Origin of the sequence: Sphingomonas sp. Sphisp66, from assembly GCF_047324325.1 — a bacterium.
GTDB lineage: Bacteria > Pseudomonadota > Alphaproteobacteria > Sphingomonadales > Sphingomonadaceae > Sphingomonas.
In genome coordinates this window covers 4756637-4956126 of sequence record NZ_CP168508.1, presented here as the reverse complement: position 1 = coordinate 4956126, position 199490 = coordinate 4756637, and the positions used below count along the sequence as shown (strand labels likewise).

197 protein-coding genes, 1 tRNA gene and 2 pseudogenes (1 of these 200 cut by a window edge) are annotated in these 199490 nt (G+C 67.5%); 107 read left to right on the top strand and 93 right to left on the bottom strand.

The annotated features are described in order from the left end of the window. Positions 1 to 220 precede the first annotated feature (220 nt). Positions 221 to 1699, top strand: coding sequence for a lipopolysaccharide biosynthesis protein (locus ACEN8G_RS22925; RefSeq protein ID WP_413417543.1), 1479 nt, complete (start codon positions 221 to 223; stop codon positions 1697 to 1699). A 6-nt stretch (positions 1700 to 1705) separates the two neighbouring features. Here the strand turns inward: ACEN8G_RS22925 and ACEN8G_RS22920 are convergent, their stop codons facing one another. Beyond that, complete coding sequence (locus ACEN8G_RS22920) at positions 1706 to 2134, bottom strand: CBS domain-containing protein (protein WP_413417541.1); 429 nt, start codon at positions 2132 to 2134, stop codon at positions 1706 to 1708. Positions 2135 to 2199: 65 nt separating this feature from the next. Here ACEN8G_RS22920 and ACEN8G_RS22915 point away from each other — a divergent pair, with 65 nt between their 5' ends. Beyond that, positions 2200 to 2499 (top strand): hypothetical protein, encoded by a 300-nt coding sequence (locus tag ACEN8G_RS22915; protein WP_413417539.1) that lies wholly within the window; start codon positions 2200 to 2202, stop codon positions 2497 to 2499. 54 nt (positions 2500 to 2553) lie between these two features. Here ACEN8G_RS22915 and ACEN8G_RS22910 read toward each other — a convergent pair whose 3' ends face one another. The 4 genes from ACEN8G_RS22910 to hisS all read right to left on the bottom strand — a co-directional run bounded on the left by ACEN8G_RS22910 (position 2554) and on the right by hisS (position 7087). Continuing rightward, entirely contained in the window at positions 2554 to 3360 is an 807-nt protein-coding gene (locus tag ACEN8G_RS22910) for a DUF4167 domain-containing protein (protein WP_413417537.1), read from the bottom strand. A gap of 266 nt (positions 3361 to 3626) precedes the next feature. Further along, complete coding sequence (gene prmC, locus ACEN8G_RS22905; RefSeq protein ID WP_413417535.1) at positions 3627 to 4448, bottom strand: peptide chain release factor N(5)-glutamine methyltransferase; 822 nt, start codon at positions 4446 to 4448, stop codon at positions 3627 to 3629. Positions 4449 to 4778: 330 nt separating this feature from the next. Further along, positions 4779 to 5849 carry a peptide chain release factor 1 gene (prfA, locus tag ACEN8G_RS22900; protein WP_413417533.1) on the bottom strand — a complete coding sequence of 357 codons (1071 nt, stop codon included), beginning with the start codon at positions 5847 to 5849 and terminating at the stop codon, positions 4779 to 4781. Continuing rightward, positions 5846 to 7087, bottom strand: coding sequence for a histidine--tRNA ligase (gene hisS / locus ACEN8G_RS22895; RefSeq protein ID WP_413417531.1), 1242 nt, complete (start codon positions 7085 to 7087; stop codon positions 5846 to 5848). The genes prfA and hisS overlap by 4 nt, the downstream gene beginning before the upstream one ends. Before the next feature lie 289 nt (positions 7088 to 7376). On the opposite strand from hisS, the gene ACEN8G_RS22890 reads away from it, so the two are divergent. The 10 genes from ACEN8G_RS22890 to hemW all read left to right on the top strand — a co-directional run bounded on the left by ACEN8G_RS22890 (position 7377) and on the right by hemW (position 19229). Continuing rightward, positions 7377 to 8543, top strand: coding sequence for an efflux RND transporter periplasmic adaptor subunit (locus ACEN8G_RS22890; RefSeq protein WP_413417529.1), 1167 nt, complete (start codon positions 7377 to 7379; stop codon positions 8541 to 8543). A 6-nt stretch (positions 8544 to 8549) separates the two neighbouring features. Then, positions 8550 to 11750, top strand: a complete 3201-nt coding sequence (locus tag ACEN8G_RS22885) for an efflux RND transporter permease subunit (RefSeq protein WP_413417527.1) — start codon at positions 8550 to 8552, stop codon at positions 11748 to 11750. Beyond that, on the top strand, positions 11747 to 13192 hold the full coding sequence (locus ACEN8G_RS22880; protein ID WP_413417525.1) for an efflux transporter outer membrane subunit: 1446 nt from the start codon (positions 11747 to 11749) through the stop codon (positions 13190 to 13192). Before ACEN8G_RS22885 ends, ACEN8G_RS22880 begins: the two co-directional genes overlap by 4 nt. 293 nt (positions 13193 to 13485) lie before the next feature. Beyond that, the gene (locus tag ACEN8G_RS22875) at positions 13486 to 14268 is read left to right on the top strand and encodes an enoyl-CoA hydratase-related protein (RefSeq protein ID WP_413419183.1); all 783 of its coding nucleotides are present in this window, start codon (positions 13486 to 13488) and stop codon (positions 14266 to 14268) included. Between the two features lie 130 nt (positions 14269 to 14398). Beyond that, positions 14399 to 14764, top strand: a complete 366-nt coding sequence (locus ACEN8G_RS22870; RefSeq protein WP_413419185.1) for a hypothetical protein — start codon at positions 14399 to 14401, stop codon at positions 14762 to 14764. 93 nt (positions 14765 to 14857) lie between these two features. After that, positions 14858 to 17041: a TonB-dependent receptor gene (locus ACEN8G_RS22865; RefSeq protein WP_413419187.1), complete on the top strand. Its 2184-nt coding sequence runs from the start codon at positions 14858 to 14860 to the stop codon at positions 17039 to 17041. Positions 17042 to 17119: 78 nt separating this feature from the next. Then, positions 17120 to 17527 carry a MerC domain-containing protein gene (locus ACEN8G_RS22860; RefSeq protein WP_413419329.1) on the top strand — a complete coding sequence of 136 codons (408 nt, stop codon included), beginning with the start codon at positions 17120 to 17122 and terminating at the stop codon, positions 17525 to 17527. Then, a complete protein-coding gene (locus tag ACEN8G_RS22855) occupies positions 17481 to 17993 on the top strand; it encodes a Fur family transcriptional regulator (protein WP_413419331.1) in 513 nt (170 codons plus the stop codon). The genes ACEN8G_RS22860 and ACEN8G_RS22855 overlap by 47 nt, the downstream gene beginning before the upstream one ends. Before the next feature lie 17 nt (positions 17994 to 18010). Then, a tRNA-Gly gene (locus ACEN8G_RS22850) sits at positions 18011 to 18084 on the top strand. Positions 18085 to 18098: 14 nt separating this feature from the next. Next, complete coding sequence (gene hemW, locus ACEN8G_RS22845) at positions 18099 to 19229, top strand: radical SAM family heme chaperone HemW (protein WP_413419333.1); 1131 nt, start codon at positions 18099 to 18101, stop codon at positions 19227 to 19229. A 361-nt stretch (positions 19230 to 19590) separates the two neighbouring features. Here hemW and ACEN8G_RS22840 read toward each other — a convergent pair whose 3' ends face one another. Then, positions 19591 to 20787 (bottom strand): penicillin-binding protein activator, encoded by a 1197-nt coding sequence (locus ACEN8G_RS22840; protein ID WP_413418089.1) that lies wholly within the window; start codon positions 20785 to 20787, stop codon positions 19591 to 19593. A 12-nt stretch (positions 20788 to 20799) separates the two neighbouring features. Here ACEN8G_RS22840 and rsmI point away from each other — a divergent pair, with 12 nt between their 5' ends. After that, complete coding sequence (rsmI, locus tag ACEN8G_RS22835; protein ID WP_413418091.1) at positions 20800 to 21633, top strand: 16S rRNA (cytidine(1402)-2'-O)-methyltransferase; 834 nt, start codon at positions 20800 to 20802, stop codon at positions 21631 to 21633. A gap of 121 nt (positions 21634 to 21754) precedes the next feature. Here the strand turns inward: rsmI and ACEN8G_RS22830 are convergent, their stop codons facing one another. Continuing rightward, positions 21755 to 21934, bottom strand: a complete 180-nt coding sequence (locus ACEN8G_RS22830; protein ID WP_307116241.1) for a hypothetical protein — start codon at positions 21932 to 21934, stop codon at positions 21755 to 21757. Positions 21935 to 22098: 164 nt separating this feature from the next. On the opposite strand from ACEN8G_RS22830, the gene ACEN8G_RS22825 reads away from it, so the two are divergent. The 4 genes from ACEN8G_RS22825 (at position 22099) to ACEN8G_RS22810 (ending at position 24830) form a co-directional block, all read left to right on the top strand. After that, complete coding sequence (locus tag ACEN8G_RS22825) at positions 22099 to 22698, top strand: hypothetical protein (protein ID WP_413418094.1); 600 nt, start codon at positions 22099 to 22101, stop codon at positions 22696 to 22698. Positions 22699 to 22704: 6 nt separating this feature from the next. Then, the gene (locus ACEN8G_RS22820; RefSeq protein WP_413418096.1) at positions 22705 to 23085 is read left to right on the top strand and encodes a YraN family protein; all 381 of its coding nucleotides are present in this window, start codon (positions 22705 to 22707) and stop codon (positions 23083 to 23085) included. Positions 23086 to 23129: 44 nt separating this feature from the next. Next, entirely contained in the window at positions 23130 to 24086 is a 957-nt protein-coding gene (gshB, locus tag ACEN8G_RS22815; RefSeq protein WP_413418098.1) for a glutathione synthase, read from the top strand. Positions 24087 to 24245: 159 nt separating this feature from the next. Continuing rightward, the gene (locus ACEN8G_RS22810; protein WP_413418100.1) at positions 24246 to 24830 is read left to right on the top strand and encodes a DedA family protein; all 585 of its coding nucleotides are present in this window, start codon (positions 24246 to 24248) and stop codon (positions 24828 to 24830) included. On the opposite strand, the gene ACEN8G_RS22805 is transcribed toward ACEN8G_RS22810, so the two are convergent. The 3 genes from ACEN8G_RS22805 to ACEN8G_RS22795 form a co-directional block, all read right to left on the bottom strand. Next, complete coding sequence (locus tag ACEN8G_RS22805; RefSeq protein WP_413418102.1) at positions 24831 to 25724, bottom strand: tyrosine recombinase XerC; 894 nt, start codon at positions 25722 to 25724, stop codon at positions 24831 to 24833. A 179-nt stretch (positions 25725 to 25903) separates the two neighbouring features. Continuing rightward, the gene (gene fsa, locus ACEN8G_RS22800; RefSeq protein ID WP_307116246.1) at positions 25904 to 26560 is read right to left on the bottom strand and encodes a fructose-6-phosphate aldolase; all 657 of its coding nucleotides are present in this window, start codon (positions 26558 to 26560) and stop codon (positions 25904 to 25906) included. Positions 26561 to 26572: 12 nt separating this feature from the next. Further along, positions 26573 to 26968: a hypothetical protein gene (locus ACEN8G_RS22795; RefSeq protein ID WP_413418104.1), complete on the bottom strand. Its 396-nt coding sequence runs from the start codon at positions 26966 to 26968 to the stop codon at positions 26573 to 26575. A 96-nt stretch (positions 26969 to 27064) separates the two neighbouring features. On the opposite strand from ACEN8G_RS22795, the gene ACEN8G_RS22790 reads away from it, so the two are divergent. Next, positions 27065 to 27718: a DUF2490 domain-containing protein gene (locus tag ACEN8G_RS22790; RefSeq protein ID WP_413418106.1), complete on the top strand. Its 654-nt coding sequence runs from the start codon at positions 27065 to 27067 to the stop codon at positions 27716 to 27718. A gap of 146 nt (positions 27719 to 27864) precedes the next feature. On the opposite strand, the gene ACEN8G_RS22785 is transcribed toward ACEN8G_RS22790, so the two are convergent. Then, positions 27865 to 28323 carry a hypothetical protein gene (locus ACEN8G_RS22785; protein WP_413418108.1) on the bottom strand — a complete coding sequence of 153 codons (459 nt, stop codon included), beginning with the start codon at positions 28321 to 28323 and terminating at the stop codon, positions 27865 to 27867. A gap of 179 nt (positions 28324 to 28502) precedes the next feature. On the opposite strand from ACEN8G_RS22785, the gene ACEN8G_RS22780 reads away from it, so the two are divergent. The 3 genes from ACEN8G_RS22780 (at position 28503) to ACEN8G_RS22770 (ending at position 33867) form a co-directional block, all read left to right on the top strand. Next, positions 28503 to 30671, top strand: coding sequence for a primosomal protein N' (locus tag ACEN8G_RS22780; RefSeq protein ID WP_413740702.1), 2169 nt, complete (start codon positions 28503 to 28505; stop codon positions 30669 to 30671). A gap of 72 nt (positions 30672 to 30743) precedes the next feature. Continuing rightward, on the top strand, positions 30744 to 32273 hold the full coding sequence (locus ACEN8G_RS22775; RefSeq protein ID WP_413417715.1) for a hypothetical protein: 1530 nt from the start codon (positions 30744 to 30746) through the stop codon (positions 32271 to 32273). A 67-nt stretch (positions 32274 to 32340) separates the two neighbouring features. Continuing rightward, positions 32341 to 33867 (top strand): S1C family serine protease, encoded by a 1527-nt coding sequence (locus ACEN8G_RS22770; RefSeq protein WP_413417713.1) that lies wholly within the window; start codon positions 32341 to 32343, stop codon positions 33865 to 33867. Between the two features lie 131 nt (positions 33868 to 33998). Here the strand turns inward: ACEN8G_RS22770 and ACEN8G_RS22765 are convergent, their stop codons facing one another. Further along, positions 33999 to 34466 carry a DUF1203 domain-containing protein gene (locus ACEN8G_RS22765; protein WP_413417711.1) on the bottom strand — a complete coding sequence of 156 codons (468 nt, stop codon included), beginning with the start codon at positions 34464 to 34466 and terminating at the stop codon, positions 33999 to 34001. After that, positions 34463 to 35500, bottom strand: coding sequence for a bifunctional DNA-binding transcriptional regulator/O6-methylguanine-DNA methyltransferase Ada (gene ada / locus ACEN8G_RS22760; protein ID WP_413417709.1), 1038 nt, complete (start codon positions 35498 to 35500; stop codon positions 34463 to 34465). Before ada ends, ACEN8G_RS22765 begins: the two co-directional genes overlap by 4 nt. Positions 35501 to 35730: 230 nt before the next feature. On the opposite strand from ada, the gene ACEN8G_RS22755 reads away from it, so the two are divergent. After that, the gene (locus tag ACEN8G_RS22755) at positions 35731 to 36981 is read left to right on the top strand and encodes an MFS transporter (RefSeq protein ID WP_413417707.1); all 1251 of its coding nucleotides are present in this window, start codon (positions 35731 to 35733) and stop codon (positions 36979 to 36981) included. After that, positions 36978 to 38600 (top strand): glycoside hydrolase family 43 protein, encoded by a 1623-nt coding sequence (locus tag ACEN8G_RS22750; RefSeq protein WP_413417705.1) that lies wholly within the window; start codon positions 36978 to 36980, stop codon positions 38598 to 38600. Before ACEN8G_RS22755 ends, ACEN8G_RS22750 begins: the two co-directional genes overlap by 4 nt. Here the strand turns inward: ACEN8G_RS22750 and ACEN8G_RS22745 are convergent. Further along, positions 38572 to 39006, bottom strand: coding sequence for a PilZ domain-containing protein (locus tag ACEN8G_RS22745; protein ID WP_413417703.1), 435 nt, complete (start codon positions 39004 to 39006; stop codon positions 38572 to 38574). The two genes, ACEN8G_RS22750 and ACEN8G_RS22745, sit on opposite strands and share 29 nt — an antisense overlap. Before the next feature lie 123 nt (positions 39007 to 39129). On the opposite strand from ACEN8G_RS22745, the gene ACEN8G_RS22740 reads away from it, so the two are divergent. Together ACEN8G_RS22740 and ACEN8G_RS22735 are read left to right on the top strand one after the other, a co-directional pair. Further along, the gene (locus ACEN8G_RS22740) at positions 39130 to 39651 is read left to right on the top strand and encodes a hypothetical protein (protein WP_413417701.1); all 522 of its coding nucleotides are present in this window, start codon (positions 39130 to 39132) and stop codon (positions 39649 to 39651) included. Positions 39652 to 39857: 206 nt separating this feature from the next. After that, positions 39858 to 41351, top strand: a complete 1494-nt coding sequence (locus ACEN8G_RS22735; protein ID WP_413740701.1) for a DEAD/DEAH box helicase — start codon at positions 39858 to 39860, stop codon at positions 41349 to 41351. A gap of 164 nt (positions 41352 to 41515) precedes the next feature. On the opposite strand, the gene ACEN8G_RS22730 is transcribed toward ACEN8G_RS22735, so the two are convergent. Beyond that, complete coding sequence (locus tag ACEN8G_RS22730; RefSeq protein ID WP_413740700.1) at positions 41516 to 42430, bottom strand: tetratricopeptide repeat protein; 915 nt, start codon at positions 42428 to 42430, stop codon at positions 41516 to 41518. Between the two features lie 268 nt (positions 42431 to 42698). Here ACEN8G_RS22730 and ACEN8G_RS22725 point away from each other — a divergent pair, with 268 nt between their 5' ends. The 7 genes from ACEN8G_RS22725 (at position 42699) to ACEN8G_RS22695 (ending at position 48852) form a co-directional block, all read left to right on the top strand. Beyond that, entirely contained in the window at positions 42699 to 43253 is a 555-nt protein-coding gene (locus ACEN8G_RS22725) for a F0F1 ATP synthase subunit delta (RefSeq protein ID WP_413418770.1), read from the top strand. Positions 43254 to 43255: 2 nt separating this feature from the next. Continuing rightward, positions 43256 to 44785, top strand: coding sequence for a F0F1 ATP synthase subunit alpha (gene atpA / locus ACEN8G_RS22720; protein ID WP_413418772.1), 1530 nt, complete (start codon positions 43256 to 43258; stop codon positions 44783 to 44785). 10 nt (positions 44786 to 44795) lie between these two features. Next, complete coding sequence (locus ACEN8G_RS22715; RefSeq protein WP_413418774.1) at positions 44796 to 45413, top strand: LysE family translocator; 618 nt, start codon at positions 44796 to 44798, stop codon at positions 45411 to 45413. Next, positions 45414 to 46301 (top strand): F0F1 ATP synthase subunit gamma, encoded by an 888-nt coding sequence (locus ACEN8G_RS22710; RefSeq protein ID WP_413418776.1) that lies wholly within the window; start codon positions 45414 to 45416, stop codon positions 46299 to 46301. Beyond that, positions 46301 to 46939, top strand: coding sequence for a hypothetical protein (locus tag ACEN8G_RS22705; RefSeq protein ID WP_413418778.1), 639 nt, complete (start codon positions 46301 to 46303; stop codon positions 46937 to 46939). The genes ACEN8G_RS22710 and ACEN8G_RS22705 overlap by 1 nt, the downstream gene beginning before the upstream one ends. Before the next feature lies 1 nt (position 46940). After that, positions 46941 to 48467, top strand: a complete 1527-nt coding sequence (atpD, locus tag ACEN8G_RS22700; protein WP_413418780.1) for a F0F1 ATP synthase subunit beta — start codon at positions 46941 to 46943, stop codon at positions 48465 to 48467. Positions 48468 to 48597: 130 nt separating this feature from the next. Continuing rightward, positions 48598 to 48852, top strand: a complete 255-nt coding sequence (locus ACEN8G_RS22695; RefSeq protein ID WP_413416178.1) for an ATP synthase F1 subunit epsilon — start codon at positions 48598 to 48600, stop codon at positions 48850 to 48852. Positions 48853 to 48972: 120 nt separating this feature from the next. Here ACEN8G_RS22695 and ACEN8G_RS22690 read toward each other — a convergent pair whose 3' ends face one another. Next, a complete protein-coding gene (locus tag ACEN8G_RS22690; RefSeq protein WP_413416179.1) occupies positions 48973 to 49401 on the bottom strand; it encodes a DUF6265 family protein in 429 nt (142 codons plus the stop codon). Positions 49402 to 49483: 82 nt separating this feature from the next. Between ACEN8G_RS22690 and ACEN8G_RS22685 the strand changes: the two genes are divergently transcribed. The 3 genes from ACEN8G_RS22685 (at position 49484) to ACEN8G_RS22675 (ending at position 53221) form a co-directional block, all read left to right on the top strand. Further along, positions 49484 to 50191 carry a helix-turn-helix domain-containing protein gene (locus ACEN8G_RS22685; RefSeq protein ID WP_413416180.1) on the top strand — a complete coding sequence of 236 codons (708 nt, stop codon included), beginning with the start codon at positions 49484 to 49486 and terminating at the stop codon, positions 50189 to 50191. A 124-nt stretch (positions 50192 to 50315) separates the two neighbouring features. Then, positions 50316 to 51878, top strand: coding sequence for an ATPase, T2SS/T4P/T4SS family (locus ACEN8G_RS22680; protein WP_413416181.1), 1563 nt, complete (start codon positions 50316 to 50318; stop codon positions 51876 to 51878). A gap of 185 nt (positions 51879 to 52063) precedes the next feature. After that, positions 52064 to 53221, top strand: coding sequence for an aspartyl protease family protein (locus ACEN8G_RS22675; protein WP_413416182.1), 1158 nt, complete (start codon positions 52064 to 52066; stop codon positions 53219 to 53221). A gap of 142 nt (positions 53222 to 53363) precedes the next feature. On the opposite strand, the gene ACEN8G_RS22670 is transcribed toward ACEN8G_RS22675, so the two are convergent. Both ACEN8G_RS22670 and ACEN8G_RS22665 read right to left on the bottom strand, forming a co-directional pair. Continuing rightward, complete coding sequence (locus tag ACEN8G_RS22670; RefSeq protein ID WP_413416183.1) at positions 53364 to 54014, bottom strand: glutathione S-transferase family protein; 651 nt, start codon at positions 54012 to 54014, stop codon at positions 53364 to 53366. 28 nt (positions 54015 to 54042) lie between these two features. After that, complete coding sequence (locus ACEN8G_RS22665; protein WP_373422924.1) at positions 54043 to 54237, bottom strand: hypothetical protein; 195 nt, start codon at positions 54235 to 54237, stop codon at positions 54043 to 54045. Positions 54238 to 54282: 45 nt separating this feature from the next. Here ACEN8G_RS22665 and ACEN8G_RS22660 point away from each other — a divergent pair, with 45 nt between their 5' ends. Both ACEN8G_RS22660 and ACEN8G_RS22655 read left to right on the top strand, forming a co-directional pair. Beyond that, positions 54283 to 55104, top strand: a complete 822-nt coding sequence (locus ACEN8G_RS22660; RefSeq protein WP_413416184.1) for a class I SAM-dependent methyltransferase — start codon at positions 54283 to 54285, stop codon at positions 55102 to 55104. Positions 55105 to 55193: 89 nt separating this feature from the next. Beyond that, complete coding sequence (locus ACEN8G_RS22655) at positions 55194 to 56225, top strand: methyl-accepting chemotaxis protein (protein ID WP_413740699.1); 1032 nt, start codon at positions 55194 to 55196, stop codon at positions 56223 to 56225. A 42-nt stretch (positions 56226 to 56267) separates the two neighbouring features. Here ACEN8G_RS22655 and phaR read toward each other — a convergent pair whose 3' ends face one another. Next, positions 56268 to 56843, bottom strand: coding sequence for a polyhydroxyalkanoate synthesis repressor PhaR (phaR, locus tag ACEN8G_RS22650; protein WP_413416186.1), 576 nt, complete (start codon positions 56841 to 56843; stop codon positions 56268 to 56270). An 88-nt stretch (positions 56844 to 56931) separates the two neighbouring features. On the opposite strand from phaR, the gene ACEN8G_RS22645 reads away from it, so the two are divergent. From ACEN8G_RS22645 to ACEN8G_RS22635, 3 genes are all read left to right on the top strand, one after another. Next, positions 56932 to 57927 carry an alpha/beta hydrolase gene (locus tag ACEN8G_RS22645; protein ID WP_413416195.1) on the top strand — a complete coding sequence of 332 codons (996 nt, stop codon included), beginning with the start codon at positions 56932 to 56934 and terminating at the stop codon, positions 57925 to 57927. A 38-nt stretch (positions 57928 to 57965) separates the two neighbouring features. Further along, on the top strand, positions 57966 to 59147 hold the full coding sequence (locus tag ACEN8G_RS22640) for an acetyl-CoA C-acetyltransferase (protein WP_413416187.1): 1182 nt from the start codon (positions 57966 to 57968) through the stop codon (positions 59145 to 59147). A gap of 282 nt (positions 59148 to 59429) precedes the next feature. Next, positions 59430 to 63263, top strand: a complete 3834-nt coding sequence (locus ACEN8G_RS22635) for a TonB-dependent receptor domain-containing protein (RefSeq protein WP_413416188.1) — start codon at positions 59430 to 59432, stop codon at positions 63261 to 63263. 59 nt (positions 63264 to 63322) lie between these two features. Here the strand turns inward: ACEN8G_RS22635 and ACEN8G_RS22630 are convergent, their stop codons facing one another. The 7 genes from ACEN8G_RS22630 to ACEN8G_RS22600 form a co-directional block, all read right to left on the bottom strand. Further along, entirely contained in the window at positions 63323 to 64339 is a 1017-nt protein-coding gene (locus ACEN8G_RS22630) for an alanine racemase (RefSeq protein WP_413416189.1), read from the bottom strand. A 50-nt stretch (positions 64340 to 64389) separates the two neighbouring features. Then, positions 64390 to 65988, bottom strand: coding sequence for an MFS transporter (locus tag ACEN8G_RS22625; protein WP_413416190.1), 1599 nt, complete (start codon positions 65986 to 65988; stop codon positions 64390 to 64392). A gap of 78 nt (positions 65989 to 66066) precedes the next feature. Next, positions 66067 to 67329 (bottom strand): NRAMP family divalent metal transporter, encoded by a 1263-nt coding sequence (locus ACEN8G_RS22620; protein WP_413416191.1) that lies wholly within the window; start codon positions 67327 to 67329, stop codon positions 66067 to 66069. A 197-nt stretch (positions 67330 to 67526) separates the two neighbouring features. Then, positions 67527 to 70142, bottom strand: a complete 2616-nt coding sequence (gene metH, locus ACEN8G_RS22615) for a methionine synthase (RefSeq protein ID WP_413416192.1) — start codon at positions 70140 to 70142, stop codon at positions 67527 to 67529. Between the two features lie 95 nt (positions 70143 to 70237). Continuing rightward, positions 70238 to 71284, bottom strand: a complete 1047-nt coding sequence (locus ACEN8G_RS22610) for a homocysteine S-methyltransferase family protein (RefSeq protein ID WP_413416193.1) — start codon at positions 71282 to 71284, stop codon at positions 70238 to 70240. 127 nt (positions 71285 to 71411) lie between these two features. After that, on the bottom strand, positions 71412 to 72326 hold the full coding sequence (metF, locus tag ACEN8G_RS22605) for a methylenetetrahydrofolate reductase (protein ID WP_307116284.1): 915 nt from the start codon (positions 72324 to 72326) through the stop codon (positions 71412 to 71414). Continuing rightward, positions 72323 to 73276, bottom strand: a complete 954-nt coding sequence (locus tag ACEN8G_RS22600; protein ID WP_413417500.1) for an ArsR/SmtB family transcription factor — start codon at positions 73274 to 73276, stop codon at positions 72323 to 72325. The genes metF and ACEN8G_RS22600 overlap by 4 nt, the downstream gene beginning before the upstream one ends. Positions 73277 to 73394: 118 nt before the next feature. On the opposite strand from ACEN8G_RS22600, the gene ACEN8G_RS22595 reads away from it, so the two are divergent. Genes ACEN8G_RS22595 through ACEN8G_RS22585 form a run of 3 tightly spaced genes read left to right on the top strand, consistent with a single transcriptional unit; the run spans position 73395 to position 74765 of the window. Next, on the top strand, positions 73395 to 73652 hold the full coding sequence (locus tag ACEN8G_RS22595) for a hypothetical protein (protein WP_307116286.1): 258 nt from the start codon (positions 73395 to 73397) through the stop codon (positions 73650 to 73652). A gap of 4 nt (positions 73653 to 73656) precedes the next feature. Beyond that, on the top strand, positions 73657 to 73818 hold the full coding sequence (locus ACEN8G_RS22590) for a hypothetical protein (protein WP_413417498.1): 162 nt from the start codon (positions 73657 to 73659) through the stop codon (positions 73816 to 73818). Beyond that, positions 73815 to 74765: an aldo/keto reductase gene (locus ACEN8G_RS22585; RefSeq protein WP_413417496.1), complete on the top strand. Its 951-nt coding sequence runs from the start codon at positions 73815 to 73817 to the stop codon at positions 74763 to 74765. The genes ACEN8G_RS22590 and ACEN8G_RS22585 overlap by 4 nt, the downstream gene beginning before the upstream one ends. 22 nt (positions 74766 to 74787) lie before the next feature. Here the strand turns inward: ACEN8G_RS22585 and ACEN8G_RS22580 are convergent, their stop codons facing one another. Next, positions 74788 to 75618, bottom strand: a complete 831-nt coding sequence (locus ACEN8G_RS22580; protein WP_413417494.1) for a hypothetical protein — start codon at positions 75616 to 75618, stop codon at positions 74788 to 74790. Positions 75619 to 75799: 181 nt separating this feature from the next. Here ACEN8G_RS22580 and ACEN8G_RS22575 point away from each other — a divergent pair, with 181 nt between their 5' ends. The 3 genes from ACEN8G_RS22575 (at position 75800) to ACEN8G_RS22565 (ending at position 77575) form a co-directional block, all read left to right on the top strand. Next, complete coding sequence (locus ACEN8G_RS22575) at positions 75800 to 76687, top strand: AraC family transcriptional regulator (RefSeq protein ID WP_413417492.1); 888 nt, start codon at positions 75800 to 75802, stop codon at positions 76685 to 76687. A 65-nt stretch (positions 76688 to 76752) separates the two neighbouring features. Continuing rightward, a complete protein-coding gene (locus ACEN8G_RS22570) occupies positions 76753 to 77244 on the top strand; it encodes a hypothetical protein (protein WP_413417490.1) in 492 nt (163 codons plus the stop codon). Positions 77245 to 77362: 118 nt separating this feature from the next. Further along, positions 77363 to 77575: a hypothetical protein gene (locus ACEN8G_RS22565; RefSeq protein ID WP_413417488.1), complete on the top strand. Its 213-nt coding sequence runs from the start codon at positions 77363 to 77365 to the stop codon at positions 77573 to 77575. Here ACEN8G_RS22565 and ACEN8G_RS22560 read toward each other — a convergent pair. Continuing rightward, on the bottom strand, positions 77572 to 78711 hold the full coding sequence (locus tag ACEN8G_RS22560; RefSeq protein ID WP_413740698.1) for a serine hydrolase domain-containing protein: 1140 nt from the start codon (positions 78709 to 78711) through the stop codon (positions 77572 to 77574). The two genes, ACEN8G_RS22565 and ACEN8G_RS22560, sit on opposite strands and share 4 nt — an antisense overlap. Before the next feature lie 168 nt (positions 78712 to 78879). On the opposite strand from ACEN8G_RS22560, the gene ACEN8G_RS22555 reads away from it, so the two are divergent. Next, positions 78880 to 81261: a TonB-dependent receptor gene (locus ACEN8G_RS22555; RefSeq protein WP_413417484.1), complete on the top strand. Its 2382-nt coding sequence runs from the start codon at positions 78880 to 78882 to the stop codon at positions 81259 to 81261. 208 nt (positions 81262 to 81469) lie between these two features. Here ACEN8G_RS22555 and ACEN8G_RS22550 read toward each other — a convergent pair whose 3' ends face one another. Then, positions 81470 to 81877: a GFA family protein gene (locus tag ACEN8G_RS22550; protein WP_413417482.1), complete on the bottom strand. Its 408-nt coding sequence runs from the start codon at positions 81875 to 81877 to the stop codon at positions 81470 to 81472. Positions 81878 to 82003: 126 nt separating this feature from the next. Here ACEN8G_RS22550 and ACEN8G_RS22545 point away from each other — a divergent pair, with 126 nt between their 5' ends. Beyond that, the gene (locus ACEN8G_RS22545; protein ID WP_413417480.1) at positions 82004 to 82696 is read left to right on the top strand and encodes a helix-turn-helix transcriptional regulator; all 693 of its coding nucleotides are present in this window, start codon (positions 82004 to 82006) and stop codon (positions 82694 to 82696) included. A 181-nt stretch (positions 82697 to 82877) separates the two neighbouring features. Here ACEN8G_RS22545 and ACEN8G_RS22540 read toward each other — a convergent pair whose 3' ends face one another. Next, entirely contained in the window at positions 82878 to 83297 is a 420-nt protein-coding gene (locus tag ACEN8G_RS22540) for a VOC family protein (RefSeq protein ID WP_413417478.1), read from the bottom strand. Positions 83298 to 83392: 95 nt separating this feature from the next. Between ACEN8G_RS22540 and ACEN8G_RS22535 the strand changes: the two genes are divergently transcribed. After that, positions 83393 to 83758, top strand: coding sequence for an ArsR/SmtB family transcription factor (locus ACEN8G_RS22535; protein WP_413417476.1), 366 nt, complete (start codon positions 83393 to 83395; stop codon positions 83756 to 83758). Beyond that, positions 83739 to 84224 carry an SRPBCC family protein gene (locus tag ACEN8G_RS22530; RefSeq protein ID WP_413417474.1) on the top strand — a complete coding sequence of 162 codons (486 nt, stop codon included), beginning with the start codon at positions 83739 to 83741 and terminating at the stop codon, positions 84222 to 84224. Before ACEN8G_RS22535 ends, ACEN8G_RS22530 begins: the two co-directional genes overlap by 20 nt. A 352-nt stretch (positions 84225 to 84576) precedes the next feature. On the opposite strand, the gene ACEN8G_RS22525 is transcribed toward ACEN8G_RS22530, so the two are convergent. Both ACEN8G_RS22525 and ACEN8G_RS22520 read right to left on the bottom strand, forming a co-directional pair. Then, on the bottom strand, positions 84577 to 86529 hold the full coding sequence (locus ACEN8G_RS22525; RefSeq protein ID WP_413740697.1) for a calcium-binding protein: 1953 nt from the start codon (positions 86527 to 86529) through the stop codon (positions 84577 to 84579). Positions 86530 to 86882: 353 nt separating this feature from the next. Continuing rightward, on the bottom strand, positions 86883 to 88259 hold the full coding sequence (locus tag ACEN8G_RS22520) for a helix-turn-helix domain-containing protein (protein WP_413418061.1): 1377 nt from the start codon (positions 88257 to 88259) through the stop codon (positions 86883 to 86885). Positions 88260 to 88596: 337 nt separating this feature from the next. Between ACEN8G_RS22520 and aceA the strand changes: the two genes are divergently transcribed. Then, on the top strand, positions 88597 to 89886 hold the full coding sequence (gene aceA / locus ACEN8G_RS22515; RefSeq protein WP_413418048.1) for an isocitrate lyase: 1290 nt from the start codon (positions 88597 to 88599) through the stop codon (positions 89884 to 89886). A gap of 23 nt (positions 89887 to 89909) precedes the next feature. Next, complete coding sequence (locus ACEN8G_RS22510) at positions 89910 to 90062, top strand: hypothetical protein (RefSeq protein WP_180147184.1); 153 nt, start codon at positions 89910 to 89912, stop codon at positions 90060 to 90062. Positions 90063 to 90209: 147 nt separating this feature from the next. On the opposite strand, the gene ACEN8G_RS22505 is transcribed toward ACEN8G_RS22510, so the two are convergent. Then, complete coding sequence (locus ACEN8G_RS22505; protein ID WP_413418051.1) at positions 90210 to 91670, bottom strand: MFS transporter; 1461 nt, start codon at positions 91668 to 91670, stop codon at positions 90210 to 90212. 150 nt (positions 91671 to 91820) lie between these two features. On the opposite strand from ACEN8G_RS22505, the gene ACEN8G_RS22500 reads away from it, so the two are divergent. The 4 genes from ACEN8G_RS22500 (at position 91821) to ACEN8G_RS22485 (ending at position 94511) form a co-directional block, all read left to right on the top strand. Next, positions 91821 to 92966 carry an acyl-CoA dehydrogenase family protein gene (locus ACEN8G_RS22500; protein WP_413418053.1) on the top strand — a complete coding sequence of 382 codons (1146 nt, stop codon included), beginning with the start codon at positions 91821 to 91823 and terminating at the stop codon, positions 92964 to 92966. 128 nt (positions 92967 to 93094) lie between these two features. Further along, positions 93095 to 93883 (top strand): SDR family oxidoreductase, encoded by a 789-nt coding sequence (locus ACEN8G_RS22495; protein WP_413418055.1) that lies wholly within the window; start codon positions 93095 to 93097, stop codon positions 93881 to 93883. A 44-nt stretch (positions 93884 to 93927) separates the two neighbouring features. After that, positions 93928 to 94179, top strand: a complete 252-nt coding sequence (locus tag ACEN8G_RS22490; protein ID WP_413418057.1) for a type II toxin-antitoxin system ParD family antitoxin — start codon at positions 93928 to 93930, stop codon at positions 94177 to 94179. Beyond that, positions 94176 to 94511: a type II toxin-antitoxin system RelE/ParE family toxin gene (locus ACEN8G_RS22485; RefSeq protein WP_413418059.1), complete on the top strand. Its 336-nt coding sequence runs from the start codon at positions 94176 to 94178 to the stop codon at positions 94509 to 94511. Before ACEN8G_RS22490 ends, ACEN8G_RS22485 begins: the two co-directional genes overlap by 4 nt. A gap of 226 nt (positions 94512 to 94737) precedes the next feature. On the opposite strand, the gene ACEN8G_RS22480 is transcribed toward ACEN8G_RS22485, so the two are convergent. Continuing rightward, positions 94738 to 96993, bottom strand: a complete 2256-nt coding sequence (locus ACEN8G_RS22480) for an NADP-dependent malic enzyme (protein WP_413418968.1) — start codon at positions 96991 to 96993, stop codon at positions 94738 to 94740. A gap of 229 nt (positions 96994 to 97222) precedes the next feature. On the opposite strand from ACEN8G_RS22480, the gene mutS reads away from it, so the two are divergent. From mutS to ACEN8G_RS22450, 6 genes are all read left to right on the top strand, one after another. Continuing rightward, positions 97223 to 99802 carry a DNA mismatch repair protein MutS gene (gene mutS, locus ACEN8G_RS22475; protein WP_413740804.1) on the top strand — a complete coding sequence of 860 codons (2580 nt, stop codon included), beginning with the start codon at positions 97223 to 97225 and terminating at the stop codon, positions 99800 to 99802. Then, positions 99799 to 100023, top strand: coding sequence for a hypothetical protein (locus tag ACEN8G_RS22470; RefSeq protein ID WP_413418966.1), 225 nt, complete (start codon positions 99799 to 99801; stop codon positions 100021 to 100023). The genes mutS and ACEN8G_RS22470 overlap by 4 nt, the downstream gene beginning before the upstream one ends. Positions 100024 to 100477: 454 nt before the next feature. Then, positions 100478 to 100612: a hypothetical protein gene (locus tag ACEN8G_RS22465; protein ID WP_413416905.1), complete on the top strand. Its 135-nt coding sequence runs from the start codon at positions 100478 to 100480 to the stop codon at positions 100610 to 100612. Between the two features lie 197 nt (positions 100613 to 100809). Then, entirely contained in the window at positions 100810 to 102552 is a 1743-nt protein-coding gene (locus tag ACEN8G_RS22460; RefSeq protein ID WP_413416903.1) for a cellulase family glycosylhydrolase, read from the top strand. A 125-nt stretch (positions 102553 to 102677) separates the two neighbouring features. Next, positions 102678 to 103643, top strand: coding sequence for a hypothetical protein (locus ACEN8G_RS22455; RefSeq protein ID WP_413416901.1), 966 nt, complete (start codon positions 102678 to 102680; stop codon positions 103641 to 103643). Positions 103644 to 103724: 81 nt separating this feature from the next. Then, positions 103725 to 104420 (top strand): HAD family hydrolase, encoded by a 696-nt coding sequence (locus ACEN8G_RS22450; RefSeq protein WP_413416899.1) that lies wholly within the window; start codon positions 103725 to 103727, stop codon positions 104418 to 104420. 498 nt (positions 104421 to 104918) lie between these two features. Here the strand turns inward: ACEN8G_RS22450 and ACEN8G_RS22445 are convergent, their stop codons facing one another. The 4 genes from ACEN8G_RS22445 to uvrB form a co-directional block, all read right to left on the bottom strand. After that, a complete protein-coding gene (locus ACEN8G_RS22445) occupies positions 104919 to 105068 on the bottom strand; it encodes a hypothetical protein (RefSeq protein ID WP_372901431.1) in 150 nt (49 codons plus the stop codon). A 43-nt stretch (positions 105069 to 105111) separates the two neighbouring features. After that, positions 105112 to 105660: a hypothetical protein gene (locus ACEN8G_RS22440; RefSeq protein WP_413416896.1), complete on the bottom strand. Its 549-nt coding sequence runs from the start codon at positions 105658 to 105660 to the stop codon at positions 105112 to 105114. A 92-nt stretch (positions 105661 to 105752) separates the two neighbouring features. Continuing rightward, on the bottom strand, positions 105753 to 106463 hold the full coding sequence (locus ACEN8G_RS22435; protein ID WP_413416894.1) for a hypothetical protein: 711 nt from the start codon (positions 106461 to 106463) through the stop codon (positions 105753 to 105755). 172 nt (positions 106464 to 106635) lie between these two features. Beyond that, complete coding sequence (uvrB, locus tag ACEN8G_RS22430) at positions 106636 to 108822, bottom strand: excinuclease ABC subunit UvrB (protein WP_413416888.1); 2187 nt, start codon at positions 108820 to 108822, stop codon at positions 106636 to 106638. A gap of 52 nt (positions 108823 to 108874) precedes the next feature. Here uvrB and ACEN8G_RS22425 point away from each other — a divergent pair, with 52 nt between their 5' ends. Continuing rightward, positions 108875 to 109444: a DUF3617 domain-containing protein gene (locus ACEN8G_RS22425; RefSeq protein ID WP_413416886.1), complete on the top strand. Its 570-nt coding sequence runs from the start codon at positions 108875 to 108877 to the stop codon at positions 109442 to 109444. Further along, positions 109441 to 110004, top strand: a complete 564-nt coding sequence (locus ACEN8G_RS22420; protein ID WP_413416884.1) for a DUF3617 domain-containing protein — start codon at positions 109441 to 109443, stop codon at positions 110002 to 110004. Before ACEN8G_RS22425 ends, ACEN8G_RS22420 begins: the two co-directional genes overlap by 4 nt. On the opposite strand, the gene ACEN8G_RS22415 is transcribed toward ACEN8G_RS22420, so the two are convergent. Together ACEN8G_RS22415 and ACEN8G_RS22410 are read right to left on the bottom strand one after the other, a co-directional pair. Further along, positions 110005 to 110463 carry a hypothetical protein gene (locus ACEN8G_RS22415; RefSeq protein ID WP_413416882.1) on the bottom strand — a complete coding sequence of 153 codons (459 nt, stop codon included), beginning with the start codon at positions 110461 to 110463 and terminating at the stop codon, positions 110005 to 110007. Between the two features lie 90 nt (positions 110464 to 110553). Beyond that, positions 110554 to 111711 carry an MBL fold metallo-hydrolase gene (locus tag ACEN8G_RS22410; protein WP_413416880.1) on the bottom strand — a complete coding sequence of 386 codons (1158 nt, stop codon included), beginning with the start codon at positions 111709 to 111711 and terminating at the stop codon, positions 110554 to 110556. 77 nt (positions 111712 to 111788) lie between these two features. Here ACEN8G_RS22410 and ligA point away from each other — a divergent pair, with 77 nt between their 5' ends. Then, positions 111789 to 113918, top strand: a complete 2130-nt coding sequence (ligA, locus tag ACEN8G_RS22405) for an NAD-dependent DNA ligase LigA (RefSeq protein ID WP_413416878.1) — start codon at positions 111789 to 111791, stop codon at positions 113916 to 113918. A gap of 168 nt (positions 113919 to 114086) precedes the next feature. Next, complete coding sequence (locus ACEN8G_RS22400; RefSeq protein ID WP_413416876.1) at positions 114087 to 116846, top strand: TonB-dependent receptor; 2760 nt, start codon at positions 114087 to 114089, stop codon at positions 116844 to 116846. Between the two features lie 202 nt (positions 116847 to 117048). Here ACEN8G_RS22400 and ACEN8G_RS22395 read toward each other — a convergent pair whose 3' ends face one another. Beyond that, complete coding sequence (locus tag ACEN8G_RS22395; RefSeq protein WP_307116325.1) at positions 117049 to 117627, bottom strand: HD domain-containing protein; 579 nt, start codon at positions 117625 to 117627, stop codon at positions 117049 to 117051. A gap of 192 nt (positions 117628 to 117819) precedes the next feature. Here ACEN8G_RS22395 and ACEN8G_RS22390 point away from each other — a divergent pair, with 192 nt between their 5' ends. The 5 genes from ACEN8G_RS22390 to ACEN8G_RS22370 all read left to right on the top strand — a co-directional run bounded on the left by ACEN8G_RS22390 (position 117820) and on the right by ACEN8G_RS22370 (position 122732). Continuing rightward, a complete protein-coding gene (locus ACEN8G_RS22390) occupies positions 117820 to 118854 on the top strand; it encodes a sensor histidine kinase (RefSeq protein ID WP_413419303.1) in 1035 nt (344 codons plus the stop codon). Beyond that, positions 118851 to 119657 (top strand): LytR/AlgR family response regulator transcription factor, encoded by an 807-nt coding sequence (locus ACEN8G_RS22385; protein ID WP_413419301.1) that lies wholly within the window; start codon positions 118851 to 118853, stop codon positions 119655 to 119657. The genes ACEN8G_RS22390 and ACEN8G_RS22385 overlap by 4 nt, the downstream gene beginning before the upstream one ends. Positions 119658 to 119904: 247 nt before the next feature. After that, complete coding sequence (locus ACEN8G_RS22380) at positions 119905 to 120192, top strand: hypothetical protein (protein ID WP_413415155.1); 288 nt, start codon at positions 119905 to 119907, stop codon at positions 120190 to 120192. Continuing rightward, on the top strand, positions 120189 to 121745 hold the full coding sequence (locus ACEN8G_RS22375; protein ID WP_413415156.1) for a methyl-accepting chemotaxis protein: 1557 nt from the start codon (positions 120189 to 120191) through the stop codon (positions 121743 to 121745). The genes ACEN8G_RS22380 and ACEN8G_RS22375 overlap by 4 nt, the downstream gene beginning before the upstream one ends. 222 nt (positions 121746 to 121967) lie before the next feature. Next, positions 121968 to 122732, top strand: a complete 765-nt coding sequence (locus ACEN8G_RS22370; protein WP_413415157.1) for an isocitrate lyase/PEP mutase family protein — start codon at positions 121968 to 121970, stop codon at positions 122730 to 122732. A 291-nt stretch (positions 122733 to 123023) separates the two neighbouring features. On the opposite strand, the gene ACEN8G_RS22365 is transcribed toward ACEN8G_RS22370, so the two are convergent. From ACEN8G_RS22365 to ACEN8G_RS22355, 3 genes are read right to left on the bottom strand one after another with little or no spacing between them, the layout of a single operon-like run. Continuing rightward, positions 123024 to 123299, bottom strand: a complete 276-nt coding sequence (locus tag ACEN8G_RS22365; protein ID WP_413415158.1) for a DUF3297 family protein — start codon at positions 123297 to 123299, stop codon at positions 123024 to 123026. A gap of 17 nt (positions 123300 to 123316) precedes the next feature. Continuing rightward, positions 123317 to 124975: an FAD-dependent oxidoreductase gene (locus tag ACEN8G_RS22360; protein ID WP_413415159.1), complete on the bottom strand. Its 1659-nt coding sequence runs from the start codon at positions 124973 to 124975 to the stop codon at positions 123317 to 123319. Between the two features lie 50 nt (positions 124976 to 125025). Next, positions 125026 to 125397: a hypothetical protein gene (locus tag ACEN8G_RS22355; RefSeq protein ID WP_413415160.1), complete on the bottom strand. Its 372-nt coding sequence runs from the start codon at positions 125395 to 125397 to the stop codon at positions 125026 to 125028. 141 nt (positions 125398 to 125538) lie between these two features. Here ACEN8G_RS22355 and ACEN8G_RS22350 point away from each other — a divergent pair, with 141 nt between their 5' ends. Beyond that, a complete protein-coding gene (locus tag ACEN8G_RS22350; protein ID WP_413415161.1) occupies positions 125539 to 125937 on the top strand; it encodes an EVE domain-containing protein in 399 nt (132 codons plus the stop codon). Between the two features lie 218 nt (positions 125938 to 126155). On the opposite strand, the gene ACEN8G_RS22345 is transcribed toward ACEN8G_RS22350, so the two are convergent. The 4 genes from ACEN8G_RS22345 to typA all read right to left on the bottom strand — a co-directional run bounded on the left by ACEN8G_RS22345 (position 126156) and on the right by typA (position 130044). Further along, positions 126156 to 127016 (bottom strand): rhamnogalacturonan acetylesterase, encoded by an 861-nt coding sequence (locus ACEN8G_RS22345; protein WP_413415162.1) that lies wholly within the window; start codon positions 127014 to 127016, stop codon positions 126156 to 126158. A 57-nt stretch (positions 127017 to 127073) separates the two neighbouring features. Then, positions 127074 to 127631: a hypothetical protein gene (locus ACEN8G_RS22340; RefSeq protein ID WP_413415163.1), complete on the bottom strand. Its 558-nt coding sequence runs from the start codon at positions 127629 to 127631 to the stop codon at positions 127074 to 127076. 80 nt (positions 127632 to 127711) lie between these two features. Continuing rightward, positions 127712 to 128122 (bottom strand): DUF805 domain-containing protein, encoded by a 411-nt coding sequence (locus ACEN8G_RS22335; protein WP_413415164.1) that lies wholly within the window; start codon positions 128120 to 128122, stop codon positions 127712 to 127714. A gap of 98 nt (positions 128123 to 128220) precedes the next feature. Beyond that, complete coding sequence (typA, locus tag ACEN8G_RS22330) at positions 128221 to 130044, bottom strand: translational GTPase TypA (protein WP_413415165.1); 1824 nt, start codon at positions 130042 to 130044, stop codon at positions 128221 to 128223. 312 nt (positions 130045 to 130356) lie between these two features. Between typA and ACEN8G_RS22325 the strand changes: the two genes are divergently transcribed. From ACEN8G_RS22325 to ACEN8G_RS22315, 3 genes are all read left to right on the top strand, one after another. Next, positions 130357 to 130932 carry an NADPH-dependent FMN reductase gene (locus ACEN8G_RS22325; protein WP_413415166.1) on the top strand — a complete coding sequence of 192 codons (576 nt, stop codon included), beginning with the start codon at positions 130357 to 130359 and terminating at the stop codon, positions 130930 to 130932. Positions 130933 to 130994: 62 nt separating this feature from the next. Further along, positions 130995 to 131726, top strand: coding sequence for a hypothetical protein (locus ACEN8G_RS22320; protein WP_413415167.1), 732 nt, complete (start codon positions 130995 to 130997; stop codon positions 131724 to 131726). Next, positions 131716 to 132090 carry a hypothetical protein gene (locus ACEN8G_RS22315; RefSeq protein ID WP_413415168.1) on the top strand — a complete coding sequence of 125 codons (375 nt, stop codon included), beginning with the start codon at positions 131716 to 131718 and terminating at the stop codon, positions 132088 to 132090. Before ACEN8G_RS22320 ends, ACEN8G_RS22315 begins: the two co-directional genes overlap by 11 nt. A 6-nt stretch (positions 132091 to 132096) precedes the next feature. Here the strand turns inward: ACEN8G_RS22315 and ACEN8G_RS22310 are convergent, their stop codons facing one another. Next, positions 132097 to 132867: a hypothetical protein gene (locus ACEN8G_RS22310; RefSeq protein ID WP_413415169.1), complete on the bottom strand. Its 771-nt coding sequence runs from the start codon at positions 132865 to 132867 to the stop codon at positions 132097 to 132099. Positions 132868 to 132870: 3 nt separating this feature from the next. Continuing rightward, positions 132871 to 133812, bottom strand: a complete 942-nt coding sequence (locus tag ACEN8G_RS22305) for a hypothetical protein (protein ID WP_413415170.1) — start codon at positions 133810 to 133812, stop codon at positions 132871 to 132873. 143 nt (positions 133813 to 133955) lie between these two features. Between ACEN8G_RS22305 and ACEN8G_RS22300 the strand changes: the two genes are divergently transcribed. The 4 genes from ACEN8G_RS22300 to ACEN8G_RS22285 all read left to right on the top strand — a co-directional run bounded on the left by ACEN8G_RS22300 (position 133956) and on the right by ACEN8G_RS22285 (position 136546). Further along, a complete protein-coding gene (locus ACEN8G_RS22300; protein ID WP_413415171.1) occupies positions 133956 to 134303 on the top strand; it encodes a hypothetical protein in 348 nt (115 codons plus the stop codon). Positions 134304 to 134412: 109 nt separating this feature from the next. Continuing rightward, a complete protein-coding gene (locus ACEN8G_RS22295; protein WP_413415172.1) occupies positions 134413 to 135612 on the top strand; it encodes a toxic anion resistance protein in 1200 nt (399 codons plus the stop codon). Between the two features lie 3 nt (positions 135613 to 135615). Continuing rightward, positions 135616 to 136326, top strand: a complete 711-nt coding sequence (locus tag ACEN8G_RS22290) for a hypothetical protein (RefSeq protein ID WP_413415173.1) — start codon at positions 135616 to 135618, stop codon at positions 136324 to 136326. Between the two features lie 31 nt (positions 136327 to 136357). Then, a complete protein-coding gene (locus tag ACEN8G_RS22285) occupies positions 136358 to 136546 on the top strand; it encodes a hypothetical protein (protein ID WP_413415174.1) in 189 nt (62 codons plus the stop codon). 10 nt (positions 136547 to 136556) lie between these two features. Here the strand turns inward: ACEN8G_RS22285 and ACEN8G_RS22280 are convergent, their stop codons facing one another. Then, positions 136557 to 137003: an Rrf2 family transcriptional regulator gene (locus ACEN8G_RS22280; RefSeq protein WP_413415175.1), complete on the bottom strand. Its 447-nt coding sequence runs from the start codon at positions 137001 to 137003 to the stop codon at positions 136557 to 136559. Between the two features lie 87 nt (positions 137004 to 137090). Here ACEN8G_RS22280 and ACEN8G_RS22275 point away from each other — a divergent pair, with 87 nt between their 5' ends. After that, positions 137091 to 137879, top strand: coding sequence for a class I SAM-dependent methyltransferase (locus ACEN8G_RS22275; RefSeq protein WP_413415176.1), 789 nt, complete (start codon positions 137091 to 137093; stop codon positions 137877 to 137879). Here ACEN8G_RS22275 and ACEN8G_RS22270 read toward each other — a convergent pair. Genes ACEN8G_RS22270 through ubiA form a run of 4 tightly spaced genes read right to left on the bottom strand, consistent with a single transcriptional unit; the run spans position 137876 to position 141254 of the window. After that, positions 137876 to 138190 carry a putative quinol monooxygenase gene (locus tag ACEN8G_RS22270; protein WP_413415177.1) on the bottom strand — a complete coding sequence of 105 codons (315 nt, stop codon included), beginning with the start codon at positions 138188 to 138190 and terminating at the stop codon, positions 137876 to 137878. The genes ACEN8G_RS22275 and ACEN8G_RS22270 overlap by 4 nt on opposite strands. Continuing rightward, positions 138187 to 138969, bottom strand: coding sequence for a 3'(2'),5'-bisphosphate nucleotidase CysQ (locus ACEN8G_RS22265; protein WP_413415178.1), 783 nt, complete (start codon positions 138967 to 138969; stop codon positions 138187 to 138189). Before ACEN8G_RS22265 ends, ACEN8G_RS22270 begins: the two co-directional genes overlap by 4 nt. Next, on the bottom strand, positions 138962 to 140308 hold the full coding sequence (locus ACEN8G_RS22260; RefSeq protein WP_413415179.1) for a TldD/PmbA family protein: 1347 nt from the start codon (positions 140306 to 140308) through the stop codon (positions 138962 to 138964). The genes ACEN8G_RS22265 and ACEN8G_RS22260 overlap by 8 nt, the downstream gene beginning before the upstream one ends. A gap of 31 nt (positions 140309 to 140339) precedes the next feature. Next, positions 140340 to 141254 (bottom strand): 4-hydroxybenzoate octaprenyltransferase, encoded by a 915-nt coding sequence (gene ubiA / locus ACEN8G_RS22255; RefSeq protein WP_413415180.1) that lies wholly within the window; start codon positions 141252 to 141254, stop codon positions 140340 to 140342. A 113-nt stretch (positions 141255 to 141367) separates the two neighbouring features. On the opposite strand from ubiA, the gene ACEN8G_RS22250 reads away from it, so the two are divergent. Together ACEN8G_RS22250 and ACEN8G_RS22245 are read left to right on the top strand one after the other, a co-directional pair. Then, positions 141368 to 142066 (top strand): hypothetical protein, encoded by a 699-nt coding sequence (locus ACEN8G_RS22250; RefSeq protein ID WP_413415181.1) that lies wholly within the window; start codon positions 141368 to 141370, stop codon positions 142064 to 142066. Between the two features lie 31 nt (positions 142067 to 142097). Then, positions 142098 to 142838, top strand: coding sequence for a 16S rRNA (uracil(1498)-N(3))-methyltransferase (locus tag ACEN8G_RS22245; protein ID WP_413415182.1), 741 nt, complete (start codon positions 142098 to 142100; stop codon positions 142836 to 142838). Positions 142839 to 142842: 4 nt separating this feature from the next. Here ACEN8G_RS22245 and ACEN8G_RS22240 read toward each other — a convergent pair whose 3' ends face one another. Continuing rightward, on the bottom strand, positions 142843 to 144141 hold the full coding sequence (locus ACEN8G_RS22240) for a DUF1295 domain-containing protein (RefSeq protein WP_413415183.1): 1299 nt from the start codon (positions 144139 to 144141) through the stop codon (positions 142843 to 142845). A gap of 125 nt (positions 144142 to 144266) precedes the next feature. Here ACEN8G_RS22240 and ACEN8G_RS22235 point away from each other — a divergent pair, with 125 nt between their 5' ends. From ACEN8G_RS22235 to ACEN8G_RS22220, 4 genes are read left to right on the top strand one after another with little or no spacing between them, the layout of a single operon-like run. Further along, positions 144267 to 146174 (top strand): M61 family metallopeptidase, encoded by a 1908-nt coding sequence (locus tag ACEN8G_RS22235; protein ID WP_413415211.1) that lies wholly within the window; start codon positions 144267 to 144269, stop codon positions 146172 to 146174. Between the two features lie 43 nt (positions 146175 to 146217). Beyond that, positions 146218 to 146766 carry an inorganic diphosphatase gene (gene ppa, locus ACEN8G_RS22230; RefSeq protein ID WP_184164419.1) on the top strand — a complete coding sequence of 183 codons (549 nt, stop codon included), beginning with the start codon at positions 146218 to 146220 and terminating at the stop codon, positions 146764 to 146766. A gap of 59 nt (positions 146767 to 146825) precedes the next feature. After that, positions 146826 to 147446, top strand: coding sequence for a hypothetical protein (locus ACEN8G_RS22225; RefSeq protein WP_413415184.1), 621 nt, complete (start codon positions 146826 to 146828; stop codon positions 147444 to 147446). Further along, positions 147443 to 148090, top strand: coding sequence for a DUF1345 domain-containing protein (locus ACEN8G_RS22220; RefSeq protein ID WP_413415185.1), 648 nt, complete (start codon positions 147443 to 147445; stop codon positions 148088 to 148090). The genes ACEN8G_RS22225 and ACEN8G_RS22220 overlap by 4 nt, the downstream gene beginning before the upstream one ends. A gap of 153 nt (positions 148091 to 148243) precedes the next feature. On the opposite strand, the gene ACEN8G_RS22215 is transcribed toward ACEN8G_RS22220, so the two are convergent. Genes ACEN8G_RS22215 through ispG form a run of 6 tightly spaced genes read right to left on the bottom strand, consistent with a single transcriptional unit; the run spans position 148244 to position 151756 of the window. Further along, a complete protein-coding gene (locus ACEN8G_RS22215; RefSeq protein WP_413415186.1) occupies positions 148244 to 148594 on the bottom strand; it encodes a TfoX/Sxy family protein in 351 nt (116 codons plus the stop codon). Beyond that, on the bottom strand, positions 148594 to 149070 hold the full coding sequence (locus tag ACEN8G_RS22210; protein WP_307116357.1) for a GNAT family N-acetyltransferase: 477 nt from the start codon (positions 149068 to 149070) through the stop codon (positions 148594 to 148596). Before ACEN8G_RS22210 ends, ACEN8G_RS22215 begins: the two co-directional genes overlap by 1 nt. After that, entirely contained in the window at positions 149067 to 149969 is a 903-nt protein-coding gene (locus ACEN8G_RS22205) for a DMT family transporter (protein WP_413415187.1), read from the bottom strand. The genes ACEN8G_RS22210 and ACEN8G_RS22205 overlap by 4 nt, the downstream gene beginning before the upstream one ends. Positions 149970 to 149972: 3 nt before the next feature. Then, positions 149973 to 150350, bottom strand: a complete 378-nt coding sequence (locus ACEN8G_RS22200) for a type II toxin-antitoxin system VapC family toxin (RefSeq protein WP_413415188.1) — start codon at positions 150348 to 150350, stop codon at positions 149973 to 149975. After that, positions 150350 to 150595 (bottom strand): AbrB/MazE/SpoVT family DNA-binding domain-containing protein, encoded by a 246-nt coding sequence (locus ACEN8G_RS22195; protein WP_413415189.1) that lies wholly within the window; start codon positions 150593 to 150595, stop codon positions 150350 to 150352. Before ACEN8G_RS22195 ends, ACEN8G_RS22200 begins: the two co-directional genes overlap by 1 nt. Positions 150596 to 150631: 36 nt before the next feature. Continuing rightward, positions 150632 to 151756: a flavodoxin-dependent (E)-4-hydroxy-3-methylbut-2-enyl-diphosphate synthase gene (ispG, locus tag ACEN8G_RS22190; RefSeq protein WP_183999496.1), complete on the bottom strand. Its 1125-nt coding sequence runs from the start codon at positions 151754 to 151756 to the stop codon at positions 150632 to 150634. A 142-nt stretch (positions 151757 to 151898) separates the two neighbouring features. On the opposite strand from ispG, the gene ACEN8G_RS22185 reads away from it, so the two are divergent. Together ACEN8G_RS22185 and ACEN8G_RS22180 are read left to right on the top strand one after the other, a co-directional pair. Further along, positions 151899 to 153110, top strand: a complete 1212-nt coding sequence (locus ACEN8G_RS22185; RefSeq protein ID WP_413415190.1) for an acyltransferase family protein — start codon at positions 151899 to 151901, stop codon at positions 153108 to 153110. Continuing rightward, complete coding sequence (locus ACEN8G_RS22180) at positions 153110 to 153946, top strand: S1/P1 nuclease (RefSeq protein ID WP_413415191.1); 837 nt, start codon at positions 153110 to 153112, stop codon at positions 153944 to 153946. The genes ACEN8G_RS22185 and ACEN8G_RS22180 overlap by 1 nt, the downstream gene beginning before the upstream one ends. Positions 153947 to 153950: 4 nt before the next feature. Here ACEN8G_RS22180 and ACEN8G_RS22175 read toward each other — a convergent pair whose 3' ends face one another. From ACEN8G_RS22175 to ACEN8G_RS22115, 13 genes are all read right to left on the bottom strand, one after another. Next, complete coding sequence (locus tag ACEN8G_RS22175) at positions 153951 to 154169, bottom strand: PF20097 family protein (protein WP_413415192.1); 219 nt, start codon at positions 154167 to 154169, stop codon at positions 153951 to 153953. After that, positions 154169 to 154444, bottom strand: coding sequence for a hypothetical protein (locus ACEN8G_RS22170; protein ID WP_413415193.1), 276 nt, complete (start codon positions 154442 to 154444; stop codon positions 154169 to 154171). Before ACEN8G_RS22170 ends, ACEN8G_RS22175 begins: the two co-directional genes overlap by 1 nt. Positions 154445 to 154597: 153 nt before the next feature. Continuing rightward, positions 154598 to 154816: a toxin-antitoxin system HicB family antitoxin gene (locus ACEN8G_RS22165; protein ID WP_307116364.1), complete on the bottom strand. Its 219-nt coding sequence runs from the start codon at positions 154814 to 154816 to the stop codon at positions 154598 to 154600. Between the two features lie 10 nt (positions 154817 to 154826). Beyond that, positions 154827 to 155732: an SPFH domain-containing protein gene (locus tag ACEN8G_RS22160; RefSeq protein ID WP_413415194.1), complete on the bottom strand. Its 906-nt coding sequence runs from the start codon at positions 155730 to 155732 to the stop codon at positions 154827 to 154829. Positions 155733 to 155964: 232 nt separating this feature from the next. Continuing rightward, on the bottom strand, positions 155965 to 156477 hold the full coding sequence (pal, locus tag ACEN8G_RS22155) for a peptidoglycan-associated lipoprotein Pal (protein ID WP_413415195.1): 513 nt from the start codon (positions 156475 to 156477) through the stop codon (positions 155965 to 155967). Between the two features lie 68 nt (positions 156478 to 156545). Beyond that, positions 156546 to 157925: a Tol-Pal system beta propeller repeat protein TolB gene (gene tolB / locus ACEN8G_RS22150; RefSeq protein WP_413415196.1), complete on the bottom strand. Its 1380-nt coding sequence runs from the start codon at positions 157923 to 157925 to the stop codon at positions 156546 to 156548. 10 nt (positions 157926 to 157935) lie between these two features. Beyond that, entirely contained in the window at positions 157936 to 158754 is an 819-nt protein-coding gene (locus tag ACEN8G_RS22145; protein WP_413415197.1) for a cell envelope biogenesis protein TolA, read from the bottom strand. Further along, a complete protein-coding gene (tolR, locus tag ACEN8G_RS22140) occupies positions 158751 to 159194 on the bottom strand; it encodes a protein TolR (protein ID WP_307116370.1) in 444 nt (147 codons plus the stop codon). The genes ACEN8G_RS22145 and tolR overlap by 4 nt, the downstream gene beginning before the upstream one ends. A 4-nt stretch (positions 159195 to 159198) precedes the next feature. Continuing rightward, positions 159199 to 159888 carry a protein TolQ gene (gene tolQ / locus ACEN8G_RS22135; RefSeq protein ID WP_413415198.1) on the bottom strand — a complete coding sequence of 230 codons (690 nt, stop codon included), beginning with the start codon at positions 159886 to 159888 and terminating at the stop codon, positions 159199 to 159201. Positions 159889 to 159895: 7 nt separating this feature from the next. Beyond that, positions 159896 to 160342, bottom strand: a complete 447-nt coding sequence (locus ACEN8G_RS22130; RefSeq protein WP_413415200.1) for a YbgC/FadM family acyl-CoA thioesterase — start codon at positions 160340 to 160342, stop codon at positions 159896 to 159898. 44 nt (positions 160343 to 160386) lie between these two features. Continuing rightward, positions 160387 to 161409, bottom strand: a complete 1023-nt coding sequence (gene ruvB / locus ACEN8G_RS22125; RefSeq protein ID WP_413415201.1) for a Holliday junction branch migration DNA helicase RuvB — start codon at positions 161407 to 161409, stop codon at positions 160387 to 160389. After that, a complete protein-coding gene (locus ACEN8G_RS22120) occupies positions 161406 to 161810 on the bottom strand; it encodes a hypothetical protein (protein ID WP_413415202.1) in 405 nt (134 codons plus the stop codon). Before ACEN8G_RS22120 ends, ruvB begins: the two co-directional genes overlap by 4 nt. Beyond that, on the bottom strand, positions 161807 to 162361 hold the full coding sequence (locus ACEN8G_RS22115; RefSeq protein WP_413415203.1) for a DUF4337 domain-containing protein: 555 nt from the start codon (positions 162359 to 162361) through the stop codon (positions 161807 to 161809). Before ACEN8G_RS22115 ends, ACEN8G_RS22120 begins: the two co-directional genes overlap by 4 nt. Positions 162362 to 162406: 45 nt before the next feature. On the opposite strand from ACEN8G_RS22115, the gene ACEN8G_RS22110 reads away from it, so the two are divergent. Beyond that, entirely contained in the window at positions 162407 to 163303 is an 897-nt protein-coding gene (locus tag ACEN8G_RS22110; RefSeq protein ID WP_413415204.1) for a 2-hydroxyacid dehydrogenase, read from the top strand. 10 nt (positions 163304 to 163313) lie between these two features. Here the strand turns inward: ACEN8G_RS22110 and ACEN8G_RS22105 are convergent, their stop codons facing one another. The 3 genes from ACEN8G_RS22105 to ruvA all read right to left on the bottom strand — a co-directional run bounded on the left by ACEN8G_RS22105 (position 163314) and on the right by ruvA (position 164680). Further along, positions 163314 to 163613: a hypothetical protein gene (locus ACEN8G_RS22105; RefSeq protein WP_413415206.1), complete on the bottom strand. Its 300-nt coding sequence runs from the start codon at positions 163611 to 163613 to the stop codon at positions 163314 to 163316. A gap of 75 nt (positions 163614 to 163688) precedes the next feature. Then, positions 163689 to 164087 carry a GFA family protein gene (locus tag ACEN8G_RS22100; protein WP_413415208.1) on the bottom strand — a complete coding sequence of 133 codons (399 nt, stop codon included), beginning with the start codon at positions 164085 to 164087 and terminating at the stop codon, positions 163689 to 163691. Beyond that, complete coding sequence (gene ruvA / locus ACEN8G_RS22095; RefSeq protein WP_413415209.1) at positions 164084 to 164680, bottom strand: Holliday junction branch migration protein RuvA; 597 nt, start codon at positions 164678 to 164680, stop codon at positions 164084 to 164086. The genes ACEN8G_RS22100 and ruvA overlap by 4 nt, the downstream gene beginning before the upstream one ends. 226 nt (positions 164681 to 164906) lie before the next feature. On the opposite strand from ruvA, the gene ACEN8G_RS22090 reads away from it, so the two are divergent. After that, positions 164907 to 165353 carry a hypothetical protein gene (locus tag ACEN8G_RS22090; protein WP_413415210.1) on the top strand — a complete coding sequence of 149 codons (447 nt, stop codon included), beginning with the start codon at positions 164907 to 164909 and terminating at the stop codon, positions 165351 to 165353. Positions 165354 to 165484: 131 nt separating this feature from the next. Here ACEN8G_RS22090 and ruvC read toward each other — a convergent pair whose 3' ends face one another. From ruvC to ACEN8G_RS22070, 4 genes and pseudogenes are all read right to left on the bottom strand, one after another. Continuing rightward, positions 165485 to 165973 carry a crossover junction endodeoxyribonuclease RuvC gene (gene ruvC, locus ACEN8G_RS22085; RefSeq protein ID WP_413419444.1) on the bottom strand — a complete coding sequence of 163 codons (489 nt, stop codon included), beginning with the start codon at positions 165971 to 165973 and terminating at the stop codon, positions 165485 to 165487. Between the two features lie 205 nt (positions 165974 to 166178). Next, positions 166179 to 166406: pseudogene (locus ACEN8G_RS22080) on the bottom strand (endonuclease domain-containing protein); the annotation flags it as partial. Between the two features lie 90 nt (positions 166407 to 166496). Further along, positions 166497 to 167240, bottom strand: coding sequence for a YebC/PmpR family DNA-binding transcriptional regulator (locus ACEN8G_RS22075; protein WP_413418396.1), 744 nt, complete (start codon positions 167238 to 167240; stop codon positions 166497 to 166499). A gap of 178 nt (positions 167241 to 167418) precedes the next feature. Next, the gene (locus tag ACEN8G_RS22070) at positions 167419 to 167655 is read right to left on the bottom strand and encodes a DUF2312 domain-containing protein (RefSeq protein WP_183999475.1); all 237 of its coding nucleotides are present in this window, start codon (positions 167653 to 167655) and stop codon (positions 167419 to 167421) included. 139 nt (positions 167656 to 167794) lie between these two features. Here ACEN8G_RS22070 and ACEN8G_RS22065 point away from each other — a divergent pair, with 139 nt between their 5' ends. Next, positions 167795 to 168634, top strand: a complete 840-nt coding sequence (locus ACEN8G_RS22065; RefSeq protein WP_413418398.1) for an SGNH/GDSL hydrolase family protein — start codon at positions 167795 to 167797, stop codon at positions 168632 to 168634. Here ACEN8G_RS22065 and ACEN8G_RS22060 read toward each other — a convergent pair. After that, the gene (locus ACEN8G_RS22060; RefSeq protein WP_413418400.1) at positions 168597 to 168971 is read right to left on the bottom strand and encodes a DUF1244 domain-containing protein; all 375 of its coding nucleotides are present in this window, start codon (positions 168969 to 168971) and stop codon (positions 168597 to 168599) included. The two genes, ACEN8G_RS22065 and ACEN8G_RS22060, sit on opposite strands and share 38 nt — an antisense overlap. 76 nt (positions 168972 to 169047) lie before the next feature. Between ACEN8G_RS22060 and pyk the strand changes: the two genes are divergently transcribed. Next, a complete protein-coding gene (gene pyk, locus ACEN8G_RS22055) occupies positions 169048 to 170526 on the top strand; it encodes a pyruvate kinase (protein ID WP_413418402.1) in 1479 nt (492 codons plus the stop codon). A 135-nt stretch (positions 170527 to 170661) separates the two neighbouring features. Here the strand turns inward: pyk and ACEN8G_RS22050 are convergent, their stop codons facing one another. Both ACEN8G_RS22050 and ykgO read right to left on the bottom strand, forming a co-directional pair. Beyond that, positions 170662 to 171273 (bottom strand): HAD family hydrolase, encoded by a 612-nt coding sequence (locus ACEN8G_RS22050; RefSeq protein ID WP_413418404.1) that lies wholly within the window; start codon positions 171271 to 171273, stop codon positions 170662 to 170664. Between the two features lie 8 nt (positions 171274 to 171281). Then, the gene (gene ykgO / locus ACEN8G_RS22045) at positions 171282 to 171407 is read right to left on the bottom strand and encodes a type B 50S ribosomal protein L36 (protein WP_086130464.1); all 126 of its coding nucleotides are present in this window, start codon (positions 171405 to 171407) and stop codon (positions 171282 to 171284) included. Between the two features lie 170 nt (positions 171408 to 171577). Between ykgO and ACEN8G_RS22040 the strand changes: the two genes are divergently transcribed. The 4 genes from ACEN8G_RS22040 to ACEN8G_RS22025 are packed head-to-tail and all read left to right on the top strand — an operon-like array spanning position 171578 to position 174779. Then, a complete protein-coding gene (locus ACEN8G_RS22040) occupies positions 171578 to 172177 on the top strand; it encodes a DUF4136 domain-containing protein (protein ID WP_413418407.1) in 600 nt (199 codons plus the stop codon). Beyond that, positions 172174 to 173292, top strand: a complete 1119-nt coding sequence (locus ACEN8G_RS22035; RefSeq protein ID WP_413418409.1) for a M14-type cytosolic carboxypeptidase — start codon at positions 172174 to 172176, stop codon at positions 173290 to 173292. Before ACEN8G_RS22040 ends, ACEN8G_RS22035 begins: the two co-directional genes overlap by 4 nt. A gap of 30 nt (positions 173293 to 173322) precedes the next feature. After that, positions 173323 to 174324 carry a hypothetical protein gene (locus ACEN8G_RS22030; RefSeq protein ID WP_413418411.1) on the top strand — a complete coding sequence of 334 codons (1002 nt, stop codon included), beginning with the start codon at positions 173323 to 173325 and terminating at the stop codon, positions 174322 to 174324. Next, positions 174321 to 174779, top strand: coding sequence for a GNAT family N-acetyltransferase (locus ACEN8G_RS22025; protein ID WP_413418413.1), 459 nt, complete (start codon positions 174321 to 174323; stop codon positions 174777 to 174779). The genes ACEN8G_RS22030 and ACEN8G_RS22025 overlap by 4 nt, the downstream gene beginning before the upstream one ends. 158 nt (positions 174780 to 174937) lie before the next feature. Here the strand turns inward: ACEN8G_RS22025 and ACEN8G_RS22020 are convergent, their stop codons facing one another. Next, entirely contained in the window at positions 174938 to 175939 is a 1002-nt protein-coding gene (locus ACEN8G_RS22020; RefSeq protein ID WP_413419232.1) for a sigma factor-like helix-turn-helix DNA-binding protein, read from the bottom strand. A gap of 175 nt (positions 175940 to 176114) precedes the next feature. Then, complete coding sequence (locus ACEN8G_RS22015) at positions 176115 to 176840, bottom strand: dienelactone hydrolase family protein (protein ID WP_413419234.1); 726 nt, start codon at positions 176838 to 176840, stop codon at positions 176115 to 176117. 68 nt (positions 176841 to 176908) lie between these two features. On the opposite strand from ACEN8G_RS22015, the gene gpmA reads away from it, so the two are divergent. From gpmA to ACEN8G_RS21995, 4 genes are all read left to right on the top strand, one after another. Further along, complete coding sequence (gene gpmA / locus ACEN8G_RS22010) at positions 176909 to 177595, top strand: 2,3-diphosphoglycerate-dependent phosphoglycerate mutase (RefSeq protein ID WP_307116393.1); 687 nt, start codon at positions 176909 to 176911, stop codon at positions 177593 to 177595. Between the two features lies 1 nt (position 177596). Then, a complete protein-coding gene (locus ACEN8G_RS22005; RefSeq protein WP_413419236.1) occupies positions 177597 to 178265 on the top strand; it encodes a hypothetical protein in 669 nt (222 codons plus the stop codon). A gap of 189 nt (positions 178266 to 178454) precedes the next feature. Further along, positions 178455 to 178946: a 5-(carboxyamino)imidazole ribonucleotide mutase gene (gene purE / locus ACEN8G_RS22000; protein WP_413419381.1), complete on the top strand. Its 492-nt coding sequence runs from the start codon at positions 178455 to 178457 to the stop codon at positions 178944 to 178946. Next, on the top strand, positions 178943 to 180019 hold the full coding sequence (locus ACEN8G_RS21995) for a 5-(carboxyamino)imidazole ribonucleotide synthase (RefSeq protein WP_413419379.1): 1077 nt from the start codon (positions 178943 to 178945) through the stop codon (positions 180017 to 180019). The genes purE and ACEN8G_RS21995 overlap by 4 nt, the downstream gene beginning before the upstream one ends. A 139-nt stretch (positions 180020 to 180158) precedes the next feature. Here the strand turns inward: ACEN8G_RS21995 and ACEN8G_RS21990 are convergent, their stop codons facing one another. The 3 genes from ACEN8G_RS21990 to ACEN8G_RS21980 all read right to left on the bottom strand — a co-directional run bounded on the left by ACEN8G_RS21990 (position 180159) and on the right by ACEN8G_RS21980 (position 184513). Continuing rightward, positions 180159 to 181094 carry a DUF808 domain-containing protein gene (locus tag ACEN8G_RS21990; RefSeq protein ID WP_413419430.1) on the bottom strand — a complete coding sequence of 312 codons (936 nt, stop codon included), beginning with the start codon at positions 181092 to 181094 and terminating at the stop codon, positions 180159 to 180161. A 237-nt stretch (positions 181095 to 181331) separates the two neighbouring features. Further along, positions 181332 to 181631, bottom strand: a complete 300-nt coding sequence (locus tag ACEN8G_RS21985) for a hypothetical protein (protein WP_307116398.1) — start codon at positions 181629 to 181631, stop codon at positions 181332 to 181334. 14 nt (positions 181632 to 181645) lie between these two features. Next, positions 181646 to 184513 carry an insulinase family protein gene (locus tag ACEN8G_RS21980; RefSeq protein WP_413414193.1) on the bottom strand — a complete coding sequence of 956 codons (2868 nt, stop codon included), beginning with the start codon at positions 184511 to 184513 and terminating at the stop codon, positions 181646 to 181648. Positions 184514 to 184635: 122 nt separating this feature from the next. Here ACEN8G_RS21980 and ACEN8G_RS21975 point away from each other — a divergent pair, with 122 nt between their 5' ends. The 3 genes and pseudogenes from ACEN8G_RS21975 (at position 184636) to ACEN8G_RS21965 (ending at position 188272) form a co-directional block, all read left to right on the top strand. Further along, on the top strand, positions 184636 to 186306 hold the full coding sequence (locus tag ACEN8G_RS21975; protein ID WP_413414192.1) for a M20/M25/M40 family metallo-hydrolase: 1671 nt from the start codon (positions 184636 to 184638) through the stop codon (positions 186304 to 186306). A 175-nt stretch (positions 186307 to 186481) separates the two neighbouring features. Beyond that, positions 186482 to 186724 (top strand): annotated as a pseudogene (locus ACEN8G_RS21970) (DUF4157 domain-containing protein); the annotation flags it as partial. Between the two features lie 27 nt (positions 186725 to 186751). Then, the gene (locus tag ACEN8G_RS21965) at positions 186752 to 188272 is read left to right on the top strand and encodes a hypothetical protein (protein WP_413740805.1); all 1521 of its coding nucleotides are present in this window, start codon (positions 186752 to 186754) and stop codon (positions 188270 to 188272) included. A gap of 81 nt (positions 188273 to 188353) precedes the next feature. Here the strand turns inward: ACEN8G_RS21965 and ACEN8G_RS21960 are convergent, their stop codons facing one another. Continuing rightward, entirely contained in the window at positions 188354 to 190705 is a 2352-nt protein-coding gene (locus tag ACEN8G_RS21960; RefSeq protein WP_413414190.1) for a TonB-dependent receptor, read from the bottom strand. A gap of 240 nt (positions 190706 to 190945) precedes the next feature. Here ACEN8G_RS21960 and ACEN8G_RS21955 point away from each other — a divergent pair, with 240 nt between their 5' ends. From ACEN8G_RS21955 to clpB, 4 genes are all read left to right on the top strand, one after another. Next, entirely contained in the window at positions 190946 to 192766 is a 1821-nt protein-coding gene (locus tag ACEN8G_RS21955; protein ID WP_413414189.1) for a DUF4157 domain-containing protein, read from the top strand. Next, positions 192763 to 194637: a DUF4157 domain-containing protein gene (locus ACEN8G_RS21950; RefSeq protein ID WP_413414188.1), complete on the top strand. Its 1875-nt coding sequence runs from the start codon at positions 192763 to 192765 to the stop codon at positions 194635 to 194637. The genes ACEN8G_RS21955 and ACEN8G_RS21950 overlap by 4 nt, the downstream gene beginning before the upstream one ends. A gap of 114 nt (positions 194638 to 194751) precedes the next feature. Next, entirely contained in the window at positions 194752 to 196182 is a 1431-nt protein-coding gene (locus ACEN8G_RS21945) for a DUF4157 domain-containing protein (protein ID WP_413414187.1), read from the top strand. A 74-nt stretch (positions 196183 to 196256) separates the two neighbouring features. Further along, a complete protein-coding gene (gene clpB, locus ACEN8G_RS21940; protein ID WP_413414186.1) occupies positions 196257 to 198836 on the top strand; it encodes an ATP-dependent chaperone ClpB in 2580 nt (859 codons plus the stop codon). 52 nt (positions 198837 to 198888) lie between these two features. On the opposite strand, the gene ACEN8G_RS21935 is transcribed toward clpB, so the two are convergent. Further along, positions 198889 to 199152 (bottom strand): hypothetical protein, encoded by a 264-nt coding sequence (locus tag ACEN8G_RS21935; RefSeq protein WP_413414185.1) that lies wholly within the window; start codon positions 199150 to 199152, stop codon positions 198889 to 198891. Positions 199153 to 199211: 59 nt separating this feature from the next. Continuing rightward, positions 199212 to 199490, bottom strand: the 3' end of a protein-coding gene (locus ACEN8G_RS21930) for a tetratricopeptide repeat-containing sulfotransferase family protein (protein WP_413414184.1). The gene runs 1731 nt beyond the window's last position; only the last 279 of its 2010 coding nucleotides appear in the window; its start codon lies off the right edge, out of view — the gene reads right to left on this strand; it ends in the stop codon at positions 199212 to 199214.

Below are 199490 nucleotides of genomic sequence, written 5' to 3'. Positions count from 1 at the left end.
TAGACCAAAAAACCCCAGCTTTTCCGCGGCTTCTGGCTTTTCATGCAGGTAACCAGGATGACGTTTCGATGACCTTTCGGGCCCGAATCACCCTGAATCAGCCCCGAAAAGCGATTCGAATCGGCGAATCCAGGATACGATTTCCACCCGCGAAACTGCGCAAATCTGCGGTTATCGGCGGTTTACGGCGCATAAAGACGAACGGGCGCATAGCGCGCACATGAGCGAACCCGTGCTGGCCACTCCGGACACCCAAGACACCAGCCTGCGCCAGCAGGTGCGCAGCGCCGTGATCTGGCGATCGGGCACCCAGATCTTCGGGCAGCTGCTGACCTGGGCCTCGACCTTCATCGTCATCCGCCTGCTCGACCCGTCCGCCTATGGCCTGTTCGCGATGACCCAGGTGGTCCTGGTGCTGCTCAACATGCTCAACGGCTACGGCCTCGCCAGCGCCCTGATCCAGCGCGCGGATGCCGGCCGCCACGCGCAGCGCCAGCTGTTCGGCATGCTGATCCTGCTGAACCTGACCCTGGGCGCGGTCCAGCTCCTCGCCGCCCCCGCCGCCGCCGCCTATTACCGCCAACCCGAAGTCGCCGACCTGCTCCGCGTGCAGGCACTCCTCTATATAGCGACGCCGTTCATCGCCCTGCCCCAGGCCCTGCTCTCCCGCGAGATGGACTTCCGCAAGCAGGCGCTGGTCAATTTCGTCTCCGCCCTGGCCGGGGCGGTCACCGCGCTCGCCGGTGCGCTCGGCGGCATGGGCGTATGGACCCTGGTCGCCGCCCCCATCGCGTTGTTCGCCACCCGCGCGATCGGCATGACCATCGCGGCACGCTCCTATATGTGGCCGAGCTTCGACTTCCGCGGCGCCGGCGACATCGCCCGCTATGGCGGCGTGATGGCGACCGGCCAGATCTTCTGGTTCGCGCAGAGCCAGGCGGACGTGTTCATTGCGGGCCGCCTGTTCGACCCGCACATGCTGGGCATCTATACGACCAGCCTGTTCCTCACCCAGATCTTCGTCTCCAAGTTCGTGCCGCCGCTCAACGAAGTCGCCTTCTCGGCCTATGCCCGGCTCAAGGACGACAAGGCGGCGGTGGGCGCCGCCTTCACCCGATCGGCGCAGCTGGTGATGCTGGTCGCCATGCCCTTCTATCTCGGCATGGCCGCGACCGCCGATCCGCTGGTCGCAGTCGCGCTCGGCCCGAAATGGATGGAGGCGGTGCCCGTCGTTCACTGGCTCGCTCTCGCCATGCCGATGATGACGCTGCAGGTGCTGTTCGCCCCGGCGAGCGACGCCTGTGGCCGCCCGGGGATCAGCGCGCAGAATTCGATGACCGGCGCGCTCTGCCTGCCGATCGCCTTCCTGATCGGCGTGCACTGGGGCGTGATGGGGCTCGTCGCCGCATGGTTCGCCGCCTATCCCGTCTATCTGGCGATCTCGACCTGGCGGACGCTGCCGGTGATCGGGGTGAGGCTGGGCGCACTGATCGAGGCGATCGCGCCGCCGGTGCTCGCCGCCGCCGCGATGGCGCTGCTCGTCACGGGGCTCAACGGACTGCTACCCGCGCTTCCGCCGCTCGCCCACCTTGCGCTGCTGGTGAGCGCAGGCGGGCTGGCCTATGCCGGGCTGCTCTTCCTGTTCGCCCGGCCGATGCTGATCGAATCGATCAACCTGATCCGCAATCGCGGCGGCTGAGGTGCCTCAGACCGCCTGGATATAGGCGCGCATCGCATCGGCTTCGGATTCGATGCGCTCGATCCGGTACTTCACCAGATCGCCGATCGAGACGAGGCCGATACAGGTACCGCCCTCGACCACCGGCAGATGGCGGATGCGCCGCCGCGTCATCAGCGCGAGCGCGCCGAGCACCGATTCGCCGGGCGGGACGGTGATCGCCGGGGCGGTCATCACCTCGCTGACCTTGCGCTGGAGCGCGGCGGGGCCGTCCCGCTCGAGGCAATGGATCACGTCACGTTCGGAAAAGATGCCGGCCACTGTGCTGCCGGACATCACGGGCACGGCGCCGATGCGCCGGGCCGAGAGCAATGCGACCGCATCGGCGACGGTTGCGTCGCCCGCGATCGAGATCACCTCGCGCCCTTTTCCCCCCAGGATTGCTGCGATGGTCACCGCTCGACTCCTCATTCGGGTTGAGGCGGTTGAGTCTCCCACACAAACACCCCAATTGCAAAAGAATGGACGCGCCCCAGGGCCTCGACGATCCCGATTACGCCGCCTTTGCCTGGGGGCGCTATCGCCGCATCCTGGGCTGGATGGCGCTGGTCGCGCTGGCGACCGCGATCCTCTGCGTGCTGATCCTCTGGCACTGGCTCGGCTGGCTCAACTTCACCATCGCCTTCGCCACCGGGCTGGGCGTGTTCTTCACCATCCTGCTCGGCGCCGCGCTGATGGGGCTGATGTTCCTGAGCTCGGGCACCGGGCACGACGCGCAGGTGGAGGACCGGATCAGCCCCGAAATAGACATCGGCGACTGAGCTTTCGCCCAGCCGCCGATCCTGTTGCTTATTCCATAGCGAAGCGCGTGCCGTTCAGGCGGTCGCTTCGGCGTCCTTGCGGGCGCGGGTGCGGCGCGGCTTCTTGGCCGGCTCTTCCGCTTCCGCGGCCGGGGCCGCGTCGCTCACGCCGATGGCAGGCGGGAGCACCGCTGCGTCGAGCGCATGGCTTTCCTCGGCCTGGGCTTCCTCGCGGCGCGGACGGCGGGCGCGGGGCGCACGCTCTTCACGCGGGGCACGCTCTTCACGGGGGGCGCGGGCTTCGCGGGGTGCACGCGCCTCGCGGGGTGCCTGCTCTTCGTTCGCGTCGGCGGCTTCGGCCTCGCTCTCGGCGGCATGGCCGTTGGCATAGCCGTTGGCGTGACCGTTGCGCTCCAGGCGCTCGCGGCGGGGCTGGCGCTCCTGGCGGTCCTCGCGGTCGCCACGATCGCGGCCCTGACGCTCGTCACGGTCGCGGCGCGGCTGCTGCTGGACACGCTGCTCGGGCTGGTCCTCGCCATCCTCGGCGCGGTTGCCATCGGCCTCGATGTCGAAATCCTCGTCGTCGCCGTCGAAATCGTCGCGCTGGCGGCGCTGCTGGTTCTGCTCCTCGAAGCGCGAGCGGCTCTCGCTCAGCACGCGGAAATAATGGTCCGCGAACTGGAGATAATATTCGGTGTTGACCCGATCGCCCTGCATCTGGGCGTCGCGCGCCAGATTCTTGTACTTCTCGAGCAGCTGGGCGGCGTTGCCGCGGGCACGGTTGTCGATGCGATTCCCGTTACCCTGGCCGGCGTTGCCACCCTGGCGCTGCTGCTGCCCGCCACGACCACGACGGCGGCCGGCCTGACGATTGTTCATCAAGGTCTGTATGTCCTGTCTTGTTTACGCTGTCCGTCGGTCCAATTCCTGGGTCCCGGATGCAGTTTACAAATGCGCGTCAACGCCTCGGGAGGCGCAACTCGCCTGCCATGGCCACCGGACTGCAGCGGCTATCATGACCTGAATTGGGGCTGTGCTTTTCACGGCCCAAGTTTCAACGGCTTGGTTGAAAGTGCCCTACCCCGTCGCTGTCTTAGCCGGTGCAGCACCAATGTCCAAGCAGAAATATGTGTCGTTTTCGCGTCATTTCAAGAGAGGAGCAGTGCGCGAGGCCGCCCTCCAAGATCCTTATAGAGTGTCACTGCGAAACCTCCATTACGGGCAATCGCGGATACCGATTCTGCCTGGGTCCAGCCGATCTCCAGCACCGCCGCGCCGCCGGGCGCGAGCAGGCGGCGCAGATCGGGGATGATCCGGCGATAATCGTCGAGCCCCTCGGGGCCGGCGAACAATGCCGAGCCGGGCTCATAGGCGCGGACCTGCTCGGGAAGCGGCTCGTCGGTGCCGATATAGGGCGGGTTGGCGAGGATCAGGTCGAAGCGGCCATCGAGGCCGCTGGTCCAGTCGCCCAGCTTGAACCGGGCGCGGTCGTCCATCTCGAGATTCTCGGCATTGATCCCGGCATAATCGAGCGCCTTCTCCGACGCATCGATGCCCAGCCCATGCGCCTCCGGCCATTCGGCGAGCGCGGCGAGCAGCAAGGTGCCGGGGCCGGTGCCGAGATCGAGGATACGGGCCGGCGTGCGCGCGCCGAAATATTCGATCGCCGCCTCGATCAGCGTCTCGCTGTCGGGCCGCGGGATCAGCACGCCGGGGCCGACCGCCAGCTCGATCGTCCAGAAGGCGCGGCTGCCGGTGATGTAGGCGACGGGCTCGTGCGCCAGACGGCGCCGGATCAGGGCTTCCAGCGCCTCGGGCGCGGGAGCGTCGAGATGGCGCAGGATCATCGATTCGCGGGTGACGCCCAACGCATGCGCCATCAGCAGCTCGGCATCGAGGCGGGGGGAGTCGGAGACGGGTTCGAGGCGACGGGCGGCTTCGTTGAGCGCCACGCGCACGCTGTCGCTCACCGCCGGACCTCCCCAAGGCGCCCGGCCGAGAAATGTTGAATCTCTTGATACTCCACGCGGGTGCGGGAGAGGCACGGAGTCAGCGGGTCGATCCGGATTTGCGCGGTGCAGGCCATGCCGGAACCGAAGCAGAAGATTTCCAACATTGCCAGAGGCGGTGGCCTTGGCATCCGGTACTCCCCTCCCTGCAAGGGAGGGGTTGGGGGTGGGTTGCGAGCGAAGCGAGCCCAGCAAGACGGTCAGTGGAAAACAGAAAAGGCCGGGCATCGAGCCCGGCCTTTTCTAACCCACCCCAAGCCCCTCCCTTGCAGGGAGGGGAACAGAAAGGCGTCAGCCGTCGAGCTGCGCCAGCCGGTCGGCTTCGTCCTGGGCGATCAGCGCGCCGATCAGTTCGTCGAGCTCGCCTTCCATCACTTCGGGGAGGCGGTGGAGGGTCAGGTTGATGCGGTGATCGGTCACCCGGCCCTGGGGGAAGTTGTAGGTGCGGATGCGCTCCGAGCGATCGCCCGAGCCGACCATCGAGGCGCGCGCGCCCGAGCGCTCCGAGGCCAGCCGGTCGCGCTCGCGCTCGTAGAGGCGGGTGCGCAGCACCTTCATCGCCTTGGCCTTGTTCTTGATCTGCGAGCGCTCGTCCTGCTGGATGACGATGGTACCGGTGGGAAGGTGCGTGATGCGCACCGCCGAATCGGTGGTGTTGACGCCCTGCCCGCCCGGGCCCGACGCCCGGAAGATGTCGATGCGGAGATCCTTGTCGTCGATCTTGATGTCGGCGTCCTCGGCCTCGGGCAGCACCGCCACCGTCGCCGCCGAAGTGTGGATGCGCCCGCCCGCCTCGGTCGCCGGCACGCGCTGGACGCGGTGGACGCCACTCTCGAACTTGAGCTTGGCGAACACGCCGGTGCCGGTGACGCTGAGCACGACTTCCTTGTAGCCGCCGAACTCCGAATCGGAGGCGGAGATCAGCTCGATCTTCCAGCCCATCCGGTCGGCATAGCGCTGGTACATACGCAGCAGGTCGCCGGCGAACAAAGCCGCTTCGTCGCCGCCGACACCGGCGCGGATCTCGAGCATCGCCGGGCGCGCATCGGCTGCGTCCTTGGGCAGCAGCGAAAGCGCCAGGCCACGCTCGGCAGCGGCCAGCGCCTGTTCGTTGGCGTGGAGTTCCTCCGCCGCCAGCGCGCGCAGCTCGTCATCCGGCTCCTGCGCCATCAGCGCGAGCGATTCGGCCTCGGTGCGCAGCCGGCGGACCTCGCCGGCGGCGAGCGCCACCGGCTCGATCTCGGCATATTCCTTGGAGACGGCGACGAACCGGTCGCCCGACAGGTCGCCGGTCGCCATCTGCGCCTGCAGCTCGTCGCGCCGCGCCTCGATCGCAGCAATACGGTCGGCGGGGATTTTCATCGCGCGGCGCCCGACACCAGAGCGGCGACGGCATCGGCATCGACGGCGTCGCCGTCGATCACACGCTGCGCAATCGAGACCTCGCCATCGCGCTGCTGGAAGGACACCGTCATCGCCGGGCCCGCCTTCATCGCGCGATCATAGCGCTTCTTCGGGCTGCCGGTGGCGAACAGCTCGGCGCTGAACCCGTTGTTGCGCAGCGACGCGAGCAGGCCGATCGCAGCCGTGTCGCTGCCGGCTGCCTCGACCACCACGGCCACCTGCATGCGCTCGACCGCCGGCTCCGGGATCAGCATCGCCAGCCGCTCGACGCCCGCCGCCCAGCCCACGCCCGGGGTCTCGGGGCCGCCGAGATTACCGACCAGCCCGTCATAGCGGCCGCCCGCGAGGACGGTGCCCTGGGCGCCGAGGCGGTCGGTGACGAATTCGAACGCGGTGTGACGGTAATAGTCAAGCCCGCGCACGAGGCGCGAATTGCGCGTCCACCGGACCCCGGCGGCATCGAGCCCGTCGGTGACCGCCTTGAAGAAGGCCGCGGCCTCCTCGGTCAGATACGCGTCGATGTCCGGCGCGCTGTCGGCGATCGGGCGGTCCTTGGGATCCTTCGAATCGAGGATGCGCATCGGGTTCTTCTCGAGCCGGACGAGGCTGTCCTCGCTCAGCTGGTCCCGGTGCGCCTCGAAATGCGCGACCAGCGCGGTGCGCCAGGCGTCGCGCGTTTCCGCGTCACCCAAGGTGTTGAGCTGGAGCGTCACGCCCTCGATGCCCAGCGTGCGCAGCAGCTGGTCGGCCAGCACGAGCAGCTCGACGTCGGCGGCGGGCTCGACCGCGCCGATGATCTCGGCGTCGAGCTGGTGGAACTGGCGGAAGCGACCCTTCTGGGGACGCTCGTAGCGGAACACCGGGCCCGAGGTGACCAGCTTGATCGGCGCGTACTGCTGCCAGCCCTCGGTGATGTAGGCGCGGCAGATGCCGGCGGTGAATTCGGGGCGCAGCGTGATCAGGTCGCCGCCCTTGTCCTCGAAGGTGTACATCTCCTTCGAGACGACGTCCGAGGTCTCGCCCATCGAGCGGGCGAACACGCCCGTCGCTTCGAACACCGGGATGTCGACCCGCTGGAAGCAATAGAGTTTGCGGACGGAATCAAAGGTTTCGAGAACATGCGCGAACCTGCGCTGCTCTTCGCCGAAGATGTCCTGGGTGCCGCGGATGCGGTTGGGCGTTTCAATGCGTGCCATGTTGGCGCGCGCCAATAGGCCTGTTCCCCCGTCGTCGCAACGCGAAAGCCCATGGCGATAGGGAACAGCGTCATAACGTGGCAATTGTTGCACCGGGCAAGCATATGGTGGAAACCTGCCCTGCACCGGGACTTAGTTTCGCGTTTCCCGGATATTTCTTGTGTTGCGCCTGCACAGGCCGCTGCTCAAGAGCGTTTCCGCACAGAACCGCGCCCGAGTCGGCGCCTTGATCCGGGTTGAACACTTGCACCGAATCACCCCTGGCGGCTCCCGCCTTCCTGCCTTCGCATTGCTTTCCGCCACGCTGATTCTCGCTTCCTGCGGGAGCGGCAGCCAGACCGCACAGAAAAAGGGCGCCGGCGGGCCGCCGCAAGTGGGCTTCGTGGTGGTGCAGCCGGGCGAGGTACCGGTGGTCGCGGAGCTGACCGGCCGGGTGAATCCCTATCAGGTCGCCGAGATCCGCCCGCAGGTGGCCGGCATCATCCGCAAGCGCTTCTTCGCGGAGGGATCGATCGTCCGCCAGGGCCAGACGCTCTACCAGATCGACCCGAGCCTCTATGCGGCGAGCGTCGCCGAGGCGTCGGCAAGCCTGCAGAATGCCCGCGCCAATGCCGAGGCGGCGCGGATCAAGGCCGATCGCTACAAGCCGCTGGCCGAGGCCGAGGCGGTGTCGAAGCAGGACTATACCGACGCCGTCGCCGCGGCCCGCCAGGCCAATGCGCAGATCGCCCAGAGCGGCGCGCAGCTGCAGACCGCGAAGATCAACCTGAACTTCACCCGGGTGCCGGCGCCGATCACCGGCCGCATCGGCCGATCGCTGTTCACCGAAGGCGCGCTGGTCACCAACAACCAGGCCGACCCGCTGGCGGTGATCCAGCGGCTCGACCCGATCTTCGTCGACATCCAGCAATCGAGCACCGAGCTGCTCGCGCTGCGCCGTGCGCTCGCCCAGCAGGGCGTCGTCCCGGGCAGCGCCAGCGTGCGCGTCAAGCTGGAGGACGGCAGCGAGTATGGCACGACCGGCACCGTCGAATTCTCCGAAGTGGTCGTCGATCAGAGCACCGGCACGGTGACGCTGCGCGCCCGCTTCGCCAATCCCGACGGGCTGTTGCTGCCGGGCATGTTCGTCCGCGCGGTCTTCACCCAGGCGATCGACACTCGCGCCTTCCTGGTGCCGCAGCAGGCGGTGTCGCGCGACGGCAGGGGCGACGCCCAGCTCTGGGTGGTCGGCGCCAACAACAAGGCCGAGCGCCGCAACGTGACCGCGGACCGCACCCAGGGCGCCTTCTGGGTCATCACCAAGGGGCTCAACCCCGGCGACAAGGTGATCACCCAGGGCATCGCGAACCTGAAGCCCAATGCCGATATCCGCCCGGTCCCGGCCGACACGCCGCAGAAGATCGAGGCGCCCCGCAAGGGCCAGGGCACCGGCGCATCCAAGTCGAAGGGCGGCTAAGCCACTATGTCCCGCGTATTCATCGATCGCCCGATCTTCGCCTGGGTGATCGCGATCATCACCATGCTGATGGGCCTGGGCGCGGTATTCTCGCTGCCCATCGCGCAATATCCGGACATCGCCCCGCCCCAGGTCAACATCCGCGCCACCTATCCCGGCGCGTCGGCGGAGACGGTGCAGAATTCGGTGACGCAGATCATCGAGCAGAACCTGACCGGCATCGACGGGCTGCTCTATTTCAGCTCCTCCTCGACCTCGCGCGGGCAGGTGACGATCAGCGCGACCTTCGACAAGGGCACCGATCCCGACATCGCCCAGGTCCAGGTGCAGAACCAGGTGCAGCAGGCGCTGTCCCGCCTGCCCAACCAGGTGCAGCAGCAGGGCGTGCGCGTCACCAAGTCGAACCCCGACACGCTGCTGCTCGTCGGCGTCTATGACGAGACCGACAAGCGCACCAACCGCGACGTCTCCGACTGGCTCTCGTCCAACCTGCAGGACACGCTGTCGCGCCTGCCGGGCGTGGGCGACGTCAACGTGTTCGGCTCGCCCTATGCGATGCGCATCTGGCTCAACCCGGCGAGCCTAGCGAGCTTCGGCCTTATGCCGAGCGACGTGGTGACGGCAATCACCAACCAGAATACCGAGATCGCGGCGGGCGAGATCGGCGGCCAGCCGCAGCCGAACACGCAGATGCTCAACGCGACGGTGACCGCCCAGTCGCGGCTGCAGACGCCGGAGCAGTTCGCCAAGATCATCCTCAAGACCCAGACCAACGGTGCGCACGTCCTGCTGAAGGACGTCGCCCGGATCGAGCTGGGCGCGGAGAACTACAACGCGGTCAGCCGCGTCAACGGCCATCCCGGCTCGGGCATCGCGATCAGCACCTCGCCGGGCGCCGACGCGCTGAAGACCGCGGACCTGGTCAAGGCGACGGTGGCGGAAGCGGCCAAGGAATTCCCCGAGGGCCTGAACTACGCCTACGCCAACGACACCACCGAATTCATCAAGCTCTCGATCGAGGAAGTGGTGAAGACGCTGGTCGAGGCGATCATCCTCGTCGTCATCGTGATGTTCGTGTTCCTGCAGAGCTGGCGCGCGACCCTGGTGCCGATGATCGCGGTGCCGGTGGTGCTGCTCGGCACCTTCGCGGTGTTCTATGCGCTCGGCTATTCGATCAACACGCTGACCTTGTTCGGCCTGGTGCTGGTGATCGGCCTGCTCGTCGACGACGCGATCGTCGTGGTCGAGAATGTCGAGCGGCTGATGGAGGAGGATCCCGAGCTCACCCCGCGCGAGGCGACGATCAAGTCGATGGACCAGATCCAGATCGCGCTGGTGGCGATCGCGCTGGTGCTGTCGGCGGTGTTCCTGCCGATGGCGTTCTTCGGCGGATCGACCGGCGTGATCTACCGCCAGTTCTCGGTCACCATCGTCTCGGCGATGATCCTGTCGGTGCTGGTCGCGCTGATCCTCAGCCCGGCGCTCACCGCCACCGTGCTCAAGCGCAAGCAGGACATGGCCAAGCCGGGCAGCGGCTGGTTCTCGCGCCGCGTGCCGTTCATCGGCAACGGCTTCCGCAAGGGTACCGAGAAGTTCAACCAGGGCTTCGAGTGGACGATCGACCGCTACACGCGGACGATCTCGTACGTCGTCGATCGCAAGTGGATCTTCCTGCTGATCTACCTGCTGGTCTGCGCGGTGCTGGTGCTGATGTTCTACCGCCTGCCCACGGGCTTCCTGCCGACCGAGGACCAGGGCGCGGCCAGCGTCCAGTTCCGCCTGCCGGCCGGCGCGACCCAGGCGCGCACCCAGGAGGTGCAGCTGGCGGTCGAGAAGTATCTGACCGGGCCGGAGGGCAAGAACGTCAAGACGCTGTTCACCGTGACCGGCGGCGGCGGCGGCGGCGGCGCGAGCGGCCAGAATACCGGCCAGGGCTTCGTCAACTTCGTCCCCTGGGACGACCGCCCGGGCAAGGAGAACGGTGCCGACGCGATCGTCCAGCGCGCGGCGGGCACCTTCCGCAACTTCCGCGACGCCCAGGTCTTCGCGCTTGTGCCACCCGCGATCCGCGGCCTCGGCCAGTCGAACGGCTTCACGCTCGAGCTGCAGAATGCCAGTGGCATGTCACGCGACGACTTCGTCGCCGCCCGCGACAAGCTGCTCGCCGCGGCCAATGCCGATCCGGACCTGCAGGCGGTGCGCCTGTCGGACCTGCCCGACGTCTCGACGCTCAACATCCAGATCGACCAGGAGAAGCTGGCGGCGCTCGGCCTCACCCAGGCCGACGTCAACAACACGCTGTCGACCGCCTGGGGCGGCCGCTACGTCAACGACTTCATCGATCGCGGCCGGGTGAAGCGCGTCTATGTCCAGGGCGATGCGCCCTATCGCGCCGAACCGCAGAACCTCAGCGACTGGTTCGTGCGCGGCAGCGACGGCAAGATGACTCCCTTCTCGTCCTTCGCGACGATCGGCTGGTCGACCGCGCCGACCACCGTCTCGCGCTTCCAGGGCATCTCGGCCTTCGAATTCCAGGGCCAGCCGGCACCGGGCAAGAGCTCGGGCGACGCGATGAGGCGGATGGAGGAGCTCGCCGCGCAGATCCCGGGCACCAGCGTCTCCTGGGCCGGCCTGTCCTACCAGGAGCGGCTGGCGGGCGGGCAGGCACCCCTGCTGTACGGCGTGTCGCTGCTGATCGTGTTCCTATGCCTCGCCGCGCTCTATGAGAGCTGGTCGATCCCGGTCGCCGCGATGCTCGTCGTGCCCCTCGGCCTGATCGGCGCGGTGTTCGCAGTGAGCCTGCGCGGGCTGCAGAACGACGTGTACCTGCAGATCGGCCTGCTCACGACGATGGGCCTGGCAGTGAAGAACGCGATCCTGATGATCGAGTTCGCCGAGCGCGCCGAGAAGGAAGGCAAGCGGGTGATCGACGCCGCGCTCGAAGCCGCGCGCATCCGCTTCCGCCCGATCGTGATGACCAGCCTCGCCTTCATCTTCGGCGTGCTGCCGCTGGCGATCTCGACCGGTGCCGGCGCCAACAGCCGCATCGCGATCGGCACCGCCGTGATCGGCGGCATGCTGACCGCCCTGATCCTCGCCATCTTCTACATCCCGCTGTTCTTCGTGCTCGTCCGTCGCGGCGTGCGCGATTCGCTCAAGGCGGTGCGCGAGCGGATGGGCCGCAACAAGCCGGAGGCGCAGGCATGAAGCGCGCAGTCCTTACCCTGATGCTGGGCAGCGTGCTGGCCGGCTGCTCGATGGATCCGAAGCTGGAGATGCCGGCGGCGCCGGTGCCGCCGAGCTGGCCGGTGGGCGACGCCTATCTGAAGGCGAACGAAGCTGCGCTGCCGACGGTGACCTATCAGGAGATCTTCCGCGATCCCCGGCTGCAGAAGCTGATCGAGACTGCGCTGGCCAACAATCGCGACCTGCGCATCGCCGCGGCCAATATCGCCGCGGCACGCGCCCAGTATCGCATCCAGCGCGCCGACCGGCTGCCCGAGCTCGACGCCGGTGCCGGCGCGACCGTCTCGCGCGGCAGCAGCACCGGCGTGGCGACCGCGGGCAGCAACGGGACGCGCACCAGCTTCTCGGGCGATCTCAGCATCCCGGCGTTCGAGCTCGACCTGTTCGGCCGCGTCGCCTCGCTCACCCGCGCCGAGCAGGACCGCTGGTTCGCGACCGAAGCGGCAGCGCGCGCCACGCGGCTGACGCTGATCGGCGACATCGCCTCGGCCTGGCTCAACCATGCGGCGGACGCGAGCCTGCTCAAGATCGCGCAGGACACCGCGGCCAATGCCGAGCGCTCGGTGAAGCTCACCGACCTGCGGCTGAAGGGCGGCATCGCCCCGCGCACCGACCTTGCCCAGGCGCAGCAGACGCTGGCCAGCGCCCAGTCCGACGTCGCCTCCCAGACCACGGCGGTGGCGCAGGACGTCAATGCGCTGCGCCTGCTCGTCGGCGCGGAGATCGATCCAACCCTGCTGTCCGCGGCGATCGAGGAAGCCGCACCGACCGTTGCCGAGCTGCCCGCCGGGGTCGATTCGGGCGTGTTGCTCCGCCGGCCGGACGTGGTGCAGGCAGAATATACGCTGCGCGCCGCCAATGCCGAGATCGGGGCGGCCCGCGCCGCGCTGTTCCCGCGCATCTCGCTGACCGGGCTGCTTGGTTTCGCCAGCGACGCGCTGACCGGGCTCTTCTCGGGCAATGGCTTCCATTGGTCGGGCGGGGCGAGCGGCAGCTATCCGATCTTCAATGCCGGCGCGGGCCGTGCGGGCGTGCAGGCGAGCGAGGCACAGCGTGACGCGGCGCTCGCCACCTATGAGAAGTCGATCCAGACTGCCTTCCGCGAAGTCGCCGATGCGCTCGCCCGGCGCGGCACGATCGACGACCAGCTCAAGGCCGACACCGCCAACCTGACCGCGGCCCAGGACAATTACCGCCTGTCCGAAGCGCGCTATCGCGGCGGGATCGACAATTTCCTGGCGAACCTGGTGGCGCAGCGCTCCTATTACACCGCGCAGCGCGGGCTGGTGAACACGCGGCTGGTCGAGGCGACCAACCTGGTGACCTTGTACCGCACGCTCGGGGGTGATTCGCTGCTGACGGCTACGGCGAACGGGCCGCAGGCGACGACGCCCGCGCCCTAACTCATCCTCCCCCGCAAGGGGGAGGTGGCGTGCGCAGCACGACGAAGGGGGAGGTAAGCGAGCCGAGAATTGGCTGCTTACCTCCCCTCCACCAGCTTCGCTGGTCCCCCTCCCCCGGGGGAGGATTGTTTCTGACCTCGAATCGCCGGCGATTCGGCAGAGAAACCCTGGGCCCCGGCTTTCGCCGGGGAGCTGGTTGGCTGCAAACGCCGCTGCCCTAGGGTAATTCCGCCCACCCTTTTCCCTCTTCCCACACCCCGCTATCGGTTGCGAAGCGAAACGGGAGTGGAAGCATGGCCTACGAGACGATCCTGACCGAGCGCGCCGGCGATGTGCTGGTGATCACGCTCAACCGGCCCGATCGCCTCAACGCCGCGCCGCCGGCGATGTTCGACGAGATCCGCGACGCGCTCGGTAATCTGGGCGACTCCCGTGCGGTGCTGTTCCAGGGCGCCGGCCGCGCCTTCTGCTCGGGCGCCGATGTGGCGAGCGGCGCGCTTGCCTCGGCCGATCCCGGTAACGCCACCCATGCGGCACTGACCGATCATTACAACCCGACGATCCTCGCGGTGACCCGGCTTGGCGTGCCCGTGGTCAGTGCGGTGCGCGGTGCGGCCGCCGGCATCGGCTGCAGCCTCGCGCTCGCCGCCGATTTCTGCGTGGCGAGCGACACCGGCTATTTCCTCCAGGCCTTCGTCAATATCGGGCTGGTCCCCGACGGCGGCGCGACCTGGCTGCTCCCCCGCCTGGTCGGCCGCGCCCGGGCCGCCGAGATGATGATGCTTGGCGAGAAGGTGCCCGCGGTGAAGGCGCGCGACTGGGGGCTGGTCCACAGCGTCGTCTCGGACGAGCAGCTGGAGCATGAGGCGCTCGCGCTCGCCACCCGGCTCGCCGCCGGCCCCACCCAGGCGCTCGGCATGATCCGCCGCGGCATCGGCCAGGCGCTCGAGCTGTCGCTGGAAGAGGCGCTGGCGATGGAAGCCAACCACCAGCGCAGCGCGCGCGGCACCGCCGATTCGATGGAGGGCGGCCTGGCCTTCCTCCAGAAGCGGAAGCCGGACTTCACCGGGAAATAATTCGGCGCCACTGCGCTTCGCGGGTATCCGCGCTTGATTGACGTTACAATGTAACATATCAGGCCCCGATAGACGAAAAGGGTAGCTTCTGGTGTTGGGTAACAGGCAGCGCGAAAGCGGAAGGTGGCGGTTGCACCATCTGTCCGGTCGCGCACGCGCCCTGTTCCTCGCGCTGCTGCTGTCCTTCTGCTGGCAGAGCCTGGTCGTCCAGACGCACCAGCATCTCGATCCGGTCCGCCTGGCGGGACTGGCGCTCACCGCATCCGAAGAGGTGCAGGCGCCGGGCAAGCAGGCTCCCGCGGACCTGCCGGCCAACTGCCCGCTCTGCCGCGAGATGGCGACTGCCGGCGCCTATCTGCTGCCGACGCCCATCGCGCTTGCCGCACCGGAAGCGACCAGCTTCCACTTCACCCCGGCGTCGCTCGACGCCCTGACGCTGCTGCCGCCGGCCCGTGGCTGGCAGAGCCGCGCACCCCCGCTCCGCTCCCAGGCCTGAGGACTCCGCTCGCGAAGAGAGGCGCGTATCCGCGCGCCCATGCGCCGTGGAGTCCCTGATCCCCAAAGACCAAGGTTCCTGGAGCAAGATTTCATGCGTCATCTGTTTCTGCTGAGCGCCGCCACGATCGCGCTCGCCTTCCCCGCCGTCGCCCATGCCGCCGGCCCCGACACCGCCACCCCCGCCGACACCGCCAAGGCGGCCCCTGCCGATGCGCCCGCCGACGGGCAGAGCACCACCGGCAACCATGGCGACGAGATCGTCGTCACCGGCCTGCTCAACCAGAGCGAGAAGGATGTCCTCGCCGGCACCTCGATCGTCTCGGGCGAAGAGCTGACCCGCGACCTGCGGCCGAGCATCGGCGAGACGCTGGCGCGCCAGCCGGGCGTTTCCGCCACCTCTTTCGGCCCCAGCGCCTCGCGCCCGATCCTGCGCGGCTTCCAGGGCGAGCGCGTCCGCGTGCTGACCGACGGCATCGGCTCGATCGACGTGTCGAACACCTCGGTCGACCATGCGGTGGTGATCAACCCACTGCTCGCCGAGCGCGTCGAGGTGCTGCGCGGCCCGTCCGCGCTGCTCTACGGCTCCTCGGCGATCGGCGGCGTGGTCAATGTGATCGACACGCGCATCCCGCGCAGCGTGCCGGAGAATGGCTACCGCTTCGATGCGATCGGCAGCTATGGCTCGGCGGCGAAGGAGCGCTCGATCGGCGGCGCCGGTGACGTCGCGGTCACCGACAAGCTCGTGCTCCATGCCGATGGCTCCTACCTGAAGAGCGACGACCTGCATGTCGGCGGCTATGTGCTGACCCCCGAGGCACGCGCCCAGGCGCTGGCCGCGGCCGCCGGTCCGACCACGCCGGACGATCCCGACTTCGCCGCCACCGCCGCGCTGAAGAACACCCTGCCCAACAGCTTCGCCAAGACCTGGACGGCGGGCGTCGGCGCGTCGATCATCACCGACACCGGCAGCCTCGGCATCTCGTACAGCCATTATGACAGCTTCTACGGCGTGCCGATCCGCTATGCGCTCGCTTCGGGCGAGGAGCAGGAGGCGCCGCGGCTGAGCCTGGTCCAGAACCGCTTCGACCTGCGCGGCGAAGTCGATACCGGCGGCGGCTTCCTCAAGCAGATCCGGCTGCGCGCCGGCTATGCCAATTACCGCCACTTCGAGCTGGAGGAAGACGGCTCGATCGGCACCGCCTTCTACAACAAGGGCATCGAGGGCCGGCTCGAGCTGGTCCAGGCCAATCGCGGCGGCTGGAGCGGCGCGTCGGGCGTGCAGTTCTTCAACCGCGACTTCAACGTGGTCGGCGACGAGGCCTTCCTGCCGAAGAACTCGACCCAGCAGATCGGCCTCTTCACCCTGCAGCAGTTCGATTTCGGCGCGCTCAGGGCCGAGGGCGGTCTGCGCTACGAGATGACCACCCAGCAGGCCAACCCGATCGACGGCGACCTGCGCTTCTTCTCGGGCAAGCGCGACTTCAATGCGCTCTCCGGCTCGGCGGGCCTGTCCTATGCGCTGGGCGACGGGGTGCGGATCGGCGTGAACCTGTCGCGCACCGAGCGCGCGCCTTCGGCCGAGGAGCTGTTCGCCCGCGGCGGCCATGCCGGCACGCAGAGCTGGGAGCTGGGCAGCCCGGACTTCGGGCTCGAGAAGTCCTGGGGTCTGGAAGGCTCGCTGCACGTCCACAAGGAAGGCTTCAGCCTCGACGCCTCGGCCTATTACAACTGGTTCTCCAACTATATCTCCGAGAACCAGGTCGATCCGGCGATCTGCCAGGCGGCAGCGGCACCGAGCGGGCGCGACGTCGACCTGCCCTGCTTCCAGTTCCAGCAGGCGGCAGCGCGCTATTACGGCTTCGAGGCCGATGCCTCGTTCCGCGTCGCCAAGATCGGCGGCACCTCGATCAACGTCGATGCGCTGGGCGACTATGTCCATGCCAACATCGTCGACGAGGGCCCCGTGCCCCGCATCCCGCCGATGCGCGTGCTCGGCGGGATCGAGGCACAGTCGGACCGGGTGACCGGCCGCGTCGAGGCCGAGCATGTCTTCGAGCAGGACCGGGTCGCCGCGTTCGAGACGCCGACCAGCGACTATACCCTGGTCAATGCCTCGATCGCCTTCCGGCCGATCCCGGGCAACCAGAAGATCTCGCTGCTGCTCAGCGCCAACAACATCTTCGATGTCGATGCGCGGCGCCATTCGAGCTTCCTGAAGGACTTCGCCCCGCTGGCGGGACGCGACCTGCGCGCGACGGTACGCGTCGGCTTCTAAGGCCGGGAAGCGGGAGCGGCGGCGCCGGAGAACCGCGCCGCCGCTCCCCTCGACTGCGAGTATTTTGGAGTAAAAGACATGCGCTGCGGACAACCGGCGGCCGCGCCTTCCGCTATCGACTGGGTCGAGCGGATGGCGGTCGGCGCCTCGGTCCTGTGCCTCATCCACTGCGCCGGCCTGCCGTTGCTGCTGGCGGCACTGCCCGCCCTGTCGCGGCTGGTCGCGCTGCCAGAGACACTGCATCTGTGGATCCTGGTGCTGGCGGTGCCCAGCTCGGGGCTTGCCCTGCTGGTCGGCACCTGGCGGCACCGGCTGTGGCAGCCGCTCCTTGCCGGCGGCATCGGCCTGGCCCTGATGGCGGCAGGCGCGTTGCTCTTCGCCGAGACGCCCCAGGAAGTGCCGCTGACCATCGCGGGCAGCCTGTTCCTGGTGTTCGGCCATGTCCGCAATTGGCGGCTGCGGCACCGCCACCACCGCCATGGCTGAGCAGCGGCGCGCCGCCGGGCAGCTGAACGAGGCGATCCTTCGCCTGCTTCAGGATGCCGGGCGGCCGCTCAGGGTGGTCGAGATCCGGGCACGGCTCGACAGGGACGGCGAGATCGCCGCGCCGAGCCTGATCTTCCGCGCCATCCGCCAGCTCGCCGAGCGCCGGGCGATCCACAAGGTCGAGATCGCCCGCGGCTATGTCGCAGGTGACGGCACGCGCAGCATCGCCCTGCTCTGCCGCAGCTGTGGCGAGGTGACGCTGGTCGACTGCCCCCAGGCCTTCGACGCACTCGACGCGCTGGCCGAGCGGCACGGGCTGAGCCGGCCGAAGCACATGGCGGAAGCGGCAGGCATCTGCGCGCGATGCCGGGAGCAGGTTGACCACCGCCCCAAGGTCGTGGCAGGGGGCGAGCGCATCGTTGCTCCACGGCTTGCCGGGCAGGCCGGCAGCGACGCAGGAAACTGACGAACAATCAGGCTCTTGCGGGTATAGCACAATGGTAGTGCAGCAGCCTTCCAAGCTGAATACACGGGTTCGATTCCCGTTACCCGCTCCACCTGCTCCAGGCATATGACCACCAAAACCGCTCCGCTCGCACTGTACGTGCACTGGCCGTTCTGCGTGTCGAAATGCCCCTATTGCGACTTCAACAGCCATGTCCGCGAGAGCGTCGACCAGGCTGCATGGCGCAGCGCGATGCTCGCCGACCTGGCGCATGAGGCGGCGGAACTACCGGGGCGCAGGCTGGGCTCGATCTTCTTCGGCGGCGGCACGCCTTCGCTGATGCCGCCCGAGACGGTCGCCGCGGTGATCGAGGCGGCGGAGCAGCATTGGGGCTTCGAGCCCGGCGTAGAGATCACGCTGGAGGCCAACCCGTCCTCGGTGGAAGCGGCGCGCTTCGCCGACATCGCCTCGGCCGGGGTGAACCGGGTGTCGCTGGGGCTGCAGGCGCTGGACGACGACGCGTTGCGCTTCCTGGGCCGGGCGCACGGGGTGGAGGAGGGGCTGGCGGCGCTCGACACGGCGCAGCGGGCGTTCGACCGGGTCAGCTTCGACCTGATCTATGCCCGGCCGGACCAAGGCCTGTCCGAGTGGGAGGCGGAGCTCACCCGTGCCCTCTCCTTCGACACCGAGCATCTCTCGCTCTACCAGCTGACCATCGAGCCAGGCACGCGCTTCGCCACCCTGTTCGAGAAGGGCGAGCTCAAGGCCTATGACCCCGATGCGGCGGCCGACCTGTTCGAGGCGACGCGGGCGATGACGCGCGCTGCCGGGCTGCCGGCCTATGAAGTCTCCAACCATGCCCGGCCGGGCGCCGAGAGCCGGCACAACCTGACCTATTGGCGCTACAGCGACTATGCCGGCGTTGGCCCAGGCGCGCATGGCCGGCGCGGGGGGATGGCGACGGTGCGCCACAAGAAGCCCGAGAACTGGCTGAACGCGCTGGGCCGCAACGGGCACGGCATGGAGCGCGAGGACCCGCTCGACCTGCACGACCGCGGCGTCGAGGCGCTGGTGATGGGGCTGCGGCTGGCCGAGGGCGTCGACCTGGCCCGCATCCCCGATGCGCCGCTCGACCTGAAGGCACTGGCGCTGCTGGAGACGCAGGGGCTGGTCATGCGGACGGGCACCCGGCTGATCGTAACCGACGCGGGCATGCCGGTGCTCGAGGCGATCCTGCGCGAGCTGGTGCTGGCCTAGAGCTTCCTACCGCGCGCGGCGCGGCGGCTTGGCAAAGTACATGAAGTACACGCCCGAAGCGGGTTTTCGTGGGGCTTGGGTTGAGCAGGGTCCCACTGGGGCTTCGGATCCCGCAATAATGTTGCGCGAGAGCGATCCTATTTTTCCTACGGCTTCCGCAAGCTTCCCGTCATCCCGGCGAAAGCCGGGATCTCGGGCGAGGGCGCGTGCGGCGGGACAAGAGCGGCACGAGATCCCGGCTTTCGCCGGGATGACGGTTATGGGGAAGGACGCCTATGGCGCGCCTATCCGGCCTTCGCGTCGAGACGCACTGCCCCTCTCCCCGGCCCTCTCCCCTGGAGGGGAGAGGGAGAAGAAGTTCTTAGTTCCCGAAGCCCGTCGGCGCCGGGGAGATCGTCACCGTCGTCCCGGCCTTCACTTCCTGCACCTCGAGCGCGCGTTCGGCGATGCCGTCGCGGCCGAAGCGGAAGGCGCCGTCGAGGCCGCCAAAGCCATCGGGCGCCGTCAGGCGGCGTTCGGGGAAGATGTCGCCCGGGCGCCATTCGCGGGCGATGCGCACGGTGAGCAGCACTGCGTCATAGCCGAGCGTCGACAGCCGGTACGGCGCCGCGCCGAAACGGGTGCGGTACTTGGTGGCATAGGTGCGATAGTAGTTGTCGGGCACGCTGGCGAACCAGGCGCCATTGAGCACCGCATTCGCGCCGATCGCCGAATCGGTGTTCCACAGCTCGGTGCCGAGTATGCGCGAGGTCTTGCCGCCGGCCGACTTGCGGATGATCGGCGCCGCGGTGACGCCGCTCGCCCCCGAGCCGGCGATCAGGATCGCCTGATAGGGGGTGCGCGACAGCTTGGTGATCGCCGTCGTCATCGAGCCGGGGCGGCCGTCATAGCTCTCCATCGCCAGCACCTTGCCGCCCTGGTCCTCGACCGCGCGCAGGAAGCTGGTCGAGGCGCGCTCGCCATAGACGCCCGAGGTCATCAGCCCGACAAAGTTGGTGACGCCCTGGGCACGGGCATAATCGACCACGCGCTCGATCGACTGAGCCGGCGAATAGCCAAGCAGATAGGTGCCGTTGCCGGCCACGCTGGTGTCGTTCGAGAAGCTCAGCACCGGCACGTGCGCGGCGCGGGCGATCGGCGCGACCTCGCGCGCTTCCTCGGCGAGGAGCGGGCCGAGGATCAGCTTGTTGCCGTCGGCGATCGCCTGGCGCGCGGCATTGGCGGCACCGCCGGCGGTGTCATAGGTGGTGATGCGCAGCACGTCCGACTTTGTGTCGAGGATCGCGAGCTGGGTCGCATTGGCCAGCGACTTGCCGACGCCGGCATTCGGGCCGGTCATCGGCACGAGCAGGGCGACGCGGTGGCGCTCGACATCCTGGGGCAGGCCCGGGGTGATCGGACGCGTCGAGGGCCGCTCGCGCGGCACCTCGACCGTCGGGGCGGGGCGCGATTCGGGGACTACCCGCGGCCCGCTGGCGCAGGCGGCGAGGAGCGCGGCGAGGCCCAAAGCGGCCCAGCGCAGGATGCCCCGTTGCGGATTCACGGTCGCGTCTGCCATTTACTCTCCCCGATGGACACTGTTCTCACGCCCGGCCTCTATATCGTCGCCACCCCGATCGGCAATCTCGGTGACCTGTCACCGCGCGCCAGCCAGATACTCCTGAACGCCGATCTGGTTGCGGTTGAGGACAGCCGTGTGACAGCCGGACTGTTTCGCCACCTCGGCGCCAAGGGCAAGATGCTTCCCTATCATGACCATAATGCCGATGCGGTGCGCCCCGGCCTGGTCGCGCGGATGGCGACCGAGGCGATCGCGCTGGTCTCGGACGCGGGGACGCCGCTGATCTCGGATCCCGGCTTCAAGCTGGTCCGCGACGCGCGCGAGGCGGGCCATGCGGTGACGACGATCCCCGGCCCCTGCGCGGCGATCGCGGCACTGACGCTGGCCGGGCTGCCGACCGACCGCTTCCTGTTCCTCGGCTTCCTGCCGAGCAAGCAACAGGCGCGGGCCGAATCGATCGCCGAGATCGCCGGCGTGCGGGCGACGGTGGTGCTGTACGAATCGGGGCCGCGGCTCTCCGCCTGCCTGACCGCGCTGGCCGAGGGACTGGGCGACCGCGAGGCGGCGGTGGCGCGCGAGATCAGCAAGAAGTTCGAGGAATGCGTGACCGGCTCGCTCAGCCAGCTGGCGGAACGCTATGCCGAGGCGCCGCCCAAGGGCGAGATCGTCGTGGTGGTGGCGCCGCCGGGCGCGCCGGCCCCGGCCAGCGGGGAAGATGCCGACGCCGCGCTCGCCGAGGCGCTGACCCGGCTGCCGGCGAGCAAGGCGGCGGGCGAAGTGGCGAAGAAGCTCGGGCTCGATCGCAAGGCGCTCTATGCGCGGGCGATGGAGATGAAAGGGTAGCGGACGGGTACCTTGTCCGTCACCCCGGCACCAAATTCGTCATCCCGGCGAAAGCCGGGATCTCGTGCCGCATCGCGCCTTCGCCTGAGATCCCGACTTTCGTCGGGATGACGAAGCTAGCCTATGCGTATTCCTGCTCGAGCAGGCGCATCTCGTCGGCGCCGGTCAGTTCGGCCAAGCGCTTGAGATAGGTTTCGGCCAATTGGCGACGGCGGAGCGCGGCGGCTTCCGTCATGGCGCGTTTGGCAGCTGCAAGTTCCTGAGCGGCGCGACGCCGATAATAGCGTTCGTTCGATTCCATTGGATGCAGACCCCCCGGAAGCACCGATGAACCCGGTTCGGTGCGACTCGGTCTGGCGATGGTAACCAAAGTTATCCACAGGTGCGAGTCGTGAGGGGTAAGAGACCAACGGATCGCCGCGCTGCGGCAACGCGTGGCCGCTAAGGTGGTGGGTGGGGGGTGTGATGACCTTGCCGCAAGCGCCGGAAAATCGGCGATTCGCGGTTTGCGCGGCCGCCCGCGGAACCGATCGCGTGCTGCGCCGCGGCGGCGCGTTTCCCGGGTGTCGGCGGGACAATGGCATTGCGGTTCGACGGGCAGGATGGAACGATATCGCAATGACAATATCGGCAGCCGAAATTGCCCGCGACTTTCTTGCTGTGGTCTGGGACGGCGCACCGCCGGACGACGAAACACTTGGCCGTGCGCTGGATCGTCTGCTCGCGGCGTCGCATGACGTGCCGGATAGGTCTCCCGGCGAGATCGAGCTCGATCCACCGCCGATCGACGGCCCGGCGCTCTACCGCGAAGCGGCCCGACGCTTTCCGGACTATGGCCGCTATCCCCTGGTCGATCCGCTCGCCGAGATCGAGGACGCCACAATGATGCTGGCGGACGCGATCGACGACCTTGTCGACATTACCAGGGAACTGCGCGAGGTGATCTGGTGCGATGCCCATCTCGGCCCCGACGATGGCGCCTGGCAATTCCGGATGCTCTCCTCCCACTGGGTGAGGCATGCGCGCTGGCTCTCCGTCTATCTGCATACCCGCCAGTTCGGCTGAATGGCGATGAACCGGCCTCGCCCGCGCAGGACACTGGAGCAGCGGCGCAAGGCCGAGACCGAGGGCCGGCGCGGCGAGCGGATCGCCGGCTGGTGGCTGCGGCTCAAGGGGTGGAGCATCCTCGACCGGCGCGTGCGGACGCCGGCGGGCGAAGTCGACCTGGTCGCGCGCAAGGGCAATCTGGTGGCGTTCGTCGAGGTAAAGACCCGCGCCACGGCCGCCGATCTCGACCATGCGATCGACGAATATCGGCTCGCCCGCGTTGCCGCCGCGGCGGAATATCTGATGCCGCGCTATGCCGGGCCGGGCGACGATATCCGGGTCGACGTAATCCTCATTGCCCCCCGCACCCTCCCTCGCCATATCGAGAACGCCTGGATGGGGTGACTTATACGAATAAGTCACCTACAGCGTTTCCCGAAGGAGGCCGAATGTCGCTCAATGTCGCCGTGCAGATGGACCCGCTCGATGCGATCAACATCGCCGGAGACTCGACCTTCGCGCTGATGCTGTCGGCGCAGGAGCGCGGGCACCGGCTGTTCCACTATGCCGCCGAGGACCTGAACTATTCGGCCGGCCGGGTATGGGCGAAGGCGCATCCGGTGACGGTGCAGCGTGTGGCCGGCGATCATTTCAAGTTCGGCGATCCGGTGCAGCTCGACCTGGGCGAGGAAGCGGACGTGGTGCTGATGCGCCAGGACCCGCCCTTCGACCTGGGCTATATCACCGCGACGCACCTGCTCGAGCGGATCGCCGACCGGACTTTGGTGGTCAACGACCCCGCATCGGTGCGCAACGCGCCCGAGAAGGTGTTCGTCCTCGACTATCCGCAGTTCATGCCGCCGACGCTGGTGACGCGCAGCCTGGAGGAGGCACGTGCCTTCCTGGCGGTGCACGGCGAGATCGTGATCAAGCCGCTGCACGGCAATGGCGGCAAGGCGATCTTCAAGGTGGGCAGCGACGGCGCCAACCTCTCCGCGCTGATCGAAGTGTTCAACACCGCCTATCGCGAGCCGCACATGGTGCAGGCCTTCCTCCCCTCGGTCGCGGCGGGCGACAAGCGGATCGTGCTGGTCGACGGCGACGTGGCCGGCGCGATCAACCGCATCCCGGGCGAGGGCGAGATCCGATCGAACCTGGCGGTGGGCGGCAGCGCGGCCAAGACCGAGCTGACGCCACGCGAGCAGGAGATCTGCGACGTGCTCGGCCCCGAGCTGAAGAAGCGCGGGCTGCTGTTCGTCGGCATCGACGTGATCGGCGGCGAATGGCTGACCGAGATCAACGTCACCTCTCCCACCGGCATCGTCGCGATCGACCGGTTCAACGGCACCGATACCGGCGCGGTGATCTGGCAGGCGATCGAACGCCGCGTGGCGGAACTAGGGTAAGATCTGGCCCATGCGTGTTCCCCGGTGAAGGCCGGGGTGCAGCAGCGGCGAACCAGGCGAGGGGCTGGCGCCTCTCCAGTGACAGTGCAACTGGGCCCCGGCCTTTGCCGGGGAACCGACAGGGGAAAGCCGCGTAAGCAAATGATCGGTGCAGCGTAGATGTGGGACGCGGTTTCCTGGGGCTATTGGGGCATTTTCTGGCTGATGGTGCTGGAGAATGTGATCCCGCCGATCCCCTCCGAAGCGATCATGAGCGTGGGCGGCATCGCCGTCGCGCGCGGGCAGATGGACTTCACCCTGCTCGTGCTGGTCGGCACCGCCGGCACGGTGCTGGGCAATCTCTTCTGGTGGGAGATCGGCCGGCGGCTCGGCTATCAGCGCCTCAAGCCGATGATCGACCGCTGGGGCCGCTGGCTGACGCTCGACTGGCCCGAGATCGAGAGGCTCAAGGCCTATTTCGACCGATGGGGCGGGCCGACCGTGCTGATCTTCCGCTTCATGCCGGTGGGGCGCACGATCATCTCGATCCCCGCGGGCCTGATGCACATGCCGTTCTGGCGCTTCGTCGGCTATACCGCCATGGGCAGCGCGGTCTGGAACACGCTGCTCGTCGGCCTGGGCTATGCGCTGGGCGCGACGATCGCCGATATCGAGCATTGGGTCGCGCCGATGGTGTTCGCGATCATCGGGTCGGTGGTCGCGATCTATCTGTGGCGGGTGTTCACCTGGAAGCCTCGAGGCTGATCAGGCGCGGGGATGGGCGTTGCGATAGACGTCGAGCAGGTGCGCGGCGTCGACTGCGGTATAGACCTGGGTCGAGCTGAGGCTGGCATGGCCGAGCAGCTCCTGCAGCGCGCGCAGATCGGCGCCGCGGCCGAGCAGGTGGGTGGCGAAGCTGTGGCGCAGCGCGTGCGGGGTGGTGCGGTCGGACAGGCCGAGCGCGGTGCGCGCGGCGCGGACCGACTTGCGGATCACGCCGGGCGGCATCGGCCCGCCCTTGGCGCCGCGGAACAGCGGGGCGTCGCGGGAGATGCCGTACGGGCATTGCCGGGCATAGACCTCGATCGCGTCGCGGACCTGGGGGAGCAGCGGGACGATCCGCGTCTTGTCGCGCTTGCCGGTGACGCGCATCGCGTCGCCGAGCGGCAGCACCGCGCCGGTGAGCGCCACCGCCTCGCCGATGCGCAGGCCGGCGCCGTAGAGAAGAAGCAGCACCGCCCAGTCGCGCGCGGCAAGCCAGGGCTCGCGGGCGTCCTCGGACACGGTCTCGGCGAGCGCGACCGCTTCGTGCGGAGCGATCGGGCGGGGGATGCCCTTCTTGACGCGCGGGCCCTTGAGGCGGGGCAGCTCGGCATCCTCGCCGGCGGCGAATTTGAGGAAGCCGCGGACGGCGGAAAGCTCGCGCGCGGCGGAGGTGTTGGTCAGGCCCTGGTCGCGGCGATGGGCGAGATAGGCGCGCAGGTCGGTGGCGGTGGCTTTCGCGAGGTCGTCGCGGGTGACGGGGCCGCCCCAGTGATTCTGAAGAAAGGCGACCAGCCGCTCGGCGGTGGCGCCGTACGCCCGCACGGTATGCGCCGAGCGCCGCCGGTCGCGGGCGAGATGCTGCGCGTAAAGGAGCGGGAGGACGGGGTCGGGCATTGCGGGGGAGCATAGCTATCCCTCTCCCCTCTGGGGAGAGGGAGGGAGCGCCGAAGGCGCGGAAGGGAGAGGGGCAGTGCGGCGAACCGCATGGCCTGCCTCTCGTTCTGCCCCTCTCCCTTCCCACCGCTTCGCGGCGGGCCCCTTCCCTCTCCCCGGTGGGGAGAGGGAGATCAGACTCAGCCGATCTTCTGGCCGGTCTTGGCCCAGTCGGCCATGAACGCGGCGATGCCGGCGTCGGTCAGCGGGTGCTTGACCAGCTGGCGGATCACCGCCGGCGGAGCGGTCATCACGTCGGCGCCGATCTTGGCGGCCTCGAGCACATGGATCGGGTTGCGCACCGAGGCGACCAGGATCTCGGTGTCGAAGGCGTAATTGTCGTAGATCGTGCGGATGTCGGCGATCAGGTCCATGCCCGGATAGCCGATATCGTCGTGGCGGCCGACAAAGGGCGAGATGAAGGTCGCGCCGGCCTTGGCGGCGAGCAGCGCCTGGTTGGCCGAGAAGCAGAGCGTGACGTTGACCATCGTGCCGTCGCTAGTGAGCGCCTTGCACGCCTTGAGGCCCTCGATCGTCAGCGGCACCTTGACCGCGACATTGTCGGCGACCTTACGGACGATCTCCGCCTCGCGCATCATGCCCTCGAAATCGAGCGCGACGACTTCGGCCGAGACGGGCAGGCCCGGCACGATCTCGCAGATCTCCTTGACCACTTCGAGGAAGTCGCGGCCAGCCTTGTGGATCAGCGAGGGGTTGGTGGTGACGCCGTCGAGCAGGCCGGTATCGGCCAGGTCGCGGATGTCGGCGGTGTCGGCGGTGTCGGCGAAGAACTTCATCTGGAATCCTTGTCAGTCGTGCGTGAGCATGAGCTTTGCGCGACCGCCCTTAAGCCGATTCACCGTGACGCGATAGGTGCCGGGACGCATCCGGTAATAGAGGATCTTGCGGATCGTCGAGCAACGCGGGCCGCGGCTTTCCGACGCCATGCGCAGCGCACGCCGGCCGGTGGCGGGCCAGGCGTCGATCCAGCCGTCCTGGTCGATCGCGATACCGACCGTGCCCGCCTTGCGGATGGCGATCCGCGTCTCGAGCTTGCCGCCGCGCGCCGGCAGCGTCACCGCATGGCCGGTATCGAGCCCGCGCCCGTCGCGCGTCCAGCCGGCGAGCGGCCGGGGCAGGCGCGTGTCGAGCGCAGCGCAGCGGCCCTGCGCAGCCATGCCGATCGCCAGTGCCGTAAGAATCATCGCCTTTCCTCCCCTTGATCGCGCAGATGTTCCATGAATGTTCCTGTCCCAGCAACAAAAGCTTGCACCGAAATGAAGACGATGCGTTTAGGCGGGATGCGCGCGTTCCTTGCCCTTCCCCTGCTGCTGGCCGGTACCCCGGCATGGGCGCAGCAGACCGACGACCAGCTCTGGCTCCAGGCCAGCAGCGTGATGCGTGTCGGCGCGCATGAAGAGGCGACGGTGGAGAGCATCGCCCGCTTCGGCGACCGCGCGCGCGGCCTGGCACATACCGAGATCGGCGGGCTGTTCGCCTGGAAGATCGGCAAGGTCGAGCTGGCGATCGGCTATCGGCATGTCGAGGATTTCGTCGGCGACCGCACGCTGCCCAATGAGGAGCGGATCCGCCAGCATGTGATCGTGCCGCTGGGCGCCGGTTTCGCCACCCGGGTGCGGCTGGAGCAGCGCTTCAACAGCTCGGGGCCGGAGATTGGCCACCGGGTGCGCGGGCAGCTGCGCTTCAACACGGACCTGATCCGGGGCAGACTCGGCCTGTTCGCCACGCACGAGACCTTCCTCAACTTCAACACCACCGGCTGGGGCCAGCGCAGCGGGATCGAGCGGGTGCGCGCCAATATCGGGCTGGGCGTGCCGATCGGCCGACAGCTGCGCGGCGAGATCGGCTATCTCAACCAGTATCGCTTCGGCCGAGGCGGCGCGCGCGACCAGATGGACCATGCGATGACGATCGGGCTGACGCTGCGGCCTTAGCCGCGCATTTGCGTCGCAAAACCTGTTCCCTGGCGAAGGCCGGGGCCCAGTTGCCACGTCGTTCGAGAGGTTTGACCGCCTAGCCAGGTGCGCCGAGACTGGGCCCCGGCCTTCGCCGGGGAACTGCATTGCCAGAAGCCTCTTGGTTACTCCCCCGCGACCAGCATCGCCTTCACCTTGGCGCCCGGCAGGCCCGAGACGTAGAGCCGGTAGAGCCCAGGCTTGAGATCGAAGCGGACGATCTTGCGGATGCTCGAGCATTCGGGGCCATGGCCGTGCTTCACCGAAGTGAGCGCCGCGCCGCCCTCGGTGCCCGGCAGCACGTCGATCCAGCCGCCCTGGTCGAGCGCGATGCCGTAGATGCCGGCAGTCTCGACCTTGAAGCCGATCGTCGCCGCCTTGCCCGGCTTGCTGCCGGCCGGCAGTCCCTTGAGCGCCGCCGCGTCGATCGTGTCGAGCTCGACTGCCTTGCCGGGGGTGAACTCGTCGCCGGGCTTCACCCAGCCGAGCAGGCCGGTCGGCAGGCTGGCATCGGTCGCCTTGCAGGCCGTGGTCTGGGTGGCGGGCGCAGTCTGGGCGAGCAGCAGGGCGGCGGCGAACAGCATCAAATTCTCCCGATCATCTTATAATCGCCATCCCCGCGAAGGCGGGGATCCAGGGTGGCAGAGCGCAGTCCCTCGTGACTCTGGATCCCCGCCTTCGCGGGGATGACGAAAAACAGAATGGATAGCGAGACGATACGGGGATTCCGTTTCCGGCGCAAAAGCCCATATGAGGGCGTCTCATGTCCCGCGCCCGCGTCCTCGTCCTGCATCCCGCGCTCGGCCCCCTCGACTATCGCGTGCCCGCCGGCATGCAGGTCGCGCCGGGGTCGATCGTCGTCGTGCCGATCGGGCCGCGCCAATATGCCGGGGTGGTCTGGGAGCCCGAGCGGCTGCCGACCGAAGAGATCGGCGACAACCGCCTGCGCAACATCCTCGCTGTTGCAGACGCCCCGCCGATCCCGGCATCGGTGCGCCGGCTCGTCGAATGGACCGCGGACTATTATCTGAGCCCGCCCTCGGCGGTGCTGGCGATGGCGCTACGTACCTCCGCCGCGTTCGAGAGCGCGCCGACGATCACCGAATATCGCGCAACCGGCCAGGTGCCCGAGCGGCTGACTCCGCAGCGCGCCCAGGCGCTGGAGCGGATCGGCGAGCGCCAGGGGCTGGTGAAGGAACTGGCGCTGGTCGCCGATGTCTCGGACGCAGTGATCCGCGGGCTGGTCAAGGTCGGTGCGATCGAGGCGGTGGTGGTCGATACCGACACGCCCTACCCCCTGCCCGACCCCAATTTCGCCCCACCCCAGCTCAATCCCGAACAGGCCGATGCCGCATCGATCCTGCGCCAGGCGGTGGGGGCGGAGGCGTTCCAGCCCTTCCTGCTCGACGGCGTGACCGGATCGGGCAAGACCGAAGTCTATTTCGAAGCGGTCGCCGCCGCGATTGCCGCGGGCAAGCAGACGCTGGTGCTGCTCCCCGAGATCGCGCTGACCGAGCCCTTCCTCACCCGCTTCGAGAAGCGCTTCGGCTGCGATCCGGTCGCCTGGCATTCGGGCCTGCGCACCTCGCAGCGCCGCCGTGCCTGGCGGGCGATCGCCCGCGGCGAGGCGCTGGTCACGGTCGGCGCGCGATCGGCTTTGTTCCTGCCCTATCCGAACCTGGGCCTGATCGTGGTCGACGAGGCGCACGAGACCAGCTTCAAGCAGGAGGACGGCGTCCATTACCACGCGCGCGACGTGGCGGTGATGCGCGGGCGGTTCGAGGAATGCCCGGTGCTGCTCGCCTCCGCCACGCCGGCGATCGAGACGCGCCACCAGGTCGAGCTCGGCCGGTACGAGGAACTCAAGCTGCCCGGGCGCTACGGCGCGGCGGAGATGCCGGAGATCGTTCCGATCGACATGCTCCAGGCTCCGCCCGAGCGCGGCCGCTGGCTGGCGCCGCCGCTGGTCAAGGCGATCGACGAGACGCTGGCGCGGGGCGAGCAATCGCTGCTGTTCCTCAACCGGCGCGGCTATGCCCCGCTGACCCTGTGCCGGCACTGCGGCCACCGTTTCCAATGCCCGAACTGCACCGCCTGGATGGTCGAGCACCGGCTGCTCAAGCGCCTGTCCTGCCATCATTGCGGGCACACGATTCCGGCACCCGAGATCTGCCCCGAGTGCAAGAGCGAGGACACGCTCGTCGCCTGCGGCCCCGGCGTGGAGCGGATCGCCGACGAGGTCGCGGCGCTGTGGCCCGAAGCCAGAACAGCAATTGTCACGTCGGACACGCTCTGGTCGCCGGCCAAGGCCGCCGAGTTCGTCTCGCGGATGGAGCATGGCGCGATCGACATCGTCGTTGGCACCCAGCTGGTGACCAAGGGCTATCACTTCCCCAACCTCACCCTGGTCGGCGTGGTCGATGCCGATCTGGGGCTGGACGGCGGCGACCTGCGCGCCAGCGAGCGGACCTTCCAGCAGATCATGCAGGTGGCGGGGCGCGCCGGGCGCGGCGAGAAGCCGGGGACGGTCTATATCCAGACCCACGCGCCCGATGCGCCGGTGATGCAGGCGCTGGTATCGGGCGATGCCGAAAGCTTCTACGCCGCCGAGACCGACGCGCGGCGCGATGCCGATGCCCCACCGTTCGGCCGCTATGCCGCGATCATCGTCAGCTCCGAGGACCGAGCCGCGGCGGAGGAGACCGCGCGGATGATCGGCCGCACCGCGCCCGAGATCGGCGAGGACATGCACGTCTATGGCCCGGCTCCCGCCCCGCTGGCGATGCTGCGCGGGCGGCACCGCTACCGGCTGCTGGTGCACGCGCGGCGCAGCTTCGACGTGCAGCAGGTGCTGCGCGACTGGCTGGGCGGGCTGGCCTGGAGCCAGAAGGTGCGCGTGGCGGTTGACGTGGACCCGTACAGCTTCGTCTGATCCGGTCCAAATTGCGGCTTGTGCGCGGATCGCGCCGCGATAAGCATCTGGGTGAAAACGGGGGATTTCCAGATGTTACGCAAGCTGCTCGCGGCCGCTCTCCTCGCCTTGCCCGTGGCGGCGCACGCCGACTGGTATGAAGCCAGCACCGGGCATTTCATCGTCTATTCCGAGCAGAAGCCCGAAAAGCTCAGGGACTTCGCCACCAAGCTCGAGCGGTTCGACAAGCTGATCCGCTATATCCGCAAGGTGAAGGACGAACCGATCGGCCCGGCCAACCGGCTGACCGTCTATGTCGTCGACGATACCAGCGATGTCGCCAAGCTGGCGGGGGAGAGTTTCGTCGCCGGCTTCTATCGCCCGCGCGCCGGCGGATCGCTCGCCATCGTCCCGCGCAGCGCCGGGGACGGCGACGCCAACGACCTCGGCCCGCTGCAGATCCTGCTCCACGAATATGCCCACCACCTGATGTGGAGCCTCACCCCGAACATCGTCTTTCCGTCCTGGTACATCGAGGGATCGGCGGAGTTCTTCGCCACCACCCGCTACGACAAGGACGGCAGCATGGTGATCGGCCTGCCGCCGCAATATCGCGGCTATGGCATCCTGGAGGGCAACTGGCTGCCCGCCGACAAGCTGCTGATGGCCGATACGCTGAAGCTCAACGACACCCAGCGCGAAGGGCTCTACGGGCGCGGCTGGCTGCTGAACCACTATCTGCTGTTCAACGACAAGCGACAGGGCCAGCTCCTCACCTATCTGAATGCGCTCAACGCCGGCAAATCGGCCAGGGATGCCGCCGCGGCGTTCGGCGACCTGAAGCAGCTCGATCGCGAGCTGGAGAGCTACAAGCACAGCAAGCTCCAGGCCCGGCGCGTGGAGGCGGAGCAGACCCAGGTGGGCAGCGTCGAAATCCGCCCGCTCACCCCGGGCGAGGCAGCGACGATGGACGTGCGCATCCGCTCCAAGAACGGCGTCAGCGAGAAGACGGCCCCCGGCGTCTATGCCGCCGCGAAGAAGGCCGCCGCGCCCTATCCCAATGACCGCGGCGCGCAGCTGGTGCTCGCCGAGGCGGCCTATGACGCGGGCGATTATGCCGTGTCCGAAGCCGCCGCGGACCGCGCCATCGCCGCCGATCCCAAGGCCGTGGACGGCTATGTCTACAAGGCGATGTGCCGGATGGCGCTGGCGAGCAAGGCCAAGGACTTCAGCAAGGAAAGCTGGTCCGCCATCCGCAAGATCATCGCCAGCGGCAACCGGATCGATTCCAAGGACCCCGAACCGCTGATCCTCTATTACAGCAGCTATGTGGAGCAGGGCCTTCCGCCGCCCGCGATCGCCAAGGACGCACTGTACGACGCCTTCAGCTATGCGCCGCAGGACAGCGGACTGCGCCTGACCACCGCCGCGATGCTGCTGAAGGACGACGACACGGCACGTGCGCGCAGCCTGCTCGCGCCACTCGCCTATCAGCCGCATGGCAAGGGCCTGGCCCAGTTCGCCGCCCTGCTGGTCGCCAAGATCGACGCGGGCGATACGGCCGGGGCGAAGGCGGCGCTGGACGGTGACGCGGCGAAACGCGCGGAGGCCGAAGAGGAGTGACGCACCCGGCTTGAACCGCCGCTGCTTTTGCACGAAAGCTGCCGGCACAAATGGAGGTCGGGGTTCGATGATGCGTCGGTTGCTGATGGTGGTGGCGCTGCTCCTTGCCTGGACGGCTCCCGCGCATGCCGACGACATCTCCGCCTCCGCGCGCGGCGTGGTGCGCATCGTCACCATCGCGGTGGTCGATGACGAGGTGGTCGGCTTCGGCCATGGCAGCGGCTTCGCGGTGACGCCCAACCGGATCGTCACCAACGCGCATGTCGTCGAGCTCGCCTCGCGCTATCCCGACAATGTCGTGATCGGCGTCGTCCCGTCCGAGGGCGACAAGTCGTACCAGGGCAAGGTGATCAAGATCGACCAGGCACGCGACCTGGCGCTGATCGAGTTCACCGGGGTGCGCCTGCCGCCGCTCACCCTGTTCGGCGGCAAGATCTCTGACGGGGATTCGCTGATCGCGCTCGGCTATCCCGGCAATGTCGACATCGCCACCGCGCGCTCGGCAGCCGACTTCATCAAGCCGCAATCGCCGGTGCGCTCGCAGGGAGGGTTCGCCGGCCTGCGCCAGCTGAGCGGGGTGAGCGTGCTGCTCCACACCGCCAGCATCGCGCGCGGCAATTCGGGCGGCCCGCTGCTCGATCGCTGCGGCCGGGTGCTGGGGGTGAACTCGGCGATCACCCATAATGACGAGGGCGATTCGACCTTCGCCTTCGCCATTGCCGGCAGCGAGCTGGCGGCGTTCCTCGCCGAGGCGAAGCAGCCGGTCTCGACCATCGACGTGCCCTGCACCTCGGTCGAGGAGCAGATGGCGCAGGAGCGGAGCGCCGACGAGAAGGCGCGGCTGGCGGCCGACGAAGTCTCGCGCGCCGATGCCGCCAAGGCCGCGGCCGAGCGCGACGACGCGATCGCCCAGGCCCGCAACCGCGCCGAGACGACGCGCGAGAACTACATGGCCGGCGCCGCGGTGCTGCTGGTGCTCGGCGCGCTGGCGGTAGGAGGCGGCGGGCTGCTGCTCTCCCGCGAGCGCAAGCGCGAGGCGATCTGGGTCGCGGCGGGCGGCGGCGTGCTGATGCTCGGCGCGGTGGCGCTGTTCCTCAGCCGGCCGGGCTTCAACGAGAATTCAGTGCTGCCGGTGCCCAAGGCGGCGGCGAGCGGCGCTGCGGCGATGCTGGCGCAGGGCAAGCTGGTCTGCACACTGGTGCCCGAACGCAGCCGGGTGATCGTCTCGGCCACCGACAAGGTCGATCTCGACATCGGCAATGACGGCTGCATCAACGGCCGCACCCAATATGCCGAATCGGGCACACACTGGCAGCGCATCCTGGTCCCCGACCAGGAAGCCAATGTCTCGGTGCTCGACTTCGACCCGGCAACCGGCACCTATACCAACACGCGCTATCTGCTCTCGTCCGAGCAGATGAAGCAGGCGCGGGCGCTGCGGAAGGGCGTGCCGCTGAAGGAATGCTCGACCGACCAGGCCAAGCGCGCCGAATTGGCAACCCAGCAGCAGAACATCCGCACGGCGCTGCCGGCGGTGTACAACGAGAAGCTGGTGTATCGGTGCGCCGCGGCTGGGGGCGAGGCGGCGGAGTAATCCCTCTACCGATTTGCGGGAGAGGGACGCCGACCCCGGCGAAGGCCGGGGGAGGGGCCGAAGGGGGCGGCGAGCACATCGCCTGCCGCACTGCCCCTCTCCCCAGCCCTCTCCCCGGATGGGAGAGGGAGTTAGAGGCGATCCACCCGCGCGGCGAAGCAGCCGCGCCTGGCATTGTGGGCGTGGAGATACGCCACCGCCGGATCGGCGAGCATCCGCGCGATCAGCGGTTCGAGGTCGCGGCCCTCGATCACCTCGGCATCGGTCATCATCCCCGCGTCGTCGAACGCGCGGACCGAGAGCAGGCGGATCGCCAGCGGCTCGGGCACTTCGTTCTCGAAGCGCGCCGCCACCTCGGCGCCTTCGCGCACGAAGATCGCATGGCTGCTCCGATAGGGCGAGGCGACGGGCAGATGCGTGTAATTGACCAGCAGCACGGTCTCGCCCGACTCGACATCGACCAGCTCGACCCGGCACGGCGCATCGGGCTTCTTTTCGACAGTGAAGCGCACCACCTGCTCGGCGGCGAGCGTCGCGTCCGACAGACCATAGAGGCGGCGGAACGGCGCGGGGTCGATGCCCTGGATGACATAGCTCATGCGTCACCGCCCTCGCGCCTGAGCAGCGCCTGCTTGCGATCGACGCCGTACGCATAGCCGCCCATGCTGCCGTCCGAGCGGAGCGCGCGGTGGCAGGGGATGATCACCGGCACATGGTTGGCGCCGCAGGCCGTGCCCGCCGCACGGACCGCGCCGGGGCTGCCCACAGCGGCGGCAAGTTGCGCATAGCTGCGCGTCTCGCCCGGCGGGATCGCGCGCAGCGCCTGCCACACCGCTTCCTGGAAGGCAGTGCCCTGCACGTCGAGCGGCAGGTCGGTGTCGCGCCCTGGGCTCTCGACCTCGGCGACGACGCGCGCCGCCAGCGCCGACAGCGCCGTGCCGCCCTGGACGATCTCCGCCGCGGGGAAGCGCGTGGCGAGGCCGAGCGCATTCTCGTCGAACGCGACGCGGCACAGCCCCTTGTCGGTCGCCGCGATCAGCAACGGGCCGAGGCTGGTCTCGGCGATGGTCCAGCGGATCGTCACCCCCGCGCCGCCGCGCTTCCACACGCTGGGCGACATGCCGAGCCGGGCATTGGCAGTCTCGTAGAAGCGGCTCGGCGCCGAATAGCCGGCCTCGTATATCGCTTCGGTGACGCTGCCTTCGTCCAGCGCCGCCGCTGCGCGCTTCGCCTTGAGGCTGCGGGCATAGGCGGCGGGCGTCACGCCGGTGGCGCGCTTGAACAGCCGGTGGAAGTGATGCGGGGCATAGCCGACCGCCGACGCGATTTCGTCGAGCGAGACGCTCTCCTCCGCCGCCTCGATCAGCGCCACCGCCCGGGCCACCGCGATCCGGTCGCGGCCGACCTCGTCGGGCTTGCAGCGCAGGCAGGCGCGATAGCCGGCTTGGCGGGCGGCTTCGGCGTCATTGTAGAATTCGACATGCTCGCGCTTGGGCCGCCGCGCCGGGCAGGTCGGCTTGCAATAGATGCGCGTGGTGGTCACCGCGACGATCAGCCGCCCGTCGAATGCGCGGTCACGCGCTTCGAAGGCGGCCCAGGCAGCGTCTTCGGAGAGGAGGAGTTCGTGGGTCATGGGAGGGATATAGGCCTCTCCTCCCAGCCCCACATCCCGGGGATTGCGGCCAAACGAACATGAGCGTCATCCCGGCGAAAGGCGGGATGACGAATATGGGTCGGGATGGCGGAAGGGGGCGCGGGATGACGCCCCGAACAATAACTCATACAATAGCCCCCTTGCCCCCTGCCTCGAAACCCGCCACTGTTAGCGCTAACGGGCGCGCCGACGTCCGGCGGGAGAGAGCAATGTCCTTCTGGCGACGCACGCGCGCCCTGCGCTGGTGGATCATCGGGATCGTGATGCTGGGCACGATCGTGAACTATCTCACCCGCTCGACCCTGGCCGTCGCCGCGCCGGTGTTCATGCCCGACCTGGGCATCGACGAGCGCCAATATGGCTGGATCACCGCCGCCTTCCAGGCCGGGGTGATGCTCCAGCCGGTGGTCGGCTATATCCTCGATACCATAGGGCTGCGCACCGGGCTCGCCGTGTTCGCGAGCTGCTGGGGGCTGCTGACCATGGCGCACGGCCTCGCCTTCAACTGGCAGATGCTGTTCGGGCTGCGCGGTGCGCTGGGCTTTGCCGAGGGGACCTCGCACACCGGCGGATTGAAGGTCGTCTCGGAATGGTTCCCGGCGAAGGAGCGCGGGCTCGCCGGCGGCATCTACAATCTCGGCGCCTCGGCCGGATCGGCGCTGGCGGCGCCTTTGGTCGCCTGGTCGATCTGGATGTGGAACTGGCGTGCGGCCTTTGTCATCGCCGGCGCGCTGGCGCTGTTCTGGGTGCTGCTCTGGCTGCGCTTCTACCGCAGCCCCGCCGAGCATCCCGACATCGGCGAGGAGGAGCGCGCCTATATCCTTGCCGGGCAGGAAGCGCATACCCAGGCTGCCGGCACCCGCCCATCGGTCCTGTCGATCCTCCGCCAACGCAACTTCTGGGGCATCGCCATCCCGCGCTTCCTGGCCGATCCGACCTGGGGCACGCTCACCTTCTGGCTGCCGCTCTATCTGGTGAAGGTCCGCCATTTCGACCTGGGCGAAATCGCCATCTCGGCCTTCCTGCCCTTCGTCGCCGCCGACCTGGGCTGCCTGTTCGGGCCTACATTGGTGCTGTGGCTCCAGCGCCGCGGCATCGACCTGATCGACGCGCGGCGCTGGACCTTCACCTTTGGCGCGGTGCTGATGACCGGAATGCTGTTCGTCGGCAGCGTCGAGAGCGCCTGGGCGGCGGTCGGATTGCTCTGCCTGGGCGGCTTCGCGCACCAGACGCTGTCGGTCACCTGCATCACCATGGCGAGCGACCTGTTCCGCCGCGACGAGCTCGGCACTGTTGCCGGCATGGCCGGCACGCTCGCCAATGCCTCGATCCTGATCTTCTCGCTGCTGATGGGGAGCCTGGTCGCCTCGATCGGCTACAACCCCTTCTTCATCGCCCTTGGCCTGCTCGACCTGATCGCGGCGGCCGTGCTCTGGACCCTGGTGCGCAAACCCGCATGACCCGCAATCCCATCCTGCCCGGCTTCAACCCCGATCCCTCGATCGTCCGCGTCGGCGAGGACTATTACATCGCCACCTCGACCTTCGAATGGTTCCCCGGGGTACAGATCCATCACAGCCGCGACCTGGCGAACTGGGAGCTGGTCGCCCGGCCGCTCAACCGCGCTGCCCAACTCGACATGCGCGGCGATCCGGACAGCTGCGGCGTGTGGGCGCCGTGCCTGAGCCATGACGGCGAGCGCTTCCACCTGATCTACACCGATGTGAAGCGCTATGGCCGCACCACGGTCGGCGGCGCATCGGGGGCGAGCCTGCGCGACTTCCACAACTATCTGGTCACTTGCGAGACGATCGACGGCGACTGGTCCGATCCGATCCACCTGAACAGCAGCGGCTTCGATCCCTCGCTCTTCCACGACGAGGATGGCCGGAAGTGGCTGCTCAACATGCTGTGGGACCATCGCCCAGGCCGCAATCGCTTCGCCGGGATCGTGGCGCAGGAATATTCGCCGGCGGAGCAGCGGCTGGTCGGCGAGCGGGTCAACATCTTCCCCGGGACGCCGCTGGGGCTGACCGAGGCGCCGCACCTCTACAAGCGCGATGGCTGGTATTACCTGCTGACGGCAGAAGGCGGCACCGGCTGGAACCATGCCGTGACGATGGCGCGCTCCCGCAGCCTCACCGGCCCTTACGAGCTGCATCCCGACATCTACATCCTGAGCAGCCGCACCCGCCCCGACGCAGCGCTTGCGCGCGCCGGCCATGCTGACCTGGTCGAGACGCCCACGGGCGAGCCCTGGCTGGTCTATCTGTGCGGCCGGCCGCTCCCCAATCGCGGGCGCTGCGTGCTGGGCCGCGAGACGGCGATCCAGCCGATGCGCTGGGGCGCGGATGGCTGGCTCTACACGACGGGCGAGCCCGGCATGCCGATGCTCGAGGTGCCGGGACCGGAGGGTCGGGCGCCGGCCGATGCGCGAGACGATTTCGATGACCCCATGTTGCCGATCGACTTCCAATGGCTGCGCACGCCCGAGCAGGAGGCAATCTTCAGCCTGACCGCCCGGCCAGGCCATCTTCGGCTATATGGCCGCGAGACGATCGGCAGCCTGTTCACCCAGGCGCTGGTCGCGCGGCGGCAACAGGCATTCTGCTATTCAGCGAGCTGCGCGCTCGACACTGCGCCGCGCAACTTCCAGCAGGCCGCGGGGCTGGTCGCGTACTATAACGCCTCCAAATTCCATTACCTCCACGTCTCACATGACGAGGAATCGGGCCGCCATCTGCGGGTGATGTCGGCGCTGCCCGATTCGCCCCAGGCCGACAGCTTCACCGCGCCGATCGCGATTCCCGAAGGGCCGGTCGAGCTGCGGATCGAAGTCGATTACGAGCGGCTGCGCTTCGCCTGGCGGTTGGCGGGCGGCGCGTGGAACTGGCTGCCGGAGCAGTTCGACGCCTCGATCCTCTCCGACGAAGCGAGCGCCCCCGGCCTGCCCAACTTCACCGGCGCGTTCATCGGCATGGCGTGCCAGGACATGTCCGGCGCGGGGCTCCACGCGGACTTCGACTGGTTCGCCTATCGGGAACGGGACTTCAGTCCTCGCGGACCGGACGGCGCATAAGCCGGCGAAGCGGCGGGATCGTCGGCTTCGCGCCCGACTTGCCGGTGCCGAAGCGCGCGGCAAGCGCGGCCGAGAGATCGGCGAGGATCTGCTCCTGCCCACGAAAGGCATGCGCGATCTCTTCCTCGGTCAGCGCCTTCATGAAGGCGCAGCCATAGGAGTTACCCGAGCGGCGCACGACCTTGGCGGCGCGGGAGCCCGCACCCGACAGGCCGAGCGAGACCAGCGTGCCGACCGGCAGGTCGATCTCCGAGCCGAAGCGGAAGCCGGTGCGCGAGAAATCCTCGACCTGCACGTCGATCGGCGCGCCATCGGGGGTGCGCAGGGTCGAGGGCGAATCCGCATCGAAACGGATCGCGCCGCGGCGGTCGATATCTCCGAGGATCTCAAGCTTGGCGACGAGCAATTTGGGGCTCCATGGTTGGCACCCCGAGCGTAGCCGGAGAGGCGTTAACGAGAGCTTTGCGAATGGGTCTGCCGGCAATAATTTCATCTGCGCAACGGGCGAGATCTGCGCTAGCCTGACGCCATGGGGAAATCCGCGCTGCTCGCGATATCGTCAGCACTCGCGCTCGCTGCGATCGCGCTGCCGGGCTGGGCGGTACTGGCAGTCAAGCCAGATGTTGAACAGCTGCAGGCGGTCGCGGATCGCGCGTGCAAATGCGAGCGGCGGTCGGGAAGCAAGGCCTGTTGGCAACCGCTCGCCCGCCTCACCCGGCAAGACCTGGACAATCCCGGCGCCACGACATGCTTTCCGCTTTCGACCGAGATGATCGACGCCGGCACAGGCCACTACGAGGACAATGTGGCGCTGCGCTATCGTGTCGTTGGCGGTCACGGCCTCTATCTCTGCTCGAAACAGGAGGCCGTTGTCGGCGAGGCGATCTGGGCGCGCGAAATGGGCCAGCCCGATCAAGCCGAGGCGGCTCAGCAGCGCAGTTTTGTACGCGCCAATGCCGCACTCATCCATTTCGCTACGGCCTTGCAACGCGGCGAACGGCTCGAGAAGCTCAAGCCGCTTTACGGGTGCGTGACCGGCTATCCCCGGTAGCTTCCTTGACGGAAACCGATTTCATCGCCATATGCGCCGCCATCGAGGCGTAATGCAGCGTGATCGGGCATGCGGGTTCATCCCCAAGGGCCCAGGCTCCGCCTCTTTGTTTTCCCGGCTTCCCTAGTCACGCGGGTCGTCATTTTTGACCCCGCCTTGCGCCTGGATTCCGTCCGGTGCGCCCGGCCGTATGTACAGGACACATAATGCAATTCAATGAACTCGGTCTTTCGGAGACCGTTCTCGCCGCGCTTGCCGCCAAGGGCTATAGCGAGGCGACGCCGATCCAGGCCAAGTCGATCCCGTCGCTGCTCGAAGGGCGCGACCTGCTCGGCATCGCCCAGACCGGTACCGGCAAGACCGCTGCTTTCATGCTTCCCTCGATTGACCGGCTGGTCGCATCGGGCAAGCGCGCCCAGCCGCGCGGCTGCCGCATGCTGATCCTCGCCCCGACCCGCGAGCTCGCCAGCCAGATCGCCGACCAGGCCCGCCACTATTCGAAGGGCACGCGCCTTTCGGTCGCCACCGTGTTCGGCGGCACCTCGATCCACAAGAACAAGACCGACCTCGCCAAGGGCGTCGACATCGTCGTCGCCACGCCGGGCCGCCTCGTCGACCTGATCGACCAGTGCTATGCGATCCTGCTCGGGATCGAGATCCTCGTCCTCGACGAGGCCGACCAGATGATGGACCTGGGCTTCATCCATGCCCTGAAGCGCATCGTCCGCGAGCTGCCGTCGAAGCGCCAGACCCTGTTCTTCTCGGCGACCATGCCGAAGACGATCCGCGAGCTGGCCGGCCAGTTCATCAAGGACCCGGTCGAAGTGAAGGTCACCCCCGAGGCGACGACTGCAGAGCGTGTCGACCAGAGCGTCACCTTCGTCCGCCAGGACGAGAAGCAGGCGCTGCTGACGATGCTGCTGCGCGAGACCGAGATCGATCGCGCACTGGTGTTCACCCGTACCAAGCACGGCGCCGACCGCGTCGTCCGCCTGCTGGCGGGCAACGGCATCGCCGCCAACGCGATCCACGGCAACAAGAGCCAGCCGCAGCGCGAGCGTGCGCTCGGCGAGTTCCGCGCCGGCAAGGTCAAGATCCTGGTCGCGACCGACATCGCCGCGCGCGGCATCGACGTGTCGGGCGTCAGCCATGTCTTCAACTTCGAGCTGCCGAACGTGGCGGACCAGTATGTCCACCGCATCGGCCGCACCGCACGCGCCGGCAAGGATGGCGAGGCGATCAGCCTGTGCGCCGATGACGAGCGTCCGTACCTGCGCGACATCGAGCGGCTGATCCGCCAGAAGCTCACCGTGGTGCCGCTGCCCGAGGGCTTCGTGGCGGCTGCGGAGAAGATCAAGTCGAGCCGCGTCAACGTGGCGCCGAGCCGCGACGAGCAGAACGGCCGCAATGGCCGCGCGATGCAGCGGGACGGCCGCCGTCCGGGCGGCCAGCCGCAGCGCGGTCGCCCCGGTGGCCAGCGCGAGGATCGTCCGCGTGGCGACCAGCCGCGCCGCGACGGCCATGCGCCGCGTCCGGAAGCCGCCGGTGCCGCTGCCGGCGAGCCGCGTCCGCGCCGCTTCGATGCGCAGCCGCAGGGCGAACAGCCCCGCAACTATGCCCGCCCCAAGCGCAAGTGGCAGCCCCGCCCGACCAATGGCGGCCAGCGCCAGGGTGGCCAGGGCGGCGGCCGCGGGCGCTAGGCATCCTCGAATTCCCCTCCCGGCAAGGGAGGGGCCAGGGGTGGGTTAGGAAAGGCCGGGCTCGATGCCCGGCCTTTTCTTTTACCACCAGCCGACGGGCAGGGCTCGCTGCGCTCGCAACCCACCCCCAACTCCTCCCTTGCAGGGAGGGGAGAGAGTTAACCTCACCGCCGCCGCGCGCGGATCGCCGCATCCTCCTTGCCGGCGATCAGCCGCATCGCCCGGTCGGCGCCGACGCCGCCCTCGGACGCACCGGCGCGCTGGGCGGCGTGATAGAGCTGCAGCGCCCGCGGATAATCGCCGGCCTGCTCGGCGCAGAGGCCCAGGTCGAAGGTGATCGACGGGTGATTCGGCACTTCCGCCGCCATCGCCTCCCAGCCCGCGCATGCCCCGCGCACGTCGCGCTTGGTGAGCTTGACCAGGTCCTTGAAGCGCTTCGCCTGCTCCTTGCTCAACCCCTTGTCGCTTTCGCGCACCCGGATGTCATAGGTCGAGATGGTCGGCGCGATGTCCTCGCGCACCGCCTGGCCGAGGCTGCGCACCGCATCGGCGATCACGTCCTCCACCGGCCCCGGGCGGTCATTCTTGCCCTCGCACCAGCTGCTTTCCTGGCTGAACGGCTTGGTCGCCGAATAGACGATGCGGCCGTCGCGGTTACGCACGATGCGCAGATCGGCCTTCACGCTGACGGTCCGGCGGCGGCAGCGCAGCTCGACCTCTTCCTCGCGCACGCACTTCTTCTGGTCGGCGCTGTCCTTCTCGACGCAGCGCCTTTCCTTGCGCTTGAAGGGCTGCTCGTCGACGCCGGTGGTGACGCCGCCGGTAAGCGAGCCCTCGGCATTGCCCTGGCCGGTATAGCCGCCCATCAGGTCGAAATGCGTGCCCGACAGGCCCTGCTCGATCGCCCGCGCGAGCGCCGGACCGTCCTGGCCGGCGATGCGATCGACCGAAAGCGAACGCAGCAGGCTCGCCTCGCGGTTCGGCGCGGCGAACTCGCCGGTGATCTTCAGCACTTCGGCATGCGCGATGCCCGCGACGAGAGCGGCAAGCACGACGCCGCCAAGAATCCGCTTGTTCATTCCCCCAACCCTTCCCCCAAAAGGATGTTGCGGGTGCCGTTTACCATACGAAACGATTCGGTACACGTGGTGTCGCGGCCAGTTTGGGAGAGTGTTCGCCGAGAGCGACTCGGACTCGGGTTGCATCCCTGTGACACCGATGCTAACCGCGCCGCGACCCATAGGGGGCCGTATGGGGTGTCTGTCAGAGTAATACTTTGATGGAGCCGGAAATCGGCCCCCAATTCATATGGGGCTGAACCCGAACCTCCGAGAGGAACCCGATCGCGTGGAGAATTCCGCCGGTATCCAGGCAAGCCTAAGCGGACGCTACGCTACCGCCCTGTTCGAGCTCGCGCGTGATTCGAAGGCGCTGAGCCAGGTCGAGGCCAGCCTCGGCACCGTGGCCAAGGCGCTTGCCGAATCGACCGACTTCAAGGCGCTGACCGCCAGCCCGCTGGTGTCGCGCAGCGACGCCGCCAAGGCCGTCGCCGCCGTCGCCAAGAGCCTGAAGCTCGACGCCACCACCGCGAACTTCCTCGGCGTGCTCGCCGAGAATCGCCGGCTGGGCCAGCTTCCGGCGATCATCCGCTCGTTCCGCCAGCTCGCCGCCGCGCATCGCGGCGAGACGACGGCGGAAGTGATCTCCGCTCATCCGCTTTCCGCCGATCAGGTCGACGCGCTCAAGCAGCAGCTGCGCACCCGCGTCGGCCGTGAAGTGGCCATCGACCTTTCGGTCGATCCCTCGCTCCTTGGCGGGCTGGTCGTGAAGATCGGCAGCCAGATGATCGATAGCTCGATCAAGACCCGACTGAACTCCCTCGCGCACGCGATGAAAGGCTGAACATGGATATCCGCGCCGCAGAAATCTCGAAGGTCATCAAGGACCAGATCGCCAATTTCGGCACCGAGGCACAGGTTTCGGAAACCGGCCAGGTGCTCAGCGTCGGTGACGGCATCGCGCGCATCCACGGTCTGGACAACGTCCAGGCCGGCGAGATGGTCGAGTTCGCCAATGGCGTGCAGGGCATGGCGCTCAACCTCGAAGCCGACAATGTCGGCGTCGTGATCTTCGGCTCGGACGCCGAAATCCGCGAGGGCGACACCGTCAAGCGCACCGGCACCATCGTGGACGTTCCCGTCGGCAAGGGCCTGCTCGGCCGCGTCGTGGACGGCCTCGGCAACCCGATCGACGGCAAGGGGCCGATCGTCGCCGAGAAGCGCAGCCGCGTCGAAGTGAAGGCGCCGGGCATCATCCCGCGCAAGTCGGTGCACGAGCCGGTGCAGACCGGCCTCAAGGCGATCGACGCGCTCGTTCCCGTCGGCCGTGGCCAGCGCGAGCTGATCATCGGCGACCGCCAGACCGGCAAGTCGGCCGTCGCGATCGACACCTTCATCAACCAGAAGACCGTCAACGCGGGCACCGACGAGAGCAAGAAGCTCTACTGCGTGTACGTCGCTGTCGGCCAGAAGCGCTCGACCGTCGCCCAGCTGGTGCGCACGCTCGAGGAGAATGGCGCGATGGAATATTCCATCGTCGTCGCCGCGACCGCTTCGGACCCCGCCCCGCTGCAGTTCCTCGCGCCGTACACCGGCACCGCGATGGGCGAGTATTTCCGTGACAACGGCATGCACGCGCTGATCGTGTTCGACGATCTGTCCAAGCAGGCCGTCGCCTATCGCCAGATGTCGCTGCTGCTCCGCCGTCCGCCGGGCCGCGAAGCCTATCCGGGCGACGTGTTCTATCTCCACAGCCGCCTGCTGGAACGCGCCGCCAAGCTGAACGACGCCAATGGCAACGGCTCGCTGACCGCGCTGCCGATCATCGAGACCCAGGCGGGCGACGTGTCGGCGTACATCCCGACCAACGTGATCTCGATCACCGACGGCCAGATCTTCCTCGAGACCGACCTGTTCAACGCCGGCATCCGCCCGGCGATCAACGTCGGCCTCTCGGTGTCGCGCGTGGGCTCCTCGGCCCAGACCAAGGCGATGAAGAAGGTCTCGGGCTCGATCAAGCTCGACCTCGCCCAGTATCGCGAGATGGCCGCCTTCGCCCAGTTCGGCTCGGACCTCGACGCCTCGACCCAGCGCCTGCTGAACCGCGGCGCGCGCCTGACCGAGCTGCTCAAGCAGCCGCAGTTCAACCCGCTGCCCTTCGAGGAGCAGACGGCGTCGATCTTCGCCGGTACCCAGGGCTTCCTGGACGCCGTTTCGGTGCAGGACGTGGTGCGCTACGAGGCGGCGATGCTCGCCGACCTGCGCGCGAACCATGCCGATGTGCTGAAGGACATCCGCGAGTCGAAGGACCTGTCGGACGACGCCAAGGCGAAGCTCAAGGCCGCCCTCGAGGCGTTCGCCAAGACCTTCGCCTGATCCGCAGCCCGTGGCCGACCACTCCCTCCTCGCGTGGACGCTGCTCAGCGTCGGCCTGGTGCTGACGCCCGGGCCGGACACGATGCTCGTCGCGGGTCACGCGGCGCGCGGAGGCGTGCGGGCCGGCCTGGCGGCAGTCTCGGGCGTGGTGCTCGGGGGGCTGTGGTACATGGCGCTGTGCGGCTTCGGCTTCCTCAGCGTCCTGTCGGTCTTCCCGGCGCTGTTCACGGTGGTGAAGACCGCCGGCGCGATCTACCTGGCGTGGCTCGGCTTCAAGCTGATCCGCGGCGCGATCCAGCCGGCGCCCGCCACCGCCGAGGCGCCTGCCCTGGGCAAGCCCTTCTGGCAGGGGCTGCTCACCACCGCGCTCAATCCCAAGGTCGCGCTGTTCTTCCTCGCCATCCTGCCGCAGTTCGTCGGCACCGGCGCTGATGCCCCGCTCAAGGGCGCGCTGCTGATTGCAGTGCCCTATCTGCTCGGCGGCTTCTGGCTCACCGGTATCGTCTTCGTCGCCGCCCGTGCGGGCCGCGCCGCGAAGCAGAGCAGCGCGATGCGCTGGATCGAGGGCGTGCTCGGCGTCGCATTTGTTGGTCTCGCGGGCCGTCTGGCCCTTGCTCGGAATTCGTAAATGGCAAGTTTGAAGGCCCTCAAGATCCGCATCGGCTCGGTGAAGTCGACGCAGAAGATCACCAAGGCGATGAAGATGGTCGCCGCCGCCAAGCTGCGCCGTGCGCAGGAAGCGGCCGAGGCCGGGCGCCCCTATGCCCAGCGCCTAGAAGGCGTCGTCGCCAGCCTGGCCAGCAAGGTCACGGTGAGCGAGAGCTCGCCCAAGCTGCTCGCCGGCACCGGCAAGGACGACGTGCACCTGCTCGTCGTCGCCACCAGCGACAAGGGCCTGGCCGGCGCGTTCAACACCAACATCGCCCGCCTGGCCCGCCGCCACGCGCAGGAGCTGCTGGCGCAGGGCAAGACGGTGAAGATCTACACGATCGGCCGCAAGGGCCGCGCCGTGCTGAACCGCCAGTTCCCCAAGAACATCCTCCACTCGATCGAGCCGGGCGACCTGGGCAAGCTGAGCTTCGCCGATGCGCGCGGCTATGCCGACGACCTGATCGCGCGCTTCGAGGCGGGCGAGTTCGACGTCGCCACGCTGTTCTACTCGACCTTCAAGTCGGTCCTGGCGCAGGAACCGACCGCGCAGCAGATCATCCCCGTCGCGATCCCGCAGGCCGAGGCCGAGGACAAGGCCGCATCGGGCATCGCTGCCGTCACCTATGAGCCGGACGAGGAATCGATCCTCGCCGACCTGCTGCCGAGCAATGTCGCGATCCAGCTGTTCCGCGCGATCCGCGAGAATGCGGCATCGGAGCAGGGCTCGAAAATGACCGCGATGGACAACGCCACGCGCAACGCCGGCGACCTGATCAAGCGCCTCAACACGCTGTACAACCGCCAGCGCCAGGCCGCGATCACCACCGAGCTGGTCGAGATCATCTCGGGCGCCGAGGCCCTCTGATGCGTTTCGCAGTCCCCCTCCTGCTGATCGTGGCTGCGGCCCCGCTCGCGGGCTGCGGGGCTGCGCATGATCCGTCGTACAACGAGCAGCAGGCCGCCGCCGCGCAGAATCGCGCGCCGGACCGCGAGAAGGTGATGACCGATCGCTGGGGCCAGATCTTCAGCAATCCGGCCGCCGTGGTCGCCGCCGCCAACGACTTCGGCTTCAAGGTCGAAGGCTATAAGGCGGCAGGCAAGGGCTTTGCCGCCACCGGCAAGGTCACCTGGCCCGAAGAACCCAACGGCATCGCCGTCCAGAGCGCCTTCGAGGCGACCGGCACCAGGGCCGACACGATCGAGACCGTCCGCTTCACCTTCGACGTGAAGCACGCCGAGAAGCTCGATGGCCGTGCCCGCGATTCCTACGGCTATGTCCGTCGCATCGTGCTCGGCTTCCTCGCCCGCTTCGAGGTGGGGCCGGGCGACACGATCAACGGCGCCCTCCAGCGCCGCGAATCGGCGAAGGACGTCCAGCACGGCGTCTCCATCGTCGTCGACGCCAACCCGATCGGCGGCGGCAACGCCAAGGATCGCCACATCACCGTGACTTTCACCCGCGTCGGGGCTAGTGCCCCCGCCAATCAGACCCAAGGAAAGTAAGATGGCCACCGCAGCCCCGACCGCAGAGAAGCCCGCGCGCAAGCCGCGCGCCGCGAAGCCCAAGGCCGATGCCCCGGGCGCCGTGCCGGCCACGACCAACAATGGCGGCCGCATCAGCCAGGTGATCGGCGCCGTCGTCGACGTCGCGTTCGAAGGCCCGCTGCCGGCGATCCTTTCGGCGCTCGAGACCGACAACAACGGCAACAAGCTCGTCCTCGAGGTCGCCCAGCACCTTGGCGAGAACACCGTCCGCACGATCGCGATGGACTCGACCGAGGGCCTGACCCGCGGCCAGGTCGTCACGGACACCGGCAGCCAGATCCGCGTTCCGGTCGGCCCGGCCACGCTCGGCCGCATCCTCAACGTCGTCGGCGAGCCGATCGACGAGCGCGGCCCGGTCGCCACCGACCTGCGCGCCCCGATCCATGCCGAGGCCCCGCTCTTCATCGACCAGTCGACCGAGAGCTCGATCCTCGTCACCGGCATCAAGGTCATCGACCTGCTCGCGCCGTACGCGAAGGGCGGCAAGATCGGCCTGTTCGGCGGCGCCGGCGTGGGCAAGACCGTGCTCATCCAGGAGCTGATCAACAACATCGCCAAGGGCCATGGCGGCACCTCGGTGTTCGCCGGCGTCGGCGAGCGCACCCGTGAGGGCAACGACCTTTACCACGAGTTCCTCGACGCGGGCGTCATCGCCAAGGACGCCGACGGCAACGCGATCTCGGACGGCTCGAAGGTCGCCCTGGTCTATGGCCAGATGAACGAGCCGCCGGGCGCCCGTGCCCGCGTCGCGCTGTCGGGCCTGACGATCGCCGAATATTTCCGCGACGTCGAAGGCCAGGACGTGCTGTTCTTCGTCGACAACATCTTCCGCTTCACCCAGGCGGGCGCGGAAGTGTCGGCACTGCTCGGCCGTATTCCTTCGGCCGTGGGCTATCAGCCGACCCTGTCGACCGACATGGGCGCGCTGCAGGAGCGCATCACCTCGACCAACAAGGGCTCGATCACCTCGGTGCAGGCCGTGTACGTTCCCGCGGACGATCTTACCGATCCGGCCCCGGCGACCTCGTTCGCCCACCTCGACGCCACGACCGTGCTCAACCGCGCGATCTCGGAGCTCGGCATCTATCCGGCGGTGGATCCGCTGGACTCGACCAGCCGCGTTCTCGAGCCGCGCGTCGTCGGCCAGGAGCATTACGAGACGGCCCGTGCGGTCCAGTCGATCCTGCAGAAGTACAAGTCGCTCCAGGACATCATCGCCATCCTCGGCATGGACGAGCTCTCGGAAGAGGACAAGCTGACCGTCTCGCGCGCGCGCAAGATCCAGCGCTTCCTCTCGCAGCCCTTCCACGTCGCCGAAGTGTTCACCGGCATCCCGGGTGCGTTCGTGCAGATCGAGGACACCATCAAGTCGTTCAAGGCGGTGGTGAACGGCGAGTATGACCACCTGCCGGAAGCCGCCTTCTACATGGTCGGCGGCATCGACCAGGCGGTCGAGAAGGCCAAGAAGCTCGCCGGCGAGGCGTAAGTACATCTAGCCCCTCCCCTTCAGGGGAGGGGTTGGGGTGGGGCCTGTCCAAACAGGCTTCGGTCTCGATGAGGCACCTGCCCCACCCCCAACCCCTCCCCTGAAGGGGAGGGGCTTTGAGAGAAAAGAAATGTCCCTGCACTTCGAACTCGTCACGCCCGAAAAGCTCCTTCGCTCGGAGGAAGTGTACATGGTCGTCGTCCCCGGCTCCGAGGGCGATTTCGGCGTGCTCGAAGGTCATGCCCCGCTGATGTCGACCATCCGCGACGGCGATCTCGAGATCTACAAGGCCGGCGAGTCCAAGCCCGAGACGATCCGCATCGAAGGCGGGTTCGCCGAAGTGAACGAGAAGGGCCTGACCGTTCTCGCCGAAAAGGCCGGCTGACAAGACGAAATGCCGACGGGTTCGCCCCGTCGGCTCCGTCTCCCGACGAAAGTCGGGATCCACCCGGGAAGCTCTCGTCCCGCTTTCGCGGCCCGGGTCCCGGCTTTCACCCCGGACGAACTACTGGCCCGCGCGCCGATAGCGCCACCGCATCGGCTTGCTGCCATCGGCCAGTGAAATCTCCGCCATCAGCAGCTCCCCCTCGCGCCAGTAGCGGACGCGCTGCGGATAATCGTGCGCGGCGTTGACGAACTCCACGCTCTGCGCCGTGGAGGCCGCTCCCGCGAAATCGGTAGGCGCCTGGCCCGGCGGTTCGGCATGGAAGACCAGCTTGCCCGCCTCGTCCGTGATCCGCATCGGCTCGCGCCGCTCGCCCTTGGCGGAGGTCGTCACGGTCTCGCCGCGCATGACATGATCCGTGCCCATCGACTGCCAGGTCTCGCAGGTCGTCCGGCCATTCAGTGGCTCGGTGCACCATTTGCCGACCAGCCAGTCGAGCGGCTCCGGCGACAGCCCCAGTCCGGCGAGCAGCATGATGTTCGCGATCATCCTCGTTCCTCCCTGTTTCGCCTGACGCTATGCCTGTCCGCCGATACTGGCTTGAACGCACGCGACATGCGAGGCTCGGCACATGGACTATGCCGAGATGCCCCTGCCGCCCGCGCTCGACGGCCTTGTCGCCGCGGTGTGGACGCTTGCGGCGAGCGAGCCGGGCTGGGTCGAGCATGAGGCGACTCCGGACGGCTGTGTCGAGCTGATCCACCGGCCTGCCGGCCGTTCCGAATGGCGACGCGGCCAGCCGGAATTCTTCGCCACCGGCCTCTCCCCCCATCCGATCCGCTTCGGCTTCAGCGGTGACGCGCGCTTCACCGCGATCAAGCTCTGGCCCTGGGCCTGGCACGCGCTGGGCGGCGCGCCCTGCCCCGGCTTCGCGGACGACTGGATGGCGGTGGCACCCGATTCGCCGCTCGCCGCGTTGCTGCAAGGCGACCCGGTCGCCAATCTTGTCCAGGCGCTTGCCGGCATCGACCCGCCGCCGCTCGCCCGCGCCATCCTCGCCTCCACCAGCGTGGCGGAGATCTCGGCAGCCACCGGCCTGCCGCATCGCCGGCTGCAGCGCATCTTCGCGCGCGAGCTGGGGCTGGCGCCGCGCACCTATCTGCGGCTGCTGCGCTTCCGCGAAGCGCTGCAAGACGTCCAGCAGGGCGAGGACAATCTCGCCGATACCGCCGCAGCGCGCGGCTATGCCGATCAGGCGCACATGGCGCGCGACTTCCGCGAACTCGCCGGCATGCCGCCCAGCGGGGCACGCGTCAGGGCAAAGGGACCGTTCCTCTAGGCGCACGCGTTTACCCGGTCTGCACCTTTGCCGGTCCATCTCCGTAACAAGCGGGGTTACCGGGTTAGGTAAATATCAAGCCTTGGCCGGTAACACCTCTCGGTCGAGGGGACATTGGGTTCTGATGAGCGCTTTCGGACGACGCAGCGGATTGGGTGGTGGACCGGCAGGCCGGCCGGCGTTCGGCGTTGCGCGCCCGATGCAGGGCGGCGGACCGCTGCCCCGCCCGGTCGATCCCGCCCCGCTGGGCGGTGACCAGTTCCCGCCGATCAATTCCGTGCCGCTTCCGGGCCAGGGCGCCATGCCCGACCCGATGGCCGAGCGCGATCCCAACGGCCCCAGCGTCGCCAGCGCGGAGGCGCTCCAGCGCCTCGCCGATCGCCAGGCCGCGGCCGGCGAGCAGGGCAATTCGCGCGTCGAAGGCTTCGAGGCCTCGATCCACCGCATCAAGGAACAGGTGCTGCCGCGCCTGCTCGAGCGCGTCGATCCCGAGGCCGCCGCCACGCTCAGCAAGGACGAGCTGGCCGAGGAATTTCGCCCGATCATCGGCGAAGTGCTCGCCGAGCTGAAGCTGACCCTGAACCGCCGCGAGCAGTTCGCGCTCGAGAAGGTGCTGGTCGATGAGCTGCTCGGCCTCGGACCGCTCGAGGAGCTGCTCGCCGATCCGGCCATCTCGGACATCATGGTCAACGGCCCCGAACAGACCTTTGTCGAGCGCAAGGGCAAGCTCGAGCTGGCCAACATCCAGTTCCGCGACGAGGAGCATCTGTTCCAGATCGCCCAGCGCATCTGCAACTCGGTCGGCCGCCGCGTCGACCAGACCACCCCGCTCGCCGACGCCCGCCTCAAGGACGGCAGCCGCGTCAACGTGATCGTGCCGCCGCTGAGCCTGCGCGGCACCGCGATCTCGATTCGTAAATTCTCGGCCAAGCCGATCACGCTCGACATGATGGCACAGGGCGGATCGATGTCGCAGAAGATGGCGACCGCGCTGAAGATCGCCGGCGCCAGCCGCTTCAACATCGTCATCTCGGGCGGTACCGGCTCGGGCAAGACGACGATGCTCAACGCCCTGTCGAAGATGATCGACCCGGGCGAGCGCGTGCTGACGATCGAGGACGCGGCCGAACTCCGCCTGCAGCAGCCGCACTGGCTGCCGCTCGAAACCCGTCCGCCCAACCTCGAGGGCCAGGGCGAGATCACCATCCGCGACCTGGTCAAGAACGCGCTGCGTATGCGCCCGGACCGGATCATCCTGGGCGAAATCCGCGGCAGCGAGTGTTTCGACATGCTCGCCGCCATGAACACCGGCCACGACGGCTCGATGTGTACGCTCCACTCCAACTCTCCGCGCGAGGCGCTCGCCCGTATGGAGAACATGGTGATGATGTCGGACATCAAGGTGCCGAAGGAAGCGATCAGCCGCCAGATCGCCGATTCGGTCGACCTGATCATCCAGGTGAAGCGCCTGCGCGACGGCTCGCGCCGTGTGACCAACGTCACCGAGGTGATAGGCATGGAAGGCCCGGTGATCGTCACCCAGGAGCTGTTCAAGTTCGAGTATCTCGACGAGAGCGCCGACGGCAAGATCATCGGCGAGTATCGCTCGATGGGCCTGCGCCCCTATACGCTCGACAAGGCCAAGCAGTATGGCTTCGACCAGGCGCTGCTCGAGGCGTGCCTCTGATCTCCACCTTCTGCCGGTCATCCTGAGTAGCCGCTGAGTTTGTCGAAGCGGCATATCGAAGGACGGTGCACGGCAGCCCCTTCGATACGGGTCTTCGACAAGCTCAGCCCCTACTCAGGATAGCCGGGATGAGATAATCTTATACGGTACACCGCCATGTGCATTTCGATCGGCTAGACCCGCACTTGCTGTCCTTCCTTCTGCCCCTTGCGGTCTTTCTCGGCCTTGCCTCCCCGCCTGCCATCGAGGAGGCGAAGGACGGCATCACGCTGGCACCCGACAGCGAGGCGCGCTGGATCGCCTTCGACCTGACGCCGTCCAACCAGATCCGCTTCGAGGCGGTGCTCAACGGCCGCCCGGTCCGCGCGGTGCTCGATACCGGGCTGACCAACACACTCGCCACCCAGGATTTCGCCGCCCGCGCCCGGCTCGCCATCGGCCGTCGCCAGCGCGCGCTGGCAATCGGCGGCGGCGTCGAGGTCGCCTGGGCGCCGGGCGGGACACTGGTGATGGGCGGGCTCACCCGGCGCGGCGGGCGCATCGTCATTCCCGATGCGCCGGGCCAGGAGCGGTTCGGCGCCGACCTGCTGATCGGCAGCGACATATTGAGCTGCTGCGCGCTCGACATCGACTATGCGGTGCGCCGCTTCCGCATCCTGCCGAGCGGCCGCATGCCCTTTACCGGCCACACCGCGCCCTTGTCGCTCCAGCGCGGCTCCGAAGTGCCGGTCACCGAGATCCGGCTGGGCGGCGCGCGGCTGCGGCCGATGATCGTCGATACCGGCGACGGCGCCGCGGTGACGCTGAGCCGCGCCGCCTGGACCAGCGCCAATTATCGCGGCGCCACCCTAACCACCACGCTGGGCTGGGGCATCGGCGGCGCGCTGGTCAGCGAGGCCGCGGTCATCCCCGGCTTCGCGCTGGGCGGCAGTGTCCTGCCCGAGACCGAGGTCCGCATCGAAGGCGAAGGCGGCTATTCCACCGCCGCCGGCGCCGCCGGACGGATCGGCACCGGGCTGCTGCTGCGCTACCGCGTGCTGCTCGATCCCCGGGCGGGGCGGATGGTGCTCCAGCCCGCCGGCGCCCCCGCCACGGCAGTGCTGCGCTCGACCAGCGGGCTGCTGCTCGGCGCCGAGGATGCGCATCTGCGCGTACTCCACGTCATGCGCGGCTCGCCCGCCGAGGCGGGCGGCTGGCGCGAAGGCGAGACGATCTGCGCCGCCGATGGCGTGGCGGTAGCGGGCCGCCCGGTCGACTGGAGTGCGGGGACGCCGGGACGCGTGGTGGCGCTCACCCTGTGCGACGGCCGCGAGCGGCAGTTGACGCTGCGAAAGTTCTATTAGGGCTGGCTGCGCCACCTCATTTTTCCCCGGCGAAGGCCGGGGTCCAGACTAAGCGTGCGCGTCGCAGACGCGCCAAAGGCGCGTAACTTTCAAGTCTGGGCCCCGGCCTTCGCCGGGGAAAAGCGTGGCAGGTCGGCTCCGGCTAGGCATCCGCCTCCGCCAGCGCCGCCACCCAGGCTTTGGTATCGGTGCACTTGTCCATCGCCCGCCTGTAGCCGGCGCGCCCGGTGGTGCGGGCGAGATAGGCCAGCTCGTCCTCGCGCAGCACCGCGCCCCTGGTCCGCTCGGCGAACTGGAGCGCATAGCTGATCGAGATATCGGCCGCGGTGAAGGCCTCGCCCGCCATGTACGGCGCCTGCGCCAGCTGCCGCGCGACGATCCCGCGCCGGCTCTCGAACCAGTCAAGGCTGGCACGGGCACTCCAATTGTCCTTCTCGCCCTCGGGCGCGAGGATGTTGGTGGCGACGAAGACGAACATGAAGGTCGCCATCCCGGCTTCGCCCAGATGGAGGAATTGCTGGTAGAGCGGGAACGCCGGATCGGCCGGCTGCGGCGCCAGCGGCGAGGGTCCGTAGCGCCCGAGCAGATATTCGAGGATCGCGATGGATTCGACCAGGACGACCTCGCCGTCCTGCAGCGCCGGGATGAACCCCGCCGGGTTGATCGCCAGGAATTCGGGATCGTTCTCCACCCCGGCGAGCATGTCCACCGGCCGCAGCCGCCAGGGCAGGCCCAGCTCCTCGAGCAGCCACGCCACCCGGAATCCCCGGCCTTCACCCCATAATGTGATCATCGTGCGCTCCCGTGGCTGACGGGGCAGCTTATCGCAAATTCAGCGCGACGCTCGCCAGGATTACCGCGCCCAGCATCGCCATCACCTGGAGGAACTGCCACGGCACGAAACCGACATCGTCGATCCGCTTGCGCTTGCGCCGGCGGTGCTCGCCTAGGCCGCTGACTACCGCGATCACTGCCGCGCCCGCCGCCCCGAGCCATAATTGTAGTTGCATCGTCACGAAAATCCCCCAAATGCGCGGACGACATCTAGGGAGGGAATTCGCGTGCGCCAGACCCTGACCATCCTCGCCGTGTTCACGACCGCCGTCGCGGTGGCCAGCGTCGCCACCGGCGCCCCCCGGATGCAGCGCCAGACGATCGCCGAGGCTGTCGCCTCGCCCACCCGCTCGCCGGCCAATGTCGCGCGCGACCAGTATCGCCATCCGGTCGACACGCTCAATTTCTTCGGGGTGAAGCCCGGCAACACCGTGGTCGAGATCTGGCCCGGCGGCGGCTGGTACACCGAGATCCTCGCTCCGCTCACCCGGGAAAAGGGCAGCTATTACGCCGCGGTCGGGCCCGATTTCCCGGCTGGCGGCAAGGCGGTCGAGACGCTCAAGGCCAAGGACGCGGCGCTCTACGGCCACGCCCAGCTCGTCGCCTTCCCCGCCCAGGCCGGCCAGCCCAAGGTGCCGGACGGCACCGCCGACGTCGTGCTGACCTTCCGCAACGTCCATAACTGGCGGATGGGCTACAAGCGCGGCAACGTCGATTATTCGCCCGAGGCGTTCGCTCAGATGTTCGCGATGCTCAAGAAGGGCGGCACGCTCGGCATCGAGGATCACCGCCTGCCCGAGAGCGCCATCGCCGAGCGCGAGAAGACCAGCGGCTATATCAAGGTCTCGACCGTGCGCCGGCTCGCCGAGCAGGCCGGCTTCAAGTTCGTCGGCGCGTCGGAGGTCAACGCCAATCCGCGCGATACCGCCGACTGGCCCCAGGGCGTGTGGACGCTGCCGCCGAGCTACACACTCAAGGACGTTGACCGCGCCAAGTATGCGGCGATCGGCGAGAGCGACCGGATGACGCTCAAGTTCCGGAAACCATGAGCAGATTCCACCGAAGCGGTTTCGACTCAACGCAGGATTAACCAATTCGGATTAGGCACAGGAACGTGCCGCGCCGAATTCGAACCCTATTGTCGGTCCTCCGCGAGGAAGTGGACAGCTATGCCGCGACCAGCGAGGAGATCGCTGCGCGCACCAACCTGCTCGCGCTGAACGCCGCGATCGAGGCCGCCCGCTCGGGTGAGGCCGGGCGCGGCTTCTCGGTGGTGGCGCAGGAAGTGAAGGCGCTGGCTCAGCAGGCGCGCGGCGCCTCGATCGAATTCCGCTCCGAAGTGCGCGAGCGTCTCGCCATGGGCGCGGGCATCGCCGACGAGATGGTCAGCGAGATCGAGGGCACTCGCCTGGTCGAGCTTGCCCAGGCGCTGATCCAGAATGTCAGCCGCCATCTCTATGGCCGCAGCATCGACCTGCGGGTGATGGCATCCGATTCCGAAGTGATCGCCGCGCTGGAAGATCCCTCGCCCGAGACGATCGCCGCCGCCGATGCGCGGCTGGCGATGCTGACCGGCATCTCGCCCTATTATGTCAACGCCTTCCTCGCCAACAACGAGGGCAAGGTGATCGCCGCATCCGATCCGCATGCGCGGGTGCGCGGCGTCGACCTGGCGAACGCGCCGCAATATCTGAACGCGATGCGCAGCCACCGGCGCGACGAATGGTTCACCGACGAGGTGTGGCTAAACCCCTATTCCGATAACCGCGCGGTCCTTATCTTCGTCACCGGCGTGCGCCCGCGCGGGCGCGACGGCCGACCGCTCGGCGCCTTCTATCTCGAGTTCGACTGGGAGGGGCACATCCCCGCCATCATCTCCGACCGCTCGCTGTTCGGCGAGCGCGACTGGGGGCGGACGAGCATCGCGATCGTCGACGAGGCCGACCGGATCGTGGCGAGCTCCTCGGGCAAGCGCCACGGCGAGCACGTCGCGCTGCCGCTCAATGCGGTGCGCGGCGCCGAGGTGCGCGGCGACAGCACGATCGCCTTCGCCAGCGCCACCGACTATCACGGCTTCACCGGCCTCGGCCTGCGCTGCGTGATCGAGCAGAAGATGCCGACGCTGGAGGAAATCCGCGCGGCACTGGGCGGACTGCGCGGGCGGGGCTGATTCTAGAAAGCTCCCCTCCCTGGAAGGGAGGGGAAGCGACGGTTACTTCGCCAGCTTCTCGATCTTGTCCTGCAGCCGGGCCAGCTCCGCCTTCAGCGCGGCGACGTCATCGCCCTCGCCCGCAGCCGGAGCAGCGGCGGGCGCGGCAGCCGCGCCCGGGGCACCCGGAGTCGTGCCCGGCTTGAACGCCTGGGTCGCCGCCTCGAAGATTTCCATGTTGCGCTTGGCCATCTCGGCGAAGGGCGAGTTGGCAAAGGCGCCCTCGACCGCCGACTTGAACTGCTGCTGGTTGCGGCGGAAGCTCTCCATCGAAGCCTCCAGATAGCCCGGCACCATCGCCTGCATCGAATCGCCATAGAGCGCGATCAGCTGGCGCAGGAAGTTGACCGGCAGCATGGTCTGGCCGCGCTGCTCCTCTTCCATGATGATCTGGGTGAGGACATTATGGGTGATGTCCTCCTCGGTCTTGGCATCGACGACCTTGAAATCGCGCCCCTCGCGCGTCATCGCGGCGAGATGGTCCAGCGTGATGTAGGACGAGGTTTCGGTGTTGTAGAGACGCCGGTTCGCGTACTTCTTGATGATGACCGGTCCCGTACCAGCAGCGCTTTTCTTCATCTAAGGCCCCCAGGTGAGTGAAACATATCTATCATCGTTTCATTCTGCGGCGCAACACGGACCGCGCCCCCTTCCGCTATTCCTCTCGCTGTTGCGCAGCGAGACTGCAGCATCGCCCGAGCGGCGGGCCGCCGCACTGGCGGGACTAAAGGCCTATCAGGAGGCGGAGAGGCCACCCGAGCGCGCGCTCAAGCCCGTAATCGCCACGGCCGGCCGCGCGTCCCTGCGCGACTATGGCGGCGACGGGCCGGCGGTCGTTTTCGTCCCTTCGCTGATCAATCCGCCCTTCATCCTCGATCTCGCGCCGGGCAATTCGCTGCTCGAATGGCTGGCGACTCAAGGACTTCGGCCGCTTCTTGTAGACTGGGGCACGCCGGAGCCAGAGGATCGCGACCAGGGCGTGGATGCGCATATCACCGCGCTGCTGCTCCCTTTGCTGGATGCGCTCGACGAATCGCCATTGCTCGCCGGCTATTGCCTGGGGGGCACGCTGGCGATGGCCGCGGCGGCGCTGCGACCGGCGCGCGGGCTGGTGACGATCGCGGCGCCCTGGCGCTTCCGCCGCTATGGCGATCTCGCGCGCGCAGCCATTGCGGCGCAATGGGAAGCCGCCCAGCCTGCCTGCGCCCAGCTCGGGCTGGTGCCGATGGAAGTGCTGCAGGCCGGCTTCTGGCAGCTCGATCCCGCCCGCACCATCGCCAAGTTCGAGCGATTCGCGCAGGCAGAGCCGGACAGCGACCAGGCCCGTGCCTTCGTCGCGCTCGAGGATTGGGCCAATGCCGGCGCCCCGCTGACCTATGCCGCGGGCGCGCAGATGTTCGAGCGCTTCTTCAAGGCAGACCGTCCCGGCAGCGGCCGCTGGTGGGTGGATGGCAGGCGGATCCTGCCCGCACGTCTGGCCTGCCCCGCGCTCGAACTGCTCTCGACCACCGACCGCATCGTTCCCGCCGCCACCGCCGCCGGCCTGGCCGAGCGGCGCAGCCTCGCGCTGGGCCATGTCGGGATGATCGTCGGCGGGCGGGCGCGGACAATGGTGTGGGAGCCGTTGCGCGACTGGCTTCTTGCCGCAGCGCACACTAAATAGCCGCCAAACGACAGAACCACCCGCAGGAGTCCCGAGCCATGGCCAATCCGAACGACGTCGTCATCATCGCCGCCAAGCGCACCCCGGTGGGCGCATTCCTCGGCGCCTTCGGCAGCACCCCCGCGCACGAGCTGGGCCGCATCGCGATCGAGGCGGCGCTCGACCAGGCCGGGGTGAAGGGCGAGGAAGTCAGCGAGGTCATCCTCGGCCAGGTGCTCACCGCCGCCCAGGGCCAGAACCCCGCCCGCCAGGCCTCGATGGCAGCCGGCGTGCCCAAGGAAGTGCCGGCCTGGAGCGTGCAGCAGGTCTGCGGCTCGGGCCTGCGTGCCGTGGCGCTTGCCGCCCAGGCGATCCAGACCGGCGATTCGACCATCGTCGTCGCCGGAGGCCAGGAGAGCATGTCGCTCGCCAACCACGCCCAGGCGCTGCGTGCAGGTGCGAAGATGGGCGACGTCACCCTGGTCGACACGATGATCAAGGACGGCCTGACCGACGTGTTCAACGGCTATCACATGGGCATCACCGCCGAGAACCTGGCCGAGCAGTACCAGGTCACCCGCGTCGAGCAGGACGAGTTCGCCGTCGCCTCGCAGAACAAGGCCGAGAAGGCCCGCGCCGAGGGCCGGTTCAAGGACGAGATCGCCCCGGTGACGATCAAGGGCCGCAAGGGCGACACCGTGGTTTCCGACGACGAGTACATCCGCGCCGGCGCCACGCTGGACGGCGTCTCGGGCCTGCGCCCGGCGTTCAAGAAGGACGGCACCGTCACTGCCGCCAATGCCTCGGGCCTCAACGACGGCGCTGCAGCATTGGTCGTGATGCGCCGCGACGAAGCCGAGAAGCGCGGCGCGTCGATTCTCGCTACGATCAAGAGCTGGGCGACCGCCGGCGTCGATCCCTCGATCATGGGAATCGGCCCGGTCCCGGCGTCGAAGAAAGCGCTCGAGAAGGCCGGCTGGAGCATCGCCGATCTCGACCTGATCGAAGCGAATGAAGCGTTCGCGGCGCAGGCGCTGTCGGTCGGCAAGGAGCTTGGCTGGGACGCCAGCAAGGTCAACGTCAATGGCGGCGCGATCGCCATCGGCCACCCGATCGGCGCCTCGGGCGCGCGCGTCCTGACCACGCTGATCTACGAGATGCAGAAGCGCGATGCGAAGAAGGGCCTCGCCACGCTCTGCATCGGCGGCGGTATGGGAATCGCCATGTGCGTCGAGCGCTGAGCGGCTTTCGTCGTGTAACGAAATGTTTCTGACGCAGAATGCCCTAGTGTATTGATGCACTAGGGCACATTCTGAATGTTACATTAACCCGTGTGCGCGTGAAATTTAGCGCGCCTGACAGTCTCTTTTCTGCAACACTGGCAATCGAATTGCGCCGGGCCATGTTTCCCTCTCTTGCAGTGCGGAAACATGTCCGTCTCACTGTCCGCTTCGGGCATCCCGCTCGAGGGGCAAAAAATGAAACTCGCAAAGTTGCTGAGCGCTACCGCGCTCGCAGGGTCCTTGCTGACTCTTCCCGTCGCGGCATTCGCGCAAACCACGCCTTCGCCGTCCCCGACTCCGACCGCCACGGAAAATGATCCGCAGGCCGGCGAGACCATCGTCGTCACCGGTTCGCGCATCGCCCGTCCGGAATATGAGGGCATCCTCCCCGGCGTTCAGGTCAGCGAGCAGACCATCGAGACGCGCGGCTTCACCAACGCGCTCGAAGCACTCAACGACATTCCGCTGGTCGGCGCCGGCGCCAGCCCGCTGACCGGCAACAATGGCGGCCAGACCGCCAGCCTGGGCGCCGCCTTCGTCGACCTGCTCGACCTCGGCACCGCGCGCACGCTGACGCTGGTCAACGGCCGCCGCTTCGTCTCGGGCAACGCAGCGTCGCTGTTCGTCGCCGGCAACGAGACCGGCAGCCAGGTCGACGTCAACGTCATCCCCTCGTCGCTGATCCAGCGCATCGACGTCGTCACCGTCGGCGGCGCCGCCGCCTATGGCGCGGACGCGATCGCGGGCGTGGTCAACTACATCCTGCGCACCGATTACGAGGGCTATCAGTTCCGTGCCGTCACCGGCATCTCGGAGCGCGGCGATTCGGCCCAGTACCAGCTCAGCGCGCTGGCCGGCTGGAACCTGTTCGACGACAAGCTGAACATCACGCTCTCCGCCGAATATAGCCGCAACGACGGCCTTCAGGCGACCGCGCGCGACTTCCGCAACGCACGCCCGGGCACCTATACCAATCCGTTCAACGGCGGCATCCGCAACCCGAACTTCACCGGCACCGCGGTCATCGACGTCACCAACCTGAACAACGGCGCCTTCCTGCGCGCGGCGGACGACGGCCAGGCCTCGACCCTGTTCGGCATGGGCCTGGTGACCCAGACGCTGAGCAATCCGGGCACCGTGCTGAACGTCAACAGCACCAGCTTCTACACGCCCTACACCCCGATCACCACGGGCGCGGGCGCGACGCTGCGGACCAGCAACTACATCACCTTCGCCAACGGCGTCGCGCCGGTCGGCTTCGCGATCAACGCGACCAACGCCACCGGCGGCCGCACCACGATCACCACCAACAACAATGGCTATTGGGTCACCAGCGGTCAGATCATCCAGGGCACGCCGGGCGTCGGCCTGTCCTATGGCAACCTGACCGGCAACGGCCTGAACGGCCGCACCACCCAGGCGACCAACGTTCCGTTCACCACCTTCGCCCCGACCGCGCTGCCCAGCAACGTGACCGCGGCCCAGGTGCTGGCGGCCTATGGCGTCACCGCGCCCACTGGCTCGACCGCGGCGCAGCAGACCGCGATCGCGGTCAACCTGCTCCAGGCCAACCGCTTCACCGCGCGCGAGTTCCTGGCTGCGAACCCCAACGTCAACCTGAACTATTTCGTCGGCACCTTCGCACCGGATGTTCCGCGCATCGCGAACACCGATACTTCGCTGGTCAGCGTGAAGGTCAACGGCACCACCGTCCAGGTCCCGATCAACCAGGTCCTGCCGTTCGTGGCCGTGCCGCTCGAGTTCAATGACGACGGTTCGCTGCACGCCTACACCTTCTCGGGCGCGATCAGCGGCAACGCCCCGCTGACCCTCGGCTCGTCGCGCGGCGGCGATGGCGGCTTCCGCCGCAGCCTGGAGAACACGGTGCTGCGCACGCAGCAGGACCGCTATGTGTTCAACGCCAATGCCCGCTACAACCTGTTCGACGGTGTGACCTTCTTCACCGAGAACACCTATGCCAACATCCTCAACCGGTCGCTCGGCAACATCTCCGGCGCGCAGAGCTTCCTGACCAATACGCAGGAAAACGCCGCGTTGATGGTCAACTACAACAATCCCTATCTGACGGCGCAGAACCGCACCGTCCTCGCACAGGTCGGCATCACGCCGGCGGCGAGCAATCAGGGCAACTTCATCATCACGCGCCAGAACCAGGATCTGTTCGGCGCCAACCCCTATACCAACCGTCAGGAAACCTACCGCATCACCGCGGGCCTGGAATCCAAGTTCGAGCTGCTCGGCAAGCCCTGGAACGCCGAAATCTCGGGCACCTATGGCAACTCGAAGCAGAACACCCGCTCGTGGGGCGTTGCCGACGTCGAGTACCAGCTGGCGCTCGACGCCGTCGATCAGGGCCTGGCGACCGGTGGCGTCGCGAACGGCAACATCGTCTGCCGCGCGCAGGTCTTCCCGAACCAGTATCTGGGCAAGACCCCGATCGGCACGGCCGAGAACATCACCCGCGTGCGCGGTGCCGATGGCCTGCCGACCGAAGTGCTCGTCACCCCGACGATCACCCAGGACATGATCAACTCGTGCAAGCCGCTCAATCCGTTCGGCTACAACCAGATGTCGGCGGCGTCGAAGGCCTATGTCCTCAGCCCGTCGCTGTTCCGCAACGTCTCCGAGCAGACCTTCATCCAGGCCTCGGTCGGCGGCGGCCTGTTCGATCTTCCGGCGGGCACGCTGCAGGTCAACATCAACGGCGAATATCGCCGCGACCACATGCAGTTCTCGACGAACGAGCTCAACCGTCTCGGCCGCTCGCGTTCGGCACCCTCGGCGAACACCGACGCGTTCACCAAGACCTATGAGTTCGGCGGCGAAGCGGCGATTCCGATCTTCGGTGGCGACTTCCTGGGCTTCCTCGGCAATGCCGAGTTCCGCCCCGGCTTCCGCATGACCAAGCAGGACGGTGAGGCCGAGACCTATCGCAACCTGGCGGGCCGTGTGATCACCCCGAAGGCACGCGGCGACTGGAACTCGATCTACTCGCTGGCCGGCACCTGGGCGCCGGTCCGCGACATCCTGGTCCGCGGCAACTACACCAAGTCGGTCCGTCAGCCGTCGATCGTGGAGCTGTTCCTCGGTGGTCAGCCGGTGTTCACCACCCCGACCGACTATTGCAGCCCGGCGAACATCGACTCGGGTTCGGTCCCGGGCACTCGCCGCGCCAACTGCATCAAGGCGGCCATCGCCAATGGCAACGCGACAGACACGGCTTCGGCCACGTCCTTCCTGGCGGGCTTCGCCCCGGCAGGCTCGGGTCTGCAGGGCACCTATTCGGGTTCGCCGAACCTGCGTCCGGAGCGTGGCACCAGCTGGACGGTCGGTGCAGTACTCAAGCCGCGCTGGATCAAGGGCCTCACCCTGTCGGCGGACTATATCAACCTCCGTCTGGACGACACGATCGTTCCGGTGGGTCTCGCGACCATCATCCAGACCTGCTACGACAGCCCGACCTATCCGGATCCGACTGCGTCGGTTGGCATCAATACCTGCGCCAACTTCTCGCGTGACAGCGCCTTCCAGATCCAGAACGGCTACCAGGCCGGCTTCCTCAATCTGGGCGCCATCAAGGTCAAGGCGATCAACTTCTCCGGCGATTATGCGCTCAACTTCGGTTCGGACAAGCTGACCTTCCACGGCAACGCCTACTACCTGCTCAACTACGACTCGTCGTCGTCGGGCAAGTTCGACGACACGATCGCTGCCGCCGGCAGCCGTGCCGCTCCGACGCTGAAGACCCAGCTCTCGGCGCGCTACGAGACCAGCTCGGTCTATGGTCAGGTCACCTGGAACCGCCAGTCGCCCACGCAGATCTTCGTGAGCGGCCTCCCGGCAACCAAGGAGCAGTATCCGTACTCGCGCTATCCGTCGGTGAACAACATCGACCTGGCGCTCGGTCTGAATGTTGATGAGAGCTACCGTATCCAGGTCGCCGTCACCAACCTGCTCGACCAGACCACGGTTGGCGATCTCGGCTATCGCTTCGCCGATTACTATGACCAGATCGGCCGTCGCTATAAGCTGACCGTGACGACCCGCTTCTGATCCAGGCGAACAAGACTATCGGGGCCGCCTCCAGCGAGGCGGCCCCTTTTTTGTGCCTGCTATTCCCAGATCCGGTCGTAACGCGGGCCTAGCCCGGTCAGCAGCTCGTACTGCGACAGTCCGCTCAGCTGCGCCGTCTCGGGCAGCGCATAGGACATCGTCACCCAGCCCCCTTCGCGGAGGTCCGGCAGCGCCGTCACGTCGATCGCGGTCAGGTCCATCGAGACGCGGCCGATCAGCGGCAAGGTGACGCCCTCGGCCTGCGCCAGTCCCTTGCCCGAGAAGCAGCGCAGATAGCCATCGGCATAGCCGAGGTTGAGGATCGCCACTTCGGTATCCGCCGGCGCGGTCCAGGTCGCGTTGTACCCCACGCTGTCGCCCGCCCGCACCGTGCGGCGCTGGAGGATCTGCGCCTCGGGCGTCACCACCTGGCGGATCGCGTCATGCCCGGGCCGCTGCCAGCCGCCATAGAGCGCGATGCCCGGGCGGGTGAGATCGAAGGCATAATCGGCGCCGAGCGCGATGCCCGCCGAATTGGCCAGGCTCATCCGCTTGGCCGTCGTGCAACCCTTGAGCGCCCCGAATGCCGCGAGCTGCTGTGCGTTAAGCGGCACGTCCTCGTCGGCGGAGACGAGATGGCTCAGCAGCGTCTCGACCACCAGCCCGTCAAGCAGCCCCGCGCCGATCTCCTCGGCCGAGACGCCCAGCCGGTTCATGCCGGTATCGACCATCACGTCGCAGGGCCGCCCGGTCGGCTTCCAGCGCATCACCTGCTCCGCCGTGCTCAGCACCGGCCGGGCATAGGGCGCATCGAGCGGATCTTCGGCGCGCAGCCCGTGCAGCACCGAGACCGTCAGCCCGAGATCGGCCAGCGCCTCCGCCTCGGCCCAGGTCGCGACGAAGAAGTCGCGGCACCCTGCCCCGGCCAGCCGCTGCGCCACGCCGCGCGAGCCCAGGCCATAGCCGTTCGCCTTGATCGCGGCGCCGCACGCGGCGCTGCCGCTCAGCTTCGCCAGATGCCGCCAGTTCGAGACGAGCGCGGCGCTGTCCAGCCGCAGGCGCAGGGGTGCAGTCATGTGCCTGCGGTTACGGGGTGCGCCCCCGTGCCGCAATGGTCCCGACCCATTCAAAGATGGTGATGCACCTTGCGCGGCGGTTTCACCGTCTCCTGCAATCCCAGCGCCGTCACCACCAGCGCCATCGCCACCACCGCGATCGTGTACCACAGCCCGGCATAGGGATCGCCGGTCCGCGCGACGACATATTGGCTGATGAAGGGCAGGAAACCGCCGAAATAGCCGGTCCCGAGATGATAGGGGATCGACATCGACGAATAGCGGATCCGGCTCGGGAACATCTCGCTGAGCAGCGCCGCCACCGGGCCATAGGTCGCCCCGGCCAGCGCCATCAGCCCCAGCATCGCCAGCACGATCACTGCGATGTTGCCCGCCGAAGGCACGATCCGCTCGAGCCGGTATCCCGCCGCCTCCAGCGTCGCGTCGAGCCCGGCCGGGCGCATGTCGGGCACCGGCACGCCGCCGATAGTGACCACCACCGCATCGGCCTTCATCGTCTTGTAGGCGATGCCCTTCTTGGAGAGATGGTCGAGGATCTGGCCGCAGGCATCGGCCTGCTTCGCGGCGAAGGGATCATAATTGCAGTTCGGCCCGCGCACCACGACCGGCGCCCGCTTGGCCGATTCCGCCAGCCCCGGATTGGCCGCCCCACCGATCGTCCAGAACAGCGGGAAGAGCAGCACCAGGGTCAGCGCATAGCCGATCACGATCGGCTTCTTGCGCCCGATCCGGTCGGACAGATGGCCGAACAGCACGAAGAAGCAACAGCCGACCAGCGCCGATCCGCCGCAGATCAGCTGTGCCGTCGTCGGGTCCATCCGCATCGGCCCGGTGAGGAAGGATAGCACCGAGAACATCGACGTGTACCAGATCACCGTCAGCCCCGCCGCGATGCCGAACAGGGCGACGAACAGGCGCGGCAGATTGCCCGGATAGGTGAAGCTCTCGAGGAAGGGATTGCTCGCGGTCTCGCCGGCTTCCTTCATCGCCTTGAACACCGGGCTCTCGGAGAGCTTGAGCCGCATCCACAGCGATACGGCGAGCAGCAGGATCGAGAAGAGGAAGGGCAGCCGCCAGCCCCATGCCTCCCAGGTCGCGGCCGGCATCGGCGTCTTGAACGCGAGCACCACCGCCAGGCTCAGGATGAAACCGCCGACCACGCTCGCCTGGATGAAGCTGGTGTGGAAGCCGGCGCGCCCGCCCGGCGAATGTTCGGCGACATAGATCGCCGCGCCGCCATATTCGCCGCCCAGCGCCAGCCCCTGCGCCACCCGCATGATCAGGATCAGCACCGGCGCCGCCACCCCGATCGCGGCATAGCCCGGCACCAGCCCGATCCCGGCGGTCGCCAGGCCCATCACGGTGATGGTGACGAGGAAGGTGTATTTCCGCCCCATCCGGTCGCCTAGATAGCCGAACAGCACCGCCCCCAGCGGCCGGAAGCCGAAGCCGACCGCGAAGGCGGCCCAGGCGAGCAGGCTCGCCAGCACGTCGTTGCCCGCCGGGAAGAAGGTGTGCTGCAGGATGCCGGTGGCGGTCAGCGTCCCCCAGATGAAGAAGTCATACCATTCGAAGATCGTGCCCAGCGACGATGCGCCGATCACCAGCCGGATGTCCTTGCCCGTCGGCTCGCTCGCGCCGTCCGCCATTTGGGTGCCCTCTTCCCCTGAATTTGCGCGCGAGCTTAGCGGCTCAGGGCGAGGCGGCAAGACAGGTCCGGAAAGGTCCTATTGCCAGATCAGCATCGCCGCCGCCGCCGCGCCCATCACCAGCGTCGCCGCCCAGCCGAGCCAGAGCATCGGACCCTTGATCCGGAACTCGCCCATCACGCTCTTCCGCGTCGCGATGATCATCATCACCGCCATGATCGGCACCGCCGCGAAGCCGTTGACCACCGCGCTCCAGAACAATGCCTGGATCGGCGGGATGTCCGACCAGTCGAGCGCGATGCCGAGCAAAGTCGCCAGCGCGATCACCCCGTAGAAGCCCGGCGCCTCGCTGACCTTGTGCTCGAGACCGCAGCGCCAGCCGCGCGCGTTGCTCACCGCGAAGCCCGCCGAGCCCGCCAACACCGGCACCGCGAGCAGGCCGGTGCCGATGATGCCGATCGCGAACAGCGCGAAGGCGAAGTCGCCCGCCACGGGCTGCAAAGCCCTGGCCGCATCGGCCGCGGTGTCGATCTGGGTGATGCCCTGCTGGTGCAGCGTCGCCGCCGCTGCGATCATGATCGCCAGCGCGATGATGTTCGAGAAGGCCATGCCGACCAGCGTGTCGATCCGCATCCGCTTGATCTCGCGCGGCGCCTGGTCGGGCGCCTCGTTCAGCGGCCTGGCGTCGTCGTCATCCTCGATCTCCTCCACTTCCTGCGCGGTCTGCCAGAAGAAGAGATAGGGGCTGATCGTCGTGCCGAAGATCGCCACCACCGTGGCGATCGCCTGCGGCCCGCTGAGCTTGGGCACCACCAGCCCGGTCGCCGCCGCCGCCCAGTCGACCTTCACCACGATCACCACCGCGGCATAGGCGAGCAGCGACAGGGTCAGCCACTTCAGCACCCGCGCATAGCGGTGATAGGGCACGAACACCTGCAGCATCAGGCTGGCGAAGGCGAAGAAGATCGTGAACCAGTGATCGCCCCAGCCGGCGACGAGCTGCGCCGCATCGCCCATCGCGGCGATGTCCGCGCCGATGTTGATCGTGTTGGCGACGAACAGCACGGTGACGAGCAGGGTCAGCAGCCAGCGCGGCATCACCTCGCGCATGTTCTCGGCCAGGCCCTTGCCGGTCACCCGCCCGATATGCGCGCTCGCCAGCTGCACCGCCGACATCAGCGGATAGGTGAGCAGCATCGTCCACATCAGGCCATAGCCGAACTGGGCGCCAGCCTGGGAGTAGGTGGCGATGCCGCTGGGATCGTCGTCCGCCGCCCCGGTGATCAGCCCGGGGCCAAGTTGCTTGGTTACCGAGGTTTTTTCGTTGTTCTTCTCGGTCATGCCGGCTCCGGGGATCGTGTCGATCGCACAACCTTATCGATTGCCGGACGTTCCGGGATCAACCCAGATTAAGGTGCTAGCGACGATGCGGCAGCCCCTTTCCAGTGCTCCTGCGAAAGCAGGAGCCCAGGGTAGCGAAGTACCGGACGGCCCTGGGTTCCTGCTTGCGCAGGAACACGGCGCCTGCAGATCCGATCTCAATCCAGGTTCGGCCGCAGGTAACGCGTCGCCAGCGCGACATCGATCCCGCGCCGCGCGGCATAATCCTCGAGCTGGTCCTGCCCGATCCGCGCGACGCCGAAATACTCGGCCTGGGGGTGCCCGAAATAGAAGCCCGAGACCGCCGCGGTCGGCAGCATCGCGAAGCTCTCGGTCAGCGAGATGCCGGTCTTGTGATGCGCGTCGAGCATCTTGAACAGGATCGGCTTGAGGCTGTGCTCGGGGCAGGCCGGATAACCCGGCGCCGGGCGGATGCCGCGATATTGTTCGCGGATCAGCGCCTCGTTGTCGAGCTGCTCGCCCTCGGCATAGCCCCATAGCGAGGTGCGGGTGAACTGGTGCAGCCGCTCGGCGAACGCCTCGGCCAGACGGTCGGCCAGCGCCTTGAGCAGGATGTCCGAATAATCGTCGATCGCGTTCTTGAAGCGCGCCAGGTGCGGCTCGATGCCATGGATCGAGACCGCGAAGCCGCCGATCCAGTCGCCCTGGGTGTCGATGAAATCGGCCAGGCACATGTTCGCCCGGCCTTCCCGTTTCGCGATCTGCTGGCGCAGCATCGGCAGCGTGACATGCTCCTCGTCGCCGACATGGACGATGACGTCGTCGCCCTTGCGGCGGCACGGCCACAGCCCGGCGACGCCGCGCGCAGTCAGCCATTTCTCGGCGATGATCGTGTCGAGCATCTTCTGCGCGTCGGCGAACAGCGACGAGGCGCTCTCGCCCACCACTTCGTCGGTCAGGATCGCGGGGTAGTTGCCCGCCAGCTCCCAGGCGCGGAAGAAGGGCGTCCAGTCGATATACTGGCGCAGGTCCTTCAGGTCCCAGTCGTCGAAGCTGTGCACGCCCGGCATGCGCGGCTTGCCGGGCTTGAGGCTCATGTCCGCTTCGAAGGCGTTGTCGCGCGCCTTGTCGATCGGCAGCAGCTCGCTCTGCCCGCGGCCCGCACGCGCCTGGCGCACCTGCTCGTACTCGGCCGCGACCCTGGCGACATAGTCGTCGCGCTGCGTGTCCGAGACGAGCGCCGTCGCCACGCCCACCGCGCGCGACGCGTCGAGCACGTGCACCACCGGCCCCTTGTACATCGGCTCGATCTTGAGCGCGGTGTGCACCCGGCTGGTGGTCGCCCCGCCGATCAGCAGCGGCATCGTCATGTTCGAGCGCTGCATCTCCTCGGCGACGGTCACCATCTCGTCGAGGCTCGGGGTGATCAGGCCGGACAGGCCGATCATGTCCGCGTCATTCTCGTTGGCGGCCTTGAGGATGTCGGACCAGGGCACCATCACGCCCATGTCGATCACTTCGAAGCCGTTGCACTGCAGGACGACGCCGACGATGTTCTTGCCGATATCGTGCACGTCGCCCTTCACGGTCGCCATGATCACGCGGCCCTTGGCCTTGGAACCTTCCGACTTCTCCGCCTCGATATAGGGCATCAAATGCGCGACGGCCTTCTTCATCACGCGCGCCGACTTCACCACCTGCGGCAGGAACATCTTGCCCGATCCGAACAGGTCGCCGACCACGTTCATGCCGTCCATCAGCGGGCCTTCGATCACCTGGATCGGGCGCCCGCCCGCAGCGAACACCGCCTGGCGGCATTCCTCGGTATCCTCGACGACATGCGCGTCGATGCCCTTGACCAGCGCATGCTCGAGCCGCTTCTCGACTGCCCAGCCGCGCCACTCCGCCGCCTGCTTCTCCGCCACCGCATCGGTGCCGCGGAACTTCTCGGCGAGCGCGACCAGCCGGTCGCCGGCCTCGGGATCCTTGTTGAGGATCACGTCCTCGCACGCCTTGCGCAGCTCGGGCTCGATCTGGTCGTACACGTCGAGCTGGCCGGCGTTGACGATCGCCATGTCCATGCCCGCGGGGATGGCATAATAGAGGAACACCGAGTGCATCGCCTTGCGCACCGGCTCGTTGCCGCGGAACGAGAAGCTCAGGTTCGATAGGCCGCCCGAGATATGGCAATGCGGGCAGCGCGCCTTGATCTCGCGGCAGGCCTCGATGAAGTCGACGCCGTAATTATTGTGCTCCTCGATGCCCGTCGCCACCGCGAAGACATTGGGATCGAAGATGATGTCCTCGGGCGGGAAGCCGATGCCGACAAGCAGCTTGTAGGCGCGCTCGCAGATCTCGACCTTGCGCGCCTGGGTGTCGGCCTGGCCGGTCTCGTCGAACGCCATGACGACCACCGCCGCGCCGTACGCCATGCACTTGCGGGCATGCTCGAGGAACTGGTCGACGCCTTCCTTCATGCTGATCGAGTTGACGATCGGCTTGCCGGAGACGCACTTCAGCCCCGCCTCGATCACGTCCCACTTGGAGCTGTCGACCATCACCGGGATTCGCGCGATGTCGGGCTCGGCCTGGATCAGCTTGAGGAAGGTGGTCATCGCCTCGTGCGCGTCGAGCAGGCCCTCGTCCATGTTGACGTCGAGCACCTGCGCGCCGGCCTCCACCTGCTGCAGCGCCACTTCGACGGCGGCGGCATAGTCCCCGTTCATGATCAGTTTCTTGAAGCGCGCGGAGCCGGTGACGTTGGTGCGCTCGCCGATATTGACGAAGTTGGTGGAGGAGGCGGTGGTAGTCATTCTTTTTCCATCGTCATCCCCGCGAAGGCGGGGATCCAGGGTAACAGGCGATATCGTTCGTGGCTCTGGATCCCCGCCTTCGCGGGGATGACGAGCTAGGCCGCCATCGTGAACGGTTCGAGCCCGGCCAACCGGGTCCGCACTTCGGGCACCGGGATCGGCCGCGCGGGCAGGCCCGCTACGGCCTCAGCAATCGCCTTGATGTGCGCCGGGGTAGAGCCGCAGCAGCCGCCCAGCACATTGACCTGGCCGGCATCGGCCCATTCCTTGACCAGGCCCGCGGTCGTCACCGGCGCCTCGTCATAGGCACCCAGCTCGTTGGGCAGGCCAGCGTTCGGATAGACCATGATCAGCGTGTCGCAGATGCCCGACAGCGTCTTGACGTGCGGGCGCAGCTGCTCGGCGCCGAACGAGCAGTTGAGCCCGATCGTCACCGGCCGGGCGTGGCGCACCGCGTGCCAGAACGCCTCGACGGTGTGGCCGGAGAGGTTGCGTCCGGACAAGTCGGTCAGCGTCATCGACAGCATGATCGGCAGGTCGCGGCCAAGATCATTGGCCGCCTCGATCGCCGCCATGATGCCGGCCTTGGCGTTGAGCGTGTCGAACACCGTCTCGATCAGCACGAAGTCGATCCCGCCCTCGACCAGCGCGTCGATCTGCTCGCGATAGACGTCCTTGAGGTAGTCGAAGTCGATCTCGCGATAGCCCGGATCGTTGACGTCCGGGCTCAACGACAGCGTCTTGTTGGTCGGCCCCAGCGCGCCGGCGACGAAGCGCGGGCGCCCATCCTTCGCCTCGAACTCGTCGGCGATGCGGCGGGCGAGCTTCGCGCTCTCGACATTGATCTCGCGCACCAGATGCTCGGCGCCGTAATCGGCCTGGCTGATCCGGTTGGCCGAGAAGGTGTTGGTCTCGGCAATGTCCGCCCCCGCCTCGAAATAGGCGCGGTGGATGCTCTCCGGCACCTCGGGCTTGGTCAGCGCGAGGATGTCGTTATTACCCTTCTGGTCGTGGCTGAGCCCGAGATCGCCGGCATAGGCGGCCTCGTCGAGCTTCCAGTTCTGGATCTCGGTGCCGAACGCCCCGTCGGTGATCAGGATGCGCTTGGCGGCCTCGGCCAGCAGTTTCTCGCGTGCAGTCATATTCACCTCTTTAAGCCCCTCCCCTTCAGGGGACGGGTTTGGGGTGGGGCATGTATCTCATCGAGACCGGGAGCTTGCTGACAGCCCCCACCCCAACCCCTCCCCTGAAGGGGAGGGGCTAATTTATCTACGCCCCAACCAGCGCCGGCACTTTCGGCCGCACCCCCAGCAGGTGGCAAATCGCGTAGCTCAGCTCGGCCCGGTTCAGCGTGTAGAAGTGGAACTGCCGCACCCCGCCCGCATAAAGCTTGCGGCACAGTTCCGCCGCGAGCGTCGCTGCGACCAGCTGGCGCGCGGCGGGATGCGCGTCGAGCCCCTCGAACAGCCGGCCCATCCAGGCGGGCACGTCGGTGCCGCACATCGCCGACATGCGCTGGACGCTGGCGAAGTTCATCACCGGCATGATCCCCGGCACGATCTCCGCGTCGATCCCCGCCTTCGCGCAATCGTCGCGGAAGCGGAAGAAGGTCTCGGGCTCGAAGAAGAACTGGGTGATCGCCCGCGTGGCGCCCGCGTCCATCTTGCGCTTGAGGTTCTCGATGTCCGCGCTCGGATTGGGCGAATCCGGATGGCATTCCGGATAGGCCGCGACCGAGATCTCGAACGGATGCAGCTTGCGCAGCCCCGCGACCAGGTCCGCGGCATTCTCATAGCCGCCCGGATGCGTCGCATATTTCTCGCCGGCGCGGGGCGGATCGCCGCGCAGCGCCACGATGTGCCGCACGCCCGCCGCCCAATATTCCTGCGCGACCTGGTCGATCTCTTCCCTGGTCGCCTCGACGCAGGTGAGGTGCGCCGCCGCCGGGATGCCGGTCTCGCGCGCGATCCGCGCCACCGTGTTGTGGGTGCGCTCGCGGGTCGAGCCGCCGGCGCCATAGGTGACCGAGACGAAGCGCGGTCCCAGGGGGCTCAGCGTCTCGATCGACTCCCACAAAGTCTCCTCCATCTTCTCCGTCTTGGGCGGGAAGAATTCGAAGCTTACGTCGATATCGCCCGCCACGTCCGCGAAGAGCGGCGCCGCCAGCGGGTCAAGGATAGTCATGCGGCCCTCACCTTTTCATTCACCTGCCCGGTCTTGCGACCAAGCCACAATTTCACCGTCAGCTCGCCGCCCTCCAGCGTCTCGACCTGGACAGGCGCGAGCCCATGCGCCTCGAACCAGCCGAGCACCTGCTCGTCGGAGAAGCCGAGCCGGGCATGCGCGTCCTTGCTGCGCAGCTCCTCGCGCTCGTGCGGCGCGAAATCGGCGATCAGCAGCCGGCCGCCCGGCGCGAGCACCCGCGCCGCCTCGCCGATCGCCGCGCCGGGCTGCTGCGCGAAATGCAGCACATGGTGCAATATAGCGAGGTCCGCCCCGCCATCCTGCAGCGGCAGCGCATAAAGGTCCGCCTGGCGCAGCTCGGCATTGGCCAGCCCGCGCTCGGAAAGCTTGGCGCGCGCCAGCCGCAGCATCTCGCTCGACCGGTCGATGCCCAGCGCCCGCTCGGCGCGCGGCGCGAACAGCTCGAGCATGCGGCCCGTGCCGGTGCCGATATCGACCAGGCAGCCAACCGCGGCCTCGCCCAGCGCCCGCGACATCGCCGCCTCGACTTCGCTCTCTGCGACATGGAGCGAGCGGATCGCATCCCATTCGCCGGCATTGCTCTCGAACCAGTCCGCCGCCGCCGTGGCGCGATCGGCGCGCACCGCTGCCAGCCGCGCCTCGTCGGCGACCATCCAGTGATCCGCCTCGTCCCAGCGATCGAGCGCGGCCAGCACCGGATCCACCTTGCGCTCGGCGCCCAGCCCGACGAACACCCAGCTGCCTTCCTTGCGCCGCTCGAGCAACCCGGCATCGCACAGGATCTTCACGTGCCGGCTGACCCGCGGCTGGCTCTGCCCGAGCACCTGCGCCAGCTCGCCCACGCTCAGCTCCATCGAGCGGACGAGCGCAAGGATGCGCAGCCGCGTCGAATCGGCAAGGGCACGGAAGATGGCGAGGGCCTGCTGCATGGCGGTTAGAGATATAAAGATATCTTTATATGAGGTCAACGCATCGCATGCGCCTTGCACGCGACTCCGCGCCCGATTAGCCCTGCGCCGGAGCAATTACGGCAAAAGGGATCCGTCCATGCGCAAGATCTTCCTCCCGCTCGCGGCGGTCGCGCTGCTCGGCCTGTCGGCCTGCGGCAACAAGGCGAAGAACGAAGCCGCCGAGGCCAATGAATCGGTCGCCGGCGACAGCAACACGATGGGCGAGGCGGTGAGCGACGTGAACGCCGCCGAGAATGCCGCGTTCGGCGCTGCGGAGAGCAACTACGACCAGGCTGTGCCGGTCGGCAATGCCGCGGGCGAAGGTTCGGGCGACGAAGGCTCGGGCGACGAATAAGCCCATGCGCCTGGCCCCGCTCCTCCTGCTCCTCGCACTCGCGGCCTGTGGCGGCGGCGACGGCTCCGATGACAGCCATGGCGGATTGAGCGCCAGCCAGTCGCGCGATCTCGATGCGGCGGCGGCCGCGACCGACATCAACGCCAGCAACGGAAACCAGCAATGAGCAACCAGCGGGACCTTGGCGCGAGCGGCATCGAGACACCGCCGCTGATCCTCGGCGGCAACGTCTTCGGCTGGACCGCCGACAAGGCCACCAGCTTCGCGGTGCTCGATCGCTTCGCCGAAGCCGGCGGAACGCTGATCGACACCGCCGACGTCTATTCGGCCTGGGTCGCGGGCCATAGCGGCGGCGAGTCCGAGACGATCATCGGCGAGTGGCTCCGGCAGTCGGACAAGCGCGGCCAGGTGAAGATCGCCACCAAGGTCGGCATGCTCGACGGCGAAGGCGGCACCAAGCTCGCCCCGGCCCGCATCACCGCCGCCTGCGACGCCAGCCTCAAGCGCCTCGGCGTCGAGACGATCGACCTGTATTTCGCGCATCAGGACGACGAGGACGTGCCGCAGGAAGAGGTCCTCGCCGCCTTCGACAGGTTGATCAAGGCCGGCAAGGTCCAGGCGATCGGCGCCTCGAACTTCCACGCGATGCGCCTCAAGTCCGCGCTCGACATCGCCACCCGCGACGGCCTGCCGCGCTACCGCGCGCTGCAGAACGAGTATCACCTGCTCAGCCGCCACAAGTATGAAGGCGAGCTGCAGGACCTCTGCGTCGAGTACAACATCGGCTGCGTGCCGTTCTACGGCCTCGCCTCGGGCTATCTCACCGGCAAGTATCGCTCGGAAGCCGACCTCGGAAAGAGCGTGCGCGGCGGCCGGATGACCGCCTTCATGGAGGGCAAGGGCCCGGCGATGCTCGCCGCGATGGACGACATCGCCGCCGAGACCGGCACCACCCTCGCTCAGATCGCCCTGGCCTGGCTCGCCGCCCAGCCCGGCGTCACCGCCCCGATCGCCAGCGCCACCTCGGTCGCCCAGGCCGAGGAGCTGCTCGGTTGCTGGAACGTGACGCTGAGCCGCGAACAGCTCGACCGGCTGACGGCCGCGGGGGCCTGAGCCCCCTCGCCCGCCCGGCCGGCTAGGAAGCCGGCTGGAACTCGAACCGCGTCACGGTCACCGATTGCGGCCCCTGGGGCGCCGCACCGTGCATCAGCCACAGGTTGAGGTGCAGCCGCTCGCAGCTGGTCTCGGTGTGATCGGGGATCAGCGTCGCGAAGGTCGAATTCGTCGCCGGCGCCCACTGCGCGATCAGGTTCGCCGCCGGCGGCGGATTCTCGAACGACCAGTCGCCACTGTAGAGCGAATAGGCCGCAATGCGGTTTCCGCCCTGATCGACATACCAGTCGTTGATGATCGTGATCATGCTCGTGCCCGAAGGGATCTTGAAGAACTCCACCGGGTGCGGATCAAAGGCGTCATAGGGCTGCAGCGTGAACTGCGCGTTCCCGCCGGCATTGCGCAGCACCTCGAGAAAGTCGATCTCGCGGTGGACGTTCGGGCCGTTGCTCGGCGGCGCATCCGAATATTGGTAGAGGAACACCCCGAACACCGCATTGGGATCCAGGTCCGAGAAGGACCCGCCATCGGCGCGCGCGGTGATCAGGTATTTGCCATAGCCGAGCTTGTCCATCAGCACGACCTCGGAGGTCCGCCACGCCGCCGACGGATCCGCGTTGGCCAGGATCTGCAGCTGGATGCCGTCCGCGCCGTTCTGGATGATCGTCGGATCGAAGATCGACTGGAAAGGCTCCCAGACATAGGTGCCCTGGTTCTGCGTCCAGTGATAGTTGATCCACCACTGCCTGCCGGCAAAAGTGATGAACGGATTGTCATTTGGACAATATGTCACCGCCTCCGGATTGTTGGTGTTCGCCGGCTGGAAATATGAATCGTCGTCGTAATTGGACATGATTCCCCCTCACACTGAAACGAATCCGGAAAATGCCCGCCTTACATATTTGGGAAGATCGTCCGCTGGCGATTCAATTTGCCACCGAAATGAAATCGGCCCGGCGCATCCGAACCGCAAGATCGGTCGAGCGCAGCACTGGCCGGTGCGGCTAGCTGGCGGCGCCACGAAGGAAGGAAAGATGACGGCGGCGCTTCGAAACTATCATGGCCGGATGCAGCGGGTGCTCGACCATATCGACGGGCATCTGGACGGCGATCTGGACCTGGAGGCGGTGAGCCGTGTGGCGGCCTTCTCCAAATTCCATTTCCACCGGCAGTTCACCGCGACCTTCGGGCTGTCCGTGCATCGCTATGTCCAGCTCGCCCGCATGAAGCGCGCATCGCACCAGCTGGCCTCCGGGGATGCCGACAGCGTCACCGAGATCGCGATGGACGCCGGCTATGACGCGCCGGACGCCTTTGCCCGCGCCTTTCGGCAACGGCTGGGGCAATCGCCCTCGTCCTTCCGCCAGTCTCCCGACTGGGTGCAGTGGCTCGCGGCCTTCGGGCCCTTCGACAATGCGAGGACCAGGCTCATGCAGACGATCTACACCCCGGACGACGTGACCATCCGTGATACGGCACCCACCCCGGTGGCGATGCTCGAGCACCGCGGCGACCGGGCGACGCTCGGCGACACCATCCAGCGCTTCATCGCCTGGCGCAAGGCAGCGGGCCTGTCGCCCGAGACGAGCCCGACCTTCATGGTCTTCCGCTCCGAACGGACGCCCGTGGACCCGGCCGACTACAGCATGGACCTGTGCGTCGCGACCGACCAGCCGATCGAGGCGAACGACCTGCAGGTGAAGGCCGGCATGATCCCCGGGGGACGCTGCGCGGTGCTGCGCGCCGCCAACGGCGCGTCCAACAACCTCGAGCCGGAAGTGCTCTACCTCTATCGCGACTGGCTGCCGGCCAGCGGCGAGGAAGCGCGCGACTTCCCGGTATACAGCAAGCGCTGGCTGTCGCTCCTCCCGGAGGTGGCGATCCACACGCCGGTCGCCGAGCTGTTCCTGCCGCTGAAATAGCCGCCACTTCCCGGCCCAAGCAGAAAGGCCATGACATGCCTGTCGCTCTCATTTTTCAGCTGCAGATGCTTCTTGGCTATGCGGCATGGCTCGCCTGGCTGCTGAGCTACGGCTTGCCCCGCGCCCGCACCATGGCGCCCGATGCGGTGCATCGCGCCATCGCCATGGTCCACGCCTTCCGCTTCTTCGGCCTGGTGTTCATCGTGCCCGGCGTGGTCGCCCCCGGCCTGCCCGAAAGTTTCGCCACCTTCGCCGCCTGGGGAGACCTGGCGACCGGGCTGCTCGCCCTGCTGGCGCTCGCGACCTTCCGGGTGCGGCCCGTGTTCCGGGTCCTTGTCGTCGCTTTCAACCTGGTGGGCGTGGGCGACCTGCTCGGAAACTATTATCATGCGGTCCGGCTCGGGCTCCCCGAAGTCGCCGGCCAGCTGGGCGCGGCCTATGCGATCCCCATCCTCTATGTCCCGCTGCTGATGATCACCCACATCCTCGCCTTCTGCCTGCTGCTTCGCCGCGCGCCCAGCGCCGTGCCGGAGACGCGCGGCGCAGGCATGCGCTGAGGCCGGGGGGATGGCGATGCCTCATCGAGACGAAACCGCGGCCCGGCGCGCGGCAAGGACCACGCGCCGGCGCATCGTCCTGCTGTGCACCTGCGCCAGCCTTCTTTCCATCGCATGCATGGCGGTCGATATTGAAGTCGCCACCCGGCTGCTCGCACTGGCCACGCCGGAGCCGGGCGGCATCGAGCGAGCGCCCCGCGCGGGTGCGATCGCCTATCGCAGTCAGATGATCGGCATCGGCTGGGGGCCGCTGGTCATCGGCTGGTCCCGCGAGGACGGAGTCCGCCCGCCAGCGCAGGGGCCCTCGGCCTGCGCCGGCGGGGCAACCTAGTCCTTGAACCCATATTCCCAGCGATACGGCACGCCGGTCTCCCCAAGCGCCGCCTTGACCAGCTTGGGGAATGCCTTTTCGATCCGCACGTCATTGCCCAGGATCAGCACGCAGCGCTGGCCCTTCTCCAAGCAGACGAGCGTGTTCGCAGTCACTTCGTTGTGACCGCCCTTCAGCCAGCCCGCCCCCTGCGGTCCGTTGAAGGCGATCACCCCCAGCGCCGCCTTGGCATCCGTGCCCTCGCCCGGACCGGCGGGATTGTTCAGCGTCGGGAACTGGGTTTTGCTCGGGATCTTCTGGGTGCCGCGGGCATATTCGACGCGCCACTTCGCCGGCAGGCCCTGGCCGCGCACCATTGCCGCCGCCATGATCGCCAGGTCGTGGATCGTCGTGTCCATCGATCCCGCCGCGCGCACCCGGCTGCGGTCGTCATGCGGCTCGGTCTTGCCGTTCTCGTCCCAGCCGTCCGCCAGGTTGGTGCCGAAGCTGTCCTGCCAGATCAGGCTGGTCCGGGTCATGCCGAGCGGCTGGAAGAAGCGGCGCTGCAGCTCGGCCTCCACGCTCAGCCCCAGCCCCTTCTCGACCCCGAACTGGAGCAGCGAGATGCCTTCGCCCGAATAGCCGTAGTTGCTGCCCGGATCGAAGTGGAAGCGCAACTTGCCGTCGGGCTCGAGCACCGCGAAATTGGCGAAGCCGGTGGCGTGGTTGAGCACGTGGCGCGGCGTCACCTTGCGCCAGCGCTCGTCGGCGGCCAGGTCGCCCCAATGGCCATAGGCATCGAGATTGCCATAGCTGGGGATCGGCTGGGGCAGCATCGCCGCGATCGGCGCGTCGAGGTCGAGCTTCTTCTCGGCCGCCAGCTGGGTGACCAGATAGCCGAACACTGCCTTGGTCAGCGATGCGCCGTACATAATGGTGTCGGCGGTCAGCGGCTCGCCCTTGGCGTTGCGCGCGCCGTACGTCTTGACCGAGACGACCTTGCCCTTGTCGATCAGCGCGACCGCCACGCCCTTGGCACCGGTCTCGGCCATCGCCGCCTTGACCGCCGCGTCCATGTCCGGCCCCTTGGCCGCGGCCGGCGCAGCGACTCCCAATGCCAGCAAACCCGCCAACCCGAATCGTACCGAACGACGCATCAAGCCACCTCCCTGTTCGGGGCGGCATCCTGCACGATCGTTGCCAATCGGCAACAGAAACCGGCAGTTACATTCCGTCATTGAAACGTCGCGAACTCGTAACGATACCGACGCCAACCCTGCCTAGCGGCTCCCATGGGGGCGGTCCTCCGGCCGCCGGGATGGGAAATGATCATGATCGATGCCTCGCGCCGCCGGCTGCGCCAAAGCCATGCTTTTGCTCTTCTGACGGCTTCGGCCGCGCTGGTCGCGCTCACGCCCGCCGCGCATGCGCAGGACAGCACCGCGGTCGCCGCGGACGATAGCGGCGCCACCGGCGAGAGCAGCGACATCGTCGTGGTCGGCAGCGGCCAGACCCGTTCGGTCTCGACCCTGCTGCCGTCGAACCTCGACACGCTGCCGCCCGGCACCAGCGTGCAGAAGGCGCTCAACTTCCTGCCGGGCGTGATGGCCCAGTCGATCGACGCGCTCGGCGTCAACGAGCAGTCGCTCTCGCTCCAGGTGCGCGGCTTCAACACCACCCATCTCGGCTATTCGCTGGACGGCATGCCGCTCGGCGACGGCGCCTACAACAATTACAACGGCCTCACGATCAGCCGCGCGCTGATCTCGGAGAATCTCGGCCGCGCCGACCTCGCCACCGGGATCGCCGGCCTCGCCATCCCCTCGACCAGCAATCTGGGCGGCGCGCTCACCTATGTCAGCCGCGACCCGAGCAAGGACGCGGCGCTGGCGGTCAGCCAGACCCTGGGCAGCGAGAGCAGCCTGCGCACCTTCGTCCGCCTCGACACCGGCGAGCATGGCGGCTTCTCCGCCTATGTCTCGGGCCAGTATGTCGAGCAGGACCTGTTCGTGAACCAGCCGGCTTACAACAAGTCGACCGGCAAGCAGCTCAACGCCAAGGTCCAGTACAAGGCGGACGGCATCAAGATCACTGCCTTCGCCGATGTCTCGCGCACCAACCAGGCCGACGACGCCTATCTGTCGAAGGACATGCTGAACCGCCTGGGCTGGGACTGGGGCGGCTATGCGCCGAACTGGCAGGCCTATGTCGGCGTCGCCGCCTGCACGGTGACCACCACCCCGTTCAAGTGCGCCGCCGCGCCTGCACCGACGAAGAATGCCGACGTCACCTTCACCAACGGTCAGATCCTGCGCGACGACAACCTGTTCTACCTGTCGGGCGATTTCGAGCTGGCCAAGGGCCTCAGCGTCCACACCCAGGTCTACCACCACAATGACAAGGGCGCCGGCAACAACTTCATCACCGGCCTGTCCAACCAGGGCACTTCGACCACCGCGGACGACGTGCCGGTGCAGATCCGCGACACCCGCTACACGATCGACCGCACCGGCGTGCTCGCCAGCCTGAACTGGCAGGTCGCCTTCAACGAGTTCCAGGCCGGCCTGTGGGTCGAGGACAATAGCAGCAGCGCCGCGCGCTACATCTGGACCAACGTCACCGGCCCGTTCAGCCTCGCCCAGTATCTGAGGGGCCAGCCGAACACCGCGCAATGGGTGCAGGAGACCCACTGGAAGACCCAGCAGTTCTTCGTCCAGGACACGGTGCGCCTGTTCGACGATGCGCTGAGCGTCGATTTCGGCTTCAAGAGCACCTATTCCAGGTCGGACGCCCGGGCGATCCGCGGCATCGCCGCCTCGGCCCCGCCGGCCTCGAGCCAGTTCGCCAGCGGCGTGCTGGTCGCCAAGGACAATTTCCTCCCCGAGATCGGCGTCCACTGGAACGTCGCGCCGGGCCATGAGCTGTTCGCCAGCTATGCCGAGAACATGGCGATGTTCCAGGGTGGCTTCAAACTCGGCCCGCAGTCGGTGTCGCAGGCGGTGTGGGACGCGCAGGGCAAGTATCTGAAGCCCGAGACCTCGAAGAGCGTCGAGGGCGGCTATCGCTATGTCAGCGGCCCGCTCCAGGTCGCGCTGTCGGGCTATTATGTGAAGTTCGACAACCGCCTGCTCCAGTACAATCCCTGCCCGACCAACCAGCAGCAGAACCCGGGCTGCGGCAACAGCTTCCACAATGCCGGCAGCGTCACCAGCAAGGGCGCCGAGCTCGGCGTGCTGTGGAAGGCGGCGCCCTGGCTGAGCTGGTACAATTCGGCCTCGTACAACAAGTCGACCTATGACGAGAATCTCAACTGGTGTACCACGACTTGCGTGGTCAAGCTGACCGCCGGCAAGCAGCAGGTGGACACGCCCAAGACGATGCTCGCCAGCGTGCTGACCGTGAACAAGAGCGGCTTCTCGGCCTCGCTCCAGGGCAAGTACACCGGCCGCCGCTACTATACCTACACCAACGACCAGAGCTTCGGTGCCGTCACCACCTTCGATCTCGGCCTCAGCTATGATTACGGCTCCTTCGCCTATGTGCAGGACCTCAAGCTGTCGCTGAACGTCACCAACCTGACCAACAAGCGCTACGCGTCGAACTTCGACAGCAGCGTTTTCGCGCCGGACGATGCGGCGGGCACCGTGCTGGTGTTCCACTCGTCCGCCCCGCGCCAGGCGTTCGTCACGCTCAGCGCCGGCTTCTGAGCCGCAGTGCTGCGCAAAAAGGAAAGGCCGGGGTTCACGCCCCGGCCTTTTTCGTTTCCAGGTTCGATCGAAATCCTCCCCCGCCAGGGGGAGGTGGCGCGCATAGCGCGACGGAGGGGGAGGTAATCAAACCGATAGTTGGTCGCTTGCCTCCCCCTCCGTCAGCCTTTGGCTGACACCTCCCCTTGCGGGGGAGGATAGGGCTAGCTCACAAAATCCCCTTCTCCGCCGGCTCCTGCCACCAGGCATCGTGCAGCCCGTCGGCATAGTTGATCGGCGCCGCCTCCAGCTCCTCCAGCGGCACGTCGTCGAGGCACAGCACCTGTACCGAGACGAACGCCCCGCCGATCGCCTCGACATAGCCGGTGCCGAACGGGGCGATGCCGCACTTGCTGCAGAAGCGGTGGTGCCCGCTCTTCGTGCCGAACTGATATTCGCCCAGCGCTTCCTCACCCGAGAGCAGCCGGAACTGCTCGGGCTTGAGCAGCGCCCCCCAGTTGCGGCGCTTGCGGCAATAGGTGCAGTTGCACTTGCCGGTGCCCGCGGCGAGATCGATGTCCGCCTCGAAGGTCACCGCGCCGCAGTGGCAGCTGCCATGATAGGTCTTGGTCGTCATTTCCTGGCTCCCGTTTGATCTGACGGGACTCGACCTACTGCCATGCTGCTGCCAGCATGGTGTCAGCAGCATGGCAGTAGGAGTTGCGGTGCCGGCCGACGGGCCGGTGCCGCCAGGGATAAAGCAATGCGGAAAGCAGACCGCCTCTTCCAGATCGTCCAGATCCTGCGCCGGAGCACGCGCCCGATCACCGCCGACGCGATCGCCGCCGAGCTCGAGACCTCGAAGCGCTCGGTCTATCGCGACATCGCCGCGCTGATCGGCCAGCGCGTGCCCATCCGCGGCGAGGCGGGCGTCGGCTATGTCCTCGAAAGCGGCTTCGACCTGCCGCCGCTGATGCTGACCGCCGACGAGATCGACGCAGTCGCATTGGGCGCCACCTGGGTCGCCGGCCATGCAGACGAGGGCCTAGGCCGCGCCGCCACCGACCTGCTCGCCAAGATCGCCGCGGTGCTGCCCGAGGAGATGCGCCCCTTCCTCGGCAATCCCGCCGCCCGCGCCGTGCCTGCCTGGGACCGGCCGGTCGACGGCATCGACGCCGCCCAGCTGCGCGCCTGGATCCGCGCCGGCCGCAAACTGCGCCTCGACTATGCCGATGGCGAAGGCCGTGCGACCCAGCGGGTGATCTGGCCGCTGATGATCGGCTATGCCGATACCACCCGCGTCGTCGTCGCCTGGTGCGAGCTGCGCACCGGCTTCCGCACCTTCCGCCTCGACCGCATCGCCGCCGCGGCCTTCCTCGACGACATGATCCCCGGCAGCACCGCGCAGCTCCGGGCGCGCTGGCTCAAGGAAGTGCGGGAGCGGGGCCAGGACTGACCCTCTCATATCCATCATCGTCATCCCCGCGAAGGCGGGGATCCAGGGTAGCTCGGGTAGAGGCTGGAATCATACCGATGGCTGCCGGAAATGTTCGGGACCCGCCTTACGCTTGCCGCCCTTGGCTCTGGATCCCCGCCTTCGCGGGGATGACGATCTTAAAACCTTCCTCGGGCATCCCCTAGAACGTCACCACCACGCTATCCGCCGAAATCTCTGCCGGCCCGTGATACACCGCCTCGATGTTGTTCCCGTCCGGATCGATCAGGAACGCGCCGTAATAGCCCGGATGATAGGGCCGCTCGCCCGGCGCGCCGTTGTCCTCACCACCCGCCGCCAGCCCTTCGGCATGGAAGCGGTCCACCATCGCCCGGTCCTTCGCCTGGAAGGCGATGTGGTGCCTGCCGGTGAGCTTGCCCGCCGCCGCCTCGCTGTCCGCGGTCGAGATGAACAGCTCGTCCGCCCAGAAATAGTCGTCGCCCTCGCCGGCGATCGGCACGCCGATCACTTCGAACACCGTGCCGTAGAAGCGCCGGCTCGCCGCCAGGTCGCGCACGACGAGCTGGATATGGTCGATCAATCGTCCGCGATGCAGTTCCATGGCAAGCGCTCCTCTTTGCCAAAGGCAACCGGCAGCGCGCACGAGAGGTTCCCTGCACTTGCATGCAGGTCCGCCCTGCGCTAACACTGAACCATATGGTTCACTATTCCGCCGCCACGCGCCTCGACGCTTCCTTCGCCGCCCTGTCGGACGCCACGCGGCGCGGCGTGCTCGAGCAGCTCGCCTGGGCCGAGGCGTCGATCACCGACCTTGCCGAGCGCTTCCACATGACCCTCACCGGCATGAAGAAGCATGTCGGGGTGCTCGAGCGCGCCGGGCTGGTCGTCACCGAGAAGGTCGGCCGCGTGCGCACCTGCCGGCTCGGCGCCCAGGGCCTTGCCGAGGAAGCGGGCTGGATCGCCAACTACCATCAGCGCTGGCACGCCCGCTTCGACGCGCTGGACGACGTGATCGCCGAACTCAAAGCCATGGAGAACAAGGATGAGCCTGAACGCCACTGACCTCGGCGCCACCAGGGTGGAGCGCATCTCGGACACCGAAGTGGCGGCATCCCGCCTCTTCGACGCCCCGCCGCACCTCGTCTGGCGAGCATGGACCACCCCCGAGCTGTTCCAGCGCTGGTGGGCGCCCCGCTCGATGGGCGTGCCGATGCACGTCCGCGAGCTCGATGTCCGGGTCGGCGGCGGCTACCGCATCGAGTTCGACGGCGAAGGCGGCCAGGTCTGGGCGTTCTTCGGCAAATATCTCGAAGTCGAGCCGAACCAACGCATCGTCTGGACCAACGAGGAAGGCGGCGATACCGGCCCGATCTCCTCGGTCACCTTCGAAGAACAGGACGGCAAGACGCTGGTGACCTTCCAGGAACGCTATCCGTCGAAGGAAGCGCTCGACCAAGGCATCGGCGCCGCGGAAGGCCTGCCCGAGCAGTTCGCCCAGCTGGCGGAGCTGCTGGGGGAGATGGACTGAGCGCCATCGACATACTGCACTGATCCCCGGCGAAGGCCGGGGCCCAGTTGCAATGTCGTTCGTGAGGTTCCTGCGCCATCGATAATGCGCCGAAACTGGGCCCCGGCCTTCGCGGTGGAAGCTTAAAATGCAACGCAGGCAGGAACACCCGATGCTCGGACACCAGCGGCGTACCTAAACAAGCGACTGGAATTGGGCCGATTTCTGACTGGCGGCTTTCAACGGATCGTTCGGATAAGCCGACTGTCCGCTGCCCCCTGCGCGAGCGCGCCGCGCTCGAACAAGTTTTCTGGGGCCGCTCGTCGGCGGGTTCTGGTCGTCTTTCCGGGAACAATGACCGGCACATGGCCGATCAAATCAGGATGTCCGACAGGTCGAGGCTGACCACGTCCATCACCTTGATGAAACCCCCGTTGAAATACAGTTCGGCATTGCCATCGACATAATAGATCTGGAGGCCGCCATTGTCGGGATTACCGGCCTCCGTTCCGCGCAGATCGATCACGTCGTTGTCGCCCGCCTCCTGCCCGAAATCCCAGATGATGTCCGAACCTGAAAGACCGTTGAAGACGAAGCGATCATCGCCGCCCCCGCCCCAGAACTCGTCATTCCCCGCACCCCCGTCGAGTGAGTCGCTGCCGCCTGCAGCCACGCCGTCCCCCGATGCACCATCGCCGTAAAGCTTGTCGTTGCCGCGGCCGCCTTTGAGCACGTCGTTTCCGCCGTGCCCGCCAAAGGCGATCACCGCGGCATCGCCATAAAGCGTGTCGTCGCCGTCGCCGCCGGAGAGGCGGTCATTGGCGCCACGGCTGCCGGCGCCTATGGTGCCAACATCGCCATAGAGCGTGTCGTTGCCGAGCTCACCGTAGAGCGCATCGCTCTGCCAGCCGCCGAAGATCGCGTCGTCACCCGCGCCGCCATAGAGCGAATCCTCCCCCTTGTCGCCGAGCACCAGATCCGCGCCAAAGCCGGCGAAGATCGCGTCCGCCCCCTTGCCGCCGCTGATCTGATCGTCCCCGAAGCCGCCGGTGAGTCGGTCATTGCCGCTGGTGCCGGCGATTGTGTCCGACGGCGGCGGGCCGTCCACTGCGAAGAGTTGCACCTTGATCCCGCCGTCCGATCCGATAGCGCCCTCGTCGCCCGTCCATGCAACCGCGAAGCGATCGCCACCCAGGCTGGTGACGCTCGGCCCCTCCGCGTTGATGGAAGAGGGCGCGTTGACCTGGAATTCTTCGTCCAGGCGCGCACCCTCCGTATCGAACACCTGCGCGCGGATCGTCGCAGTTGGCGCGGGAACGCCAGGCGATTCCGCGCCGTCCTGCCAGACCACAACAAAGCGCCCGTCGGAGAGCGCGGCGACATCAGGGTTGTATTGGTCGGCCGCAATCTCGCTGTTCACCGTGAAGGCGTCACCGATTGGCTGGCCGTTGGGATCGAAGATACGTGCCCTGACCTCGGAGCCAGGGTCGTTCACCGGATCGCTACCGAACTCCCCATCTCGCCAGACCACGACGAAATTGCCGTTGGACAGCAGTGCGATCGAAGGATCCGGCCTTCCGCCTGCTGCCTCGCCAATTTCGAATGGAGTGACGCCCTGTCCGTCGCGCTGGCGGATCTGGCCGTAGAAGACGGTCTCGCCGCCCTCCATCGCGTGCTCTTCGTCCCTGTAACCGTACCAGGTTACGACGAAACTTGTGTTGGACAGGGTGGCGACCGCCTTGGTGTCGACGCTGCTGTCCCAGCCATATGAAAAATTGGACCACAGTGCGCCCGTGGGCGACCGCACTTCGCCCTCGCCATTATTTTCGCCGCTCCACACCGTCACGACGCCGCCATCGGGGAAGGAGGCGACTTGCGGGTTGCGATGATAATAGTCGTAATCAGTCAGATACTCAGGTCCTGCCGGTGCACCATTCACGTCAAGATACTGCGTGTTCACCGATGTGCCCGGCAGGCTGTTTTCCTCGCCACTGCTATAGGCGACTACGAAGCTGCCATCAGGCCGCGCCGTCACGGTCGGGCTGAACTGCGCATCGGTGGTGATCGCGTTGACACGAAATTCCTCGGCGATCGCGTGTCCCGGCAACAGGGCTCGCGCCTGGATCTCGAAATCGAGATCATTCGTATCATCGGGCCGGAATTCGCTGCGCCAGACAATGGTGAAGCCGCCATCAGCAGTACCCGCGATGTGGCTGAATTTTGTGTTCCGTAGGTATTGCCGGTATTGACGAGGAACTCGCTGCCAATCCTGAATGGCATAACCCTCACTCCTGTTTCCGCCGGTCGCCAGTGCGCGGCCCGGCACCGCGCCCCCGGATCAGAACAGTGCCCAGCCTTCTTATCGGGTTCGTGCGCGCTTTGGCAGAAGCGTCGGCCATGAATGAGCCACACCGCCCGCTTTTCGGGATCGGTCAAGCATTAGGTAGCGGATACAGAACTGCGGTGCGTTTCTCTCGCCCCGCAGCTCTCCTTGCCTCCCGACGGTCCGATCGGCGACTGATCCTCGGACTTCGCGGCACCGCAAAAAGAACTATATGTCCGCTGTTTCCACAGCTTGCTTTCAATTTGGAGTATACGGTCGCTCCAATTGAGCCGGCGCTCCGAATGGCCGAGAATGGGGCGCATACCGGCCATGTCCGCATTCCAATAGAAGCCCCCCTAATCCCCCGCAAACCCGAACGGCGTGACCCCGCTCTCGCGCTCGTTCGCCAGCGCCGCGCGTCCCGCAGGCGGGGCGGAGCGTTGCGGGCAGTCCGGCCGGGTGCAGGCGCGGCAGCCCAGCCCCACCGGCACCGCCTCCCCGGCCAGGTCGACCCCGCGCGCCGCCGACAGTGCCCGCGCCTCGGCCGCCGCCAGCCCGACGCCCAGAGCGAAGCGCGCCTTCACCCCCTGCGCGCCCTGCGGCGTCCGCGCGCGGGAAAGCGTGAACCAGCGCCCGCCCTCCTCGGTCTCGACCAGCTGGGCCAGCGTCTCGTCCGCCCGCCCGAACGCCTCGGTCAGATTCCATAACGGGCACAGCCCCGGCCCCTCGACCAGAGGCGAACCGCTCGCCCCGGCGAAGCGCTTCGAGACCTGCCCCGCCCGGTCGGTCCGGATCAGGAAGAAGGGCAGCCCCCGCGCACCGACCCGCTGCAGCGTGGTCAGCCGGTGCGCCACCTGCTCGAAGCTCGCCCCGAAGCGGCGCTGGAGCAGTTCCAGGTCATAGCCGCTCGCCTCGCACGCGCGCAGGAACCGGCCATAGGGCATCACCAGCGCCGCGGCGAAATAGCCGACCAGGTGCCGCGCGTAGAGCCGCTCGCCCGCGCGATCGAGCCCCGCGCCGCGCACCAGCGCGTCGATCTCGCCCCGCGCCTCCTGCGACAGCCGCTCGGCCAGCGCGAAGGTCCGGCCGGGCACATCGAGCAGCTCGGAAAGCTGGATCTGGCGCGCATGCAGGTCGAGCCGCTTGAGCAGTCCCGGCATCACGTCCGCCGGCAGGATGCGCACCGACAATTGATGCTTCACCCGCAGCCGCTCGGCCATCGCGCCATAGGGATCGCCGGCGGTCTGGCGCAGTTCGTCGGCCAGCGCCTCGGCCACTGCGTCGAGATCGGCGAAATGGTTGCGCCAGCGTTCGATCTCCCGGCGGACCTGCCGGCCGGGATCGCCCGCGCCCGTCTCCGCCACCGGCCCGCCGGCACTGATCCGGTCATAGGCCCGCGCGAACGCCTCCGCCCCGCCCGGCGCGCCCGCCAGCCATTCCTCCATCTGCTGCCGATCGATCTCGAGATCGGCGAACAACGGATCGGCCAGCCGCCGCCGCAGTGCCTCCATTCCGCCGCCCGGCTCGGCCGCGGCGAGCTTGCGCGGATCGAAGTCGTACACCTCCGACAGCCGCAGCATCAGCATCGCAGATACCGGCCGCTGGTTGCGCTCGACCAGGTTGAGATAGCTCGCCGACACCCCCAGCGCCTCGGCCATCGCCGCCTGGGTCAGCGCCAGCTGCCGCCGCAGCCGGCGGACGGCGTGTCCCGCAAAGAGCTTCTGTTCGGCCATCATCGTCCTTCATTCCCTCTCCCTTCCAAGGGAGAGGGAGGGAGCCGACAAAGTCGGCGGAAGGGTGAGGGTGAGCGGGATGCAACACCCAAATCACCCTCACCCGGCTCAGCTTCGCTTCGCCACCCTCTCCCTTGGAAGGGAGAGGGTTGGGGCTGTCCTACACGCCGCGTTCCCGATACGTTCGCCTCAACCGAGTCGAACCTTGTTGTAAATAATTTACACCCTTTCAACCCAAGCGAAAGCCCACGCAACACCCCAACCCTCGCAAGGCCATTCTCCGGCTATCAACATACTCAACGAATCCGCACACAGACTTGGCAATCCAGTCAAGGAAATGACAATGTCGACCCGCTTCGAAGACCTGATCCCCGCCCCGACCGGCCGGTTCGACGGCATTGTCCGTCCGTACTCGCCGGAGGACGTCCAGCGGCTGCGCGGCTCGCTTGCGGTCGAGCATACCCTGGCCCGCCGCGGCGCGCTCAAGCTGTGGGAGCTGCTCCAGACCGAGGATTACATCAACGCCCTGGGCGCGCTTTCCGGCAACCAGGCGATGCAGATGGTCCGCGCCGGGCTCAAGGCGATCTACCTCTCCGGCTGGCAGGTCGCGGCGGATGCCAACACCGCCGGCCAGATGTACCCCGACCAGTCGCTCTACCCCGCCAATGCCGGCCCAGAGCTGGCGAAGCGGATCAACGCCACGCTCCAGCGCGCCGACCAGATCGAGCATATGGAAGGCGGCGCCCAGCGCGACTGGTTCATGCCGATCGTCGCCGATGCCGAGGCCGGCTTCGGCGGCCCGCTCAACTGCTTCGAGATCATGAAGGCCTATATCGCCGCAGGCGCCGCCGGGGTGCACTATGAAGACCAGCTCGCCTCGGAAAAGAAGTGCGGGCACCTCGGCGGCAAGGTGCTGATCCCCACTCAGGCGCATATCCGCAACCTCGATGCGGCGCGGCTGGCGGCGGACGTCGCCGGCGTGCCGACGGTGATCTGCGCCCGCACCGATGCCGAGAGCGCCAGGCTGATCACCTCGGACGTCGACGAGCGCGACCGCGAGTTCCTCACCGGCGAGCGGACCCCCGAGGGGTTCTTCCGCCTCAAGGATGGCACCGGCGTCGATCACTGCATCAAGCGCGGCCTGGCGTTCGCCGAGCATGCCGACCTGCTGTGGTGGGAGACCTCGAAGCCGAACATGGACGATGCCCGCCGCTTCGCCGAGGCGATCAAGAAGGAATTCCCCAACAAGATGCTGGCGTACAATTGCTCGCCCAGCTTCAACTGGGAGAAGAATCTCGACAAGGACGACATCGCCCGCTTCCAGCGCGAGATCGGCGCGATGGGCTACAAGTTCCAGTTCGTCACCCTCGCCGGCTTCCACCAGCTCAACTACGGCATGTTCGAGCTGGCCCGGGGCTACAAGGATCGCGGCATGGCCGCCTATTCGGAGCTGCAGCAGGCCGAGTTCGCTGCGGAAGAGAATGGCTACACCGCGACCCGCCACCAGCGCGAAGTCGGCACCGGCTATTTCGATGCGATCGCCACCACGCTGGCGGGAGGCTCGAGCAGCACCACCGCGCTGGCCGAGAGCACCGAAGCCGCCCAGTTCGTCACCCAAGCCGCCTGAAACCTGAGAAAGGAGTGATTGCCATGACCGAACCCCAGCGCAGCCGCGCCGTCTTCTCGACCGAGGACTTCCGCCTGATCCGCGACGCGGTCGCCACCCATCTCGAAAAGGTGAAGGATGCACCGGAGAGCGTGAAATACGCCAACCTCTATCACCGCCTGGGCCGCGTGGCCTGAGCCCTCGTCATCCCGGCGAAAGCCGGGATCTCAGGTGAAGGCGCGGGACAGAGCCGCACGAGATCCCGGCTTTCGCCGGGATGACGGATAAGGAGCCGCCGCCTGAAGTACGACTTTCCTGGGGAGGAAAGGATGTCCGCCGAGGGGTCAGCCCTCGGCGGACATTTCCGTGCCTCGGCTAGCGAGCGCGGCGACCCGGGCCTCGTGCTCGGCCTTGCCGAAGGGGAAGAAGCGGTAGAAGCCCGCCGCGGCAAAGGCGAGCACACCGTAGAGGACGAAGAACAGGACCGTCAGCCGGTCCACCGTCGCCAGCGGCACCTGGCCCGGCTTGGCGGCGGCGGGGAAATCGACCAGGTCGAGCAGCAGGCCGGTCGCCCAGATGCCCAGGCCGCTGCAGCATTTCTGGATGAAGAAGGCCCCGGCGAAGAACACCCCCTCGTTGCGCCGCCCGGTCTCGATCTCGGACTGCTCGACGACATCGGCCATCATCGAGGAACCGAGGATCGTCGCCGCGATGCTGCAGGTCACGTTCGCAGCATAGATGGCGAAGAGCGAGGGCAGCAGCCACGGCGAGCCCGGCTCGGGGAACGCCCCAATGAGCCGCAGCACATAGGGCAGCGCCACCCAGAACGCCGCCGCTGCCATCAGCCAGGTCGCGGCGCGGGGCTTGCCGATGCGGCGCGAGATCCGCGGCGCGAGCAGGAAGGCGAAGAAAGCGCCGACCAGCAGCGAGAAGGCGATGATCGTGAAGTCCTGCCCCTCGAAGCGCCAGACATGGGCATAGAGATAGCTCGACAGCGCGAAGCTGACGCCCTGGGCCGAATAATAGCAGAGCCCCGCCGCCATCAGGATCAGGAAGGCCCGGTTGCGCACCGTCTCGCCCAGCTCGGCGAAATGCTTGCCCAGCGACTGGCGCTTCGCAGCCTCGGCGCGGGGCAGCCGCTTGATCTCGCCGTGCGTGCCCGCGGCCGAGACGAGGATGGCGAAGACCATCAGCAGCGCGCTCGCCAGCGCGAAGCCGGGATAGTTCTCCTGTACCAGCTGGCCGTTGGGATGCCCCGGCGAGGGACCGAGCAGCCAGGCATAGGCAAGGATCATCATCCCCAGCCCGCCGGCCCAGCCGAACAGGAAGCGATAGGCCATGATCCGCGTCCGCTCCTCGTAATCTGCGGACAGCTCCGGGGTCAGCGCCTGGCTGGGCACTTCATAGGCGGAGACCGCGGTGCGGACGATCACCGACATGGCGAACACCCAGAGCAGCAGGCCATGCTCGGAAAGCGCGGGCGGGTTCCACAGCAGCAGCCAGCCGATCGCGATGGGAATGGCGGAGGCATACATCCAGGGATGGCGCCGCCCCCAGCGGCTGCGGGTCCGGTCCGAGAGGAAGCCGATCGCCGGGTCGGCCACCGCGTCGAGCAGCAGCGCGCACATGATCGCGAAGCCCACTTCGGTCGCCGGCAGCCCGAGCACCTGGTTGAAATAGAAAAGCAGGAAGGTCGAGAAGCAGAAATCCTTCACCCCGTACGCCACCGTGCCGAAGCCGTAAGCGAGCATGATCGGGGTGCGGATTCGTCGCGCTGCGGGCACTGCCGCCTGGTTGTTCTCCATGCTGTGCACTCCCCTTTGCGACCCGTTGCCGCGCAGCATAGGTGCCGTGCCCAAGCGGTCAACCGGAACAGATTGGAACATCGGGTATGGCTTGCTCAACACCCTGAGAGCGGTATAGCGTCCCGCTTCGAACCTGAGGAACGCACGACTATGGCGCTCGACCCCGAAGTCTTCGAAGCCCTGATCGACACCATCCGCCGCTTCGTCGCCGACCGGCTGCGCCCGCTCGAAGGCGAGGTCGAGGCCGCCGATGCGATCCCCGCCGCGGTCGTCGACGAGATGAAGGCGCTCGGCCTGTTCGGCCTGTCGATCTCGGAGGAATATGGCGGCCTTGGCCTGACCATGCTCGAGGAGTGCAAGGTCGCGATCGAGCTCGGCCGCACCACCCCGGCGTTCCGCTCGTCCTTCGGCACCAATGTCGGCATCGGCTCGCAGGGCCTGGTGATGGCCGGCACCCCCGAGCAGAAGGCCGCGTGGCTGCCGAAGATCGCCAGCGGCGAGATCGTCACCAGCTTCGCCCTGACCGAACCCGATGTCGGCTCGGACAGCGGCGCGGTGAAGACGCGGGCGGTGAAGGATGGCGACGTCTACCGCCTCACCGGCACCAAGCGCTTCATCACCAATGCCGACAAGGCCGAGCTGTTCACCGTCATGGCCCGCACCGGCGACGAACCCGGCGGCCGCGGCGTCTCGGCCTTCCTCGTGCCGCGCGACCTGCCCGGGGTCAGCATCGGCGAGCCCGAGAAGAAGATGGGCCAGAAGGGCGCCCGGGTGGCAGACGTCGTGTTCGACGACACCCCCGTCCCTGCCGCCAACCGGCTCGGTGCCGAGGGCGAAGGCTTCAGGATCGCCATGCAGGTGCTCGACCGCGGCCGGCTCCACATCTCGGCGGTGTGCGTCGGCGTAGCCGAGCGGTTGATCGCCGATTGCGTCGCCTATGCGAGCGAGCGCAAGCAGTTCGGCAAGCCGATCGCCGAGCACCAGCTGATCCAGGCGATGCTGGCGGACTCCAAGACCGAGGCGCTGGCGGCAAAGGCCCTTGTCCTCGAGACCGCCGCCGCCAAGGACGCCGGCAAGAACACCACGATGGAAGCCGCCGCGGCAAAGTATTTCGCCAGCGAGATGGTCGGCCGCGTCGCCGACCGCGCCGTGCAGATCTTCGGCGGCGCCGGCTATATCGCCGATTACGGCATCGAGCGGCTATACCGCGACGTGCGCCTGTTCCGGATCTACGAAGGCACCAGCCAGATCCAGCAACTGATCATCGCCCGCGAGACACTGAAGCGCGGCGGGTAGGAAGAGAGAAACCGTCATCCCGGCGGAAGCCGGGATCTCGTGCGGCTCTTTTCCCGCCATCGCCTGAGATCCCGGCTTTCGCCGGGATGACGAATTTGAAGAATTTGACGAATTCTGGAGAGGATAAAATGGACACCAGCACGCTCTTCCGCCTCGACGGCCGGATCGCACTCGTCACCGGCGGCTCGCGGGGCATCGGCAGGATGATTGCCGCCGGCTATGTCGCCCAGGGCGCCAGGGTCTATGTCTCCTCCCGCAAGGCCGAAGCCTGCGAGGAGACCGCCGCCGAACTCGGGCCCAACTGCATCCCGCTCCCGATGGACGTGTCGACCGTCGCCGGCTGCAAGGCCCTCGCCGCCGCGCTGGCCGAGCGCGAGCAGCGGCTCGACATCCTGGTCAACAATGCCGGCGCCGCCTGGGGCGAGCCGTTCGAGGCCTTCCCCGAAAAGGGCTGGGACAAGGTGATGGACCTCAACGTCAAGTCGCCCTTCTTCCTCACCCAGGCGCTGTTCGACCTGCTCAAGGCCGGCGGTTCGGCGGAGCGTCCGGCCAAGGTGATCAACATCACCTCGATCGACGGCCAGCGCCTAAACCCCTGGGAAACCTACAGCTACCACGCCTCCAAGTCGGCGCTGATCTATTTGACCAAGCGCATGGCCGCGCGGCTGATCCGCGACCATATCAACGTCACCTCGATCGCCCCCGGCGCCTTCGCCAGCGAGATGAACCGCGCCGCCCGCGACCATGGCGGCGAAGTCGCCAAGGCGATCCCGGCAAAGCGCATCGGCGTCGACGAGGACATGGCCGGCACCGCCATCTACCTCGCCAGTCGCGCCGGCGACTATGTCGTGGGCGACACGATCACCGTCGACGGCGGCCTGGTCAACGCCTCGCTGGGGGTGAGCATCGACGGGTAGAAAAGCGCGGGCGATATGATTAAATCATATCCGAGGAGATCGACATGGCCGCCAAGGCAGTGAGCGTGACGTTGGGCGAAATGGCCGAGCGCGCCGAGCAGCATCTTGCCTCGGGCCGCTTCTCCTCGATGAGCGAGGTGGTGCGCGCCGGGCTGCGCGCACTCGACCGGGAAGAGGCCGCGCTCGATTCGCTGATGCGCGCCAGGGTCCAGGAAGCCCTCGAAGACCCGCGCCCCAGCGTCCCGCTGACCGAGGCATTCGCAAGGATCCGCGCGGCGACGACCACCGGGGAATGAGCCACGCGGTCCGGCTCTCCGAGCTTGCGATATCGGATCTCGTCGCACTCCACCGATGGGTCGCCGCAGAAGCGACCCCGGCAATCGCCGACGGGTATATCGACCGAATCGAGACCCGGATCGCCGCGCTCGCCGAGTTTCCGGATCGCGGCACGCCGCGGGACGATCTCGCCCCCGGCCTGCGCACCCTCTCGTTCGAGCGGCGCCTGCTGATCGCCTATCGGATCGATGGCGGGACCGTGCTCGTGCTGCGCGTGATCAGCGCACAGCGCGAGCTGGCCCCCTTCTTGGCTGACCCTGCTTGCAATGTAGGATTTCGCCTGCTGGGCTGAATCAGCCGGCTCCGTGGTCCGCCGCTCTTTGACCCCGTTGGAGAAATAGGATCGCGCGCCCGCAACATTGTTGCGAGATGCGCGCCTCTGGCGGGAATCGTGTCAATTCAAGGTGCGCGAAAGCGCGCTCCTGGCATGAACTTCGTGAACTTTGGCGAGTCGCCCCGCCACACACTGTTGGAACGCGCGCCGGACCGGAATTTCCGGCCCGGCGCCCGGAACCCGATTAGCGCGCGATCCCGCCCGCCGCGAGCACCGCCAGCGTCACCAGCTCACTCGCGGTCGCGGTCATCGGGGCGATCTGCACCGGCTTTTCCATGCCGATCAGCATCGGGCCGATCGTGGAATCGCCGCCCAGTTCGCGCAGCAGCTTGGCCGAGATGTTGGCCGATTGCAGGCCCGGCATGATCAGCACATTCGCCGGCCCCTTGATCCGCGCGAACGGATAATTGGCGAGCTGGCGCGCGTTGAGCGCGACGTCAGGTGACATCTCGCCCTCATATTCGAACTCGACCGCACGCCCGTCGAGCACCTTGATCGCGCCGCGGACATTGTCGAGCCACTGGCCTTCGGGGTTGCCGAAGTTGGAGTAGCTGAGGAAGGCGACGCGCGGTTCATGGCCCATGCGGCGCGCGACGGCGGCGGCGCCCTCGGCGATATCGGCCAGCTCCTCGGCGTTCGGACGCTCGTTCACCGTCGTGTCGGCGATGAACACCGTGTGCGACTGGCCGACCAGCACGTGCATGCCGAACGGCGTCTGGCCCGGACGGTGGTCGATCACGCGCTTCACCTGGCGCATCGATTCGGCCCAGGTCCGCGTCACGCCGGTGATCATCGCATCGGCATGGCCTAGCTGGAGCAGCAGGCCGCCGAAGATGTTGCGGTCGCGGTTGACCATCCGCTCGCAGTCGCGGCGCAGGTAGCCGCGGCGCTGCAGGCGGCAATAGAGGAAGTCGACCATCTGATCGACCAGCGGCGAGTTGACGCTGTTGTGCAGCTCGAACTCGTCCGGATTGGCGCCGAGCGCCTTGAGCCGGTCATGCACGCTCTCACGCCCCACCAGCACCGGCGTGCCATAGCCGCCATCCTTGAAGGCGATCGCCGCGCGCAGCACGACTTCTTCCTCGGCTTCCGCGAAGATCACCCGCTTCGGGTTGGCGCGGGCGCCTTCATAGGCGAGGCTGAGCACCGAGGTGGTCGGGTTGAGGCGGGCGCGCAGCGACTGGCGATAGGCCGCCATGTCGGTGATCGGCTTGGTCGCCACCCCCGAATCCATCGCTGCCTGGGCGACGGCGGCAGGGACCAGCTCCATCAGCCGCGGATCGAACGGCGCCGGGATGATGTAGTCGGGGCCGAAGCTGTGCTGCACGCCATACGCCGCCGCGACTTCCTCGGGCACCTGCTGGCGGGCCAGCTCGGCAATGGCCTGCGCGGCGGCGACCTTCATCGCATCGTTGATCGTCGTCGCGCGCACGTCGAGTGCGCCGCGGAAGATGAACGGGAAGCCCAACACATTGTTGACCTGGTTCGGATAGTCCGAACGGCCCGTGGCGATGATCACATCCGGACGCGCACGCTTGGCCTCCGGCGGGGTGATCTCGGGATCGGGATTGGCCATCGCGAAGATGATCGGCTTGAGCGCCATGTGATTGAGCAGCTCGGCGGGCAGCGCACCGGCGGCCGACAGGCCCAGGAAAACGTCGGCGCCTTCCAGCGCATCGGCCAGGGTGCGGCGATCGGTGGCGACGGCGTGGGCCGACTGCCACTGGTTGATGCCCTCTCGGCCCTGGTACATCACGCCGGTGCGATCGAGCATCAGCAGATTGTCGTGCGGCAGGCCCATCGCCTTGATCAGCTCGGCACAGGCGATCGCGGCGGCACCGGCGCCGTTCACTACCACCCGCGTCGTCTTGATGTCGCGGCCAGTCAGGTGGAGCGCATTGATCAGGCCGGCGGCGGCGATGATCGCGGTGCCGTGCTGGTCGTCATGGAACACCGGGATGTTCATGCGTTCGCGCAGGGTCTGCTCGATCACGAAGCATTCGGGGGACTTGATGTCCTCCAGGTTGATGCCGCCGAAGCTCGGCTCCATCAGCTCGACCGCGTCGATGAAGCGGTCGACGTCCTCGGTCTTCAGCTCGATGTCGATCGAATCGACGTCGGCGAAGCGCTTGAACAGCACCGCCTTGCCTTCCATCACCGGCTTGGAGGCCAGCGCGCCGAGATTGCCCAGGCCCAGGATGGCGGTGCCGTTGGAGATCACCGCGACCAGATTGCCCTTGGCAGTATAGTCATAGGCCTTGGCCGGATCCTCGGCGATCGCGAGGACGGGGACCGCAACGCCGGGCGAATAGGCGAGCGCGAGGTCGCGCTGCGTCGCCATCGGCTTGGAGGCGATGACCTCGATTTTGCCCGGACGTCCCTCCGAATGATAGAGCAGCGCCTCGCGCTCCGAAAACTGGACGTTCGCTTCCTCAGACATTCTTCTCTCCCGGGCGTCGCCCTACCCTTTAGGAGGACCATTCCGACGCCGCAATGTGCCGAATCCCGCAAATGGCACCGACTGGGCCAGGTTTCTAGTCTGACTAATTATCGAACCGTGCGAAATCCCGCACATCGGGCTTTTCCCCAGAAAAGCGCACCCCGGGTGTTGATCGGCGGAGCCGTTCGGCTAGTCCGGGCCCGGCATGGCCTCCACCGCTCCCACTCCGATGATGGCGCAATATCTCGCCCTGAAGGCGGAGGCGGAGGACTGCCTGCTCTTCTACCGGATGGGCGACTTCTTCGAGCTGTTCTTCGAGGACGCGAAGATCGCCAGCGCGGTGCTCGACATCGCGCTCACCGCCCGCGGCGAGCATGACGGCGAGCGCATCCCGATGTGCGGCGTGCCGGTGCACGCGATGGAGGGCTATCTCGCCCGGCTGATCAAGGCCGGCCACCGCGTCGCCATCGCCAACCAGACCGAGACGCCCGAGGAAGCGCGCAAGCGCATGGGCTCCAAGGCGCTGGTCAACCGCGCGATCGTCCGCGTCGTCACCGCCGGCACGCTGACCGAGGAGTCGTTGCTCGACAGTCGCACCGCAAACTGGTGCGCGGCAGTGGGCGAAGCCGGCGGCAGCGTCGCCATCGCCTGCGCCGACATCTCCACCGGCCGCTTCGAGATCATCGAGACCACGGCCGACCGCGCCGGCGCCGAGATCGCCCGCCTTTCGCCCGCCGAGACGGTGGTCGGCGACGGCTCGCCCTTCGGCGAACTCGCCACCGTCACCCGCCCGCGTATCGACTTCGACAGCGCCGGCGGCGAGGACCGGCTCAAGCAGCTGTTCGGCGTCGCCACGCTCGACGGCTTCGGCCAGTTCTCCCGGGCTGCGCTCGCCGCCGCCGGAGGCCTCGCCGCCTATCTCGAGCATAATGCCAAGGGCGCGCTCCCTTTCCTGCGCCCGCCGCGCGTCACCCGCACCGAGGCGGCGATGGCGATCGACGCGGCGACGCGCGAGAGCCTCGAGCTCACCGTCAGCAGCGCCGGCACCCGCAAGGGCAGCCTGCTCGACAGCGTCGACCGCACCGTCACCGGCGCCGGCGCGCGCCTGCTCGGCAGCGACATCGCCGCGCCGCTGATGGATCGTCCGAGCGTCGAGGCCCGGCTCGATCTCGTTACCCATTTCCATGACGATGCGCTGCTGCGCGACATGGTCCGCGGCGCGCTGCGCGCCATGCCGGACATCGGCCGCGCGCTCGGCCGCCTCGCCGCCGGACGCGGCTCCCCGCGTGATCTCGGCCAGCTGCGCGACGGCCTGTACGGCGCCTGGGGTCTCGCCGAGCGGCTCGACGCGACCGGCATCCCGCCCCTGCTCGGCGAGCTCCTGCCCCAGATGCGCGGCCACGGCGCGCTGATCGACCTGCTCTCGCGCGCGCTCGTCCCCGAGCCGCCCGTCGATGCCGCGAACGGCGGCTATATCGCCGAGGGCTATGACGCCGCGCTCGACGACCTGCGCGACGCCGGTGCCGGCGGCCGCCGCGCCATCGCCGCGCTGGAGGCCGAGTATCGCAGCCGCACCGGCATCGGCTCGCTCAAGATCCGCCACAACGGCGTGCTCGGCTATCATATCGAAGTGCCGGCGAAGAATGCCGACCCGCTGATGGCGCAGGACAGCGGCTTCACCCACCGCCAGACGCTAGCGGGCGTGGTCCGCTTCAACGCGCCTGAGCTGCACGAGGTCGCGGTCAAGGTGACGCAAGCCGGCGCCCATGCCCTCGCCGCCGAGGCTGCGCATCTCGAGGACCTCACCATCCGCGCGCTCGATGCCCGCGAGCCCATCGCCCGCACCGCCGACGCGCTCGCCCGGATCGACGTCTCGGCGGGCCTCGCCGAACGCGCCGCCGAGGGCGGCTGGGCCCGCCCGCACCTGGTCGAGCATGCCTGTTTCGAGATCGAGGGCGGCCGCCACCCGGTGGTCGAGGAAGCCGTCGCCAAGTCGGGCGGCCGCTTCGTCGCCAATGACTGCAACCTCTCCGAGAGCAGCCGCCTCTGGCTGGTCACCGGCCCCAATATGGGCGGCAAGTCGACCTTCCTGCGCCAGAACGCGCTGATCGCCGTCCTCGCCCAGGCCGGCTCCTACGTCCCCGCCGCCCGCGCCACGCTCGGGCTGGTCGACCGGCTGTTCAGCCGCGTCGGCGCCTCGGACAATCTCGCGCGCGGCCGCTCGACCTTCATGGTCGAGATGGTCGAAACCGCCGCGATCCTCGCCCAGGCGACGCCGCGCAGCTTCGTGATCCTGGACGAAGTCGGTCGCGGCACCTCGACCTATGACGGCCTCGCCATCGCCTGGTCGGTGGTCGAGGCGATCCACGAGGACAACCGGTGCCGGTGCCTGTTCGCCACGCACTATCACGAGCTGACCCGGCTGGCCGAGCGCTGCGACGCGCTCACCCTCCACCATGTCCGCGCGCGTGAGTGGAAGGGCGATCTCGTCCTGCTCCACGAAGTGGCCGAAGGCCCCGCCGACCGCAGCTACGGCCTTGCCGTCGCACGCCTCGCCGGCCTGCCGCCGGTGACGATCATACGCGCCAAGGCCGTGCTCGACAAGCTCGAGGCCGGCCGTGCCGCCACCGGCGGGCTTGCCGCGGGCCTCGACGACCTCCCCCTCTTCGCCGCCATGGCGGTCGAGGAAGAGGCGCAGGTCGACATGCTGCGCAACGAACTCGGCACGCTCGACATCGACAGCCTGAGCCCGCGCGAGGCACTCGAAGTCCTGTACCGGCTCAAGGGCCTGGCGGCGGAAGGCGTATGACCGCGCTCGACCTCACCGACCAGTTCCTCGCCATATTGCTGCGCGAGGTCGGCGGCACCCGCCGCCGCTGGCGCAACGTCATCGGCCCGGTGAAGCGCTACAGCGCCGCGACCCACCCGCATTGCAACTGGTCGATCACCCCCGGCGGCAAAGCGGACGAGAACGCCGCGGTCGAGCGCATCGCCGACCGCCTGCGCGACAAGTATCCGATCATCGACTGAGCCGGTTTCGGTGCCGAGCCGCCGGCGCCCCGTAATCGTCGCCCGGTTCCAAACCCCGTCCCACCCCAACTCGAAATCCCGGCCCCAAACCGTCATCCCGGCCCCATTCGTCATCCCGGCCCCATTCGTCATCCCGGCGAAAGCCGGGATCTCAGGCGGTGGCGCGGGGAAGGGGCCGCACGAGATCCCGGCTTTCGCCAGGATGACGAGTTGTGTGGCACTTTTCGCTTGACAGTATGAACCATATAGGTTATACGCCGCACCATCCTCCGTACCAGGCCAGCACGAAGGATCATGAAGGCCGGCGATTGCACGTGGCAACGCCGGAGGACCGGTGGCGGAATCGTTCGGCAGCGTAAGTCGAAGCTTCGCCAGAGGAAACGCAGAGCCCCTCGCCTTAAAATACACCCCTGGCTTCTCTTTTGGCTGCGATACAGGGGGAGGAACGCCGCGGATGATCAAGTCTCGACGCGACACATACTCGAATATCAACTTGCCAATCGTCGTCGAGCCCGAGCGTCACGAGAAGAAGAACGCGCCGGTCCTTTCCTTCTGCTCAACCCCGGGTGCCAAGGGCACGCCGGGCTAAAGCCATTTCTCCAAATCGTCATCCCGACGAAAGTCGGGATCTCAGGCGATGGCGCGCGCGGCGGGACAAGAGCCGCACGAGATCCCGGCCCGTCGACTTCGCTCAGGAAAGCCTTCCACCGGGGTGACGATTGTGATCGATCTCAAGCCAGCTCCGCGCTACCCTCCCGCCAAAACCAGACAGAGAGGACCGCCCGGATGAAGAAGCTCGCGCTCGCCTTGCTCGCTTGCATGACAACGTTGCCAGCATCGGCGCAGGGCTTCCTGCGTGCCGAGGGCCAGCGCATCGTCGGCGAGAGCGGCAATCCCGTCCTGCTGCGCGGCATGGGGCTGGGCGGCTGGATGCTGCAGGAAGGCTATATGCTCCAGCTCGGCCAGCTCGGCTCGGGCCAGCAATATCGCATCCGCGCCGCGATCGCCGATCTGATCGGCGAGGAGAAGACCGCGGAGTTCTACCAGGCCTGGCTCGACAACCACACGCGCAAGGCGGACATCGACATGATGGCGCGCTGGGGGATGAACTCGGTCCGCCTGCCGATGCACTACAATCTCCTAACCTTGCCGGTGGAGAAGGAGCCGGTCCCCGGCAAGGACACCTGGCTCGAGGACGGCTTCCGCCGCATCGACACTTTGCTCGCCTGGACCAGGGCGAACGGCATGTACCTGATCCTCGACCTGCACGCCGCGCCCGGCGGCCAGGGCACCGACCTGCCGATCGCCGACCGCGATCCCGACAAGCCCTCGCTGTGGCAGAGCGCGGAGAACCGCCGCAAGACGATCGCGATCTGGCGCAAGCTCGCCGAGCGCTACGCCGACGAGCCCGGCATCGGCGCGTACGACCTGCTCAACGAGCCCAATTGGGACTTCTCCGCCCCCGGCGGCGAGCATGGCTGCAAGGAGACGGGCAATGCCCCGCTCAAGCAGCTCTACACCGACATCGCCGCGGCGATCCGCCAGGTCGACAAGCGCCACATGCTCATCATCGAGGGCAATTGCTGGGGCAACAACTACCAGGGCCTGCTGCCCTTCGCCGACGGGAACACCGCGCTCAGCTTCCACAAATACTGGAACCATAACGACGAAGCCTCGATCGCCCCGCATTTGAAGCTGCGCGAGACGTACAACATGCCGCTCTGGCTCGGAGAATCGGGCGAGAACTCCAATCGCTGGTTCCGCGACGCGATCAGCCTGGTCGAGAAGCACGATATCGGCTGGGCCTTCTGGCCGCTCAAGAAGATCGGCTTCAACAATCCCTATGAGATCGCTCCCAATCCGGGCTGGCCGAAGCTGGTCGCCTGGTGGACCGGCAAGGGCCCGCGCCCGAGCGCCAATGAGGCCTATGCCACGCTGATGCAGCTCGCCCGGCACGACATCCGCCACGAGAACAACCTGTTCCACGCCGACGTGGTCGACGCGATGCTGCGCCAGCCGCACGACCCCAGCCCGCGCCCTTCCGCACCGCTGCAGATCACCGCGGAGGGCGGCGCGTTCGACGCGGTCGACTATGATATCGGCCCGGCGGGCGTCGCCTATCACGACAGCGACGACGCCAATTACCATGTCTCCACCGGCAAGCCGCGCAGCCAGTGGAACAATGGCCGTACCTGGCGCAACGACGGCGTCGACATCGCCCGCGCGGACGACGAGAGCCTCTATGTCAGCGACTTCAAGCCCGGCGAATGGATGCGCTACTCGCTCTCCGCCGAGGGCGGCGGGCGCTACACGATCGAAGTCGAGGCAAAGGCCGACAAGCCCGGCACGCTGACCCTCGCCCTCAACGGCGGCACGCCGTTGACGCTCGCCGTCCCCGCCGGCCCCGGCTGGCAGAAGCTGCGCGTCACCGCACCGGCCACCCTGCTCGACGGCAACAACATGCTGGTGCTGGGGGCGAAGAGCTTCGACGGTGGCGTGCGGGCGATACGGTTCGAGCCCGGCCACTAGCCGCCCGGCCCGCCAGCCGGTTTTTTCCGTCCGGATCGGCGCGACCCGATTTCGCGCCGATCGCCCATGCTACGTTGCACGCGCGCAATGAATTGCCGCTTTCCATGTAGCAGGGGCCAACCGCGATGAGCATCAACACAGCCGACTGGATGGGCCAGGCCCTTCTACACAACAGCGGCGTCAGACAGATCCCGATGTGCCAGTTTCCCCTGCCCGGCAGCCACGATGCCGGCTCCTATGGCGGCATCAACGTCAAGAGCAAGACGCAGCATTTCTCGATCTACGAGCAGCTCGAACACGGCGTGCGCTATTTCGATTTCCGGGTGCGCGTCGACAGGGGCGTGTTCTTCTCGCACCACGGCGCCGATGAATCGCGGGACAATCCCTACACCGCGAACTCGATCCAGACGGGAACGACCTATCTCTTCGGCGAGATCACCCGGTTCCTGCGGGCGCATATCGGCGAAGTGGTGGTTCTCAATTTCAAGGACTTCACCGCGGTCACGGGCCAGGATTTCACCGCGACCGACGCCGCTGATTTCATGGCCTGCCTGCTCAGGGACTTCGGCGCCGTCCCGTCGCAAAACGACCTGCTCTATGTCCCCGGCGACATCCCCACCTATGGAAGGTGCATCGACCTGGGCCAGCGCATCATCCTGCTGATCAACGACGAGGCATGGCCGGGCGAGTGGAGCAACTGGGCGCTGCCTACCTCTACCACGCTGCGCGAGCGCTTCTCGGACTATAAATACGCGCTGCATTCCTGGAACACGCTGGTCGACGACACACTTGCCGACCAGCAGAATTATCTCGCCGATACCGGATCGGACGGTCGCGATCCCGGGCTGTTCTGGGTGAGTCAGGCGGTGCTCGGCTATACCAACATGACTACGCCCAATGGCGGGAGCCAGAACAAGGAGGGGGCCTCGCATCTCAACCCGGTCTTCGAGGCGGCCTATGGGCAGTGGTGGGCCGGCAAGTCGGCGATCCCGGGTGTCACGCAGAACGTCCAGCAGCCCAATGTCCTGCTGCTCGACTATTCCGGCTTTTACGACGATTTCGCCACCATCTGCTACAATCTGATCACCTGACCAGACGAAAGCCGCGGACGCTCGCGGTCACGCATATCTTATGCGTGGCCGTGAGGATCCGGCAGGGCTAGAGCAGCGTCCATGCCACTCGACCTGCTCTGCCTCGATGCCGACGACACGCTCTGGCACAATATGCGCCACTTCGATGCCGCCGAACGCGCCTTTGTCGCGATGATGGCGCCGTTCGCGGCGGAAGGCGTGACGCGCGAGCGGCTCGAGGCGATGGAGAGCGCCAATCTCCGGCTCTATGGCTATGGCGCCAAGAGCTTCACCCTCTCGATGATCGAGACCGCGACGGAGCTGTGCGGCGATTCGCTCACCCGCGAAACGGTCGCCGCGATGCTCGCGGCAGGGCGCGATCTGCTGTCGCATCCGGTCGAGCTGCTCGACGGCGTCGGCGAGACGATCGCCGCGCTGGCGGATCGCGTGCGGCTGGTGCTGGTGACCAAGGGCGACTTGCTACACCAGGAAGCCAAGCTCGCCGCCTCGGGCCTGGGCGAGCTGTTCCACGGCGTCGAGATCGTCAGCGACAAGACCCCCGACACCTTTGTCCGCCTGTTCACCCGCTATGGCGTCGCGCCCGAACGTGCCGGAATGGCCGGGGACTCGATCCGCTCGGACATTGCGCCGGTGCTCGCCGCGGGCGGCTGGGCCGCCTTCCTGCCGCCCGAACTGTCCTGGTCGCACGAACGCGCCGCGGTGCCGAGCGACCATCCGCGCTTCACCCAGCTCGATCGCTTCGCCGAACTGCCCGGCTGGCTCGACCGGATCGCCTGAGCCGCGCCCAAAAAGAAAAGCCCCCGCTCTCGCAGGGGCCACGCGCATCGCGCTTCCTCAAAATTGAAAGAGGCCGCCGGGGCGTCTCCCGACGACCCGGCGACCTCCGACATGGTCACAGCGGCCGGTTGCTCCAGCCCGGGAGACCATGCGGACCGCTTTGCTTCGGACCGGCGCCGTTGATTGGAGGAGAATACCTCCCGTGCGCCTTACGATCGGAGGGCTTCCGATCGCGCCCAGAAGCTCAGCGGTGCGTCTCCCGAACGAACTGAACCGACCCCATTGCTGAACCATGAGACATCGGATCACCTCCTTTCGCTAGTTGAAGAAGCCCGTACCCTTGAAGGGTACGCCAACTATTTGAATCACCGCGAGTCGCAGAACAAGTCTTGTATAAAATCTTTTTCTGAGCGATTCTGGAATTCTGGGCCGGAAACCGTCGCACCGCCCTTTCCCACAGCATCCGCCACATCATTCCGGGCCCGTCGGCGCGCCCGCTCAGTGCCGCTTGAAATACTGCACCTCGCGCTCGTGCTTCTCGGCCGCCGCACGCGTGTCGAACGTGCCGAGGTTGCGCCGCTTGTGCGTGTGCGGATCGACCTTGCGCGAATAGAGCCGGTATTCGCCCGACTTGAGCTTGCGGATCATCGCCACTCTCCTCTCGCGCGATCAATGCGCGAGGGGCGCCGATCTATCCGCGGCAATCCTCGGCGACGCGCAGGATCTCGGCATAGGCGGGCACGACCAGCGTCGGCAGGCCATTGCCCTGCACCAGGAAGCGCCCGCGGCTATAGCCCATCGCATCGAGGATGGAATCCCGCGGCCCCAGATCGGCCGCCAGCCAGGGCGTCGCACCCGCCGGAAGCGGCTGGACGGGAAGCTGGCGCAGCGTGCTGGTGGTCCGCACCGTCAGGCTCGCCACGCCCTCGCCCTTGCGCGACAGCACCATGCGGCCCCGCCCGGCATCGCAGCGCAGGATCAGCTCGGCCTCGCCGCCCGCCACGCCGTAGAGCGCGGCCGAACCCCGCCCATCCTGCTTGTAAACCCAGTTGCCCGGCGTCAGCGGCCAGTCGCGCCAGTCGGCGCCCAGCGTCGGCGCGGGGGCCGGAGCAGGTGTGGGCGCCGGGGCAGGCGCGGGGACCGGCCGGGGTGCGGGCGCGGGCGGCGGCACCATGCGCGGCGTTTCCGAGCAGCCCGCAATGGCGAGCGCGGAGGCGAAGACGAGCAGCTTGCGATGCATGGCCGGCCTTATGGGCGAAGTGCCCGGGCGGCTCAACCGCTGCGGCGACGAAACGGCGCACCGCCACGCCGCCGCACGCTTCCCGGCCCGGCTTATTCGCCCGCCGGCAGATAGGCGGAGACCGCCATATAGTTGTTCGGCCAGGGCAGGCCCGGGCAATGCCAGGCGGCGCGGAATTGCTGCCAGCTCAGCCGATGCACCTGCCCCTCGTCCGCCAGCAGCACCTGCGCATCGGACCAGCCGCACACCACGCCCCAGCGCAACTGGCCCTGCGCGAAGATCTGCGCCGCATCGAGCAGGCACGCCACCGGGATGCGATAGCGGGAAAGCCAGTCGCGCAGCCCCGCCACCTCGGCCTCGCCATCGCCAAAGGCCGCGGAATGGGAAATGATCGTGCGCAGCCCGAAATGCTGGAACGCGCCGGCCATCTCTTCCTTGTTCGGAATCGGCGCGCCGAACAGCCCGCTGGTGGGAACCTGCTGCGCCACCGTCACGGCATATTGCGGCGGAAAATGGAGCCGGCCGTCATTGGCGTCGCCCATGCCCTGCACCGAGCGCCCAAAGCCCAGGCTCGGGCCGTTGCCCGCCCAGAAATCGACGATCGTGGCCACGGCCAGCTCGCCCGAATTGAGCCCCGGCACCTGCGCATAGCTGAAGAGCCGGCTCATGCCGTGGAAAAGCTCGAGATGCACCGGCCCCGCCGCGCGCAGGCCCGGCGCATCGGCATGGGCTTCGGCAGGACGCGCGGCATCGACGGTCAGGTCGAAGGCCGCACCGGGCTGTTTTTCGATCGTGTCAGACATTGGCCGTTTCCCCCAATATTGGCGTGGATGCAGCCCGATGGTTCCAACGAAATTCCCTGCGCCCTGTGGTCGATGAACCGACCAGGACGCAGGAGACTCGCGGCTTATATTATCGCCCGACCATGCCGCAATTCGGGCATCGGCTCAATATTGGAGAGCAGGCGGGGCGCGATCAGCGCCCGCCGCCCCATTTGCGCTGCGTCTTGCCATAGCGGGTCTTGCGCGTGCCCGGCTTGCCTTCGTTGCTGCGGCCCATGATCGGCGCCTTGTGCTCGCCCGGCGGCAGCCCGAGCTCTTCCTGCTCCAGCCCGCGGATCTCGTCGCGCAGGCGGCCGGCTTCCTCGAATTCGAGGTTCGCCGCCGCGTCGCGCATCTTCTTCTCGAGCTCCTCGATGTACGCGCGGAGGTTGTGGCCGACCATGTGCGGGCGATCGGCATCGATCTCCACCGTCACCTGATCCTTCGACGCGACATGGGCGATGATGTCGCCGATATTCTTCTTCACCGTCGCCGGGGTGATGCCATGCTCGGCGTTATACTCCTGCTGCTTCTCGCGGCGGCGGCCGGTCTCGGCGAGGGCGCGCTCCATGCTGCCGGTCATGCGATCGGCATAGAGGATCACCCGGCCTTCGACGTTGCGCGCCGCGCGGCCGATCGTCTGGATCAGCGAAGTCTCGCTGCGCAGGAAGCCTTCCTTGTCCGCATCGAGGATCGCGACCAGTCCGCACTCGGGAATGTCGAGGCCCTCGCGCAGCAGGTTGATGCCGACCAGCACGTCGTAGACGCCCATCCGCAGGTCGCGGATCAGCTCGATGCGCTCCAGCGTCTCGGTGTCCGAGTGCATGTAGCGGACCTTCACCCCCGCCTCGTGCATATACTCGGTCAGGTCCTCGGCCATGCGCTTGGTGAGCGTGGTCACCAGCGTGCGATAGCCCTTCGCCGTGGTCGCCTTGCACTCCTGGATCAGGTCCTGGACCTGCTCCTCGACCGGCCTGATCTCCACCGGCGGGTCGATCAGCCCGGTCGGGCGGATCACCTGCTCGACGAACACGCCGCCGGTCTGCTCCATCTCCCAGCCGCCCGGGGTGGCCGAGACATAGACGGTCTGCGGCCGCATCGCTTCCCATTCGTTGAAACGAAGCGGCCGGTTGTCGATCGCGCTCGGCAGACGAAAGCCATATTCGGCGAGCGTCACCTTCCGCCGATGGTCGCCCCGCGACATGCCGTTGATCTGGCCGATCGTCTGGTGGCTCTCGTCGACGAAGAGCAGCGCGTTCTCGGGCAGATACTCGAACAAGGTGGGCGGCGGCTCGCCGGGCAGGCGACCGGTGAGGAAGCGCGAGTAATTCTCGATGCCCGCACACGAACCCGTCGCCGCGATCATCTCCAGGTCGAAGTTGGTCCGCTGCTCCAGCCGCTGGTGCTCGAGCAGCTTGCCCTCGGCCTCCAGCTCCTTGAGCCGTTCGGTCAGCTCGTGGCGGATGCCCTCCATCGCCTGCTTCATCGTCGGCCCGGGCGTCACATAGTGCGAATTGGCGAAGACGCGGACATAGTCGAGGCTCGCCACCTTCGATCCGGTCAGCGGATCGAACTCGGTGATCTCCTCGATCTCGTCGCCGAAGAAGCTGACCCGCCAGGCGCTGTCCTCATAGTGCGAGGGGAAAATCTCGAGGCTGTCGCCCCGCACCCGGAAGGCGCCGCGCCCGAAGGCGGCGTCGTTGCGCTTGTACTGGAGCGCGACCAGCTTGCGGATGATCTCGCGCTGGTCGACCACCTGGCCCTTCTTCAGGTCGAAGATCATCGCCGAATAGGTCTCGACCGAGCCGATGCCGTACAGGCAGGAAACCGACGCGACGATGATCACGTCGTCACGCTCGAGCAGCGACCGGGTGGCGGAGTGCCGCATCCGGTCGATCGCCTCGTTCACCGAGCTTTCCTTCTCGATGTAGGTGTCCGACCGGGCGACATAGGCCTCCGGCTGGTAATAGTCGTAATAGGAGACGAAATACTCGACCGCATTCTCGGGGAAGAAGCTCTTCATCTCGCCATAGAGCTGCGCCGCCAGGATCTTGTTCGGCGCCAGCACCAGCGCCGGACGCTGCAGCGTCTCGATTACCTTGGCCATGGTATAGGTCTTGCCCGAGCCGGTGACTCCGAGCAGCACCTGGTCGCGCTCGCCCTGCCGCGCCTGCTCGACCAGCTCGGGAATCGCGAAACGCTGGTCGCCCGAGGGCTCATAGTCGCTGACGAGCTTGAACGGCCTGCCGCCCTCGAGCTTGTCAGGGCGCTGCGGGCGGTGCGGGACGAAGCTCTGCCCGGTCTCGGGCTCGGCCAGGCTGGTGCGAATCTGGATTGCCATCGCAGGGAATATGGGGTGTGGCTGCCACATACGCCAACCCCAGGGGAACATCATGCGTCTGACGATTCTCGCCGCCGGAGCATTGCTCCCGCTCGCCGCCTGCAATCAGGGGCCCTCGACCGAGGAGAGCGCGCGCAGGACCGGGGAGGTCCGGCTCGAGAACGCATCGATGGAGGAAGTCGCCAAGCAGAGCGCCGCGGCTGACAGCAAGGCGCCGAGCCAGCCCGGCATGTGGGAAGAGACGATGCAGCTGACCGGCTTCGAGCCCGGCGGCGCCCCCGAGGCGCAGGTCGCCCCGCTCAAGGCGCAGGTCGGCAAGCCCCCGCAGACGCAGCGCGGCTGCCGCACCGAGCGCGACGGCAAGCCGCTCGACGTCTCGAAATTCCCGGCGATGGCCAAGTCCTGCCGCTTCGCCAAATATGTCACCGCCGGCGGCAAGGTCGATGCGGCGATGGATTGCGACACGCCGCTCGGCAAGTCGCGCGTATCGATCACGGGCACCCAGACCCCGGCCGCCTATGACCTGACGATGAAGCAGAGCCAGACCGTCACCGGCCAGACCAAGGAAACCTCGATGACCTTCCGCGTCACCGGCAAGCGCATCGGCGAGTGCAAGGCATGATCCGCCGCCTGGCCCCGTTCGGCGCCGCCGCCGCGCTGGTGCTGCTCACCGGCGCGGGCCAGGCCGGCGACGGCTTCAGCCTGACCGATGCGACCTCAGAGCAGGTCGCCGCCGCCTATGCCAAGGCGAAGCCCGGCGGCCCGATGCACATGGGCCAGTGGGACCGCACGATCGCGATCTCGGCGTTCGAGCTGCCCGGCATGGCCCCGGGCCCCGATCGCGACGCCAAGGTCGCGGCGGCCAAGGCGATGCACAAGACCGAGAGCGTCTGTCATAAAGGCACCGATCTCGCCGCGCCCGAGCCGGCGGCGGTCTTCGAGATGCTCGGCAGCGATTGCCATTATCAGCGCCTGACGATGGGCGGCGGCCAGTTCGACGGCCAGCTCAGCTGCAAGGGCAGCGAGCCGGGCGCCAGGGTCGATGTCGCGGTCTCCGGCAGCTACACCGCCGAGAATTTCGCGATCCGCCTCGACATCGACCAGCAGCCAGCCGATCCGGCGCAGCGGGCGAAGATGACTATGGCGCTGAGCGGCCACCGTACCGGGAAATGCGCGGAATAGTCAGGCCTCGGGGCGATAGGCGATCCGCCACATCAGCGTGGCCGTCCCCGCCGCGAACAGCGCGAGGATCCCACTCGAGGCGAGCGCGCTGATCCAGCGGAACAGCAGCGCGCGATTGTCCATCGGCGGCATTTCGAACAGCCCGAAGCCATAGGTCTGCGCGCCGACGAAGACAGCGAGCGCAGTGATCGCACCGACCAGGGCCGCATGGCGCGCGCGGCGCAGCCCGGCGACATGCATCACCAGCCAGAGCGGCCCGCCCACCGCGGTGATCGCGATCCCGGCGATCAGGCTGCCGATCAGCCAGCCGCTCACCAGGCTCAGCGGATCGCGCTTGCCGCCGAGCAGCAGCAGCACGAGCACGATCAGCCCGGCAAAGGCGCTGCCCGCGCCGAGCGCGAGCCCGGCCCGGTCGATGGACGTGTCATAGCGTTGCGCAGCTTTCGCGCTGTCGTTCACAGGGGACCCCTCCCGATTCCGCGCAGGATAAACCGCGCGAGCGAGTCCCGACAAGCGTCTGGGAGCGAGGCGCCGGCTCGTTTCGGCGCATCAGCGCAGCGCGGCGAACCGCCGGTCTCGGATACAGGCGTCGAGCCCGGGATAGTCAGGCGGCGGCGGTGCCGCGCCAAGCGCGGGCACGGCGAAGGTCTCGCCGATCCGGTGCGCGGCGAAGCGCGCCGGATCCTCGCCGGCACAGCGCAGCATCCCACGCAGCATCGCCGGCGGCGTCGCATAGCCTTCGCGCGACAGGCGGAAGGTGCCCCAGTGCACCGCCAGCGCTTCCGGCCGGCCAAGCCCGTCCCACACCCGGATCGCATCCGGCGGCCCGATATGGCTGCCGCTCGCCATCTGCCCTTCCTCGAAGCGGAAGGCACCGATCGGGATGGCGGCAAAGCGGACCGACCCCAGCGCCGCCGCCTCGGCAGGCCATTTGCCGTCGCCCAGCCCGGTATCGCCGGCGAAGAAGAAATTGCCGTGCGGCAGCTGCACGACGAAGCTCGACCACAGCGCCCGGCTGCGATCGGCGAACCAGCGGCTGCCCCAGTGATGGCTGCGCGTCACCGTCACGGCCACGCCCGAGCGCAACACGATCCGCTGGCCCCAGTCGAGCGCGCGCGACGCCACGCCGGCGCCGGCGATCACGCGGTCATTGCCAAGTGACGTGACGACCAGCGGATGGTCGCGCTCCGAGAGCCGCCTGAGCGTCGGCAGGTCCATATGATCATAGTGGTTGTGGCTGACCAGAACGAGGTCGATCCTGGGCAGGTCCTCGAAGCGCACGCCCGGCTCCGCCACGCGCCGCGGGCCGAAGCCGAACGGGCCGACCGTGTCGCTCCACACCGGATCGGTGAGGATGTTCACCCCGTCGGCCTGCACCAGCACCGTGGCATGGCCGATCCAGGTGACACGCATCGCGCCACCCTCGACGCGCGCCGGCGGCTTGCCCGGCGTCACCGCGACCCGCTCGGGCCACGCCGGTCGGGTCGGGTCGCCGAACACCTGCTGCCAGAGCAGCCGGTTGCGGCGCGTGGCGGAGATATCGAGCGCGTCGCCATCGGGATTGAAGAAGCGCGTTCCGTCGAAATGGCCGGAGACCGGCCCGCGATAATAGACGCGATCGAGGAAGAAGGGCGCGGCCGTCGCGACCAGGCACAGCACGACGACGGCCCAGAGCAAGACGGCAAGAACGATCCGGACCAGGCGCATTACCGACAATGTCGTTACGCGCCCGCACCGCTTCAAGACGCTTGATCGTCGAGCCGCCCCCAGCCTAACCCGGCGCCATGGATCCGCTCCCCCAGACTCCGGAACAGGCCGCTGCCGAGCTCGAGAAGCTCGCCGCCGAGATCGCGCACCACAACCGCCTCTATCATGCCGAGGACGCGCCCGAGATTAGCGACGCGGACTATGATGCGCTGATGCGGCGCAACACCGCGATCGAGGCGGCCTTCCCCGATCTCGTCCGCGCCGATTCGCCGTCGAAGCTGGTCGGCTCGGCGCCGTCGGGCCGGCTCGCCAAGATCGCCCATGCCCGGCCGATGTTCAGCCTCGACAATGCGTTCAGCGACGAGGACGTGACCGACTTCCTCGGCCGCGTCCGCCGCTTCCTCGCGCTGGGCGATGCCGAGCCGGTCGCGCTCACCGCCGAGCCCAAGATCGACGGCCTGTCCTGCTCGCTGCGCTATGTGAGCGGCAAGCTCGTCCAGGCGCTCACTCGCGGCGACGGCCAGATCGGCGAGGACGTGACCGCCAATGTCCGGACGATCAAGGACATCCCCGAGGAGATCGCCGGCGCGCCCGATATCTTCGAGGTGCGCGGCGAGGTGTACATGGCGAAGGACGATTTCGCCGCACTCAATGCCCGGCTGCTCGCCGAAGCCGAGGAGAGCGGCAAGGAAGCCCGCCAGTTCGCCAATCCGCGCAACGCCGCCGCCGGCTCGCTGCGCCAGAAGGATGCCGCGGTCACCGCGTCGCGTCCGCTGCGCTTCTGGGCCTGGGGCTGGGGCGAGGTCACCGCGCTGCCGGGCGAGACCCAGGTGGACGTGATCCACGCGATCCAGGCGATGGGCTTCCCGGTCTCCGACCTGTTCGTGGGGCCCGTCGATCTCGACGCGGCGCTGGCCCAGTACCGCAAGATCGAGGCGGTCCGCGCCGACCTGCCCTTCGACATCGACGGCGTCGTCTACAAGGTCGACCGGCTCGACTGGCAGAGCCGGCTCGGCTTCGTGGGCCGTTTTCCGCGCTGGGGCATGGCGCACAAATTCCCGGCCGAGCGCGCCCAGACCACGCTGCGCGCGATCGACATCCAGGTCGGCCGCACCGGCAAGCTCACGCCCGTGGCCCGGCTCGAGCCGGTCACCGTCGGCGGCGTCGTCGTCACGAACGCGACGCTGCACAATGCCGATGAGATCGCCCGGCTCGGCGTGCGCCCCGGCGACCGCGTCGTCCTCCAGCGTGCCGGCGACGTGATCCCGCAGATCGTCGAGAACCTCACCCGCGACGAGGCCCGCGATCCCTGGGCCTTCCCGACGCACTGCCCGATCTGCCAGTCCGAGGCGGTGGCCGAGGAAGGCGAGGTCGATATCCGCTGCACCGGCGGGCTGATCTGCCCGGCCCAGCGGCTCGAGCGGCTCAAGCATTTCGTCAGCCGCGGCGCGCTCGACATCGAGGGGCTGGGCGAGAAGACGCTGGCCGAGTTTCTCGATCTCGGCTGGATCGCCGAGCCGGCCGACATCTTCCGCCTCGCCGCGCACCGCGAGGAGCTGCTCGGGCGCGAGGGCTGGCAGGAGAAATCGGTCGATGCACTGGTCGCCGCGATCGAGGCCAAGCGCGCGCCCGATGCCGCGCGCCTGCTGTTCGGCCTCGGCATCCGCCATATCGGCGCGATCACCGCGCGAGACCTGCTGAAACGCTATGCAACATTGCCGGCACTCCAGACGCTGGCCGACGAGATCATCGCGATGCGCGATGCAACGCCGCCACAGATCGGTGAGACCGAGACGAAACACCGCGCCCGGCTCGACAAGGCAGTCGCCGAGCATATCGGCGTCGAGAATGTCGGCGGCGCGGTCGGCCAGGCGCTGGCCGACTTCTTCCACGAGCCCCACAATCGCGCGGTGTGGGAAGACCTGCTCGGCGAAGTCGCGCCGCCGCCCTTCATCGTCGAGACGCGCGAATCGGAAGTCTCGGGAAAGACGCTGGTTTTCACCGGCACGCTGGAGGCGCTGAGTCGCGACGAGGCCAAGGCGCAGGCCGAGTCGCTGGGCGCCCGAGTCGCGGGATCGGTGTCGGCGAAGACCGATCTGGTCATTGCCGGGCCGGGCGCCGGCTCGAAGCTCAAAAAGGCCGCGGATCTCGGAATTCGCGTAATTACGGAGAGCGATTGGCTGCAAATCGTCGGAAACACTAAGTGACTTTTTTGCAACGCAACAATCCTGAATCGTGGATTAACAGCGCTGCCCATCCTGACTCGGATTGACTGTCACAGGACCGACATAAATTAATCGCATGGGCGGCGGCGACGGTGAACCACACCGCGTCAGTGCAGACGACAAGCACACACCGAAAGGGAAACACCTCCAATGCGCACCAAGCTTTTTGCGGGCGTGGCTTTTGCCGCGCTGATGGTTCCGGGGGCCGCGTTCGCGCAGTCGACCGGCACGCAGGACTTCGAGGGCGAAACCGAAATCGTCGTGACCGGCTCGCGTGCCGACAATGGCGTGAACGGCATCATCGTTCCGGACACTTCGAAGGCCAAGGGCGTCCTCACCCAGGAATTCATCGAGCGCCAGGCACCGGGCGCCACGGTCAACGACCTGATCAACCAGCTGCCGGGCGTCAGCTTCCAGAACAACGACGCGTTCGGTTCGTCGGGCGGCTCGATGAACATCCGCGGCTTCGACGCTTCGCGTATCTCGCAGACCTTTGACGGCGTTCCGCTGAACGACTCGGGTAACTATGCGATCTATTCGAACCAGCAGATGGATCCGGAGCTGATCGAGCAGGTCAACGTCAACCTCGGCACCACCGACGTCGACTCGCCGACCGCCGCTGCGACCGGTTCGACCGTCAACTACCGCACCCGCCTCCCGGGCCGTGACTTCGGCGTCAAGCTGGTCGGCTCGGTCGGCCAGTTCGGCTTCTTCCGCACCTTCGGCATGGTCGACACCGGCGAGTTCACCTCGTTCGGCACCCGCGCCTTCTTCGCGGCCAGCCACGCCGAGAACTATCAGCCTTGGAACCGCAACGCGCGGGTCAACAAGGACCAGTACAACGCCCGCATCTATCAGCCGCTGGGCGACAATGGCGACTTCCTGTCGATCGCCGGCAACTGGAACGAGAACCGCAACAACTTCCAGGGCTCGGTTCCGCTGCGTTGGGACACCGTGCAGCGTTCGGTCACCGGCACTGCCCCGAACCAGGTGGTCACCACCACCCCGCGCAACGTCGGCCCGAACTCGAGCGACCGCTTCCCGCTGAACCGTGACGAGGCGTTCTACAACGTCCCGGCCTGCACCATCAATACGGTGGCCCGCGCCGGCGTCGCCGACACGGCGAACACCTGCGGCTCGATCTTCGACGAGCGCTTCAACCCGTCGAACACCGGCAACATCCGCGGCTCGTCGCGCTTCACCCTGGCGGACGGCCTCGTCCTCACGGTCGATCCGTCGTACCAGTATGTGAAGGCCAATGGCGGCGGCACCGTCGTCGGCCAGGAAGCGCGCCGCGACGTCAACCCGACCGGCGGCAACGCGAACTGCAACACCACCGCCAACAGCGCGACCGTCAGCTGCCAGCCGGGCTATTGGGGCGGCACGCCCTATTTCGGCCGCGACCTGAACGGTGACGGCGACACGCTCGACACGATCCGCGTGCTGGCGCCGAGCCAGACCCAGACGCACCGCATCAGCCTCACCACGTCGCTGCGCTACGATCTGTCGCCGGATCAGACGATCCGTCTCGCCTACACCTATGACCGTGCCCGTCACCGTCAGACCGGTGAGACCGGCTTCCTGCAGCTGAACGGCAAGCCGTACGACGTCTTCCCGGTCAACGATCCGATCCTCGACGTGAACGGCCGTGCGCTCCAGAAGCGTGACCGTCTCTCCTATGCGATCCTGCAGCAGGGCGCGATCGAGTATCGCGGCGAGTTCTTCGACGGCGCGATCAAGATCAATGCCGGCCTGGCCGCGAAGTTCTTCCGTCGCAACCTGACCAACTACTGCGCCACCTCGAGCGCTGCCGGCTTCGTCGAATGCTATGGCGACGACACGGCGGCCGGCGCAGCCTGGCTCGCGGCCAACCCGACCCAGACGGTGGTGGCGAGCGCGGCGGCTGCTGCGGGCGCGACCTGCGTCGCCGGCGTCTGCACCTTCCCGACCCAGGGCGCGCAGCAGCGCATCCTGAACTACAAGAAGCTGCTCCCGAACGTCGGCTACACCTGGTCGCTGACCCCGCAGGTCGATGTCTTCGGCAACTATTCGCAGGGCATCCAGGTCCCGGGCACGGACAACCTGTACAACTCGTTCTACTTCCCGGCGAACTCCGAGCGCGCTTCGCCGAAGCCGGAAACCACCGACAACTTCGACCTCGGTCTCCGTTACCGCTCGTCGACGCTGCAGGCGCAGTTCGGCGGCTGGTACACCAACTACAAGAACCGCCTGGCTTCGTCCTACGACCCCGAGCTGGACCGTTCGGTGTATCGTAACCTCGGCACCGTGAAGAAGTACGGCTTCGACGGTAGCGTGACCTATCAGCCCATGCGTGAGCTGAGCGTCTATGCCTTCGGTTCGTATCTCCACTCGGAGATCCAGAACAACGTCGAGGCGTTCCGCACCACCGCCGCTGGCCCGCTCGGCCCGGTCGGCACGATCGTCTACGCTCCCACCAAGGGCAAGCGTGAGTCGAACGCGCCGGTCTACATGTTCGGCGGCGGCGCCACGGTCGATCTCGCGCCGGTGTCGTTCGGCGTCGACGTGAAGCGCACCGGTCCGCGCTACCTGTACGACACCAACGAGCCGGCCCGTCAGGCGCTGACCGTCAATGGTGCCGTGCAGACCTGGGAGATCTTCCCGGCGAAGACCCCGTCCTACACGCTGGTGGACCTCAACGCCCGTGTCGATCTCACCTGGGCGGGTCTCAACAAGAAGACCTATTTCCAGGTCAACGTCCGCAACCTGTTCAACGAGTATTGGGTCGGCTCGATGAACAGCGGCAACGGTTCGCTGAACCAGGGCCCGACCTACAATGCCCAGGGTGCGATCACCGGCTACGGCTCGGCGCTGAACACCCAGATCGGCTATCCGCGCACCGTCATCGGTACGCTGGTGGTGGGCTTCTAAGCCCAACGCCGATAGGGCAAGACGAAGCCGCCGCCCGGGGAAACGGGGGGGGCGGTTTTCGTTTGGGGGCGCTTATTTACGCCGCTCACGCCGCGAGGCGGCACCAGCCCGCTCCCCCACCCGGCCACCCAACGGCAGTATCATATGGGTGGCCGGGTGGGGGAGCGGGCTGGCGCCGAGGCTCAGCGCAGCGTCAACAAATCTACGCCTTCGCGTAGATGCTGTTGATCGGCCGCGCGAACACCCGGCGGACCATCGGCTCGAAGAAGTCGAGCGGCGCGCTGTCATAGGCCGGGTCGAACGCCGCCTGGTCGTACTTCTCGCAAAACTCCGCGCAGGCCTCGAAATGCGGATGCCCGCGGAACCCTTCGCGGATGTCGCGGTCCATCCCCAGATGATGGAAGAAATAATAGCCCTGGAAGGCGCCGTGCTTGTCGGCGATCCAGTGCAGCTCCTCGCTGACGAAGGGTCTGAGGATCGCCGCGGCGATCTCCGGATGGTTGTAGCTCCCCAGCGTGTCGCCGATGTCGTGGAGCAGCGCCATCACCACATAATCCTCGCCCCGCCCGTCGCGGTGCGCGCGGGTCGCGGTCTGCAGCGAATGCTGGAGCCGGTCGATCGCGAAGCCGCCGAAATCGCCGTCGAGCAGCCGGAGATGAGTGAGGACCCGGTCGGGCAGCCCGGCCGCAAAGCCGCGGAACGCGCCGCCGATGATCGCCCAGTCCTCGGCCGTGCCTTCGGCCATCGCATGGAATTTCGCCCGCTCGCCGCCGGTTTCCATCTCGCTCTCCCTCTCGCCACCGGTCTGCCGCCGGCCCTTGCGATCCTACCCCTCTTTGCCCCCGCCTGTCAGCGGTGTTAGAGGCAGGTCGTGGCTACCCTGGACCCCAGATCCCCCTTCCTCGCGCAGCCGTCGAAGCCGCCGGCCGCGCTGTCGCGCCCGTTCTTCGAGGACAAGAACCGCGCCTTCTGGATGCTGCAGGCCGGCGGCTGGACCGGCTATCTGCTCCTGCGCACCGTCTCGGTGATCTCGAACTCGCAGCCGATCCAGAGCGCGATCGCCGGCATCGTCGAGACGATCATCGGCTATTGCCTGACGCTGCTGCTCTCGGCGCTCTACCGCACCTATCGCAAGCTGCCGCGCGTCCCGTCGATCCTGCTGACCCTGGCCACGCTCGGCATCGCCACCACGATCTACGCGATGCTCGACGCCTTCACCTATTCGTTCGTCCGCGGCACGCCGGGGATAACGCTGTCGCTGGTCACCGGCACGGTGTTCATCAACTTCACCGTGCTCGCCGGCTGGTCGGCGCTCTATTTCGCGGTCAACTTCTACCTCGTCGTCGAGGACCAGATCGACCAGATGCAGGCGCTGGAGATGCAGGCCAGTCAGGCCCAGCTGGCGATGCTGCGCTACCAGCTCAACCCGCATTTCCTGTTCAACACGCTCAACTCGATCTCCACGCTGGTGCTGCTCAAGCAGACCGAGCGCGCGAACATCATGCTCTCCCGCCTCAGCTCGTTCCTCCGCTACACGCTGGCCAACGAGCCGACCGCGCACGTCACGCTCCAGCAGGAGGCGGAGACGCTGAAGCTCTATCTCGAGATCGAGAAGATGCGCTTCGACGATCGCCTGCGCACCCATTTCGAGATCGACGAGCGCGTCACCAAGGCACGGCTGCCGTCGCTGCTGCTCCAGCCGCTCGTCGAGAACGCCATCAAATATGCCGTCACGCCCCAGGAAGAGGGCGCCGATATCACCGTCTCCGCTCGGCTCGCCGGAGAACGAGTGCAGATCGCCGTATCCGATACGGGTCCGGGATTGATCGAAGTCAAGCAGCGGCCGACCCTTTCAACCGGCGTGGGGCTCGCCAATATCAAGGAGCGGTTGGCCCAGGCTTACGGGCCTGACCATCGATTTGAGACGCGTTCGGACCCAGGGAAGGGGTTCAGCGTTGAGATCGAGATACCGTTCCAGATCGAGGAACCTAATCGAGAGGCCGCATGACCATTCGGACCATCCTGGTAGACGACGAATCCCTTGCAATTCAGGGACTCGAGCTGAGGCTCCAGGAACATGAAGATGTCGAGATCATCGACAAATGCTCGAACGGACGCGAGGCGATCCGTTCGATCAAGACCCACAAACCCGACCTTGTATTCCTCGACATCCAGATGCCCGGCTTCGACGGGTTCTCCGTCGTCCAGGGTCTGATGGAAGTCGAACCGCCGCTGTTCGTGTTCGTGACCGCATACAGCGATCACGCGATCCGCGCCTTCGAGGCGCAGGCGATGGACTATCTGATGAAGCCGGTCGAACCCGCCCGGCTCGCCGACACGCTCGACCGGGTGCGCCAGCGCCTGAGCGAGAAGCGCGGCGTGGAGGAGATCGAGAAGCTCAAGGAAGTGCTCGCCGAAGTCGCCCCCGATGCGGCCGACGAGATCGCCGCCTCGTCCGTCGAAGGCGAGATGGCATCGAGCCGCTTCGAGAAGCTGATCAACATCAAGGATCGCGGCCAGATCTTCCGCGTCGACGTCGACACGATCGAGCGGATCGACGCGGCCGGCGACTACATGTGCATCTATACCGGCGACAACACGCTGATCCTGCGCGAGACGATGAAGGATCTGGAAAAGCGGCTCGATCCGCGCCGCTTCCAGCGCGTTCACCGCTCGACCATCGTCAATCTCGACCTGGTCCGCCAGGTCAAGCCGCACACCAATGGCGAATGCTTCCTGGTGCTCGATTCGGGTGCCCAGGTGAAAGTCAGCCGCTCGTACCGGGACGTAGTCGCCCGTTTCGTGCACTAACCCCCTTCTCCCTCTCCCCTCCGGGGAGAGGGCCGGGGAGAGGGGCAGTGTGTCCCTGAATCGATAGCGAAGGGCATGGCGGCATAGTCCATGCCCCTTCCCTCCCCCCGATGGGAAAGGGCCTAAACCCCTCCGTAGAGTCCCCAAGCCCCGCCCCCCGGCGCACCTCCGCTTCCTATAATGATGGGTGCCCCCGGCCCCCGCTCCTTCTGCGTCCACCACGCTGCGCCCCCGCCTGTCGATCGCGATGGCGTGCCAGGTGACGCTGCTGCTCGCCCCCGGCCTGCTCGTCTTCGCCCCGCCGGTGCGCGGCACGATGCTGCTCGTGCCGCTCTATCCCGCCAGCGCCGCCACCGTGGAGGCAGTGGGCGACCAAGCCGGCGCGACGCTGGGCGGCGTCGGCCCGCTTCCCCGCTCGCGCTTCGTCGACGGCGATCGCGCGCGCCTGCTCCCGGCCGCGCTCCACAGCGGCATGATCCTCGTCAGCATCTCCCCGCAGATCTGCGGCGAATTCCAGATGGAACCTCAGCAATGACCGAATTGTCCCTCGATGCGATGCGCCGCGTCGGCATGAAGCTGCTCGCCGCGCTGATGGGCGTGATGGCGCTCGCCACCGTCGCCGGCACCTTCTTCACCGAAGTGGGCAACGAAGGCGCGGCGCTGTTCCTCGCACTGGCGTTGCCTGCCTGGCCGATCTGGCTCACGCTGAACGGCCGCACCGATGCCGCCACCCGCATGATCGTGACCATGACGATGGTCGCCCAGCCCGCGGTGATGCTGTTCGTATTCCAGGGCCAGCCCTGGCAGGTCGATCTCCACATGCTGTTCTTCGCCGCCCTCGCCATCACCGCGATGCTATGCGACTGGCGCGCGCTCGTCGCCGGCGCCGGCGTGGTCGCGCTCCACCATCTCGGGCTCGGCATGCTGGTCCCCGACTGGGTGTTCCTCAACGGCGGCGGCCTGGGCCGCATCCTGCTCCATGCGGTGATCCTGATCGCCGAGACCGGCGCGCTCGTCTTCCTTTCCGCCCGGCTCGCGGGCCTGATCGACGCGCTCAACGTCCAGACCCGCCAGCGCGCCGAGATCGAGGTGCAGACCGCGCGCGAACGCGCCCGCCACGAGGCCGAGCTCACCACCGTCATCGAGACCGTCAGCGCCAGCCTCGCCGCGCTTGCCCAAGGCGATCTGCGCAGCGGCATCGCCGGGCGCCTGCCCGCCGCCTATGCCGCGCTCGAAGCCGATTTCACCCAGGCGGTGGCCAGCCTCAGCAAGCTGATCGGCTCGGTCGGCATGGGCACCGAGGCGATCCGCCTCGCCTCGAGCGAGATCGCCGCCGCCTCGGAGGACCTGGCCCGCCGCACCGAGAGCACCGCCCACAGCCTCGAGCAGACCAGCGAGGCGATCGGCCAGATGGATCATCGCCTCAAGGCGATCGCAGTCAGCGCCGACGGCGTCGTCGCCCGTGCGGACGAGGCGATCCTCACCGTGCGCGAGAGCCGCAGCGTCGCCGACGAGGTCGTCAGCGCGATGGGCCGGGTGTCGGACAGCGCCCGGGGTATCGACGACGTGATCGAAGGGCTCGACAAGATCGCCTTCCAGACCCGCGTCCTCGCGATGAACGCCGCGGTCGAAGCCGGTCGTGCCGGCGAGGCCGGCCGCGGCTTCGCGGTGGTCGCCGACCTCGTCTCGGCGCTCGCGATGCGCGCCGAGGAGGAGGCCAAGCGCGCCCGCGAGCAGCTCACCGTCACCCAGGGCGACATCCAGAACGCAGTCGGCGCGGTCGGCAAGGTCGATGGCGCGCTCGGCAGCATCTCCGAGCACGTCGCCCAGGTCCACCAGCTGCTCGGCGCGATGGCCGAGGACAACCAGACCCAGGCCGCCGCGATCGGCCGGATCAGCAGCGCGATCGGCACGATGGACGCCACCACCCGCCAGAACGCCGCGATGGTCGAGGAAACCTCCGCCACCGCGCGCAAGCTCAGCGACGAGGTCGAAGTGCTGGCCGACAGCGCCGCCCAGTTCCAGGTCGCCGATGCCGTGACGGCGCGCACGCCACGCCACGCCCGGGCCGGCGCGCGGCTCCACTAAGGTCCCTGCACCAAAACCCCGTCACCCCCGCGAAAGCGGGGACCCACCTCCCGGGCTTTCCGCGAGCGCATCCGTCGTCCGGATACTCCCATGAGACGGGTATCCTTTTTCGTGGGTGAAACTGGCGGGATTTGGCAGCATGGTCGCAAAGCGACGCTACGGCCCCCTTGCCCCGGCGTCGTTACCTCTTTAGAACAATCCGGGAACGAGAGGGGTTCCCGTATGTCCAAGTATCAGAGCTTCGCCGCGCTGCACGTTCCCGGCGATCCGGTCATCCTGTTCAACGTCTGGGACGCGGGCAGCGCCCGCGCCGCCGAGCGCGCCGGGGCGAAGGCGATCGCCACCGGCAGCGCCTCGGTCTCCACCGCGCACGGCTTCGACGATGCCGAGGCGCTGCCGCTCGACCTCGCGCTCGCCAATGCCCGCCGGACCGTCGGCGCAGTGGCGCTGCCGGTCAGCGTCGATTTCGAGGGCGGCTATGCCGTCGATCCCGACGCGGTCGCCGCCAATGTCGAGAAGCTCGCCGCCACCGGTGCGATCGGCTGCAATTTCGAGGATCAGGTCGTCGCCAGCAACGGCACGCCGGCGCGCGTCATGCATACGATCGAGGACCAGTCCGCCCGCATCGCCGCGATCCGCTGGACGGTGGGCCCGGACTTCTTCCTCAACGCCCGCACCGACATCTTCCTGATCGCGCCGGGCGACACCCATGACGCGGCGATGGCCGACGAGGCGATCGAGCGCGGCAAGGCCTATGCCGATGCCGGGGCCAGCGGCTTCTTCGTCCCCGGCCTCGCCGACCTCGCCCTGCTCGAGCGGGTGGCGAAGGCGGTGCCGCTGCCGGTAAACTTCATGGCCTTCCCCGGCGCGCCCGAGGCGAAGGCGGTGGCGCAGACCGGCGTGGCCCGCATCAGCCACGGCCCCTTCCCCCACATGGCCGCACTCAAGGCCTTCGAGGACGCGGCGCGGGCGGCGTTCTCGGCGTGAGTCCATAAAGCCCTCTCCCTTTGGGAGAGGGTTGGGTGAGGGCGACCTGTCCGCGAACAACGCGGCCAGAGGCATGTCGCCCCCTCATCCTCCCACGCCCTCCGGGCGCGGGCCCCTCCTTCTCCCAAAGGGAGAAGGGGTAATCGGGCTTCCAAAATAGGATTCCGCCTGTCACCCTCGACAGGCTCTTTCTCACCGTGGAACCCTATCCCGAGCGCGCGCGGCCGCTGCCGCGCGCACGCGTCAGGGATTCAAGAGATTCAACGAATCGCTCAGCCGATCGGCCGAAGATCAGCCCTCGGCGCCCTCTTCCGCTTCGCCGCCAGCCGCCGGACGCTCGAACCATGCCTCGACCGGGCCGTTCAGCTTGATCGTCAGCGGGTTGCCCTTGCGGTCGACCTTGTTGCCGAGCGCGGCGCGGATCCAGCCTTCGGAGATGCAATATTCCTCGACGTCGCGGCGCTCGACGCCCTTGAAGCGGATGCCGATGCCGCGCTCCAGCAGCTCGCGCTGGAAAAAGGGGCTGTTCTGGTTGACCGACAGGCGGTCGGGAGGCGTGTCACTCATGGCCCAGCCCTTTGCCGCTATTGGCGCAGGCTTTCAAGGTAGCGGTGGATCGAGGAGACCACCACCGATCCCTCGCCCACCCCGGACGCGACGCGCTTGACCGAACCCGAGCGGACATCGCCGACCGCGAAGATCCCCGGCTTGGACGAGCAGAAGAAGGTTTCGCCACTGCCGGTCCTAACGAAGCCGGCGCCGTCGAGCTCCAGGCAATCGTCCAGCCAGTCGGTCGAGGGCACCGCGCCGATCATCACAAACAGCGCCCCGGCCCTGCGCCGGCTGCTCTCACCGGTCCGGCGGTCGGTCCAGCTGAGCCCCTCGAGATGCCGCTCGCCCTCCAGCTCGGTCACTTCGGTGAAGGGATGGAGCGTGATCCGGTCCGATGCCTCGATCCGCTCGATCAAATAGCGCGACATGGTGTCGGCCAGCCCCTTGCCGCGCACCAGGATATGGACGTGGCCGGCGCTGCGGGCGAGGTAGATCGCCGCCTGCCCGGCCGAATTGCCGCCGCCGACCACCACCACTTCCTGCCCGGCGCACAGCCCGGCCTCCATGTTGGTCGCGGCATAATAGATGCCGTTGCCCTCCAGCTCGGCATAGCGCGGCAGGTCGAGCTTGCGGTAGCGCGCGCCGGTCGCGACGACCACGGCGCGCGACCGGATCTCGGTGCCGTCGTCGAGCCGGACGGTGAAGGGCACGCCCGAGCAGTCGAGCCCCACCGCCCCGCGCGAGACCAGCAGCCGCGCGCCGAACTTCTGCGCCTGCACCTGCGCCCGCCCGGCCAGCGCCTGCCCCGAGATGCCGGTCGGGAAGCCCAGGTAATTCTCGATCTTCGAGCTGGTCCCCGCCTGCCCGCCCGGCGCGATCGATTCGATCACGATCGTGTCGAGCCCTTCGGAGGCGGCGTACACCGCCGAGGCCAGCCCCGCCGGCCCGCCGCCGACCACAGCGACGTCATGGACATGGTCCGGGTCGAGATCGACGGTGAGGCCCAGCGCATCGGCGACCTGGCCGTTGCTCGGCCGGCGGAACGTCTGGCCGCGGACCACGACGACCGGCAGGTCCTCCTGGCTGAGCCGGAAGCATTCGAGGAAGCCCCCGGCGTCCGCATCGGTCTCGGTGTCGATCTGGCGGTGCGGCAGGCCGTTGCGGCGCAGGAAGCTCTCGATTCGCGCAGTGGCGGCGGCATGGGCCGGGCCGATCAGCGCGATCCCCGCCTCGCCGTGCAGCATCATCCCCACCCGACGCAGGATGAAGGCGCGCATCACCACTTCGCCGATATCCGGCTCGGCCGAGATCAGCCGGCGGAACTCCAGCCGGCCGACCCGGGCGACCCTGGTGCCGGGCTTTGCTCGCGCCGAGACCAGGATCTTGCGGTCGTTGAACAGGTCGAGCTCACCGGTGAACTGGCGCGCACCGTGCACATGGACGACATGCTCATGCCCCTTGGCATCCATGTCGAGCACCTCGACCGCGCCTTCGAGGATGAGGAAGAAGTCGACGCTGCGGTCGCCCCGGTCGAACAGCGAACCGCCCTCGGGCAGTTCCTCGACGGTGCCGAAGGCAGCGACCCGCCCGGCCATGTCGTCGTTCAGCTCGGGAAAGGTCTGGGCCTCCCGCTTGTACGGATCGGAGGGATCGGCGGTCAGCTGCGGCTGGAAGTGCGAATCGGTGCCCATGCCGCCAGCGTAACGAGGGGGGCCGACCCTAGGCCAGCCCCCCGAAAGTGTTAGCGGCAATACCGCACCCGGACCGGGCGATCGAGATACGGATCCCACACACGCCGGGTCTCGCAATAGCCGCGATAGGAGCGGTAGTGGTTGCGGTAATAGTAGCCGTCCGTCGGGTAATAGCCGTGATCGCGGTAATAGCCGCGATCATAGTCGTAGCGGCGGTCGTTGTTGCTGCTGGCGATCGCGGCGCCGATGGCGAGGCCGGCGATGCCCGCGACGATCGCGGTGCCGGTGTCGTCATGGCCGCGATAATGGTGGCCATAGCCGCCGCCGCGATAGCGCTGTGCCTCGGCCGACGGGGCAAAGGCGGTGAGCGCCGCGGCACCCATTGCGAAGCCGAGTACGACCCTCTGCGCGAACTTGAACATACTTTCCTCCTCAACTGCTGGCGCCTTCGGCTGCCCGAGGAGGGACGAGTCGCGGCGCTGAGGTCAGGGAGATAACGCGCGGAGCCTGAACTGGTTCGGAATCGGCTGTTAAGCGGCGGTTTAGCTGGTTAAGGACCCGGCATGCGCTACTGGCTCCTCCGCTCCGAACCCGATGTCTATGGCTGGGACGATCTGATCAAGGAGGGCGCCACCGAGTGGAACGGCGTGCGCAACTACACCGCGCGGAACTTCCTCAAGGAGATGGAGCCGGGCGACCAGGCGTTCTTCTACCATTCGAACACCGAAAAGGCGGCGGTCGGGATCATGGAGGTCACCCGCGCTTGGCAGGCTGACGGCGATGACGGCAAATGGGCCAGCGTCGCGGTGAAGCCGGTGCGCAAGCTGGGCAAGCCGGTGACGCTCGCCATGCTCAAGGCCGAGCCCCGGCTGGCCAAGCTCGAAGTGCTCCGCCAGTCCCGCCTCTCGGTCACCCCCGTCCGCGACGACGAATGGGCGGTGATCCTGGAACTGGGCGACTAAGACCCGGGTCCAACAGCGCACCGCCGGGCGACTCGCGGAAGTTCACTAAGTTCATGACCTGGGCGGCGTAGCGCGCGCCCTGAAGCGCCTCGATCGGCGGCTTTGCGCAACTTGCTTGCGGCCGCCTGATCCTATCTTTCCAACGAAATCAAAGAGCGGCCGGACAAGACCCCCGGCCGCCCGAGCCAAGCAGGCGAAATCCTACATTGCAAGAGCGATCACGGCACCAGCAACGGCCGCATCTTCGGCACCGCCATCGCCAGTTCGTCGGCCACCATCTTCGAGAAGAAATCGGCGCCCACTGGCCCCAGATGGGTATAGTCGAACGCCAGCTTGGCATCGCCGAGCGGCTCGACCGCGGCATTGTTCTGCGCGGCCGCCGGCACCGCGGGCGTCGCGGCGGGATTGGCGATCGTCGTGCCGGTGAGCGCTGCGGCCGAGACCTCGCGAGCCGGCGGCATCTGGGCGAAGCGGTTGGCCATCGACGGCCCCAGCGCCTCGACCGCATCGGCACTGCGCCGGTTGAGATCGACCAGCGGCACCTGCATCTCCGCCGCCACCTTGCGGATCGCCGCCGCCCAGGGTTCGAGATCGCGGTCGAGCTTGCCGGCCTTGAACTGGCGGCGGGTGAGCGGGGTCAGCAGGATCGGCTCGGCACCGGCGGCGCGCGTTTCCTCGACATAGCGCTTCAGGTTCACCGGAAACTCGGTGGCGAGGTCGGTCGAGCGGCCCGGCTTGCCCGGCTGGTCGTTATGACCGAACTGGATGAGGACATAGGTCTTCACGAAACCCGGCGTCTTCATCTCGGCCAGAGCCAGATCCCAGCTGCCCTCGGCCCGGTAGCTATAGGTGCTGCGCCCGCCCCGGGCGAGGTTCACGCAGGCGGCGAAGCTGGTGACATGGGTGGCGCAGAAGCTGCCGCCCCAGCCCGACAGCACCTGGGTGGTCGAATCGCCGACCAGGATGATCTTCGAGGCCTTGATCGGCACCGCCGGCGGACGGTCCTGCGGTGCGGTCTGGGCCTGCGCCACGCCCATCGACAGCGCCAATACCCATCCGGTGACAACAGCCTTTCGCATCCCATCTCTCCCGAATCTGTTTGTCCGGAAGCTAGATGACACCGGTGCCAGTGGCAATCAGGGCAGCGGGAGACGGACCTCCAGGTCGCGCAACCGGACCGGTTCGGGCGGCGGGAGATCGTTCAGTTCGATGGCGACCCGGCCGGTCTTGTCGGGCTTCTTTTTGAAGGCGCGCCCGACGCCGCCGATCGCGTCGCCGACCAGCTTGACCGGGTTGGTCGACTCGCCCGGTTCCTCGCAGCAGCTGTTCGGATCGATCACCTTGCCGACGCCGCGGATCAGGGCGGTTCCCATGCCGAGGATGTTGATGCCCGTGGTGCAACCCTCCGAGCGAGTCGCGCAGGGCGCGATCGAGGCGTTGAGCGCGCCGATCCCGGTCACGTCCGGGTTGCTCGGCATCGGCCGGTCGGGCGGGCCGCGCTCGCCGGGCAGCGGCAGGCGCGGATCGGGCGGAGCGCCCTGGCCGCACACGACGATCTCGTCCTTCGTCCGCGCCGCCGCGCAAGGATCGTTGAGGATAGACCAGCTCTGCTTGCCGTCCGCCGCCTGTTTCGGCTGGTTGAGCGTGCCCGGCGCTTCCTGCGCGGCAATCAGGGCCAGCATCGTCAGCAGCATAGAGAACTCCGCCCATCCACCGGGGACTAGACGGAGCTAACCATGGATAGCCGCCTGTAGGAAAGCCCCGGCCTGCGAAATCACTCGAAGACTTCGGCCATCGCATCGGGATCGAGGCCGCGCGGATCCTCGCCCCGGCCATTCTCCCCCTTGGTACCCGGAACCAGCCCGATCACGATCACCGCGAGGAAGCCCAGATAGGGGACGAAGCTGGCCAGCAGCCATTTGCCGCTGGCATCGAAATCGTGCAGCCGGCGGGCAAGCAGCGTTATCGAGGGCACGAAGGTGGCCAGCAACCACAGGAGGAGGATGACACCCGCCGCGCCGAGAAACGCCGGGGGCTCGGTTCCGCCGGCATCGAACATGCCCATCACGAACCCGAACGGGAACAGCGGGCCGTATTTGACGATATAGAAGAGCCAGAACTCCGAACGGCGCGAACGCCCGCTCGAATCGGAATAGAGCCTCCACGGCCGAAGCAGCAAATCCATCGCGGTTCCCCCGACCTGCCGATGCGGGCATGAAAAACTCCGCCCGATCACCAGGACCGGGCGGAGCTAATCACAGATCGCCGTCTGTAGGAAAGGCCTTACGCGGCAGCCTTGGCGCGCGACGCCTTCTTGCGCTCGTGCGGATCGAGGTGGCGCTTGCGCAGGCGGATCTTGGTGGGCGTGACTTCGACCATCTCGTCATCGTCGATGTACGCGATCGCCTGCTCCAGCGTCATCTTCTTCGGCGGGGTCAGGCGGACGGCGTCGTCCTTGCCGCCCGAGGCGCGGAAGTTGGTGAGCTGCTTCGCCTTCATCGGGTTGACCTCAAGGTCATCCGTCTTGGCGTTCTCGCCGACGATCATGCCCTCGTACAGGGCCTCGCCGTGCCCGACGAACAGGATGCCGCGCTCTTCGAGCGGACCCAGCGCATAGCTCTGCGCTTCGCCATTGCCGTTCGAGATCAGCACGCCGTTCTTGCGGCCTTCGATGTTGCCCTTGTGGGGGCCATACTTCTCGAACAGGCGGTTCATGATGCCGGTACCGCGGGTGTCCGACAGGAACTCGCCATGATAGCCGATCAGGCCGCGCGACGGCGCCGAGAAGGTGATGCGGGTCTTGCCGCCACCCGACGGACGCATGTCCGTCATCTCGCCCTTGCGCTGGTTCATCTTGTCGACGACCGTGCCCGAGAACTCGTCATCGACGTCGATCACGACGGTCTCGTACGGCTCGGTCTTCTTGCCGTTCTCGTCTTCGCCGAACAGCACGCGCGGACGGCTGATGCCGAGCTCGAAGCCCTCGCGGCGCATCGTCTCGATCAGCACGCCGAGCTGAAGCTCGCCGCGGCCGGCGACTTCGAAGCTGTCGCGGTCCTCGCTCTCGGTGACCTTGATCGCGACGTTCGACTCGGCTTCGCGCTCGAGACGGTCACGGATCATGCGGCTGGTGACCTTCGAACCTTCACGGCCCGCCATCGGCGAATCGTTCACGGCGAAGCGCATCGACAGCGTCGGCGGATCGATCGGCTGCGCCTGGATGGCGGTGCTGACCGAGGTGTCGGCAATCGTGTTCGACACGGTGGCGACGGTGAGGCCGGCGAGCGAGATGATGTCGCCTGCCTTGGCTTCATCGGTCGGAACGCGCTCGAGACCCTGGAAGGTCATGATCTTGGAGGCGCGACCGGTCTCGATCACCTTGCCGTTCATGTCCAGCGCGTGGATCGGCTGGTTGACCTTGACCGTGCCCGACTGGACGCGGCCGGTGAGGATGCGGCCGAGGAAGTTGTCGCGATCGAGCAAAGTCACCAGGAAGGTGAAGGGCGCATCGACTTCGAGCGCCGGCGGCGGCACGTGATCGACGATCTTCTGGAACAGCGGGCGCAGCGTGCCTTCGCGCAGCGACGCATCCTCATTGGCATAGCCGTTGCGGCCCGAGGCGTAGAGCACCGGGAAATCGAGCTGCTCGTCGGTGGCGTCGAGCGACACGAACAGATCGAACACTTCGTCGAGCACTTCCTGGATGCGCTCGTCCGGACGGTCGATCTTGTTGACGACCACGATCGGACGCAGGCCGAGCTTGAGCGCCTTGCCAGTGACGAACTTGGTCTGCGGCATCGCGCCTTCCGACGAATCGACCAGCAGGATCACGCCGTCGACCATCGAGAGGATGCGCTCCACCTCGCCGCCGAAATCTGCGTGGCCCGGCGTATCGACGATGTTGATGCGCGTGCCTTCCCACTCGACCGAGGTCGGCTTCGCCAGGATGGTGATGCCGCGCTCCTTTTCGAGGTCGTTCGAGTCCATCGCGCGCTCTTCGACGCGCTGGTTGTCGCGGAAGGTGCCGGACTGACGGAAGAGCTGGTCGACGAGCGTGGTCTTGCCGTGGTCGACGTGCGCGATGATCGCCACGTTGCGGAGGTTCATGATGCTATCCTGGAAGTAAGTTGGCGGGCCCGTACAGCAATTTGTGCGTTGCGGGAAGCCCGGTGATTCGCCGCCGGCGTCGAGACGCCGCAGCCAGAAAATCTTGAATCCCTTGAATCGCCATCGCGTGCGCGGCGCGGAAGTTCACAAAGTTCGTGACATCCACGCGCGTGGCGCTTGCTCGGGAGATGGGCGCGGGGCGCCGGGCCGGCAAGGGCCGCCGAAAGGGTAATTGGAGCAAGTACGCGCATCGGTCATTCTGAACCACAAAAGCGCCGTGTAGGACAGCGCCGATTGCATGAAGGGAAGAACATGGCCGAGCCGCTGAAGATCCTCGTCATCATGGGATCCGTCCGCGAGGGGCGGATGGCGGAGCCGGTGGCTCATTGGGTGATGGAGGGCGCGACGGACCGCGCGGCGCTCGACCTCGAGCTGGTCGACCTGAAGGACTGGGATCTGCCCTTCTATCCCTTCGCCAAGCCGCCGGCGGCGGGCGATTACCAGGACCCGCTGCAGCTGCGCTGGGCGGAGAAGATCGCCGGCGCCGATGGCTATATCCTGATCTGCCCCGAATATAATCACGGCATCCCGGCGGTGCTCAAGAACGCGCTCGATTTCGTCTATGCCGAATGGCACCGCAAGCCGGTGACCTTTGTCGGCTATGGCGGCAATGGCGGGGCGCGATCGATCGAGCAGCTGACGATGGTGGCGCGCGAGCTGCGCATGGCGCCGCTGGAAGCGTCGGTGCACATCATGAGTGTTTGGAGCAAGGCTGCGGGCGGCAGCTTCACGCCCGACGACAAGGACAGCCGCTGGATCGGGCATCTCTATGACGAGCTGACCTGGTGGGGCCGGACGCTCAGGGCCGGGCGCAAGGCCGCGGATTGAGCGGACCTGCTCTTTTTCGCAGGAACGATGCGACCGAAACGACCCGGCGGCGTTTAGCCGGCATGAACCCCGATCCGATCGCGATCGCCCGGCGGCTGCTGAACAGGGCGGAGAAGGAACTGGTCGAGCGGATCATCGCCGCCGGAAGCTCTGCCGCCGCGGCGGCGGCCGGAGAGATACGCGGCTATTTCCTCTCCGCACTTCAGGAGTTCATGACCACGCTCGGCAAGCTGCCGCATGCCACGGCCAACTGGATCCTCGATCTCGATCGCGGCTGGCACGCCCGACGGCTGACCCATGTCGAGACGCAGCTGGTGCAGGAAGCCTGGGGCAGCCGGATCAATCCCGCCGATGTGCGGATCGTGAAGGGCGCAGGGCTATCGGCCTGGGCGGCGATCGCCTTCCGAAAGGGCAATCCGGCGATCACCCTGGGCAATACCATCTATATCAAGTCGGACCTGAAATATCTCACCCACAACGACCTTTCGAACTCGCTGCGCGGCATCGAGATGCTGCTGCATGAATATACCCATGTGGTGCAATATGCGACCTTGGGCTTCGCCCGGTTCGGCACGCGCTATGCGTCCGAACTCAAGGCGCACGGCTATGATCCCGACAAGCTCTACGACTATGGCTCGCGCAACAATGACTGGTTCCACGAGACGCTGGAAGGCCAGGCGCAGATCGTCGGCGAATTCGGCTCGGCGAAGCGCGCGCTGAACGTGCCGCAGAATCGCACGCTGGCCGACAGGCTCCGCGCGAAGCTCAAGGGCACCGGCATCTATGCGCAGTAAGCGAATGCCGATCCTCGTCCTTCTGAGCCTTGTCCTCGCCGCCTGCCAGCAGGGCGCGGAGATCCGGATCGACCAGAAGGACGGGCGCGCGACTTTCTCGCTTTCGCGGATATCCAGCGACAAACCGGCCTGCATCCGCAACCTTGAGGTCTATGAAGGCGAGCCGAAGGGCGGCCAGCCTTTGTGGCAGATCGCCGGCGGGGACGAGGGCTGCATCGCCAGCGTCGAGTTCGCCAAGGTTCCCCACGGGTTTTCGCAGGCCGACGGCACGCCGGCCGGCCTGAAGCTCAAGCCCGGCCAGAGCTATGCCGTCCAGGCGTCGGGCACCGGCTGGCTGGCGTTCGGCGCGTTCACCGCACGCTAGCCGCGCCTAGCCGGCCAGCGCCGTCTTGCACTTGCCCGGCTCCGCGGCGAAGCGGGCCGGATCGAGCACGATCTGCTGGGTGCGCAGTGTCTTCCTGCCTGCCGGGCGGAAGGTGAAGCTGCGCTTCTCCGTGCCGTCCTGCACCTCCAGCACATAATCGACCGCCGAATTGCCCGGCTCGCCCGCGACACGGCGCAGGATCTTCATCCCGTCGCGCAGCCCCGCGGCATAGGCGTTGGAGGCCGGGTCCAGCCCGGTCAGGACATTGCCCGCCTTGGACACTGCGTCGGGATCCCAGCCGCGCTCGAACACCGGGACATCGGCGGTGACCAGCCCGGCACAGCCGCCGAACGCATCTTCGGGCAGGAGGAGCGGCTCGCCACGGGTGAGATAGCGGTCCAGGTCCGGGCGAATGTCCAAGCCGGCGCGGCCGATCTCCGCGACGAAGCCGTCGGTAAGCTGGGGCGGCTCCTTGGCTGCGCGGGTCCGGGCGAGCTGGGCGCGCAGCACCGTGTCGAGACTGCCCAGGCCCTTTGCCTGGAGCTGCCGGTCCCAAAGCGCCGCGAGCAGCGCACCGCGCTGATAAGGGATCTTCTCCGCATCATAGTCCCCGCTCCAGAATTTGGCGGCGGCCGCGACATTGCCGGTCGCGCGGAAGGAGGAGGCGGCATAGGCGCGCAGCATCTCGTTCCAGTCGGCGGCGAACTGCTCGGGCGTCCACAGCCCGGCCCGCAGCATCAGCCGGCGGGCATAGAAATCGGTGAAGCCCTCGCTCATCCATTAGACCTGCGTTTCGGCCTGTTGCGGGAAGCGGCCGAGCTGGCGGGCGTTCCAGCTGTGGAAATATTCATGCGCGAGCAGCCAGGCGAGCCCCGAGAGCGGCGCGTCGCGATCGATCCAGGTGGCGAAGGCATCGCTGCGACCGGTGCCGCCATAGCTGAGCCGCCCGGGCACCGAAGCGAGCGGGATGGCGGTGATCAGGAAGGGACCGACCTTGTCCTCGCGCCAGAAATCGCGCTCGACCGAGACGACCTGCTGGGCCAGCTTGTCAAAGGCCTGCACGTCGAAGTTGAAGCTGCCGATATGGGCGACGCGGACCGGGGCGCCATTGAGCGTGACGGTGGAGACGGACAGGTCGCGCCCGCCGATCGCGATGCTCTCGAGGATGTCGGTCACCGTGCGGGGGTGACCGCCCAGGCCCGTGGCATGTTCGGTATCGGAGGCGAAGCCGAGGGTCTTCGGCCCGTTCCAGGCGAAGCGGGCCGGCGCCTCGTCGCGGTCGACCGGGCGAGCATAGAGGACTTCGCCGACCGCATAGAACCAGCCGGGCCGGACCACCGGCTGCGCCCGCTCGCTGTTGCCTGCAGTGGGATCGGCATCATAGGCGGAGACGATCCGGTAGCGCATCACCAGCGCCGCACCGGGGGCCGAGCGGACGATGCGGCCGCCATTCGGCGCCGGCGCGGTCGAGCTGGCGCCTTCGACACGGATGTCGCGCGCCCATTGGCCGAGCTTGCGCTCGCCGGCCCAGCTGTCGACCCAGTCGATCGTCGTGGTGCCGGACTTGTCCGCCTTGAGCCGGATCGTGACGTCGAGCGCGGCGATCGCGTCGCCCTGCATCTCGGGCGCGAGCGCATAGGATATCGCGGGCCCGGGCGCGGACACGGCGCCGCCGAGCGCCAGCAGGACGGGCAATGCCGCGACGCGCAGCCGTTGATGCATGGAAATCCCCCTTTTCGAACCCGCGGGCGATTTATCGGGGCGAAGGCTGACCGGCAGATGAACGGAACGGCTGTTCAACGATCCTCTGGTGCCGCTATTCCTGCGGCCAACCGCGCCTATGTTGGCAGCGAAGGAGTAAGGCGATGAAGAAGAGTCTGTTGCTGGCGCTGGTGCTGCTCGCGGGCTGCTCGGCGGCCAAGACCGAGAAGCAGAGCGTGAGCCTGATACTCGACGCCGATTTCACCACCGGCAAGCTGCTGCTCAATTGCCGCGATTCGAGCAGCGGCACCTGCCATGTGCTGGTCGCCGGGTCGGGCGAGCCGGTGTTCCTCTCGGCCGCCAAGGGCTCGACCAGCGAAGGCGAGGGCGCGAAGGAAGGCGCACGCTTCTGCGCCGGCACCGCGGTGCCGCAAAATGGCTGCAGCCTGACGGTGCTGCGCAATGGCGAGCAGATCTATCGCTCGAGCCAGGTGAAGAGCGAAACCCGCTGAGGACGCCGGCCCTTGGCGGGGCGGCCTTGGTGTATTACATAAACGACACAGTTGGACTGCGGTCCGGATCGCCCTATGCTGGGCCCGGGACAGCTTTGGAGACGTACGCATGGCAAGCGAGACCTTGGTGGCCGATCAGGATCTGGTGCTCACTCCGCCCGAGCCGGTGAAGGTCGTCGCGCCCGAAAAGGCGGCCGGGCTGGTGCCGGTGGACGACAAGAAGAAGAGCGAGCTGGAAGCGCGGGTCGACGGCTTCATCGACGATCTCGTCGCGCAGGACGTCAACTCGCCCGAATTCGGCAAGCGGGTCGATGCGATCTCGGCGATGGGGCAGAAGGAAATCCGCGACGCGGCGGGCCAGTCCAATCGCTTCCTCGACCGGCCGGTCAAGGCGATGGGCAATGACGGCGTCGGCGCCGATCTGCTCGCGCTGCGCAAGAAGGTCGAGGAGCTGGATCCCAGCCAGAACGCCAAGCTGATCAACGGTGGCGGCGGCTTCCTGTCGAAGATCTTCGGCGGCAGCGTGCAGCAATATTTCCGCAAGTACCAATCGTCGCAGACGCACATCAACGGCATTCTCAAGAGCCTGGCCAATGGCAAGGACGAGCTGCTGATGGACAATGCCGCGATCGACACCGAGCGGCAGAATCTCTGGGCCTCGATGGGCCGGCTCGAGCAGATGATCTATCTGTCCAAGGCGATGGATGCGAAGATCGAGGACAAGGCCAACGAGCTCGATCACAGCGACCCGGCCAAGGCCAAGGCGCTGCGCGAGACCGCGCTCTTCTATGTCCGCCAGCGCACCACCGACCTGCTCACCCAGATGGCGGTGACGGTGCAGGGCTATCTCGCGCTCGACCTGGTCAAGAAGAACAATGTCGAGCTGGTGAAGGGCGTCGACCGCGCCAGCACCACCACCGTCTCGGCGCTGCGCACCGCAGTGACCGTGGCGCAGGCGCTGACCAACCAGAAGCTGGTGCTCGACCAGATCACCGCGCTGAACAGCACCACGGCGGGGCTGATCGATGCGACCGGCACGCTGCTCAAGAGCCAGTCGGCGGCGATCCACGAGCAGGCGGCGAACTCGACGATTCCGGTCGAGACGCTGCAGCGCGCGTTCCAGAACATCTATGACACGATGGACGCGATCGACACGTTCAAGCTCAAGGCGCTCGACAACATGAAGACCACGGTCAACACGCTGTCGGACGAAGTCGAGAAGTCGAAGGGCTATATCGCCCGCGCCGAGGGGGCGTCGCAGAACCAGGTCTCGGGTGGGGCGGAGCAGTTCAAGCTGGAGGCGATGTAAGCCGTGCCCACCGATGTCGATCGCGAACTGAACCGGATCGGAGATACGCTCAACCGGGTGCGCAGCCGCACCGATGTGGCGGTCTCCGGTCGCAACCGCCAGCACCGCGAGGCCGAAGTGGTTCGCCGCCTCGGACGGATCGCGGCGGCGGACGGCGCGATCCTCGCCGGGGCGATCGCCTTCGCGCTGATCGTGTCGCCGCTGGGCATCATGGGTGCGATGCTGGTCGGGCTGCTGCTGATCGCGGCGACGATGCTCTTCGCGGTGCTGCCGGCAAGCGCGCCGGTGAATGTCGAGAAGCTGGCCGAGATCCCGCTCAAGGCACTGCCGCGGTCGACCGAGCGCTGGCTCGAGACGCAGCGGCCCGCCCTGCCCTCCCCGGTGCGCGGGCTGGTCGATTCGATCGGAGTGAAGCTGGAGACGCTCACCCCGCAGCTCGCCACGCTCGACGAGAACAGCCCGGCGGCGATGGAAGTGCGCAAGCTGGTCGGCGAGCAGCTGCCCGAGCTGGTCAAGGGCTATGCCCGCGTCCCCGAGTCACTGCGCCGGGTGGAGCGCAACGGCCTGACCCCGGACCAGCAGCTCGCCCAGGGGCTGCAGCTGATCGACGATGAGATTGCCGAGATGACGTCGCAGCTGGCCCAGGGCGACCTGGACGCGCTGGCGACGCGCGGGCGGTATCTGCAGATCAAATATCAGGGCGAAGAGGGGTGATCGTCCCCGGCCCGGCCTCGGGCCGCGCCTGATGGAATTGCTGCTGATTCCTCTGGCGCTGCTGGTGATCACCGCCACCTACTGCGCCCAGAAAATGGTCGCCGACTTCAGGAGCGCGAACCGGACTGCCGGGCTTTGGGGCGCAGTTGCGCTCGCGGGGCCGCTGTCGTGCCTGACGATAGCACTCACCGCGGTTTTGCTGTCGCTATATTACCACTAACCCGCACGCCTCAGGCCGGATGCGGCCAGCCGCCCGCCACGCAGCGCGCATCGAAGCTGCGGGCCAGTTCGGCGAGACTCACCGCGCCCAGCCTGGCAACCAGCAGCGCCTCAGCTTCACGTAGTGCGTCGTCCAGCGCTTCGTTCACCGCCGCCTCCACCGCGCAGGCCGGGCTCTCCTGCTCGCTGCCGATCGCGAACAGGGTGGGGCCGCCCACCGCGCGGTGGATGTCCAGCAGCGAGACCTTCTCCAGGTCGGCGGCGATCGCCCAGCCGCCGCCATGGCCCTTTTCCGAGCGGACATAGCCGGCGTCGCGCAGCCCGGCCATCGTCCGGCGGACCACAACCGGGTTGGTCTGGAGCATCTTCGCGATGTGCTCCGACGTCATCGGCCCGTCGTGCCGCACCATGTGGAGCAGCACATGGAGCATCCGGGATAGGCGGCTGTCCTTTCGCATCGATCCTTCCTCGGGTCCGCGCGGCCGGTTGGCAAGCGCAGGCTTTCACGATACTTATCATGTTACATGATTCGCGAAAGGCTGCCCATGACCGAGAACAAGCACGAGAACCCCGCCCACTGGGACGATGCCGCGGCCAATTACGAGCGCACCGCCCATCCCTTCACCGCGCGGTTCGCCGAGGAGGCGCTGGCCCGGGTGACGCTGACGCTCGACATGCAGGTGCTCGACGTCGCGGCGGGGACCGGCGCGCTGGCGCTCGCGGCCGCGCGGAGCGGAGCCTATGTCCTCGCCACCGACTTCTCGCCGGGCATGGTCGCGCGGATCGCCGCGGCGGGGCTGCCCAATGTCGATGCGGAGGTGATGGACGGCCAGGCGCTCGACCTGCCCGACGCGAGCTTCGACGTCAGTTTCTCGGTGTTCGGCGTCATCATGTTCCCCGACTGGCGCAAGGGCCTCGCCGAGATGGCGCGGGTGACCAGGCCCGGCGGCCTCGGCGTGCTCGCCACCTGGCAGAGCGAGGGCGCGGCGACCTTCCTGCTGCTCTCGCAGATCCGCCGGCGGCTGTTCCCCAGGCTCAACGGCAAGACCAAATTGCCCGAGGGCGCGGTGGCGCTGGGCGATCCCGAATGGCTGTCGGCAGCAATGGTCGATGCGGGGTTCCAGCCGCCGAAGATCGACGTGGTGGTGCATGACTTCCCGCTTGGCGTCAGCCAGCTCGACACGCCGGACGAACTTTTCGGGATGAGCCCGGACTGGGCGGCGCTCGACGATGCGCAGCGGGCGGAAGTGGTCGCCGAGGTGCGGCGGTTGGCGGAGGGGCGGGCGATCCTGCCGATCCCGTCGACCGCGCTGATCGCGGTGGCGACGCGCTAGGCGGGGCGGAATTCCTCGACGGCTTCGTACATGCCGAGGGTGAAGGTGGAGACTTCCAGCGCCTGCTGGAACCAGGGCAAGGGCCGCGGATCGGCGCGCATCGCTTGGTACGCGGCCTGGCTCTCCCAGCGCGCGACCATCGTCACCGACTGGCCGTCGAGGCTGCGATGCAGGGTCGCGCCGAGGAAACCGGGCGCGTGACGGACGATCTGCTCGGTCACTTCGGTGAGGAGCGCGAGTACCCGCGCCTGATGCTCGGGTGCCATGTCGAACCGGTTGATCAGGACGATCGGGCCATCGGCCATGCTCATTTCTCCAGCACTTCCCTTGCCCGATCCGCTAGCCGCTCGACCGCAGCGGCGTGGATGCCCGGCGCGGAGGCGAGCACGCCGAAAGCCTGGCCGCTCGGCGTGTTGAAGCCGAGCGGTCGGCCGAGCGCGTCGGTGATCGCCGCCCCTGCCTCGTGTGCGATCAGGACCGCGGCCGCGACGTCCCACTCATTGCCCCAGCGGATCGTGGCGAGCAGATCGGCCTCGCCCGCAGCGACCATTGCGATTCGCAGCGCGATCGAATTGGGCTTGGCGACCATCACCAGGTCGCCGTCGACCTTGGGCAACTGGTCGGCCGGCACGCGGGCGCCAGCGAGCATGTCGCGTGGGGTGACGGCAAGGCGCACGCCGTTGCGGAAGGCGCCCTGCCCCGCCTCCGCAGTCCACACTTCGCTGCGCGCCGGCGCGTCGAGCACGCCGATCACCGGCTGGCCGTCCTCGACCAGCGCGATCGACACCGCCCAGCCAGGGCGTCCGCGCAGATAATCGCGGGTGCCGTCGATCGGATCGACCACCCAGATGCGCCGCGCGGCGAGCCGGTTGGCGTTGTCCGCAGTCTCCTCGGAGAGCCAGCCGGCATCGGGCAGCAGCGCGGCAAGGCGGATGCGAAGCAACGAATCGACCTCGAGATCGACGTCGCAGACCGGGCTTCCCGGCACCTTCTCCCAGCGCTTGAAGTCGGTGTCCCAGCGCGCCATCGCCAGCCGCCCGGCCTCCGCGGCGATCGCCGCGACTTCGGAGGCGAGTCCGGCCTCAGGCACCGGCGATGGTCATCCCGTCGATGCGAAGGGTCGGCGCGTTGATCCCGTAGCGGAATTCGAGATCGTTCGCCGGCGTCATCGCCAGGAACATGTCCTTGAGGTTGCTCGCGATGGTGATCTCCGAGACCGGACGGGTGATCTCACCCTTCTCGATCAGGAAGCCCGCCGCGCCGCGGCTATAGTCGCCGGTAACGCCATTGACGCCCTGGCCGATCAGCTCGGTGACGAGGATGCCGTACTCGATCTCGCCGACCAAAGTCTCGGCCGGGATATGGCCGGCTTCCATATAGAGGTTGGACGGCGCGACGCCCGGGGCTCCGCCAATGCCGCGCGAGGCATGGCCAGTGGGCTCGAGGCCAAGCTGGCGCGCCGAGGCGCTTTCGAGCAGCCAGGTCTCGAGCAGGCCGGCATCGACCAGCTTGACCGGCTGGACGGGCAGGCCCTCGCCATCGAAGGGACGCGAGCGCAGGCCGCGCGGACGGTGCGGATCGTCGCAAATGGTCACGCCCCTGGCGAAGACCTGCTGGCCGAGCCTGTCGAGCAGGAAGCTGGTCTTGCGGGTGATCGCCGAGCCGCTGATCGCACCGAGGAAATGGCCGATCAGCCCAGACGAGACGCGGCGATCGAATACGACCGGCATCGCGCCGCTGGGAATCCTCGCCGGATCGAGCCGTGCCACCGCCCGCTCTCCGGCCAGCCGGCCGATCGCCTCGGGTGCTTCGAGCATCGCGGCGTGGCGTGCGGAGTGATGCGCATAATCGCGCTCCATGCCACCACCGGTGCCGGCGAGCACGCTGGCCGAGATGCCATGGCTGGTCTGGGCATAGCCGCCGGTGAAGCCATGGCTGGTGGCAAGCGTCATCACCGAGCGCGACGCGCCGGCGCTGGCGCCTTCGCTGTTGGTCACGCCCGCAACCGCACGGGCGGCTTCCTCGGCGAGCAGGGCGCGGGCCTTGAGCGTCGGCGGGTCGACATGCGCGCCGTCGTCGAGGTCGAGCATGGGCGGGCTGCCGTGGAGCAGCCGGTCCTCGGGGGCGAGGCCGGCCCATTTGTCCTCGGGTGCCTCCCTCGCCATGGCGACGACGCGCTCGACGAGCATGTCCATCGCGGCGGAGCTGAGGTCCGAGGTGGAGACGCTGGCCGAGCGGCTGCCGACGAACACGCGCAGGCCGAGCTCCTCGCTCTCCGAGCGCTCGATATCCTCGAGCTCGCCCATGCGCACCGAGATCGACTGGGAACTGTCGGCGGCGAACACGGCATCGGCGGCATCGGCGCCGGCGGCGCGCGCGCGGGCGACGACATCGGCGGCGCGTTCGCAGGCTTCGGAGATGGTCAGCATCGAGGGGACTTAGGGAGCCGGAGGCGGAACGTCAAAGCGTCTGTCCGACGACGAAGCAGGCGGCGAACATCAGCAGGCCGGCATTGCGGTTCGAACGGAAGCGGGCGAGCGCATTGGCGCCGTCCCGCGTGTCGAGCGTGGCGACCTGCCAGAGCAGGTGGAGCGCCATCGGCAGCAGCGCTGCAAGGGCCAACGGATCGGGGCGCATCTGCCAGAAGGCCGCGCCCCAGCAGACCAGCGCGACGAGGTAGAAAGCGGTGACGCCGCCCCGGACATGGCTTCCCATCGCCCGCGCCGAGGAGCGGACACCGACCAGCGCATCGTCCTCGATGTCCTGGATCGCATAAATCGTGTCGTATCCGATCACCCAGGCGATGCAGCCGGCATAGAGCAGGGCGAGCGGGAGCAACGGCTGGCCGCCGATCTCGACCCAGCCGACCAGCGCGGCCCAGGAAAAGACCAGGCCGAGCCAGGCCTGGGGCCACCAGGTGATCCGCTTCATGAAGGGATAGGCGGCGACCGGGGCGATGCTGGCCAGCGCCACCAGCCGGGCGGGCCAGCGGAGCTGGAGCCACACGACCAGCCCGACCAGGCACAGCGCGGCGAGCCAGAGCGTGGCCGCCTTCACCGAGACCGCGCCGCTCGCCACGGGTCGGCTGCGGGTGCGCGCGATCTGGCGGTCGAGGTCGCGATCGACGATGTCGTTGAACACGCAGCCCGCCCCGCGCATCGCGATGCTGCCGAGCAGCAGCCAAAGTATCAGGTCCCAGCGCTCGACCGCCCCCTTGGCCAGCGCGACCGCCCAGGCGCCAGGCCAGAAGAGCAGCCACCAGCCGATCGGCCGGTCGAAGCGGGCGAGCAGGGCATAGGGCCGCCAACCACTGGGGAGCAGGCCCACCAGCCCGCGATGCTCGGTATCCGGAACGATCTGCTGCGCCTCTGCCATGCGTCCCGTCTCCGCGCGGCGGGCGGAAAGATCAAGCCCGCAACAATCTGGCATAATTCTGCGACAAACTGCGCCGAGGGCAGGATCGGATCCTTTCATTCCGGAAACATCCGATGCGCCTTATCCTTGCCAGCCTCACCCTCGCCGCGATCGCCAGCCCCGCCCTGGCCGACAGCACGCCCAATTTCTTCATCAGCCCGATGGGCGAGCCATTCCGCGGGCCCGACGCGCCCAATATCTGGTTCGACAAGGCCGACACGAACCATGACGGCATACTCACGCAGGACGAGATGGAAGCCGATGCCGCGCGCTTCTTCGCGACGCTCGACAAGAACAAGGACGGTGAGATCGATCCGGACGAGATCGAATATTACGAGACGGTGGTCGCGCCGATGATCCGGGTCGGCGGCTATATGGGCACCGAGCCCGAGTCGACCGAGGGGAGCGGCGACAGCGATGCGCCCCGGCCCAAGGCGACCTATGTCGCGCAGGGCGCGGCGCGCTTCGGCTATTTCGACTATCCCGAGCCGGTGGTGGTGGCCGACATCAATTTCGATCGCGGCGTGGACGCGCGCGAGTTCCGCATCGCCGCCGACAAGCGCTTTGCGCTGCTCGACAAGAATGGCAACGGCAAGATCGAGAAGAGCGAGCTGCCCAAGCTCGACACGCCGAGCTTCAAGCCGGGCAAGCAGGGCGGCGGACGCGGTGGCATGGGCCGGCACGGCGGCGGCGGCGGTGGCCGGCATGGCGGCGGTGGCGGTTTCGGCGGCGGGATGGGCCCAGGCGGCGGTATGGGCGGCATGGGGGAGTGACTGCGAGCCGGAGCACGCGCTAGAGCGGGGCATGCCCGCTACGCCCGCCTGGCCGCCCCAGTCCGCCCCGCGCCTGTTCGTCGAGACCGAGCTCTCGCCCGGCGAGATCAGGATCGACGGGCCGCAGGCGCATTATCTGATCTCGGTGATGCGGATTAAGCTCGACGAGGCGATCAAGCTGTTCGACGATCGAACCGGTGAATGGGCCGGGGTCGCCCGCTCAATCGGCAAGCGCGACCTGATCCTGGAGGTGACCGACCAGTTGCGCGAGCGCGAGCCGGTGCCCGACCTTTGGCTCTGCGTGGCGCCGATCAAGAAGGGGCGGATCGACTGGATCGCGGAGAAGGCGTGCGAGCTGGGCGTCGACCGGCTGGTGCCGGTGCTGACCCGGCGCGCGGTGGTCGACAAGCTCAACCTCGAGCGGCTGCGCGCCCATATGATCGAGGCGGCCGAGCAATGCGGGCGCACTGCCCTGCCCCGGCTCGACGAGATGGTGAAGCTGCCGGCGCTGCTGCGTGACTGGCCCGAGGAGCGCGTGCTGTTCTTCGCCGACGAGACCGGCGGCGTGCCGGCGGCGGATGCGATGCGGGCCAATCCGGGACCGGCAGCGATCCTGATCGGACCCGAGGGCGGCTTCGACGACAGCGAGCGCGAGGCGATCAGGGCGCATCCGCGCGCCATCGGGATCGCGCTGGGGCCGCGGATTCTGCGGGCGGAGACAGCGGCGGCGGCCGCGGTGGCATTGTGGATGGGGGCTGCGGGGGATTGGTGACGGATTAGCCGCGAATCTTGCTTCCCGCCCAGGCGAAGAACCGCGGGACCGGCGCGTTGCGCTGCATCCAGGCGCTATATTCCTGGTACGCCGGATCGCTGCCCAGATGCAGTTCCTCGGTGCGCGCGCGCCAGTAATAGATGCCGCTCACACACGCCATGATCGCGGCGTTGCGCAGCCCCTCGACCCAGGTCGTGGTGGCGAGGAAGGGCAGCCCCGAGAGCCACCAGAACAGGTTCTTCGACAGGTACGCCGGGTGGCGGCTCCACGCATAGGGGCCGTGAGTCAGGATGCCGCGGTGCGTGAGGTTCGAGAAGCGGATGCCGAAGGCGATCGTCGCCCAGGCATAGATGCCGGTCAGCACCACCAGTACCACGCCCAGCCCGCCCAGTATCCAGGGATGGCCGGCGAACCACCAGGTCCAGTCGGCGCTGCCGGGATGATAGTCGAGCACGCCGCCTTCGTTCATCAGCACGAAGGGCGGATAGCAGATCAAGGCCGCGGTCCAGCCCGCCGCATAGGGCGTGGCGGTGCGGATATGCGAATCGAGCGGCCGCATCGTCAGGATGTAGCCGGCGGTGGCGAAGGCCACGTCGATCACGAACATGAAGCTGATGCAGTAGTTGGCGATCACCGCCGGGCTGTCGAACATCCGTGCGAAGTTCCAGCCGACGAAGTCGCCGAAATTGGGCGGCACGATCGAGAGCATGAAGGCGAGGAAGAAGCCCTTCACCGCCCAGCTGCGCAGATGGTTGTGGATCGCCGAAGTGTCGATCGGCTCCTTCAGCCCCATCAGCCAGGCGCCGAGATGCCAGGCGCCGTCCTTGGGCTGGACCAGCTTGCGGTCGAGCCAGAGGACATAGGGAATCGAGAGCAGGAACAGCGCCGGCGCGGCCATCTCGATGCACCAGATCGACCAGGCGAAATTGGCGTAGCGGCCGCTCCACCAGAAGCGGAAGGTGGCGTAGATCAGCGCGATGCCGCCCCAGGTGAGCCACAGGCCGGTGAGCTTGGTCACCGAGATGTCGAGCGTCTCCCGAAGCGTGCGCGGCGAGGACCAGTCGATGCCGGTGCTCGGGTTGCGGTGGACCTTGTCGACAAGGAGCGACCAGAGGACCATCGGCACCGCGCAGGCGACGACGTTGACCAGCGCCGAATAGGGACCGTCGAGCCGGTACAAAGTGGCGAACATCGTCCACAGCGCCATGCCCGCCAGGCCGGCCATACCCACCCCGGTGCTCACCGCCGAGCGGGGGCGCGGATCGGCCTTTGCATCGGCGGCCAGCTTGGGATCGTGATACATGGCGGAAACGAGTAGCGCGCAATGGTTAGCGTCCCGTGAAGGATTGCGCGCCCGCGCGGCCCTTTACCTGCCCGCCCGCAGGGTCCTATGACCCTGCAATCCTAAGAATGAGGTCGCTTCCCCCGATGATCCGCGCGCTCGCCGCAGCTGCCCTGCTCGCTTCCGTCTCCGCCCCGGCAATCGCCCAGACTTCGGCGGTCCAGAACTCGGCGCCGGCGCAGACCGCGCCCTATCCGAACACCATCCCCGATGCGCGCGATGTCGCCTATCCGGGCACGCTGACGCTGGACATCGACGCGACCGACATCACCCGCGGCATCTTCAACGTGAAGCAGACGATCCCGGTCGCGAAGGCCGGGCACATGGTGCTGCTTTATCCCAAGTGGATCCCCGGCAAGCACGGCCCGCGCGGCGAGATCGAGAAGCTGGGCGGCCTGGTCATCAAGGCGAACGGCAAGGTGATCCCGTGGAAGCGCGATCCCGTCGACGTCTTCGCCTTCCACATCGACGTGCCCGCCGGCGCCAAGAAGCTGGACGTCAGCTTCAACTTCGTCTCGGCCACCGTCGGCGACCAGGGCCGCATCGTGATGACGCCGAACCTGATGAGCCTGCAGTTCTTCTCGCTCAGCCTCTATCCGGCCGGCTATTTCACCCGCCGCATCCCGATCCAGGCCAAGGTGACCTATCCGGCGGGCTGGACCGCCAGCTCGGCGGTGGACGCGAAGGTGGCCGGCAACGTCTACACCTATGACAAGACCAATTACGACGTGCTGATGGACTCGCCGGTGCTGGCCGGCCGCTATTACCGTCAGCTCAAGCTGACCGACCGCGTCTCGGTCGAGGCCTATGCCGACAGCCCCGAGGAGCTCGCCGCCAAGCCCGAGCATGTCGATGCGCTCAAGAAGCTGGTCGAGCAGGCGGTGAAGACCTTCGGTGTCGAGCATTACGACCATTACCGCTTCCTGTTCTCGATCAGCGACGAGCTGGGCGGGATCGGCGTCGAGCATCATCGCAGCTCGGAGAACGGCACGGGCCTGGGCTTCTTCACCAAATGGGACGAGAAGGCGACCAGCCGCAACCTGCTGCCGCACGAATACACCCATAGCTGGGACGGCAAGTTCCGCCGCGGCGCCGACCTGTGGACGCCGGACTTCCGCACCCCGATGCGCGGCTCGCTGCTCTGGGTCTATGAGGGCCAGACCCAGTTCTGGGGCTATGTCTTCCAGGCGCGTTCGGGGCTGGTGAGCAAGGCCGACACGCTCGACCAGTATGCCAACATCGCCGCCAGCCTCGACAACCGGAAGGGCCGCACCTGGCGCCCGATGGGCGACACCACCAACGATCCGGTGATCACACCGCGCTCGCCCAAGGGCTGGGTGAGCTGGCAGCGCAGCGAGGACTATTACAACGAGGGCCTGCTGATCTGGCTGGATGCCGATTCGATCATCCGCGAGAAGAGCGGCGGCACCAAGTCGATCGACGATTTCGCCCATATCTTCTTCGGCGGCCGCAACGGCGATTATGGCGAGCTGACCTATACGTTCGACGATGTGGTCGCGACGCTCAACCAGGTCGTGCCCTATGACTGGCGCAAGTTCCTCGACGAGCGGGTGAACGGCACCTCGCAGAATGCGCCGCTCGGCGGGTTCGAGCGCAACGGCTACAAGCTGGTCTATAACGACACTCCCAACAAGGCGACGCCCAAGACCAGCACCGACCTGTCCTATTCGATCGGCCTGGCGATCGGGCCCAAGGGCATCTCCGGCGTGATGTGGGGCAGCCCGGCGTTCGACGCGGGAATCACCCTGGCCGACGAGATCGTCGCGGTGAACGGCACGGCCTTTACCGGCGACAAGCTGAGGGACGCAGTGAAGGCGGCCAAGGGCGGCAAGGACCCGATCAAGCTCACCGTGAAGCGCGGTTCGCGCTACCGCGACGTGGCCATCGACTATCATGACGGGCTGCGCTATCCGCACCTTGAGAAAACAACCGAAGGAGAGGCTGGCCTGGATAAACTCCTCCAGCCCAAGTGAGGACTGGGGGCGCGCAAACCGCCCAGCTTAAGGAAAGCATAGCGTGCGTATCGATTTGATTCCGGTGGGTGATGATCCGCCGAACAGCCTCAATGTGATCATCGAAGTGCCCGTCGGCGGCGAGCCGGTGAAGTACGAGTTCGACAAGGAAAGCGGCGCGCTGTTCGTCGACCGCATCCTGCACACGCCGATGCGCTACCCGGCGAATTACGGCTTCGTGCCGCACACCCTGTCGCCCGACGGCGATCCGCTCGACGCGCTGGTCATCGCGCGCTCGCCCTTCGTGCCGGGCTGCGTCGTGCGTGCCCGCCCGATCGGCGTGCTCAAGCTCGAGGACGAGGCCGGCGGCGACGAGAAGCTGATCTGCGTGCCGGTCGACTCGACCTTCCCCTATTATTCGGACATCGGCGAGCGGCAGGACCTGCCCTCGATCGTGCTCCAGCAGATCGAGCACTTCTTCAAGCACTACAAGGACCTCGAGTCCGAGAAGTGGGTGCGCATCGGCCAGTGGGGCGATGCGGAAGAGGCCCGCAAGATCGTGCTCGAAGCGATCGAAGCCGCGAAGAAGGCCAAGGAGGCCGCGGCCGCCTGAACCGCGCGCTGGCCTGGCGACTGTGCGCAGTAGCCGGGCTGGCGACGCTGGCCGCGTCGATGGGGTTCGGGCGCATCCCGGACCTCGTCGCCTGCGGCCCCACCCACGGCGCCGGGCCGATAATCGCGCTCGAGCTGGTGCGCAGCCCCGCCGAGCTCGCCGAATTGTTCGGCGCCCCGCCCTGTTCCGAGAAGTTCCGTGTCGCGCAGCTGAGCGCCAGCTGGTGGGACGCGCTGGTCTTCATCCCCGCCTATGCGACCTTCCTGGTCCTCGGCGCGCTGGCGCTGCGGCGCGACGCGCGCGCGCTCGGCTGGATCGCGATGGCGGTGCTGTTCGGCGCCGCGCTGCTCGACCAGATCGAAGGCGTGATCCTGCTCCAGATCCTGCCGGTCGGCCCCGATGCGCAGAGCCTGTTCGACATGCTGTTCGTCGCGGTCCGCGCCAAGTTCGCACTGCTCGGGATCGGCGAATTGCTGCTCGCGCTACTGGCCTGGCGCGGGGCGCTGATCGCCAGGCTCAGCGCGGTGCCGCTGGCGGCCGGCGGACTGGTCTCGCTCTGGTTCCTGCTGAGCGAGCCACACCATCCCTGGATGATGCAGGCGCACAGCTATGGCTGGATGGCGCTGCTGGCCCTCGCCCTGGTCGGGGCGATCAACCCGCGCTGGGTACACCGCACATGAGCCGGCCGCACCGCAAGGGCATCGGCAACGTCATCGCGCCGCCGCGCTTCCTGCTGTTCCTTGCCGCGACGCTGGTGGCAGGCTGGCTGCTGCTGCCGTTGTTCGGGCTGCGCTACGGCATCATGCTGGCCTTTGACGCGGGCGCGGTGGCATTTCTGCTTTCGGCAGTGCCGCTGCTCAGCCACCGCGCCAGCGGGATGCGCGAGAGCGCCTGCCGCAACGACGGCAACCGGGCGATGCTATTGCTGATCACGGTGATCGTGGGCGCGGCGGTGTTCACCGCGATCGCCAGCGAAGTGATGAGCGGGATCAAGTCCAATCCCTGGGCGCTGCCGGCGATCCTGGGCACGCTGGCGCTGAGCTGGACGTTCAGCAACATCATCTTCGCCCTGCACTATGCGCATATCTTCTACACCGCCGGACGGAACGGCGCCGATTCGGGCGGGCTGGAATTTCCCGACACCAAGGAGCCCGATTACTGGGACTTCGTCTATTTCGCGGTGTGCCTGGGCATGACCTTCCAGACCAGCGACGTGACCATCTCCAGCCGCCGCCTGCGCCGCGTGGTGACCGCGCACTGCCTGGCGGCGTTCGTGTTCAACCTGGGAATCCTGGCGTTCACGATCAACGTGCTGGGGGGATAGCGGGTCCAATTCCTCCCCGAGCTTGTCTCGGGGAGGGGGACCATTTGCGCAGCAAATGGTGGAGGGGCAGCCGCAACGCGGCGGTGCCCGCCGCACCCTTCCACCACCGCCTTCGGCGGCGGTCCCCCTCCCCCAGCCAAGCTGGGGGAGGAATTAGGAGCGCTTCTTCCCCTTCTTCGGCGGCGCGCGCCTTGCCGCCTCGATCGCCAGCAGCGCCCAGCGGCGCAGTTCGTCGGCATCGTCATAGGTCTCGTCGGGCGCGCGGCGATAGTTGAGCGACTGGATCCGGCCGTCCTCGCGGGTGACCGAGAAGCGCGGCGTGTCGCCCCATTCGGCGGCGCTCTCCGCATCGGCCTTGAGCCACAGCGCGTCGAAGGCGAGGATCGCGAAGGCCAGCCCGTCGAAATAGAGCGCGGCGCCGCCGAACAGCCGCTTGCGGGTGACCGTGCCGAGCGGTTCGAGCGCCTCGGCGACCCAGTCGGCCAGGCCCTCGTCGATCGCCATCAGCCGCGCCCGGCCAGCGCCACCAGCGCATCGCCGCTGACGCGCTGCACGGTCCATTCGTCCATCGCCTGCGCGCCCATCGCCCGGTAGAAATCGATCGCCGGCGTGTTCCAGTCGAGCACCGCCCATTCGAAGCGGCCGCAATCGCGGTCGAGCGCGATCCCCGCCAGATGCCGGAGCAGCGCCTTGCCCGCGCCCGAGCCGCGGGCGTCGGGGGTGACGTACAGGTCCTCGAGATAGATGCCGGGCTTGCCGGTCCAGGTCGAGAAATTGTGGAAGAACAGCGCGAAGCCGACGGGCCTGCCATCCAGCTCGGCGATCAGGCTCTCGGCCACACGGCGCTCGAACAGCGCGTCGTGGAGCATCGCCTCGGTCGCCACCACGGCGTCGGGCTCGCGCTCGTACAAGGCGAGCTCGCGGATCAGGTCGAGGATCAGCGCGACATCCTGCGGCGCGGCGGTGCGGATGGTGATCATGAAAGGGCGGACTCCACTTCGGGCTCGGCGATGCCGGGTTTGCTGCGCGCCGCCATCAGGCATCCGGCGACGATCAGCAAGGTGCCACCGATGGTGAGCAGCGTCAGCGGCTCGTGGAAGAATAGCCAGCCCATGATCGCCGCCCAGACGAACGCGGTGTACTCGACGGTGAGCAGCACCTGCGCCTCGGCCCGGGCATAGGCCCAGGAAAGCAGCAGCAGCGAGACGATCGCCAGGCTGGCGGCGAGCAGGACCAGCCACCATTGGCCGGGCGCGGGCATGACGAGCAGCCAGGGTGCGGGCACGCAGAAGATCGCGAGGATGATCCAGTTCTGGAAGAAGGCGATCTCGATCGGCTTGGCCTGCTGCGCCTGGTGGCGGGCGATGACCAGGTTGACGGCATAGAACACCGCCGAGACCAGCACCGCGACCATGCCGAGCGCCGAATCGGGCCGGTGCGGCGTGCCGAGCTGTCCCGCCAGGATGATCCCGACGCCGGCCAGGCCGAGCAGCGAGCCGAGGATCGAGCGGGCGCCGATCTTTTCCTTCAGGAAGATCGCGGCGAGGGCGAGAGCGATCAGCGGGGCGATGAAGGTGAGCGCGATCGCCTCGGCCAGCGGCACGCGGACGATCCCCCAGAAGAAGGCGATCGCCATCACCGCGATCACCACGCTGCGGATCGCGTGGATCCTGAGCACGCGCGGCTCGGGCAGGCGCGGCTTGTTGAAGGCGAACAGCGGGGTCATGATCGCGGCGCCGGCGACGAGCCGCCAGAAGATCGCGGCATAGGCGCCGATGACGAGGCTGATCCCCTTCATCACCGCATCCATGATCGAATAGAGGGCGATGCCGGCGGAAGCAGCGAGCAGGGCTGCGAGGATCGGAGTGGCGCGCGGCATGGGCTAGCGGATCATGCGGATGTCGAGGCCGATATCGGCGGCGGCCATGCGGGCGTCTGCCGTGAGGATCGGCAATTCGCTCAGCCGTCCTTGCGCGAGGCAGGTCCGGTCGCCGAGCGACAGGCCGAGGGACTTTGTGATCGGGCGCAGTCGAGCGACCTCCAGCGCATGCGCCTCGCGAAAGGCCTGGACGCGGACCCCATAGGAAACCGCGATGCCATATACCGCATCCGGATCGGCGCCCCCTTCCGTCAATTTGGTCACTACCTCACACAGATTGACGATCGATATCTCGGAACCGCGGACCACCGCCGCCACCTGTTCGGCACCGGTTTCCTCGAGCAGCAGGGCGAGGAGCGCCGAAGCGTCGAGCACGAGCATTATTCGCGTTCGGCCTCTGCGCGCTTGTCGGCGATGAAGTCGTCCACCGTGACGGGGTGGGTGATCATCGCGCGAATCTTCTGCTGGCCTTCCCGGATGACCTGCTCGTGCGTCCTGACCGCCAGCGAGCCGTCGGCGGCGCGATCGAGCACCAGCACATCGCCGTCCTTGATCCCGAGCTCGCGGCGCAGCTCGGCGGGGATGACGATCTTGCCGCCGGCGATCACCTTGGCGTGATAGGTCATGTCAGGCCCTCCAGGACCTGACCTCTAGCACAGGACCTATTCGGCCGCCACCGCAGCGGCCTCGCTCGCCGCCTCGATCTCCGCGGCCTTGGCCTCGACCAGCTTGACGATATGATCGAGCATGTCGGCGTCGTTCACCGTGTGATCGGTGACGCCCGACAGATAGACCATGTGCTTGCCGTTGCCGCCGCCGGTGAGGCCGATATCGGTCTCGCGCGCCTCGCCGGGGCCGTTGACCACGCAGCCGAGCACCGAGAGCGAGAGCGGCGTGCGGATGTGCTGGAGCCGGTCCTCGAGCGCCTGGACGGTGCGGATCACGTCGAAGCCCTGGCGGGCGCAGCTGGGGCACGAGACGACGCGGACGCCGCGGTTGCGGATGCCGAGCGCCTTGAGGATCTCGAAGCCGACGCGGACTTCCTCCTCGGGCTCGGCCGAGAGCGACACCCGGATCGTGTCGCCGATGCCGAACCAGAGCAGCGAGCCGATGCCGATCGCTGACTTGACCGTGCCGCCGACGAAGCCGCCTGCCTCGGTAATGCCGAGGTGCAGCGGGCAATCGACCGCGTCGGCGAGCTGCTGATAGGCGGCGACGGCGAGGAACACGTCCGATGCCTTCACCGCGACCTTGAACTCGTGGAAGTCGCGGTCCTGGAGCAGCTTGATATGGTCGAGCGCCGATTCGACCAGCGCCTCGGGGCAGGGCTCGCCGTACTTTTCGAGCAGGTCCTTCTCGAGGGAACCCGCGTTGACGCCGATGCGGATCGCGCAGCCATTGGCCTTGGCGGCGTTGACCACTTCGTTCACCCGGTCGGCACTGCCGATATTGCCCGGGTTGATGCGCAGGCAGGCGGCGCCGGCGTCGGCGGCTTCGAGCGCGCGCTTGTAGTGGAAATGGATGTCCGCGACGATCGGCACGCGGCTGGCGCGGACGATCTGCTTCAATGCCGCGGTCGATTCGACGTCCGGGCAGGAGACGCGGATGATGTCCACGCCGGCATCCTCGCAGCGGCGGATCTGGTCGATCGTCGCGCGGGCATCGGAGGTGGCGGTGTTGGTCATGGTCTGCACCGTCACCGGCGCATCGCCGCCTACAGGGACATTGCCCACCATGATCTGACGGCTGGGCCGCCGGACGATATCGCGCCAGGGACGTACGGACATGGCGGCCATATAGGCGCTTTGACCCCGCGGGGCCAGCCGCGACGATGTCGAGATACCATGCAGAAATGCATAGGCGCTGCTTTACGCGTTGCTAAGCAAGCCGGGCTAGGCTTGGCGGCTGTTCCGAACTGCGAGGCCTGTGTTGCGGCACGACCCGATCCCTGCTGCCACGGCTCGCGCCAGCCAGCGCCATTACGGCATGGACTGGCTGCGGATCGCCGCGTTCGGGCTGCTGATCCTCTATCACATCGCGATGGCCTTCTCGCCCTGGGACTGGGTGATCAAGACCGAATATGCCTTTGGGTGGCTGATCCCGCCGATGGCGCTGCTCACGCCGTGGCGCCTGCCGCTGCTGTTCGCCGTCTCGGGCTATGCCTCGCGCAAGCTCTACGACCGGGCGCCGGGCGAGTTCGCGCGGTCCCGTGCGCTCCGGCTGCTCGTGCCGCTCGCCTTCGGCATGGCGGTGCTGGTGCCGCTGGAGATGTGGGTGCGGGTGATGGAGAATGGCTATCCCCACGGATACCTCCATTTCTGGGCATTCGATTACTGGCGCAGCGGGACCTTCTGGGGCCGCGAGTTCCCGAGCTGGGAGCATCTCTGGTTCGTCGCCTATCTCGCGGCCTATACGCTGCTGCTCGCCGGCGCGCTGGCACTGCGCGGCCCGCAACTGATGCGGGCGATCGACGGGGCGGCGGAATGGCTGGGCAAGGGCCATCGCCTGCTCTGGGCGCCGGTGGCGCTGCTGGCCATGGCCCGGCTGGCGCTGCTGTTCGTCGCGCCCGAGCGCCAGGGGCTGCTGCGCGACTGGGGCGGGCATGCGCAATATGTGCCGATCTTCCTGTTCGGCTTCGCGCTGGCCGGCGCCCCCGGGCTGTGGCCGGCAATCGCACGCAACTGGATGCCGGGCGCGGCACTGGCGGCGCTGGCGGGAGCGGTGGTCGTCACGGTCGAGCTGAGCTGGCCGGGCGCCGGCGTGCCCCCGCACGAAGTGATGGCGCTCGACCGCGCCGCGCGCACGGCCATGGCCTGGGGCATGATCCTCGCGCTGTTCCACATCGCCGAGACGCGCTGGAACCACGACCATCCCCTGCGCAAGCCGCTCGCCGAGGCGGTGTTCCCCTTCTACATCGTCCACCATCCCGCGATCGTGCTGATCGCCTGGTATTCGCTGCCGCTGCACCTGAGCGCCCCGCTCGACTTCGCGCTGCTGCTCGGCGGCACCGCGAGCGTCTGCGCCGCGACCTATCTGGTCGGCCGGCGGATCGGCTGGCTGCGGCCGCTGATCGGACTCAACCGGCTGGCGAAGCCCGAAAGCTCTGCTAGGGAGACTGCGCCTGCCTCTGGAGTAGTCTGATGCGCCTTCTCGTGATCCTCGCGGCCCTGATCGGCTTTGCCGCGCCCGCCAATGCCTATTGGGAATATGGCCATCAGACCGTCGCCGCGATCGCCTGGCGCAACGTCACCCCGACGACCCGCAACAAGATCACCCAGCTGCTCCGCCACACCGACCTGCTCAAGACCGAAGGCTGCCCCGCCACCAACATCGAGGAAGCATCGGTCTGGGCCGACTGCATCAAGAAGCTGGGCGCGGACTGGCGCTACGCCTCGGTCTGGCACTACCAGGACGCAGACGTGTGCAAGCCGTTCGATGTGACCGCGGAGTGCAAGGACGGCAATTGCGTCTCCGCCCAGATCGAGCGCGACGTGAAGCTGCTCAAGGACCGCAAGGCGCCGCAGGTCGAGCGGGTGAAGGCTTTGCTCTTCCTCGTCCATTTCGTCGGCGATATCGGCCAGCCGCTCCACGGTGCCGAGCACGACCATGACGCCGGCGGCAACAAGGCGATGGTGAGCTATGGCATCTACACCACCGACCGGCTGAACCTGCACTCGGTGTGGGACGGGCTGCTCGCCGAGCGCGCGATCACCTCGGGCCCGAATATCGTGCGCAGCTACAGCCGTGCCGACCGCGCGAAGTTCGGCGGCGGCACCGTGCAGGACTGGGGCAAGGACAGCTGGGAGCTTTCCAGGACGATCTATGCCGACCTCAATGGCGGCGACACCTGCAAGCCGATCACCAGCCGCATCGCGATCACCGAGCCGATGATCGAGAAATGGGTACCCGAGGCGCGCAACCAGGTGATCAAGGGCGGCCTGCGCCTCGCCCGCCTGCTCGACGAGGCCCTGGGCTGAGCCGTCAGCCCTTGGCGTAATGCTCGAGGAAGCCGCAGCGCGGGCAGCGCCAGCTCTGGATGTCGATCGGCTTGTGCGGCAGCTTCAGGCCGAGGAACAACTGCCTCTGGGGCGGGCCGGCGACCCAGCCCGTCGGGCGCCGATAGGTATCGCGATCGGCCAGGATGAAGCCTTCTTCCATCGAGGCCTGGCATTTCGGGCAGGTGTTCGATCGGACGGGCATCACGCATCCCCTCCCCAGTTGAACACGCGCCATTCGCCATCGGTCTTGTTGGCGAGCAGCCACAGCAGCGCTGCGACCAGCGGCACCAGCAGCACGAACCATATCCGGCCGCGATGCAGGCCGGCATGGACGATCAATCCCGCGGCCCCGCCGAACAGCATCGTCGCCGCCCAGCCCTGCCAGGTGACCGGCACCGCGCCCAGGCCGAACTTCTTCGGGCGGAACCAATAGCCGGGCCGGACGCTGGCCCGCTCGCGGAAGCGGGCGCCGATCATGACAGCGCCACCGCGATGCCGGCGAGCAGCGCCACGCCGGCGAGGGTCAGCAGGAACGGGATCCGCTCGCGGCGGGCATGAACAGCAAGGAACATCGGTCTTCCTCCTTCGATCCGCAGGGCGGGGCAGCGAAGCGGTCGCGCCGCATGCCGTTCAGTCCTCGCCTTCCTTCGCCTTGGGCGGGCGGCCGCGCTTGGCACGCACCGGCTCCGCCAATTTCACCCCGCGCTTCCCCAGCGCCTCCCGCAGCAGGCACTCGACCTGGGCGTTGACGCTCCTGAGGTCGGCCGCCGCCGAGCGCTCGATCGCCGCATAAAGGGCGGGATCGAGGCGCAGCGGAAAGGCTTTCTTCTGGGGCGGCTGGTCGGACACGGGGTTCGCCTTACTGGTACAGCGAGCCCGTGTTGACCACCGGCTGGGTATCGCGCTCGCCGCACAGCACCACCATCAGGTTCGACACCATCGCGGCGCGGCGCTCGTCGTCGAGATGCACCACATCCTTGGCGGAGAGCTGGGCAAGCGCCATCTCGACCATGCCGACCGCACCCTCGACCAGCGTCTGGCGGGCGGCGACGACCGCCTGGGCCTGCTGGCGGCGGAGCATCGCGCCGGCGATCTCCTGGGCATAGGCCAGATGGGTGAAGCCGCATTCGTCGACGGTGATGCCGGCAACACGCAGCCGCTCGATCAGCTCGCCGCGCAGCTCGGTGCCGACCTGGTCGTGATTGCCGCGGAGCGTGACTTCCTGATGCTCGAAATCGTCATAGGGATAGCGCGAGCCGATGGTGCGCACCGCCGCCTCGATCTGGACGTTCACGAACGCCTTGTAGTCATCGACGTCGAACAGCGCCTGCGCGGTGTCGGTCACGCGCCACACCACCTGCGCCGCCATCTCGATCGGATTGCCGCGCAGGTCGTTCACCTTGATGCGCTCCGAGATGATGTTGTTGGCGCGCACCGAGACCTTCTTCTTGATCAGCCACGGCCAGGCCCATCGCAGGCCGGTAGTGCGATCGGTGCCCTGATAGTCGCCGAACAGCGTGATCACCGCCGCCTGGTTGGGCTGGAGCAGATAGAAGCCGCACAGCACGAACAGCTCGACCAGGATCGACACGAGCAGCCAGGAGATGACGATCCAGTCCTCCATGCGGTCGATCTGGGTGAGCGCGCCTGCCGTCGCGGCCAGGGCGATCAGCAGCACGAGCAGCATCCCATAGCCGCTCGTCGTGCTTGCAGGCTTCTCGCTGCTCTGGCGCAGTGCCGGCGCGGCGCTACGTACGTCGGTCATTCTTACCTCCCAAAATTATGATATCGTATTTATATCGAGTCGGAGGGGGCCGCAAGCGGAATCGAAAAGGCCGCCGGAATTGCTCCCGGCGGCCTTTCGATCCCTCTCCGATTGGGAGAGGAGGAAGCCGACGCAATCGGCGGGAGGGTCGAAAGGCGAGGCTAGCCTCACCCTTCCCACTCGCTTCGCGAGCGGGCCCCTTCCCTCTCCCAAAGGGAGAAGGAGTTTCGCCTCAGCTGATGACGATCGTCACGGCGCGGCGGTTCTGCGCCCAGCTGGCGTCGTCCGAGCCGAGCGCGATCGGGCGCTCCTTGCCATAGCTGATCGTGGTGATGCGGGTCGGCGAGATGCCGCGCGAGGCGAGATAGTTCTTCGCGGCATTGGCGCGGCGATCGCCGAGGCCGAGGTTGTACTCGCGGGTGCCGCGCTCGTCGCAGTGGCCCTCGATCGTGATCCGGGTGTTCGGGTGCGCGGTCAGCCACTGTGCCTGGCTGTCGAGGATCGCACGCGCCTCGGGATCGATGTCATACTGGTCGAAGGCGAAGTGCACGGTATCGCTTGAAACCTCGCGGCGGAACTGCTCGTTGATCGGCGCGGCGACGGTGTCGCTGTCACCTTCGCCCGCATTGACCGGGCCAGTCTCCGACGGCGCGGGCGGGATATCGGCGACATTGCGCTTCTTGGTGCAACCCGCGGTGGCGATCAGCGCGATGCCGAGCACCAGGCCAGTCGTGATCTTGGACATGGTCATTTCCTCCTAGATGTCGCATCGAGCCCGCTTGCCCGGGCCCTTAGCACAGATGCGGTAACGTTTCAGGGGCGAATCGGTCCCCAGCTGGGATCCGATCCGTCGAGCGGCGTGGGGATACGCCGCGCATTGGTGCCGGTGAGGTCCACCGACCAGAGGTCCGGCCGGCCCGAACCCTGGGCCGAACGGAAGAACATCAGCACGCGGCCATTGGGCGACCAGCTCGGCGCCTCGTCGCCCCAGCTGTTGGTCAGCAGCTTCTCGCCGCGGCCCGAAGAGTTCATCACGCCGATGCGGAAGGCGCCGCCGCCGGTGCGGGTGAAGGCGATCAGGTCGCCGCGCGGGCTCCATACCGGCGTGGCATAGCGGCCGCCGCCAAAGCTGATCCGATGCTGGTTCGAGCCGTCGGCGTCCATCACATAGAGCTGCTGGGTGCCGCTGCGGTCGCTCTCGAACACGATCTTCGAGCCGTCGGGCGAATAGCTGCCGCCGGTGTCGATGCCGGGCGAGGTGGTCAGCCGCTGCGGCGCGCCGCCGGCGGTAGCGATCCGGTAGACGTCGGTGTTGCCGGCCTGCGCCATCGAGAAGAGGATGTTGCGGCCATCCGGCGAGAAGCGCGGCGCGAAGCTGAGGCTCACGTTCGAGACGAGCAGCCGGTTCTCCCGCGTCGCCATGTCATAGACATAGATGGACGGCTTGCGCTGGGTGTAGCTCATATAGACGATCGCGTTCTGCTTCGGCGACATGCGCGGGGTGAGCACGATCGACTGGCCGTTGGTCAGGAAGCGGTGGTTGGCGCCGTCCTGGTCCATGATCGCCAGCTGCTTGCGGCGCTTGTTCTTGGGGCCGGTCTCCGCGACGTAGACGACCTGACTGTCGAAATAGGGCCCTTCGCCGGTGAGGCGGGCATAGACCGCGTCGGCGCATTTGTGCGCGGCGCGGCGCCAGTCGCCCGGTGCCACCACGAAGCCCTGGCGGACCAGCTCGGTCTGCGCGGCCATGTCGTAGACATAGCAGCCGATGGTCAGCGAGCCGTTTCCGTTGGCGCGGACATAGCCCTGGATCAACGCCTGGCCGGTCACGCCGCCCCAAGCCGAATAATTGGGTGCCGAGACCTCCGCATAGGAGATGCTGCGCGTGGCGTTCGGGCCCATCGTCTTGAACAGGCCGGTGTTGCGCAGGTCGTCGTCGATCACCTGGGCGAGCTTCTGGCCGAGCTGGTCGGTCGAGCCCGCCGCGGTATCGGCCACCGCCGAGGTCGGCATCGCCGGAATGATGATCGGCAGCGGCGCGGTCATGCCGCCCTCGACATCGACGACCAGGCCGCCGTCATCCTGGGAAGGCGTGGGCGTGGGCACCGGCGTGGGTGTGACCTGCGCCTGTGCGGTGCCGCTGGCAGCCGTCGCGAGAAGGGCTATGGCCATCGCCGTCATGGTGCGCATCATCATCGGTTCCTCAGGATTTGAGCCGGTAGTTGAGCGTGAAGCTCTTCCAGCCGTCTTTCACGTCATACAAATCGGGGGGCAGGTTGCGCAGAGGCGAACAGCCCGCGAAGATTGCGCGGACCGCATCGTCGACCCGCGCGACATAGCGCTGATTGTCCTCGTCGACGCCGCTATGGCCGATGATTCGCGGCGGCGCTGCGAGCGAGCCATCGCGATTGAGCTGGAGGCGGACGACTGCCTTGATGCGGTCGGTGCCGGGGCCCGGGCTCACCTGGCGATCCGCGCAGGGCTGGACCTGGCGCTGGATTGCAGAGCCGATGTTCGTCGCCGCTTCCTTCGACATCACTGCGCCGGGCGGATTGGGGTTTTTCGCATCGTTCGGCTTGGGAACGCCGCCGGGATTGCGCAGGTCCCTGATCGTGGTGTCGAGATCAAGACTGGGCTTGCGATTGGGCTGCTGCCTGGTGTTGGGATTGGTCGGCGCCTTGTTGGGCTTGGCCGGCGGCTGGACCTTGGCGTCCGGTGCCGGAGCCGGCTTGGCGGGCGCAGGATTAGGCTTGGCGACTTCGGGCTCGGGATCCGGCTGGGCGGGCGCCGGTTGCGGCGCGCCCGGTGCCGGCTCCGGCGCATAATCCATCTTCTGCTCTTCGCTGCTGATCACCGGCGCGGCGCTTTCCAGCGCGACCTGGTCGGCCAGCGTCACTTCGATCGGCTGCGCCTTCAGCCTTTCGGGATTGGGGGTCGCGAGGAAGCCGACCGACAGGATGCCGAACAGGGCGACATGCCCGATCAGCGCAATCGTCAGCCCTGCTCCCTCGGTCCGGTTCACGGCTTGGTGCTCGCGTCGGTGATCAGCGACACGCGGTTGAGCCCGGCATGGTTGAGCTCGCCCATCACCTTCATGACCTTGCCATAGCCCAGGCCCTGGTCGGCACGCAGGAACACGGCGGCCGGCTTGCCGTCCGGACCCGGCGCACGGCCGGCGATTTCCTCGAGCTTGGCCGGCAGCGCGGCATCCGGGGTCAGTTCGTTGTCGACGAAGACCTGGCCCTTGTCGTCGATCGAGATCTGGACGGGCTTCTGATCCTGGTCGACCGGCTTGGCCCGGCTCTCGGGCAGGTTCACCGGCACGCCAGCGGTGAGCAGCGGCGCGGTGACCATGAAGATGATCAGCAGCACCAGCATCACGTCGACCAGCGGCGTGACGTTGATGTCGGCCATCGGCGCGCGGCGGCCGCGCGACTTGTTCGAAGGGAGATGCATCGCCACCGGATCAGGCCTCCATCTCCAGGCGGCGGCTGAGCGTCGCGTGGAAGCCGTCGGCGAAGCGGTTGAGGCGGGCCTCGACGCGGTTCACGGCGTGCGAATAGCGGTTGTACGCGATCAGCGCGGGGATGGCGGCGAACAGGCCGATCGCCGTGGCGAACAACGCCTCGGCGATGCCCGGCGCGACCACGGCGAGCGACGAGCTCTGCTCCTTGGCGATGCCGGTGAAGCTGCGCATGATGCCCCATACCGTGCCGAACAGACCGATGAACGGCGCTGCCGAGGCAATGGTGGCGAGGAAGTTCAGCCGGTCGGCGAGCTTGTCGACTTCCTGGGCGATCGTCGCGCCCATCGCGGTGGCGAGGCGCTCGCGGGTGCCTTCGCGATCGATGGCCTTGCCCGAAGTCGAGCGGCGCCATTCGGTGACGCCGGCGGCGAACACGCGGGCGATCGGCTGGTCACGGCCGGCGGCGCGGCGGTGGAACTCGTCGATGTCGTCTGCCTCGCGATATTCGCTCTCGAACCGATCGATCGCCTTCTTCACGCTGCTCACCCGGAAGCCGAAGCTCAGAATGATCGTCCAGGTCCAGAGCGACGCGAGCAGCAGGCCGATCATCACGGCGCGCACCACCCAGTCGGCCTGCAGGAACAGGCCGATCGGCGACATGGTTGCGGCGTCGGTGCTGATGAATTCCATGATCGGTTCAGTTTCCCTTGAAGACCAGCGGCGCGAAACGTTCCATCCACGCTGCCGGCTGGCGGCGCGGACGGCCTGACGGGGCGACGAACACCGCCTCAATCTCCGCTTCGGCCACTATGGTAACGTCGCGCATGACTCGTTGATGAATATCCACTGCGGCGGGGCGCAGCTGGACCAGCTTGCTGACCACCACCAGTTCGTCGCCCAGGCGCGCCGGCGCCCGATAGCGAATGTTCGCCTCGCGGAGCGCATAGGCGCCCTCGCCTGCTTCATGGGCGGCGCGCTGGTCGATGCCGGCCAGGGCCAGCATATCGGAGCGGGCGCGCTCCATGAACCGCAGATAATTGGCGTGATAGACCACGCCGCTGAGATCGGTGTCCTCGAAATAGACACGCAGGACGAAATGATGCTCGAGGCCCTCGAACCGGCCAGGGGCGAAACGGACGTCCATGCCCGGCCCCTAACGCAGCGTTTTCCATGGGGGAACCCCCAGCCTCAGTCGAACAGCCCTTCCTGCGCGGTGGACGGAGGATTGAGGCCGAGATGCTTCCATCCCGCTGCATTGAGGCACCGGCCACGAGCAGTGCGCGCGATCATCCCGATCTGGATCAGATAGGGCTCGATCACTTCCTCGATCGTGTCGCGCGGCTCGGACAGGCCCGCCGCCAGCGTCTCCACGCCGACCGGGCCGCCCTTGTAGATGTCGGCGATCATCATGAGGTAGCGCCGGTCCATCGCGTCCAGCCCGAGCGCGTCGACCTCGAGCCGGGTCAGCGACTGGTCGGCGACCCTGGCATGCACCGTCTCCTCGCCCAGCACATTGGCGAAGTCGCGCACCCGGCGGAGCAGCCGCCCGGCGATGCGCGGGGTCCCCCGCGAGCGCCGCGCGATCTCGTGTGCGCCATCGGGGGCGACGTGCAAATCGAGCAGCCGGGCGGCGCGGGTGACGACCTTCTCCAGCTCGTCGACGTTGTAGAAATTGAGGCGGACCGGGATGCCGAAGCGATCCCTGAGCGGCTGAGTGAGCAGCCCCTGGCGGGTTGTGGCGCCGACCAGGGTGAAGCGCGGCAGGTCGATCCGCACCGAGCGCGCCGATGGCCCTTCGCCGATCATCAGGTCCAGCGCACGGTCCTCCATCGCCGGGTAGAGGACTTCCTCGACCGCGGGATTCAGCCGGTGGATCTCGTCGATGAACAGGACGTCGCCATCCTCGAGATTGGTGAGCAGCGCCGCGAGGTCGCCCGACTTGGCGATCACCGGGCCCGAGGTCGAGCGGAAACCGACGCCCATCTCGCGGGCGATGATCTGGGCGAGCGTGGTCTTGCCGAGGCCCGGGGGGCCGAAGAACAGGACATGGTCCAGCGCATCGCCCCGCGACTTGGCGGCATCGATGAACACGCGGAGATTCTCGCGCGCCGCCTTCTGCCCGACGAACTCGTCGAGGCTCTTGGGGCGCAGCGCCGCGTCGACATCGTCGGCGCGGCGGGCGGAGGAGAGGAGGCGATCGGTATCGGTCATGCTGCCGTCCAAAGCTCTCGATATCCCTCGCCGGTCAACACTTCGACCGTATCGAAGCGGCGCTGAAGATAGCGAAGAATATCATCGGGAAAGACAGCTCGCGCTTGTGCCAGCGTCGCGTCGGTACGCAAGCTGGGAAGATCGACCGACACATGCCGATCACCCAGATAGTGGCGCGCATGTACGGGCTCGGCGGGGTCGCCGAATAGATAGTCGATAAAATTATAGTCCTGCTGGAGCTCGCCATGATCGTACATCATGTCGCGGCCATGCTCGATGCGGAATGGAGCGCCGAGATCGCCCGCCTCGAACGACAGGAAACCAGAGGGCTGCTCGCCCGGCGCAGTCCAGCCACGCTCACCCTGCCAACCGGGAACATAAGGATGATTGGCATCGCTCATCCCAGCAACCCGCTCAACAGCGCCGGATGGAAGCCCCAGCCGAGGAACCCGCACAGTCCCATGAACAGCCCGAAGGCGCCGAACGCCCAGCCGGCCCAGAGCAGCCAGCCGCTCTCGACCAGCGCGGCGACCGCGGCGATCGAGATGGCGGTGGAGACCGCCGCGTCGCTCGCGTCGAACTGGTCGTCATGGACGTTGAGCGCGTCATATTGGTCGCTCTGCGCCTTGGCATCGGCGGCAAGCCGGGGCGCTTCGGCCTTGTACTTGGCGATGTCGCGGTCGAGCCCGGCGAGCACCGGCGCGGCGCGCCTGGGCTCCGCGAGCGCGGCGATCTGGACGCGGCTCGCCTCGGCGACATGCTGCTTGGTCTTGGTCGCCTGATATTCGTTCCACTTGTCGACCGAGGCCGACTGGGCCTGGGCCATCGCCTGGACGATGTTGCCGTCCTTGATCCCGCACAGCCCCATGAACACCGAGAGCACGACCACGGTGATCGCCACCTTGCGGTTGAGCGACTTGTCCTTCGCCTCGGCGCTGACTTCGATTTCCATGGCCTCGCCCTATCCTGCCCGCAGCGATGCGACTAGGTCCCGGGCATGCCCCGCCCCGACCTGCTGCTCATCTCGAACGTACCCGCTCCGCTCCGCGCCGCGCTGGCCGAGCGCTTCACCCTGCACGAAGGCGAGCCGGTGCCCGGCATCCGCGCGGTGGTGGGCGGCGGCACGGCCAGGCTCGACGCCGCGATGCTCGAGCGGCTGCCGGCGCTGGAGATCGTCGCGATCCACGGGATCGGCCATGACGACATCGATCTCGACGCGCTGCGAGCCCGCGGCGTGCGGCTGACGCTGACCCCGGACGTGCTGACCGAGGATGTCGCCGACCTTGCCATCGCGCTGATGCTGGCGGTGCAGCGCCGGGTGGTGGCGAACGATGCGCTGGTGCGTGGCGGCGGCTGGAGCGCGCCGCTCGGGCGCCGGGCGAGTGGGCGCCATATCGGCATCTTCGGGCTGGGCCGGATCGGCCATGCCATCGCGCTGCGCGCCGCGCCCTTTGCCGGCAAGCTGCTCTACAGCGCCCGCACCGAGAAGCCGGTGCCCTGGCGCTTCGTCCCCGACATTGCCGCGCTGGCCGAGGCGAGCGACGTGCTGATCCTGGCGGCGCCCGGCGGGGCAGAGACCGAGAAGATCGTCGATGCCGCGGTGCTCGACCGGCTGGGTCCCGGCGGCGTGCTGGTCAACATCGCGCGGGGCAGCCTGGTCGATGAGGCGGCGCTGGTCACGGCGCTTGTCGAGGGCCGCATCGCCGGTGCCGGGCTCGACGTGTTCGCCGAGGAGCCGAACGTGCCCGCGGCGCTGAAGGTGATGCCGCAGGTGGTGCTCGCCCCCCACCAGGGCAGCGCCACCGAGGAAGGCCGCGCCGGGATGCGCGACCTCGTCCTCGCCAATCTCGACGCGCATTTCGCGGGCCGGCCGCTGGTGACGCCGCTGATCTGACGCGCGGGCCTCAGCCATCGCCGAGTGGCCTGCTGAGATCCTCGCCGCATTGCTTGCAGCGGCGAGTGGGGAGTGCGTCGCTCCGCGTGCCGTTGGGCCTCCCGCAATTCGGGCAGGCCGATAGCAGCGAAAGCCATGCCGAGCCGGCGACTGCGCCGATCAGGGGAAAGAACACCAGAATGAGCAGCGACGACGGCAGGAGAAAGAAGCCGCAAAATGCGATCGCAAAGAAGAACAGCGGCAGCACCAGGCCCATCCAGGAGAGCTGGTACGAGCTCCACCGCTCGGTGAGATAATCTTCCAGATTCACGTCGCCGCCTTTGCGCCGCCGGCAGCGTCACCACGCTCGCCGGCCAACCGGCCTGGCAACCGAGGCGACAGGCGCTCAGTCATAATGCTCGACCGTGCCGGTGATGCTCAGCCAGTCGCACTGCCGCTCCTCGAACACCGAGACGGTGGGTGCCGGAAAACCGGGATCGGCGAAAAGGCCGACAGGAACCGCAATCGTGTCCGGTATGCCGCCGCCGACATACCAGACATTGCCGCCACAGACCGGGCAGAAGTGGAAGCTGGCCGGCGCACCGCCACTCTCCGACGCCGCAACCCATTCGGTCGACCGGCCGGAGATCGTCACCTGGTCCGCGGGAAAGCGCGCCTGCACCGCAAAGGCCGAACCGCTGCGCTGCTTGCAGTTGAGGCAGTGGCAGACCGAGATTCGCACCGGCTCGCCCGCGCATTCGGCCCGGAGCTGGCCGCAGCGGCAGGAGGCGGTGCGGGTCGTCACTTCGCCGCCTTGCGCAGCGCGAGGCGCACCAGCGCGTCGAGCGTCGCGCCCGTGCCCAGTTCGTCGGCGGCGGCATTGACCGCGGCGCTGGCCTCGGCCGGCTTGAAGCCGAGATTGAGCATCGCCGACACCGCATCCTGCGCCGCGCCGCTCGCCGGGGCCGCGCCGGGGGCACCGCTGCCCAGCGCCACGCCGCCGGCCTTGTCCTTCAGCTCGTTGACGATGCGCTGGGCGAGCTTGGGCCCGACGCCGTTGGCCCGGGCGATCATCGCCGCATCGGCACGGGCGACGGCGGTCTGCACTTCCTCCGGCGAGAGGATCGAGAGGATCGCCAGCGCCACCTTGGCGCCGACGCCCTGCACGCTGGTGAGATGGCGGAACCAGTCCCGCTCCGCCGCCGTGGCGAAGCCCATCAGCCGGATCGAATCCTCGCTGACCAGCATCTCGGTGTGCAGGGTGGCGAACTCGCCGACCGCGCCGAGCGCCGCAAGGGTGCGGGCCGAGGCGCCAGCGAGATAGCCGACGCCGTTGACGTCGATCACCACGCTGTCGATCCCGGTCGCTTCGATACGGCCCTTCAGATGCGCGATCATGCCGTTCGCCTCCGCCGTTCGACCGCCCGGTTGGGCAAAAATGTTGAATCTCTTGAATCCCCACGCATGCGCGGGCGAGGCAAGATCGAGGGTCGAGGGATATGCCGGCTCACGACCGGTACATAAGCGGAACAGTCGGACGTAGGAAAGCGAAATCCCACCGCGGGCTCTGGCGGAACGCCCTTGGGCGCACCAATTCGCGGCTGAGGGAATTGGGGGATATTCGATGACCGTCGTATTGCTCGGGCTCTGGGGCATGCTGCTGCTGGCGCAAGGCACGCCGGTGGGTCAGTGGATGCGGCGGGTGCTGGTCGAATGGCCGGCGGCGCGTCTGGCGCGGATCCGGCGCGGGGCGGTGATCGTCTGGGCGCTGCTAGGCCTGATCGGGCTGTTGTGCTTTTGGTTCCTCGAGGAGGACGGGCTGCGGCTGTTCACCATGGCGCTGCCCGAGATCGCCGGCTGGCTCTCGATGATGGAAGCGGGCGCGCTGGTCGAGGCGCTTGCTGTGAGCGTGGCGGCGGCATCGACGCTGCGGCTGGGCGCGGTACGCGGGTGGGTGACGGCGCGAGTGCCGCTCGGGCGGCGGGCGACACGGGCGCGGCGGGCGCGGCCGGTGGAGCGGGAAGCCTCGAACGATGACGAGGATGGAGTTGCGTTCGCGTTGGCTGCCTGAACTCCCCTCCCTGGAAGGGAGGGGTCGGGGGTGGGTGGATTGCTCGCGATACGGAACCGGCGCGCTTGCCCCAACAGTATCGCCAAGCCTCTACCCACCCCTAGCCCCTCCCTTCCAGGGAGGGGAACTTGCTAGCGCAGCCCCAGCCGCGCGCTGGCGAGGTGATGGGCGTGGCAGATCGCCACGGCGAGTGCGTCGGCGGCGTCGGGACCGTCGATCTTCACGCCGGGCAGCAGCCGCGAGACCATCGCATGGACCTGCTCCTTGTCGGCATTGCCGACACCGACCACCGACTTCTTGACCGTGCTCGGCTTGTACTCGCCGACATCGATGCCGGTCCGCGCGGCCGCGCACAGCACCACCCCGCGCGCCTGGCCGAGCTTGAGCGTCGACTGGGCGTTGGAATTGACGAACACCTCCTCGACCGCGGCGGCCTGCGGCGCGTGATCGGCGATCAGCGCGGCGAGCATGGCGTCGAGATGGGCGAGGCGGCGCGGGAGCGGCGCCTGGGTGTCGGTCTTCAGCTTGCCGTTGGCGAGGTGCGACAGGCGATTGCCCTCGGCCCGGATCAACCCCCAGCCGGTGGTGCCCAGGCCGGGATCGAGGCCGAGGATGATCATTGTTCGCGGGTTCCGGGCTTGAGGATAGGCCCCACCCCAACCCCTCCCCCGAGGGGAGAGGCTTGGATTGAGGCGCGCTTGGCCCCTTCCCTTCAGGGGAGGGGTTGGGGTGGGGCATGCCGGACCAGCGATCGGATCGCTCAGCAAGGACGCTCGCGATCGAAGCCATGACCCCGTCCAGATTGTCCCAGACTTCGTGATTGGTGAAACGCAGCGTCTGAAATCCCTTGGCGGCCAGCCACCTGTCACGGCGCTCATCATACGGCGCATCCTGGGTATCGCCGTCAACTTCCACGACCAGTCCTTTCGACGGGCAGAAAAAGTCGCAGATGTAGGGAAAGATCACATGCTGTCGGCGAAATTTATGGCCGAGCTGGGAATTGGAGAGATGGCGCCAGACCCGTACTTCGAGTTCCGTCGGGTTACGGCGCATCTCATACGCTCTGTCGAGAAGTTCGCGCTCGGTTACCACTGCCCCACCCCAACCCCTCCCCTGAAGGGGAGGGGCTTTTAGCGTAGCAGCTTAACCCAGCTTCTCCATCACCGCGTCCGAGACTTCGTAATTGCCCCAGACGGTCTGGACGTCGTCATCGTCGTCGAGCGCATCGATCAGCTTGAACAGCTTGGTCGCGTCTTCCTCATTGACGTCGACCATGGTCTGCGGGCGCCAGGCGAGCTTGGCGCCTTCGGCCTCGCCGAGCACCGGCTCCAATGCCTTGGCGACTTCATGGAGGTCGCCCTGGGCGGTCCAGATCTCATGGCCGTCCTCGGAGCTGGTCACATCCTCGGCGCCGGCCTCGAGCGCGGCTTCGAACACCTTCTCGGCGTCGCCGACCTTGGCCGGATAGTTGATCAGGCCCATCCGGTCGAAGCCATGGCTCACCGAACCGGCCGTGCCGAGATTGCCGCCATTCTTCGAGACCGCGGTGCGCACATTGGTCGCCGTGCGGTTGCGGTTGTCGGTCAGCGCCTCGATGATCAGCGAGACGCCGCCCGGGCCGAAGCCTTCGTAGCGGATCTCTTCGTAATTCTCGCCGTCGCCCTTACTCGCCTTGTCGATCGAGCGCTGGATATTGTCCTTGGGCATCGACTGCGCCTTAGCCGCGGCGATCGCGGCGCGCAGGCGCGGGTTCATGTCGGGATCGGGCAAGCCCATCTTGGCGGCGACGGTGATTTCGCGGCTGAGCTTGGAGAACATGCTCGAGCGCTTCTTATCCTGCGCGCCCTTGCGGTGCATGATGTTCTTGAATTTGGAATGGCCTGCCATTGCGCTTCTCTTGAATTTGGTCGCGCGGCTTTAGGCCAGGCGCGGGGGGATGGGCAATGCTTGCCCCGAATATCGTCACCCCGGCCAGATACGTCATCCCGGCGAAAGCCGGGATCTCGTGCCACAGGCCGTTCGCTTGCCGCCTGAGATCCCGGCTTTCGCCGGGATGACGTCAACGTCAGATGCCCAGCGCCTGCTTGTAGGTCTCGAGCAGCATCTCCGCCTCGTCGCGGTGGTGCTTCTCCATCTTCCGCAGGCGGACGATGTTGCGCATCGTCTTCACGTCGAAGCCGGTCGACTTGGCTTCGGCATAGACATCCTTGATGTCGTCGGCGATGCCCTTCTTCTCTTCCTCGAGGCGCTCGATCCGCTCGATGAAAAGGCGCAGCTGCTCGGCGGAAATCGAATCGGACAAAGGAAAGCTCCTGGAAGAATCTGTTCGGAAAGGGGCGCGATTATCGGAGCGCGCGGCGCCGCTCAACCCCCAACGCCGCCACGCCACGCAGACTCACCAGTCGATTGCCCCGGCGAGCACGTGCCGCTATCCCCGAGCCATGCCGCTTTTCCGCCGAATCCCGCTTCTCGCCGCCCTGACGCTCGCCCTGATGCCCGCCGCCGTTTCGGCCCAGACCCGGCCGACGCCGCCGGTCCAGCTTCCGCCGGCGATGCGGGTGCCCGCCCCCGCGACGATCCGCCCCGGCCCGATCCCAATCGAGAAGCAGCCCTTCGCCGCCGAGATCGCCGCGTTCGAGGCGCGCGACAAGGTGGCCAAGCCGGTGAAGGGCGGGGTGCTGTTCCTCGGCAGCTCGAGCATCCGGATGTGGACCGACCTGGCGAAGGATTTCCCGGGCCACAACGTGATCAACCGCGGCTTCGGCGGATCGACCATCCCGGACAGCGTCCGCTATGTCGACCGGATCGTCACGCCCTATGCGCCGAAAACGGTGGTCTTCTATGCCGGGGACAACGACCTGGAGGCAGGGCACACGCCCGACGAGGTCTTCGCCGACTTCCAGGCGCTGGTCGCCAAGATCCGGCTGCGCCTGCCGCAGACGCGCATCCTGTTCGTGTCGATCAAGCCGAGCCTGTCGCGCTGGCGGCTGATCGACGGCATCCGCGCGACCAACACGCTGGTGCGCGATTACACCGCAACCGACCCGCTGCTCGGCTATGTCGACATCGTGCCGGGGATGACGGGCCCGGACGGCAGGCCCCGCCCCGAGCTGTTCCTCGGCGACGGGCTGCACATGACCCGCGCGGGCTATGACGTGTGGCGCGCAGCGGTGGGCAGGGCGATGAAGTGGAAGCTGCCGCCGGCGCCTCCGGCGAAGACGCCGGCCAAGCCCAGACCGGCGATCAGCGGCCCGGTTCGGTCATCGAAGGCGGGTCACTAGCCGGAAAGCTCTCGTCGAGCGCCTCGTCCAGCTCGTCATCGAGCAGCTGGTTCTTCTTCAGGCTCTCTTCCATCCGTGCCAGCTGCTCGGGCGTGGCCTCGCCCTGGTGCTGCGCCTTCCACTCGGAGAAGGGCATGTCGTAGATGATGCGGCGCGCCTCGTCCTTGGCGATTCCGGGGTCCGCCTCGACGATCCAGTCGGCCAGGCAGTTGCGGCAAAAGCCCGCCAGGCCCATCAGATCGATGTTCTGCGCATCGGTGCGATGGCGGAGGTGACGGACGAGCGTGCGGAACGCTTTGGCGGCCGTAGCGTCGTCCAGTTTGTCGAGATCGTCCATTTATCACACCTCAGCGGTTGATCCTCCGCGATATGAGGCTAGAGCCAGCCGGGCACAAGCCGAGGATATGACAACGATGACAAAGGCAATCAGCCCCCGCACGCGCAAGGTCCGCATCCTCGCAACGCTCGGTCCGGCCAGCGCGACGCCCGAGATGATCGCGAAGCTGTTCGAGGCCGGCGCCGACGCGTTCCGCATCAACATGAGCCATGGCGACCAGGCATCGAAGGTCCCGCTGTTCGCAGCGATCCGCGGCCTGGAGAAGAAGTACGGCCGCCCGACCACGATCCTGGCCGACCTTCAGGGCCCGAAGCTGCGCGTCGGCAAGTTCGCCGACGGCAAGGTCCAGCTGGTCACCGGCCATGAGTTCGTCCTTGACCGCGACAAGACGCCGGGCGACGCGACTCGCGTCGAGCTGCCGCACCGCGAGATCTTCGAGGCGGCGCATGAGGGCGCCCGCCTGCTGCTCGACGACGGCAAGCTGGTGCTGCGCGTGCTCTCGGCTGCGCCCGACCGGATGACGACGATCATCGAGGTCGGCGGCACGCTTTCGAACAACAAGGGCCTGAACGTGCCCGACATGGTGCTGCCGCTCGCAGCACTCACCGAGAAGGACCGCAGCGACCTCGCCTTCGCGGTCGAGCAGGGTGCGGACTGGATCGCGCTCTCGTTCGTCCAGCGCCCCGAGGACCTGATGGAGGCCCGCCGCCTGATCGGCGGCAAGGCAGCCCTGCTCGCCAAGATCGAGAAGCCCTCGGCCATCGCCCGCCTCGACGAGATCGTCGAGCAGTGCGACGGCGTGATGGTCGCCCGCGGCGACCTGGGCGTCGAGCTGCCGCCGCAGACCGTGCCGCCGATGCAGAAGCGTATCGTCGAGACCGCCCGCCGCATGGGCCGCCCGGTGATCGTCGCCACCCAGATGCTCGAATCGATGATCGAATCGCCGTCGCCGACGCGCGCCGAGGTCTCCGACGTCGCGACCGCAGTCTATGACGGCGCCGATGCGATCATGCTCTCGGCCGAGAGCGCCGCGGGCAAGTGGCCGGTCGAATCGGTGGCGATGATGAACTCGATCGCCGATGCGGTGGAGCGCGACCCGGCGCATGGCGACCGCGTCCACTTCACCGTGCTGCGCCCCGACCCCACCACGGCGGACGCGCTGGCCGAAGCGGCGAAGAACATCGCCCGTACCGTCTCGGCCTCGGGCATCACCTGCTTCACCACCTCGGGCTCGACCGCGCGCCGCATCGCCCGCGAGCGCCCGCCGGTGCCGATCCTGGTGCTGACCCCGCATATCGACACCGCCCGCCGGCTCGGCCTGCTCTGGGGCGTGCACGCGGTGCACACCCGCGACGTCGATTCGTTCGAGGAGATGGTCGCCAAGTCGAAGCGGATGGCGCTGCGCCATCACATCGCCGCGGCGGGCGACCGCGTCGTGCTGTGCGCCGGCGTGCCGTTCAAGACGCCGGGCTCGACCAACGTGCTGCACGTGGTGACCCTGGTCGGCGACGAGCTGAAGAACCACCCGGGCAAGGAAGGCCCGGACGCGATCTGATTCGCTTGATTCCCCTCCCTGCAAGGGAGGGGCCAGGGGTGGTGGATGTACGCGTTACGGCGCCGTCGAGCGCTGGGGTTCCCGTATCGCCAGGAACCTACCCACCCCCTGCCCCTCCCTTGCAGGGAGGGGAGTTCAGAAGATGCCCAGCGCTTCCAGATCCGCGCGCAGCTTCGCCGCATCGGTGAACAGCAGCCCGTGCAGCCCCGCATCATTGGCCGCAGCGACATTGTCCTCGCGATCGTCGACGAACACCGCGTCCGGCCCCTCCAGGCCGAATCGGGCAAGCGCCAGCGCGTAGATTGCGGGATCGGGCTTCACCAGCTTCTCGTCGCCCGAGACGACGATATCCTGGAAGCGATCGAACAAGGCCGATTCGCGGTTGCGGAATTGCGGCCAGAACTCGCCCGAGAAATTGGTGATCGCAAACAGCGGCACGCCCGATTCGTCGAGCTGCGTGACCAGCGCCGTCATGCCCGGCAGCGCATGCGGGATCTGCTCGTCGAACCGCGGACCCCAGAGCGCGATCATCTCGGCGAACTCGGGGTGCGCGGCAGCCAGCTCCGCCGAGGTCTCGGCAAAGGGACGGCCAGCATCGTGCTGGAAATGCCACGCCTTGGTGGCGACGCTGCCTAGAAACGCGTCGAGCGCCCGATCGTCACCGATCAGGCGCTCGTACAAGAACCGCGGATTCCAGTCGTAGAGGACGTTGCCGACGTCGAAGATGACGGCCGACGGGGCCTCCACGCGCAGGATCAGCCCTGGCGGGCCTTGAACCGCTTCTGGGTCTTGTTGATGACGTAGATGCGCCCGCGACGACGGATCACGCGGTTGTCGCGATGCCGATCCTTGAGCGACTTCAATGAATTCACGATCTTCATGACCGATTCGCTTCTCAATTATGGAATGCCGGAAAGAGGGGCTCGCCTAGTGACCGATCCCCGCCAAGTCAAGGCAGGAGTCGCCCTGTCGCCGTGCGGAACCGACTCGACCTGATCCGTGTTGGAGGGCAAACGGGAGACGTTCCGTTCGCGAAACAGGAGTTCGTCGCGTGAAGAAGCCGCTCAGCATCGCTCTGCTCGTCGCGCTGGGGGCCTGCGCTCCCACCTATCGCCCCCAGCCGATCGACGTCACCCGCTATCATCTGGGTGCGCCGATGGAGCGCACCACGGTGGCGGTCGAGCCGATGGCCAACACCGATTCGTTCGGGCCCGAATATGCGGCCTATTCGGATGCGGTCCGCGCCGAGCTGGAGCGACTCGGCTATGTCCAGTCCGTGAGCAGCACGCCTTCGGGCTATATCGCCGCGGTCGCTTTCCGCCGCACCTCCAAGGGCGCCTTCAAGGAGCCGCCGCCCGTCACCATCGGCGTCGGCGGCGGCAGCTTCAGCGGCGGGCGCCGCGGCGGCGTGGGCGTCGGCGGCGATGTCGGCTTCGGCATCGGCGGCAAGGTGCGCGAGCTCTACCAGACCGAGCTGTGGGTGCAGCTGCGCCGCCGCAGCGACAACACCACCGTGTGGGAAGGCCGCGCCCAGAGCGGCAGCGTGAGCGGCACCGATCCGGATCAGCCGTCCGTCGCCGCCGCGCGCATGGCCAAGGCGCTGTTCAAGGACTTCCCCGGCGAGTCCGGCATCACTATCACGGTGAAATGACCATCCAGATCAATTCCGGCTTCGACTCCGGCAACATCCGCCTCGTCGGCATCGAGGGCGACCGCGTCGACCTCGAGATCGTCACCGATCACCTGTCCGACTTCTACCAGTGGTTCCATTTCCGCGTGGCGGGCGCGAAGGGGCGGACGCTCACCTTCCGCCTGCTGAATGCGGGCGGGGCTGCCTATGCATTCGGCTGGCCGGGCTACAAGGCGCGCTGGTCGACCGACCGCGAGGCGTGGCGCACCGCCGATTCGTCCTATGCCGACGGCGTGCTGACCTTCACCAAGACGATCGACACCGACCTGGTGTGGTTCGCCTATTTCGCGCCCTATTCGATGGAGAGGCACCACGACCTGGTCAGCCGCATCGCGCTGCAGCCCGGCGTGTCGCACCGCGAGCTGGGCAAGACGCTCGACGGCCAGCCGCTGGACCTGCTGACACTCGGCACCGGCCCCAAGACCGTGTGGATCTATGCGCGCCAGCATCCGGGCGAGAGCATGGCCGAGTGGTGGGCCGAAGGCGCGCTCGAGTATCTGACGGATCCGACCAACCAGACCGCCCTCGCCCTGCGCGAGAAGGCCGTGTTCCACATCGTGCCGAACATGAATCCGGACGGCTCGCGCCGCGGCCATCTGCGCACCAACGCCGCGGGCATCAACCTCAACCGCGAATGGCATGCGCCGACGATGGAGAAGAGCCCCGAGGTGTTCCTCGTCAAGGCGGCGATGGACGAGACCGGCTGCGACTTCGCGATCGACGTCCATGGCGACGAGGCGATCCCGGCCAACTTCCTCGCCGGCTTCGAGGGCATCCCCTCCTGGACCGACGAACAGGGCGAGAAATTCTACGAATATGCGCGCCGCCTCGCCAACGCGACGCCCGACTTCCAGCTGGACCTGGGTTATGAGAAATCGGCCCCGGGCCAGGCCAATCTCTCCATGTCGACCAACCAGCTCGCCGAGCGCTTCGGCGCGGTGTCGATGACGCTGGAGATGCCGTTCAAGGATCACGAGGCCAACGCCGATCCGGAGTTCGCCTGGTCGCCCGCCCGCTGCAAGACGCTGGCGCATAGCTGTCTTGAGACTTTGGCAGGATTTATCGACCAGGTCTGAGGCAAGCCGCGATTTCGGGGAGGGGAATCGATGTCCGTTGCAATGATGCTGGCGCTCGCCCTTGGGCAGGCGGCGCCGGCCCGCGATCAGCCGATGATCTTCTTCTACCTCGAACCGGCGGAGGGCGATCCCGCCCTGCTGCGCGGCGCGCTGCCCCAGGAGATCGTCAGCTGGGCGTCCGCGGCGGACTATCCCGCCGCCGCGCTCGCCGCCGGGGAACGGGGCGAGGCGCGCGCGGCGGTGCGTGTCGATGCATCGGGCGCGATGGTCGATTGCGTGCCCGATCCCTCCCCCACGCCCTTTGCCGGCGTGATCTGCCCGGTACTCAAGCGCAGCGCGCGGTTCCGCTACGCGCTCGACCGCAGCGGCAGGCCGGTGGCCGACCGGATCGCGCTGCGCCTGCGCTTCGAGCCAAGGCAGCTGCCCCCGGCGCCGCCCGCTTTGGGGTGGCAGGACGGGACCAGCCTGGAGCTGCTCGAGAACCGGCAGAGCATGTCGCTGACGCGCGAGCCGGACTGGGCGGGCTTCGCGCCCGCGTCGGCGGGCAAGGGCGATGTCGCGGTGAGCCTGTTCGCCTATAATTTCCGCCCGGACGGCAGCCACCAGCTGGTCTGCAACGTGCTGGGCGTCCGCCAGGACACTGTGCTGGAGGACGCCACCTGCCGTGCGCTCGCCTCGGCCGGCTTCAGGCCCGTCGGCGCGGAGCGGACCGGCAGGATGACGTTGCTGGTCCGCTGGAAAGGCAGGAAGGCCGGCGTCGAGCTTCCGAAGCGCGCGCGCGGCACGCCGCTGGGCTTCGTCGTGGCCACGCGGAATCGGCGACCGGGCCTGAGCGGCACGGTCCGGGTCGACCTGCGCTTCCCGGCGGAGGGCAGGCAGCCGATCTGCCGGGTCACCGGATCGTCGGGCAGCGATGCGACCGATATCGCCGCATGCCAATATTTCGAAAGCCAGCCCTATCTGCCGCCGGTCGATATCTTCGGCCGCAAGGTCGAAGGCAGGCAGCAAACCTCGTTGAGCTTCTATTCATGACCAAAATTCGCGAAGGCGGGCTCGACGATGCCCGGGTCCGGGCGCTGCTCGAGCAGCATTTCGCCGGGATGCTGGCCAATTCGCCCAAGGACAGCTGCCATTTCCTCGACCTGTCCGGCCTGGCCGGACCCGACGTGACCTTCTGGAGCGTGTGGGACGGCGAGGATCTGCTCGGCTGCGGGGCGCTGCGCCAGCTCGATCCGGAGCATGGCGAGATCAAGTCGATGCGCACGGCCTCCGAGCATCTGCGCCGCGGTACCGGCGCCAGGCTGGTCGGGCACATCCTGACCGCCGCCCGTTCGCGGGGCTACAAACGAGTGAGCCTGGAGACCGGATCGGGCGAAGCCTTCGACGCCGCCCATGCGCTCTACCGCCAGTTCGGCTTCACCGAATGCGGGCCGTTCGGCGACTATCGCGAGGATCCGTTCAGCCGGTTCCTGTCGCGGGTGGTCTAGGGGATAATGCTATCGGGCCCTCAGTTCCCCGGCGAAAGCCGGGGCCCAGGGTCACAAGCGATCCGGCAGAGAAACCCTGGGCCCCGGCTTTCGCCGGGGATCAGGGATGCCTGCAATGTAGGATTTCGCGTGTCGGCCCTTCCCCTGCGGGAAGGGGATCAGTGCATCACCAGCTGGGCGACCGGCAGGGCGGGGGTGACATAGGCCATGCGCTCGGCCTCGATCGCCTCGATGTGCGACAGGCGGTTGTGGAGCGCGCTGGGATCGGGAAGCAGCGAGACCTGCTTGGCGGCAGCGATGCTGCGGCGCGGGCGGGCCGGCGGCATGGCGCGGCGGGCGTCGTCGGCCATCATCTCGAAGCGCGGCGTCTCGGCGGCGATCTCGGTGAGCAGCTTGGTCGCCTGCTTGGTGATCTGGCGGATACGCTCCTTGGTCACGCCGGTGTCGTTCGAGACTTCGTCGAGCGTGGCGCTGTCGAACAGGCGGCGCTCGACGATCTGGCGATCGCGGATCAGCTTGGCCTCGAGCTGCTCGAGGGCGACCGGGTCGACCGTCTTGAACGGGCCTTCGCGGCGGACCGGGGCATCGGCCTTCTTGGCGCGGGGACGGCGGCGGAGCGCCTCGACACCGACCTTGCGGAGCTGGTCGACATAGGCGTCGATGAGCTCGGAGACGGCCCCCTCGGCGAGATAGTCGGAAGCCGCGGCCTCGGTGCGGGCCAGGGCATATTCGTCCTCGATCATTGCCTCGGGGCTGATCTCGTCGCCGTCGGGCGAGGTGGCGAGGGCGCTGAGCGAGACGGTGGTCGCCTCGACCTTCTTCGCCGACGGGCGCTGATCGGTCATCAGGCGGAAGCGCAGGCTCTGCAGTTCGCCGCGGATCTGCCAGTTCACGAAGGTGGTGAACTGCGCCTTGGTGGGGTCATAGCCTTCGATCGCGCGGTGGACGGCGATGGCGCAGACCTGCTCGGCATCTTCCCAATGGGCGGTCAGGCCGTACTGGCGGACGAAGTGGCGGATGCGCGGGGCGATCAGCTTGAGGATCTGGGCGAAGGCACGATCGACGGTGACGCGCTGGCGGTTGGTCTGCGGCACATCCTTCGGCGTGTTCTCGAGGACGATGGCAACGGCGGCTTCGAGCGCGATCGTGGTCTTCGACATGTCTGCAATCCCCTGCTTCTGCAGCCGCTCGGCTGCTGTCGTGAGGGGTTTATGAACGGCGACTCAGGCGACGAATATTCGGCGGGAACCCTTATGGTAGTCGCACCTTACGGATGAATCCGGGGCCGGGCGGGATACGATTCGTTAACCATCCCGCGCGACTCGCGGACTCCTCTCAGGCGAAGACCTCTTCGAGGAAATTGGTCATCGCCTGCCAGCTGCGGCGATCGGCCCTGGGCTCGTAGACCACGCCGGGAATAGTGGAGGTCTTGCGGTCCTGATCGGTGAAGGCGTGGCCGGCATGGCCATAGGCATGGATCTGCCAGTCGGCGCCCGACTCGGTCAGCTCCTGCGCCAGCGCCACGGTCTTTTCGGGCGGGGCGACCGGGTCTTCCCAGCCATGGCAGACCAGCAACTTCGCCCGAATCGGATCGGCATTGGCATAGTCGGGCCGGTCATAGACGCCGTGGAACGATACGCCGCCGAGGATCGGCAGGCCGCTGCGCGCCATGTCGAGCACGCATTTGCCGCCGAAGCAGAAGCCGATCGCGGCGAGCTTGCCCGAATCGACCGGACCGAAGCCGGCCAGCGCGTCGAGCGCCGCCGACAGCCGGTCGCGCAGCAGCCCGCGATCGGCGTTGAGCGCGTCCATATATTCGCTGCGGTTGGGCGATGTGTGCGTTACCCGCTTTCCCTGGCCATAGATGTCCGCCGCCAGCGCAACATAGCCGAGCTTGGCCAGGTTCTCGGCATGGACGTTGTCCGCCTCCTTCTGGCCGAGGATGTTGGGGAGGACGAGCACGCCCGGGCGGGCGGTGGTCACTTCGTCCTCATAGGCGATCACGCCCTCGAACGGGCCGCCGGGGCCCTGGTACACCAGAGTCTGTCGAACGATCGCCATCGCCTGTCTCCCTTGTCCCGCTCGCTCCTGCCGCTAAGGACGCTCGCAACCGGTTGCAAGGAGTTCGCATGCCCAAGCTCGTCCTGATCCGCCATGGCCAGTCGGCCTGGAACCTCGAGAATCGCTTCACCGGCTGGTGGGACGTCGACCTGACCGAGCAGGGCGTGCAGGAAGCGCGCGACGCCGGCACGCTGATGAAGGACAAGGGGCTCGACTTCGACCTGTGCTTCACCAGCTTCCAGAGCCGCGCGATCAAGACGCTGCACCTGGCGCTCGAATCGATGGGCCGGCTGTGGCTGCCCGAGGAGAAGAGCTGGAAGCTCAACGAGCGCCACTATGGCGGCCTGACCGGGCTCAACAAGGCCGAAACCGCGGCGCTGCACGGCGACGAGCAGGTGAAGATCTGGCGCCGCAGCTTCGACGTGCCGCCGCCGCTCCCCGAGGAAGGCTCGCCCTGGGACCTCGCCAAGGACACCCGCTATCACGGCGTGGCGATCCCGCAGACCGAATCGCTCAAGGACACGATCGCCCGCGTGCTGCCCTATTGGGAAGAGACGATCGCCCCCGAGCTCAAGGCCGGCAAGCGCGTGCTGATCGCCGCGCACGGCAATTCGCTGCGCGCGCTGGTCAAGCATCTGTCGGGCATTCCCGACGACGAGATCGTCAGCCTCGAGATCCCGACCGGCCAGCCGATCGTCTATGAGCTGGACGACCAGCTCAACGCGCTCGACCGCTACTATCTCAACGAGCGGTGAGATGCGCGGCGCGGCCCTGATCGCCGCGCTCGCACTGATGGGGTGCGGGCGTGATCCCTTCGCCGACGCGCAGCGCGCGATCGACGACGGCTCCGCCCGTGCCGCCATCCAGAAGCAGCTGGACGGCTATCGCCAATGCGCCGGGCTGCTGAACGGCTTCCTGCCGCTCGACATCCCTGTCGACAAGGGCGCGGCGGCGCCGCCGGGTGTGGCGGCGCTGGTCGAGCTCGGGCTGATCCGCCCGGCGACGGCGGGCTACGAGCCGACCACGCTTGCCAGGTCCTCGCTCAAGGTGCGCGACATCGGGGCGGACAAGAAGCCGGTCGAGCTCTGCTATGGCCGGCGCGTGGTCACCGGGCTGAAGATGAAGCCCCGAGACCCGACCGATACCACCCCGCAGCTGCTCTATCGCTTCCGCATCGTCGATGCGCCGGCCTGGGCCCGCGATCCGCGCATCACCCGCAGTTTCGCCGGCATGCCCGAAGCACTGGCCCGCGAGCATGTCGCGCGCGATCTGGTGCTGTACAACGACGGCAAGTGGGCGATCGGCGAGAGCGGGATCGAGCCGTATCTCCACGACATCGCACTGGACCGCCAATATTTCGCGCCCTGCCCGCTGGCGGAAGGGGAGAAGGTGCATGGCTGCCAGGAGGCAGAGGGCGGGCGGTGACCTTCCGCTTCCCCTCCCTGGAAGGGAGGGGATCGAGGGGTGGGTCGCGTCCGGGCGATACTGCTGCGACGAACCAACCGGCGCCATCTCGCGTACATCCACCCACCCCCAGCCCCTCCCTTTCAGGGAGGGGAGTGAAGGGTGTTGCCCTCTCCCGCCCTTCCCTCTAGTCAGCCCGCTTCCAACAGCATGGGGCAAGACGTGGCACCTCTGGTCGGCATCATCATGGGCAGTACTTCCGACTGGGAGACGATGCACCACGCCGCCAAGATCCTCGAAAAGCTCGGCGTGGCGCACGAGACCAAGGTCGTCTCGGCGCACCGCACCCCGCAGCGGCTCTACGACTATGCGACCGGCGCCGCGGAGCGCGGGCTCAAGGTGATCATCGCCGGGGCCGGCGGCGCGGCGCATCTGCCCGGCATGGCCGCTTCGATGACCCATCTGCCGGTGCTCGGCGTGCCGGTCGAATCCAAGGCCCTGAAGGGCATGGACAGCCTGCTCTCCATCGCCCAGATGCCCGGGGGCATCCCCGTCGGCACGCTGGCGATCGGCAAGGCGGGCGCGATCAATGCCGGACTGCTCGCCGCCGCGATCCTGGCGACGTCGGACGAAGCGCTGAGCGAGCGTCTCCAGGCCTGGCGCGCGGCACAGACCGAGAGCGTGGCGACCGACCCCGAATGAGCGACATCCTGCCCCCCGGATCGACGATCGGCATCCTCGGCGGAGGGCAGCTTGGCCGCATGCTCGCCGTCGCCGCGGCGCAGCTCGGCTATCGCACCCATGTGCTGGCGCCCGACGAGGAGAGCGTCGCCGCGCAGACCGCGTCGAGCTACACCCGCGCCGACTATCACAGCCGCATCGTCCTCGACGAGCTCGCCGCCCAGTGCGACGTGGTCACGTATGAGTTCGAGAATATCGCGATCGGGCCGGTCGAGCATCTCGCGAACAAGGTGCCGGTGCGCCCCGGCGCGCAGAGCCTGTCGATCGCGCAGGACCGGGCGCGCGAAAAGGCGTTCGTAGCAGCCTTGGGAGGCCGCACCGCGCCCTGGGCGCTGGTCGAGACGCGCGAGCAGCTCGACGAGGCCATCGCCAAGATCGGCGCACCGTCGATCCTGAAGACGCTGCGGCTCGGCTATGACGGCAAGGGCCAGGTGCGCATCCGCGACGTGGTCGAGGCAGCTTCGGCCTGGGAGGAGATCGGGGAGCGTCCCGCGATCCTCGAAGGCTTCGTGACGTTCAGCCACGAATTCTCGATCATCACGGTGCGCGGCGTCGATGGCAGCCTTGCAAGCTATCCGCCGCCCTGGAACGAGCACAAGGACGGCATCCTCGACAAGTCGACCGTTCCCGCCCCCGCCGAGATCGCCCGCCACTGGACCGAAGCCGCCGCGCTCGCCGGCCGGGTGGCCGAGGCGCTGGGCCATGTCGGCGTGCTGACCCTGGAATTCTTCGCGACCGACGAAGGCCCGGTATTCAACGAGATGGCGCCGCGCGTGCACAACTCCGGGCACTGGACCATCGAAGGCGCCGAATGCTCGCAGTTCGAGAACCATATCCGCGCGATCTGCGGGCTGCCGCTCGGCTCGACGACGCTGACCGGCACGCGGGTGGAGATGGAGAACCTGATCGGCGACCAGGCGGACCGCTGGGCCGAGCTGCTTGCCGAGCCGGGCACGCACCTGCACCTCTATGGCAAGGGCGATGCCCGGCCCGGGCGCAAGATGGGGCATGTCACGCGGGTGAAGCGGGGCTGATTCTTCCCCTCCCTGGATGGGAGGGGATCGAGGGGTGGGTCGCGTCCTGGCGATACTGACGCCCAAGGCACCCATACCATCCGTCTCGTGTACATCCGCCCACCCCCAGCCCCTCCCTTCCAGGGAGGGGAGTCGGAGCTCAGTGCGCCTTCTTCCTCGGCACCAGGTGCAGCGCCCCGGCGATGACCGAACCCACGATCAGCCCGCAGATGCCCGCGCCGATCGCGCCGACCAGCCACTCCACGAAGCCCTGGGCGAAGGGCACGGCATGGCCCGCCACTTCGGCGAGATGATGGACGAAGTGCGGGATCGCACCCAAATGGAACACCTCCAGCCCGTGCAGCAGGATGCCGCCGCCGACCCAGACCATCGCCGCCACGCCGATATGCGACAGCGCCTGGAGCAGCACCGGCATCGCCTTGACGAGGAACTCGCCGGTCCGCTTGGCACTGGCCGAGGGGCGCTTGCTCAGGTGCAGGCCGATATCGTCCATCTTCACGATCAGCGCGACCACGCCGTAGACGCCTATGGTGATCGCCACCGCCACCGCGGCCAGCGCCGCGGCACGCATGCCGAGCGAGGCATCGGGCAGCTCGGCCAGCGCGATCGCCATGATCTCGGCCGAGAGGATGAAATCGGTGCGCACCGCGCCGGCGACCTGGCGCTTCTCCAGCTCGGCCGGGGTGTCGATCTCGGCGACTTCCTCCTCGGCATGATGGCCGGCCAGTGCCTCGAGGATTTTCTCGGCCGCCTCGAAGCAGAGGTAGGAACCGCCCAGCATCAGCAGCGGCGTGACCGCCCAAGGCGCGAAAGCGCTGAGCAGCAGTGCGACCGGCAGGATGAAGAGCAGCTTGTTGCGCAACGAGCCGAGCGTGATCTTCCAGATGATCGGCAGCTCGCGGTCCGGCGTCAGGCCGACGACATAGCGCGGGGTGACCGCGGCATCGTCGATCACCACGCCCGCCGCCTTGGTCCCCGCCCGGCCCGCGGCACCCGCCACGTCATCGAGCGAAGCCGCCGCCAGCTTGGCGAGTGCGGCAACGTCATCCAGCAATGCAACCAGGCCGCCTGCCATGTGATCCCCTTTTGTGAATTGTGGTTCAGCACATAGCGGAGTGGCTCCCCTATGAAAGCCCCTCCCCTTCAGGGGAGGGGTTGGGGTGGGGCCTGTCCGCAGACGGTAGTCTCGGTGAGACACCTTCCCCACCCCAAACCCCTCCCCTGAAGGGGAGGGGCTTAGTAGCCCCCCAAAACAAAACGCCCGCCCCGCGCGATGCGGGACGGGCGCTTTATTTGCTCGAAAGCTATGCGCTCAGGCGCGCGTGCCGGTCAGCGGGAAGGCGCCGAACGCACCCGCGGTGACGGTGCCGGTGATCGTGTCGCCATCGACGGTCGCCTCGCCGGTCAGCGTCATCGGCATGGGGACCGAGACGTCCATCGACCAGGTCAGCGTGTCGCCATTCACCTTGCCGTCCTTGGCTTCGGCATTGCCCATCGCGCCGGCGAAGGTGCCGGTGAAGGTATCGCCGTTGCTGGTCACGGTGAACACCGCCGCCTGGTCACCGAGCGGCGACTTCACGACCGTGTTCCAGCTGCCATCCACATTCGCCATGAGAGCTCTCCTGATTAGTTGGCCGCCGGCTTGGTGCTTGCCAGCGACGCTGCCGGGACCACCTCGACGGGGAGGCCGATGCTGTCAAGCTGCGGCCGGACCTTGGAAGCATCGCCCACGACCACGAAAACGAACTTGTTCGGGTCGAGAGCCGCGCGTGCCGCAGCGTCAAGCTGCGGAATGGTGAGCCCGCGATATTTTTGCGCGATGGTGCTGAAATAGTCGTCCGGACGGCGCCGGATGTCGTTCTGCTGCATCGCGTTGAGCACCGCGTCCGAGGTTTCGAAGCGGCCGGGCAGCTCGCGAGTCGAGCCGTTGACTTCGCGGGTCAGCTCTTCGTTGGTCACGCCCCTGGTGGTGAGGAAGTCCTTCACCTGCTGCTGGATCGCCTTGATCGAGTCACCCGTCTTGTCGGCCTGGACCGGGGCGCTGATCGTGTAGGGCACGGCGTGCTCCATGAAGTTGAAGCCGCCGCCGGCACCATAGGACCAGTGCTTGGCTTCGCGCAGGTCCATGTTGATGCGCGACAGGAAGCCCGAGCCGAGCGCCTGGTTGGCCGTCGCCACTGCGAGCGTGTCGGAGAAGGGATCGACCGGGGTCAGCTGTGCCGCGATGATCTGCGACTGGGGCGAGTTCGGCCGGTCGATCAGGATGATCTTCGGCGTCATCGCCTGGGTGGCCGCGGTGAAGCTCTTGGTGCCGCCGGCGCCGTCAGCCTTCCAGCTGCCGAAGCGCGACTCGAGCGCCGCCTTGATCTCGGCAAGCGGACGATCGCTGACGACGAAGATCTTGGCCTTGTCCGGACGGATCCACGCCTTGTGCCAGGCGACCAGGTCGTCGCGGCTGATCGTCTTGACCACAGCAGGATCGCCCGAGCCCGCGCCGAGCTTCGCATAGGGGCTGTTCGCCGGATAGAGCACACGCGGCGTCATGCGGCCCGACAGGCCCTGCGGGCTGGTCAGCTCCTGCGCGATCCCGGTGAGCGTCTGGCCGCGCACGCGCTCCAGCTCGGCCGGGGCGAAGGACGGGTGCTCGACGACATCGGCGAACAGGTCGAGCGCACCGGCCAGGTTCGGGCTCGGCGCATCGACGCTGAGATAGGTCCGGTCGGCCGAGCTGCCCGAGCTGATGCCGGCGCCAAGCCGCTCGCGCGCCTCGGCCAGCGCCACCGAATCGAGGCTGGTGGTGCCTTCGTCCATCATGTTGAGCGTCAGGCGCTGGGTGCCGAGCTTGTCCGACGGATCGGCGGCGATCCCGGCGTCGAAGCTCATCTCGACCTGGGTGACCGGCACCGCGGTGCGATTGGCATAGACCAGCTCGATGCCGTTGGAGAGCTTGGTGCGCTCCACCTTCGGGAAGACGAGGTCGCCGATCGGCGCCACCGCCGGCAGCGCGCCGCGGGTGCCCTTGAACGGCTCGGCCTTGGGGCCTTCCGCTGCCGGCTTGGCGGCGACCGCGGTCGCTTCCTGATAGGCCTCGCGCTGGCCGGGGACGACCATCACGGTGAGCGCCGGACGGTTCAGCCACTTGTTCGCCGCCGCCTTCACTTCGGCCGGGGTGACCTTCGCGGTCGCTTCCAGCTCCTTCTTGAAGAAGAGCGGATCGGCCGAATAGAGCTCGCCGGAGGCCAGCGCCACGGCCTTGCCGCCGAAACCGCCGACCGATTCCAGCCCGCCGATGCGGCCCGAGACCTTGGTGGTGGCGACGCGAGTCACTTCATCCGCTGTCGGGCCGTTCTTGAGCAGGTCGGCCAGCACCTCGTCGAGGCGCTTGGAGACGGCTGCCGGATCGCTGCCGGGCTTCACCACCGCCTGGATCGAGAAGATGCCGAGCTGCGCCATCGACTGGATATTGGCCGAGACCTGTACCGCGGTCTTGTCCTGGCGGACCAGCGCATTGTCGAGCCGCGAGCTGGCGAGCCCGCCGAGCACCGAGGCGAAGACGTTGAGCGGGGTCGCATCCTTGTCGTTCAGCCCGGGCACCGCCCAGCTGCGCATGATCAGCGTGGCGGCGACGCTGTCCTTGATCGTCACCGTCTTGGGCGCAGGTAGCGTCGGCACGGTCACCTTGGGCAGCACGCTCTTCGGGCCGGCCGGGATCGCGCCGAAATATTTCTCGACGAGTGGCTTCGCTTCCTTGGCGTCGATGTCGCCGGCGAGGACGAGGATCGCGTTGTTCGGGCCGTAGTGCGAGCGGAACCAGTTCTTCACGTCGTCGAGGCTGGCGGCATCGAGATCGGCCATCGAGCCGATCACGTTATGGCCATAGGGCGTGCTGCCGAGCAGATTCTCGAGGATCGAGTAATAGACCAGACCATAGGGCTGGTTGTCGCCCTGGCGCTTCTCGTTCTGGACGACACCGCGCTGTTCGTCGAGCACGTCCTGGGTGATCGCGCCGAGCAGATAGCCCATGCGGTCGCTCTCGAGGAACAGGGCGCGGTCGAGCGCCGGGCGGGGCACGGTCTCGAAATAATTGGTGCGGTCGAAGCTGGTGGTGCCGTTGAAATCGGTGGCGCCGACCTGCTTGAGCGGCTCGAAGAAATCGCCGGGGGCGTTTTCCGAGCCGTTGAACATCAGATGCTCGAACAGGTGGGCGAAGCCGGTCTTGCCGGTCGGCTCGTGCTTGGAGCCGACATCGTACCAGGTCGACACCGCGACGATCGGCGCCTTGCGGTCGGTATGGACCAGCACGCGCAGGCCGTTCTTGAGCGTGAAGGCCTCATAGGGGATGTCGACCTTCTTCACGAGCTCCGAGACCGGAACCGGCTTGGCCTGGGCCGAGGCGGGTGCAGTGGCGGGCGCCTGCTGGGCGATCGCCGGCATCGCGGCGCCGGCCGCGAGCGCGCAGATCGACGCGCTGCAGAACATCTTGAACGACTTCATCTGATTCCCCCGAACGGACTGGATGGCGGGAGCATAACGCGGTGTATCAGCCCCGCAAGTCAGTTGCGCGCGATACCAATTGCTCTAGCCTGCCGGAAACTGCGCCATTTCGGGGAGAATCCATGCGCCTGACACCGTTTCTCATCATGCTCTCGCTCGGCCTGGCCCCGGCTCCGGCGCTGGCCCAGACGGCGACGGCGGAGCCGGTGTTCAGCCCCGACGAAGTGCGCGCACATGTCGAGTTCCTCGCCGACGACCTGCTGGGCGGAAGGGACAATGGCACCGAGGGATTCGATATCGCGGCGCGCTATGTCTCCAGCCGCTTCGATGCGATGGGATTCAAGCCCGGCGGGACGCAGGGCTGGTACCAGCCGGTGGACATCGCCGACTATGTGCTCGACGCCGACAAGCCGGCCTCGATCACCGTGGGCACCAAGGCGTTCGCGAGCGGCGAGGACGTGCTGTTCGGGCCAAGCCCGCTCTATGGCGACGAGACCCAGACACTTACCGCAGACGCGGTGTTCGTCGGCCATGGCCGCGAGGAGGATTATGCCGGGCTCGACGTGACCGGCAAGTTCGTCGTCACGCTGCTCGGCAACCCGCCGGGCACCCCGCCCGGCACGCTCGACCGGGCCGCGGTCGCCGGCAAGCACGGCGCGCTCGGCACGATCTACCTGGTGACGCCCGACAATCTGAAGGGCGCCTTCCCCTGGGCGCAAGCGGTCAGCTACTTCCAGCAGCCGCAGAGCAACTGGCTCGATGCCAAGGGCTTTCCCAAGGGCGAGAATCCGGGGCTGAAGATCGGCGCCTATGTGAAGGGCGCCGCCGCCGACGCGATGTTCAAGGGTGCCCCGATGAGCGCCGCGCAGCTCTATGCCGCGCTCGCCACCCCGGAGGCCAAGACCGGCAGCTTCGCGCTCAAGCAGCGGCTGACGCTGCAGCGGACCAGCATCGTCACGATCAAGAAGAGCAACAACGTGATCGGCGTGCTGCCGGGATCGGACCCCAGGCTCGCCAATGAATATGTCGTGCTCTCCGCGCACCTCGACCATGAAGGCACCCAGCCCGACATCGAGGGCGAGGACAAGATCTTCAACGGCGCGATGGACAATGCCGCGGGCGTGGCGAGCATGCTCGAAGCCGCGCGCGCCTTCACCCAGACCGGCAAGCGCCCGCGCCGCTCGATCCTGTTCGTCGCGCTGACCGCCGAGGAGGACGGGCTGATCGGCTCCGAATATCTCGCCCGCTATCCGGTGACCGGCAGCGGCAAGGTGGTGGCCGACGTCAATCTCGACATGCCGATCCTGCTCTACGACTTTCAGGACGTGGTCGCCTTCGGTGCCGAGCATTCGACGCTCGGGCCGATCGTCGAGCGCGCTGCGGCGAAGATGGGCGTCACCCTGTCGCCCGATCCGATGCCCGAGGAGCAGCTGTTCCTGCGCTCCGATCACTACAGCTTCGTCAAGGCGGGCGTGCCCTCGGTGTTCCTCGTCACCGGCTTCAAGAATGGCGGCGAGAAGGCGTTTCGCGACTTCCTCAAGACCAACTACCACAAGGTGACCGACGACATCCGCCAGCCCTTCGACTGGAAGGCCGGCGCCAAGTTCGCGAAGATCAACTATCTGATCGCCCGCGAGATCGCCGATGCCGACCAGGAGCCGCGCTGGTACGAAGGCAACAGCTTTGGCGAGCGCTATGCCAAGGACGCCCCCAAGGCGCCGCGCCCGGCCGGCGCACCCGCGGCGGCGGCGTCCAGGGCCGTGATCACCATCCCGGTGCCCGCGAAGAACTGACACCCCCGGACCGGGGGCATTTGCGCTTTCGCGCGGCGGCCAAAGCCGGCAATCTCGTAGCGAAGTCCTGCGAGGAGCCGCCGTGTACGACCGCGCGAACCGCAAGCCGAAGGCGGACCCGCGAGCCACCGCGGCGCCGGCTGCACGCGCGCCCGTACAGCGCGCGGCGGCGCCGATGCCCTATCACGGTCTGCCCAGTTCAGTCGGTTTGGCGCAACCCAATCGCACCGGCCTGCCCGACGGGCTGAAGAGCGGCATCGAGGGGCTCTCCGGCCTGTCGATGGACGATGTCCGCGTGCACCGCGGATCGAGCCGGCCCGCGGCGATCCAGGCGCATGCCTATACCCAGGGCAGCGAGATCCACCTCGCGCCCGGCCAGGAACGGCATCTGGCGCACGAGGCCTGGCACGTCGTCCAGCAGAAGCAGGGCCGGGTAGCGCCGACGATGCAGCTCGGCGACACCGCGATCAACGACGATCGCGGGCTGGAAGGCGAGGCGGACAGGATGGGCGCGCGCGCGCTTTCGGCACCTTCGGCCGTGATGGCTCCGCGCGCGGTGCCGGCACCGCGCGCCGCGCCGGTGCAGCGGGAGATCTCCTACGCCTCCGGCAGATTCGACAACCGCGAGCAGCTCGAAAATGCACTGCTCGCGATCTTCGAGCGGAAATGGCACAAACAGGTGCTGGCGATGGTCCAGGGATATGACGACGCCGATTGGAAAATATTCGGCTCGCAGGTGTACGACCGCATCGTCGCTACACTCAAGAAAAAGGGCGCCGTACCGACCTTCGCGCTCACCACGGTCGCTTCAAGCTCGCCGCATGGGCCCAAGATGCCCAATCGCGTCAACCGCAAGGCAGATGTCGACCAGGGCAAGGCGACCGACACCTTCAACTTTTCATCGGTGACGCTCGGCCGCTCGATTCTGTCGCACGGCCGAAAGCAGGCCGATTTCCACGATCGCAACGATACGGGGGAGCAACTGCACGCCGAAGACGGGCTGATCGAACAGATCGAGAGCTACATCGAAACCAACGCGGTCAAGCCCAAGCGCGAACGCCTCAACATCACCCTGAACAACTTCTTCTGCTCACACGAAACCACAACGAAGAGCCGCAAGGAAGACAATTGCCTCGACAAGATAATCGACCTTCAGGACACGCATAAATTCTCCACCTTCCATGTGTACTTCAAGAATACATATGGAAAACCCTCCCTGATGACCAAGAACATCAAGAAGCTGAAGAAGCACGGCATCAAGGTCTCTTCCTTCACCAACGAAAGCGACCACGAGCCCTATTACAATGACGAGCTCGATCCCCATAGCGAGGATGAGGGCGGTGAAAGCGTCGAGGTCGAGAGCAGCGAGGACGAGAAGCCCAAGAAGAAGGCGAAACGCAAACCCCTGCCGCGCAAGGAGTCGAAACGCGAAGCCAAGCGCCAGAAAACGCCGTCAAAGCCCCAGATTCACGAGGAGAGCGAGGAGAGCGAGGAAAGTGACGAAAGCAGCAGTTCCTCGAAGGGCAAGGAGCGCAGGCCGCGCAAGAAGGGGCGGGCACAATCCTCCTCCAGCAAGCGCTCCCCGAGAAAGCCCCGACCCGATGTGGCGAAATGGCGCAAGCATCGCTTCTCGCCCAATACCGAAGGCGTGCGCGATGTCGGCCAGTGCTTCTGGGACACGCTGCGCAGCTATGGCATCCATCACAACACGCTGCGAGCTGCAGCCACTGCAGCCGACGTGGAGTTCGAGGAGGACATGGACGCGCAGGACCTCGCCCCCTTCATCGAAAATCTCCAGGGGCGCGGATATGATTATTCGCTCCGGCTCGTGACCTTCAACATCTTCACCCTCAAGCATCTCCACACGGTGGATGTCGGCGAGCAAGGCAAGGACACCAAGCGCTTGTACATCGCGCTGTTCTTCGATCCCGAGGAGCAGCGCGGTCATTATGTTCCGGAGCTGTGACGGTCGATTCCACGAAAAAGGCCGGAGCTTTCGCCCCGGCCCTTCCCCTTTCCTCCCCTGCCGTCCGTGGGGAGGTACGGCTTAGAAACCCGCCTTCAGCGTCACGAAGAACTGCTGCGGCGCGCCGACCATCAGCGTCATGTTGTCGCCCGAATTGCCGAAGCCGTTCGTGCCGATCGTCGAGACATACTTCTTGTCGAACAGGTTGGTCGCGTTGGCCTGGATCTCCAGCGTGCGATCGCCCAGATCGAACTTGTAGCCGAGCGTGGCGTCGACCAGCACCCGGCCACCCACCGACTGGTCGTTGGTGTAGGTGAAGTAGCGCTTGCTCATGTAATTGGCGCCGAGGCGGGCGTTGAAGCCGGCATGATCGAAGGTCAGCTCGCCCTTGAGCAGGTGCTTGGGCGCATCGACCACGGTCTTGCCCTTGGTCGCCGCGAGCAGCGCGCCGGCCGCGTTGCGGACGTCGTCGCGATAGGTCGAGTCGTTGTAGCTGTACGACACGAAGGCGCCGAAGCCGGCCGGCAGCTTGAGGTCGCCGGTCGCCTCGAAGCCGAGCGCGCGCACGTCGCCGACATTCTGCAGCGTCACCGGATTGCCGACGATGCCGGCGCCGGTGGTGACGCCGAGCAGGCGGTTGCGGAAGTTGACGTAATAGCCCGCCAGCGAGCCGGTGAACGGGCCCGAGCGGAAGCGGCCGCCCAGCTCATAGGTGTCCGACTGCTCGGGCTTGAGCTTGGTCGCGCCCGAGAGCAGCGCGTTGAAGCCGGCCTGGGTGGTCGCGAACGGGCCGGTGGTGGCCGAGGCGACGAAGGCGCGGCTTACCTGGGTGAAGCCGCCGAACAGCTCGGCGCCGGCGCCCAGGCGATAGTTGAAGCCCGCGCTCGGCTGGAACCAGTCGGTGGCGTCGATCTTGCCGCGGGCGAGGCTGCCGGCGACGTTCGGATCGGCCGCGTTCTTCACCTTGAAGCCCTTCCAGCCGAGATTCAGCGTGAGGTCGCCGAAGGTCAGCTTGTCCTGGACATAATATTGGAAGGTGTCGGTGGTGTAGTTGTAGTCCCACTGGGTCGCGAAGGGGTCCGACTGGAAGTCGAGGCTGTCGCGGGTCACCGTGGTGCGGCTCGACAGGGCGTAGAAGCGGCGCGCCTGCCGGAAGTCGTTCCGCTCGTACCAGAAGCCGACGGTCAGGTCGTTGTGCGAGCCCAGCTCGCCGCCGACATTGCCGAAGATGCCCTTGCGATCGATGTCGTACTCGGTGGTGCGGATCGAGATCGGCGAGGCGCCGGCGCCCGGGCTGCCGACATAGGGCGTGTACCACAGGCCCTGGCCGTGGTTGTTGTGGTAATAGGCCTTGAGCTCATAGCGCACGCCGCCGCTCTCGCCGTCGAGCCCGAGCGAGCCCAGCCAGTCGCGGCGCAGGCCGGCGGCGTCGTAATAGGCGTCGTCGATCGTCTGGAACGGCGCCGGGAAGGCGGTGCCGGCGGCCGGGTTGCTCGGCGCCAGGCCGGTGATGTCCGACAGGCCGTCGGCACCCGCCGCGCCGGTGCTGTTGTTCACATTGTCGATATTGTTGGCGATGTCGGCCAGGCGCACTGCCAGCGCATAGTCGTTCGAGATATTGTCCCAGTTATAGCCCAGCCGCTTGATCATGCCGAGCGACAGGTCCTGATAGTCGTTCTCGCGACGGTCCGAATAGCTCAGCGTGGCAACCCAGCGGATCGCGTCGCTCATCGGCGCGACGAGCTTGGCGTTGACCTGGTTGGTGCGCTGCGAGCCCCAGCCCTTCCACTTGTCCAGGTCCGAATAGACATAGGACACATAGCCCTTCACGCCGGCGCCGATGTCGCCGGTCTCGAGCCGGCCGAACAGGCGCACGGTGTTCTCGGTGCCATAGGTGCCCTCGGCATGCACGCCGAAGCGGTCCGACGGCTCGCGCGAGGTGAATTCGAGCGTGCCGCCGAGATTGTTGGTCGCCTGGGTGCCGAGCGACCCGGCGCCCTGCGAGACGCGGACCTCGCCGACATTCTCGCTGGTGATCGCGCGGCTGATGTGCAGGCCGTTGACATTGCCATAGCTGGCGTCGCCGAGCGGGATGCCGTCGAGCGTGAAGCCCAGCTGGTTCTGGTTGAAGCTGCGGATCGAGACGCGCTCGGCCCATTCATAGGCGCCGAAGGGATCCGCCGCGGTGAAGTTGACGCTGGGCAGCTTCTCGATCGCCTTGAGCGGGCTGGTGCCCGCGGCGAGCTCGGCGATGTCGCTGCTCGACAGCTGCTGGACCTGGCGAGTCTCGCCGCGGCCGATCACGACGATCTGGCCCTCCGACGAGCCCTCGTCGGCGGCAGGAGCCGGCGCGACCGTCTGCGCGTCCTGCGCGAAGGCGGCTCCGGAAACCAGCATCGAAGTGCCGGCGAGCAGAATGGAAAGCGTGCGCATTGGGCGTGGTTCCCCCCGGGATATTATCGGCTCGGGCACTGTGCCCGGCGGCGAGGGGCTAGGATTTGTGCGTTGCAACATCGCGTAGCGATGATGGCAGTTGCGCGACCGTGAAGTTACAGGTTTCGGACACGCAACGAGTGCCGTAGCGGCAACCGCCATAACGAAGCTAATCGTCGTTCCGCTTTGCGGCGGCCTGCGCCATACTCGCGCCGAGACGGCCCGCGGAGGAGGAAGCGGATGCATGCCCGCCTGCACGCCAAGCCCGGCCCGTCCGCCCGCCAGGAGCAGCTGCGCAATCCGGCCCCTGCCACACAGCCGATCGCCCAGCTTTCGGCGCTGCATCCGGCGGCGGTCGCCGCGCAGACCGGCCCCCGCCGGGAGAGTGTCGCCGACTATGCCCGCTCGCACGCTTCGGGGGTGGCACGTGCCGCCGCGGGGCCCAACCGCACCGGCCTGCCCGACGGCCTGAAGAACGGGATCGAGACGCTTTCGGGCATCGCGCTCGACGATGTCCGCGTCCACCGCAATTCGTCGCAGCCGGCCCGGCTGCAGGCGCATGCGTTCGCCCAGGGGAACGATATCCACCTCGCCCCCGGCAAGGAGCGGCACCTGCCGCACGAGGCCTGGCACGTCGTGCAGCAGAAGCAGGGACGAGTCGGCGCGACGATGCGGGCCGGCAATGTGCCGGTGAACGACGACGGCGCGCTGGAGAACGAGGCGGACGCGATGGGCGCGCGCGCGGCACGCGCGCCGCTGCCCGGGAATGCGGAACCGCTCGCCGCCGCCCCGGCCCCAGCCGGAATCGCCCAGTGCATCCCGGTGGACGAGGACGACATCGGCGAATCCTTCGAGGTGACGACGGTCGACGGGGTCCGCCAGGAAGGCGAGCTCGAGGAAATACGCGGCGGCGGCTGGTACCTGTTCGACGTCGGCCTGGTCCGCGGCCAGCGCAACATCCATCGGCGCGTCAGCGACATGGAGGAATCGTCGGACGAATCGGATTCCGGCACGGATTCGGACGTGGAGGATTCGAGCGACGAAGACGACGAGGACATGAGCGGGACGAGCGCGCTCACCTACAGCAACGCCCGCGTCTCGACGAGCGACGGCGAGTTCAACATCGCCGACATCGCCCGCGCCAACAATGTGAGCGTGCGCACCGCGCTGATGATGATCCGGAACAGCTACCGCGTCATCCCGCGCACGCTGCGGCTTCATTATCCGTTCGGCAGCAAGACCATGTCGCGCGGGGGCGAGGCCTTCGACACGCCCGAGGAGACGACCAAGCAGCCCCAGGGCATGATCGGCTATCGCGGCGGCGACTATGGCAAGAAGCACAAGAAGGTCGGCAAGGACTATGACGACTGGGCCGACGAGCTTTCCGACGACGAGGAGGACGAGGAGGACAAGAAGTCGCGGGCGCGCGACATCCTGACCTTCCTCAACGACGACGAGACGATGAAGTTCAGCGACCTGACCAGCCGGCAAAAGGCCGCGCTGGGCGGGTTGCTCTCGGTCGCGCTACTCTCCGACCCGATGCGCACGGAGTTCAACTCGCGGCGCACCGAACGCGACTTCATCCAGCAGCTGCGTGCCCGGGCGCGCGGCGAGACGACGTTCCACGCGATCTTCGGCAGCAAGACCACCTCAACCTTCCTGCCGGCGCGAAAGGGCGGCTCGAAGGACCAGCGCAAGGCGCTGCGCAGCGAGACCGACAAGGCCAAGAAGGAGCTGCAGGGCCGCGCGGCGCTGTGGCAGAACAACTGCCTGATCAACGCGATCTGCCTGGCCGCGCACGGACGCACCGCCACGCTGATGGAGCTGCTCAGCATCCGCTTAAATCTCAACAATGTCGGCGAGATGATGGTGGCGACCCCGAACGCGGTCGGCGTGATCCGGCAGGTGCTGGGGATCAACAACCAGATACTGGTCCGCTATCCCGTCGGCAGCGGTGCGCTGAACGAGACGATCATCGGCGTCCCGCCGACGCTGACGATCTACCATACCGGCGGCGACCACTTCCAGCACACCATGCCGCTGGGGGTATTCTATCAATGAGACATGCGCTGCCCGAGCGGCCGCGCGCGGCGCCAACCCCCGGCCCGACCCGCGCAAGCCCGCTGCCGCCGCAATTCCGTTCGGGCCAGCCGGGTACGGCCGGGACACCGCTCCAGTTCCGCGCCACCGAGCCGGGAGGGGCAGTGGCGGCATTTGCGCGATCGCGCGCGGATTGCGCCGCCCGTGCCGCCAACCGCACCGGCCTTCCCGACCACCTGAAGAACGGCATTGAAGCGCTATCGGGCATCGCGCTCGACGATGTCCGCGTCCACCGCAATTCAGCCCGGCCGGCCCAGCTCCAGGCGCTCGCCCATACCCAGGGCAACGACATCCATCTCGGGCCGGGCCAGGAGCGCCATCTGCCTCACGAGGCCTGGCACGTCATCCAGCAGAAGCAGGGCCGGGTGCGCCCCACCACGGCGCTCGGCGGCACCGCGATCAACGACGATGCCGGGCTGGAACATGAGGCGGACCGCATGGGGTCGCGGGCGATGCGCGGCCCCGGCCCTGCTCCGGTCGCGTCTCCGGTGCAACTTCGCACGGCCGGGCCTGTGGTGGTTCAGCGTGCAATCGGCTACGAGGTCGAGATAGGCATGATCCGGGTCAAGCCTGGGCCAAATGCCACCGTCGCGCTCAAGAAGGGGCTCCAGCTCTGGAAGGGCAAGGGTTGGGATGCGTCGGCCGACGAAACCGAGGCCGGGTTCGACCTCGAATTCCGCACCGGCCCGATCGACGATATCGACCCCGGCGGCCGCGAGGATGCGCGGCGACGTCTGACCGCGATCTCGAAGGAATGGACCGCGATCGAATCATCCAAGGTTCAGCCGATCCCTTCCCGGCCGAAGGGCATGCTGATCCGCTCGTCCATGTCCAGCAACCTCGCGCAATTCCAGGCGAGCGTCGGACTTTCGCTCGACGCGCTGCGTTCGGTCCGCACCGGCGCGGCGCTCGAGCAGTTCCAGCCCGACGCGCGCGAGGAACTTGACGAGGAAACGCTCTTTGCGACCAAGGACGTGCTCGGAACCGGCGGGTCGGCGCAACTCGTCACTCACGATGTCGACAGCCGGAAAGGCGAGATTCGCGAAGCGCTTGGGCTCGGCCCGGACGAGAATATCGACAATCTCTGCGCGGTGATCAGCCTGATCATCCACATCCCGATGAATGCCGCATCGTCGCCGCTCGACTATGCCAAGGCTGCGTCCGCCCCGATACTCGCGCGATCGGATTACGTCACGGTGATGCGCATGCTGCCGCCAAATCAGCTCCACGCGATTCAGACCCATCCCACCCAATGGACCGACACGGTGCTTCGGATCCTGCATCTCTCCATGGGAACGGAAGAGATCGGCAGCCACGACACCTCACCGGTCTTCCCGCGGGGCGCATTCAAGAAACGCACGGCGCACACCGACTTCCTTTCGGACAATCTGTCGCGACACGACTGGATCCAGGGCCTCGCGCACGGCGAGGACCGGCTTACCGCGCGCGATTTCGAGACGCGGCACGGCGCCACGCACGAAAAGGCCGCGCAGGAGCTCGAATCGCTCGGCAGCTATGGCGGACTGATGGATGCCAGTCGCTATGAGGACAATTATCGCGGTTATTTGCTGATGGCCGCGGGGATAGCGGCAATGGGCGTCGGCATCGCCGCCGGCCTGACAACCGGCGTAGGCGGCAGCATCGCCGCGACCGGGGCGGCGGCGACGGCGCTCGGTTACGCCCGGCGCAAAACGCCGATCCGCGACCGGCCGATCTTCGAGCTGCGCGACCTCGGCATGACCACCGCCCAGTCGCTGGTCCGCGATGGGCTCGCCGTTTGGGACTATGTCCAGGCAGCGCACGGCAAGCCCGTCGGCGGGACGGATACGTAGCTGATGCCCGCGCGCGTCCCGCCTGCTCCCAAACCGGCAGCAATCGCGCTCGATGCGCGCAAGCCGATGGGAGAGCCACTGCCGGTGGCACAACGCGCGTCCGCATTCCGGACCGTGAGAGCAGCGATCGCGGCACCGCCGGAAACCGTCGCCAGCTATGCCGCAGCGCATGGCAGCTGCATCCAGCGCAAGGCCTCGCCCGGCGCCAACCGAACCGGCCTGCCCGACGGACTGAAGCATGGCATCGAGGCGATGTCCGGCCTGTCGCTCGACGCCGTGCGCGTCCACCGCAACTCGTCGATGCCGGCACATATTGATGCCGAAGCCTACGCCCATGGCCGCGACATCCATCTCGCGCCGGGCCGCGAGAGCCACCTGCCGCATGAGGCATGGCACGTCATCCAGCAGATGCAGGGGCGCGTTCGCCCGACCGCGCATACCGGCGACGGCACGGCGGTGAACGACGATGCGGGGCTTGAGCGCGAGGCCGATACGATGGGAGCACGCGCGCTTGCGGCGCCGGCGTCGATGGCGCCGATGCGTGCCGCCCAGACCGCGCCCGCGGCACCTGTCGTCCAGGGTTTCAAATTCATGGCCGGCCCGCGCTGGCTCACCTACAAGGGGACGTTGCAGAACGAACAGGCCTGCAACGCGATCGACACGTGGGAAGCCAAGACGACGATGCAGCTGACGCGCGACGGCAATGGCCAGGTCACGCATCGCCGGATCACCCTGCATGCCTATCAGAACGATGCGTGGCATGCCGTCGGCTCGATCACGATGGATCGCACGGGTGTTCAGCCGATGGGTGCAGCGGACCAGCATGGTAACCAGCCACCGCTCGTCTATGACGACAGCGAACTCACGCTGCACACCGCGGCAGCGGGCGGCGCCGGTAATGCCGGCGTGGCCACGCACCTCTTTCCCGCCGTGCTGCGCTGGATAGACGCCAATCTGCATGGGGTGCACCGGATCAACATGAACCCGCTCGGCGGCGCCGCATCGAAATCGGTGATCGAGAATTTGAGCGCGCGGCTCGGCGACCCCACCGAGCACGCCACCGCCAACGCCGCCCGCGCCGTGCGCAAGCAGGCAGGCGGCCCCGGAATCGGCAGCGCCGGTGCCGCACCGATCAACACCTGGGATGCGCGGCTCAACGACGAGCATCTCCACGACCTGCACGCGCTCCAGGTGGCAGCCCCGGGCGGCCTGCACATCAGCGGCGACGGCGTCACGATCGTCGGCCCGGCAACTCCGCACGACCAGGGCAACATGCAGCTGCTGCGCGATTATTTCGTCAACCGGCCGCCAGGAGACCTGACGCGCGACGTGAACCATCCCGCGCATGGCTATTTCGAGGCGGCACGCGCACTCACCAACGTCTATATCGCCAATCACCCTCAGGCAGCGGCACGCATCCTGCGCATCGCCCGGCTCGCCTCCCGCTCGGGCGCGACTGGGCATGGCGGCACGATCGACCCGGGCTATCAGATCGCGGTCTCCGGCAATGCGCTGACGACGGTGCTGCCCAACGCGAGCCAATAGCCATCGCGCGCGCCCTCCTCCTTGTGTTGCACAATGGCAACACTACATTGCCCTGACCGAAACAAGGGGCCAGCATGAACCTCGAGAAATTCACCGACCGCGCCAAGGGGTTCCTCCAGTCGGCGCAGACCGTCGCGATCCGGATGAACCACCAGCGGATCGCCCCCGAACATATCCTGAAGGCGCTGCTCGAGGACGAGCAGGGCATGGCGAGCGGGCTGATCCAGGCAGCCGGCGGCGACGCCAAGCGCGCGCTCGGCGAGACCGACCTGGCGCTGTCCAAGATTCCCGCCGTCTCCGGCTCGGGCGCGCAGCAGACGCCGGGCCTCGACAATGACACGGTGCGCGTGCTCGACCAGGCCGAGCAGATCGCCCAGAAGGCCGGCGACAGCTTCGTCACCGTCGAGCGGCTGCTCGTCGCGCTTGCCCTCTCGCTCAACACCGCTGCGGGCAAGGCGCTGCAGGCCGCCGGCACGCGGCCCGAGGCGCTCAATGCCGCTATCAACCAGCTGCGTGGTGGCCGCACCGCGGACACTGCCGGTGCCGAGGACCGCTATGACGCGCTCAAGAAGTTCGCGCGCGACCTCACCCAGGCGGCGCGGGACGGCAAGCTCGATCCGGTGATCGGCCGCGACGAGGAGATCCGCCGCACCATCCAGATCCTCGCGCGCCGCACCAAGAACAATCCGGTGCTGATCGGCGAGCCGGGCGTCGGCAAGACCGCGATCGCGGAAGGCCTCGCCCTGCGCATCGCCAATGGCGACGTGCCCGACAATCTCAAGGACCGCACGCTCATGTCGCTCGACATGGGCTCGCTCATCGCCGGCGCGAAATATCGCGGCGAGTTCGAGGAGCGGCTGAAGGGCGTGCTCGACGAGGTGAAGGGCGCCGAGGGCCAGATCGTCCTGTTCATCGACGAGATGCACACGCTGATCGGCGCGGGCAAGACCGAGGGCGCGATGGACGCCGGCAACCTGCTCAAGCCCGCGCTTGCCCGCGGCGAGCTGCACTGCATCGGTGCCACGACCCTCGACGAGTATCGCAAGTACGTCGAGAAGGACGCCGCGCTCCAGCGCCGCTTCCAGCCGGTGTTCGTCGGCGAGCCCACGGTCGAGGACACGATCTCCATCCTGCGCGGGATCAAGGAGAAGTACGATCTGCACCACGGCGTGCGGATCAGCGACGGCGCGATCGTTGCCGCCGCGACGCTGTCCAACCGTTACATCACCGACCGCTTCCTGCCCGACAAGGCGATCGACCTGATGGACGAGGCCGCCAGCCGGATCCGCATGGAGGTCGAATCCAAGCCCGAGGAGATCGAGAATCTCGATCGACGGATCATGCAGCTCGAGATCGAGCGCGAGGCGCTGCGCAAGGAGACCGATTCGGCGTCGAAGGACCGGCTCGCCACGCTCGAGGGCGAGCTCGCCAATCTCAAGCAGCAATCGGCCGAGCTGACCGCGCGCTGGCAGGCGGAGAAGGACAAGATCAACGCCGAGGCGCAGATCAAGGCGCAGCTCGACGCCGCACGCGGCGAGCTCGACCAGGCACAGCGTGCCGGCGATCTCGCGAAGATGGCCGAGCTGAGCTATGGCGCGATCCCCGCGCTGGAGAAGCAGCTGGCCGAGGCACAGAACACCACCAAGGGCGCGATGCTGCGCGAGGAAGTCACCGCCGACGACATCGCCGCGGTGGTCAGCCGCTGGACCGGCATCCCGGTCGACAAGATGCTCGAGGGCGAGCGCGAGAAGCTCCTCGCCATGGAGGAAGTGATCGGCAAGCGCGTGATCGGCCAGGCCGATGCGGTGAAGGCCGTGTCGACCGCGGTGCGCCGGTCGCGCGCCGGCCTGCAGGATCCGAACCGGCCGCTCGGCTCGTTCCTGTTCCTCGGACCGACGGGCGTCGGCAAGACCGAGCTGACCAAGGCGCTGGCCGAGTTCCTGTTCGACGATCCCAACGCGATGGTGCGCATCGACATGAGCGAGTTCATGGAGAAGCACGCGGTCGCGCGGCTGATCGGCGCCCCTCCCGGCTATGTCGGTTACGAGGAAGGCGGCGTGCTGACCGAAGCGGTGCGGCGGCGACCCTACCAGGTCGTGCTGTTCGACGAGGTCGAGAAGGCGCATGGCGACGTGTTCAACATCCTGCTCCAGGTGCTCGACGACGGCCGCCTGACCGATGGCCAGGGCCGCACGGTCGACTTCTCGAACACGATCGTGATCCTGACCTCGAACCTCGGCTCGCAGTTCCTCACCAATCTGGGCGAGGGTCAGCCGGTCGAGAGCGTCGAGCCGCAGGTGATGGAAGTCGTCCGCGCGCATTTCCGCCCGGAATTCCTCAACCGGCTGGACGAGATCATCCTGTTCCACCGGCTGGGCGCCGAGCATATGGCGCCGATCGTCGACATCCAGGTCGGCCGCGTCGGCAAGCTGCTCAAGGATCGCAAGATCGCCATCGACCTGACCGACGCCGCCCGCGCCTGGCTGGGCCGGGTCGGCTATGACCCGGTCTATGGCGCGCGGCCCCTCAAAAGGGCGGTCCAGCGCTATCTGCAGGATCCCCTGGCGGACATGATCCTGCGCGGCGAGGTGAAGGACGGATCGACCGTCGCTATCGACGAGGGCGACGGCGCGCTGAAGCTCCGCGTCGCCTGATCCGGCGAAGGGGTGGCCACGGGGCTACCCCTTCGTCAGCCGCGGGCGGGAATCAGCAGCCGCCCTGCTTCTGGCAGCCGCCGACCTGGGCGCGCTCGATATTCTGCCGGTCGAGCATGCGCTGCTCCGCCCATTGGGCGCGCGTCATGCAGGTCTTGCGGGACTGGAGCCGGCTGCCCAACACCGGTTCCTTGCGGCAGATCACTTCGTTCGGATCGGGGGTGCCGTCCTTCTTCGGCTTTTCCTGGGCGGAAATCGGCGAGAAGCCGGACAGCGCCACGGCGACCGTGCAGGCGATCAAGGCAGAACGGATCATTGCAACCACTCCCAACAAGACTGCGGCCGCTGGATTCCCGGCCGTGTATCGGTCGAATACTACAGTGAATAGCCGAAGCGTTCCACCCATGGCGCGAGGATCGGCAGCACCGGGCGAAGATGCTCGCGATAGGCCTGCCAGCGCCCTGCCGAGCGGGTGTAGATCGGCTCGGTGACCTGCGAGTAGCTGGCGGTGGTGATCAGCCCGCGCGACCGCGCGGTGCGCGTGTGATCGAGTGCCTCCGCATGCCAGTCGAGCCCCAGCCAGTCGAACAGCGGCCTAACCTCCGCTTCGACATCGGCGACGAGCTGCTCATAGACGATCCGGTGCACCGGCAT

What these genes read in the sequence shown, in the direction of transcription:
- ACEN8G_RS22925 (WP_413417543.1), top strand. Translation starts at nt 221, where the DNA reads ATGAGCGAACCCGTGCTGGCCACTCCGGACACCCAAGACACCAGCCTG.
- ACEN8G_RS22915 (WP_413417539.1), top strand. Translation starts at nt 2,200, where the DNA reads ATGGACGCGCCCCAGGGCCTCGACGATCCCGATTACGCCGCCTTTGCC.
- prfA (WP_413417533.1), bottom strand. Translation starts at nt 5,849, where the DNA reads ATGAAAATCCCCGCCGACCGTATTGCTGCGATCGAGGCGCGGCGCGAC.
- hisS (WP_413417531.1), bottom strand. Translation starts at nt 7,087, where the DNA reads ATGGCACGCATTGAAACGCCCAACCGCATCCGCGGCACCCAGGACATC.
- ACEN8G_RS22885 (WP_413417527.1), top strand. Translation starts at nt 8,550, where the DNA reads ATGTCCCGCGTATTCATCGATCGCCCGATCTTCGCCTGGGTGATCGCG.
- ACEN8G_RS22880 (WP_413417525.1), top strand. Translation starts at nt 11,747, where the DNA reads ATGAAGCGCGCAGTCCTTACCCTGATGCTGGGCAGCGTGCTGGCCGGC.
- ACEN8G_RS22875 (WP_413419183.1), top strand. Translation starts at nt 13,486, where the DNA reads ATGGCCTACGAGACGATCCTGACCGAGCGCGCCGGCGATGTGCTGGTG.
- ACEN8G_RS22865 (WP_413419187.1), top strand. Translation starts at nt 14,858, where the DNA reads ATGCGTCATCTGTTTCTGCTGAGCGCCGCCACGATCGCGCTCGCCTTC.
- ACEN8G_RS22860 (WP_413419329.1), top strand. Translation starts at nt 17,120, where the DNA reads ATGCGCTGCGGACAACCGGCGGCCGCGCCTTCCGCTATCGACTGGGTC.
- ACEN8G_RS22855 (WP_413419331.1), top strand. Translation starts at nt 17,481, where the DNA reads ATGTCCGCAATTGGCGGCTGCGGCACCGCCACCACCGCCATGGCTGAG.
- hemW (WP_413419333.1), top strand. Translation starts at nt 18,099, where the DNA reads ATGACCACCAAAACCGCTCCGCTCGCACTGTACGTGCACTGGCCGTTC.
- ACEN8G_RS22840 (WP_413418089.1), bottom strand. Translation starts at nt 20,787, where the DNA reads ATGGCAGACGCGACCGTGAATCCGCAACGGGGCATCCTGCGCTGGGCC.
- rsmI (WP_413418091.1), top strand. Translation starts at nt 20,800, where the DNA reads ATGGACACTGTTCTCACGCCCGGCCTCTATATCGTCGCCACCCCGATC.
- ACEN8G_RS22830 (WP_307116241.1), bottom strand. Translation starts at nt 21,934, where the DNA reads ATGGAATCGAACGAACGCTATTATCGGCGTCGCGCCGCTCAGGAACTT.
- ACEN8G_RS22825 (WP_413418094.1), top strand. Translation starts at nt 22,099, where the DNA reads ATGACCTTGCCGCAAGCGCCGGAAAATCGGCGATTCGCGGTTTGCGCG.
- ACEN8G_RS22820 (WP_413418096.1), top strand. Translation starts at nt 22,705, where the DNA reads ATGAACCGGCCTCGCCCGCGCAGGACACTGGAGCAGCGGCGCAAGGCC.
- gshB (WP_413418098.1), top strand. Translation starts at nt 23,130, where the DNA reads ATGTCGCTCAATGTCGCCGTGCAGATGGACCCGCTCGATGCGATCAAC.
- ACEN8G_RS22810 (WP_413418100.1), top strand. Translation starts at nt 24,246, where the DNA reads ATGTGGGACGCGGTTTCCTGGGGCTATTGGGGCATTTTCTGGCTGATG.
- ACEN8G_RS22805 (WP_413418102.1), bottom strand. Translation starts at nt 25,724, where the DNA reads ATGCCCGACCCCGTCCTCCCGCTCCTTTACGCGCAGCATCTCGCCCGC.
- fsa (WP_307116246.1), bottom strand. Translation starts at nt 26,560, where the DNA reads ATGAAGTTCTTCGCCGACACCGCCGACACCGCCGACATCCGCGACCTG.
- ACEN8G_RS22795 (WP_413418104.1), bottom strand. Translation starts at nt 26,968, where the DNA reads ATGATTCTTACGGCACTGGCGATCGGCATGGCTGCGCAGGGCCGCTGC.
- ACEN8G_RS22790 (WP_413418106.1), top strand. Translation starts at nt 27,065, where the DNA reads ATGCGCGCGTTCCTTGCCCTTCCCCTGCTGCTGGCCGGTACCCCGGCA.
- ACEN8G_RS22785 (WP_413418108.1), bottom strand. Translation starts at nt 28,323, where the DNA reads ATGCTGTTCGCCGCCGCCCTGCTGCTCGCCCAGACTGCGCCCGCCACC.
- ACEN8G_RS22780 (WP_413740702.1), top strand. Translation starts at nt 28,503, where the DNA reads ATGTCCCGCGCCCGCGTCCTCGTCCTGCATCCCGCGCTCGGCCCCCTC.
- ACEN8G_RS22775 (WP_413417715.1), top strand. Translation starts at nt 30,744, where the DNA reads ATGTTACGCAAGCTGCTCGCGGCCGCTCTCCTCGCCTTGCCCGTGGCG.
- ACEN8G_RS22770 (WP_413417713.1), top strand. Translation starts at nt 32,341, where the DNA reads ATGATGCGTCGGTTGCTGATGGTGGTGGCGCTGCTCCTTGCCTGGACG.
- ACEN8G_RS22765 (WP_413417711.1), bottom strand. Translation starts at nt 34,466, where the DNA reads ATGAGCTATGTCATCCAGGGCATCGACCCCGCGCCGTTCCGCCGCCTC.
- ada (WP_413417709.1), bottom strand. Translation starts at nt 35,500, where the DNA reads ATGACCCACGAACTCCTCCTCTCCGAAGACGCTGCCTGGGCCGCCTTC.
- ACEN8G_RS22755 (WP_413417707.1), top strand. Translation starts at nt 35,731, where the DNA reads ATGTCCTTCTGGCGACGCACGCGCGCCCTGCGCTGGTGGATCATCGGG.
- ACEN8G_RS22750 (WP_413417705.1), top strand. Translation starts at nt 36,978, where the DNA reads ATGACCCGCAATCCCATCCTGCCCGGCTTCAACCCCGATCCCTCGATC.
- ACEN8G_RS22740 (WP_413417701.1), top strand. Translation starts at nt 39,130, where the DNA reads ATGGGGAAATCCGCGCTGCTCGCGATATCGTCAGCACTCGCGCTCGCT.
- ACEN8G_RS22735 (WP_413740701.1), top strand. Translation starts at nt 39,858, where the DNA reads ATGCAATTCAATGAACTCGGTCTTTCGGAGACCGTTCTCGCCGCGCTT.
- ACEN8G_RS22730 (WP_413740700.1), bottom strand. Translation starts at nt 42,430, where the DNA reads ATGAACAAGCGGATTCTTGGCGGCGTCGTGCTTGCCGCTCTCGTCGCG.
- atpA (WP_413418772.1), top strand. Translation starts at nt 43,256, where the DNA reads ATGGATATCCGCGCCGCAGAAATCTCGAAGGTCATCAAGGACCAGATC.
- ACEN8G_RS22710 (WP_413418776.1), top strand. Translation starts at nt 45,414, where the DNA reads ATGGCAAGTTTGAAGGCCCTCAAGATCCGCATCGGCTCGGTGAAGTCG.
- ACEN8G_RS22705 (WP_413418778.1), top strand. Translation starts at nt 46,301, where the DNA reads ATGCGTTTCGCAGTCCCCCTCCTGCTGATCGTGGCTGCGGCCCCGCTC.
- atpD (WP_413418780.1), top strand. Translation starts at nt 46,941, where the DNA reads ATGGCCACCGCAGCCCCGACCGCAGAGAAGCCCGCGCGCAAGCCGCGC.
- ACEN8G_RS22695 (WP_413416178.1), top strand. Translation starts at nt 48,598, where the DNA reads ATGTCCCTGCACTTCGAACTCGTCACGCCCGAAAAGCTCCTTCGCTCG.
- ACEN8G_RS22690 (WP_413416179.1), bottom strand. Translation starts at nt 49,401, where the DNA reads ATGATCGCGAACATCATGCTGCTCGCCGGACTGGGGCTGTCGCCGGAG.
- ACEN8G_RS22685 (WP_413416180.1), top strand. Translation starts at nt 49,484, where the DNA reads ATGGACTATGCCGAGATGCCCCTGCCGCCCGCGCTCGACGGCCTTGTC.
- ACEN8G_RS22680 (WP_413416181.1), top strand. Translation starts at nt 50,316, where the DNA reads ATGAGCGCTTTCGGACGACGCAGCGGATTGGGTGGTGGACCGGCAGGC.
- ACEN8G_RS22670 (WP_413416183.1), bottom strand. Translation starts at nt 54,014, where the DNA reads ATGATCACATTATGGGGTGAAGGCCGGGGATTCCGGGTGGCGTGGCTG.
- phaR (WP_413416186.1), bottom strand. Translation starts at nt 56,843, where the DNA reads ATGAAGAAAAGCGCTGCTGGTACGGGACCGGTCATCATCAAGAAGTAC.
- ACEN8G_RS22640 (WP_413416187.1), top strand. Translation starts at nt 57,966, where the DNA reads ATGGCCAATCCGAACGACGTCGTCATCATCGCCGCCAAGCGCACCCCG.
- ACEN8G_RS22630 (WP_413416189.1), bottom strand. Translation starts at nt 64,339, where the DNA reads ATGACTGCACCCCTGCGCCTGCGGCTGGACAGCGCCGCGCTCGTCTCG.
- ACEN8G_RS22625 (WP_413416190.1), bottom strand. Translation starts at nt 65,988, where the DNA reads ATGGCGGACGGCGCGAGCGAGCCGACGGGCAAGGACATCCGGCTGGTG.
- ACEN8G_RS22620 (WP_413416191.1), bottom strand. Translation starts at nt 67,329, where the DNA reads ATGACCGAGAAGAACAACGAAAAAACCTCGGTAACCAAGCAACTTGGC.
- metH (WP_413416192.1), bottom strand. Translation starts at nt 70,142, where the DNA reads ATGACTACCACCGCCTCCTCCACCAACTTCGTCAATATCGGCGAGCGC.
- ACEN8G_RS22610 (WP_413416193.1), bottom strand. Translation starts at nt 71,284, where the DNA reads ATGACTGCACGCGAGAAACTGCTGGCCGAGGCCGCCAAGCGCATCCTG.
- metF (WP_307116284.1), bottom strand. Translation starts at nt 72,326, where the DNA reads ATGACTATCCTTGACCCGCTGGCGGCGCCGCTCTTCGCGGACGTGGCG.
- ACEN8G_RS22600 (WP_413417500.1), bottom strand. Translation starts at nt 73,276, where the DNA reads ATGCAGCAGGCCCTCGCCATCTTCCGTGCCCTTGCCGATTCGACGCGG.
- ACEN8G_RS22595 (WP_307116286.1), top strand. Translation starts at nt 73,395, where the DNA reads ATGCGCAAGATCTTCCTCCCGCTCGCGGCGGTCGCGCTGCTCGGCCTG.
- ACEN8G_RS22590 (WP_413417498.1), top strand. Translation starts at nt 73,657, where the DNA reads ATGCGCCTGGCCCCGCTCCTCCTGCTCCTCGCACTCGCGGCCTGTGGC.
- ACEN8G_RS22585 (WP_413417496.1), top strand. Translation starts at nt 73,815, where the DNA reads ATGAGCAACCAGCGGGACCTTGGCGCGAGCGGCATCGAGACACCGCCG.
- ACEN8G_RS22580 (WP_413417494.1), bottom strand. Translation starts at nt 75,618, where the DNA reads ATGTCCAATTACGACGACGATTCATATTTCCAGCCGGCGAACACCAAC.
- ACEN8G_RS22575 (WP_413417492.1), top strand. Translation starts at nt 75,800, where the DNA reads ATGACGGCGGCGCTTCGAAACTATCATGGCCGGATGCAGCGGGTGCTC.
- ACEN8G_RS22570 (WP_413417490.1), top strand. Translation starts at nt 76,753, where the DNA reads ATGCTTCTTGGCTATGCGGCATGGCTCGCCTGGCTGCTGAGCTACGGC.
- ACEN8G_RS22565 (WP_413417488.1), top strand. Translation starts at nt 77,363, where the DNA reads ATGGCGGTCGATATTGAAGTCGCCACCCGGCTGCTCGCACTGGCCACG.
- ACEN8G_RS22560 (WP_413740698.1), bottom strand. Translation starts at nt 78,711, where the DNA reads ATGCGTCGTTCGGTACGATTCGGGTTGGCGGGTTTGCTGGCATTGGGA.
- ACEN8G_RS22555 (WP_413417484.1), top strand. Translation starts at nt 78,880, where the DNA reads ATGATCATGATCGATGCCTCGCGCCGCCGGCTGCGCCAAAGCCATGCT.
- ACEN8G_RS22550 (WP_413417482.1), bottom strand. Translation starts at nt 81,877, where the DNA reads ATGACGACCAAGACCTATCATGGCAGCTGCCACTGCGGCGCGGTGACC.
- ACEN8G_RS22545 (WP_413417480.1), top strand. Translation starts at nt 82,004, where the DNA reads ATGCGGAAAGCAGACCGCCTCTTCCAGATCGTCCAGATCCTGCGCCGG.
- ACEN8G_RS22540 (WP_413417478.1), bottom strand. Translation starts at nt 83,297, where the DNA reads ATGGAACTGCATCGCGGACGATTGATCGACCATATCCAGCTCGTCGTG.
- ACEN8G_RS22535 (WP_413417476.1), top strand. Translation starts at nt 83,393, where the DNA reads ATGGTTCACTATTCCGCCGCCACGCGCCTCGACGCTTCCTTCGCCGCC.
- ACEN8G_RS22530 (WP_413417474.1), top strand. Translation starts at nt 83,739, where the DNA reads ATGAGCCTGAACGCCACTGACCTCGGCGCCACCAGGGTGGAGCGCATC.
- ACEN8G_RS22520 (WP_413418061.1), bottom strand. Translation starts at nt 88,259, where the DNA reads ATGGCCGAACAGAAGCTCTTTGCGGGACACGCCGTCCGCCGGCTGCGG.
- aceA (WP_413418048.1), top strand. Translation starts at nt 88,597, where the DNA reads ATGACAATGTCGACCCGCTTCGAAGACCTGATCCCCGCCCCGACCGGC.
- ACEN8G_RS22510 (WP_180147184.1), top strand. Translation starts at nt 89,910, where the DNA reads ATGACCGAACCCCAGCGCAGCCGCGCCGTCTTCTCGACCGAGGACTTC.
- ACEN8G_RS22505 (WP_413418051.1), bottom strand. Translation starts at nt 91,670, where the DNA reads ATGGAGAACAACCAGGCGGCAGTGCCCGCAGCGCGACGAATCCGCACC.
- ACEN8G_RS22500 (WP_413418053.1), top strand. Translation starts at nt 91,821, where the DNA reads ATGGCGCTCGACCCCGAAGTCTTCGAAGCCCTGATCGACACCATCCGC.
- ACEN8G_RS22495 (WP_413418055.1), top strand. Translation starts at nt 93,095, where the DNA reads ATGGACACCAGCACGCTCTTCCGCCTCGACGGCCGGATCGCACTCGTC.
- ACEN8G_RS22490 (WP_413418057.1), top strand. Translation starts at nt 93,928, where the DNA reads ATGGCCGCCAAGGCAGTGAGCGTGACGTTGGGCGAAATGGCCGAGCGC.
- ACEN8G_RS22485 (WP_413418059.1), top strand. Translation starts at nt 94,176, where the DNA reads ATGAGCCACGCGGTCCGGCTCTCCGAGCTTGCGATATCGGATCTCGTC.
- ACEN8G_RS22480 (WP_413418968.1), bottom strand. Translation starts at nt 96,993, where the DNA reads ATGTCTGAGGAAGCGAACGTCCAGTTTTCGGAGCGCGAGGCGCTGCTC.
- mutS (WP_413740804.1), top strand. Translation starts at nt 97,223, where the DNA reads ATGATGGCGCAATATCTCGCCCTGAAGGCGGAGGCGGAGGACTGCCTG.
- ACEN8G_RS22470 (WP_413418966.1), top strand. Translation starts at nt 99,799, where the DNA reads ATGACCGCGCTCGACCTCACCGACCAGTTCCTCGCCATATTGCTGCGC.
- ACEN8G_RS22465 (WP_413416905.1), top strand. Translation starts at nt 100,478, where the DNA reads ATGATCAAGTCTCGACGCGACACATACTCGAATATCAACTTGCCAATC.
- ACEN8G_RS22460 (WP_413416903.1), top strand. Translation starts at nt 100,810, where the DNA reads ATGAAGAAGCTCGCGCTCGCCTTGCTCGCTTGCATGACAACGTTGCCA.
- ACEN8G_RS22455 (WP_413416901.1), top strand. Translation starts at nt 102,678, where the DNA reads ATGAGCATCAACACAGCCGACTGGATGGGCCAGGCCCTTCTACACAAC.
- ACEN8G_RS22450 (WP_413416899.1), top strand. Translation starts at nt 103,725, where the DNA reads ATGCCACTCGACCTGCTCTGCCTCGATGCCGACGACACGCTCTGGCAC.
- ACEN8G_RS22445 (WP_372901431.1), bottom strand. Translation starts at nt 105,068, where the DNA reads ATGATCCGCAAGCTCAAGTCGGGCGAATACCGGCTCTATTCGCGCAAG.
- ACEN8G_RS22440 (WP_413416896.1), bottom strand. Translation starts at nt 105,660, where the DNA reads ATGCATCGCAAGCTGCTCGTCTTCGCCTCCGCGCTCGCCATTGCGGGC.
- ACEN8G_RS22435 (WP_413416894.1), bottom strand. Translation starts at nt 106,463, where the DNA reads ATGTCTGACACGATCGAAAAACAGCCCGGTGCGGCCTTCGACCTGACC.
- uvrB (WP_413416888.1), bottom strand. Translation starts at nt 108,822, where the DNA reads ATGGCAATCCAGATTCGCACCAGCCTGGCCGAGCCCGAGACCGGGCAG.
- ACEN8G_RS22425 (WP_413416886.1), top strand. Translation starts at nt 108,875, where the DNA reads ATGCGTCTGACGATTCTCGCCGCCGGAGCATTGCTCCCGCTCGCCGCC.
- ACEN8G_RS22420 (WP_413416884.1), top strand. Translation starts at nt 109,441, where the DNA reads ATGATCCGCCGCCTGGCCCCGTTCGGCGCCGCCGCCGCGCTGGTGCTG.
- ACEN8G_RS22410 (WP_413416880.1), bottom strand. Translation starts at nt 111,711, where the DNA reads ATGCGCCTGGTCCGGATCGTTCTTGCCGTCTTGCTCTGGGCCGTCGTC.
- ligA (WP_413416878.1), top strand. Translation starts at nt 111,789, where the DNA reads ATGGATCCGCTCCCCCAGACTCCGGAACAGGCCGCTGCCGAGCTCGAG.
- ACEN8G_RS22400 (WP_413416876.1), top strand. Translation starts at nt 114,087, where the DNA reads ATGCGCACCAAGCTTTTTGCGGGCGTGGCTTTTGCCGCGCTGATGGTT.
- ACEN8G_RS22395 (WP_307116325.1), bottom strand. Translation starts at nt 117,627, where the DNA reads ATGGAAACCGGCGGCGAGCGGGCGAAATTCCATGCGATGGCCGAAGGC.
- ACEN8G_RS22390 (WP_413419303.1), top strand. Translation starts at nt 117,820, where the DNA reads ATGCTGCAGGCCGGCGGCTGGACCGGCTATCTGCTCCTGCGCACCGTC.
- ACEN8G_RS22385 (WP_413419301.1), top strand. Translation starts at nt 118,851, where the DNA reads ATGACCATTCGGACCATCCTGGTAGACGACGAATCCCTTGCAATTCAG.
- ACEN8G_RS22380 (WP_413415155.1), top strand. Translation starts at nt 119,905, where the DNA reads ATGGCGTGCCAGGTGACGCTGCTGCTCGCCCCCGGCCTGCTCGTCTTC.
- ACEN8G_RS22375 (WP_413415156.1), top strand. Translation starts at nt 120,189, where the DNA reads ATGACCGAATTGTCCCTCGATGCGATGCGCCGCGTCGGCATGAAGCTG.
- ACEN8G_RS22370 (WP_413415157.1), top strand. Translation starts at nt 121,968, where the DNA reads ATGTCCAAGTATCAGAGCTTCGCCGCGCTGCACGTTCCCGGCGATCCG.
- ACEN8G_RS22365 (WP_413415158.1), bottom strand. Translation starts at nt 123,299, where the DNA reads ATGAGTGACACGCCTCCCGACCGCCTGTCGGTCAACCAGAACAGCCCC.
- ACEN8G_RS22360 (WP_413415159.1), bottom strand. Translation starts at nt 124,975, where the DNA reads ATGGGCACCGATTCGCACTTCCAGCCGCAGCTGACCGCCGATCCCTCC.
- ACEN8G_RS22355 (WP_413415160.1), bottom strand. Translation starts at nt 125,397, where the DNA reads ATGTTCAAGTTCGCGCAGAGGGTCGTACTCGGCTTCGCAATGGGTGCC.
- ACEN8G_RS22350 (WP_413415161.1), top strand. Translation starts at nt 125,539, where the DNA reads ATGCGCTACTGGCTCCTCCGCTCCGAACCCGATGTCTATGGCTGGGAC.
- ACEN8G_RS22345 (WP_413415162.1), bottom strand. Translation starts at nt 127,016, where the DNA reads ATGCGAAAGGCTGTTGTCACCGGATGGGTATTGGCGCTGTCGATGGGC.
- ACEN8G_RS22340 (WP_413415163.1), bottom strand. Translation starts at nt 127,631, where the DNA reads ATGCTGCTGACGATGCTGGCCCTGATTGCCGCGCAGGAAGCGCCGGGC.
- ACEN8G_RS22335 (WP_413415164.1), bottom strand. Translation starts at nt 128,122, where the DNA reads ATGGATTTGCTGCTTCGGCCGTGGAGGCTCTATTCCGATTCGAGCGGG.
- typA (WP_413415165.1), bottom strand. Translation starts at nt 130,044, where the DNA reads ATGAACCTCCGCAACGTGGCGATCATCGCGCACGTCGACCACGGCAAG.
- ACEN8G_RS22325 (WP_413415166.1), top strand. Translation starts at nt 130,357, where the DNA reads ATGGCCGAGCCGCTGAAGATCCTCGTCATCATGGGATCCGTCCGCGAG.
- ACEN8G_RS22320 (WP_413415167.1), top strand. Translation starts at nt 130,995, where the DNA reads ATGAACCCCGATCCGATCGCGATCGCCCGGCGGCTGCTGAACAGGGCG.
- ACEN8G_RS22315 (WP_413415168.1), top strand. Translation starts at nt 131,716, where the DNA reads ATGCGCAGTAAGCGAATGCCGATCCTCGTCCTTCTGAGCCTTGTCCTC.
- ACEN8G_RS22310 (WP_413415169.1), bottom strand. Translation starts at nt 132,867, where the DNA reads ATGAGCGAGGGCTTCACCGATTTCTATGCCCGCCGGCTGATGCTGCGG.
- ACEN8G_RS22305 (WP_413415170.1), bottom strand. Translation starts at nt 133,812, where the DNA reads ATGCATCAACGGCTGCGCGTCGCGGCATTGCCCGTCCTGCTGGCGCTC.
- ACEN8G_RS22300 (WP_413415171.1), top strand. Translation starts at nt 133,956, where the DNA reads ATGAAGAAGAGTCTGTTGCTGGCGCTGGTGCTGCTCGCGGGCTGCTCG.
- ACEN8G_RS22295 (WP_413415172.1), top strand. Translation starts at nt 134,413, where the DNA reads ATGGCAAGCGAGACCTTGGTGGCCGATCAGGATCTGGTGCTCACTCCG.
- ACEN8G_RS22285 (WP_413415174.1), top strand. Translation starts at nt 136,358, where the DNA reads ATGGAATTGCTGCTGATTCCTCTGGCGCTGCTGGTGATCACCGCCACC.
- ACEN8G_RS22280 (WP_413415175.1), bottom strand. Translation starts at nt 137,003, where the DNA reads ATGCGAAAGGACAGCCGCCTATCCCGGATGCTCCATGTGCTGCTCCAC.
- ACEN8G_RS22275 (WP_413415176.1), top strand. Translation starts at nt 137,091, where the DNA reads ATGACCGAGAACAAGCACGAGAACCCCGCCCACTGGGACGATGCCGCG.
- ACEN8G_RS22270 (WP_413415177.1), bottom strand. Translation starts at nt 138,190, where the DNA reads ATGAGCATGGCCGATGGCCCGATCGTCCTGATCAACCGGTTCGACATG.
- ACEN8G_RS22260 (WP_413415179.1), bottom strand. Translation starts at nt 140,308, where the DNA reads ATGCTGACCATCTCCGAAGCCTGCGAACGCGCCGCCGATGTCGTCGCC.
- ubiA (WP_413415180.1), bottom strand. Translation starts at nt 141,254, where the DNA reads ATGGCAGAGGCGCAGCAGATCGTTCCGGATACCGAGCATCGCGGGCTG.
- ACEN8G_RS22250 (WP_413415181.1), top strand. Translation starts at nt 141,368, where the DNA reads ATGCGCCTTATCCTTGCCAGCCTCACCCTCGCCGCGATCGCCAGCCCC.
- ACEN8G_RS22245 (WP_413415182.1), top strand. Translation starts at nt 142,098, where the DNA reads ATGCCCGCTACGCCCGCCTGGCCGCCCCAGTCCGCCCCGCGCCTGTTC.
- ACEN8G_RS22240 (WP_413415183.1), bottom strand. Translation starts at nt 144,141, where the DNA reads ATGTATCACGATCCCAAGCTGGCCGCCGATGCAAAGGCCGATCCGCGC.
- ACEN8G_RS22235 (WP_413415211.1), top strand. Translation starts at nt 144,267, where the DNA reads ATGATCCGCGCGCTCGCCGCAGCTGCCCTGCTCGCTTCCGTCTCCGCC.
- ACEN8G_RS22225 (WP_413415184.1), top strand. Translation starts at nt 146,826, where the DNA reads ATGGGGTTCGGGCGCATCCCGGACCTCGTCGCCTGCGGCCCCACCCAC.
- ACEN8G_RS22220 (WP_413415185.1), top strand. Translation starts at nt 147,443, where the DNA reads ATGAGCCGGCCGCACCGCAAGGGCATCGGCAACGTCATCGCGCCGCCG.
- ACEN8G_RS22215 (WP_413415186.1), bottom strand. Translation starts at nt 148,594, where the DNA reads ATGGCGATCGACGAGGGCCTGGCCGACTGGGTCGCCGAGGCGCTCGAA.
- ACEN8G_RS22210 (WP_307116357.1), bottom strand. Translation starts at nt 149,070, where the DNA reads ATGATCACCATCCGCACCGCCGCGCCGCAGGATGTCGCGCTGATCCTC.
- ACEN8G_RS22205 (WP_413415187.1), bottom strand. Translation starts at nt 149,969, where the DNA reads ATGCCGCGCGCCACTCCGATCCTCGCAGCCCTGCTCGCTGCTTCCGCC.
- ACEN8G_RS22200 (WP_413415188.1), bottom strand. Translation starts at nt 150,350, where the DNA reads ATGCTCGTGCTCGACGCTTCGGCGCTCCTCGCCCTGCTGCTCGAGGAA.
- ACEN8G_RS22195 (WP_413415189.1), bottom strand. Translation starts at nt 150,595, where the DNA reads ATGACCTATCACGCCAAGGTGATCGCCGGCGGCAAGATCGTCATCCCC.
- ispG (WP_183999496.1), bottom strand. Translation starts at nt 151,756, where the DNA reads ATGTCCGTACGTCCCTGGCGCGATATCGTCCGGCGGCCCAGCCGTCAG.
- ACEN8G_RS22180 (WP_413415191.1), top strand. Translation starts at nt 153,110, where the DNA reads ATGCGCCTTCTCGTGATCCTCGCGGCCCTGATCGGCTTTGCCGCGCCC.
- ACEN8G_RS22175 (WP_413415192.1), bottom strand. Translation starts at nt 154,169, where the DNA reads ATGCCCGTCCGATCGAACACCTGCCCGAAATGCCAGGCCTCGATGGAA.
- ACEN8G_RS22170 (WP_413415193.1), bottom strand. Translation starts at nt 154,444, where the DNA reads ATGATCGGCGCCCGCTTCCGCGAGCGGGCCAGCGTCCGGCCCGGCTAT.
- ACEN8G_RS22160 (WP_413415194.1), bottom strand. Translation starts at nt 155,732, where the DNA reads ATGACCGACGTACGTAGCGCCGCGCCGGCACTGCGCCAGAGCAGCGAG.
- pal (WP_413415195.1), bottom strand. Translation starts at nt 156,477, where the DNA reads ATGTCCAAGATCACGACTGGCCTGGTGCTCGGCATCGCGCTGATCGCC.
- tolB (WP_413415196.1), bottom strand. Translation starts at nt 157,925, where the DNA reads ATGATGCGCACCATGACGGCGATGGCCATAGCCCTTCTCGCGACGGCT.
- tolQ (WP_413415198.1), bottom strand. Translation starts at nt 159,888, where the DNA reads ATGGAATTCATCAGCACCGACGCCGCAACCATGTCGCCGATCGGCCTG.
- ACEN8G_RS22130 (WP_413415200.1), bottom strand. Translation starts at nt 160,342, where the DNA reads ATGGACGTCCGTTTCGCCCCTGGCCGGTTCGAGGGCCTCGAGCATCAT.
- ruvB (WP_413415201.1), bottom strand. Translation starts at nt 161,409, where the DNA reads ATGACCGATACCGATCGCCTCCTCTCCTCCGCCCGCCGCGCCGACGAT.
- ACEN8G_RS22120 (WP_413415202.1), bottom strand. Translation starts at nt 161,810, where the DNA reads ATGAGCGATGCCAATCATCCTTATGTTCCCGGTTGGCAGGGTGAGCGT.
- ACEN8G_RS22115 (WP_413415203.1), bottom strand. Translation starts at nt 162,361, where the DNA reads ATGGAAATCGAAGTCAGCGCCGAGGCGAAGGACAAGTCGCTCAACCGC.
- ACEN8G_RS22110 (WP_413415204.1), top strand. Translation starts at nt 162,407, where the DNA reads ATGCCCCGCCCCGACCTGCTGCTCATCTCGAACGTACCCGCTCCGCTC.
- ruvA (WP_413415209.1), bottom strand. Translation starts at nt 164,680, where the DNA reads ATGATCGCGCATCTGAAGGGCCGTATCGAAGCGACCGGGATCGACAGC.
- ACEN8G_RS22090 (WP_413415210.1), top strand. Translation starts at nt 164,907, where the DNA reads ATGACCGTCGTATTGCTCGGGCTCTGGGGCATGCTGCTGCTGGCGCAA.
- ruvC (WP_413419444.1), bottom strand. Translation starts at nt 165,973, where the DNA reads ATGATCATCCTCGGCCTCGATCCCGGCCTGGGCACCACCGGCTGGGGG.
- ACEN8G_RS22075 (WP_413418396.1), bottom strand. Translation starts at nt 167,240, where the DNA reads ATGGCAGGCCATTCCAAATTCAAGAACATCATGCACCGCAAGGGCGCG.
- ACEN8G_RS22065 (WP_413418398.1), top strand. Translation starts at nt 167,795, where the DNA reads ATGCCGCTTTTCCGCCGAATCCCGCTTCTCGCCGCCCTGACGCTCGCC.
- ACEN8G_RS22060 (WP_413418400.1), bottom strand. Translation starts at nt 168,971, where the DNA reads ATGGACGATCTCGACAAACTGGACGACGCTACGGCCGCCAAAGCGTTC.
- pyk (WP_413418402.1), top strand. Translation starts at nt 169,048, where the DNA reads ATGACAAAGGCAATCAGCCCCCGCACGCGCAAGGTCCGCATCCTCGCA.
- ykgO (WP_086130464.1), bottom strand. Translation starts at nt 171,407, where the DNA reads ATGAAGATCGTGAATTCATTGAAGTCGCTCAAGGATCGGCATCGCGAC.
- ACEN8G_RS22035 (WP_413418409.1), top strand. Translation starts at nt 172,174, where the DNA reads ATGACCATCCAGATCAATTCCGGCTTCGACTCCGGCAACATCCGCCTC.
- ACEN8G_RS22030 (WP_413418411.1), top strand. Translation starts at nt 173,323, where the DNA reads ATGTCCGTTGCAATGATGCTGGCGCTCGCCCTTGGGCAGGCGGCGCCG.
- ACEN8G_RS22025 (WP_413418413.1), top strand. Translation starts at nt 174,321, where the DNA reads ATGACCAAAATTCGCGAAGGCGGGCTCGACGATGCCCGGGTCCGGGCG.
- ACEN8G_RS22020 (WP_413419232.1), bottom strand. Translation starts at nt 175,939, where the DNA reads ATGTCGAAGACCACGATCGCGCTCGAAGCCGCCGTTGCCATCGTCCTC.
- ACEN8G_RS22015 (WP_413419234.1), bottom strand. Translation starts at nt 176,840, where the DNA reads ATGGCGATCGTTCGACAGACTCTGGTGTACCAGGGCCCCGGCGGCCCG.
- gpmA (WP_307116393.1), top strand. Translation starts at nt 176,909, where the DNA reads ATGCCCAAGCTCGTCCTGATCCGCCATGGCCAGTCGGCCTGGAACCTC.
- ACEN8G_RS22005 (WP_413419236.1), top strand. Translation starts at nt 177,597, where the DNA reads ATGCGCGGCGCGGCCCTGATCGCCGCGCTCGCACTGATGGGGTGCGGG.
- purE (WP_413419381.1), top strand. Translation starts at nt 178,455, where the DNA reads ATGGGGCAAGACGTGGCACCTCTGGTCGGCATCATCATGGGCAGTACT.
- ACEN8G_RS21995 (WP_413419379.1), top strand. Translation starts at nt 178,943, where the DNA reads ATGAGCGACATCCTGCCCCCCGGATCGACGATCGGCATCCTCGGCGGA.
- ACEN8G_RS21990 (WP_413419430.1), bottom strand. Translation starts at nt 181,094, where the DNA reads ATGGCAGGCGGCCTGGTTGCATTGCTGGATGACGTTGCCGCACTCGCC.
- ACEN8G_RS21985 (WP_307116398.1), bottom strand. Translation starts at nt 181,631, where the DNA reads ATGGCGAATGTGGATGGCAGCTGGAACACGGTCGTGAAGTCGCCGCTC.
- ACEN8G_RS21980 (WP_413414193.1), bottom strand. Translation starts at nt 184,513, where the DNA reads ATGAAGTCGTTCAAGATGTTCTGCAGCGCGTCGATCTGCGCGCTCGCG.
- ACEN8G_RS21975 (WP_413414192.1), top strand. Translation starts at nt 184,636, where the DNA reads ATGCGCCTGACACCGTTTCTCATCATGCTCTCGCTCGGCCTGGCCCCG.
- ACEN8G_RS21965 (WP_413740805.1), top strand. Translation starts at nt 186,752, where the DNA reads ATGCAGCTCGGCGACACCGCGATCAACGACGATCGCGGGCTGGAAGGC.
- ACEN8G_RS21960 (WP_413414190.1), bottom strand. Translation starts at nt 190,705, where the DNA reads ATGCGCACGCTTTCCATTCTGCTCGCCGGCACTTCGATGCTGGTTTCC.
- ACEN8G_RS21955 (WP_413414189.1), top strand. Translation starts at nt 190,946, where the DNA reads ATGCATGCCCGCCTGCACGCCAAGCCCGGCCCGTCCGCCCGCCAGGAG.
- ACEN8G_RS21950 (WP_413414188.1), top strand. Translation starts at nt 192,763, where the DNA reads ATGAGACATGCGCTGCCCGAGCGGCCGCGCGCGGCGCCAACCCCCGGC.
- clpB (WP_413414186.1), top strand. Translation starts at nt 196,257, where the DNA reads ATGAACCTCGAGAAATTCACCGACCGCGCCAAGGGGTTCCTCCAGTCG.
- ACEN8G_RS21935 (WP_413414185.1), bottom strand. Translation starts at nt 199,152, where the DNA reads ATGATCCGTTCTGCCTTGATCGCCTGCACGGTCGCCGTGGCGCTGTCC.